This is a genomic window from Cyanobium sp. Cruz CV13-4-11, from assembly GCF_024346055.1.
Lineage (GTDB): Bacteria > Cyanobacteriota > Cyanobacteriia > PCC-6307 > Cyanobiaceae > Cyanobium.
Genome location: NZ_JAGQCH010000006.1, coordinates 1 through 166,863, shown reverse-complemented (window position 1 = coordinate 166,863; position 166,863 = coordinate 1). Strand labels below are relative to the sequence as shown.

The window sequence follows — 166,863 nt, the reverse complement described above, 5'->3', positions numbered from 1 at the left end:
AGGCGTAGGTCCGCAAACGCTGCCTGTGGAGATGCGACACCTTCGAACAAGCCCCTGGAGTGGACAGGCCGCCGTCAAGTCTGCTTCGATGGCGATAGCTTCTTGCCTGCCACTCAGGGGCAGCGTTAGCCGAATCTCTGGGTAGGGAGCCGGGCTGGGCGGAAGAAATGGATGCGCTCTAACCTGGGTTCTGGCTACAGTGGCATCAGCTCGGCTGTAAACATGAATTTCACGTTGGAATGCGAACAAGAAGTAGACGGTCGTTGGATCGCCGAGGTGCCAGAGCTACCTGGAGTTCTTGCTTATGGAAGTTCCTGTGCTGATGCAATGGCAAAGGCTGAAGTCTTAGCCCTTCGTGTTATGGCCGAACGGCTTGAAAATGGCGAATCAGAGCCAGTCAGCATCCTGTTTACGCTTCCACTCTCTGCATGAGTAATTGGCCGTCAGCCAAAGCCAAGAAAGTATTGGCCGCCTTGCAGTCCATTGGATGGAGAGTTAAGCGTCAGTCAGGATCTCACAAGACCCTTGAACATCCAGACTATCCGGACTATATCTTTGCATTCCATGATGGCGAGGAGATTGGCCCCAGGATGTTGTCTCGAATCGCCAAGTACACTGGCCTTGAACCAGGTCATCTGTGATGCTGGCGGGACATCGGCTAACAATGCCATACACCTGAGCCGCCGCCGCATGCTCTTTGTTGATCTTCCTGGCGCTCTGCGGCCAGGTGATGGCAAGCGTTAGTCGGAACCAGTCTGGCTACGACCGTTAGTGGCAGGCCTGACGCCAGGCAGGTCTTCTACATATACTTAGTTCCCAACAGATTCGCTGAGTCATGCTTCAATGTCTTGATGAAAACATCTGGGTTGCTGAACAGCCGCAGAAGTATTTTGGCCTAAGCATCGGCACCAGGATGACTGTGATCCGCGATCAAGAATCTTGCAGGCTAATTGTCATATCGCCAATCAAGCCAACACTTGACCTCGATGAAGAGCTGTCAGAGCTTGGTGTCGTAAGCGATCTGGTTGCGCCAAATTCATACCATCATCTTTACTGCAATGAATTCAAGCATCGCTATCCACAAGCCAACCTATGGGGGTCCTCCGCTCTAAAGAGGAAGTGCCCTGATCTGTTGATTGATAATCTTTTGATGTCTGCCGGGCCTTCACCATGGGCCGGAATCCAAATCTGCAGTCTTTCTGGTCTAAAGACGATGGGCCCTTTGGGGCCCTCCCCTTTGAACGAGTTTGCCTTTTGCCACGTGCCTAGTAAAACAATAGTCCTGACAGATAGCGCATTCAATTTCGATTACTCATTTCCCTGGCTAACTAGATTCACGACTCGAATCGCTGGTGGATACAATCGACTTGAGCCTACTATTCTTGAACGGATAGCTTCGTCGGACAAAGACTCACTTCGTAAGTCAATTCAGGAGGTATTGTCTTGGAACTTCGATAGAGTCATCGTTGCTCACGGTGCAGTTGTCGAGTTTGCTGGTAAGGCTATGCTGACTAGTGCATACTCGGCCTTTCTTGGAGGCACTGTTGGGTCCGTCTAACATTGCCATTCACCTGAGCCGCCACCAGATGCTTCATTGTTCCCATAAACTCACTGCGGCCAGGTGATGGCAAGCGTTAGTATGATACTAGGTGCCAATCTCTGTAAGCTCAGAATCCCTCAAACCTGTTGCGTAGGGCGGGAAGGCTCAAGATGTGAAACATGACCACTATTCTCGAGAATCACAAAGAAGCCATCGGCAAGCTGAGCTATAAGTACAGCGTTCAATGGCTTTTTGCCTTTGGCTCAGATATTAGTGGCGATTCTCGACCCAGGGAAAGCGATGTGGATCTTCTGATCGAATTTGCTCCCATTAGCCGCCGCGTTAAATTACATGCATTTCTGATATGCTTGACGAGTCAGAGAGTGCCCGTCTCCAAGGCAGATGTCGTGTGGAACGGGTCTGTGCGCCATGCAGTCATGGCTCGTGAGACTGAGAATACCAAGCGGCGGGACAGTGCCTCGCGAAATAACTGCCTACCTTTATGGCATCACCGACACATACGATTCAATTGCATCAATTCTAATTGCAGGAGTCTGAAGCTGGGTGGAAGCCTTTGCCCAGTCGGCGATCAGCCTGCCCGTCAACACCATTGCGGTCCCTTCTGCCCACGGCAATCCGTAGCATCATATCCTGATCCTGGACTTCCTAGACCAGTCGCATGCAGGCTGCGCGGAGCGCGATCTTGTAGCGATGGACCGAGCCCCGCAGTGCCTCGGGGTGAAAGGCCAGCTCAGGAGGCAGCCAGGCTCACACACATCGGCTCAGCGGCACCACGTCGATAAGGGAAGCAAGGCCACGGGCGCTGATGGGCGGCACCTTGCATGGAGGAGCGATTGATCGCAGGCACGTTCGCTGGCGAAGGCAGCAGATCCAGCCCCATCCTTGACTGGGGGTGAGCTGGAAGCGATCGATCCGCTCGATGGCTAAGCCCTGCGGATCCCCGCTCGGGAGGGCAAAAGAGCCACCAAGGCCCGCCGCTCCGTCTGCTGGCAGCGGCTGGACATGCCGCACCACTGCCTACCAGATCAGTATCGCGATCCCGTCTGTCTCTATGGCTCCTGTCTCACGAGCTGGCGAGATCCTGACGGTCCCTCGACGATCCTCAACAGGTGGCGGGGATTGCCCCCTGTTGGGGGCATCACACCCAGGCTCAGGCGACCGACACTGGAACCATCCAAAGCAAGGACGTTCGCCATGGCGAACCCGACAATCACGATCAACGCCAGCAGCTGCCTGGGCCGCACCTGCATGAAATGGGGCATGGATGGCGAACTCTCGGCCTTGGACCTGGCACTGGTGATGGAGCGTCTGGCCCAGGTGGATCAGGATGTGGCCGCCCTGCGCCAGGGCAGCCTGGATCGCGAACCCTGTCCCTCAATCAGCTGAGCGTCCGTCTCGCCAGGATGCAGAACGACTCCGTGCGGATCACAGCCTCGGGATCGTACCCATCCAGGGGGATCGCTCCGCACGGGGCAACCTCCACACGAAAAGCTTCCGGCACGGCGTCAGCCATGGCCAACGGCTCAGGCTCTTCCCTCTCCCGCCCCATGGCAAGAAACGATGCCTCACGAGAGGGGATGGATGTTCAAAGCTGATGATGCTGACGCGTCAGTGGGAAGCCGATGGCGCCTGTCTGCTGAGGCCTGCCATCCATCCAGCCTGGCCGAGCGCAACAACGCCATGCGGGTAAGTCATACCGTTCAACTTCCCGCTGAGTAACTCCTGGGCTACGAAGCGATCTGACCCGCTGCCATCAGTCAATAAAGGGCTTCCTCGGCATGGGTTTCGATGGTGCAATCCGATGTGGGGAAGGCCACGCAGGTGAGCACGAACCCGGCCGCGATCTGGTCTTCATCGAGGAAGGCCTGATCCTCCTGGTTCACTGTGCCACGGATTAACTTGCCGGCGCAGGACGAACAGGAGCCAGCGCGGCAGGACACCGGCAGATCAATGTCCTGATCCGCCGCCGCATCGAAGATCGACTGGTCATCGGCGCAGTCGATGCTGCGGTTCAGTCCCTCGTTGGCATTGACGAGGGTGACCTTGTAGATGGTCATGGCGGCAGAGCGGGCAAGGGGGTCCAGCCTGGACCGGTTCGCTGGTCAGCCTGCTGGGTCAGGGTGCCAGAGGCCCAGTCCCCATCCGGGGAGGCTTTGCCCCCGCTTGGGGGGCGCCGTCGCCAGGGCTGTCGGCAGAGCGTGTGGCCTGAGCAGGGATTCGATCAGGCCGATGGAGATGACACTGAGCGAGCTTGTGTTGGCAGCCTTGTTGCAGGCCGTGGTGGTCGTCTCGGGCAGGGTCTGAGCCCCAACGACTGGGACAACCTGCTCGCCCTCGCGGTTCTCCTGCGTCAGCCCCCTCCGGGGAGCACAACCTCGGCTGGCAGCAGCAAGTCTTCCGCGTTGATCGAATCGCGTTACTCCGCCCCCGTGAGGCCATGGGTCCAGATGTCGACGCGGCTGTGGGGCGTACAGCGGTGACGAATCGAGCCCGGGCGGCGATTGTCCCCAGATGGGGGGCATGGCCCACCGGCGATCAGGGCCAGGCGATGAAACTGACCGGCTCATATTTCGCGATCGTGATCCGCCAGGCCCTGATCGCCAGCCCCTCCAGGCTGCTGAGCAACGCCGCCGTCTCCCCGCCGGAGATCCAGTTCGCCTTGAGCAGGGGCAGCTGTTCGCTCATCACCTCCATCGGCAGTTCCACCAGCAGCAGGCTGGCCTCCCCAGCGGCCTGTTGCAGAGGGCCCTCCTCGCTGCGCTGCCACAGGCGCAGCAGCAGTTCCAGCGCCAGGGTGCGACCGTCATCGCCGGGATCGACGGCATCGGCAGCAGCTGCGGACTGGGATTTACCGGTGAGCGGCAGCGCGCGCTTGCCCGCAAACTCCACCAGGGCCAGGGCAACGAGATAGGGAGCATCGGCCATGGAATCGATCCTGCGTGGCCGCACCACCCTGCCGGATCAACGGACGCCGACACGATGCAGCCCCGCAGAATGCGCATAATTACTGACATCACGGCAGACGTTGCCCTGCGATCGGCGGGTCGGGTGTCCCGACCAGGGAGCCCGCAGGGTTACATTCACCAGGCCAATTCGGGCCCCGCTGGGGCCGTGTGCTATGGCCACCATCGGAGACCAGCTCCAGACCTATCGCTCCGCCCTCACCGAGGCCCAGGCCAAAGGTGAGCAAGCGATCGCCAGCAAGATCGAGAAGCAGATCAAGGAACTGGAGGAGTTCCAGCAGCGCCATCCCGAGGTGCCCGAGGCCCCCTCTCCCTTCGAGGTGTTCTGTGACCTCAACCCCTCCGACATCAACTGCCGCGTCTACGACGACTGAGACGGGATCGGCTCCACAGCAGGCCCTTACGCTCCTAGGGTTGCACCTGGCTCATTTCGCTTCCCAGCCAGAGGCAACCGCCGGAGCATGGATCTCACGCCCTTCCTGGCCACTGCCGACAAGGGGACCCATGAAGAAGGCCTGGAATCGATCGTGATTCCTGGCCGAGTTGCCATCGCGGCGAAAGGCCGCTTTCTGCTGCGGGCCCTGTGCCGGAGCTTCGGGGGGTATACCCGGATCACCTGCGCCGTCACCGAGCAGGAGGACTGCCTCGGGTATCTGGCGACGGAAGCCGACGATCCCTACGAGTTGCTCGTCTGCACCGATTACCTGGAAAGCGGCAACGGGTTCGATCTGGTGCGTGAGGCCCGCCAGCGTCATCCGAAGCTCCACGCCGTGATCCTGGCGCTGGGGGATGTGATTCCTGCCGAGTGCATCGAGGCACCGTGGCTGGAAGCCGTTGTGGCCGAGGCGGACTTTGTGGACGATCAGCAGCCACTGCAGGCCGCCGTGATGGCCGTGCTCGGCGGGCACTCCTACCGCAGCTCCTCGCTGCGGACGGGCATCCTGCCCTACCTGAGCTGTCCCAGGCTCACTCCCCGCGAATATGAAGTTCTCGACCTGCTGGCCAGTGGCCTCAGCGACCGGGAGATCGCCAAGCGTCTTGTGGTGAGTGATGAAACCGCCCACACTTACACCAAGCGGCTCCTGCAAACTCTCAACGTGCACAACCGGCTGCAGGCCGTTCTGAAGGGAATGCGCTGCGGCATGGTTCAGATCTGAGCGGAGCCACTGTTCCCGCTTGGGGGCATCCCTTCCAGGCCCGTTGCAGCAGATTGATGGAGATGTCGGCCCGGAAGGCCCTTTCATGACCCTGATTCAACGTGACACTCCCTATCCCCACTGGGAGTTCAGCGATCCCGTCAGCGGTGATCTGCTGCGGGTTGTGCCCGAACGTGGTGGGTTGATCAGCGGCTGGCGTTGCGCTGGCCACGAGATTGTTTACCTCGATCTCGAGCGCTTCCTCGATCCAGCCCAATCGGTGCGGGGAGGCTTCCCGGTGCTGTTCCCGATCACCGGAGGCCTGCCGGACAACCGGCTGCCACTGCCCCAGGGTGTGTTCAACCTCGGCCAGCACGGCTTTGCGCGCCAGCTGCCCTGGCGCCTGGAAGCCCTGGCGGATGGAGCTGGCGTGCAGCTGCAGTTGGCCGACACGGAGGAGACGTTGAAGTCCTACCCGTTCAGTTTCCTGCTCAGCATGGAGGTGCGGCTGGCACCCGGGGCGCTGGAGATCAGCACCACCGTGGAAAACCGCGGCAGCGAGACGATGCCCTTCAGCTTTGGCTTGCACCCCTACTTCAACCTCTCCAGCCTGGAGAGCGTGCGCTTCGAGGGGTTGCCGGCCCAGTGCCTCAACCACCTCACCATGGAGGACGCGTCCACGGCGGTTCAGATGGAGAGGCTGGCCAGCGGTATCGACCTGCTGGTGCGGCCCACGGGTGCGGTGCGGCTGGTGGATGGAGCCGCCGGAACCAGCCTCGAACTGCAGCTGAGCCACCCCCTTGACCTGGTGGTGCTCTGGACGGAGCCACCGCGGGCGATGGTGTGCATCGAACCCTGGAGCGCACCGCGACAAGCCCTGCTGAGCGGCGACCGCAAACTCGAGCTGCGCCCCGGCGCCAGCACGAGGCTCCACACCCGCTATGCCTTCACGGCGAGCCAGCGTGCCTGAGGATCGATTGCCCCCAAGCGGGGGCTTCGCCCGAGCGGGCGGCTGATCAAGGATGCGGCGCGTCCGAAACGTTGCTGCCATGAGCCAGGCAACCTTCACCACCTCCCTCACGATCGGCGAACTCGAAGCCCGCTATCCCATGTACTGCAAGGCCTTGCGGATCCTGGTCCGGGAAGAGAAAACCATCAAGCAGATCCAGCGGAGCGTCTGCTGGCACCGCCTGGAGACGCTGCATCACTGCCTACCTCGGCAGTACAAGGATCCCAAACAGCTCTACTTCCACCTCAAGCGGGAACTCACCGCATGAATCGGGTTCTGGCGATCATCCTCGGCGGCGGTGCCGGCACCCGCCTGCAGCCCCTCACCCTCACCCGGGCCAAACCGGCGGTGCCGCTGGGCGGCAAATACCGACTGATCGACATCCCGATCAGCAACTGCATCAACTCCGGCATTCTCAAGATCTACGCCCTCACCCAGTTCAACAGTCAATCGCTCAACCGCCACCTCAGCCTCACCTACAACCTCTCCTCCGGTTTCAGCAGCGGCTTCGTGGAGGTGCTGGCGGCCCAGCAGACCCTCGACAGCCCGAGCTGGTTCGAGGGCACCGCCGATGCGGTACGCCAATACCGCGAGTTGTTCGAGGCCTGGGATGTGGATCAGGTGCTGATCCTCTCGGGTGATCAGCTCTACCGGATGGATTACGCGGCCTTCGTGGCGGCCCATCGGGCTAGCGGGGCAGCGGTGACGATGGCGGCCTTGCCGGTGGACAGCGCGGCCGCCGAAGGGTTTGGCTTGATGCGCACCGATGCCGAAGGGCGGATCCGAGAGTTCCGCGAGAAGCCCAGGGGCGAAGCCCTCGAGGCGATGCGGGTCGACACCGGGGCCCTGGGCCTTTCGGCCAGCGAAGCGGAGCGCCGCCCGTTTCTGGCCTCGATGGGCATCTATGTGTTCGAGCGGGACATCCTGTTCAACCTGCTCGCCAGTCACCCGCAGGCCACCGACTTCGGCCAGGACATCATTCCGGCCGCCCTGGCCAGTGACCTGCCGCTGCAGAGCTATCTGTTCGATGCGTACTGGGAAGACATCGGCACCATCAAGGCCTTCTATGACGCGAACCTTGCCCTGGCCGATGAGCAGCCCGCCTTCAGCTTTTACGACGAGCAGGCCCCGATCTATACCCGGTCGCGCTATCTGCCGCCCAGCCAGATCCGTGATTCGCGCCTGCACCGTTCTGTGCTCAGCGAGGGATGCCTGCTCGATCGATGCGTGATTGAGCACTGCGTGCTGGGCCTGCGCCTGCGGGTGGAGGAGGGCGCCGTCCTGGAGGACACGCTGGTGATGGGGGCCGATGCTTATGAATCGGAGGCTGAGCGCGCTCTGGTGCGCTCCCGTGGTGGCGTGCCGCTCGGGATTGGGGCAGAATCAGTGGTGAAGCGAGCGATTCTTGACAAAAATGTGCGCATCGGCGCCAACGTGCAGGTGATCAACAAGGACCGGGTACAGGAGGCTGACCGCAGTGAACTGGGAGTCACCATTCGCAGCGGTATTGTGGTGATCGAGAAGAACACAACCGTGGCCGATGGCACGGTCATTTAGGGCCCGCACCGGTTCGCGGGTTTCATTGCGCCACCAGTGGGTGACGCCGGTGGTTTCAAAAGCCCCTTCACCGCCATCGTTGATCGTCAGATCGTCAGATCGTCGCGCTCCTCATCGGGTTCGTTTCGAAGACCTATCCCGACCAGGCCTATGTCCATGGTCTCGATGTGCATCCGGCACGACGTGGAGAGGGGGTCGGATGGCTCCTCTATGGGCATTTCTTTGGCACGGCCGCTTCGCTTGGCTGTCGCACAGTGCATGGTGTGACCGCTCCGGCCAATCGCGACTCGGTTGCCTTCCACCATCGCATGGGATTCTTGCTCCTTGAATCTGATTTCAAGATCGACGGCGTGCCCGTTGCTGTTGGCGATGACGGGAAAGGTGGAAACCGTGTCATCGTCACGAAGAATCTGGATACTCCAGACATTGTCCGGTGATGCCCAACATGTCGATCGAACTGACAAGCGGTTGAGCGGTTTGCAGTTCATCCGCCAACCGTAGAACCGCATGACCAATAACCTGAAGAAGTACAGCCACATGCCAGAGGGAGAGAAGAACATCGTCCGACGATTTCTCCGCGATCTTCGCCACCGATCCCTCCGCCGTGAGCGCTGAGCAGTACCAGCGGGCGTTGCAGAGCACCCACGAGCTGACCGCATTCTTTGGCGCGGAATTCAAGATGCGCCGGGCGCCACCCGGCGACGATCTGTTGAGCCTGCTGGTCCAGGCAGAGATTGATGGCGATTCGTGACCCGGCCCGGTTCCCGGTTCCCGGATCCCGGATCCCGACCAACTCGACGTGCGCCGCCATTTCGACGTCCACCTGGCGTTCGGCCATGGACCCCACGTCTGCCTGGGGGCGGCTGAGGTATCAGGGCAACCTGGAGCTGCGTGGGCTCAAAGCGTTGCCTGTGGCCTTTGCTCACCGGGCATTGATCTGAATGGATCCTTCCCCGGGACGCCCCTACGGTGCTGAGACACAACAGCGGCCCCAACCCATGAGCAGCCAGCGTCTGGGACTTTGCCTGTCGGGCCTGCTGCTGCTGCCTGGCTGGCTGCTGCCGGGGATGCCGGCTCGGGCCCAGCCGGCTGACCCGGCGGCGGGCCTGGTGCTCCAGCCGGCCGCCTACCGCGCCGTGATCGGCCAGCCACCGGCCCCGGGAAGCCGCCAGGAACGCGATGATCTGGCCATTCTGCGCTGGAACCAGCGCAGCCGCACGCCGGCCGGGATCGTGCACAGCTGGCGCTTCTTGAACCGCAATCTCAGCGTCTTCGATGCAGCCGTGGGCGCCGACCTGGCCAGGACATCGCCCAGCCTCTACGCGGGACTGCCGGCCTTTCTCAAGCGGGCCGATGGGCTCAAGGATCAGCTCAAGGATGCGGTGGCCCGGCCACGCCCCTTCGTGAATCACCCCGATCTGAAGCCCTGCCTGCCCCTGGAGGGCTCCTGGTCGTTCCCCAGCGGCCACGCCACCTGGTTTGCCACCGCGTCCCTGCTGCTGGCCGACCTGCTGCCGGAGCGCCGGGAGCGGCTGCTGCCGGTGGGCCTTCAGGGGGGCTACGTGCGTGCCTATTGCGCCCTGCACTACCCCAGTGATGTGCTGGCCAGCCAGCGCCTCGCCGAGGCGATCAGCCAGGAGGTGATCGCTTCCCCCCAGTGGCGCACGTTCAAGCAGCAGGTAGCCGGAGAGCGCAGCCGTTTGCTGGTGCCGCCTCCGGCCGGGCTCCCCCTGCTGAGCGATTGATGGACGGCGCTGTGACCTCAGCGGCGATGCAGCTGGTGTTGCATGCCGGACTGGCCGCTGCCACTGTGCTGCCCCCGGCGGCGGCGGCCGCCCCCGAGCTTGTGGTGCTGGTACGCCATGGGCACAAGGATGTCCCCGTGGAGGGCAGGAACAACTTCAACCTCTCAGAGACGGGACTTCTGCAGGCCCTGCGCCTCAGTCACCTGTTGCCCGCCTGCCTTGTGCCGCAGAGGCGGTTGCATCTGGCCAGTTACGGCTTTGATCACGCCACTGGCAAGAACGCCCGCAGCTATCAGACCTTGGTTCCCCTGGCCGTGGCCACAGGGGTCGACATTCGTCTGTATCCAGAGGCCGACCATCGCTCCGAGCAGATCGGCCGCCAGTTGCTCGCCGATCCCGCGCTGAGCGGCGGTGTGCTGGTGGTGGCCTGGGAGCATCGGCGCCTGCCGCTGCTGGCGCGCGGGCTGGGCTGGACGCAGATGCCCCGGATTGACGACGACGACTTCGATCGGATCTGGCTGTTGCGCTACAGGCCGTCTGTCCCCACCCCCGAGGTCAGCCAGCTCTCCCAGGCCAGCCTGTTGCAGCAGGACTGCTTTCGAACAGCTCCGGCCGGAGGCCATCCCCTGCAGCGGCTGGCTGAGCAGCTGATCGAATCCCTGCGCCCGGGGCCTCGCTGAGGGGCCACGCCCGTCAGAACGGCTGGTGTGCAGCGGCGGGCTCAGGTGGGCGGGCCGGTGAGCACCAGGTGGTCGCGGTGCACCACCGCATCGCCCACCGGCCCCAGCTGGCGGCGCACCTCCTCGCTGCTCAGGCCCATGATGCGGCGCAGTTCCTCGCTGCTCAGGGTGCTCAGGCCCCGCCCCAGTTCGCGGCCATCGCTGGCCAGCACCCGCACCGCATCGCGCCGGGAGAAGTGCCCCTCCACCGCCCGGATGCCCACCGCCAGCAGGGAAGCCCCCTGCTGCAGCAGGGCCCGCTCGGCGCCCGCATCGACCCGCACGCTGCCCTTCACCAGCAGGGCATGGGCCAGCCAGCTCTTGCGGTCGGCCAGGGGGGTGGCGCTGGGCTGGAACACCGTGCCCACCTTCTCACCGGCGAACAGGGCATCGAGCACCGCCGGATCGCGGCCATCGGCCAGGCGCACCCGGATGCCGCTGGAGGTGGCGATGCGGGCCGCCGCCAGCTTGGTGGTCATGCCGCCGGTGCCCCACTGCCCGCCACCTTCAGCCACATGGCTGAGGCGCTCCAGCTCGGCCAGGTCGCGCACCTCCTCGATCGGGCTGGCGTCGGCATCGGTGCGGGGATTGCCCGAATAGAGCCGATCCACATCGGTGAGCAGCACCAGTTCATCGGCGCCGATCGCCACCGCCACCAAGGCCGAGAGGGTGTCGTTGTCGCCGAAGCGCAGCTCATCGGTGGCCAGGGTGTCGTTCTCGTTCACCACCGGCAGCACCCCCCACTCCAGCAACTGCTCCAGGGTGCGGCAGGCATTCTGATAGCGGCGCCGGGAGGCCAGATCGCTGCGGGTGAGCAGCACCTGGGCCACCGCCAGCCCCCGCACGGCGAAGGCCTCCTGGTAAAGCCCCATCAGCCGGCCCTGGCCCACGGCGGCGGCGGCCTGCAGGGCCACCACCTCGGTGGGTCGCTTGCTGAAGCGAAGGGCCTCGCAGCCCAGGCCCACCGCCCCACTGGTGACAAGGGCCAGGCGGTCGCCCCGGCGCTGCTGACGGCCGAAGCTGGCCGCCAGGTCGGCGATCACCGCCGCCGTGGGCCGCTCGGTGGTGCCCCGCAGCAGGCTGGTGCCCACCTTGATCACGCGCCGCAGACCGCCGGCGGCGGGTGTGCCGGAGGTTGCCATCAGCCGGGAACCGAACCCACCCAGCGGGCCATGCGCAGCTCCAGGTTCTGCAGACGGTCCTGGCGGCAGGGCTCGCCGTCGGGGTCGATCGGCTTGACCAGCACGGTGAACAGGCCCATGCGGTTGCCCACCAGCACATCGGTGAACAGACGGTCCCCCACCAGGGCCACCTGGGCGGGGGGCAGATCGAGATCCAGCAGCACCTTGCGCAGGGCGGCCCGGCGCGGCTTGCCCGCCGAGGTGGTGTAGGGGAGCCCCATGGTGTCGGCCACCGCGCCGATGCGGCGCCGGGAGGGATTGTTGCTGAGCAGGTGCAGGGGCATCCGCTCACGGGCGTGGCGCAGCCACAGCTCAGCCTGGACGGGCATGGTGGCCTGACGGCGGGGCAGCAGGGTGCGGTCGACGTCGAGGACCAGGGCGCGAATGCCACGGTCGACCAGCTCCTGCAGCGGCAGGTGGGCCAGGGAGGTCCCCGGCTGCCAGTCCGGCGTGAGCAGGTCGCGCAGCATCAGTCGTCGCTCTCCCGCTCGTCGAGTTCCGCCTCGATGCGGGGCTGGACCCGCTCGAATTCCTCTCCTTCCACCATCACCGCATCGGCCCCCTCCATGCGGGCCACCACGAAAAAGGGATCCAGGGGGATGTACAGGCCGTACTCCTCATCGCCGGCCATGAAGCTCACCAGCAATTCGTAGGTCTCGCTGTCATCATCGCCCTCCTCATCCTCGAGTTCATCGGGGTCGGGCTCCTCCAGTTCTCCGCTGACGGTGAGGGTGACGGCGGAACGGACCAGGGTGAGGTCGTGTTCCTGCAGCACCACATCCGCCACCGACAGGATCGGTTCGGTGGCGTTGAGGGTCTCCACCAGCTCGGGATCGTCGTCATCGCTGAGGCGGAACAGGCAGACCGGGGTGTCCACCGGCGTCAGCAGGGCGTAGTCGTGGCCATCGAGGGGAATCAGCTGCTCCAGGAAACACAGCAGCTGCCGGCCGCTGCCGTCCCGCACCTGCACGGTGGGCACGTCGCCGGAGCCCGTCATCGCAGGGGGATCGGAGGCCATCAAGGGAAAGCGGGTGCACTCAGAATGAATCAACACCGGCCCGAGTGCCCACGGCGATGGCCGCCGGGGCGACCGGATCGTCGCTGAACGCCGTCAGGTCCAGCGGTTCGGGTCCCTCCCGCTGCCACTGCTCCAGCAGCAGCACCGCCGCCGCGCTGTCGAGCCGCCCGCTGCGGTCGCCGTGCAGAGCGAAGCGTTCGCCTGCCGCCCAGCTGCTGGCGTGCTCATCCACCCAGGCCAGGGGCAGGGGCTGGCCGAGGGACTGCAGGGCCCGGGCCAGCCTCAGGCCAAAGCGGCGGCAATGGATCCCCTGCGGGGTGGGCCGCTGGCCGGCATCGAGGGGCAGCCCCACCACCAGCGCCTGCACCCGTCGCTGGCGCACGAGGGCCAGCAGCCGCTGCAGGTCGGCCTGGAACTCCCCCCGCGCCAGGGCCGGCAGTGGTGTCACCGTGACCCCCAGCGGATCGCAGCCGGCCAGGCCGATGCGGCGTCGCCCCACATCGATGGCCAGCACCGATCGTGGCCGGGGAGGGGCCATTCAGCGCAGGACCAGGGGCGCGGTGGGCAGGCTGCCGAGGGGGCCGCTGGGGGTGGGCATGGGCCGCCGCCGGGGCTGCAACTGCTCGAGCACCGCTTCGAGGCGCCGCGCCGCCCGCTTGGCCGGCTGGCCCTCCTGCCGTCGCCAGACACTGCGGGCCATCAGCACCTCCTCACCGTGGGCCTCGGCCCCCAGGGCCTGCAGCCAGCCCTGGCGCTCGCCGTCGCTCACCTCGCAACGCAGCCAGAGGCTGGTTCCCCCCTTGGCGAGGCGGTGCAGCAAAGGTTCCGCCGCCGTCCCGAGCAGGTGGGCCCAGCCAGGATGGATGCTCAACTCCACCGCCTGGCCGCCGCCGGGGTGCTCATCGAGCCAGCGCACGCCAGCCACCGCCTCATTGCGCACCGCATCCACCAGCAGCCAGCCGTGGCTGCGGCTCTGGTCGAGCAGGTCTTCGATGCGGCGGTCCTGCAGCTGGCGCAGGTGGGCCGGGCAGGTGGCCTGCTCCAGGTGCCACAGCAGCGGGGCCGTGCGGCGGTTGAGCTGGCGCAGCTGCAGATCGGCCGGCAGGGGCGGATCAGGGCGATCCGCCCCTGGCTGCCAGCGCCAGAGGCGATCGGTGCGCTGGGGCTGGAACCCCTGTTCCCGCAGGGTGGCCAGTCGGGAGGTATCCAGGCTGGAGGCGGTGGCGATCCAGCTGGCGGCTCCCTTCACCCGGCCGATGGCCTGGCGCAGCAGATCACCGGCCAGGGCCGCCCGGCTGGGGGCGGAGGCGTCCGGGGAGGTGGCTTCCGTGGCGGCCAGGGCCAGGCGCAGGTGCTGCACCTGCCAGCAGGTGCCGCTGCGATTGAGCCGGCGGGAAACGATCAGTCCCAGGGCCTGCTGGCGGGTGAGCCCCTGGCGCTGCAGGGCCACCAGCACCTGGGCGGCCACGGGGCGGCGGCTGGTCACCGCCGTCAGCAGCTGCTCTGGCAGCGCCAGCAGCAGCGAGCGCTGCAGCAGGGGCTGCAGCGGCAGGAAGGCGGGGTCATCCAGCAGGGGCAGGTGCCAGCCCTGGAGCGCCTCCACCGTCCAGCTGGGGGAGGGTCTGCCCTGGGCAGGCACTGGCACGGCAGGCACTGGCACGGCAGACGACCAAGGAATGGGGTGTGGCGCGGGAACGCGAAACGGGACGATGGCGAAGAACTCCGTACCGTCCTAACCATTCTAGGCGGGGCGCACCAGCACGAGGGGCGTGCGCTCGTTGGCATTGCCGGCGGGATTGGGACGCAGGGCCCGCATCAGCAGGGCCTCGTCGGTGCCGCCGCTGGCGGCCAGCACCTTCACCCGCCCCAGGTCGTTCACATCCACCACCGCCACGGCCACACCCAGGGCTGCCGCCATCCGCTCGCACCAGGCCTCCGGCTGGTCCGGCCCCAGCACGATGGTCTGGTCGTAGGGAGGCGTGGTGCCGGTGATGTCGTCGATCAGGCGGGCCTGCTCTCCGGCCAGCCGATAAAACCAGCCCTTGCTGCCCACCAGCTTGAGGGCGGTGCCCACCAGCCAAGCCCCCAGCACCCGGGCCGGGCCCGACACATCGATCAGGCTCTGCAGCCCGCAGGCGGTGGCCAGGGAGCTGGTGGGGTGGAACGCCCGGCACAGCAGGCGGGCCAGGAAGGAGGGCTCCACCGTCGACGGATGGTGGTACCGCCCCTGGATCACCGCCAGGGGGGTCTCACCGATGGTGAGCACGTCGCCGGGCTGCAGCAGGCCATCGGTGTAGCGCCGCAGCACCTCGAGGGAATCGTCGAGCACCCCCAGCAGATGGGTGCGCACCGGCAGCACGCGGCAGCCCTCGCCCTCGCGCCAGCCGGGGGCGGCCGGATCACCCGGTTCCGGCTTCTGCAGGGGCATCAGGATCCCCTGGCGCCGCTGCAGCCGACCGAAGGGTCCGTAGTTCACCCAGTGGATGTCCATCCAGAGGGTGTCGAGCACGCTTTCGAGATCCACTCCGGCGGGACCGGTGAGGTTCAGACGGATGTGGGCGGCGGTGGACTTGCGCCCCTTCACGATGTAGGCGGCCCAGTAACCATCAGGGCGGGCTTCCTCGTCCGGGTGCAGCGGTGTGATGCGCAGCTCATGGCGCACCTGGCTCGCGTCACTGCGGCCCAGCACGGTGGGCACCAGCGTGATCTCCGGCACCATCACCTCCATGTGGGGGTGGGGGTTGCGGATACGGATCTCGCCGGTGATCTCCAGGCCCTGGGCCCGGCGTCGCACCTGGAAGGCACCGGGCCGCAACTGCAGCGGGGAGGCGGGCCGCAGGCGGTGGCGCAGTTCGAGAACCACCATCCCCAGACCGAGGAGCAGCAGCAGAACCAGCAGAAAGGAAACGGGAAACGGCAAGCCGATACGTCAGGGAATGTCCGGGCGGAGCGTAGATGCACCCGCGGCCCTAGTTTCGGCCCCATGGAACCGGCAAGGCCCTGGCATGCGCAAGACCTTCGTGCTCGACACCAATGTGCTGCTGCATGACCCCCAGGCCCTGAACCGCTTCGAGGACAACCAGGTGGTGGTGCCGATCGAGGTGGTCGAGGAGATCGACCGCTTCAAGCGGGACCCCTCCGAAAAGGGCCGCAACGCCCGTCAGGTGTCCCGCCTGCTCGACCAGCTGCGGCAGAAGGGCAACCTGGCCGAAGGCGTGCCCCTCGATGGCCACCAGGGCGGCACCTTGAAGGTGGTGTTCTGTCGCAGCGAAACCCTGCGCCAGCTGCCTCCGGAATTGAAGGCGGGCAACGGCGACAACAACATCCTGGCGGTGGCGCTGGAACAACGGCTGCAGGAGGTGGTGGGCGGCCAGGCGCCGGTGGTGCTCGTCACCAAGGACACCAACCTGCGCATCAAGGCCGATGCGGTGGGCCTGATCGCCCAGGACTACACCACCGACAAGGTGGACATGGCGGACCTGTACCCCGGCTTCTGCGAGCGCTGGATGGGCGCCGAGCTGATGGACCAGGTCAAGGCTGGCGAAGGACTGGCGGTGGACGCGATCCCCTCCCAGCCGGTCCCCGTTTCGCCGCTGCAGGCCAACGAGGGCGTGACCCTCGTCGACCTGGCCCAGCCGGCCCACACCCTGCTGGCCCGCTACAACGGCCGCACAGGAACCCTGCAACCGCTGCAGAAGTCAGCCAAAGCCAAGATGGGACGCATCCAGCCCCGCAACCGGGAGCAGGCCTTCGCCCTCGATCTGCTGCTCGATCCGGCGGTGGCCCTGGTGACCCTGGTGGGCAAGGCCGGCACCGGCAAGACCCTGCTCGCCCTGGCGGCGGGTCTGCACCAGGTGGCCGACGAGCACCTCTACGAACGGCTACTCGTGACCCGCCCGGTGATCTCCCTGGGCAAGGAGATGGGCTTCCTGCCCGGGGATCTCGAGGAGAAGATGGCCCCCTGGATGCAACCGATCGTCGACAACCTCGACTTCCTGCTCGGTGGCGAGGACGCCCAGGCGGCCCGGGGCAGCCACCGGCCGCCTCGCAGCAACTGGAGCGACCTCAAGGGCATGGGCCTGCTGGAAGTGGAGGCGATCAGCTACATCCGCGGCCGCTCGATCCCCCGCCAGTTCATGGTGGTAGACGAGGCCCAGAACCTCACCCCCCACGAAGTCAAGACAATCGTCACCCGGGTGGGAGAAGGCACCAAGATCGTGCTCACCGGCGACCCTTACCAGATCGATAATCCCTACGTGGATGCCGAGAGCAATGGGCTCACCTGGCTGGTGGAACGCTTCAAGGGCCAGCTGCTCTCCGGCCACATCACCCTGATGCGGGGGGAACGCTCCGAGCTGGCGGAACTGGCGGCCAACCTGCTCTGAGATTGTTTCCCTGGATCCACTGGGCACCGCTGCTGCGGCAGGGGCCCCTCAGTTCAGGAAGGTGCCGGTGATGCCCCCAGTGACGGCGACACGCAACCTGGCCTGACGGTGTGTGTGTCACCAGCCGACAATCCCGGAGAGAGCACACCTGTGGCGTCCCCCGACCAGCGGGGGCTGCCGAACTGCCGCGTTGTTGCACCGTTGCAGAACGGTGTCTCTCCGCCGGAAGGTTGATAGACCATGACGTGCCGTCCGGACTTGTGAGCCAAAGCACAATGTTCGCCGAAAGCAATCATTTCCAAGACAATGCTGGAGGCTTTGGCCGTGGCCATGACGCGACGGTTGATCCAGGGGACATCAAGCCTGGCCCCCTCAGACCATCTGCTCGGGCTTCACCCAGCGATCGAACTCCTCGCCGCTGATCTCTCCCAGGACCAGGGCCGCTTCCCGCAGGCTGAGCCGGTGCTGGTGGGCGTGCCGGGCGATGGCGCAGGCCCGGTCGTAGCCGATCGCCGGCGTCAGGGCGGTCACCAGCATCAGGCTGCGGTCGCGCTGGGCTTCGATGTGCTCCACATCCGCCCGCAGTCCTTCGATGCAGAGTTCCCGGAAGGTGCCGCAACTCCCCGCCAGCAGGTCGATGCTCTCGAGGAGGTTGTGGGCGATCAGGGGCTTGAACACATTCAGCTCGAAGTTCCCCTGACTGGCCGCCATCTGGACGGCGGTGTTGTTGCCCATCACCTGAACGGCCACCATCGTGAGGCTCTCGCACTGGGTGGGATTCACCTTGCCGGGCATGATGCTGGAGCCCGGCTCGTTCTCCGGCAGCACCAGTTCCCCCAGGCCACAGCGGGGGCCGCTGGCCAGCCAGCGGATGTCGTTGGCGATCTTCATCAGGCTGCCCGCCAGCACCGTCAGGGCCCCATGGGCCGCCGCCAGCCCCTCCTGGCCCGCCAGGGCCTGGAACTTGTCGGGGGCGCTGGTGAAGGGCAGGCCGAGGCGCTCGGCCAGCCGGGTGGCGACCGCTTCGCCGAAGCCGGCCGGTGCATTCAGCCCGGTGCCCACCGCCGTGCCGCCGATGGCCAGCTGCAGCACCTGGGGCAGGGTGGCCCGCAGGCTGGCCAACCCCAGGTCCAGCTGGGAGGCATAGCCGCCGAACTCCTGGCCCAGGCTGAGGGGCACGGCATCCTGCAGATGGGTGCGCCCGATCTTGATCAGGCCGGCGTAGGCCCCTGCCTTGACCCGCAGGGCGGCGATCAGGGCTTCCAGGCTGGGGATCAACCGCTGGTGCAGCGCGATCGCCGCCGCCATGTGCATGGCGGTCGGGAAGGTGTCGTTGCTCGACTGGCTCAGGTTGACGTGGTCGTTCGGGTGGACCGGCAGCTTGCTGCCCAGCACGCCGCCGGTGGCGGCGATGGCCCGGTTAGCGATCACCTCGTTGACGTTCATGTTGGTCTGGGTGCCCGATCCTGTCTGCCAGACCCGCAGCGGGAACTCGCCATCGAGCCGGCCGCCGCTCACCTCCTCGGCCGCCGCCACGATCAGGGCCGCCAGCTCCGCCGGAAGCACGCCCCTGGCGGCATTCACCTCGGCGCAGGCAGCCTTGAGCTGGCCGAAGGCGTGCACCACCGTGATCGGCATCAGCGCCCCGAAGGGGAAGTTGCGCAGCGATCGCTGGGTCTGGGCACCCCAGTAGTGGTCGGCCGGCACCTCCACCGGGCCGAGGCTGTCGGTTTCGGTGCGGGTGGCCGGCATCAGCGGGACGCCACCACTTCGCTGTTGAGTTCGTTGAAGCTCAAGGTGGCACTGTTGCCCGAGCCGGGGGCCATCGGAATGCCGGTGGCCTCGCTCACGGCGGTGTTGATGGCATCGACGCTCACCTGACCGTGCCGATCGAAGACCACCCTGCCGCCGCCGTCGATCACCACCACCTGGGGGATCAGGCCATCCCAGTAATGGGCCGGATCGCTGACACCGCCATCGGGCCGGTTCTGGAGCGGATCGGTGACCAGGGGGATCAGGTCGACGGCATTGCCCCAGACCCGCTGCAGCTCCGACACCACCGGCGAGAACTGTTTGCTGACGCTGCTGTCGTCGAGGTAGTAGACGAGCACGGCCACCCGATGCTCTGCCAGGGACTGGGCCAGGCTGCTTCGGGGCGGAACCAGGGAGCCGTTGCCGGCGTAGAGGGCGAAGATGTTGCCGTCGTAGCGATCGTTCTCGAGGCTGGCCGCCGCCGGGCCAGGGGCCCAGAGCAGGCCCATCGCCACGATCAGCAGCAGGGCCCAGAGGCCGGCGAGGGGCCGGGACAGCAAACGGGGCAAGGGGTGGCGGGCATCTCGGCACATTGTGCCCTGCACACCGGCCACCTCAGCCGCGGTTGAGGCCCCGCCCCATCCCCTGGACGATGCCGCGACCCACCAGGCCGATCGCCTTGCCGAGCACCTGGGTCAGCAGCACCACCAGCAGATCCCCCAGGCGTTTCAGCAGGCTCTGCAGCTGGGGGGCCAGAGCATCACGGGCCTCCAGGGCCAAGGTGACCGCCTGCTGCACCCAGCCGAGCTGGCGCAGTTCGGCGTCGCGGGGCTCGGTGAGATCGACGCAATCAATGGCTCCGGCCCCGAGGCGGAACAGGGGACGCCGGCTCTCGTAAAGGTGAATCGGACGGTCGAACCAGCTGGTCCAGCGCTGCTGGGCATTGAGCTGGTTACGCAGTCGCTCCAGGTTGCGGGTGGCCAGCAGCTCGGGACGCAGCAGGTAGCGGCGCAGTTCAGGCCATTCGGCGCAGGCCGCCAGCACCTCGGCACTGATCAGCTCGGCGCTGCGCACCAGCCAGTTGCTGAGCAGCAGCTCCAGATAGAGGACGGCCTGGGGTTCATCCGGGGCCAGCAGGTGGCCGTCCACCAGCAGCGGACGGGCCTGCAGCAGGGACGTGAGCATGGCCACCGGGTCGGGCAGCTCCTGGTCGTCGTCAGCAAACGCACTGCGGTGCAGGAGGGTCTCCGCCACCGGGCAGAGCTTGCCATCCATGGGCAGCTGCACGTAGGAGCCGGCCATGTGGCGCAGGGCCTGCTGGCGCAGCTCCGGCTGGAGCTCCTTCCAGAGCCGCTCCAGCTGCTCGCCGCGGGGATCGTCCTGCAGCAGGCGCTGGCGCAGCCGGTCGAATTGCTCCAGCAGCCCCAGCAGCAGATCGCTGCGGCGGGAGGCATGCAGACCATCCAGGGCCAGCAGCTGGCCGCTGTTGTTGCTGGGTCCGGCGGCGGCGGCCTGCCCCAGCCGCTCCCGCAGGGCCTCCCAGAGGCCCTCGGCGGTGCGTTGCCGCAGGGTGATCGCCACCCCATGACCCGTGCTGGAGACGGGGCTTTCGGCTGGGGAGGCCGCGACGGGCCCAGGCCCCATGGGCTCGCCCCAGGCCAGGCTGACCGGGCCCCAGAGCCACAGCAGCAGGCGCCGGGCCAGCCGCAGCTCCCGCACCCGGCCCTCCAGCAGCAGCAAAGGGAGCAGCTGGACCGGCGGTGGATCGAGCAGCCGCAGACAGAGGCGCAGCTCGGCATCGATCTGCTGCAGTCCACTCAGCAGCAACCATTGGCCCAGGCCGATGGGAACGGCGGAGGCGGCAGCCGAGGCCTGGTGGGCGGCGCCGATGGCCAGCACCCGGCCGCCGGCCAGCACCGTGCTGACGGCCTCCCGCAGGCTCGCGGCGTCGGCCTGCTCAATCAGGCCCTGGGCCGGCAGCTGCAGCAGAAAATCACTGGCGTAGGGATGGTGATCCGGCAGCAGCAGCAACAGCGGCGCCGGATGCCAGCGTTCCAGAAGACGGCGACTCTCGGCATCGAGCGCCTGGGGTTCAGGCAGGACGCCGAGGCACCAGACGATGAGCTGGGGCGAGCCCTGCAACGCGTCAGCGTCCACCACCCGACAACCGCTCCAGCCGGTGGCTCCACTGCCGCTGGCGGGGGGCTCAAGCCAGCTGGTCAGGCCCGCCCGCTGCAGGGGTTCGGCGAACAGCAGCAGCTGGGGGAGGGGCTGTGCTGGACGTCGAGGCACGTGGTCAGGGAAGGGATGGGCCGACCTTAACCAAGCCGGCCACTTTTCTCCAGTGCTGGCCGGGGATGGCCGGACAGGTGCAGGGTGTACGACTCGATCGCGAAGCCGGTTTGCGATTCGATCTGCTGCAGGAGGTTGGCGGGAAGCTGCACATCGAGGTCAAGGATCTCGCCCGATTGGGTGCAGGTGAGATGGCTGTGGGGGTCGGCGCGATAGCCGTAGAGCCGGCCGTTGGCCCGCTCGAGGCATTCGATCACTCCGGCCGATTGCAGGGCCTCAAGATTCTGATAAACGGAGGTGTGGCCGATGTGGCGCCCCTGATCGTTGAGCTTCTCGAAGATGTCCCGAGCGGAAAGATGGCTTTTCTCGGCCCACAACAGATCGAGCACCATGCGCCGCTGGCGGCTCAGCCGCATGCCCAGTTCCCGGCAGCGCTGGTACACCTCTTCCACCTGGCTTGGGGTTGGGGTCAGCGGTACACGACCACCGACCTCGGCGCGGCTGGTGCCGCCTGCGGAAGAGGGGGTGGTCGTGGTGGGATGCAACCGCTGCCGCCATAAACGATGGTTCTGTTATAGGGCAGTTGCACCAACACCGGCACGGGCCACCCTGCCGCCGGCGGCGTGCTTCAGGCGATCGGCAGCTGCAAGGGATCCTGCAGCCGTTGCTCCCCGATGGCCTGCAGGGCCTCCGCCAGATTCACCCGGCCGTCGTACAGCGCCCGTCCCACGATCACGCCCGTCACACCGTGGGGTTCCAGACTCAGCAGGCTGAGCAGGTCGGTGAGACAACCCACACCCCCTGACGCGATCACCGGCAGGGAGGAAGCCTGGGCCATGGCCCGCAGGGCCGCCAGGTTGGGGCCCTCCAGGGTGCCGTCGGTGGCGATGTCGGTGCTGATGATCGCCGCCACCCCCGTGCCCTCGAGGCTGGCGGCCAGGGCGGTGGCCTCCACCGTGCTCTGCTCGATCCAGCCACGGGTGGCCACCATGCCCTCCTTGGCATCGATCCCCACCACGACCCGGCCGGGATGGCGGCCGGCCAGGCGGCGCACCAGCTCCGGGTTCTCAATGGCCACCGTGCCCAGGATCACCCGATCCACACCCCAGCCCAGCAGCTGCTCGGCCCGTTCCGCCGAGCGCACGCCTCCCCCGAGCTGCACCGGAATCGCCAGGGCTGCGGTGATCGCCTGAACGGCACCGTCGTTGCAGGGGGTTCCGCTCCTGGCCCCATCGAGATCCACCAGGTGCAGCCGCGGGGCCCCCTGACGCTGCCATTCCAGAGCCTGGGCCACGGGGTCGTCACTGAAGCGGGTGACACGGTCGTAATCGCCCTGATGCAGACGAACGCAATGCCCGTCGAGCAGATCGATGGCGGGAATGACTTGCATGACCAGGGGACAGGGCCGCTCTGGGATCCATCCTGTGCCATGACGCTGCCCATGGGCCCTGACCCGATGACGCTCTCCCCTCCCGCGCTCGCACCGGACGACTGGCGCCGCCTCAGGGATGCGCTCCGCTACCAGGGCCGCGATCTGCATCACCGCTCCTATGCGGTCACGTCCCAGCGACGGGAACTGCTCTGGGAGGAAATGGACCACTGCCTGGCCCTGGCCGATCGCATCGCGGCTCACCTGGAGCAGCTCAGCGCGACCGGAGCTGATCCGGCGCCGGAAACGACGTAACTTGCCCCCATCCGCGGGCGACGGCACTCGCCAGGCCTCCGTCTCTCCCCGATGTCGCCGCTGCGGCCGCTTGCTGTTCTGCTGCTGATCGGCTGCTGCAGCCCTGTCCTGGCCCAGCCCCTGGCGCCCCCACCGCTGACGGCGCCGGCGCCCCCGCCGCGGCCCCTGCTGGGGCCCGATGGGCCCGATCCGCGCGACAGGCCGCCCCCCCTGGCGCCACCCGGTTCGGTGATTCCACCGATCAACCGCCCCGATGCCCGGCTGGAGGCGGCCCTGCGGGCCCGCCTGTTCGCCGGCCCGCTGGCCTCCCCCGCCGCGGCGGCCGGCGATCCCGACCAGACCGAATGGGAGCAGGCCCGTGCCACGGCCACCCGGCCGGTCTGCGCCGACGTGGGGCCCCTGCGCTATCTCCACAACCGGGTTGATCTCGACGGCGACGGCAAGCTGGAGACCGTGGCGGTGGTGGTCGGCTCCTTCGCCTGTGCCAGCGGCGGCTGCAGCCTGCTGATCTTCCGGGACGTCGACGGCGTGCTGGAACTGGTGGCGGAGAACGGCCTGTTCCAGTCGCCCCTGACGGTGATCAGCAATCGCCACCGCGGCTGGCTGGATCTCACCCTGCCCGCCAGCCTGCATGGCGCCCCCGACGGGCTGAAGGAGCTGCGTTTCGATGGCCGCACCTATCGGCCGGTGCCGCTGGCGGTGGCCGAAGGGACCAGCGGGCCACCCGGAACGGTGCTGCTGGAGCTGCTGCCCCTGCCCTTCGAGCGCCTGGGCCAACCCCTCCCCTGCGGCCCCTGATCCGGCCCGGCCGCTTGAATGGCGCTCACCGACGCGGCATGGCGATGAGGATCCTGGTGATGGGCGGCACCCGTTTCGTGGGCCGGCCCCTGGTGAAAAGGCTCCTGGCGGCGGGCCACGCGCTCAGCCTGTTCACCCGTGGGCGCCAGCCGGTGCCGGCGGGGGTGGAGCATCTGCAGGGAGACCGCAGCAGCGCCGAGGGCCTGGAGGTCCTGCAGGATCGCCCCTTCGATGTGATCGTCGACAGCTCCGGCCGCACCCTGGAGGACACCCGCCAGGTGATCACGCGCACCGGCCCCCCTGCCCATCGGCTCGTGTACGTGAGTTCGGCCGGGGTCTACGCCGACAGCGAGCTCTGGCCACTCGATGAGGAGTCGCCCACCGATCCCCAGAGCCGCCACGCCGGCAAGCTGGAAACGGAAGCCTGGCTGCGCCAGGAGGGCATCCCCTTCACCAGCTTCCGGCCCACCTACATCGTCGGTCCGGGCAACTACAACCCGGTGGAGAGCTGGTTCTTCGATCGGATCGTGCACGGCCGGCCGGTGCCCCTGCCCGGCGACGGCAGCACCATCACCCAGCTGGGCCACGTGGCCGACCTGGCCGCCGCCATGGCCCGCTGCATTGAGGTGGAGGCCGCCACCAATCGGATCTACAACTGCACCGGCTGCCAGGGCATCAGCTTCCGGGGCCTGGTGGCCGCCGCCGCCCGGGCCTGTGGCACCGACCCGGAGGCGGTGGAGATCCGCAGCTTCGATCCCGCCGGCCTCGACAAAAAGGCCCGCAAGGCCTTCCCCCTGCGCCTGGCCCATTTCCTCACCGACACCCACCGGGTGCGGCGGGAGCTGGCCTGGGAGCCCGCCTTCGACCTGGAGGCCACCCTGGCCGCTAGCTACACCAACGACTACGCCCTGCGGATGCCCACCACACCCGACTTCAGCGGCGACGAAGCCCTGCTGGGCTGAAGGATCAGGGCCCTGATCGCCGCAGGTACAACGCCATGGCCCGAGGACAGACTGTCGTCATGCGACGAATTTTGCCCCTGGAAATGCGTCAGGAGATCCGCCACTGGTGGCGGCTCTGGAACGATTGCCGCAACGGGATGAGGTTCGACCGATCCATGGGCGACCTGGCAGTGGGTGAGCTGGCAGTGGGTGAGCTGGGCCAACGGTCATCGATCGGCCTCATCCAGCCGATCATGCCCAGTGACTTCTTCGAGAACAAACGGGCCAATATCCGCCGCGGCGCCGCCCTGCTGGATTGCGGCCTGATCGGTGCCGAAAAGGCCTGGTCCTTCTGGCACCGTGTCGGCCGTCCCCATGCCGCCAACGGATTTCTGCCGGGACGGAACATCGTCAACGGCAAGCTCGTTGCCCTCAGCGGCGGAGGGCTCTGCCAGCTGTCTTCGATGGTGTATCACCTGGCCCTGCTGGGTGGATTGACCGTGCTGGAACGCCATCCCCACAGCCTGGACATCTACGAGGAGGATCAGCGCTTCACACCCCTGGGCGCCGACGCCACGGTGGTGTGGGGATACAAGGATCTGCGACTCCACAATCCCCACCCATTTCGCATCTCCTTTGGATTGAGAGTGGAGCGGAACAGCTTGATCGGCGAGCTTCGTTCCGAGGCCAACCTGACGGCCAGCGACGTTGAGTTTGTACGTGTGGAACTCGAACGACCCTGGGTTCAGATCAACACGATGGTCAACCAGCTCCTGCTCGTCTCGACGGTGTACGAACAGCGACAGGGCCTGCAGGTCAGCCCCGCTGACCTGCCCGCAGGTACCCCAGGGCGGAGCTGAGCGCCAGCAGCAGCGAGGGCCAGAACAGCCACCAGCCGGCGGCCTGCAGAGCGGCCACCAGTCCCGCCCCCTGGCCCAGGCCCCAGGCGGGCGGCCAGAGCAGAAGCAGCAGGGAGAGGAACTGCAGGATCGTCTTGGCCTTGCCCCCCAGGGAGGCGGGGCCGCCGCTGCCCTGGCCGGCCCGCCAGCCGGAGATCAGCAGCTCCCGGGCCAGCAGCAGCCACACCGCCCACAGGGGCAGGCCGCCGGTGTGGGCCAGCCACAGCAGCGGGGCGCTGATCAGGATCTTGTCGGTGAGGGGATCAAGCCTGGCCCCCCACACCGAGCCACCGCCGGCCCGGCGGGCCAGGGCCCCGTCGGCCCAGTCGCTCAGGCCGCCCAGCAGCAGCAGCAACCAGGCCAGGCCAGGCCGGCCGCCGGCCAGGGCCAGCAGCAGGGGCAACCCCAGCACGGCCCGGGCAAGCGTCAGCAGGTCGGCGAGGCGTCGCAGGGGAGGGGTCCCGTTCACCAGCAGAATGCCATCACCGAGGAGATCCGCATGGTCGTCGAGCGCAGCGTGGCCGAAGTGATGACCAGCCCCGTGCTGAGTGTCATGACCACCACGCCCCTCCAGGAGGCCGTGCAGCTGATGAGCGACCACCACGTCAGCGGCCTGCCGGTGCTCGATGAGCTCGGAGCGCTGGTGGGGGAACTCAGCGAGCAGGACCTGATGGTGCGTGAGAGCGGTTTCGATGCCGGCCCCTACGTGATGCTGCTCGATGCCGTCATCTATCTGCGCAACCCGCTCGACTGGGACAAGCAGGTGCACCAGGTACTGGGCAGCTCGGTCGGGGACGTGATGGGCTCCAAACCCCACAGCTGCACCGCCACCACCAGCCTTCCCCAGGCGGCCCGCCTGCTGCACGACCGGGGCACCCAGAGGCTGTTCGTGCTCGACGACCAGGAGGCCCTGGTAGGGGTGCTCACCCGCGGCGACATTGTGCGGGCTCTGGCGGCCGAGGGCTGAACGTTCCAGATCAGGCGGCCCCCCTCTGGGCACTCCGGAGCTTGGGAGAAGGGTTCCAGGGGATGACGGCACCATCGGCCACCAGCCAGAGGGCCTCACCCCGGGGGCAGGGGTGGCCTCCCGTCAAAACGCCGAACGACGGCAGCACCAGCTGGTTCAGGGTCTGGTCGTAGGCGAAGCACGGCAACCGCAGCCGGTCGGCGCCACGGCCCACCAGAGCCACCGGATGGCGGTGGCCGCAGACATTCAACCGGCCGCCCATGGGCTCCGGGGCATGGCTCAGCCACAGGGGGCCCATGGGCTGGGAGGGCTCCTGGACCAGGTCCTCCAGCCAGCTGCCCCGTTCGTGGTTGCCGCCGATCAGCCGCAGGGGACAGCCCAGCAGGGAGGGCAGGGCCGCCAGCTTCTGGCGCAGCTCCTCGGTGAGGCCCAGGCGGCTGTGGATCAGGTCGCCGAGCACCACCACCAGCCGGGGCTGGAGCCGGTGGGCCACCGCCAGCAGGGCATTGAGGGTGGCCGCATCGCCATCGCTGGGCAGCGGGATGCCCTGGCACTGGAACGATTCCGCCTTGCCCAGGTGCAGGTCGGCCAGCAGCAGCAACCCCTGCTGCGGATCCCAGGCGGCCTTCTCCGCCAGCAGCTCCAGGTGGTGGCCCCGCCAGGGGAATTCAACGGCGGCAGGAGGATTCACGCCGGCGGCTTCGGGGCGCCGTGGAGGATGACGGACATGGCGCGATCGCAGGGAGAAGCGGAACGTCGCCATTCTCTCCGCCCAGAATCCGCTCAGCAGGTCCCGCGCTGATGACGTCCACCCCGCCGGATGCGGCCGAGAGCGCCAGGGCCGCTCTGCTGCGGCTGGCGCCCTACCTGCTGGGCCGGGTCCGGCGGGGGGTCGTCGGCAGCAGCCGCTACGCCCAGAAGCTGCGGGAAGCGATCCGCGATGCCGCCGCCGATGGCTCTGGCGGCCCCGTGCTGATCAGCGGTGAACCGGGACTGGAGAAGGACAACATCGCCGCCCTGATCCACTTCGGATCTGCGGCCCGCAAGCAGCTGGTGGTGCAGGTCAACTGTGCCCTGCTGCGCCCCGACGGGGCGGAACTGTTCGCGGCCGGAGCCGATGGCCTCACCCTGCTCGACTGCCTCGGCGCCGGCGGCCTGTTGCTCGATCAGATCGACAAGGCCGATCCCCAGCTGCGGCCGGCCCTGCTGCAGCTGGCCCGCAGCGGTCGCTGGGTCTCGCCCGACGACGGCCATGAACACCCGTTCCCGGGGCGGGTGTTCCTCACCGCCGAAACCACGGCGCCCGATTTCGATGCCTGCTGCCGCCACATCCGGGTGCCGCCCCTGCGGGTGCGGCGCCAGGATCTGGGCGAATGGTTGCGCTACGGGGTGCGCCAGAAGGCGCGCAGCCTGGGCTGGGCGACGCCACCCGCGGTGAGTGAGGGACTGGTCAAGCGACTCCAGACCTACGACTTCCCCGGCAACATCCGGGAACTCTCCCTGGTGATCGAGCGGGCCTTGCGCCAGTGCGCCGACGGCCGACCGGCCGTCCTGCCCGACGAAGTGTTCTGGACAGGGCGCCGCTCCCAGCGCGCCCGCTTCGACCTCTGGCGCTGGAAACCCCAGCTGCGGGACGTGATGCGGTCACCGCTGCTCTGGAACGGCCTGTTGTTCGGCCTGGTGAGCTGGGTCTTCGTGCTGGTGAACCTCTGGCTCTGGTTCGGTCCCCAGGACCGTCAGCACAACGGGGCCCTGAACATGTTCTGGGCCTGGTGGTGGCCACTGATCCTGCTGACGTACCCGGTCGTGGGCCGGTTGTGGTGCTCGTTCTGCCCCTTCATGGTCTGGGGGGAGATCAGCCAGCGGCTCGCCCGGGCCCTGGGCTGGCAGCCCGCCCGCTGGCCAAGGGGCGACAGCGATGCCTGGGCGGCGCCGATCCTGGCGGCCGGCTTCGCGGCGATCCTGCTCTGGGAGGCGGTGTGGAACCTGGAGAACTCGGCCTGGCTGAGCAGCTGCCTGTTGCTGTTGATCACCCTTGGTGCCGTGGTCGGCTCGCTGCGTTTCGAGAAGCGCTTCTGGTGCCGCCATCTCTGTCCGGTGGGGGGCATGAACGCCCTGTTCGCCAAGCTGGCGATCAGTGAATTGCGGGCCCAGGCGGGGATCTGCAGCGGCAGCTGCACCTCCTACGCCTGCTTCAAGGGGGGGCCGGCCGAAGGCGAAGGCCTGCCCACGGCCGGCTGTCCCCTGGGCACCCATCCAGCCCACCTGGAGGACAACCGCAACTGCGTGCTCTGCCTCACCTGCGCCCAGGCCTGTCCCCATCGCTCGGTGCAGCTGCGGCTGCGGCCACCGGCCGCGGATCTGCAGCGCGACATGGACCCGCCCGCCGGCGAGGCGGGCCTGATCCTGGTGCTGGCCGGTGGAGTTTGTCTGCACCATTGGCAGCGACTTCTGGGGGGCGTCTCACTGGCGCCGGAGAGCCTGGTGGCGGGCCCGTTGCTGCCGCGGCTGGCCTTCGCGGTCCTGGCCCTGGCCCTGCCGGCGGGGGCCTTCCTGCTGGTCCGCCATCTGCGCGGCTGGGGGCGGCGTCCGGAGGTGGCCGCCTCGCGGCTGCGGCTTTCCCTCTATGCGCTGTTGCCGCTGTTGTGGGCCCTGATGCTGGCTGACCACCTGCCCCTGGGCATGGCGGAGGGGGGGCTGGTGCTGCCGGTCAGCGCCAGCCCCTGGTGGCCCCAGCTGGCCGCCCGCTTGCCCGGATGGAGTGCCGACGGCCACGTGATCGCCTTCTGCCAGACGCTGGTGCTGGCGGTGGGTGTGGCGGGTTCGGTGGTGCTGCTGCGGCGACTGCTGCAGCCCCTGCGCTGGGGTTGGCTGGCCCTGGGCTGGCTGGCGCTGGGGCTTGGGGCGGGCGGGCGCTGGCTGGTGGCGGCGGGCTAACGCCCGCAGACCCGCTGCAGGTCACTGTCGCTGTAGAGCGCGACGGGGGCATCGGCAGGGCTCTCCTGCAGCCGCTGCTTCTTGGTGAGGTAGTGGGCGCCGCCGAGGCTGTTGCCCAGCGGCACGCGAGCGCTGCCATGGCTGCCGCGCCAGGCGTTGCAGGTGGCGAGGGTGTCGAGGGCCAGGGCGGGAAAAGCGGCGGCCAGCAGGGCAGCCCCGCCCAGGACCAGCAGCACGGCCGGGGCCATCTGACTGCGGCGCACCGCAGCCCCCGGCGCCGGACCCAGCCAGCAGCCATCGGCAATGGCGGACACATGGCGGACCTGATGCGGCCGTCCCAGATACACCCAGGCGCGGCGGCCATCGGCCAGGGGCAGGGGCTGGCGGTCGTAGAGGCGGGGATAGCCCTCCAGCCGATCCAGCCGGGCCAGGCCGGCGGCATCCACGCCATACACCTCGCCCCGCACCGACCCCTCGCCGGGCACGGCCATCGGGAAGGGGCCCAGGTCATGGAGCACCACGTCCGGCAGAAGCGCCTCCCCCAGGAAGGGAGCCCCAGCCAGCCAGTGGTGGTTGCCATGGCCGCGCTTGAGGGTGCCGTAGACGAAGACCAGCTCGGGATTCCGGTTCACGGGTCGGGCCAGGGGCGGTGGGGCCTGAGGCCATAATGCGACCAAAATGCATCCGGTTCCATGACGATCGCCCTGCTCGCGACGCTGCTGGGTTCGCTGGTGTTGATGGGCTGGATCGTCAAGCGGCTTGAGAAGGCCTCCTGAGTCAAGGCTCCAGGGAGCGCACCTGACCCGCCACCCGGATTGAGCCACCCAGCGCCGCCGGGATCTCGGCACTCAGCAGGGAGCGGCAGCCCATGTCCTCCCCCTGCACCACCACGAGGCTGCCGCCGTGGGGCCAGCCGAGGGCCTGCAGATAGCCGCCCAGCGCCGCCGTCGCGGCACCGGTGGCCGGATCCTCGTAGACGCCGCCGGAGGCGAAGGCATTGCGACTGTGGAACGTCCGGGGCCCTTCCGCCCAGACCAGCAGGAGCGTCAGCAGCCCCGCCGCCGCCATCAGCCGGGCCCCCTCCTTCATGGCGTAGCGCATGGCCGCCAGGTCCTCGCGGCGGCGCAGGGCCAGCAGCAGATGGTCGGCACCGCCATGGACGATGGCCGGTGGCAGGGCGGGATCCAGGTCGCTGGGTTCGTAGCCGAACAGCGCCAGGCCGGCCGCGAGCAGCTCCGGCCCCACGGGGCGCTGGTGGGTGGGGGGCGACTGCAGGGCGGCGCTCCAGCGCTCCCCCTGCCGCCGGCCCGCCACCGTGATCTCGGCGCTGTTGAGCACCAGGGGGAACACCCCAGCCCCGAAGCGTTCGGCCAGGGCCGCCCCGAGGGCGACGGTGGCATGGCCGCAGAAGGGCACCTCGGTGGCCGGGGAGAAGTAGCGCACCCGCCAGCCGTCCTCCTGGGGGGCGGCAAAGACCGTTTCCGAGTCGCCCACCTCTGCCGCGATCCGCTGCATCTGGGCAGCCTCAGGCAACTGCTCAGCGATCACGACGCCGGCGGGATTGCCGCCCTGGTCGCCGTCGCTGAAGGCCGCCAGGCGCTGAACGGTGAGCATGGACACGGGCCTCAGTCGTCCTCCCGGGCGCGCACGTAGACGATCGTGCGGTTGCCGCTCGGGGCCTCCCGTTCCTCCATCACGAACAGGGAGGGACAGCCGCGGACCAGATCGGAAAGCTTGCGGAAGCCGTAGAGCCGGGTGTCGAAGTCGGGCTGGATCTTCTGCAGGTAGCTGCCGAACGTGCCCAGCTGGGTCCAGCCCGACTCATCCACCGAGCGGTCGAGGGCTTCCATCAGGAAATCAGCGGGAATGGCGGGAAGGCCGCCGACGGGGGGATCACTTTCCCGGGGCCGGCGGGCGCTTTCGGCGGCGGCGGCATCCTCCCCCTGGCGGGAGGCGGTCCGCAGCACTTCGGTGAACAGGAACTTGTGGCAGGCATTGCGGAAAGCCGCCGGGGTCTTCTCCTCGCCGAAGCCGTACACCAGCAGCCCTTCCTCCCGCAGGCGCACGGCCAGGCCAGTGAAATCGCTGTCGCTGGTCACCAGGCAGAAGCCGTCGAAGCGGCGGGTGTACAGCAGATCCATCGCGTCGATGATCATCGTGCTGTCGGTGGCATTCTTGCCCACGGTGTAGGCGAACTGCTGCATCGGCTTGATCGAGAACTTGTTGAGCAACTTCTTCCAGGAGGCACTCTCCGGTGAGGTGAAGTCGCCGTAGATGCGCCGCACGATCGCCTCCCCGAAGCGGGCCACTTCCTCCAGCACCGCCTCGATCACCGCCGCCCGGGCGTTGTCGGCATCGATCAGCACCGCCAGGCGCTTGCCGTTGTCCTCAACGGAACCGCCGGCCGCTGGGAGAACTCCGGAAGGGGATGTCATGGCTCAACCCCTACGGGGTTCGACCCTAACCGCCCCCAGCGCGTGTCCCCGGATGCTGCCGCCACCCCACGCGGACAGGAGAATCTGGCCATGGTTGTGCCGCCCGTCGCCATCGCTCCACCTCCCCTGCTGCCCTGCCCGGCCGAGGCGGGCTGGGAGCTGGTGGCCCGCGCCCGCCTGCCGCGGAGGGATGCGAACGGCCAGCCTTCGGGGGGCTTCTCCGCCGCCAGCTACCAGAACGACGCCGATGCGCTGCTGCTGCTCAGCGATGCCCCCCAGGGCAGCGTGGGCGCCTGGAGTGGGCTGCGGCAGCTGGGCCGGGTGCCGCTGCGGCCCCTGTTCCGGCTGGAGCTGAAGGGATCCCCCGGAGCGCCGTTGCCGGCTGAGATCGATGGGGAAGGGATGGTGGTGCGCGGCGAGCGGCTCTGGGTGGCCAGCGAAGGCCGGCGCAGCAGCGACCGACCGGCCCAGCTGCTGGCCTTCGATCGGGCCAGCGGCCAGCTGGAGCGCGCCTATCCCCTGCCCGCCGACTGGCAGCCGGCGCCAGGGCGGGGGCTGGGGGCCAACAAGGGCCCGGAATCCCTGGCGCTGCTGCGCCGGAGTGGACAGGCGGACGTGCTGCTGATGGCCTCGGAATCGCCCCTGCTGCAGGATCCCCCGGCCCAGGTGCGGCTGCTGGGCTGGACCCTCGGCCCTTCTGGAGCCGTCGCGCGGCCCCTGGCCCGGCTGGCCATTCCCGCCGGCCCTGGCTGGGGGCTGACCGATCTGCTGGTGGTGAACGCTGCCTCGCCAGCGCCGGGCCTGCTGGCCCTACTGCGGCGCTTCCAGGCCCCCGATCAGTGGCAGGCGCTGCTGGCCCACTACCCGCTGCCCGATCGCCGGTCCGACCCGGACGCCGTGCTGGAGCCGATCCGCCAGTGGGATCTGATCGAAGCCGGCCTGCCGCCCGACAACTGGGAGGCCCTGACCCCGGGGCCTGTACAGGCCGATGGCCGGGGCAGCCTGTTGCTGGCGTCGGACGACAACTTCAACGCCAGCCAGGACAACCACCTGGCGCTGCTGGTGCCGCGCCAGAGCGCCCCCTGCCACCCCAGCCGATGAACCGCCGTGATCTGCTCTCCCTGCTCGGCATCGGCGCCTGCTCCTTCGCCCATGCGGCCCTGCCCTCGGCGGCCGTGGGCTCCGAGACGGCGGCTCTGGCGGCGACGCCCGGGCCGGGGCCAACCCCCTTCCCGGTGGTGCCCACCCCCCTGCCGGTGCCCAGCGATGGACTCGATGCCAACAGCCAGCGGCGCACCTACGCCCGCATCGAACTGGAGGACCGGCTGGTGCTGCCGGACGGCTTCCGGGCCGACGTGGTGGCGGTCTGGGGGGATCCGGTGGCCGATGGCCGGTTCGGCTTCAACAACGACCACCTCTCCTTCCTCGCCCTGGCGGCGGATCGGGCCCTCCTGACGGTGAACTTCGAATACATCAGCGCCAGGGCCTGGCGCGAGGGCTATGCCGAAGCGGTGGGCGGCGAACTGCCGTTCGACGCCGTGATCGCAGCGCTTGCCCCCCTGGGCGGCCGGGTCGACGCCGCCAGCCTGGCGGCGGACGACCCGTTGCTGGGGACCATCCGCCAGCTGGCGGCGGCCGGCATGGCCGACCTGGGCGTCGGCGTGATCGAACTGGAGCGGGAGGCCGGCGGAGCCTGGCGGCGGCGGCCCGGCCGCTTCGATCGCCGCATCACCGGCCTCAGCGGCTGGCGCGACCCCGCCCAGCGGCTGCGCAGCTCGGGGCCAGCGGCGGCCGTGTTCCGGCGCCGCGAGCGACTCGGCTACGACGACGGGCTGGGGGACGCGATCATCGGCAGCTTCGCCAACTGCGCCGGCGGCGAAACCCCCTGGGGCACGGTGCTCAGCGCCGAGGAGAACATGCAGAGCCAGGTGCCGGAGGCGGTGCACGCCGATGGCTCCTCCGTCTCCCCCGCCGCCCGTCCCTTCGCCTACGACGGCCAGCGCCTCGACGGCCTCGGCAACCCCTTTGGCCTGGCGGGCAACAAGTACGGCTGGATGGTGGAGCTCGACCCGCGCCGGCCCGAGCGCGCCGCGGTGAAGCACAGCTGGCTGGGCCGCTTCCGCCACGAGGCGGTGGCCGTGAAGGCTGTCGCCGGCCAGCCCCTGGTGGTCTATTCCGGCTGCGACCGCCACGGCGGCCACCTCTACCGCTTCGTCAGCGACAAGCCGATCCGCGATCCCGCCGACCCCGCCAACTCGGAGCTGTTCAGCGCCGGCCGGCTCGAGGTGGCCCGCTTCGATCCGCCCGGCCCGGACGGAGGCGAGGGCCGGGGCCGCTGGCTGCCCCTGGAGCCCACCACCCCCGTGGCGCCGCTCGGCCCAGGCCACTTCGCCCGCCACGGCTTGGAGCAGGCGATCCTGCTCCCCCACAGCGACCGCCGCAGGCCCGGCGCCGAAGCCTTCGCCAGCGACGCGGCCGTGGCGGCCTACCGGCGCCGGTTCGCCACCCTGGCCGACCTCTACCCCGGCGAGGGGGAGGAGCGGATGGGGGCGATCCTGATCGATGCCCACCTGGCCGCCTGCGCCATCGGCGCCACCCCCGCGGCCCGGCCCGAGGACACGGTGATCGATCCGCTCAACGGCGACCTGCTGATCGCCTTCACCGCCGGGGGCGGCAGCGACGACGGCCGGGCCGACCCGGCCATCTTCCGCGGGCCCAAGGGGCAGCCCAGCTGGCCCTTCGGCTGGATCATGCGCCTGGCCGACGACGGTCCGGCCCGGGCCGGTTCCTTCCGCTGGCGGATGGTGGCCACCGGCGGGGCCCCGTGGCAGGGGGGGATGGGCTTTGCCAATCCCGACAACCTCGCCATCGACCGGCAGGGGTCCATCTGGATGGTGACCGACCGCTCGACGAAATCGGCGGATCTCGATCTGTTCGGCAACAACAGCTGTTGGGTGCTGCCCAGCCGTGGCCCCCACGCCGGCGAGGCCTTCTGCTTCGCCATCGGGCCGATGGAGTGCGAGCTCGCCGGCCCCTGCTTCGACGGCGGCGAATCCACCCTGTTCCTGGCGGTGCAGCACCCGGGCGAGGACAACGGCACCCGCCCTTCTGCGGAGGCCCGTGAGGCCCAGGCCCACCGGCTGGTGGATCGCTCCGGGCGCCCCTTCGAGCAGCTGCGCTGGGTGCCGCTGGGCTCCAACTGGCCCTCCGGCGTCCCCGGTCGGGCCCCCCGCCCCGGGGTGGTGGCGATCCGGCGCCTGGCGGGCGGGCCCCTGCTGGCGGATCAGGCGGTGCCGGCGTCGAGGGAGCGCTCGATCTGATCGATCGCCTCATCGAGCGGCTCGATCGCCGTCGCCATGGCCGCATCGCTGGCTTCGGTGCTCGGCCACTGGTGATCGACCTGGCGGCGCAGCTGCTGCAGGCCGCCATCAATGGCCTCCAGCCGGGTGGCCAGGGCCAGCAGCCTGGCCTCCCGTTCATCCATCCCCTGGCGCGCCGCATGCAAGTTGCGGCGCAGCTGGTCCACCAGCCGACGCCGTTCCTGGCGCAGGGGACCCTCCGCCTCCCGCTGCAGGGACTTCTCCTCCCGGGCCAGGCGACGGGCCAGGTCGTCGGGGTCGAGGCGCCGTCCCCCGCCCGACTCCAGCAGGGGCCGCCGTTCCTGCAGCCGTTCCGGCAGTTGCTGCAGCCGCTCGCAGCAGAGCTGGACATTGCCCAGGGCCTCCAGATGGCCCGGGTCCGTGAAACGGGCCACGGCCTCCTCCCGCAGCGCCATCGCCGCCACCGCCAGGCCGCCGGCCCGGTCCAGGGCCTCCTCCAGGCCCGCATCGAGCCGCTGCGCATGAAGGCGCTGGCTGCGGCTGCGGCGCCCGGCCGCTCCCCCCCGGGCCAGCAGTGCCGCGCCGGCCACGCTGAGGCCAACGGCCGGCAGGAGCGCCCGGGGAAGGGCCACCCCAGCGCCACGCACCAGCAGCAGCAGGCAGAGGCCGCCGCCGGCGACCGCCAGGGGATGGTCGAGGGGGTTGGTCCAGCCCGATGCCGCCATCAGAAAGCCATCTGCAGATCTTCCATGCGGCGCCGGATGCTGTCCGCCGTGCCGGTGGTGAAATCGCCGCCGTTGCTCTCAGCGATGCGGCGCAGCACGGCGGGATCGAAATCCCCCTGGTTGCCGTAGCCCATCGTGAACACACCGATGCGCTCATCACTGGCGAAACCGCTGCGTTGCAGCTCGCTGCCCAGCCCCTCCAGGGACAGACGCGAGCCGTTGTCCTGGCCATCGGTGAGCACCACCACCGCCAGGATCTCGCCGGGGCGCCGGGTGGACCGCAGCCAATCGCGCCCCTGCTGGATGGCGTCGTAAAGGACGGTGCCGCCCTCCGCCTCCAGCGAGGCGATGAAACGGCCCGCCGGGTCCATCCCCGCGCCGCCCCCGCTCACCACCACCGGCGGCCGCAGCCGGTTGTCGAAATCGAACAGGCCCACGGTGTCCCGCGGACCGATCTGGGCCAGGTAGGCCTGCAGGCTGCGCTGGGCCGCCGGCAGCTTCTCCCCCTTCATCGAACCGGAGCTGTCCACCACCAGGGCCACCCGGGAGGGCTTCTTGGCCTGGTTGCGCCAGAGGGCGATGATCGCCTCCACCACCTCCGGCTTCGGCGCCCGCAGGGAGTCGTAAACGGCCCGGGGATCGGCGCCGTAGGCCGCCGTGACGCGGCTGGGCGGCACCGCCGGGTTGGCCGGCCGCAGCCCCTGATCGGCCGCCAGACGCTGCAGGTCCTCGCTCTGGAGGCGCTCGATGATCAGCAGGGCCGCCTGCTTCTCCTTCGGCGACACCCAGGGGGCCTCCGGCAGGATCGCCCGCATCGTGCTGGCGTAGGTGGCCCTGGGGTACACCGCCTTGAGGGGTTCCTGATCGGCCCGGCGGGAGGCGTTGACCGCCACCACCGACGACTCGTAGACCGAACCCACCGAGGCCCAGAAGGGCCCGTTGCGCTGCATGGCCCGGGCGAGTTCATCGGTGGAGCTGCCGTAGCGGGTCACGTGGCGCTCGATCGCCGCCACCTCCTCGCCGTGGGCCTGCACATCGGCCAGGGTGAGCGCTTCGGGTCGCTTGCCGGCCACCTCGGCCACCATCGCCACCAGGGTCTGCAGGCCCGAATTGGAGCGGGTCGGGGCGGTGTGGACGTAGCGGATCGGCTGGGAGGGGGCGGACGGATCCAACTGGCGGTGGTTGCTGCTGCGGGCCAGGGCGGTGAAGGGATCGGGGCGGTCGAGGCCCTTGGCCAGGGCCGGGGTGGTCATGAACACCATCGGACTGGAGGCCAGGGCCGGCGCATCAGCCGGCGGCGGAATCAGCTCCCGGCTGGGCGCCAGGCGCTGCAGCCGGTGCCGCAGCAGGTCGAGATAGATCTCGCCGTCCACGGAAACCAGGGTGGGGATGCGGGGATCCTCGGCCGACTGGCCGCCCTGGAGCACCCCCCGGGCATGGGTTTCCATCTCACTGACCACGTCCCCACTGCCGGCCGCCCGGCAGCGCAGCAGCACCGGGGTGCGATCGGCCAGCCGTGGCGGCGACTGGGCGATGGCCTTGGCCGCCTCCTGGCAGAAGCCCTTCAAGGCACTGCCCACCAGCATCTCCAGCTCCAGCGGGGGCGGGGCCACAAGGTTGCAGCCGCCGATCGGCAGGCCGAGGAGTGCGGTGGTGAGGGCGGCCAACCGCAGGGCCCGTGCCATGGAGAGCAACGGAAAGGTGCCCCCATTCTGCTGGCAAGGGCCTGTGGCCTCCGCAGGGCCGGTCAGACTGCTTCGCACCCGGACCGCCCCCCTTGGAAGCGACCCTGAACCGCAGGCGCCTGCTTTCCCTGTTGATCGCCGGCGCCTCCCTGGCCCTGGCCACGGCGCCCCTGCCCGGGCTGCGGCGGCCGCTGCTGGTGACAGTGGGATCGGAGCTGGCCGGCGCCATGGTCGACGTCGAACCCCTGTTCGAGCGCCGCCACGGCGGCATCGACCTGACCTGGAGGGTGCAAGGCTCCCAGGACATGGTCAACCGTGCCCGGGAGGAGGGCCTCGAGCGTCCCCGGGTGCTGATCCCCGCCAATCGGGACCTGCTCAACCAGTTGGCCGATGAGCTCCAGGCCCAGGGAGCGCCGGCGCCGTTCCTGCAGGCCCCCGTTCCCGTCGCCCGCACCCTGCTGGTGGCCGTGGCCTGGCCGGAGCGGGCCAGGCGGCTGTTCCCTGACGGCCGCTTCTCCTGGCCCCAGCTCAGGCGCGCCACGGCGGCGGGCCAATGGGGGGCCCTGGGCGCCCCGTCGAGCTGGGGCAGCGTCGACCTGCGCAGCACCGATCCGATGCGCTCCAATTCCGGCCAGCTGACCCTGGCCCTGTGGTGCCGGGGCCAGAACGGATCCGACTGTGCCGCCGCCCTGCGCCGCGCCGTCTACCGGCCGGCCCGCTCCACCGACATCTTGCTGCAGGAATTCATCAGCGGCGGCCCCAACGAGGGCGACCTGGCCCTGGTCTACGAGGCCTCGGCCCTGACGCGGCAGCAGGAGGCCGGCCGCCAACGGCCAGGGGGCTATGTGCTCCTGGTTCCGGATCCCACCATCGAGACGGTGCTGGCGGCGGCCGTGCTGCGGGGGGAAGCGGTCGGCGGGCCCCAGGACGGCGAGCATTTCGTCGCCTTTCTGCTCTCCCGGGACGGTCAGGCTGTGCTCAGGCGCCTGGGGTTCCGCGGCGCCGACGGCGGCGGCGGCAGCCCGGCCGCCAGCGGCGTGAAGCGCCTGCCGCCCCCCTCGCCCCAGGAACGGGAAGAGCTGCTGCGGCTCTGGCAACAGGCCGGCTGACCATGGGGCGGTATTGCCGCTTACCAGGGCTGGTGCGGCAGACAACGGACGCGGGCGAGGCGACGGCCAGTGCTTCAACGATGCCCAGATCACGGGATTCGACCTGCATTTCTGAGGCTGACGACGCCGTGATCCACGCCGGGATCGTGTCACCATGGCGGAGCCAAAGGCCTGAGCGCGACCCGTCTCCGGGCGCCGATCCACCTGCCGGAAGGTTGTGCTCAGCTGCGACGCCCTGTTCATCTCGGATCTGCATCTGGGCTCCAATCAGTGCGAAGCCAGCCACCTGGCGGCGTTCCTGGGGTGCATCCGGCCCAGGCAGCTGTTTCTCGTCGGCGACATCATCGATCTGCAGGCGATTCGCTTCAACGCCAACGTCGATGCCGACTTTCTCACCGACCTGATCGATTCCCTCCTGGCCCGGGAGGATGGGGATCCCCTCACCAGTGAGACCCTGCTCAAGGCCCAGCTGCTGCGGGCCTCGCACCGGCGCGTGCTGGAACGGTTCCAGGCCCTGCACCGGGACGGGGTGACGATCACCTACATCCCCGGCAACCACGATGCCTACCTGCGCCGCCACGCCGGTCTGGAGCGGCCCGGCTTCGCCATCCGTCGTCAGGATGTGTACCGCACGCCCTCCGGCCAGAGGCTGCTGGTGCGCCACGGCGACGAGTACGACCGGCTGATCCGCTTCCACGCCGGTGCGGCCGAGGGGCTCGCCCGGCTGCAGGAGCACTACAGCGCCGGCATCAATGGCCTGCTGTCCCCGTTCACACGGCCGGCCAACGGGCCACTGCCGACCGGCTGGAACGCGGAGGGAATCCTTCAGAGCGCCGTCGATCTGCTGGCCAGCCACCGGGAATGGCCGATCCCGATCAGCCGTGGCCTCAACTCCTCCGGCGGTTTCTCCCTGGCCTTCGTGCTCGAGAGCGCCCTCAAGAGCCGCACGGGGCACGACCGGCTGATCAAGCGAGGGATTGTCCAGCACCTGCAGCGGGAGGGACGGGGTCCGCAGGCCTTTGACGGGCTGATCAACGGCCACACCCACATCCCCGAAGCCACGCCCCTGGCCCTGCCGGAACCCTCCGGTGACGACCGGGGCCCGTGCCACATCACCTACTACAACACCGGCAGCTGGGCCCGCAGCCAGCGCCGGCTGGGGCGCACGGCGCTGGTGGTGGCCCACAGCGGCAGTGTCGGCATGGTGCGCTTCGACCGGCGCCGGGGCATCGAGCCCTTCCAGCCCCCCCGCTTCCCCTTCAACACCTATCCGATGCGACCCTGCCGGGGCTGCGGCCTGGGGGTGGCGGACCTTCAGGAATGATCCGTTTGGACATCACGCTGAATCTCCGACGGCAAGAACGCCCCGGGCAGCAGGGAGTCCACCGATCGGAACTCGCGTGAATGCGGCCTAGATTGCTGGATTGGAGACCACGGCTTTGATGCCTCTCAGTCAGGTTCCTGAAGGTGCCAGAGTTTGGGTCAACTGTCTGCCCCTCCATCCGGAGCTGCAACGGCGTCTGCTGGCCTTGGGGGTCAGGCCGGGGGTGGAGATCGAGGTGCTGCGCCGCGCTCAACCCGGCGGCCTGCTGCACCTGGCCAGTGGCCTGACGGAATTCATGCTGCGCGGCGCCCAGGCCGCCGACATGCAGGTGACCCTGATCCCCCCCGGCTGAGCAGCGCCGGCGGAGAGGAAGGGGATAGCGGCTCAGCGCAGGGACAGGATCCAGCCACCCCCCTGGTACACGACAAAGGCCATCGCCCAGGCGAGCGTCAAGGACCAGCCGAGGGACAGCAAGGCGAAGGCGCGACTCCTGGACTCCTGGATCTGGGCCGCCACCGTTCCCAGGCACGGGGTGTACAGAAGCACGAAGGTCATGAAGCTGAGCGACTGCAGCGGCGTGATGGCGGTGTGGAGAGCCCCTCCGAGGCCGGAGGCGGTGGTGCCGTAGATCACCGCCATCGCCCCCAGCAGGATTTCCTTGGCAATGAAGCCGAAAAACAGGGACACGGTGAGCTCAGGGTTCATGCCGATCGGCCCCAGCAGCGGCTGGAAGATCCGGCCGATCCCCGCCGCCAGTGAGCTGCCGGAGGCCTCCGTTGCCCCCGGGGGCAGGTTGGTGAGCAACCAGATGGCCGCCGCTCCCACGATGATGAACACCCGGGTGGTGACCATGAAATTCAGCATCGACGTCCAGCCACGGCGCAGGATGGTGGTCAGGCTGGGGGCCCGGTAAGGCGGAAGTTCCAGCACGAACGCCCCATCACTGGAGTAGACCCGCTTGAACACCAGACCCGTGATCACGGCGGCCGCAAAACTCATCACATAGAAGCCGAACAGCACCAGTCCTGGCGCCCACCAGGGCCTGGGAAAGAACACCCCGGCCATGAAGATGAACACGGTCAACCTGGCCTGACAGAGAGCAAAGGGAATGCAGAGCATGGCCAGCAGACGCATGCCCCGATCCCGAATGACCCGGGTTCCCATGATTGAGGGCACATTGCAGCCGAAGCCCATCACCTGCAGCACGAAGGCCCGGCCATCCAGCCCCAGCCAGTGCATGAAGCCATCCATCAGGAAGGCGGCCCGCGGCAGATAACCCGAGTCCTCGATGCTGCCAATCAGCACGTAGAACACGAAGATCAGGGGCAGGAACGTGGCCACCGTGCCGACGCCCAGCCACAGGCCATCCACCAGGAAGTGCTGCAGCCCGTCCGGACAGCCCAGGCTCTGCAGAGCCGGCACCAGCCAGCTCGTCTGAATCCAGTCGAGAACGGAGCCCAGAAGATCCTGCAGGGGCGTTGTCACGGCATACAGCAGCTGGAACACCGCCAGCACCATCACCAGGAAGATCCCCACCCCAAGCAACGGATGGAGAAGCAGACGATCCACCACGCGGGAGCGGTGGTTGTGCAACCCCTCCGGCATGGTCACAAAGCGGTCCACCAGCTCCTGCTGCCACCCATCCGAGGCGGGAACCGGCGGCTGGGGGAGTCCACCGAGCGCCGTGTCGGCACGCCCGGGTGCCTCCCCCCATTGGTGCAACTGGTCGAGCAGTTCGGCGATTCCCTGGTTCCGCTTGGCGCTCACCGGCAGCACCGGCAGGCCGAGGGCACCGGACAGCCCCTGATGGTCGATGGCGATGCCGAATCGCCCGGCCTCATCGCTCATGTTGAGTGCCGCCAGCAGCGGCAGGCCGAGCTGGCGCAACTGCAGCAACAGCCTTAGCTGGCCGCTGATCTGGCTGGCATTCAGCACCAGGATCACCAGATCGGGCGGAGTGTCGCGCAGGAAGCGCTGCACCACGGCCTCGTCCTCACTGCTGCCGCTCAGGTCGTGGATCCCCGGCAGGTCCACCAGCTCGTAGGTGCTGCCGTGACCGTCATCCGGCAGGGGACCCCGTTGCAGTTCGACCGTCAGGCCAGGCCAGTTGGCAATCTGCGCGTTACCGCCGGTGAGCCGGTTGAAGAGCGTCGACTTACCGGTGTTGGGCATCCCCACCAGAGCCAGCTGAAAGCCCGGGCCGTGGCTCTGGCCACCCTGCACCTGGGAGGCGTTCAGCTGGGGGCCGTGGCAGGACAGGGAGAGGGATGGCGGCATCGACGCTTCAGGCCCCCCTGGTGCCGCTGAGACCACCCTTGACGTGGGTCAGGGCTGTCCCTTCGAGGAACTGCTGGTCAAGCAGCAGCAGGGCGGCGCTGTTATCGCCAGCCAGGCGCAGGCGCTTGCGAACGAAGCGGGCTTCGGCCTCCTCCTGGAGCTGCTCGGCCACGAACCAATCGAGCATGGCCGTGGCACTGCGTTCGCCAACGGTTTCGGCCATGGCGTAGAGCCGGTTGATCGAGGCGGTGACCCCCTTTTCCATGTCATAGACCTGGTCAAACAGGGTCTGCACCGACGGCCAACTGCGTTCCGGCGCCTCGATGGTGGGCAATTCCACCTGTTCGTCACTGTCCACCAGGTAGGTGATCATGCGGGCCGCGTGGTCGCGCTCCTCCTGGCTCTTGTCGTGCATGTAGGTGGAGAAACCGGCCAGATCCTTCTCGCGCAGCCAGATCGACATGGCCAGATAGGTGTGGCCGGCCTGGAACTCAGCGGCCAGGTGTTGGTTGATGGCGCTGGTGAGCTCTTTCACGGGGACGGCGGGGATCGCACACCTATCCATAGCCAGGGCCGGATGGTGCCAGCGTCTGATCCAGACAATCTGATGTGACATTGGCTACGGGAGCCCATCTGGAATCAGCAGAGGCGCGGATCCCTTGGCGGTTCGCCAGCAGCTGCGGCGCCAACAGGGCCCCGAGCGCCTGCTGGGAGTGATGGCAACAGCCACGTCCAGGTGCAGGTTGCCCAGCCAGGCGCATCAAGGGCCCAGTCCAGAGCAATCCTTGACGACCCGTTAACCTGCTCATAACGCGAATGAGCGGAGGGGGTTGCTATTCATAACGTGCTCCACAATTGGCATTTCTGATGACCTTCGCGAAGAAGGCCCTGATTCTCTCCGCTGCCGGTGCTGTCAGCGCTGGACTGGCCGTTCCGGTGATCGCCCAGAGCAACTCCATCAGTGGAGCCGGCGCCAGCTTTCCCGCTCCGGCCTACCAGCGCTGGTCCGTGGAGTTCGCCAAGGAAACCAAGAGGCAGGTGAACTACCAGTCGGTGGGCTCCGGCGCCGGTGTTCGCCAGTTCCATGCCGGTAGCGTCGATTTTGGAGCGACCGATGAGGAGCTCAGCGAATCCAAAGGAGAATTCACCAAGGGCGTGACCGCCCAGCGTGGAGCCCTGCAGATTCCGATGATGGGGGGCACCGTCACCCCCGCCTACAACAACCCCAGCTGCAAGAACCTCAAGCTCACCCAGGCTCAGCTCGCCGACATCTTCCTCGGCAAGATCAAGACTTGGGAGCAACTGAAATGTGGCAAGGGACCGATCGCCGTGGCCCACCGCTCGGATGGCTCCGGCACCACGGCCGCCTTCACCAACTCCCTCTCCTGCTTCTCGCCGGAGTGGAAATCCAAAGTGGGAACCTCCAAGGCCGTCAAGTGGCCCGTGGGCGTCGGCGGCAAGGGCAATGAGGGCGTGGCGGGCCTGATCATGAACACCCCCGGTTCGATCGGGTACCTCAACCAGGCCTTCGTGAAGGGCAAGATCACCCCTGCGGCTGTTCAGAACAAAGCTGGCAAATTTGTTCTCGCCAACGATGTCACCGGCGCCGCCGCTCTGAACAGCGTCAAGCTGAATGCCCGCCTCGGTGGTGAGGATTGCAACCCGGCCGGCGCCAACGCCTTCCCGATCGCCACCTTCACCTGGATCCTTGCCTACCAGCGGGGCAACGGCGACAAGGCAGCTACCCTCCGTCAGTTCCTGACCTGGGGTCTCTCGCCCAAGGGCCAGGGAATCGCCAAGCAGCTCGATTTCGTCCCCCTGACCGGTACCGTTCTGAAGCAAGCTCGCGCCGAAGTGGCCAAGATCGGCAAGTGATCCCGATCCATTCACTCACCCCTGCGGGGTGATTCCGGGGGCTTCGGCCCCCTTTTTTTTGCCCGCCGTGATCGAAACCGTCCCTTCCAGGCCATCCTTGGCCGATCCATCCTGAAGGCTGACCCTGCAGAGCCATGGAGCACGGTTCCGACCCCGCCAGCCCCCTGCTCCCTTTCGCCCTGGTGCCCGCCAGCACCGGACGCACCCCGGCCGAGCTCACCCAGGCGGAACTTGGCCAGGGGTCGCTGCTGGATCCCTGCCTCGCCGCGCCATCTCCGTCTCGAGCTGCGCAGCAGCGGCGACGGCAAGGTGGTCATCCGGGACATCCGGGCGGAGGTGGTGCAGCGGCGTGCCTCTCCGGCCGGCTGGTTCCTGATCGACGGCGGCTGGTGGGGGGTGCCTCGCTCGATCCGATCAGCTTTGCCCGCATCGCCAACTACCAGGTGCCGGTCAGGGCCTGAGGCCGGCGACCTGATGCCCGACCAAGCCCCAACCCGGGCCTGCCCCGATGGGGTGAGCGCACCCTGGTGATGGGGGTGCTCAATCTCAGCCCCGATTCCTTCAGCGATGGCGGCCGGCTGAACAGCGTGCCGGCGGCACTGAAGGCGGCGAAGCGGATGCTGGCCCAGGGGGCCGATCTACTCGATCTCGGCGGCCAGAGCACCCGGCCCGGAGCCGAGATCGTCGGGCCGGGCCTGGAGTTGGAGCGGCTGTATCCGGTGCTGGCAGCCATGCAGGAGCTGCGGGCCGCCCACCCTGGCTGCCTGATGTCGGTGGACACCTTCGAGGCGTCCGTAGCCGAAGCCGCCCTGGCGGCAGGGGCGGACTGGATCAATGACGTGCGCGGTGCCAATCGGGATGGCGACACCAGCCTGCGCGATCCGCAGATGTTGCCGCTGATCGCCCGCGCCGGCTGCCCCTATGTGCTGATGCACAGCCGCGGCGACAGCCAGACCATGGATGATCTGGCGGTGTACGACGACGTGGTAGCCGAGGTGCGCTCCGAGCTGCTGGCCGCCACGCAGCAGGCGCTGGCGGCGGGGGTGAAGGCGGCCCAGCTGATCTGGGATCCGGGGCTGGGTTTCGCCAAGACCACCGAGCAAAACCTGGCCCTGCTGCGGGGCCTGGCTGATCTGTGCGCGGAGGGCTTCCCCCTGCTGGTGGGCCCCTCGCGCAAGCGGTTCATCGGCGCGGTGCTCAACGAACCAAGGCCCCGCGCCAGGCTCTGGGGCACCGCGGCGGTCTGCGGCCAGGCGATCGCTGCGGGGGCTTCGATCCTGCGGGTGCACGATGTGGGGCCGATCGTGCAGGTGGCGCGGCTGGTGGATGCCCTCGGCGGGGCCCATCCCGCTGGACCTGCCGCCGCAGAACGAGCCGCTGACTGAGCTGGGGAATTGGGGTAGGGGTGCCAGGCTTGCCACTACGAGCACCTGCAAGTTTGCAAGGAAGCTCAAACCTAAGGATTAGGTCAACCCTTGTTCCTGGACCCCTTCCGCATATCGGCGCAGGTTCAACCTTTAGCTTTTCCGGCAAGCAGCGGCGGCGCACCAAGCTTTCTTTTTGAATCGAATGTTGACCGCTGCGATCTCTATCCAGCAATCCTTCCTTCAGTGGGATTTTTACTGCCCACTAGCAGCAACGCAGACTGTCTGCCTACCTCTGGAAGGCCTCGGCCGCCATTTCCTGCCACTTTCTTGTGAAGTTCTGCTCCATTCAGCATCGCTATGCTGCAGGTCAACGATGATGTGATAGATTATTGTAGTAAAATTTTACTTTGTGCGCATGGCCCTCGACCACGATGGCTTCATTGAAGAAATGGAATCGGTAAGCGAGCCAAATTCCTTTCAGCACAGGTTGCCAGTAGAATTATCTTTCATCTTGGCATTGCTAGGCTGGATAATCATTGGCTCTACGCTTAATGTTGTCATCTTCAACTCTTTTCCGCTAAAGCTAGCGACATCTGAATGGCAACTCAGCTTGATTGGGGCGCTTCTCAATTCCAGCTTTGCCCTTCTGGTTGGTCTCACGATGATTGTCTTTGCCCAATGTCTTATTGCCGAAGATCAAACCCTAAAAAACTGGCAGCTCCTGGCGAGTCGCTTTGCCGTCTGTTTGCCATATTGCTGGTTCTGATCATCCCTTTCCAGTATTTTCTAGGCGCACGTATTCTAAAACAGCAAACGATCTCCACCGTTGCTGCGGTTAGCAATCTACAGGGTATTGCGAAGGGAATCAGCGCTGTTAATTCTGAGCCTGAACTGCGTTCCTATGTGGCCTCGCTGCCCAATCCTCCAGCCCTCCCCGCCAAATTTGATGCCGCTTTTCCGGTGATCAAGCAGCGCTATTGAAAATATCTCTGCCCAGATCAACGCAGCAACATATAATAGTGAGATCCAGAAATCACAGGCCGTTCAGGTCTTCTTAAAGGAAGCGGTCAGAAATACTGCCCAGGCAATTCTCATGGCTGCTGGATTTTCATTAATTGCCAGCACTTCCGGCAAAGCCAGTAATAAAGTTACCCGATTCTTTACAGCAATACTCTAAATCGTTCCCATGATTAGTGCGCAGGACCTTCGCCAGCCAGCGCCGTGCAGCACTGGCCTGCTTTCGCTGCGCCAACCTTCGTCGGGCAAGCGATAGGCCAAGATTCCCAGTACAGCCAGCAATCCCCTTGCGGGGCTGCGACAGGTTGCAAAGCAGTACGTGTAAACCTGCCAACTCTGGCCGATGCCAGGTTCGATTTGCAGGGGTCGGCCTAACCGCGGGAATCATCCCCTTGATCTTGACATCGCCGAAACGGGGCGTTTGCTGCAACAGCAGCAACGCCAGGGCCGGCCGATCCGCCACTGGCAGGTGGTGGTGATCTGCCCGTCGCGGGAGCTGAATTTCGGCGACCCCACACCGGTGCGGGAGTTTGTGGAGCGTCGGGTGGTGTGGATCGAACTGGCACCCGAACGCTTACCCCCAACGGCACCGCCCCTGCAGAGGGCCCTTGGCATGCTGCTGCTGCCGGAAGAGCAACTGCCCGCATGCTCCAAGGCGATCCGCACAGAGGCTGCCGGCACCAGCCTCGATGCCGAGATCGACGATGTGATCGCCGCTATCCTGGTGTCACGCTTTAGCGGCCGCACCGTTCCTGAGATCTGCGCCATGGGTGGGATCATCGCCTACGACTTCACGAGCAGCGTGGCCTACCGCGAGATATTTGGGCTGGGCCACCAGCAAGGCGAGCAAAAGGGCGAGCAAAAAGGCCGCCAAGCTGAAGCCGCTGCCATCTCCCTCCGCTTGCTTGGGCATCGCTGCGGCGCCTTGACCCCCGGCCAACATTCCCGCATTCAGGACCTCCCGCTCAGCGCGCTTGAGGCTCTTCTCGACGCCCTGCTCGACTTCCAGGGGCCTGACGACCTAAACGCTTGGCTCAGCCGCCACGCCGGCTGAACCCCTCACGCTTCAGCGGCCGCACCATTCCTGAGATCTGCGCCATGGGTGGCCTCACCGTCGACGACTTCACAAGCAGCGTGGCCTACCGCGAGATCTTTGGGCTGGGCCGGCAAGAGGGTCGGCGGCTCGCCTACCAGGAGGAATGGCAGGAAGGACGCCGAATCGAAGCCGCCGTCATCGCCCAGATCTGGCTCCAGCGCTGCTGCGGACCCATCACTCCCTGCCTGAAAGCATGCATCGAAGCCCTCCCTCACCCTGCTCTGGAATCCCTGCACGACGTTTTGTTCGATTTCAAGGGGCCTGAGGATCTGAGCGCCTGGCTGAGCCGCCACGCCGACTTGGCCGATCTCACCCGCGAAGGCGAACAAACCGCACTGTCTGGCTTCTCTTGCTCATCTCCTGCTGATGGTGGTGAGCCAAGCCTGGCTGAGAGTGACATCGTTGCTTCACCGAGGCAGCACCTGGCTGCATCACAACTAGAGCCGAACTTCAGCCCCGTGGTCGCCAGCGACAAGCTCTTCTTCTGGCTGTTCCAACAGCACGCCGAGCGCCTCCAGCCCCTGGTGGCTGAACTCCTGCCCCGGATGGAGGGCTATGTGTTCAGCGCACCGGTGCTGAAGGAAAGGGAATACCGGCTCGATGGCCTGTTCCTACCGCCCGCCGATCAGCCCGAGTTGCCGGTAGTGATCCTGGAGGCCCAGATGGCGGCCGATCCAGACTTCCTGCTGCGGCTGAATGCCGAAACGGGGCGTTTGCTGCAACAGCAGCAACGCCAGGGCCGGCCGATCCGCCACTGGCAGGTGGTGGTGATCTGCCCGTCGCGGGAGCTCAATTTCGGCGACCCCACACCGGTGCGGGAGTTTGTGGAGCGGCGGGTGGTGTGGATCGAATTGCTCCCCGAGCGTTTACCCCCAACGGCGCCACCCCTGCAGAGGGCCCTTGGGATGTTGCTGCTGCCGGAAGACCAGCTGCCCGCATGCTCCAAGGCGATCCGCACAGAGGCTGCCGGCACAAGGCTGGATTCCGAGATTGATGATGTGATCGCCGCTATCCTGGTGTCACGCTTTAGCGGCCGCACCGTTCCCGAGATCTGCGCCATGGGTGGGATCACCGTCGACGACTTCACCAGCAGCGTGGCCTACCGCGAGATTTTTGGGCTGGGCCGCCAGGAGGGCCGCCAGACCGAAGCCGTTGGCATCTCCCTCCGCCTGCTCGAGCACCGCTGCGGCTCTCTGACCCCCAACCAACAGGCCCGCATCCAAGCGCTCTCCCTTAGTGCGCTTGAGACCCTGTTAGTAGCCCTTCTCGACTTCCAGGGGCACGAGGACCTCAACGCCTGGCTGAGCCGCAACGCCGGCTGAGCCCCTCACGCTTTAGCGGCCGCACCGTTCCCAAGCACTGCGCCAGGTGCTGCAAGCCCGTTAGCGATTGCGCCGCAGGCCTGGTGGCCCATCCGCCGGAGCCTGGAACCTTCCAGGCAGCCCGCAACACCTGGCGGAGCTAACCGCAGCCGCTGGCATCCCTCAACCCACAGGCCTCCTGCACTCCGATCGGCCCCAACTCCCCATGGCGCACCTCCTGCTGGCCGGTCTCGCTTCCCACAGCACCCCGCTGGTCCAGCTGCCCGAGGCCTACCAGGCCTTCGGCCCGTCGGTGGACATCCTGCCGATCATCCCCCTCTTCTTCCTGCCGCTGGCCTTCGTGTGGCAGGCCTCGGTGGGGTTCCGCTGACCTTGCAGCACCCACCTCACCCTGGCGGTGATGGCGGGCTGGATGCGGCAATGCGGCGATTTGCCGATCGATCTAGCCGACGCTTCGCTGCTCTGGGTGACCCAGGAGCAGGGGCTGCGGCGAATCGCCACCCTCAATCGACGCGACTTCGGGATCGTCCGATTCCCTGGTGGAGAATGCCTCGAAAACCTGCTGGATGCATGAGCATGCTGTGGCTGGCTGCAGATCCCTGAGCAGCGTGCCGTGGAGATCTGGCGCGCCTCCAGTGCCACCGGCGCGGCCCCATACTGTTGTACGTCGAGTTGGACGACTCCGATGCAGGTGGTGAGTTTTTCGGAAGCCCGCGAGAGTTTCAAGGCCGTCCTCGATCGCGTCGAGGCTGACGCCGATGTGACTCTCATCACCCGCCGCCATGCCCAGGGTGCAGTGCTGATGTCGCTCGCCACCTACAACAGCCTCATCGAAACCGTGCATCTGCTCCGTTCTCCCGCGAATGCCGCCCATCTGCAGCGCTCGTTGGAGCAGGCCGAGCGCGGTGAATGGCTTGAGCATGCCCTGATCGAGCCGGGCCAGGCTGGTGCCGGAAGCTGAGCGGCTGGCTTGGACGCCGGCGGCATGGGACGACTACCTTCAATGGCAGGGTCACGACCGCCAACAACTGCGGCGGATCAACCAACTGATCCAGGTCGCTTTGCGCGATCCCTTTGCGGGCATCGGCAAGCCGGAACCTTTGCGTGAAAACCTCGCCGGGTGCTGGTCGCGCCGGATCGATCAGGAGCATCGTCTCGTCTACCGGCTGGAGGGCAAGGACCTGGTGATCCTCGCTTGCCGGTATCACGACCGGTGAAGTGATTCAGCGCTGCTCGTCTGGCTGCTGATCCCCTGCGTCCGGGCCTGCCGCCGCCAGCTGCATCCACGCACCCCAAATGACGGCTGTGCGCATCCAGCCGGTGGCACTAGGATGAATTTCAGAAATTCTGCTGGTTGCGATGGGCAATCCCCTTGCCGATGGGTCACGCGAGGAGCCACTTCGCGAGGTTCTGACCGTGTCGCGGCGTGGCCAGATCACCCTGCCTGCTGGCATGCGGCGGCACCTTGGCATCGCACCCGGGGGCGCTGTGATCGTGGAGGAGTGCGAAGGCGAGCTGCGACTCAAGCCTGCTGCTGTGCTGGAAGTGGCTCACTACAGCGATGCTCAGATCGCTCAATGGGATCGCGCCGATGTGCTTTCAACCGCAGAACGCCAGGACATCCTTCAGCGCCTGCTCCAGCACTGATGCTCTTCCGCAGGGATGACCAGGCTGTTTTTAGACGCGAATGTGTTGTTCACCGCTGCCCACAATCCCCAGGGAAAGGCGGCGCTGATCATCAGCCTCGGCCAGCACCGTCTGGTGGAGTTGGCCACCAGTGCCTATGCCGGAGAGGAGGCACGGCGCAACCTCGCGCGGAAATTCCCGAAGGCTCTCGAACCTTTCGAAACCATGCTGGCGCACCTGACTATCGTGGCGGATGACATCACCATTGCCTGCCCTGCTTCCCTTGCTGAGAAAGATCACCCGATCTATCGCGCTGCTCAGGCCTGCAGAGCCGATGTGCTGCTTACCGGCGATCTGCGCGATTTCGGCCCTTTCATGAACCAACCTCAACGCACTGGAGGTCTCCTGATCCAGACGGTGGCGTCCTACTTGGAGGGCCTCTGAGCAGTGTTGATTCGCCGACTTGCCACCGGTAGGGCAATCCTCTGAACCACCAGCGCCGCAACAGGGCCCACCCATTGCCCTGCAGGGATTTGAGCAGCGATCCCTCAGCACCGGCTATGCACAAACCCTTCAGCTGGAGATGGTGGCGGACAACCCTTGGGGCCGGACTCTTAACGCTGGTTGGGTCCCATGTGGTTGGCCTGCCGATGCGATCACAACCAGGTCTCGGTTGGACGGGCTGTTCGGCCGTGGAGCAAGACCCCCTTAGGCTTAGCGGCGCCTGGGTGTTTCGCAACACCCGCATTCCGGTCGCCGCCCTGTTTGAAAATCTGGAGGATGGAGTCTCCCTGGCGGAGTTCGTCGAGATCTTCCCCGGGGTCACCCGGGAGCAGGCACGGTTGGTGCTGGAGCATGCCGCCAGAAGCACGGCTGCAGCACCACCAGCTGGCTCAGGATTCGACAGGTCACAGAACGCGCCCAGGCCACGATTGCCTTGATCAATACCGGTGGCTACGAAGAACTGCTGGTTCCCTGAAACAATATGATGTCTTTTGCCCCCTCACGTGCACCCTGATGGAGGCTCCCCTGGTGCGGATCCCGGTCGCCCCTTCGGCCCGCTCACCGGAGACAGCTCCCGTCGTCGGGGTCCTCACTCCCTATGCCTTCAGCAGCACGCCCTTCGATCTCCTGGATTGGTCCCTGGAGATCAGCGCCGATGGTGTGATCGGCATCTGCTTTGCTGGCGGCCTCACGGCCCAGTTCACAAGGGAGCAGTTTCTTGTGGCGGGGCGCTGGCCTGGGCTTTGAGAGGGCTGCCATCCTCTGTAGCTAAAGTGGCTTCAGATGATCACTCATGCTTTCCCGGCATGCCCTGATGTGGTGATCGCTTCCCCTGTTGGCTTGGATCCCGCCGACCGTGCCGGGGCCTTCTGGCAGTGCGCCGTTGATCAGGCTGCGCTGAGCGAGCAGCAGCGCCTCGAGGCCATTGAGCAGGGATGGAGCAGCCGCTGGTTGGTCGCCCTGCGGGAACACCTGCATCTGCGGCTTGCCGAGCTCGAATCGCTGCTGGCGATGTCGGAGGCAACGCTGGCGCGGCGTGTGCGCCAGGAAGGCCCCCTGGAACCCGCGGTTTCGGAGCGCCTGGATCGCCTGCTGGAGGCAATCGGCCTCGCGCACGGCGTGTTCGAGGATCCCCTCACCACCGAAACCTGGCTCAAGGTGCCCCATCCGTTGCTGCATCAGGTGTCTCCGTTGCAGCACTGCCGCACGGCGATCGGGGCCGCCCAGGTGCGGCGGCTCCTGCAGGCGATGGAGCAGGGTACTCCGGTGTGATCAAGGCATGGCGGCCCCGATCCCAGCGATCTCCCGCCGGGCTGGGATGCCATTCCCCACAGCCGCTCCAGCGCAGCCTTCGGTGGCCGCTGGCTCCGCGAAGCTGGTCAGCTGGCTCTGGTGCTGCCCTCGGTGGTGGTGCCGCAGGCCCGCAACCTGATGCTCAACCCACTCCATCCCGCCATCACCACGGTGGCGTTGCTCGATCAGGTTCCCTTTCGCCTGGATCAGCGGCTCACGGGCTCCGGATGAGCCCGGCTCCTCAACCCCGCTGCTGCAGCACCTGTGCCCGTTCATGGAGTCGGTAGCTGCGCTCAGCGGGGGTGATCACCAGCAGTTGCTTGATCACGAATCCCTCCCAGGCGGCCCCCAGACGGGGGTGCTGCAGCAGGGCGTCCTGGCTGGGAATCTGCAGCAGTTGATACAGCAAACCGCTATCGCGGAAGTAGCCCTTCGGTGCCTTCACCTGGCGTTTGAGGGAGTTGACCTGCCACGGTTGCAGCAGCTGCCCGCCTGTTCGGAACAGATCCGCTCGAAGGTCGCGGGCACAAGTCTTGAAGTCGAGCTCGATGATGTAATCGCCGCTATCCTATTGACACGCTTCAGCGGCCGCACTGTTCCTGAGATCTGCGCCATGGGTGGAATCACCGTCGACGACTTCACCAGCAGCGTGGCCTACCGCGAGATCTTTGGGCTGGGCCACCAGCAAGGTGAGCAAAAGGGCCGGCAAGCCGGCCTTCAAGAGGGCCAGGAACAAGGCCGCCAAGTCGAAGCCATCGCCCTCACCCTCCGCCTGCTTGAGCACCGCTGCGGCGCCTTGACCCCCAGCCAACAGGCCCGCATCCAAGCGCTCTCGCTCACTGCGCTTGAGACCCTCTCGGTTGCCCTGCTCGACTTCCAGGGGACTGACGACCTAAACGCTTGGCTCAGCCGCCACGCCGGTTGAGCCCCTCACGCTTCAACGGCCGCACCATTCCTGAGATCTGCGCCATGGGTGGCCTCACCGCCTACGACTTCACCAGCAGCGTGGCCTACCGCGAGATTTTTGGGCTGGGCCACCAGCAAGGCGAGCAAAAGGGCCGGCAAGCCGGCCTTCAAGAGGGCCGGCAAGCCGGTCTTCAAAAGGGCCGGCAGGCAGGCCTTCAGGAGGGCCAGGAAAAAGGCCGCCAGACCGAAGCCGCTGCCATCACCATCCGCCTGCTTGAGCACCGCTGCGGCGCTCTGACCCCCAGCCAACGGGCCAGCATCCAAGCGCTCCCGCTCAGTGCGCTTGAGACCCTCTCGGTTGCCCTGCTCGACTTCCAGGGGCCTGACGACCTCAATACCTGGCTGAGTCGCTACGCCGGCTGAGCCCCTCCAGCTTCAGCGGCCGCACCGCTGCCGAGATCTGCGCCATGGGTGGGATCACCGCCTCCGCCCTCACCCTCCGCCAGCAAAACCGCTGCGGCGCTCTGACCTCCAGCCAACGGGCCACAGCCAAGAGCCCCAGCTCGCGGCGATGGATCGCTATGGTTGGGGGTTGATGCAAATGGTCGGGGCATGAGCCAACCGCCAAACAGAGCCTTGGGTGTGTCATCAAATCAACACTTAGGTCGCATTGACGCCTCGTGTGTGTGACCTGTAGATCCAAACAAAAGAACTTTTCACATGCGCGCCAATTTTAAATTTTTCTTGCCATTGTTGCTGACACCAGCATGTTTATCTGGTTCTGCCCATGCTGCAACCTGCTTCTTTAGTAATTTGTCAGCTTGCAACGTTACCGAAAATGGTGTTCAGTTTTCAGGTTTTACGTTCACAGGATTTACTCCTGGCTTAAGTGATAGTCTCCAGATTGCCGGGTTTTCGAATCGTGGTGGTGAAGTCAACCTCCTATTCAATCCGTCTCGTGCGAACCAAATATCACTAAATGCTTCTATTAACTATACAGTCACCTTAATTCCCACTCCGCTTTTTAATTATACTTTCGATGAAGCCTTTACCGGAGGTGGTGTCAACAGTTTTAGTGGTACCAATGCCGCTACCGTTACACTTTCTGCTCCTGGTCTTACCAGCCCAGCTACTTTTACAAGAACGGGAAGTTTCGCAAGTGCAACAACAGGGTCATTCCAGCCACAGCTAACTTCGCAGACCTTTACACAATCTTTTACCTTTAATCCTACAACATTGAGTGCTTCTCTCAACGCTGTTGTTGGTTCATGGACTGCTAGTGCAAACCCAGTACCAGGAGTACCAGGCCCACTTCCCTTGCTGGGCGCAGCCACGGCTTTTGGTCTGTCACGTAAGCTTCGTTCTCGCATCCGTTCTGCAGCGTGATTTCTTAGACCGTATGCTCAAAGCCTCCCGCAAGGGAGGTTTTTTGTACATTAATCCTTCTATTTACCTGGAGCTGCGCTGCTGCTGGCGATGCCATGGTTCTCCTCAGTGCCTGCGGCCAGCTGCTTGCTTCAAGGCTCTACCGCCTGTACTAATGGCCCACGCCAGCGGGTTGATTGATCAACCAACCGCTGCTGATCAGCTGCTCACCCCCTCAATCCGATCCTCAATCTCCTGATAGATCTCCTGCAACTGGGCGATGTTCTCAGCTGAGGTTTGCCAGTAGCCGCGGCCGTTCACCTCCAGCAGGGTGCCCACAATGCGGCGGAAGCTGTGGGGGTTGAGCTCCAGCAGCCGCTGACGCATCTCGGCATCGTTGATGAAGGTGTCGTTGGCCTCTTCATACACGAAATTATCCACGGCACCGCTGGTGGCGCTCCAACCCAGGGTGAAGTTGAGCCGTTTGGCCACCTCGCGCACCCCTTCGTAGCCCGAGTTGAGCATGCCCTCGTACCACTTGGGGTTGAGCAGCTTGGTGCGGGAATCGAGCCGGATCGTTTCGCTCAAGCTCCGCACCTGGGCGTTGGCCGTGGTAGTGTCGGCGATGTAGCTGGTGGGGGCCTTGCCGTCGGCCCGCAATCCCGCGATCAGCTTGGTGGGGTCGGAGTCGAAGTAGTGGCTCACATCGGTGAGCGAGATCTCGGCGGAATCGAGGTTTTGGAAGGTAACATCAGCAGTTTTCATCGCCGCTTCAAACACTTCACGGTTTTGATTCATCTCGCCGGGGTTGTCGGCATTAAAAGCAAAGGTTTTGCGGGAGAGATACATCTCCTGCAGTTCGCCCTCCTCCTCCCAGGTGCTGTTCTCCACCGCCAGGTTCACATTGGAGGAGTAGCTACCGCTGGCGTTCGAAAACACGCGGGTGGCGGCGTCCCGCAGCGAGATGCCCTGCTCGGCGGCCTGCTCCTGGCTGTGCTTGCGCACAAAGTTCATCTCCAGGGGCTCCTCGGCCTCGGCGGCCATCTTCACCCCCTGGTCGATCAGGCCCATCTGGTTGATGAACAGGTCGCGGAACACGCCCGAGCAGTTCACCACCACATCGATGCGAGGCCGGCCCAGCTCTTCGAGCGAGATCAGCTCCAGCTTGTTCACCCGGCCGAGGGAATCGGCCACCGGCCGCACGCCGATGAACCAGAGGATCTGGGCCAGCGATTCGCCGTAGGTCTTGATGTTGTCGGTGCCCCAGAGCACGCAGGCGATCGTTTCCGGCCAGCTGCCCTGCTCCGCCTTCTGGCGCTCGATCAGCCGGTCCACCACCACCTTGGCGGCGGCGATCGCCGCCCGGGTGGGAATCGATTGGGGATCGAGGGCGTGGATGTTCTTGCCGCTGGGCAGCACGCCGGGATTGCGGATCGGATCGCCACCAGGCCCCGGCAGCACATACTCGCCATCGAGGGCCCGCAGCAGGCTCTCCATCTCCATATCGGCGCAGATCTGCTCCAGGCAGAAGCGCAAATAGGCGAACTGGCGATCCAGCTCGGTGACGTCCACATCGGCAAAGCCCGCCTGGCGGCAGGCGCTCAGCCAGGGGGAGGGCAGGCGGTAGCCGAAGCGCTCCAGCAGATCGAAGAACCAGACGAAGCGGCGCTGCAGGCTGACCCGGCCATCGCTGCCGGTGACCTGGCGCACCATGGCCCCCACCGCCGAACGGCAGGCCTCGGTGATCACCCGGTTGAGCTCCACATCCGCCAGCACGCCTTCATCGTTGCCCCGGTACACCTCCGCGATCGTGCGCCCCCGGCTCTCGGCCAGCAGCCCCGGCAGCGAACGCAGTCCCTCCTCCTCCCGCTCCAGGGCGGCAATGCTCACCAGGGTGGCGACCGCCTCCTCGGCGGTGGGCGGCTTGCCGATGGTGTGCAGCCCGCAGGGGAGCAGCCGGCTCTCGATCTCCATCAGCTGGCGGTACACGGCTCCCACCACCCCATCCCGGCCGTCGAGGTCGAGGGCCGCCGCGTCGGCCTCACCCTCGGGCAGGACCACGTCCTTGTCGAGGTTGCACTGGCGGGCGGTTTCGATGATCGCGTTGACGATCTGCACACCCCGGGAGCTCTCGCGCAGCTGCTGGTAGGACCCCACCAGCTCACCCAGCTCCTTGAGCCCCTTATAGAGGCCGGCGTTCTCGGCCGGAGGGGTGAGGTAGCTGATCGTGGAGGCGTAACCGCGCCGCTTGGCGATGGTGGCCTCCGATGGGTTGTTGGCGGCGTAGTAGTAGAGGTTGGGCAGGGCGCCGATGAGGGAATCGGGGTAGCAGGTTTCGCTCATGCCCATCTGCTTGCCGGGCATGAACTCCAGGGAGCCATGGGTGCCGAAGTGAAGCACCGCATCGGCGCCCCACACCTTCTCCAGATAGGTGTAGTAGGCGGCGAAGCCGTGGTGGGGGCTGGCGCTGCGGGAATAGAGCAGGCGCATCGGATCGCCCTCGTAGCCGAAGGTGGGCTGCACCCCCACGAACACGTTGCCGAAGTGGCGGCCGTAGATGAGCAGGTTGGTGCCGTCGGAGTTGAGGCTGCCCGGGGGCTTGCCCCAGTTCTCTTCCAGGCGCTCGGAATAGGGGGTGAGCCGCTCGTATTCCTCCACGCTCATGCGGTGGGCGATCGACAGCTCCGGAGCGCCCTGCAGCGCCTCGGGATCGTTGATCACCGCCTCCATCAGGGCCTTGGAATCGCGCGGCAGGTCCTGCACGTCATAGCCCTTGGCCTTCATCTCCTCCAGCACCCGATGGATGGAGCCGAACACATCGAGGTAGGCCGCGGTGCCCACGTTGCCCTTGTCGGGGGGGAAGCTGAACACCGTGATGGCCAGTTTCTTTTCGGAGCGGGGCTTGATTCGCAGCGACGCCCAGCGGATGGCCCGCTCGGCGATGGCATCCACCCGGTCCTGCAGGGTGTGGGCCTTGCCGGTGGCGTCGTCGCGCCCCGAAAGCACGATCGGTTCGATGGCGCCGTCGAGCTCGGGGATGGCGATCTGCAGGGCCACCTGCACCGGGTGCAGCCCCAGATCGCTCTCTTCCCACTCCTGGGTGGTCTGGAAGACCAGGGGCAGGGCCACCATGTAGGGGCGGTTGAGCCGCTTGAGGGTCTCGATGGCCTTGGGGTGATCCTGGCGGGCCGGGCCGCCCACCAGGGCGAAGCCGGTGAGGCTCACCACCCCGTCCACCAGGGGCTGCTCAGGGTTGAGGGGGTCGTAGAAGAAAGAGGAGACGGGCCTGGAGAAATCCAGACCGCCGCAGAACACGGGGATCACCGTGGCGCCCCGGTACTCCAGCTCCTGAATGATGGCTACGTAGTGGGCGTCATCGCCGGTGACGATGTGGCTGCGCTGCAGCACCAGGCCGATCACCGGGCCCCGGCGGGCCTTCTCGCTGAGATCGGCGCGGCTGGCGCTCCAGTTGAGGTATTCCTTGAGGTCCTCGAACATGCCCGGGGCCATCGGGTGCCAGATGCCCAGGTCCGGGAACACCACCGGGTCGGCCACCGTCAGCTGGGGCCGTCCCAGCTCCGCTTTGCCGAAGACGTAGCGGTCGGCCAGCATCAGCAGGAAGTTACGCAGGTTGTCCGGCGTTCCCCCCAGCCAGTACTGGAAGCTGAGCATGAAGGAACGGGCGTCCTGGGCCTTCTCCACCGGCAGGTACTTGAGCACCGTCGGCAGGGTGTTCAGCAGCTTGAGCATGGCGTCCTGGAAGCCGGCCCCATTGGCTTCCTTGCGCTTGCGCATGAACTGGGCGATGGCGCTCTTGCTCTGGCCCAGCTGGGCCATCGAGAAGGTGCCCAGCTTGTTGAGGCGCATCACCTCCGGCATCGACGGGAACACCACCACCGCCTTGAGCCGGTCGCGGTGGGGGGCCACGGCCTCCACCACCTTCTGGGCCAGATCCTCGATGAAGATCAGCGAGGCGATGAAGACATCGGCCGCCGCCACGTCGGCGCAGAAGTCGGCGTAGTTGGCCGGGTCGCGCAGCTCCTCGATCAGGTAGCCGCTCAGCTCCACCGCCAGGGGACCGTTCTGGTCGTTGAGGCCGGTGGCGGCAGTGGTGAGGGCGTTCTGGTACTGGGGCTCGAGCACCACATACACGGCCTTCATCACCACCCGGTCGTTGGCGCCATCGGTGGGGGCAGGGCTGACCCGGCGGCTGGCGGAACGGACCTGCGTGAACATGCGGCGGAAGCGTTGAGCAATGTGAAGCAGCCTACGGAGGCCGCGCCGGGGACGCGATCGGTTGCAGCGCAGCGTTACAGGCCCACGCCCTGGCGGCGGGCCGGGCCACATAGGCTCGCCTGGAGTGCTGAGCGCCCATGACCGCGACCTCCCCGTCCCCAGCAGAGCCGGCGCCGATCCCGGTGGTGGTGGCCGGGGCCCTGGGCCGCATGGGGGCCGAGGTGATCAAGGCCGTGGTGGCGGCCCCCGACTGCGCCCTGGTGGGAGCCATCGACACCACCCCGGGCCATGAAGGGGAGGATGTGGGGCTGGCCCTGGGTCTCGGGGAGCTGGAGGTGGCGTTGAGCGCCGATTTCGAAGGCACCCTCTGCCAGGCGAGCCAGGCAGTGCGCCAGGCCGGGCCGGGCGGCGGTGCGGTGCTGGTCGACTTCACCCATCCCAGCGTCGTCTTCGAGCACTGCCGCGGCGCCTTCGCCTATGGCGTCCATCCGGTGATCGGCACCACCGGCCTGCGTCCCGACCAGCTGGCGGACCTGGCCCGCTTTGCCGACAAGGCCTCGATGGGGGGCGCCGTGGTGCCGAACTTCTGCGTGGGCATGGTGCTGCTGCAGCAGGCGGCGGCGGCGGCGGCCCGCTTCTACGACTACGCCGAGCTCACCGAGCTGCACCACAACCGCAAGGCCGATGCCCCCAGCGGCACCTGCCTCAAGACCGCCGAACTGATGGAGGAACTCGGCAAACCGTTCAATCCCCCCCAGGTGGAGGAGCACGAGAGCCTGGCCGGCTGCCGGGGCGGACAGCGGGACAGCGGCCTGCGGCTGCATTCGGTGCGGCTGCCCGGGCTGGTGGCCCACCAGGAGGTGATGTTCGGCTCCCCAGGCGAGACCTACACCCTGCGCCACGACACGATCGACCGCAGTGCCTACATGCCCGGGGTGTTGCTCACGGTCCGCAAGGTGCGCAGCCTGGGCGGCCTTGTCTATGGACTGGAGAGGCTCCTGTGAGCTGCCCCCCCAAGAGTCGATGCTGATCCCCCTCAAACCCGGCGAACTGGTACGCCTGATCCCGGCGGTGGCCACGGGCTCCCAGTTCAGCGCCAGCAGCGGCGACCCGCGCAAACTGCTGCAGCGGGTGCTGATTTCGGTGATCGGCGGGGTGATCGCGCTGCTGATCAGCCAGGTGCTCCTGTTCCGCAGCCAGGCCGGCCCGGTGTTCCTGGTGGTGGGCTTCGTGTTCCTTCTGTATGTGCTGTGGGGGCCGATCCTGGAGGCGGGCCGCCGCAACGCCCTGCTGCGGCGTTACCCGGCGGCCGCGATCTTCGAGGGGGTGGTGGCCGACCTGTTCCGGCGGGAGGTGGTGGAGAACCGGCGGGAACAGGCCAACCGCCAGGGGCGGCTTGAGCTGGTGGAGAACCGGCGCACCTGGCTGTGCCTGGAGCTGGAGGACGAGGAGGGCTACCTGGGCCAGATCCGCTTCCCCCTGGAGAAGAAGCACGAGCTGATCCGACCGGGAATGGTGATCCGCTGCCTGGTGCTGAGCGAGCGCAAGGACTTCTCCCGCATCGGCGCCCTCTCCGATGGCTGGCTGCCCCAGTTGAAGCAGTGGGTGGGGGAATACCCCTACCTGCTGCGGCCGGCCTTCGAGGAGCTCTGCCTCAGGCGCCTGGGGTGAGGGAAGCTGGACGGAACCGAAACATTGCGTTACAATTCGCGTAACACTTCTCAAGGAGTTCTCCCATGACCGCCACCCCCACCGCCCTCGATCGTTCCGCCATCCGCGGCGCCACCGTCACCACCGAAGACGGCGGCCGCCTCAACGCCTTCGCCACCGAGCCCCGCATGGAAGTGGTGAGCGCCGAGAGCGGCTGGGGCTTCCACGAGCGCGCCGAGAAGCTCAACGGCCGCATGGCCATGCTCGGCTTCATCGCCCTGCTCGCCACCGAATTCGCCCTGGGCGGCGAGGCCTTCACCCGCGGTCTGCTCGGCATCGGCTGAATCCGGCACCCCCTTCAGGCCGCCGATCACGGCGGCCCCCTTCACCGCAGCAGACTTTCTGTTGCGGCTTTTTTGTGGCCATGCGCCCTTCGCTCCTCGCCCGGATCAACGGAGCCGGCCCCACCGGCGCCCTGACGGCCCTGGCCCTGGCGCAGGCCGGCTGGCACGTGAGCCTCCACGATCCCCTCTCCCCCGAGGCGCTGCAGGGCCGGGAGCGGGCCTATGCCTTCACCCATTCCAGCCGTGACCTGCTGGAGCGGCTTGGCCTCTGGGGCGAGCTGCAGCACCAGCTAGTTCCCTTCCGCCGCCTGCGGCTCCAGGACGGTGCGACGGCTCGCCGCGTCAGCTTCGATCCCACCGACCTGGGGCACGCCGGCGCGGTGGGCTGGATCGGCTCGCACCGGCCCCTGATGGCGCTGCTGCTGCGGCGCCTGGGCCAGCACCCCGCCATTGAGCTGGCGCTGGGGACGGCGACGCCGATCGCCGCCAGCGAACCCGACCTGCTCGTGGCCGCCGACGGACCCGACTCCCCCACCAGGCGGGCCCTGGGGATCGGTCAGTGGTGCCACACCTACGCCCAGGCCTGCCTCACCGTGCAGGTGCAGATGGGTGGCGGCGCCGACGACGAAGCCTGGGAGCTGCTGCGGCCTGAAGGGCCCTTTGCGGTGCTTCCCCTCGGCGAGCGCCGCTTCCAGCTGGTCTGGAGTGCGCCCACGGCCCGCTGCCAGCAGCTCGAAGCCCTGGGCGGCCCTGCCTTCCTCGATCGGCTGGCGGGGGCCCTGCCGGACGATCTCCAGCCCGAGTCCCTGCTGGCGGCGCCTCGCCGTTTTCCGGTGGCCCTGCAGCTGGCCCGCCGCCTGCATCGCGGCCGCACGGTGCTGGTGGGCGAAAGCGCCCACCGCTGCCATCCGGTGGGCGGTCAGGGGTTGAATCTCTGCTGGCGGGATGTGGCGGTGCTGCACCAGCTCGCCGAACAGGCCGCCCGGGGAACGCTCTCCCCGCGTCGCCTGGCTGCGGCCTATGGGCGCCGCCGCTGGCCCGATCTGTTGCTCACCCTGCTGGCCACCGACCTTCTGGTGCGGCTCTTCTCCAACCGTCAGCCCCTGCTGCTGCCCCTGCGCAGCCTGGCCTTCGGGGTCCTGTCGCGGTTCGGCTGGAGCCGGGGCCTGGCCCTGCGGGCCATGACCCAGGGGCCTTGCCGCCTGCGCCAGGCACTCCCAGCATGGGGCGATGGTGATCAGCAGCACTCCCCAGCCCCTGCCCTCTCCGGCCATGGTGCGCTTCCTGCGCCATCAGCTCGGCCTGAGTGAGAACGCCCTGCAGCTGGGCATCAAGCAATCCCAGCTGGAGCAGGCGCCGCTGCCGGCGGTGCTCTGGCGGTTCGGCCTGATCAGCCTCGAACAGTTCGACACCGTCCTGACCTGGCAGGACCAGCAGGGCTGAGGCTCAGCTGTAGATGATCAGCGACTCGATCGGATGCTCCTGCGGCAGCCGGTTGCGACCCTCCAGGGCCGCCAGTTCAGCCAGAAAGCCAAAGCCGCACAGCTCCCCACCGGCCTTCAGCACCAGCTCGGTGCAGGCCGCGGCGGTGCCGCCGGTGGCCAGCAGATCATCGACGATCAGCACCCGCGAGCCCTCGCCAAGGGCATCGCTGTGCATCTCCAGCCGGTCGGTGCCGTACTCGAGGCTGTAGTCGACCCCGATCACCTCGCCGGGCAGCTTGCCGGGCTTGCGCACCGGCACGAAGCCGACGCCGACGACGGTGGCCAGAGCGGTGCCGACGATGAAGCCGCGGGATTCGATGCCCACGATCAGGTCAGGCTGCACCCGCTCGCAGAGCAGGCCCAGCAGGCGGATGGCCTCGCCCCAGCCCTCGGGATCCCGCATCAGGGGGGTGAGGTCACGGAAGAGAATTCCCGGCTTCGGAAAGTCGGGAATGTCCCTGACCCAGGTGCGCAGATCGATCGATGAAGGGCTGCTGGGCATCGTGCTGGTGAAGGGACCGGTACCGGCGACGTGACGGATGGACGGCGCCGCTGGCATCATCGCAGTTATGGCCAAGGACACTTCGGAAGCGGCAAACCCGGACCGCCCCTCCAGCCCCCTGCCCCGCAGGGGACTGGAGCGGCTTGATCTGATGCTGCTCTGCATGGAGGCGCTCGACCTCAACGGCGGCGAGGCGATGGTCTGGATGAGCGAGCAGCTGGGCTATGGCGGGCTCTTCCCCAACCGGGTGGAGCTGTGGAAGCGGCGCTGCCACAACCCACTGCGGCGCACCTGCCGGCGCGGCGAGGTTCCCGTCGACGAAACCGATGCCCTGATCCGCATCCTCTGCGTCATGGCCGATCGCCTGTATCCGATGCTGCGCTCCCTGCTCTCCAGCAGCGAGCCGGAGGCGGTGGCAAGCGAACGCTGGGCGCTGTTCCAGGGGCGTCTGCTGGAACTGGTGCAGGAACGCATGAATCCCCGCCGCAGCGGCGTGCAGAAATTGCTCGATCCCACCGATGGGGCCGCCCAGCGGCTGCAGCTGGTTCAGGGCCTCAGCCTCTGTGCCGGCCACGGCGGCTTCGAGCGCATCAAGGCCAGCCTGATGGACGCGGTGGCCTGAGCCCCCCCCTGAGACCCCCATGGTTCAGAGTTCCGTGATGAAGCAGAGCCTCGTCTTCGATCAGCTCAGCTGCCGCCTGCAGGTGGAAGGGCTCCCCGACGTCTCCATCGGCCAGAGCGGTGCTGCCCTCGGCATCATCACCGGCTGGAGCCTGCAGTGGGTGGGCCGCCCCCTGCTGGAGGGGCGGCGTGAACACCTGCAGGCGCTGATGCAGGTGGTGCTGCCCTACGCCCGCCACCTGATCAGCGGCGTGCGCCGCGACTTCAGCATCGCTGGTGAACCCGTCGACATCGGCCCCCACCCCGAGGGTGGCCACCGGCTTCTGTTGCGCAGCAGCCAACCCGACACCCCCCCGCTGGAGATGCATCTCGATGATGCGGAACTGGCGGATCTGGTGCGGGTTCTGGATCTGTTGCGCCTCGATCCCCGCATCCAGCTCCCCCTGGATCTGCCGGAGCCGGAGCCCCTCGGCCCCAGGGAACTGCTGGAGCGGATCCCCCTGCATCGCCGGCTGACGGCCCCCCTGGGCGGGGCAGCTGCCCTGGCCGTCTCAGCGGCCCTGGTGCTGCTGCTGCCCCCACCCGCCGTGCCGCCAACGCCCCAGGCCCCAGCCCCCCAGGCCGCTCCGGAAGCCCCCCGCCCCTGAGCCACCGGCCCGTGCCCTGTTGACTTCGGCCCCGCTCTGGTCACACTGGAACGACATCCTCTCTTTTCCACTGCCATGCGATGGGCATGACCTGGTCGGAACTGCGCCGCCGGGTCGCACGGCTCGGAGCGGCCCTGGATGTGGTGGTGCGCAGCGATCCGGAGGTCTGCGGCCTGAGCGGTACCCAGTTCCATCTCACACTCCACCATGGCGGGCAGGGTGACTGCACGGTCAACGACCTGTCCCTGATCGATTGCCCCAACGAGTTGGTGCTGATGGAATTCGAGCGGTGGATGCGGGGCGCCGGCTATCCGCTGGAGCCCTGACCCCCCCAGCCATGCCCCACACCCCCTACCCGCTGCACCTGCCGACACCGAGGGGACCGACGCCGGCAAAGGGGCTGGAGTTGCGCCGCCGCCGCCGCCGTCCATCCTCCCGATGGCGCCAGGTGCTGGCAGGCCTGATGCTGATCGTGGCTGGAGCGCTGATCCTTGTCGGGCTGATGCAGTTGCCGGAGCGGCTCGACGCCCTGCTCCTGGTCAGCAATGCCATCGCCAACCTGATCGGCGGGCTGGGCCGACTCAGCATGGGCATCCTGCAGCTGGGCAGCGTGATCGTGGTGGCCCTGCTGGCGCTGATGGCCCTGTTGCTGCTGGTGGGCGGCGGCGTCCGGCTGGTGCGGGGACTCACCGCCAGGCCCCGACGACCCTCCTGACGCGGCCGCAGACTCAGTGGTGCAGCTGCTGAAACCAGAACCCGGCCAGCTGCCACGACGACAACAGGAAGATCGCCAGGATCAGCCAGTTGACCCAGGCGGGCCGCTCGCGGTTCTCGAACATGGCGGCAAGGGAGTGATGTCCTTCCCGCCGATCCTGCCAGTGCGGCCGCCCCAGCGGCCGCTTCGTGACGGGCGGTGGCACCGAAGGGATGGCAACGTCCCGTCTCCGCATGGCTCCCGGCACCACTTCCGGACCAGCTTCCGGCGCCCTTCTCTCCTGTCTGGGCTTTCCCGGCTGGGGAGGATTGCACCTGATTCTCCCCAGCCGGGGCGATCCGCCCGCCCTGGCCCGGCGCCTGCACCTCTGCCTGGCGGAGCCCGGGGCAGCGGATGACGACCCCTGGGAGCCGTCGATCCCCGCCGGCCTCCTGCTACCCACCCTGCTGCGCCGCCATCGCGATCTCGAGCCCCTGGATCCTGACCACTGGCCCTGGGCCAGGGGGGCCGCCATGGCCTGGCCCCCGAGCTGGGGGCATCGTTACCTGCTGATCTGCCGCTGGGGAGCCTCCCATCCGCTGCGCCTCTCCGCCTGGCGCCGGCACAGGGAAAGCGGGGACTGGATCCGGCTCTGGGAACCCGTCCCCCTCATCGGCCTCCAGGAGCGCGTCCTGAGGGATCAGGAGACGACAAGGGCCACACCCAGTCCCAGCACCATCAAGGCGATGGCGCCCACGGCCCAGTAGGCATGGCCCTGGGCGTCTGCTCTGGTTTCGCCGATCACCATCGTGCCTTCGTCGGCGTAGAGGTTGTCGTGGTTCTCGAGGTCGTGGGTATGCATGGGGCCTCCATCAAGCTCGTGGGACCCTTCAACCGTAGGGACGTCGGGCGCTCTGGTCCGCCGGCGCGACGAACCGACATCCCATCCGTGGACGGGCCCCCGGCAGCGACCAATAATGCGCAGGTCTGCAGATGCCCGTGCCTCCCTGGCTCCTGATCCTGATCCCGCTTCTGTTGGTAACGCTGGTCATCAACCCCTCTGAGCGGGATTTCACTTGGTACCGCGCCCTCAAACGGCCCGGCAGCATGGGCATCGACCCATGGGTCCCGGCCGCGTGGTTCGTGATCACCGTCAGCTTCTATTTCTCGACGCTCGCCTTCTGGCGTGCCAACGGCGATTGGCGCTGGGTGGCCACCTACATGGCTCTGCTGGTCCTGTTGCGCAGCCAGCAATGGCTGGCCTGCCGCCTGCGCAACCTGGCCGCCGGTCTTCCCTTCTGGCTGCTGAGCTGGACGTTGACCCTGATCCTGGCCCTGATCGTGCGGCCCACCTCGCCCCTGGCGGCATGGCTGCTCGTCCCTGTCCTCGTGTGGACCCCGGCGGAAGCCATTAACGACGTCCAGATGATTGGATTGAACCGCAAACCGCACCGGAGCGGCCGTGGACCCAATGATCGCCGCCCTGCTGGATCCCGCCGCCTATGACCATCCGGTGGAACGGGTCGACTGCCTGGAAACCCACATTTCCTGGATCCTGCTCACCGGAACCCTCGCCTACAAGATCAAGAAGCCGGTGAATCTGGGCTTCGTCGATTTCTCGACGCCGGAGCGGCGCCGCTGGTTCTGCCGGGAGGAACTCCGGCTCAACCGGCGCCTGGCTCCGGACCTCTACCTGGGGCTCAGCCCCATCCATGGCCCCCCCGAGCGAGCCACGTTTCACGGCTCGGGGCCGTCGCTCGAGCTGGCCGTGCGCATGCGCCAGTTTCCCCAGAGCGCCCTGCTGGGTGCCGTGCTCGAACGCCATGGCCTCACCGACGCCCAGCTCGAAGGGTTGGCGGATGACCTGGCGGCGTTCCATGCCGCGGCCGCGGTGGCCGGCCCCGACGACCCCTATGGGGCACCGGAGATGGTGAAGGCGCCGGCCGTGGCCAACCTGGAGGTGCTGGACGCGTGCGGCCTGGTCCCCAAGCGGGATGTGCTTGCCCTGCGGCACTGGACCGACGACCAATTCGAGCGGCTGCGGCCGATCTTCACGGGACGCCGAAGCCAGGGCCGCATCCGCGAGTGCCACGGAGATCTGCACCTGGGCAACATGCTGCTGGAAGGGGAACGCCTCAGGGTCTTCGACTGCCTGGAATTCAGTCCCCAGTTGCGCTGGATCGACGTGATCAGCGACCTGGCCTTCCTGGCGATGGATCTGGAGCACCGCCACCGGCCGGACCTCGGGGCGGTGCTGCTCAACCGCTGGCTGGGTCACTGCGGTGAATACGCCGGCCTGCTCACCTGGCGCTGGTACCTGGTGTACCGATCGCTGGTGCGGGCCAAGGTCTGCGCCCTGCGCCTGGGCCAGCAGAGCCTCGACGCCGAAGCCTCGAATCTGCTGCAGCAGGACCTGGAGCGCTATCTGCTTGGCGCCAGCCGTGCCACCGCCAGCCCAACCCCCGCCCTGGTGATCACCCATGGAGTCTCCGGCAGCGGCAAGAGCCACCGGGCCCGCCAGCTCTGCCGGCGGCAGGGCTGGATCCAGCTGCGTTCCGACGTGGAGCGCAAGCGCCTCTTCGGCCGCTGGGGCCAGGGGCTGGCCCCACCGCTACAGGGAGACCCCTACCGCCCGGAGGTGAGCACCATGCTCTACGACCAGCATCTGCCGGAGCAGGCGGATCGGATTCTTGCGGCGGGGTTCTCGGTGGTGGTGGATGCCACCTTCCTGCATCGCGACCAGCGGCAGCGGATGGAGGCCCTGGCCCGCAAGCGCGGTGTCCCTTACCTGATCCTGGCCTGCCTCAGTTCACCGGAGCAGGCCAGGCGACACCTCGTGGAACGCCAGGCCCTTGGCGGCGACCCCTCCGATGCGGACGGGGCCGTGCTGGAAACCCAGCTCAGGGCCGTGGAGCCACCGGATGGGCAGGAACGGGACCGTTGCCTGGAGGTTGGGGCGCCGATCACGCCCCAGGACCTCATCGCCGCCGTGGCGGAACGCTTGGCAGGGACGGCCGGAACCCCGGCCTGAGCCCTAGAACCACTCGGCGACCGCAGCTTCGCGGCTGTTGACGTTGGCTTCCGGCGTGGAGCGGCGGAACTCCATGGTGATGCTGCGCTTCTGCTCGCCATCGGCCGCCACGGCCTCGATCGGATAGAGCTGCTGGCCATCCCGGAAGGGCACCTGCACCCGGAAGGTGCCATCGGCCGAGAGGGGCACCTCCTCGCCGCCGATGCTGAGGCGGGCAGCCGGGTCGGTGGCGCCATAGACAATCAGCTCGGCATCGGCCACCAGCCAGAAGGAGCGCTGACGGGAACCCACCCCCCCCATGCCGGAGGCGCTGCGGCCCGAGGCCCAGGGGCCGGCACCGGAGGCGGAGAACTCACCGCCGCCCTCCAGACCGGCGGCGGAATCGATCTCGTGGAAGGCCTCGGAGCCGCGGCCCAGGCGGCGCCACTGGCTGGTGGCGCTTTGGTAGAGCCGCTCATGCAGGCCGGAATCGACGGCTTCGGCGGGGGCGGGCAGGCTGGTGCTGCCGGAGGAGGGGAAGGCGTCGAGGGAGAAGGGAACGAACTGATCGAGGATCTGCTCGGAAGGATGCAGCGACGGCACCCGGGCGACCGAGGAATAGGCCAGGGAGATCCAGCCGCCGCCAGCGCCCTTGCGGTAGCCGAGCTCGACCCGGTAGTCGCGGTCGGAGAGGGGGACGGGCAGGTACCACTCGGTGGCATGGCTGTCGACCACCACCTCCTGGAGGGTGTGGGGGTGGGCCGAACCACCGGCCAGGCCGGTCACGTCGGCGACGCGCAGGCAGAGCTGGGAGGCGCCGGCATGGAGAGCATCGGAGCGGTCGTCCTCGGAGATGTCCCAGAAGACATAGGCCCACTGGGGATCGCGGGGCAGGAAGACGACGCGGGTCTCGGCAGCGGGTCGGGGGGCCGGGAGCATGTCCGCCTCCAGGGCCGCGACCGTTTGTCCCGCCGGCGCTGAAGCTTCCGGAAGCACAGCACCGGCCTCGCCCGAGTGATCAGCAATGGCCTCGGCCAGACCGTCCCTGTCCTGGGCGCTGTAGCGCCGGATCCCGAGGGTCCTGGCCAGCTCGCGCAACTGGCGCATGCTGAGGTCGGCCAGGTTCGCGAACGGGTTGGTCCTGGCCATGGCTATTTCAAGAATCGTTACATCCCATGATCGCCGATGGGATCAGGGTGGGATCGCTTCTGTCAGCGGATAGCGACAAGCCCGAAGCCGCCAGGATCACCGGGCCGCAGCCGCTGCGGGCCCTGCGTCAGGTCGGCGCCGCGGCGCTCCAGCGGCCGGCTCGGGCGCTCCGGAACGCTGGCCAGCAACGCCGACACCGTGAGCAGGGACCCCAGCATCAGCCACAGGCCCCAGCGACGGGGCAGGGCCAGGGCGTTGCCACGCCCCTGCCCCCGGCGGCGCGTGCCGCTGGCGATCCGACGGGCCCTGCCGATCCCCAGCGGCTCGCCACAGCGGGCGCAGACCATGCGACCCGCCAGGCTGCGGTCGGCGCGCACGGCCCAACTGCCGCACTTCGGACAGCCCATCCCTCTCCCGATCCACCACGGCCCCATGGTGGCGGAACGGGCTAGAGCAGTGCCGGATCGGCGCCAGCCGGCCACTCGGCCGGCGGGAGATCGGCCATCAGACGAAAATCCTCGAACGAAAAACCCGGCCCCACGCAGCAGTGCACCAGGCTCCATCGCCCCCGGCTGCGGGCCGCCTGCCACCAGAGCGCCGGTACGACCTGCAGCGGGCCCGGCTCCGGAGCATCGGTGGCCTCACCGGCGGCGTCTGCAGCGGTGAAGGGACCGAGGATCAGCCGTTCGGCCGTGCCTCCCTGCGGCGGCAGCCGCTGCCCCTCCGTCAGCAGGAAGACGATCACCGTGAGTCCGGCGCGGTGCAGCTCCCGGTACCAGCCCCCCTCCGGGTGGGGCTGCAGGGCGAAGCGGGCGATCAACGCCTCCGGGCTGGAAGCCATGGCCTGACGGCAGGGGGTCGCCGCCGATGATCCCGCGGCAGGGGCCGACTGGAGTAGAACATTCGTACTGTCGTGGGCTGATGCGTTCCCTCCCTCCCCAGGTGCCGCTGCCCCCACGGCAGGGAGCCGCGGCGCTCCTCTGTCTTTTGGCCACCGAAGCCGTCAGCGCCGGCTTCCCCAGCCCCGCGGACGACTACGTGGAGGGCCGCATCGATCTCAACGTGGAACTGATCCCCCGTCCGCTGTCCACCTTCTTCATGCGCGTCAGCGGCGATGCCATGCGAGGGGACGGCATCGTCGACGGTGACCTGCTGGTGATCGACCGCAGCGTCGATCCCCGGCCCGGCATGGTGGTGGTGGCGGTGCATGCCGGCGCCTTCCTGCTGCGGCGCCTGGCCCGCCGCGGCAACGGCCTGTGGCTGGTGGCCAGCGACGGCACCAGTCCGCCCCTGGTGCTCGTCAGCGACGAAGGGAGCGGCGGCGATGCCAGTGGCAGCAGCAATGGCGGTGGCGCGGACCTCTGGGGCGTCGTGATCCACGCCGTGCATCACCTGGCAGGCGCCCCCTCCAGGCGGCGCTGATCGGCCTCACGGATCGGCGCGATGGGGCAGGGCGCGCGCGTCGCTGGAAAGGGCCGGAGGGGTCATCAGCAGGCCGCGCCGGCGCAGCTCACGCCGGAATTCGCCGGCCAGTCCGTCCGCCATCCAGAGCTTGCGCAGATGGCCAAAGATCACCATGCAACGCAGGGCGATGGTGACGCAGACGAGCAGCTGCAGGCAGAGTTTCAGCACGGTGGGAGCAGCTGCGGCGCTGTGCTGGAACCAGCCTAGGGGCGTTGGCGGCGAGCGGCCGCCGCGGGCCGCCGCGGGCCGGCGGGAAAACGCCGTCCAGGCGTCATGCTGGGGACGATGAGCGGCAACGCCGCCCCAGCCTGCTTCGATGATCGAGCCTCTGCCGGAGCTGAGCACCGCCGAACTGGAGACCCTGCTGGCCGCCCTCGATCCGTTGCTGGATGGCTTCGGCAAGGGGGGCTCCTGCCTCGACGATGCCAGCGCCTTCCTGGAACGGCTGGGCATCGGCCAGAGCGATGGCGCCGAGACGACCTCGCCGCTGCTCCAGTGGCTGGAAAGCTGGCGGGCCGCCGGCGGCAACCGGACGACCCTGCGGCTGATGGTGCAGACCCTGCTGACGGGACGGCAGGAGGAACTGCCGGACTGATCGGCCGGACGGGATCAGGGGCGGCAGAGGGCATCGGCCATGCGGGCCGTCTGCACGATCGGCCCGACATCGTGCACCCGCAGCACATCGGCACCGGCGGCGATGGCCTGGCCGCAGACGGCCGCGGTGCCCCAGAGGCGGGCCCGGGGGCGGGGCTCAGCCAGCACCTCGCCGACGAACCGCTTGCGGGAGGGCCCCACCAGCAGGGGAAAACCCTCCGCCCGCAGCAGGGACAGCCCCCGCAGCAGGGCGAGGTTATGGGCGGTGGTCTTGGCGAAACCCAGCCCCGGATCCCAGAGGATCCGCTCCGGACGCACCCCCGCCGCCAGGGCCCGGTCGGTGGCGCGCAGCAGCTCATCACGCACCTCGGCCACCACGTCGCCATAGCGGGCCAGGGCGTCCATGGTGCGGCTGTCGCCGCGGCTGTGCATCAGCACACAGGGGCAGTCCGCGGCCGCCACCACCGTCAGCAGGGCGGGATCACGGCGGCCGGCACTGACGTCGTTGATCCAGTGGGCGCCGGCCGCCAGGGCCGCTTCGGCCACCGGGGCGAGGAAGGTGTCGATCGAGAGCAGGGGCCCTCCGGCCGCCGGGGGGGGCAGGGCCGCCAGGATCCGCACCAGGCCGGGCAGCACCCGGGCGATCTCCACCTGGGCACCGACCTCGGGCGCCCCGGGCCTGGTGCTCTGCCCCCCCAGGTCGAGTAGGTCGGCTCCTTGGCGATGCAGCAGCCGGGCCCGCCGCAGCGCCGCTTCGGGGGCCTCGAATCGGCCGCCGTCACTGAAGGAATCGGGCGTGAGGTTGAGGACCCCCATCACGAGGGTCCGATCCCCCCAGCGGAAACCGGGTGGTAGGGCGACAGACGGGGCGACAGCCACGGGGTTGGGAGCGGCGGTCAGGCCGGCACCGGCACCTGGTAGTTGGCGATGCGGGCGAAGCTGACCGGATCGAGGGAGGCGCCACCCACCAGCACGCCGTCGATGTCGCTCTGGGCCATCAGCATGTCGATGGTGGCGGGGTTGACCGAACCGCCGTACTGCACCACCACCTCCGGGTGGCCCACCCAGCCGCGGATCAGGCCGCAGATGCGGTTGGCCTCGTCGGCGGCGCAGGTCTTGCCGGTGCCGATCGCCCAGATGGGCTCGTAGGCCACGATCAGGCGCAGGGGGTCGACACCCTCCAGCCCCTGCTCCACCTGGCGGTGGATCACCCGCTCGGTTTCACGGGCTTCGCGCTGGTCGTCGCTCTCGCCCACGCACAGGATCGGAATCAGCCCCGTCTTCTGGGCGGTGCGGGCCCGCAGGTTGATCTGCTCGTCGGTTTCACTGAAATACTTGCGCGGCTCGCTGTGGCCCACGATCGCGTGGGTGACCCCGTGCTCCAGGAGCATCGGGGCGGAGATCATGCCGGTGTAGGCGCCGCTCTCCTCCCAGTGGACGTTCTGGCCGGCGATGGCGACGCCGGCGCCGGCCAGGTGCCGGCAAAGGGTGGGGATGGCCGTGAACGGCGGGGCCAGCACCACCTCACGGTCGTCGGGCAGATCGGCGATCAGGGGCCGGAAGATGGACGCAAACGCCCGCGTCTGGGCGCAGGTCATGTGCATCTTCCAGTTGCCTGCGATGACGGCCTTGCGCACGTGGTCTCCCGGCAGCGACATTCGAGGCAGGTTAAGGCGTGATGCCGCCATCGCCCCCACGGCCCAGACGGGGGGAGAGCATGAGCACCTCATGGCCGTCGATGGCCACGGCGTCACCAGGGGCCAGCTGGCGACCGCGCCGGGTCTCGATCGTGCCGTTCACGGTCACATCGCCGCGCTGGATGCGCTGCTTGGCCTCGCCGCCGGTGCCGACGAGGCCCTGCCATTTGAGGAACTGATCCAGCTTCACCGTCAGGGGACGCCCGGAGAGCGCTGATAGGGTTCGTCGATGCTTGCACCCTCGCCGGCCGGCTTCCGCAGACTCTGGCCGCTGCTGAAGCCCCATCGGCGAGCCCTGCTGCTCGGGGGGCTGTGCATGCTCGTGTTCGTGGGCTGCTGGCCCCTGCTGGCCTGGCTGGCGGGCCAGCTGATCCCGGCCATCGGCGCGGGCGATTTCAGCAAGGTGCTGCGCAGCGTGGCCGCCGCCCTGGCGGTCTTCCTGGTGCAGAAGATCGCCCAGTTCGGGCAGGACACCCTGCTGGCGGGTCCGGCCCTGCGGGTCAGCCAGGAGCTGCGGCGACAGCTGTTCGCCCGCTTGCAGCGGCTCGACTTCGGCGCCCTCGAGAAACTCTCCGCCGGCGATCTCACCTACCGGCTCACCGAAGACGCCGACCGGGTGGGGGAGGTGATCTACAAGACGATCCAGGACACCACCCCCAGCGCCCTGCAGCTGGTCGTGGTGCTGGGCTACATGATCTGGCTCGACTGGCCCCTGGCCATGGCCACCCTGCTGCTGGCCCCGCTGGTGGCCCTGATGGTGAGCGCCTTCGGGGCCCGGGTGATGAACGCCGCCGAGCGCAGCCAGAAGCAGGTCAGCGATCTGGCGGCCCTGCTGGGTGAAGCGATCGGCGGCCTGCCCCTGGTGCGGGCCTTCGCGGCGGAACCCTGGCTGCAGCAGCGGTTCGACACCGAGATCGACCTGCACCGCCGCGCCCGCTACCGCACCCTGGAACTGCTGGCCCTGCAGCACCCGGTGGTGGGGTTCATCGAAGCGGCGGGCATCCTCTCGGTGCTGCTGATCGGGGCGGCGCGGATCAAGGCCGGCGGCCTCGACAGCCAGGGGTTCAGCAGCTACGTGGCGGCCCTGCTGATGCTGATCGATCCGATCTCCCACCTCACCACCAACTTCAACGAATTCCAGCAGGGCCAGGCCTCGCTGAAGCGGCTGCGGGCGATCGAAAACGAGCCGGTGGAGCCGCCCGACCACGCCGACGCCAGGCCCTTGGGAGCTGTGTCCGGTGAGCTTCGGCTGGAGGGGGTGAGCTTCGGCTACGGGGGCGGCAACCCGGTGCTGCGCCAGCTCGATCTCCACATCCTTCCGGGCCAGGTGGTGGCCCTGGTGGGTCCCTCCGGTGCCGGCAAGAGCACCCTGTTCTCGCTGCTGCTGCGCTTCAACACCGCCCAGAACGGCCGGGTGCTGCTCGATGGCCAGAACCTGGCCGACCTGCGGGCCCGGGACCTGCGCCGCGCCGTGGCCCTGGTGCCCCAGCAGAGCAGCGTCTTTTCGGGCACGGTGGCCGAGGCGATCGCCTTCGGGCGCCCCGCCAGCAGCGAACAGATCCGCCAGGCCGCCCGGCTGGCCAATGCGGCGGACTTCATCGAAAGCCTCCCCGGCGGCTACGACAGTCGCCTCGAGGAACGGGGCAGCAACTTCTCCGGCGGCCAGCTGCAGCGGCTGGCGATCGCCCGGGCCGTGCTGGGCAACCCGGCGGTGATGCTGCTGGATGAGGCCACCAGCGCCCTGGATGCGGAGGCCGAAGAGGCGGTGCAGCAGGGCCTGCAGCAGGCGATGGCCGGTCGCACCGTGCTGGTGATCGCCCACCGGCTCGCCACCGTGCAGGAGGCCGATCTGATCGTGGTGCTCGACGGCGGCCGCATCGTCCAGCAGGGCAGCCATGACGAACTCATGGCCAGCGGCGGCCGCTACCGGGAGCTGTGCGAACGCCAGTTCATCCGCCTGGAGGCCTGAGTCGGCCACCTAGGCTCACTCCGAATTGCGCCTCCCCACCTTGGAAACTCCCAGCCAGCAACCGCCCGTGCTGACCTTCGAGGGCAAGCGTTACGACCTCAACGGCCTGCCCGACGACGTCAAGGAGATGGTGCGGGGGATGCAGGTGGCCGATGCCCAGCTGCGCATGCACGAGGACACTCTCAAGGTGCTGGCGGTGGGCCGCCAGGCCATGGCCATGCAGCTGAACGAGCGGCTGCAGGGGATTCCGCCCCTGGACGAGCCGGCCTGAGGCCGCCGGGGATCAGCCCAGGGGGGCCAGATCCTCGAAACGGAACACCTGGCGGCCGGCGGGCGTGTCGCCGTGGGCGGCCGTCTCCACCACCCGCTCGCTCAGCACCCAGGGGCCCACGCCCGCCAGGGGCAAGAAGGTATCGGTGAAGCGGCTGGTGCCGCCGCGGGCCTCACCGGTGGCGGGGTCGCTGTAGCGGCTGGTGTAGCTGTGGCTCAGGTAGCCGCTGCCGGTGTCGGTGGTGCTTTCGGTGAAGATCGTCACCACCGTGCCGTGGATGTGGCGGTGCACCATCGTCACCACGTTGTCCTTGATGCGGTAGCGGTCGCCTTCGGCCTTGCCGCCCATGATCACCTCGGTGCCCACCGCATCGGTGTCACCGGCGGTGAAGGTGTTGGCTCCGTGGGTCTGCTCGAAGGGGCGGCGCACCCGGTGGATGGCCACTTCCCACAGCTGGGAGGCGACGGCCTTGTGCACCTCTTCATCGGCGATGCCCTCCACCGCCGCCTTGAGGTCGGCGCCGACCTGGAAGGTGCCTTCAAGGCACCGGTCGTCCTGCGCCCAGACGCAGCGGCCGCCATAGCCGCCAAAGCCCGGCTCCCAGGTGTAGCGGTTCTCATAAGCGGCGCGGAAGACGTCGCGCAGGTCGGTGCCGGGGGCGACGGGCTGGGCGGCCAGGGTGCTGGTCACGGGGGAAAGGGACGATCGGGAGATCACCCTACCCAGGGTGGGTGGATGTCCTGCAGGGCGGCCACCTCCACCTGCTGCTGCTGCTGCAGGGCGGCAATGGCCTCCACCGCCACCCTGGCCGCCGCCATCGTCGTCACTGTCGGTACTGCGTAGTCGAGGGCCGCCAGGCGCAGATAGCGGTCGTCGTGGGCGGCCTGGCGCCCCACCGGCGTGTTCACGATCAGCTGCACCAGGCCGGAGCGGATCGCATCCTCGATGTTGGGGCGGCCCTCATGCACCTTGAGCACCGGCTCCACCGCCAGGCCCGCTTCGGCCAGCATCGCCGCGGTGCCGGCGGTGGCGGTGAGGGCGAAGCCGGCCGCCAGAAGATTCCGGGCCACCGGCACCAGGGCGGGCTTGTCGCGGTCGTGGGTGGAGAGGAACACGGTGCCGGCGGTGGGCAGGGGTTCACCGGCGGCGAGTTCGGCCTTGGCGTAGGCCAGGCCGAAGCTGGCGGCGATCCCCATCACCTCGCCGGTGGAGCGCATCTCCGGTCCCAGCAGGGTGTCGGCGCCGGGGAAGCGCTTGAAGGGCAGCACCGCCTCCTTCACGGTCTGGCGCGGCGGCTGGGGCTCGGCCAGCAGGCCCAGCTCCTTCAGGGTGCGGCCGGCCATCAGCTGGCTGGCGATCTTGGCCAGGGGCACGCCGGTGGCCTTGGCCACGAAGGGGACGGTGCGGGAGGCCCGTGGGTTGGCTTCGATGATGAACACGGTTTCGTTGCCGGCGCCATCGTTCTGCACGGCGAACTGCAGGTTGATCAGGCCGCGCACCTCCAGGGCCAGGGCCAGATCCCGGCTCCAGCGGCGGATCGTGGCCAGGGCCCCGGACCCCAGGGACACCGAGGGCAGGGCGCAGGCGGAGTCGCCGGAGTGGATCCCCGCCGGCTCGATGTGCTCCATCAGCCCACCGATCACCACCGTCCCCTCCCGATCGCACAGGGCATCGACATCCACCTCGATGGCGTTCTCCAGGTACTGGTCGATCAGCACCGGGTGGTCGGGTTCCACCTGCACCGCCTCCACCATGTAACGGTTGAGTTCCTCCTCGTCGAAGACCACCTCCATGGCCCGGCCCCCGAGCACGTAGCTGGGACGCACCACCACGGGGTAGCCCACGGCCGCCGCCACCGCCCGGGCCTCGCCATCGGTGCGGGCCAGGCCGTTGCGGGGCTGGCGGATGTCCAGCTGGCGCAGGATCGCCTCGAACTGTTCCCGGTCCTCGGCCCGGTCGATCGATTCCGGGGAGGTGCCCCAGAGCCGGGTGCCGGTGGCGCGGCCCTCCTCGCTCTCCAGCCAGCGCAGCAGGGGAAGCGCCAGCTTCAGGGGCGTCTGGCCACCGAACTGGACGATCACCCCCTCGGGTTTCTCCGCCTCGATGACGTTGAGCACGTCCTCCAGGGTGAGGGGCTCGAAGTAGAGGCGGTCGCTGGTGTCGTAATCGGTGGAGACGGTTTCCGGGTTGCTGTTGACCATCACCGTGGCGAAGCCGGCCGCCCGCAGGGCGAAGGAGGCGTGGCAGCAGCAGTAGTCGAATTCGATGCCCTGGCCGATGCGGTTGGGCCCACCGCCCAGGATCATCACCTTGCGGCGGGTCTCGGGGGTCACCTCGTCCTCGGGGGCAAGCACGGTGAGGGAACCGTCGGCCTCCAGCCGCTCCAGGGGCCGCTCGTAGGTGGCGTAGTGGTAGGGCGTGGAGGAGGCGAACTCGGCGGCGCAGGTGTCGACGGTCTTGAAGACGGCCCGCACCCCCAGGGCCTGCCGCCGCCGGCGCACGGCCAGCTCGTCGCTGCCGGTGGCCCAGGCGATCTGGCGGTCGGAGAAGCCGGTCTGCTTGAGCTCCAGGAAGGCCCCAGCGTCGATGGCCTCCAGGGAACGCCCCCGCAGCAGGCCGTTCTCGATCTCCAGGATCCGGCGCAGCTTGGCCAGGAACCAGGGATCGATGGCGCTGAGCCGGTGGATCTCGTCATCGCTGCGGCCGGCGACCATGGCGGCACGCACCGCATGGATCCGGTCGGGGGAGGGGACACGCAGCTGGCGCTCCAGATCGGCTGGATCCAGGGGATGGTCGGGGCGGTCGCAGCCCCAGCCGGCATGGCCCGTTTCCAGGGACCGCAGCGCCTTCTGGAAGGATTCCTCGAAGCTGCGGCCGATGGCCATCGCTTCCCCCACCGACTTCATCGAGGTGGTGAGCACCGCCGGTGAACCGCGGAACTTTTCGAAGGCGAAGCGGGGGATCTTGGTGACGACATAGTCGATCGTCGGCTCGAAGCAGGCCGGGGTGGCGCCGGTGATGTCGTTGACGATCTCGTCGAGGGTGTAACCCACCGCCAGCCGGGCGGCGATCTTGGCGATCGGGAAGCCGGTGGCCTTGCTGGCCAGGGCCGAGCTGCGGCTGACGCGGGGGTTCATCTCGATCACCACCACGTCACCGTTGGCGGGGTTGATGGCGAACTGGATGTTGCTGCCGCCGGTGTCCACACCGATCTCGCGGATGATGGCGATCGACTGGTCGCGGAGGCGCTGGTATTCCCGGTCGGTGAGGGTCTGGGCAGGGGCAACGGTGATCGAATCGCCGGTGTGGACCCCCATCGGATCGAGGTTCTCGATCGAGCAGACGATCACCACGTTGTCGGCGGTGTCACGCATCACCTCGAGCTCGAACTCCTTCCAGCCGAGCAGCGACTTCTCGATCAGGATCTGGGAGACGGGGCTGGCCTCCAGGCCGCTCTTGCAGAAGGCCTGGAATTCCTCGGGGTTATAGGCGATGCCGCCGCCGGATCCCCCCAGGGTGAAGGCGGGCCGGATGATGCGCGGGTAGGTGCCGATGTCCTCGCCGACGCGGATGGCTTCCTCAAGGTCGTTGGCGATCCCCGACGGGCAGACCGCCACGCCGATGCGGGCCATCGCCTCCTTGAACAGCAAGCGGTCCTCCGCCTTGCGGATCGCCGCCAGGTCGGCGCCGATCAGCTCGACCCCATAGGCGGCCAGGGTGCCGTTCTCGGCCAGGGCAACGGCCAGGTTGAGGGCGGTCTGGCCGCCCATGGTGGGCAGCAGGGCATCGGGGCGTTCCACCGCGATCACCCGGGCCACCACCTCGGGGGTCAGGGGCTCGATGTAGGTGCGATCCGCCAGGTCCGGGTCGGTCATGATCGAGGCCGGGTTGGAATTCACCAGCACCACCTCGTAGCCCTCGGCCCGCAGGGCCTTGCAGGCCTGGGTGCCGGAATAGTCAAATTCGCAGGCCTGACCGATCACGATCGGTCCCGACCCCAGCAGCAGGATGCGCCTCAGATCCGTGCGGCGGGGCATAGGGCGTGGTCGGGCAAACCCGCCCAGCCTCTCACGGTCGCCGTCCCGACCGGCCGGTGCGGACCTCTGGAACCGCAGGCAATCGCTAATCTGAGTGGATACCTACTGCCCGAGACGCCGCCGATGAGCGAACTCCAGCGCCTGAAGGGGATGCTGCCCCCTGAGATGCAGAGCTGGGTGTTCGTGGAAGCGGCCGCCTCCGTCGATCCCCCCCTCGTGACGATCGAAGAGATCGGCCGTGACGAAGTGGAGATCCAGGTGGATCTCGAGAAATGGGATGGTCTGGCCCTGGATCACCGCAACCTGCTCTTCTGGCACGAGGTGGGCCGCATCCAGAACGATGCGATCCCCCGCGATGGCTGGGAGATGGCGGCGCTGGCCATCGGCCTGGGCGGCGCCATCGGCGAACTCTGGGTGCAGGACGGTCTGCTGCTGGTGATGGCCCTCGGCCTGTCGGGCTTCGCCGGTTATCGCCTCTATCTAAAGAACAACTCTGAAAAGCGTCTGCAGGACGCGATCCTGGCCGACGAGCGGGCCATCGACCTGGCCTGTCGCTTCGGCTACAGCCTGCCCAATGCCTACAAGAGCCTGGGGGGTGCCCTCAAGGAGCTCGTCGACCAGACCCGCAAGAAGCGGCGCCGCACCTTCTACGAAGACCGCCTCGAGGCCCTGCGCAAGAGTGCCGGCAAGGCCCGTGCCGAAATGGCGCAGCAACAGGGTTCCCGCCAGTCGGTCACCAGTGAGAACGTCTATGGATAGTCGCGACTTCGCCCTGCTCGCCGCCGAGGCCTGCGATGACCGCAAGGCGGTCGACATCCGCCTGATCCGGGTGGATGAAGTGTCGTCCCTGGCCGACTTCTTCGTGATCTGCAGCGGCCTCAGCGATGTGCAGGTGCGGGCCATCGCCCGCTCGGTGGAAGACCGGCTCGAAACCGATGCGGCCCGCCTGCCGCTGCGGCGGGAAGGCCAGAGTGAAGGCCGCTGGGTGCTGCTCGATTACGGCGAACTGATCGTTCATGTGCTGACCCCCCAAGAACGCAGCTACTACGACCTCGAAGCCTTCTGGGGCCATGGCGAGCAGGAGCGCTTCGTCGGCACACCGATCGAGGTGAGCGGCGGCAGTCAGGTCGGCGGCTGAGGGGAGCTCAGATGGCCGCCGGCATTCCCAGCCTGCCCAGCCAGGACACCCCCTGTCCGGTGCCCCCGGCCCAGCGCCCCTTGCAGGAATACGACCAGCTCAGCCACTCCTGGTTCTTTCGCTGGCCCGCCGCTGGCCCCGCAGCCCTTTGGCGCGCCCTCACCATCACCTGGTTGCTGTCCCTGCCCCTGGCGCTGCTGGTGGCGGGGGGCAGCATCCCCCTGCGCCACGATCCCCCCCGGCTGGTGATCGCCGCCGGGGCCGCCGCCGTTCTGCTGCCGCTGTTTCTGCTGCTGCGCCAATGGCTCGGCTGGACCTACGTGCAGAAGCGGCTGGTGTCTGAGCGGGTGGAGTACGAGGAATCGGGCTGGTACGACGGCCAGGTGTGGGAAAAGCCGATCACCTGGCGCCAGCAGGATCTGCTGGTGGCCCGCCACCAGGTGCAGCCGGTGCTGGCCCGCCTGCGCCAGGCCATCGCCGTCGCCGTTGCCCTGATGCTGCTCGGGACGGGGCTCTGCCAGGCTCTCTGAGGTCGGCCTCCACGGACCTGCTCGCACCACCATGACCCTGTCCTCCAGTTTCGCCGGCCCGGCCCGCCCCGGCATTCCCCCCCTGGAGGTCCGCCTGCTGCGCAACGGCATCGTCGAATCCCGGCACCGGGTGCATGCGGTGGTCTGCGACCAGCGGGGTCGGGTGCTGATGCGAGCCGGCGACCCGCAGCAGCTGAGCTTCGTGCGCTCCGCCCTCAAGCCCTTCCAGGCCACTGTCTTCGTGGGCAGCGGTGCCGCCGATCGGATGGGGGCCGGGGAGCGGGGCCTGGCGATCGCCTGCGCCTCCCATGCCGGCACTGCCCAGCAGGCCCGGGAGGCGTTCAAGCTGCTCTGGGGGGCCGAGCTCGACACCGAGGACCTCCAGTGCCCGACCCCCGCCGGGGGCAGCAGCCCGCTGCAGCACAACTGCTCCGGCAAGCACGCGGCCTTCCTGGCCGCCTGCCGGCAGATGCACTGGCCCCTCGAGAGCTATCTGCAGAGCGACCATCCCCTGCAGCAGGCGGTGATCAAGCGGGTCGGGGAACTGCTGGGGCTGCCGGGCGCCGAGCTGATCAGCGCCCGGGACGACTGCGGCGCCCCCACCCTGCAGTTGCAGCTGGCCCAGATGGCGCTGCTGTTCGCCCATCTCGGTGGCGGGGAGCAGGCCGACCTGGAGCGGCTCAGCCGGGCGATGCTCGCCCACCCCGAACTGATCGCCGGCGAAGGGGCGTTCGACACCGAAGTGATGCGCCTGGGCCACGGCCAGGTGCTGAGCAAGGGTGGGGCGGAGGGCATCCAGTGCCTGAGCCGGGTGGGCGAAGGTATGGGGGTGGCCATCAAGGTCGATGACGGGGCGAGGCGCGCCAAGCAGGCCGTGGCCCTGCACCTGCTGGAACAGCTCGAATGGCTCACCCCCACCACCCTGGTGGACCTGCGCCAGCGCTACCTGGCCCCCGCCGACCATCTGCGCCTGGAGGTGATCGGCGAGCTCCGTTTCGACGGCGCCCGCCCCTGAGCCGGGGGCATCGGCTGATACAATTACATGGTGCAACGCGGGGTAGAGCAGTCTGGTAGCTCGTCGGGCTCATAACCCGAAGGTCAGGAGTTCAAATCTCCTCCCCGCCACCAACTTCGAAGCCCTGCAAAGGGTTTTCATCCAGCAACCCTCCAGCCACCGGCTGGGGGGTTGTTGTTTTATGGCCCCGAACCCCCCCCGACCCAGGTCATGCTGCCGGCCCTTCCCCCCCAGCCGGATGCGATCCATGTTCAGGTGGCGGAGTCCCCCCTGGCGCCGAAACCCCTTGGTGCCCTGCCCGCGGACCTGCAGCCTCTGGTTCGGGAGCTGCAGCGGTTCGGCTTCAGGCTGCAGATCAGCGCACCGCCGCTGCGGGGGGCCTACGGACTGTTTGAGGCCGGGTCGCGACGGATCTGGATCGCCCCGATCAGCTTCGAGCTGGGCATCGCCCGTCAGACCTTCCTCCACGAGGCGGTGCATGCGGTCCAGAGCTGCCCGACCGGCAAGGTGACAGCGATCGGCTGGCGGCTGCCGCCAATGCCGCCGGTGGTGCGCCAGGAGATCGGTGGCATCCTCACCACCCGTTACCACCACCATCGGCTGGCCGAACAGGAGGCCTTTTATCTCCAGGGTCAGCCCGATGCCGTGCCCCGGCTGATGGAGGCCCTGCGCCGTCGCTGTGGCCTGCCGCGGCCTGCCGCCGCTCCTGCATGATGCCGGCACCGGTTCGCCTGCCGATGTCCGCCGCCCCATCCCCCTCAACCGGCAGCGAGACCCCCTGGGACGCTGTGGTGGTGGGGGCGGGGGCCAATGGATCGGTGGCCGCCATGGTGCTGGCAGAAGCAGGCCTGCGGGTGCTGGTGCTCGAGGCGGGGCCAGAGCTCTCCGCCCGACGGGCCCTGGGCAGCGAGCCACTCAACAGCCTGCGCCGCCTCGCCCACCTGAGCAGCGGCCGACAACGCCTGCAGCGGCACCATCCAGGGTTCTGGAAACACAACCCCGAGCTGTTCACCGACGAGCGGCAGAACCCTTACAGCACGCCGCCGGACGCCCCCTTCCTGTGGACCCGGGGACGCCAGGTGGGTGGCAAGAGCCTCACCTGGGGTGGCATCACCCTGCGCCTGTCGGAGGCGGAGTTCCAGGCGGCCCGGCGGGATGGCCACGGCCCCGCCTGGCCGATCGGAACCGCCGAGCTGGCGCCCTTCTACGACCGCCTGGAAACCCTGCTGGGGGTCCACGGCCAGCGGGATGGTCTTGCCCAGCTGCCTGACGGTCAGTTCCTGCCGCCGCTGCCGTTCACGCCGGGGGAGCGACACCTGCAGGGGGCGATCGCCAGGGACCTGGGCCTGCCCCTGATCCATTCCCGCGGCTTCCGCCTGCACACGCCCACGCCGGCGGCCCCCTGGCCCCCCTCCAGCGCCCAGGGCCTCAGCCTGGCCCGGGCCCTGGCCACGGGCCGGGTGCAGCTGCGCAGCGGGGCAGTGGTGAGCCATCTGGAGATGGCGGCCGGGGGCGGCCGGGCCGAAGCGGTGGTGCTGGTGGAGGCAACAAGCGGCCGGCGGGAGCGCGTTAGCGCCCCCCTGATCGTGCTCTGCGCCTCGACGATCGAAACCGTGCGCCTGCTGCTGCATTCGAGCGACGCCATCCGCAGCGGCGGCCTCAGCGATCCCTCCGGCAGCCTGGGCCGCTTCCTGATGGACCACATCTCCACCAGCCGGTTCTTCTCGATTCCGTCGATCGCCGTGCCGGACGAACCCGCCGAGCTCTCGGGTGCCGGGAGTTGCTTCATCCCCAACACGGTCAATCTGGACGCGCGCAGCCAGGAGGACTTTCTCCGCGGCTACGGGATCTGGGCGGCCCTGCAGCGCTTCGATCCCCCCGCCCTGCTCAGGCGCCGGCCCGGGGAGGCGGTGGGCTTCCTGATCGGCCATGGGGAGGTGCTGGCCCGGGCGGAGAACCGGGTGACCCTCCATGGCGACCGCACCGATGCCTGGGACCTGCCCATCCCCCACATCGAGTGCCGTTGGGGGCGCAATGAGCAGGCGATGGTGGCCCACATGCAGGGGCGCATGGAGGCCGTCGTGGCCTCGGCGGGGGGCCGTATCCGGCCCATCGAAGAGCTGTTCGTGCTGCCCTTGCTGGAGCCCATGATCCGCAACAGCCTGGCGGTGCGGCCCGAGGCGCCGCCGCCCGGGTACTACATCCATGAACTGGGCGGGGCCCGCATGGCAGGCACCCCGGAGGCGGGCGTCGTCGATGCCCAGAACCGCTGCTGGAGTGCCCCCAACGTGCTGGTGACCGATGGCTCCTGCTGGCCCAGCGCCGGCTGGCAGAGCCCCACCCTCACCGAGATGGCGATCACCTGGCGCGCCTGCGCCGCCGCCGCGGAGCGGATGCGGCGAGGCTGACCGCGCCGGTCAGGGAGCCGTCACAGGAGGGCAAAGGTGGTGTCCATCACCACAGTCTTCCCAGCGGAGCCTGCGCACAATGGCGGGGCGACCTCCAAAGGGTCGGGCAAGGGAGAAAACCATCAGCGGGGGTTGGCACCCTCGCTTTTTTTTGTCTCAGGGCTTCTGGAAGAGTCCGTCGAGGTAGTGCTGGGAAACGACGGGCTCCTGGCAACCGTTCTGGAACAGGAATCCAGCCAGGGCTGAAGTGATGACGCTGTACTGATCCCAGTGCGGATGGGTCTTGATGAAATCCCGCATGCCTTCGTAGAGCACCTCCGGCACCTCCGCTTCCAGGCTGACGCTTGCCGCGTCACCGGCGCACCCCGGGCACTCTTGATCCATGGCCATGCTGGTGCGGGTCGGCTGGGGTCGTCCCAAGTACGCCACAGGGGAGGCCCAGCGTCAAAAACGTCTTCATGGGAGCCCGCATCGGCTTGCGGTGATGAGACTCGTTGCCCCGGCTGGCCTGAGGCCAGGATGTCCCACAACACGCCTGCGGCCGATCGCCGCTGGCGAGCACTGTCAAGGCTGATCCGAGCAATCATTCACTTTCCCCAGCACCCGCGCCCGAGCCCAGCCGAGAGGGCCCCATCTGTGGAAAAAGCCCCTTGAATCGGGGGAAAACGTCCTCCATGTGGGGGAAAGCCCCGATTGATCGGAAACATTGATCAGAAAAGAGTCTCAGCGGACTCTTGTCTGGATGAGACCGGCGAGGCCAGCGGACCCTGACGCCCAGGCTCAGTCGGCAGGGCGCCGCAGGGTGAGGGGACCCAAGGGGTGATCGGCGTGGGGATAGATCGGATGGTGGTGGTGGCTCCCCTGACCATGGCCATGGTCGTGGTTGTGTCCGCCCGCCGAGCCACCCACCGGCAGCGGCACCCCATCGGGCTGGCAGGCTCCCGTGCATTCCCGCTCGCAGAGCTTGCAGCTCTCCACCAGCCCCTCGACATGGTGGTGGTGGCTGTGCTGGGGCGCCCCCACCTCCCGCTCGAAGCCGAGCACCTGGGCCCGGTACTTGCACAGGGAGCAGTTCATGTTCACGTCGCCCCCCAGTACCTCGCTGACCCGCTCCCGGAAGGTGTCCAGCACCAGGGGATGGTCGCCGAGGTACGAGGCCTGGACCATCTCCAGCTCGGGATGGTCGGCGGCGACCCGCTCGCTGTGCTGGCGGATCCGGCTCACCAGCACCCCGGAAAAGAGGAAATAGGGGAAGACGACGATGCGCCGGTGGCCGAGCTTGACCGCCTGGCGCAGCCCCGGCTCCACCAGGGGGAAGGTGACGCCGGAATAGAGCGTCTCCCCCCAGCCGAAGCCGAAGCCCTCCACCAGCATCCGGGTCACCTTGGCCACGTTGGAGTTGGCGTCCGGATCGGAGGAGCCGCGCCCCACCACCGCCAGCAGCGTCTCGTGCAGCGGCACCGGGCTGCGGCCAGCGGCGACGGCGGCGGCATCGGCGGCCTCGAGGCTGGCGCGGATGCGGGCGGCGGCGGCCTGGATCATCTTGAGATCCACCCCCAGCTCGCGGCCGTAGTCGATGCGCAGCCCCGTCTCGGCGGCGTAGGTGTTGAGCACCGAGGGGATGTCGTTCTTGGCATGGCCGGCGGCAAACAGCATCGCCGGCACCGCCAGCACATGGCGCACGCCCCGCTGGCGCAGGGCGTCCAGGCCGTCGCGCAGGATCGGCCGGGCGAACTCCAGGTAGCCGTGGTCGACGGGCACGGGATCGAGGTGGTGCTGCAGCTGGTGGGCCAAGGAGGCGAACTCGGCCACCGCCAGACGGTTGCGACTGCCGTGGCCGCAGACGAGCACACCGATGGGGCCGTGGGGTCCGGCCAGGGCGCCGTCTCGGTCAGGGGCGGTGGTCATGGACGTCTGCACGTGGATCGACCCTATTCCCGCGACTGGGACCAGCCGGGATGCCGCCAGGATGGGGGGCAGCCACCGGCACCCATGAGCCTGCATCTGCCCCCCTACCGGCCCCTGCCCCCCCCGGGCCCCAGGGCGGAACTGCTCAGCGTCGCCATCGCCGACCTCCAGCCCACCCAGATGTGTGTGGGTCTGGCGGAGGTGCGCAGTCGCCAGCAGGACTTCTCCCAGGAAACGGCCGAACAGCGCCTGCGCTATCTGCGCGGCAAACCCGTGCCCCTGGTGCGCGGTGGGGCCGGGGAGTTCTGGATGGTCGACCGCCACCATCGCCTGCGGGGGCTGATCGAAATCGACCCGTCCGCCCTGGCCTATGGCTACCTGGTACTGGATCTGCCCGGGTCCCCGCCGGAGGCGGTGCTGGCCGAGCTGCAGGAGCGCGGCTGGCTGTACCTCTATGACGGCCGCGGCCATGGCCCCCTGGCACCGGCGGCCCTGCCGCAGCGGCTGCCGGATCTCCAGGACGATCCCTACCGCTCCCTGGTGTGGCGCCTCAAGAAGGAGGGGATGATCGATCCGGCCCCCCTGATCCCCTTCCACGAGTTCCGCTGGGGAGCCTGGCTGCGCAGCCGCCCCCTGCCCCCCTTCAGCTCCAGCAACCTGGTGCCGGCCCTGGCCGCCGCCCGCTCCCTGGTGCGCTCCGGTTCCGCCTCCCACCTGGCCGGCTGGAAGGGCTGAAACCACCTCCCCCGACCGGCTCAGTCAGGCCTGTTGCGGGGCGGGGCGCCATCCCCCGCCAGCAGCAGCCGTTCCCAGCGATCGAACAACCGGGCCAGCAACAACGCGCCGCCAGCCAGCAGCAGCGCCACCCCCAGAACCTGGGGGGTCTGCCACCAGGCGACCGCCAGCAGGGCCAGCCATGGAATGGCCAGCAGCAGCGGCCGCCAGCGCCGCAGGCCCCGCAGGGCGCCGCTGCAAGAGGCGCAGTGCCGCCCGTGGCTGTGCCAGCGCTCCATCAGCGCCGACTGGTCGAGGCGGGGGGGCAGGGGCTGGCCGGGGAAAGGGTCGCCGTCATGGTCATGGACCCAGTCGTGCAGCGCCTTCACATAGACATCGGCCCCAGTGGCCAGGAAGAACGCCCGCTCGGCCCCGCCGCTGCGGCCCCGCTGCTCCAGCACCCGCTCCTGCCAGTGCAGGAATACCTGGTCGTCCTCCAGCACGGTGTGGTTGGCGATGTGCTGCAGCCACCTGGGACGCAGACCCAGCAGCAGGGGAGGCAGCTTGGATTCGAACTGGAAGGGGAAGCGGGCGAACAGACGGCATTCGCCCCGGCGGATCGGCGTCGCGTAGACCACCGTGAGGATGCGGGCGAAGCCCGGCGCCGTCAGCGCATGCCACATCAGGCCGGGGGCGGCGAAGGTGGTGGACTGGCTGCCGAGCGTCCCCTTGCGCGGCCCTTCCTGCCATAGGGCCGTGAAGCCCTCCGGACCTGAGCTGGTGATCGTCGCAGCCACCGGAGCGGCGTTCTCCCGCTTGCCCACGGTGCGGTGGTGGGTGAAGGGCACATGGCTCACATCGAGCACGTTCTCCAGCAGGGTGAGGGCATCCATGGGCAGGTCCCGGAAGGTGTCCTGGACGAACCAGCCCGGCTCCTCCAGCACCGGCACCAGGGGCAGGGACACCGCCGTGGCCGCGTCCGCCTCGCCGGCGAAGACAAACAGCAGGCCCTGAGCCTCGGCGGTGGCGTAGGCCCGGCAGCTGGAGCGCAGGGCGCTGGGGGTCGCCCCCGCTTCGGACTGGGGGATGGCGGTGCAGTGGCCGTCGCCGGCGAAGGTCCAGCCGTGGTACGGGCACTCCAGCTGGCCGGCGCCATTGAGGCGGCCTTGGCTGAGGGGCACCAGGCGGTGGGGACAGACATCGGCGAAGGCACGCCAGCTCTGACCCTGGCCATCCCACCAGAGCACCAGGTCCTCCTCCAGCAGGGTGAAGGCGGTGGGCCTGGTGCGGTCGAGGTCCCGCAGATAGGCCACCGGATACCAGTGCTGGCTCCAGGCGGTACGCGTCATGGCGACGATTCTGCTGGGCGGAGCGAGCGGATGCGGGCCTGGTCACTGCCGCGGCTGCATGGATCCAGGGCCTTGACTAGACAGAGGAGAGACCTGCCGCTCCCATGTCCTTCAGCCATCTCCTGGTGCCCAGCGACGGTTCCGACCTCTCGATGGCGGCCGTCCGCCAGGCCGTGGCCCTGGCCACCGCTCTCGGAGCCCGCCTCACCTTCTTCCATGCCCAGGCCAGTGTGCCGGTGCAGGTGGTGGGGCTCGGGGAAATGCTCGATGCCACCACGATGGAAGCCCTGATGAGCGCCAGCCTCAAGGATGGGGATCGGATCCTGGAGGAGTCCCTGGCGGTGGCCAAGGAGGCCGGCGTCAACGCCACGGCCGAGCGGGTGCTGAGCGACCTGCCGCACCAAGCCATCATCGAGGCCGCCACCCGACTGGGCTGCGACCTGATCGTGATGGCCTCCCACGGCCGCCGCGGCCTGGTGGGGATGCTGATCGGCAGCGAAACCCAGCGGGTGCTGGTCCAGTCTCCCTGTCCGGTGCTGGTGATCCGATGAGGGCCAAGCCCTCCGGCGGTGGCGGCGCCGCCGCAGATCGGGCCTACGACATCCTGCGCTCCCAGCATCAGCCGCTGGCGGCCCTTTTCTCACCCCGCAGCGTGGCCGTGATCGGTGCCTCCGACCGGCCGGGCAGCGTCGGACGTGGCGTGTTCTGGAACCTGATCAGCCACCCCTTCGGCGGCACCGTCTACCCCGTCAACCCCAAGCGCCCGAGCGTGCTGGGGATCCGCGCCTACGCCACTGTGGCGGCGGTGCCCGAGCCGGTGGACCTGGCCGTGATCGCCACCCCGGCCGCCACGGTGCCGGCCCTGATCGAGGCGTGCGCGGCGGCCGGGGTCAAGGGCGTGATCGTGCTGTCGGCGGGCTTCCGGGAGATCGGCGCCGCCGGTATCGCCCTGGAGGCCCGCCTCCGGGATGGCCTGCGCCGCACCGGCATGCGGCTGGTGGGCCCCAACTGTCTGGGGCTGATGAATCCCCGCACCGGCCTCAACGCCACCTTCGCCGGCGCCATGGCCCGCCCTGGCCACGTGGGCTTCCTGAGCCAGTCGGGGGCGATCTGCACCGCCGTCCTCGACTGGAGCCTGCAGGAGAACGTGGGCTTCAGCGCCTTCGTCTCGATGGGCTCGATGCTCGACGTGGACTGGGGGGATCTGATCACCTACCTGGGGGACGACCCTGAGACCCACAGCATCGTCATCTACATGGAATCGATCGGGGATCCCCGCTCGTTCCTCTCAGCGGCGCGGGAGGTGGCCCTCACCAAGCCGATCGTGGTGATCAAGGCCGGCCGCACCGCCGAGGCCGCCCAGGCGGCGGCCTCCCACACCGGAGCCCTGACCGGAAGCGACGCCGTGCTCGATGCCGCGTTCCGGCGCTGCGGCGTACTGCGGGTGGACAGCATTGCCGACCTCTTCGACCTGGCCGAGGTGCTCTCGAAGCAACGCCGCCGGCCCCTGGGGCCGCGGCTGACGATCCTCACCAACGCCGGAGGTCCGGGCGTGATCGCCACCGATGCCCTGGTGCGCCACGGCGGACAGCTGGCCCCCCTCCCGGCGGCCACCCTGGCGGACCTCGATGCCGCGCTGCCGCAGCACTGGAGTCGGGCCAACCCGATCGACATCCTGGGGGACGCGGATCCGGACCGCTACGAGCGGGCCATCCGCCTGGCCCTGGCCAACCCCGACAGTGACGGCTTGCTGGTGGTGCTCACCCCCCAGGCCATGACGGACCCCACCAGCACCGCCGAACGGCTGGTGGCCTTGGCGGCGACCACCACCAAGCCACTGCTGGCCAGCTGGATGGGCGGCCAGGACGTGGAGGCGGGGGAACGGCTGCTGAATGCCGCCGGCATCGCCACCTACCGCTACCCGGATGCGGCGGTGCAGTTGTTCGATGTCCTGTGGCGCTACAGCGACAACCTGCGCGGCCTCTACGAAACCCCGGCCCTGGTGCCCGAGACCGAGGCGACGGGCGACGCTGAGCCCCACGCCGACCGCCAGCGGGTGGAAGCGCTGCTGGACGGGGTGCTGGCCGAGCGGCGCACCCTGCTGAATGAATGGGAAGCCAAGCAGGTGCTGGAGGCCTATGGCATTCCCACCGTTCCCACCCACATGGCCACCAGTGACGAGGCGGCGGCAGCGGCGGCCGAGGCGATGGGCTACCCGGTGGTGGTCAAGCTGCTGTCCGCCGAGCTCACCCACAAGAGCGATGTCGGTGGTGTGCAACTGAACCTGCGTGACGGCGCCGCGGTGGCCCAGGCCTTCCGCACCATGCAGGAGGCAATCGTGGCGCTGCACGGGGAGAGCGCCTTCGGCGGGGTGACCGTGCAGCCGATGCTGGAGTTGACCGGTGCCTACGAGCTGATCGTCGGCAGCAGCATCGACCCCCAGTTCGGCCCGGTGATCCTGTTCGGCACCGGGGGGCTGCTGGTGGAGGTGTTCCGCGACAGCGCCGTGGCCCTGCCGCCACTGAATACCACCCTGGCCCGGCGGCTGATGGAACGCACCCGCATCCATGCGGCACTGCAGGGGGTGCGGGGCCGGCCACCGGTGGATCTGGCGGCACTGGAGCGGCTGCTGGTGCGCCTCAGCCGGCTGGTGCTGGAGCATCCGGCCATCCTGGAACTGGACATCAACCCCCTGCGGGTGGCACCTGGGATCGGCAATGGTTCGCTGGTGGCCCTGGATGCCCGGGTGCTGCTGCAGTCGTCCTCCGGGGCCACCTGTTTCACCCCCAGACCGGCGATCCGGCCCTATCCGAGCGAGTACGTGCGCCCCTGGCACCTGCCCGACGGATCACCGGTGACGCTGCGGCCGATCCGGCCGGAGGACGAGCCCCTGCTGGTGACCTTCCACCGCATCCTGTCGGAGCAGAGCGTCTACTTTCGCTACTTCCATCTGATGACCCTGGGCCACCGCATCGCCCATGAACGGCTGACCCGGATCTGCTTCACCGACTACGACAGAGAAATGGCCCTGGTGGTGGAGCGGCCGGGGCAGAACGGCAGCGCAGCCGAGGTGCTGGGGGTGGGCCGGCTCAGCCGGATCCACGACGACAACGCCGCCGAGTTCGCCATGCTGATCGCCGATCCCTGGCAGCGGCAGGGGTTGGGCACCGCCCTGCTGGGGCTGCTGATCACGATCGGTCGGGCCGAGGGGCTCGAGCGCATCTGTGCCGAGATCCTGCACGAGAACAGGGGCATGCAGCACGTCTGCCAGAAGCTGGGTTTCCGGCTCCGGCCCACGGCCGAGTGCGTGCATGCCGAAATCAGCCTGCTTGATGCTGCAGCTGCCAGGCCCGCTGCAGATCCACCCGGGTGACCCGGAACCCCAGCCGGCGGGCGGCCAGCAGCAGTTCCGCTCTGGAGCGGCAATGACGCAGCCCCCGGCGGATCACCTCATCCGTCTCCGCCTCCTCAACGAGGCGCTCCAGTTCGCTCCAGCTCATCGGGTCCTCCCGCCCTCTGGTCCACCCTGGCAAGGGCCGTCCGATCTGACCAGGGGTCGATAACAAGCGATGCAGAGGGGTGCAGGCCGCCAGTCGCATCTTGTCGGACATCCCCGGGGTCCCGTTCATGGATCGGTCACATGACTTCGCTTGATTGATGTCATCCCCACCTCAGGGGTCGCTCCTCACAACGCGAACCACCATGAACACCATCCTTCGTCTGGGGTCCCGCCGCCTCGCGGGCCTGCTGGGCACCACCGGCGCCCTGGCCCTGCTGGCCGCCCCCCTGGAGGCCTGGTCCGGTCCCTGGGGGCCGTCCGGCGTCCCCCGTCAGGTCAACAGCCGCCGTGTCCCCTACCCCGTGCCCACCCTGCCCAGCCCCTCCTCCTATGGGGATGGCTACGGCGGCGGTTACCGCGCCGACTACGACGTCGACGGCTACCGGGCCAACCTGCCGGTGGCCCCCGACTTCGTCCAGGCCCAGACGGCCCAGCGCTGCAACGTCGGCCGGCTGGTGGGCGGCATCATCGGCGGGGGCCTGGGCTACGCCGCCTCCCGCCAGGACGGCCGCACCTGGGCCGTGCCGCTCGGGGCCCTGCTGGGCCAGCAGATGGGCTGCAGCATCGGCGCCCAGCGGGCTCCCCTGCCCTGGTGAGCCCCCGGCTCAGGAAGCGGTCCCGAAGGCCACCTGACAGGCGGCATTGAGGAGCTCCGCTTCCTGGGCATTGTCCGGCTGCTGGCCATTCAGCAGCCCCGACTGACAGTCGGCCGAGAGCTGGAAGACGTTGTCATCAGCACTGACGTCGAAGGACACCGTGGCGGTGCCGGTCGGCTGGACCGTGCCGAATAGCAGCTGGTACTCGGTGTTGGGCACCACGATCACGGTCTGGCTGCTGGCTACCGCCGCATCCACGGCACTGTTGATAATGGCGGCGGTTGCCAGGGTGCCCACGCCCCAGGCGGCGGCGCTGGCCCCCCACCATCCCCAGGAGGGGGTGGCCCAGCCGCCGTACCAGCCGTGGTTCCAGGGTCTGGCGACGCCCCAGCCAGGGCGTGCCCAGCCCGGTCTGACGCCGATGGCGTTGACGTTGACCGCGCGGTTCCAGTTGCGGTTGACGTTGACGTTGCGGTTGATGTTCCGGTTGACGGTCCGGTTCAGATTGGCGTTGACGTTGCGGTTGAGACCGGCGTTGCGGTTGATGGTTCCCACCCCGCCAACCCTGTTCACACCCGCTGCCCCAACCCCACCAGGTCGCGCCACGGGCCCAGCCAGCGAGGGACGACCCATCCCGCCGGCAGCACCGCCGCTCCAACCACCAGCGGGTCGGGCCGCGCCACGGTTGAAGCCACCGGCACCACCGGATCCCTGGAAACCACTGAGGGCCCTGGCGCCACCACCGGCCCGCGCCCCGCCACCACCGGCCCTGGCACCGCCACCACCGCCTCCCCGTCCACCCCCGCCGCCGCGGGCAATCCATTGGGAGGCGACCGAAGCGGACGCTGCCTCCTGGGCCACGACAGCCCCGACCGGGGAGGCGATCACACCGGCCATCAACAGAGCGAGTCCAGCGAGGATCTTCATTTCAGGAGCAGCGCGCAGGCGTCGTCGTAGCAGCTGGCGTCCACCCGACCGTCGGCGCCGAAATGGACCATCACCAGATCGCGTCCCTGAAGGCGGGTGTTGGCGCGATCCTCCCGGACACTGTTGAGATAATTGGGGTTGACCACACACAGGTCCTTGCCGTTGAAGCAGACCGTGTTGGTGGAGAACCGGGCCGAGGCGCCGCGCAGCGGGCTCCATTGCTTGGTGTCGTTCGCCCAGATCGCCATCGTCACCGGTTCAGCGGTGATGCGAACGGTTTCGGTGACGTTGCCGATGCGGTGGCGATAGAGCGTCGCCCCCCCCTCATCCACCGCTTCCACCTTGCAGGGGACCGCAGCCGCCCCCCGGAGCGAGCACTGGGTGGAAAGGGTGTAGAGCACCTGGGCCGCAGGAGCAGCCTGGGCCGCGGGAGCGGACTGGGGGGCCAGCAGGGCCATGGCCGTCAGGCCGGCCAGGATGCCGCCACCGCGTACGGCCAGACGGTGACGACGGCCGCCAGCGTGACGGCCACTGGGGCGAAGGCTGATCCGGCGCTGGGGCATGGGGAAAGCAATCAACGGGGCTCCCGGAAAACCGGTGGCATCAGATAAAGCGTGACCACCAGGACTCTCGATGACGCGGAGCATCTTGCAAAACGTTGTAATCAGTGTCGTTGGTCCGGATGACGGCGCCGCCTTGGCTGCGCGGGGCTCCAGGCGATGCGAACCCAGACAGGGAGGGGGAAGATAGGGTCCGTTGACCGTCTGGGCGAAGCATCGTGGGTCACCCCGAGCCATGGGGCCTTCGCCCACGACACCGATGGGCGGTCTTCATCCTGCCCCTGCTGGCCGCTCTGCTGGCGGGCCAGCTGCTGGCGTCGCCCCCCCTTGTCAGGGCCGGTGCCGCTGCCCTGAAGAGCGCTCCCCAGCCGGCCTTCATCGAACTGGATGGCCGACGGGTGCTGGAGATCCGAGCCGGCGTCGGTGCCCAGACCCCGGCGCAGATGGCGCGGCGAGGCAGCCAACGGCTGGCTGAGCTGGCTGCGAACTACTCGATCGAGCCAGGGCAGATCGTCGTGCAGGAGGACCCTCCTTACACCACCATCGGCCTGATGCAGGGCGGCGTGTTCGAGCCCAGGATCTCGGTGGACGACCGCAACGCGGCCCGCTTTCAGCTCAGCCGCCAGCAGCTGGCCCAGCGCTACCTGGAGCAGATCCGCGCGGCGATCGTGCGCTACCGCCAGACCCACCGGCGTTCGGACTGGCTGCGGGGCACCGCCCTGGCCCTGCTGGCCCTGGGCTTCTACATCCTCTGGCTGCGGGGCCAGCTGGCCCTCAACCGGCGCCTGGAGCGCTGGATCAACGACCCCGCCAACCGCCGGATCCGGGGCCTGCAGGTGGGGGGCAACCAGTGGCTCACCGCGGATCAGGAGCGCAGCCTCCTCGATCCCTTGCGCCGGATCGTGCACGGGGCCGTTCTGCTCCTGGTCAGTTACCTCTCCATCCCCCTGTTCCTGGGGCTGTTCCCCCCCACCCAGGGCCTCTCCGAAACCCTGCGGGGCCAGATCACCGGCCTGGTGGTGGGCGGCGCCCAGGCCTTTTCGCGGGCCATCCCCGACCTCATCTCCGTGGCGGTGATCCTGGCCCTCAGCGTGCTGCTGATGCGGGCCAGCAACGCCTGGTTTCGGGCGGTGGAGCTGGGCAACCTGCGTCTGAGCTGGTTCTATCCCGAATGGGCCCGGCCCACGGCCCGGCTGGTGGGGATCGGCATCCTGCTGTTCGGCGTGGTGGCGGCCTACCCCTACATCCCCGGAGCCAACAGCAAGGCCTTCCAGGGCGCCGGCCTGTTCGTGGGGGTGCTGGCGGCCCTGGGCTCGAGTGCCGTGGCCGCCAACCTGATCGGAGGGCTGATGCTCACCTACACCCGGGCCTACCAGGAGGGCGACCGGGTCAGCATCAACGGCACCGTCGGCATCGTTCACGACTCCGCCCTGCTGGTGACCCGCCTGCGCACCCCCCGCAATGAGGTGGTGAGCATCCCCAACGCCACCGTGCTGGGGGCCTCGATCATCAATTACAGCCTGGCCCGTCGCGAGATCGCCCAACCCGTGGTGATCGCCACCACCGTCACCATCGGCTACGACGTGCCCTGGCGCCAGGTTCACCAGCTGATGCTGGAGGCGGCCGCCGCCACCGCAGGCATCAGCCAGGAGATCCCCCCGTTCGTGCTCCAGACCTCCCTGAACGACTTCCACATCAGCTACGAGCTCAACGCCTACGTGGAGGATGTGGACACCTACCGCAGCACCCTCTCCGAGCTGCTGGCAGCCATCCAGGATCAGTTCGCCGGCGCTGGCGTCGAGATCCTCTCTCCCGGCTACCACGCGATGCGCAACGGCAACGGGAGCACGGTGCCCCCCTGGCCTTCCGAGTCCTTCGGCACCCCGACCCCCACTCCGCCCGCCGCCGGTTGAAGGCTCAAGCCGTTCGCAGCTGGGCTCTGCGCCAGCGCAGGAAGGGAATCGAGAGCAGCACGGTGACCAGCAGGTAGGCCAGCACGGCCAGCTTCAGGCCGGGCATCCCGGCGCCGTAGGTGGTGGCGAACAGCAGGGCCAGGCCAGGGTTGCGCATCGACATGACCAAGGCCACGGTGGTGCGCTCGCGAGGCTCCGGGCCAGCCATGAGGGAGCCGATGGCCAGGGCCGCGGCCACCATCACCGCCACGAAGCCCAGGGCCAACCCGTTGGAGGCCACGAACGGCAGCAGCAAAGGGCCGGCCTTGATCAGCACGAGCACGATCAGCAGCAGAAGCAGGCCGTTGGCGAGCTTGTCGAGCGGCCCCTCCAGCCGCGCCACCCATTCGGGCTTCCAGTGCCTCAGCAGCAGGCCTGCCAGCAGCGGCAGCACCTGGGCCTTACCCACCTGCAGGGCCACTTCCCTGGGGGCGATGTCCCAGCCGTCGATGCCGAACGAGGCCCGGAACAGATCAGCGAGCAGGGGAATCGAAACGATCGCGGCCACGGCCGCGCAGGCCTGCAGCAGCGCCGCCAGCTGGCGGTCGCCCCCCGTCTTGCCGGCCTTGCGCAGGGTGAGCGGGGCGCTTGGGCAGACCGCCATCAGGGCGATGCCGAAGCGGGCCGGCGGGGAGAGGGCGAAGCTCAGGGGCAACTTCATCAGCACCAAAGCCACCAGGGGCACCAGCACACACGAGCCGATCAGCACACGGATCACCAGGGCCGGCCGATGCCGCAACGTCCCGATTGCATCCAGCTGCAACCCCAGGCCAAGGGCGACCATGATCGTGAACAGGGTGAGGCTGACGAGTGCGGCAGAGGCCTGGGCCATGGCGATCAGGAGAAGGGAAGGGAGGTGTGGCGAAGGCTCAGAGCGCCAGCCCGCCATCGGCCAGCCTCGCCAGGGCAACGGCGCCGATGACAGTGAGGCCCACGGCCGTGGCGGTGGCGATCGCGCGTTGCTCTCGGTCCACGAAGGTGACGCTGTTGAGGCGGCTCAGATCCATGGTTTCACCCATGCCCCCTCTCCCGTGCCTCGCTAGCGTTCAACCAGCCACTGACAGCCCATCGATGGCCGTTCTCAACCGCTGCGCCATCGCGGTGGCACCCCGGCAGCCGATGGTGGACTGGACCCGCCCGTTCTGGACCCGGGAGGACATGGAGGGCCTGGGGGACGACCACAGCCTCTACCTGATCCCCACCTACGACAGCGAGCTGGAAGCCGAGGACAGGCTGCTGGACAGCTACGGGCAGATCTTCGCCGCCGAGCTGGAACTCTGGTGCCGCGACCGCAGTCGCTGGCCCCAGCCCCGCAGCCTGGAACTCTTCGAGGCCTGGTTCTCGGTCCGCTTCTTCCCCCTCGTCGAAGACCTCGACACCGAGCCCCTGCACACCTACGTCATCGATGACGACCTGCAGGACGCCCTGCGCGAGGCCCTGGGCTGAGACATGTTCTTCCGCATCCACCACCGACTCAGTTACCGCTACGACCGGCCCGTGTTCCTGGAGCCCATGACCCTGCGGCTGACCCCCCGCCAGGACGGCAGCCAGAGGATCCTGGAGCACCATCTGCGGCTGGTGGATCCCGCCGCCGGCCTCACCCGCGTGCTCGAGCCCGATGGCACCGACGCCATGGTGGCCTGGTTCCAGCAGGAGCGGGACCAGCTGACGATTGAGGTGGACATGCTGCTGGAGACCCTGCGCAGCAATCCCTTCGACTGGATCATCACCCACAGGGAGGCCCAACACCTGCCGGTGGACTACCCGGAGGCGGAGGCCTGCTCCCTGGCGGGCTGCCGGCATGGAGCGATCGATCCAGCCGTCCGTGCCTGGGCCCAGGCCATCGCCGACAAGGTCGAGGGATCGGCCACCGCCTTCCTCGGCGCCCTTGCCGATGAGATCCACCACGGCTTCCACCATGTGGGCCGTCTGGAGGGGGAGCCCACCTCGGCGGCCGAGACCCTCGCGACGCTGACTGGAGCCTGCCGGGACACGGCCGTGCTGTACATCGCGGCCTGCCGCAGCCAGGGCCTGGCGGCGCGCTTCGTCAGCGGCTACTCGATGCACCATCCCCCCGAGGTGAGCGAACACGAGCTGCACGCCTGGGCGGAGGTGTACCTGCCAGGGGGGGGCTGGAGGGGCTTTGATCCCAGCCTGGGGCTGGCGGTGGCCGATGGCCATGTGGTGCTGGCCGCCGCTCCGGATCACCACCTGGCGGCACCCGTCAGCGGCCGTTATCGGGGAACCGGGGTGGGCTCCAGCCTGGCCTACCTGATCCGGCTGCAGGCCGCCTCCAGCCTTGAGGAACTGGAAGGAGCGGCTCAGCCGATGGTCCCGAGCTGAAGCCAGCAACCGGCCGGGGCCAGCTTCTCGACGATCACCGGTGTCTGGTGCGTCAGCGCCAGATTCTGGGCATAGCGTTCCGCCTCGTCCCGGTGGTCGAAGAGGGGGCCGAACACCTCGTTGGGAACGGTGGTCTCGTTCTGGTCGGCGGGTCGGACCCGGTAGCGGCCACGAGGGCTGGGTTCACTCATGGCCCCAATCTGCTCCCCAGCCTTCGCAGGTCGCTCCAGCAGCAGAGTGTCTTCCAATCCGTGGCCGACTCCCCACACGGACCAGAACAACGGAACAGCGATCGACCATGAAAAAACCGCCCCGGAAGAACCGGGACGGCCAGAGAGAAAACAGGGGGCCTGGGAAGACCCGGTGACTCAGTAGCGGCTGCGGCCGCCACCGCCACCGCCATAGCCGCCACCACCGCCGCCGTAGCCGCCGCCGCCGGAGCGACCACCGCCGCCACCGCCACCGCCACCGGTGCGGGGCTCAGCCTTGTTGACGCGGATGCTGCGTCCCATCCACTCGACATCCTGAAGATCGTCGATCGCCTTGGTTTCGTCGGCGTCGTTCGTCATCTCAACGAAGGCGAAGCCCCTCTTGCGGCCGGTGTCGCGGTCAAGGGGAAGGGTGCACTGGCGCAGTTCACCGTACTGGGCAAACAGATTTTTGACATCTTCCACCTCGGCGTCGAAGGAAAGATTTCCGATGTAAATGGTCATGAACCTGAAAAAAAACTATGAATCGATCCGTCGACAGCCCTTTTAGAAAGTGATGAGCTCGCTGGAGAGAAATCTTGGAATCCTCCCTACCTTACAGGCCCTGCGGTCCAACGCCCCGTGGACGGAGGGCGAAATGACCGGCCGGGCCATTGCCGCAACAGTGCTGCAGACCTGCATCTTGACAGCCCAGGCGCGGGGCGTCGCTGAACCCATCCCAGGCCCTCAGCCAGGACAGGGCAAACAGGGTGGGTTCAACCCGCTCCGGTCCTGGGGCGGTGGCCCGAGGACAACGCAATGGCGAGCCGGATCGCAACCAGTGGCTTGACTCACATGCGGGACATGGCCGCGATCTTGCTGAGCTTGTCCCTATCCAACCCGTCAAGTTCATCCACTTGGAGCAAGCCGTCTTTCACGAGGCTGGCGAAGACGAACAAAAGTCCTGCAAGACGGAAATCGAAGCGACCTTCAATTTCGTGGCGTTGAATGCTTAGGAAATCATGAAGCTTCCAGCATTCCTCGACCGAGTCCATACGGCTGGCGTGGGCTTGAGCGGCCCGGATGATGCCGAGAACCGCTCGGGAGTGGGCCTTGTCAAAGGCGCGCCGTGCCACGTCCTGTTCCTGCTCCGTCCATTCCAACACCGCTGTCACCATCGAACCCAACATCTGTTTTTTGACCTTAACGCGCAAGCCCGAGCCGCCGCGAGCCGTTCCCCCGCCCGTGATCAAGAGAAACACGTCGCCTCAAGTCCGGCAGCCGGAACCAGGGCACCGCCGGGTAGGCATGGTGCTCCCAGTGGTAGCCGAAGTGATAACAAGCCAGCAGGGAGAGGAGGTGGGAGTAACCCAGACTTCGCACCGCATGGCTGCCGGCAGGAAGACATCCTTGGCTGCGGTGGGGAAGATAGGTGCCGAAAAGGAACAGCTGAAACGAGCTCAGCACCAACGGCAGCACCCAGAACACGACCACATTGATCGCCCGTTGGGGGTCCAACTGCAGCAGCAGTGCCGCTGCGGTGATCCAGGTGATCAGGAGCATGGCCAACTGCTTCCAGGAGAGATAGTTGCCCATGAAACGCCTATACCAGCGCAGGGCACCATCGCCACTGGCGAAACGGAAATCGGGATCCCGGAGGCTGCCAGGTGAGCGGTGATGACGCAGATGCTGGCGACGACAGCGGCCAAAGGGCAAGCCGGCGTAAAGCACCAGGGCCAGGCGGCCCAGTCCATCGTTGAGGCCAGGGCGCCCGGGCACCAGGGTGCGGTGCATGGCGTCGTGACCCAGGATGAACAGGCCGGTCTGGAGGAACGTCCGTCCGGCGACAGCCAGCAGGATGGCCGGCGCAGGCCACTGGGCCGGATGGGCCAGCAGCAACGCGACAAGGCTGGCCAACCAGCCCCAGAAGATCACCATCCCAAGCCAAAAACCCCTGCCCAGGGGGGCAGGGGAAACGGAGCGAACCTTCGCCTCGTCCGCCATCGGGCCAGGCTGGAGGGGGGAGCCCGTCAGCGTGCGAATTTGAGCAACTCGGCCGGGGACGCCAGCAGGTCGATCGCCACGAAATAAATCCGGTTCTCGGGATCCAGCAGGAAGCGCCAGGCCACGTTCATGCCGACGCCAGCGCCGAACCAGGGGGTCTGGACCTTTCCGGTGACCTTGATCTGGGTGAAGCCACCATCGGAGGGCTCACTCACGCCACTTTCGGGGAGGAGCTTGAGATTCTGGCAGTCTTCGCGGAAGAAGCGGAGCACGGCATCGGTGCCGACGATCGGACGTTGGAAGGGGGGCTGCAGGGCGCCGTCGGGAAGGAACAGCTTGATCAGCTGGTCGAAATCGTTGGCGTTGAGCAGATCCATGTAGGACAGGATCGTGGCATTGTCAATTCCCGCGATCGACACCTTGGTGCGTTGCTCGGGGGCCGTCGGCAGCACGATCGGCTCGGCGATGCGCTCAGCCCCGTCCACCTTGCTGGGGTCGAAGCCCATGTCGACGACGAAGTTGCGCAGCACCGTGATCTGCTGACCGGCATCGATGCCCTTCACCGAGGACAGCACCGAAGCGGCATTGGCGGAGAGCTGATAACCCTGGGGGATCGGGGCGACGAGGCCTTCCTCCATCCACTCACCGAGGCGATACCAGAACCCCAGCTTGATGTTGACCGACCAGATGGCGTAGGTACGGCAGATATCGGTGTCAGCCCTGTTGGCCAGATCCACCATCACCTTGCTCTGCTCGTCGAAGGTCATGGCCTTGATCCGGTTGAGCACCGGCTCGGCGAACTGCATGCGGGCCGCCCCGGGCGCAGCGATGGTGATGGTCTTGCCCATCTCGAGGTAAGCGAACCAGATCAGCGCCAGCTGGTCCTCGGCGCTCAGCAGGGAGAAGCGAGCGGTGAGAGCGGGCACCACATCGGCAGAAAGGGTGTCCGGAAAAATCTGGGAGGCCTTGTCGAGCGTGAACATGGCAGCAAGCTTCCGGAGGTCAAGGAATCTTTACAAATCCTAATGCATGGTGGCGCTGGCGTTGCGACCACCTGAAACCAAGCAAAGCACGATTCCGTGTCAGTCAACACAGCGAGCAACAGGCGGATAGCCCCTGCAGGGATTCGGAATAGTCCCTGGGGATGAACGCCCCCAGGGACCCCCGATCACTGAGCGGCGGTGCTCAGCATCGCGGCCGCGGTCCACAGCACCAGGCCCGTGATCGCAAAGCCCCCGGCCGTGACCAACCCCTGCCAGATCTGGCGCGCCAGGGGAGAGGGCTGCTCGCCGAGCCAGGCGGGGCGAGGGGTACCCGGCGACCAGGGGCTGGTGCCACGGGGCGCCCTGGCGGCGATCACATCGCGCCAGCGACCGTCATAACGGGGAGCCTGCTGGTTGAAGGGGCGCTCGCCCTGGGCCCGACCCGGCAACACCCGGGAGCGCTGGTAAGGCACCGTGTCGTAACCGAAGGAATCGAGATACTCGGCCGAATCGAGCAGGGCATCCACCAGGGTGACGAGCCCATGTTGGGCAATCAGGATCGAATAGCTGATGCGTTCCTGTTCGCCATAGACGGGCCGGCCCAGAACCCTGCCGACCATTTGCTCCACCAGCCGATAGTTGCTGTTGCAATCATAGAAACCCTCACGGAATCGCCTGGAAAGCAACAAGCCGCGGATGAAATCTCTCATGGTGATCTGTCCGCTGCGCAGCTGGGATTCCAGCACCACTTCGCGATCCACCTTGAAGGCATGAAAGAAGATCTGGCGGTAGGCCTGCTCGATCTGAACATCCAGACCGAGGCGATCACCGGCGGTCTTGCCCGTCTCCAGGCTGGCGACAGCCTGACGGGGAGATTCCTCAGTGGCGATCGCGAAACTCGGCACCCTGGCGTTGAGGCTCGAGGGTCGGGCAGCGAGCAGGGGAAGGGCCATGTAGGGCATCAAGGAGAACGACTCGGAAAGATACCGAAGATCAACAGTGGCCTAGGGACTGCGGCCAGTTCCCTCACACAGCGTTACTTACCTGGCCGACCACGGGGGGCTCCTGGATGGCCTGGGGCAGCGGGGGAGCGGGAAGCGCGGAGGGCTCACAGTCCAGCCTGAGCACCCGCTCAAGGGTCTGGTTGCGGTAATTGCGCAGGCAGTACTTACAACCGCCGGTGGTCTGGAGATGGCGCTCAGGCGTGATCACCACCTCTCGGACGGGATGCTCAACGCAACGAATCTTAATGGGAGTGCGATAACTCTTATAGATCATCTGGGAATAGTCATATCTTGTGCCGAATCGGGAAATGGCTCGCTCCAGAAACGTGGCCTCATCAATCCGTAAACCCATGGTTCAGTCCGAAGGAATCGATTCATAAGGCCCAACGGCACCTCGGTCCTGGTCCCACCTCCCAGGGATGGGGGACCGGTGGGCTCACGAAGGGCAGAGGGGCTTCAGCCGACTGGCATCGGAACCGCTCGACGGATGCGAGGGTCCCAGAACTGCGGGGATTCTGCACCCTGCGCCACACGGGCAGACCCGGCGCATGATTTCTCCACATTTCAACGGCGCCGCCGGCCGCTGCGGCGGCCTGTACTGATGCTCCGGGCCTCAGTGGAGGGCGCTCTCGGAGGGGGCCAACTCCTCCGTGATGACGCGGAAACCAGTGAGCTGGTGATCGCCGAAGGAGCGCAGGAAGGGCACATCCGCCGCATCCCGGCCCCGGGCGATCAGCACCCGGCCGATGCGCGGGGTGTTGTGGCGGGCATCAAAGACGTGCCAGCGATCCTCGAGAAACGCCTCGAACCAGGCCGAGTAGTCGATCGGATCCGGCAGGGCGGTCACGCCCGTGTAACCCAGGTAGCCGGTGCAGTAACGCGCCGGGATGTTGAGGCAACGGCAGAGACTGATGGCCAGGTGGGCGAAATCCCGGCAGACGCCGCACCCCTCCCGCAGGGCATCGTGGGCGGTCTTGTCGCTGCGGGCGGCGCCGTAGTCGAAGCAGAGCTGCTCATGCACCCAGTCGCAGATGGCCTGCACCCGCGACCAGCCCGGCCGGACCCCGCCGAAGCGCCCCCAGGCCACCTGGGCCAGGCGGTCGGTGTCGCAGTACCGGCTGGGGTTGAGGTAGGGGTAGGTGACGATCGGCAGCGCCCCCACCGGACACTCGCCCACATCCGCAGCCACCGGATCGGGATGGCCGCCATCGGCCACCACCACCTCGAACCCCAGCGTCGTGCTGCCGGGGGAGGCCATGAAACGGCAGGCCCGGTTGCCGTCGGCGTCGGTGAGCACCTCGGCGATGCGATCCGGGCTCAGCCACAACCGCTCCGGGCTGCGCCGATCCTCCAGGCGGCTGCCATGGGGATGGACCAGGGCCAGCACCGGCGTCGGGGCCCAGCAGGAGAGGGTGAGTTCGCAACCAAGCCGGATCAGCATGGAGAAGGCAAGAGAAACGGCACCACCCCGAGGGACGATTGTGGCCCCCCGAAGGGGGATCCGTGGCGCCCCGGACGGGGATGCGTTAGTACGGCCGTACTGCAGTCCCGGCCATGTCCGTCACCCCGCCAGCCCCCATGGCTGTCGCCTCCTGGCCCTATCTGGGGCCGGACCATCTGCTGCCCAGCCGCAGCCGTCAGATCTGCCTCACCTGCCACTGGTTCCGCCACCACGCCGACGCCGATAGTCTCCCCCTGCTCAGCTGCCAGTGGCATCAGGCCCTGATCTGCCACGGTGACCACCTCACCCAGCGCTGCCCCTGCTGGATCGAGCCACGGCATGTCGGCGGAGGCTGGTGCCCGGAAGCCGCCTGACGCCCTCCGGCATGCAAGGCCCTCATAGGGTGGGTTTCGCCTTCAAGCCCGTCCGCATGGCCATCGTCCGCGCGCAGGGCCTCGGCAAGACCTACCGGGTAGCCGACAAGCGACCCGGACTGGCCGGCACCCTGCGTCACTTCGTGAACCGCCGCGAGCGCCTGATCGCGGCCGTGCAGGACGTGAGCTTCTCGATCGAGCCGGGGGAGTTCGTCGGCTTTCTTGGGGCCAACGGTGCCGGCAAGACCACCACCCTCAAGATGCTCACGGGGCTGATCCACCCCACAAGCGGCACGGTGGAGGTGGCCGGTTGCCAGCCCCAGCGCCGCGAGGCGGACTTCCTCGGTCAGATCACCCTGGTGATGGGCCAGAAGCAGCAGCTGATCTGGGATCTGCCGCCGCTGGATTCCCTGCGGGTCAACGCCGCCGTCTACGGCATCCCCCCTGAGGAGAGCCGGCGTCGCATCGCCGAGCTGGCGGAGATGCTCGAGCTGGGGGACGAGCTGCGCCGACCGGTGCGCAAGCTCTCCCTCGGCCAGCGGATGAAGGCGGAACTGCTGGCGGCCCTGCTGCACCGACCGGCGGTGCTGTTCCTCGATGAACCCACCCTGGGGCTGGATGTGAACGCCCAGGCCAGGGTGCGCAGTTTCCTGGCCGACTACAACCGCCGCTTCGGGGCCACCGTGCTGCTCACCAGCCACTACATGGCCGACATCACCGCCCTCTGCCCGCGGGTGCTGCTGATCCACGAGGGCCGCCTCTTCTACGACGGCAGCCTCGAGACCCTCACCCAGCGCCTGGCGCCCTGCCGGGAGGTGCGCCTGGAGCTGCACGCGCCCCTGGGGGCCGAGGCCTTCGCCAGCTACGGCGAGGTGGAGGCCATCGAGGGCCGGGAGGTGCGGCTGCTGATCCCGCGGGAGCGGCTCACCGAACAGGTGGGACGCCTGCTGGCCGATCTCGCCGTGGTCGACCTGTCGGTGTCCGACCCACCGATCGAGGACATCATCGGCCGGCTGTTCCACCAGGGGGCCGTGGCATGAGAAGACACCTGCGCCAGCGGCTGGCCCACGCCCGCCGCATCGCCGCCGTGCTGCTCTCCAGCCAGTACGCCTACATGCTCGAGTACCGGGCCGAGATCGTGCTCTGGGCCCTCTCGGGGGTGTTGCCCTTCATCATGCTGGGCCTGTGGAGCGCCGTCGATGCCAGCGGCGGGCTGGGGATGGGCTCCCTGCAGCTGGCCCGCTACTTCCTGGCGGCCTTCGTGGTGCGGCAGTTCACGATCGTCTGGGTGATGTACACCTTCGAGGAGGACAACCTCACCGGCCGCCTCTCGCCCTACCTGCTCCAGCCCGTGCCCCTGGTGTGGCGCTACGTGGCCGCCCACCTGTCGGAGCAGGCCACCCGCCTGCCGTTCGTGGCGATGCTGGTGGGTCTGTTCTTCCTGCTCTATCCCGCCGCCTTCTGGTGGCCCTCCTTCTCGTCGCTGCTGCTGGCGGTGCTGGCCACCCTGGCGGCCTTCGCCCTGCGCTTCCTGATGCAGTTCACCCTGACGATGGTGTGTTTCTGGAGTGAGAAGGCCAGCGCCCTGGAACGGCTCCTCTACCTCCCCTACCTCTATCTCTCCGGGTTGGTGGCCCCCCTGGCGCTCTATCCGGAGGGGGTGCGCAACTTCGCCTTCTGGACCCCCTTCCCCTACATGGTCGATGTGCCCGCCAGGATCCTGGCCGGTGAAACTGTGCCGGTGCTGCAGAGCTTCGCGGCCATGGCCGCCTGGGCCGCCCTGCTGCTGCCGATCAACCTGCTGCTGTGGCGCCGGGGGCTGCGCCACTATTCGGCCATGGGGGCCTGATGGGCAGGTACCTCTCCACCCTGCGCATCTTCTGGATCGCCTCGCTGACGGCCGAACTGGAATACAAGGCCAACTTCGTGATTGAGCTGGTGGCCACGGCCGGCAATCTGGTCGGCAGCATCTTCGTGCTGTCGCTCTTCTACCGGCGCGGCCAGTCGCTGGGGGGCTGGAGCTGGGAGGGGGCCCTGGTGGTGCTGGGGGTCTACACCCTGCTGGAGGGGGTCACCAGCACGTTGCTGCAACCCAACCTCAGCACGATCGTGGCCCACGTGCGCACCGGCAGCCTCGATTTCGTCCTGCTCAAGCCGATCGACAGCCAGTTCTGGCTCTCGGCCCGCACCTTCTCCCCCTGGGGTCTGCCCGGCATCGCCCTGGGTGCCGGCCTGATCGGTTACGCCGCCTGGAAAGCCGGTGCCAGCCCGGCGCCCCTGACCCTGCTGGCGGCGGCCCTGATGCTGGTCGCCAGCCTGCTGATCCTCTACAGCCTCTGGTTCGTGCTGGCGGCCAGCAGCATCTGGTTCGTGAAGATCTGGAACGCCACCGAGGTGCTGCGCAGCGTGCTGGTGGCGGGCCGCTTTCCGGTCAGCGCCTTCCCGGCGGGCCTGCGGGCCTTCTTCACCTTTGTGGTGCCGGTGGCCTTCCTGACCACCGTGCCGGCCGAGGCGATCCTGGGGCGGGCCACCGGCCCCTGGCTGCTGGCCGGGGGGGCCGTGGCCGCCGGCTCCCTGGTGGTGAGCCGTTGGTTCTGGCAGTTCGCCCTGCGCTTCTACACCTCCGCCTCCAGCTGAATGGAGCCCCTCGTCCCCCTTCCCCTGCAAGCCCTGCCGCCCCTGCCACCCCTGGCCCTGGCGGTGGTGGGCCATGTGGAGATGGTGAGCTTCATCGGCGTGGCGCACCTGCCGGCAGCCGGCGAGATCCTCCATGCCGACGATTTCTGTGAGCTTCCCGCCGGAGGCGGTGCCGTGGTGGCGGTGCAGATGGCCCGTCTCACGGGACAGCGCATTCCCTTCTTCACCGCCCTCGGCAACGACGCGCTCGGCCGCCGGGCCGCCGAAGAGCTCGAGGGCCTGGGACTGGAGCTGCACATCGCCTGGCGGGAAGCCCCGACCCGGCGAGGGATCACCTTCATCGACGCCGGCGGCGAGCGGACGATCACGGTGATCGGCGAGCGGCTGATGCCCACCGGCGCCGATGGGCTGCCGTGGCAGCGGCTGGCCGGGGCCGATGGCGTGTTCGTCACCGCCACCGATGCGGCTGGCCTGCAGCTGGCACGGCGGGCCCGGGTGCTGGCCGCCACCCCGCGGGTGCGGCTGTCGGCCCTGCGGGAGGCGGGCGTGGGCCTCGACGGCCTGATCGGCAGTGCCGCCGATCCCGGCGAGTCCTACCGGCCGGGGGATCTGGAGCCGGCGCCATCGCATTACATCGGCACCGAAGCCGAACGGGGCGGGGTGCTGGAGCCCGGCGGCCGTTATGCCGCCGTGCCGCGCCAGGGCCCCGTGCTGGATGCCTATGGCGCCGGCGACAGTTTCGCCGCCGGCGTCACCACGGCCCTGGCCGCCGGCTGGAGCCTCGAGGAGGCCATCAGCCTCGGCTGCCACTGCGGCGCCGCCTGCCTCGATGGCCGCGGTCCCTACGCCAGTCAGCTGCAGCTCAGCCAGCGCTGACCAGGAGCAGCAGCCGGTTGCCCTCCGGATCGGCCAGCCAGGCCTCGGCCCCGAAGGGTTCCTGCCGCGGCGGCTCCACCGGCACCGCCCCCTGGGCCAGCACCACGGCGAGCCAGTCGTGGAGCGCCTGCAGGGGGGGCGCATCGCCCGCCGGGCGCGAGAAACAGAGGGACAGCCGGCCCTCGCCGCGGGGACGGGGGCGCCGGCGGGACGGGGCGTAGATCTCCAGCCGCCCCTCGCCAGGCCCCAGCAAGCGCCAGTGGCGGGCACTGGCGCCCGCCAGGGGCGTGGTCTGCAGCAGGGCGCCGTAGAAGACGGCCAGACGCTCGGGGTCGTCGGCGGCCAGCACCAGGAAGGGGGGTGGAACGGCAGGGGTCATAGCGGAAAGCGCCGCCTCGGGCGCCGCGATTCGCCACCATGGCAGCAGAACGGATTCCCGAGGCCATGGCGGTGCTGGTGCTGAACGAGGCGGAGCGACGCAAGCTGGACGGCTCCGACGACGCCCTCTTCTATGCCGAACCCCGCTACGTGCAGCACCTCGACGGCGCCTTCCGCCGCCGGCTGACGGCGCTCTACCGCGAACGGATCCCCCCCTGTGCGGTGGTCCTGGATCTGATGAGCAGCTGGGTGAGTCACCTGCCCGAGGAGATCCGCTACGAAGAGGTGATCGGTCACGGCCTCAACGGGGCCGAGCTGGCGGCGAACCCCCGCCTGGATCGGCACTGGCTGCAGAACCTCAACCAGGACCAGCGGCTTCCCCTGGCGGATGCCAGCGTGGATGCGGTGCTGCTGGTGGCGGGCTGGCAGTACCTGCAGAGACCCGAGCCGGTGGCGGCAGAACTGCTGCGGGTGGTGCGCCCCGCCGGCCAGGTGATCGTGGCCTTCTCCAACCGGATGTTCTTCCAGAAGGCACCCCAGATCTGGACCGACGGCAGCGACCGGGATCACCTCGCTTACATCAGCCGGGTGCTGCAGGCCCAGGGCTGGCCGGCCCCCCAGCTGATCGCCGAGCCGACGCGGGCCGAGGGCCCCCAGGGCTGGCTGGGGGGGCAGGGGGATCCGTTCTTTGCCGTGGTGGCCGAAAGACCTGCGCCTTAGGCACCCCCATGGCCGACGCCATCCCCAGCCCAACCCAGGACGAGCCCCTGCCCCGGTGGCGCCCACTGCTGCGCGGGGCGCTGGAGCGCCAGGGCCGTTCTCCCCAGGCCCGCTGGCTGCAGCTGGCCAGCCTGGCCGCGGATGGCACCCCGAGGGTGCGGACCCTGGTGTTCCGTTGCTGGTCAGGGGCCGTGGCCCTGGATCTGCTCACCGACCGCCGCAGCGCCAAAAGCGGTGAACTGAAAGGGAAAGCCGCCCTGGAGCTTTGCTGGGTGCTGCCGAAGGCCCGCTGCCAGTTCCGCCTCCGGGGCCACCGGCTCCCGCTCGCTGGCGAGGAGGAACAGCAGGCCCTGGATCGCCACTGGCTGGCCCTGACCCCCAGGGGCCGGGCCCTCTGGGGCTGGCCGACGCCGGGGGAGCCACTGCAGGCGGACGCGCCTTTCCCGCGGGAACTCGATGACAGCGCCCCGAGACCGGAGCATTTCGAGCTGCTGCGGGTGCAGCTGCAGCGGGTGGAACTGCTGGAGCTGCTGGGTCACCCGCACCGGCGCCGCTGCTGGCGAGCCGCCAGCGACTGGCAGGAGGAATGGCTCAACCCGTAAGACCCACAGACCCCGCGTGGCGTCCACGTTTAACAGATCTTTACATTAGCCTGGGCCAAAGCAAGAGATCCATGCTTGAAGCCCTGTTCCCGATTGTTTATATGGTCAGCTTCGCGGTGATCGCCGGCGGTGCCTTCGCCCTGATGACCCAGAACCTGCGCAGCGCCTCGACCATGCCCGCGAAGCGGTCCTCCCACCCCGAAGCCCCCGCCCCGGGGGAAGAGGTTCTGTACGTGGACCTCAGCCGCGAACGGCTCGAACAGCTCTACGAACAGGCCAGCTGAGGGCAGTCAACCGGGAAACACCGTGATGCTGGACGTTTCCCGGTAGTTGTCATCCGCCATGCTGTCGACCCGGAAGGAGGTCCAGGTGGCAAAGGGCTCCGGATCACTGGCGGTCACCGGCCATTCGATCCGTCGTCTTTGGTAGGTCAGCCCAACGCAGGTCAAGGCCTGGTCGTCGGCCATCAGCGACCAGAGCAGCCGCAGGTCGCTGCGCTCGTAGGGGATGCTCCCCTCCTGAATGCACGGATCGGCCGGGTAGCCCGGGGAGAGCTCGAGCGAACGCTGGTTTTCCCAGCAGAGGTATTGGCCGTTTTCCGTGGGATAGAACCAGCAGGTTTCGTTGTCGGCCTCCCGCAGGGAGAACTGGTCGAGACAGCGAATCGAGGCGATGGCCAGGCGATCCGCCGGGTGGCCGGTGCGTCCCTCAAGCTCCCCACCGTTGAGCTCGTAGGCACCGAGCCAGAGGGAACGGGGTTCCAGGTGGGGCACCAGGGCATCACAGATCATTCGGCGGACGGAGGCCGTTTCCGCCGGGGAGGTGAGGTCGTCCTGGCAGAGATTGGTGCGGAGGGGCACGAACGGATCGGCCCCACTGACGTTGGCCTGACCTGAAGCGACCAGCTCATCGAGGCTCAGCTCGGGTGGGGTCGCCGTGCGGAACATGCGCAGGGCAATGCCACTACCGACGCCAAGACGCTGGGCCGCCTGAAGTTCTGCCCAGGCCGCGCCATCGCCGGGCAGGGCTCCTTCCGGGGCCAGGACAAAGACAAGAGCGTGCGCCATGGAGGATCGGGGTGAACGCTGCAGACATCAAAGCCCGGATGGCAGAACCATCCGGGCTGAATCAGGCGAACCTTCCGGTGAATCAGCCCAGGCCGATCTGGGCAAGGATGCCTTGGCCGGTGAGGATTTCGGTGCCGAGGCCGATCACGAAACCGAGCATGGCAAGACGGCCGTTCCAGGTTTCAGCGAAAGCGACGAAGCCGAAGCGGGAGGTGGAGTCGGTCATGGAAGGGGTTGTTTGCGAAACTTGAAGGGAGTGTAAACGATCGTGAAGCGTTGTGACTGTCGTCAGCGATGCCGTTGACGCCCCAGGGGCTCGATCCATTCCTCGCAAAAGCCGGAGGTGGGCTGCTCGGGGGCCGGAGCGTCGGCGGACGCCAGGCGGCAGCCCAGCTGGATGTCGCCCTGATCGAGCAGACGACCGAGCCTGAGGGCAGTGGCTTCCTCCAGGCGGGAGAAATGGTCCTGCCCATGGGTGAGCCAGGAGAGTTCGGTGGGGGTGATGATCCCGGTGGCCAGAGATTCCAGGTAGAGCTCGCCGACCGTCATGGCTGATGTAACGGAACGTAATGATTCTGGCGCGTGGCAGCGGAGACCGCGTCACGGCGCCGGATCGGCGCCGTGACGCGCCTGGGGGAGTCAGTCCTTTACAATTCTTAAGACGTTCTTCGGGGACGGGTTCGCTGACCCGTCCTTTTTTTTGCCCATAGGCCTGGGCCCAGGGGCAGGATGAAGGCTCAGTCGTCGGGTACGCCCATGGAGACGGAAACGTTGCTGCCCCTGGCCGGGGCGGCGGTGCTGACCCTGATGGTGGTGGTGGGGGTCGTGGTGGTGGTGCTGCGGCCCAGCGACCTGCCGAAGCGCTGAGCGCACTTCCTAGCCTGCACCAATGGCGCTGCAGGTGGTCTGGTTCAAGCGGGATCTGCGCCTCCACGACCACCGCCCGTTGGTGGAGGCGGCGCGACGCGGCCCGGTGCTGCCCCTCTACGTCGTGGAACCGGAGCTATGGCAACGCCCGGACGCTTCAGCCCGGCAATGGGGCTTCTGCCGGGAGGCGCTTCAGGAGTTGGCAGAGGCGCTGGCCGGCCTGGGCCAGCCGCTGGTGGTCCGCGTTGGCGAGGTGGTGGCCGTGCTGGAGGCCGCCCATCGCCGCCATGGCATCGCCGGTCTCTGGAGCCACCAGGAGACTGGCAATCTCTGGACCTACGACCGGGACCGCCGCGTGGCGGCCTGGGCCAGGGATCGGGGGATCCCCTGGCAGGAAGGCGCCAGCTTCGGCGTGATCCGGGGCTTGAAGGATCGCCGTGGCTGGGCCCGGGCCTGGGAACAACGCATGGCCGAACCCCTGCTGGCCCCTCCCATCGCCCTGACTCCTCTGGCCGGGATCGCCGTGCGGGCCCTGCCCGCCGCCAGTGACCTGGGACTGGCGGCGGACCCCTGCCCCCAACGGCAGCGGGGCGGCCGCCGGGCCGGCATGGAACTGCTGGAAGGGTTCCTGCGCCAACGGGGACGGGGCTACCACCGCCGGCTCTCCAGTCCACTGACGGCCTTTGAAGCCTGCTCGCGACTCTCGCCCCACCTGGCCTGGGGCACCCTCTCGATGGGGGAGGTGGTGCAGGAGGCACGTGCCCGTCGGCTAGCCCTGGTGACGCTGCCGGCCCACGCCAGCGCCGGCTGGCCTAGGGCGCTGGACGCCTTCATCTCGCGCCTGCACTGGCACTGCCACTTCATCCAGAAGCTGGAACGCCAGCCCTCGATCGAAATCCTGGAGCTGCATCCCGCCACCCGGGGGCTGCGCCGCACCGATCCCGAACGGCTGGCGGCCTGGAGCGAGGGACGCACCGGGGTGCCGTTCGTGGATGCCTGCATGCGCGCCCTGCACCACAACGGCTGGATCAACTTCCGCATGCGGGCGATGCTGCTGTCCTTCGCCAGCCATCACCTCTGGATCGACTGGCGCGACAGCGGCCTGCACCTGGCGCGCCAGTTCGTGGACTACGAACCCGGCATCCACTGGAGCCAGTGCCAGATGCAGAGCGGCACCACTGGCATCAACACGATCCGGATCTACAACCCGATCAAGCAGGGCCTCGACCACGACCCGGAGGGGGTGTTTCTGAGGCGCTGGCTGCCGGAACTGGCCGGGGTGCCGGCGATCTGGCGCCACGAGCCGTGGCGGATGGATCCGTCCACCCAGGCGGCCAGCGGCTGCCGCATCGGCGCCGACTACCCCGCCCCGATCGTGGATGTGGCCGCCGCCGCCCGGGAGGCCCGGGAACGGCTCTGGGGCCTGCGACGCCAGAGCGGCTTCGGCGCCGCCGCCGACGCGATCCAGGAACGGCTCGGCTCGCGCCGCTCAGGCCTTCCCCCCTCCGGCAAGGGCACTGGTCCCAGGCGGCGGCGGGTCGCCGACGGACAGCTCTGCCTGGACCTGGGCATGGGCCTGGCCCCGGAGGGCGCTTCACGTTCCGTTACCTAAATCGGCAGAATCTTAATAATTCCACCGCCGCCATGACCACCACCCTCCTGCTTGAGATCTTCGCGGGATTCTTCACCGCCTTCATCGCCCTGTGGATGCTGGCGCTCAACCGTCCAACGGCTGGCGCTGCTGCCGTGCCCATCAGCGTCGAAGATGGCGACCCTGCCCCTGGGACCCCCATCCTCTCGGCCGTACGGCAGGCCCTGTCGTCCTATCTCCTGCGGGAAGGGCGCCTGGCCAACACCGGCCTGCTGGTCCTGCGCCTGGCGATCGGGGCGATGATGATCCACCACGGCCAGGACAAACTGGCCGATCCCCAGGCGTTTGCCACCAACTACGTGGTGCCCCTGCACCTGCCGTTCCCCCTGTTCCTTGCCCACGTCGCGGGCTACTCGGAGATCCTGGGCAGCTGGCTGCTGATCCTCGGCCTGCTGTCGCCCCTGGGGGCGCTGGCCCTCACCGGCACCATGGGGGTGGCCGCCTACCACCACATCCTCACCAGCGGGCTGAACATCTACGTGCTGGAACTGGTGGTGCTGTACCTGGGCGGCAGCCTCGCCCTGCTCCTGGTCGGTCCGGGGCGCTATTCGTTTGATGCCGGCATCCTGTCCGACCTGCTTCGCGATGGGGACGCCGAGATCGCTCAGGACGGCACCGCCACGGCCGGCACCGCCACCCTGCCCACCTACGGCCTGGCGGCCGAGGCCGGCTGAAGGGTCCCTGGCCTCCGTAAGGGCCGGCACGCTCGGCAGGTCTCCTGTCACCCATGGCAGGCTGGACGTCCGGCTCCCTTGTTCCCATGACCCGCGAGCACGACCCCTTCCGCATCCCCCGCGCCGGCTGGGAGGTGGCGCCCCTGGCGGGTCTGGCTTCGGTGGATCTGAACCACAACGGTGGTGCCGTCAGTGGTGGCGAGTTCTTCTCGGAATCGACCGTTGGAGGGGTGGTGCTTTACGCCACCTACCAGGCGCTGCTCACCGCCCTGCGCACCGAGGCCCTGCGCAAACGGGGCGAGATCGACCGGATCACCCAGATCCGGCTGGTGCTGGGCACAAGCCTGGAATCCGCCAAAACCGGCGTGGCCGTGGGGGCCGTGCTTTCGGTGGTGCTGCTGGTCTTCCCCTGGCTGGCGGCACCGATGGCGGTGATGGGTGTGGTGGGCAGTGCCAAGGCCTCCCTGGATCTGTTCCATGCCTTCTGGGATGGGCTCGATGCGGAACAAAAGCTCCAGGTCACCATCGCTGCCCACGAAGCCGGCGTGAATCTGCGTCGGTTCTTCAGCAACGCGTCCGATGGCGTGGGCACCATGGCGGGTTGACGGCCGTCACTGGCCGCCGAACAGCTGCTGCAGCAACCCGCCAAGGGCCTGCCCCAACCCTTCAGCGTCGCTGCCCTGAACCACCTGTCCATAGCCATCCACAGGCTGCAGGGCCTGATTCAACTGGGCCGTTGTGGCCTGGGTGGAGCTTCTGAAGCCCAGGTTGAACACGTTGCTCCAACCCAGCTGGATGTCCGTGCGGTACTGGTCGGCATTCACCTTGGACACGACGGCCGCCGTTGCGCCGTTCGGCAACTGGATGTTCCAGGGGTTGTTGCCCTGGGCCGTGAAACGGATGGTGCGCAGCTGGTTGGAGATCGGCAGCCTGTCGAAGGTGAAGGCCAGGGTCTTGGAACCATTGACGTTGTTCTGGACGATCTCGTAGCGGCAGGTGCCGTTGTAGATGGAGATCCCCGCATTGGTCCAGGCGCAGGTGCCGCTCTGGCGGGTGCGGGTGAAAGCGGGACGGAAGCTGGTGTTGGGTTGCTGTCCGGGGTTGAGGCCGCTGCCCGGTCCCCAGGTGGATCCGGAGCCGCCGATCACCGTGCCCTGGCCGCCCTGGTTGACGCCCCCGGCATTGGAGCCGAACAGCCAGGGATTCAGCCGTGGGTCGTAGGAGGTGCGCTGGTTGTTGGTCCAGCAGCCGCGCAGGTTGAAGTTGCAATAGCGGCCATTGGCGAAGGTGACATCGACGATCGGATTGTTGACCAGATTGTTTTCCAGATTGCGGCGCGCACGACGGCCGAACTCTTGCTCGGTTTCTGCCAGGGCGGCACCGTTGGCATTGAAACAGACGCTCACGGAGCCATCACAGATCACCCCCTGGACAGGGAACGTCAGGGATCTGCCGCTCGGTCGGCCGTAACCGGCGCCCCCGGATCCGCCCCCGCCGCCCCAGGGCGTGGTCTGCCCCGGCGTCTGCTGGCTTGGGGACCCCCAGGGATTGCCCTGGGCCCGTGCCTCCGGTGCCGCCACGGCCATGGGCAAAGCGACCATGGGCAGGGTCACGAACAGCAGCGATGCCTGGCTGAAGAGTCCGATGAAACTTTTTTTCATCAATCCTGGAACACGTTCACGAGCACTGGAATCAAGGATACCAGGATTGGTCTTTCGAACCCTTTTTATCTGGCGATCTGCAGCAACCAAGCAGAAGAATTGTCAAGGTTGGTGATCACAACGCCGCATGGTGATCACAGGCCAGCTCGAAAGCCTCTTCCCCGTCACTCCGCAGCCAGGCTGCCGCGCACCATGTTCATGCCGCAGTGGAACGGGTAAGGCCCCGGTCGGTTGGGCAGCAGCTCGATGCTGGTGGTGGCCCCCAGGGGGAGGTCGAGGGTGCGCTGGAAGTCCGGGAAAATCACCTGAGCCACACAGCCGCTCGGATCGGTGCGGTGAAAGCGGAGGCGCACGGGCCGGCCCGCCTTCACCCTGATCTGGGACGGGGAGTAGCCGCCATCCACGGTGATGGTGATCTCCTGCACCCCCTGCTCCCCTTCGCTGGCCACCACGCCACCACCATGGCGGCCCAGAAACCACCAGAGTTCAGCGAGGATCAGGGCCAGCCCCACCGCCGTCACCAGCACCTGAAGGGCCAGCGGCTGGGGAATCGTGCGCCACAACGGCGCTGAGAGGGAAAGAGGCGTTGCGACGAAGAGGGGCGTCATGCTGCGGCCCCCACGGAACGATGGGCTGGCTGGAAGCGGCGCAGCCGCAGGGCATTGCTCACCACCGACACCGAGCTGAAGGCCATGGCGGCCCCGGCCAGCATCGGGTTCAGCAGCCAACCCGTGAGCGGGAACAGCAGGCCGGCGGCGATCGGGATTCCCGCCACGTTGTACGCGAAAGCGAAGAAGAGGTTCTGGCGGATGGTGGCCATGGTGCGGCGGCTGAGTTCGATCGCCGCCGGTACGCCACCCAGATGGCCCGAGAGCACGGTGATGTCACTGGCGGCGATCGCCACATCGGTGCCCGTTCCCATGGCGATGCCCACCTCGGCCCGGGCCAGGGCGGGAGCGTCGTTGAGGCCGTCGCCCACCATCGCCACCGGTCCCTGGCCCTGCTCCTGCAATCGCTGCACCACCGCCGCCTTGTCGCCGGGAAGCACCTCGGCGATCACCCGCACGATGCCCACATCGGCGGCCACCACTTCGCTGGTGCGGCGTGCGTCACCGCTGAGCAGCACCACCTCCAGACCCAGGCGGCGCAGGGCTGCCACGGCGGCATGGGCTTCGGGCTTGATCGGATCAGCGATGCCGAAGCAGGCCTCGATCCTTCCGGCCACCGCGACGGCGGCCACGCTGCGGGCGGCCCTCTCCAGCCGCGACACCACCGGATCGAGGGGAGCGGTGTCCAGGCCCGATGCGTCCAGCCAGCGGGGGCTGCCCACCCGCACCTCCTTCCCGGCCACGGTGGCCAGGACGCCAAGACCCGTCATGGCCTCGAAGACGTCCACATCCGGAAGCTCCGCGTCGCCGCGACGGCTTGTGGCGTAGGCCACGATCGCTTCGGCCAGGGGATGCTCCGAGCGCGATTCCACCGCCGCCACCAGGGCCAGGAGCGTCTGGGCCGGCAGCTGGCCACTGCGGAGGCGTTCGAAATCGGTCACCTCGGGCTGGCCGGCGGTGAGGGTGCCGGTCTTGTCGAGCACGATGGTGCGCAGCCCGCCGGCCGTTTCCAGCGCCTCGGCGCTGCGGAAGATCAGGCCGTTCTCGGCCCCCTTGCCGGAGGCCACCATGATCGCCGTGGGGGTGGCCAGGCCCAGGGCGCAGGGGCAGGCGATCACCAGCACACTCACCAGGAACAGGCTCGCCAGGACAACGTTGCCGCTGACCAGGAACCACAGCACAAAGGTGGCGATGGCGATGGCAATCACCACCGGCACGAACCAGCCCACCACCTGATCCGCCAGGCGCTGCACCTGGGTGTGGGAGCTCTGGGCCTGGCGCACCAGCTCCACGATGCGGGCCAGCATGGTGTCAGCGCCCACCCGGGTGACACGGAAGCTGAAGCTGCCGCTGCGGTTCATCGAGGCGCCGATCACCCCATCCCCGGGGCCCTTGGCCACCGGTGTCGGCTCGCCGGTGAGCATCGACTCCTCCACCCAGGAACTGCCTTCCACCACCACGCCATCGAGGGGCAGCTTCTCCCCGGGACGCACCTGCACCAGATCCCCCACCATCACCTTCGCCACGGGGATCTCGGTGACGACCCCCTCCCGCAGCACCCGGGCCGTGGGGGGCTGGAGCTGGAGCAGCCGCCGGATCGCCTCGGAGGTCTGGCCGCGGGCCCGGGCTTCCAGCAGCCGGCCCAGCAGCACCAGGGTGAGGATCACCGCGGCGGTTTCGTAGTACACATCGGCCGGCAGTCCCTCGGCGACGAGGACACCCGGAAACGCGGTGGCCACCAGCGAGGCCAGCCAGGCAATGCCGGTGCCGGCGGCCACCAGGGTGTTCATGTCGGCGCTGTGACGGCGCAGGGCCGACCAGGCGCCGGTGAAGAACTCCCGGCCGCACCAGAACAGCACAGGGGAACTCAGCACCAGCTGGGTCCAGGGGCTGGTGAACCAGCCCGGCAGCCACTTGAGGTGGACACCGAGCATGTGGGGCAGGGTGGCCGCCACCACCAGACCGGTGAGCACGGCCGCCACCGACAGCTTGCGGCGCAACATGGTGAGCTCATGGGCCAGCTCCCGCTCCATGGCCGTTGCGGTACCGGCCGCCGGCTCGGCGTGGCAACAGGGGGAACCCGCGCTGGAGTGGCTCATCAGGGGCAGACCAACGCCGAGGGCGAAAGGTTCAGCCTATGGTCTCCCCTCGGCTGGAGAGTCAAGCCATCGGACCAGCCAGCCGCTCGGCGCGGCCGTGGAAGCCCCAGCCGCTCTCGCGCAGTGGTTGACAGGGAGCTTTTTCGGAATCTGCCCAGGTGTTGCCATCGACGGGGACCCATCAGGGTGTCTGTGCCGCGATCCACCCATGGCGGCAGACATTCGACAGGAAGCGCCGTACCTAGGCTGAATGGGTGCCCACACCCCACGACTGGAGCCATCTGCAGGAGCAGGCCAGGACCCTGCTGGATGGCCTCAGCCTGGACGAAAAACTCGGCTTGCTCGACGGTGACACCCCGTTCTGGGGGGGCCTGGCGGAGATCGCCTTCCACGACGCCTCCCACCGCCGCCCCTGGCCGGCCGGGGTTATGCGTCGCCTGGGCATCGGCGGTCTGCACTTCGTCGATGGCCCCCGGGGTGTGGTGCTCGAAGGCGGCGCCACCACCTTCCCGGCGCCCATCGGGCGCGGTGCCAGCTGGGACATTGATCTGGAGGAAAGGATCGGCGAGGCCATGGGCAAGGAGGCGCGATCGTTCGGCGCCAATCTGCTGGGCGGCATCTGCGTCAACCTGCTGCGCCACCCCGGCTGGGGCCGGGCCCAGGAGACCTACGGCGAGGACCCGGTGCACGTGGGCGCCATGGGGGCCGCCACCACCCGTGGCGTGCAGCGCCATGCCATCGCCTGCGTCAAGCATTTCGCCCTCAACTCGATCGACAGCGCCCGCTTCAGGGTCGATGTGGATGCCAGCGAGCGGGTGCTGCGGGAGCTTTACCTGCCCCAGTTCCGCGACTGCATCGAGGCCGGGGCCCTGGCGGTGATGAGCGCCTACAACAGTGTCAACGGGGCCTGGTGCGGCCAGCATCCCCATCTGCTGCAGGAGATCCTCAAGCAGCGCTGGGGCTTCCGCGGCTTCGTGCTCAGCGATTTCATCTTCGGAATCCGCGATGGAGAGGCCGCCATCGCGGCCGGCCAGGACCTGGAGATGCCGTTTCGGATGATCTTCCAGGCCACGCTTCCGGCGGCGGTGGCCGCGGGACGGGTGCCGATGGCACGGATCGATGACGCCGTGCTGCGGCTGCTGCTGGCCCAGGCAACGGTGCCCGGAGGCGCCTACCCGGAATCGTTGCGGGGCTGCCGCGACCACCAGCATCTGGCGCGGGAAGCGGCCACCAAATCGATCGTGCTGCTCAGGAACGAGGGCAACCTCCTGCCCCTGCGCGGGATCGGCTCCCTGGCGGTGATCGGGCCTTTGGCCGACACCGCCAACCTGGGGGACCGGGGCTCCTCCGACACCCGGCCCACGCCGGGGTCGGTGGTGACACCCCTGGCCGGCCTGCGGGCTGCGGCGCCGGACATCAGACTGGCTCACACCGATGGCAACGACCTGGCCGTGGCCTCGGCCCTGGCGGCCCGCAGCGACGCGGCGCTGGTGGTGGTGGGTCTGGACTGGCGCCACGAGGGCGAGCACATCCACCCCGGGGATCTGGCACCGATCCTGGGCCAGGCCCCCCCTCCCGACGGGCTGCTGCGCCTGGTCGGTCGCCGCCGCCTGCTGCCGTTGTGGTCGCGGCTGGCGGCCGCGGCCGCCCAGGTGACACGCCTGGGCTCGGCCCGCGCCGGCGGCGCCTTCGCCTCGGGCGATCGCACCAGGCTCCAGCTGCCGGCCGACCAGGAGGCCCTGATCCTGGCCGTCGCCGCCGCCAACCCCCGCACGGTGGTGGTCCTGATGGGGGGTGGGGCGATCCTCTGCGAGGCCTGGCGCCAGCGGGTGCCTGGCCTGCTGCTGCTCTGGTACCCAGGCCAGCGGGGCGGGGAGGCCCTCGCCGACGTGCTGCTGGGACGGGTGTCACCCTCGGGGCGGATGCCCTATGCGGTGCCCACCGATGCCAGCCACCTGCCACCGTTCGATCCCCGGGCCCGGCAGATCACCTACGACCTCTGGCATGGCTACCGGCGGCTGGGACGCCAGCGTCACCCAGCGGCCTTCCCCTTCGGATTCGGCTTGTCCTACAGCAGCTTCAGCCACAGCGACCCGGAGGCCCAGCTGCTTCCCTGCGCCCTGGAGCTCAGGCTGACGGTGGCGAACACGGGGACGATGGACGCTGCCGAGGTGGTCCAGATCTATGCCGAGCCCCCCGGTCAGGCCGTGGAACGGCCGCGCCGCAGCCTGGTGGGCTTCCGCCGGCTGAGCCTCCAGCCCGGCCAGAGCGAGCGGGTGGCGATCGAGATCCCGCTGCGACGCCTGGCCTGGTTCGATGCCTCCCGCGACGCGTTCGTGCTGGAGGGGGGGGCTCACCGGCTCGTGGCGGCTCGCCACGCCGAGGACCAGGGGATCGGCGTGAACGTCACCCTGGAGGCTGGGTTGGTGGGCCACTGAGGGATCAGGGGACCGTGGCGCGGCTGTCCAGGAGCGCCAGGGTTCCCTGGACCCGCAGGTGGTTGTAGCGCTGCAGCCAGATGAAGGGCAGGTTGAACAGGGTCGCGAAGATCAGGTTGCTCAGCACCCCCGCCGGCGGCAGCCACAGGGCTGTCACGATCCAGAACGGCCAGAGCGCCAGATGGACCAGCTCGGCCCGACGGGTCTCCTCCAGCAGGCGCTGCAGGGTGGCGCGATCCCGGCCCACCAGGCTGTTCTTGGCCACACCGCCTGGAAAGGCCGTGCCGGCATCCGGCAGCAGGGATTTCCAGCGGTGAATGCCGAGCCGTTGCTCAAAGCCCTCCTTGCTCTCCGGCCAGGGACGTCGACCGGTGAGCCAGGTGTCGCGCGCCAGGGCCGACTGGGGCAGGCGGTGGGCCAGCCAGCCGATCAGCACCGACCACAGCAACCAGCCCAGGCCGCAGGCCAGGACCGCTAGCGCGTCGGAAACCGTCTGCCTTTCCATTCGATCGTGCCCCGCTCCAGATTCAGGATCGCCAGAGCGAACACCCCCAGAAAGAACAGCACGGGAATCGGGAAGATCAGGCAGATCCAGCCGAAGTCGCCGATCCGCCGGGTGACCACCAGCAGCTGCACGGCAAAGGCGAGGTAAAGGAGCAGATTGGGCAGCACGGAGGCCTCCCCCACCATCGGCCAGCCCAGCAGGGAGGCGGGCAGGCACCAGGCGGCCCAGAACAGCCCGGAGATCCAGAGGAGCACAGCCAGCATCCAGAACCAGCGCACCTCCCCGGCGGCGGTGGCGAAGTTCTTGGCGAAGCCCACCACCATGTTCTGGAGGCCGCCGGGATACATGCGGTAGTCGAGCAGGCCTTGGCCGATGAAGGCGCTCACCGGCAGTCCCGCCTGCTCGTACAGATGGCCCAGGAACCAGTCCTCCACCACTTTATCGGCGACCGCCGCATGGCCGCCGATGTGGTCGTAATCGGCCCGGCTGGTGGCCATGGCCGGACCAAAAGCCACCCCGCAGTTCTTCCCCATCGGCACCGCCATCAGCCCCACGAGGTTGAACAGCACCGAGAGCTGCTCGTAGGGCTTCTCGGTGCGGTGGAAGGGCTGGACCGAAACCAGGCCGCCCAGTTCCTGCTGCGCCGCCACGAGACGCTTCAGGAACTCGGGGTGGGGCTCGGTGTCGGCGTCGAGGAACAGCAGAAGCTTCCCTGCGCTGGCGCGGACGCCATGGTGCAAGGCCCACGTCTTGCCGCACCATCCCTCCGCCAGGGGCGGTGGCTGGATCACCCTGACCCCGTCTGCGGCAGCGATGGCGGCCGTGCGATCACTGGAGTGATCGTCGATCACGATCACCTCCGTGGGGGTGAGGCTCTGGAGGTGCAGGGCAGACAACAGCTTCGGGAGGGTGTGTTCCTCGTTGCGGGCCGGAATCAGCACCGAAACAGAGGGTTGACCCTGAACCCTGGAGGGGGGGAGACGCGGCATACGCAGGCACAGGGCCCAGCCGAGCAGCCAGCGCACCAGCAGGGAGATGGCCAACAGATCCACGGTCGGCTCAGCTGCTTGTGCTTCTAAGCTAGGGACGCAGCAGCTCGTCGACTAAGGCCTCCAGGGCGGCCGGGTGGCTCAGGAGCTGGTGGTGGTAGCGCACCGGCAGCTTCTTCCCCGGACCGATCGGCAGCACGGCACGCCAGGCCGGCATCACCATCAGATCCGGCTCGCAGTAGAAGCTGCAGCAATCGACCGTCTGCAGGGTGGTGAGGTCGGCGTTAAGACGCTGCAGTAACGGGCTGCCCGTCTTCAGGTCGGCGATGCCAGCCAGGGGCCAGCGGGGCCAGGGCCCGGCTGTGAGGGTGCCCTGCTGGGGGCTGCCCACGCTGATCAGCCGCCGGGTGCGCCGATGGCCGCCGAGCAGCTGGATCCAGGCGCGGGCGATCACCCCACCCATCGAAAAGCCCAGCAGGTCGATGGGTTGCTCCTGGCCGAAGGACGCGTCGATGTGGGTGGCGAGCAGGCCGGCCTGCACCGCGATCGGCGTCAGCCCGAAGCGGTGGGGAAGGTGGGGAATCAACAGGGGGCCGCGGCGCCCTGCCAGCTGGCGCTTGAGCGGGTCGAACACACCGGGGGTGTCCCACATGCCGTGGATCAGCACCAGCGGTGGGAAAGGGTGAGACCGATCCCGGTCCGGCATCGGCCAGTCGCGCCACGGGATGGTGATTACCAGACCAGCTCCGGCAACTCCCGGAACACCTGCCGCACCCCCGCGCTCCACTCCCGGCTGAGTTCCTGGAAATAGACGTCACCCTCGCTGAACCGGCGCCGCTGGGTGATCGCGAGGCGATCCCGCTCGTAGAGGAGCAGGTCGATCGGCATCCCCACCGACAGGTTGCTGCGCATGGTGGAGTCGAACGACACCAGCACACATTTGGCCGCTTCTCCCAGGGTGGTGTCGGAATGGATCACACGGTCGATGATCGGCTTTCCATACTTGGCTTCGCCCGTCTGCAGGAAGGGCGTGTCCGCGCCGGCTTCGATGAAGTTGCCCTCGGCATACATCCGGAACAGCCGGGGCTCCTCCCCCTTGATCTGCCCGCCCACCAGGAAGGACGCATTGAAGCTGGAGCCGGAGGCCTTGAGATAAGGGCCGTCCCGCTGCTCGATCGCCCGGACCGCATCCGACACCAAGCCCATCACCTCGAACATGGTCTGGGCCGTCCAGACCGACGGGCTGCCGTCGCCGGCCTCGGCCCGTTGGCGCAGCAGGCCGATCACCGCCTGGGTGCCGGCCAGGCTGCCGGAGCTGAGCAGCACGAGCACCCGATCGCCCGTGCGCTCGAACACGGTCATCTTGCAGAAACTGGCGAAATCGTCCAGACCTGCATTGGTGCGTGAATCGGAAGCGAACACCATCCCCCCTTCCAGCAACACGGCCACGCAATAGGTCATGCGGTCCACACCTCAAACGATTCCAGCTCCGAAGGGCCGAAGGTGGTGGTGAGCGCCACATCCGCCGCGTCCCGGCCCCGGGCGATCAGGATCCGCCCGATCCGGGGCGTGTTGTTGCGCGGGTCGAACACGTGCCAGCCATCCCCGAGGTAGGCCTCGAACCAGGCATGGAAGTCCATGGCCGTGTGGGGCGGCGGCACCTCGATGTCACTCAGGTAACCGGTGCAGTATCGCGCCGGGATGTTCATGCAGCGGCAAAGGGCGATCGCCAGATGGGCGAAGTCACGGCACACCCCCTCCCGGCTTTCGAAGGTCTGCAGGGCGGTCTTCGTTGCGCTGGAGCGGCCGTAATCGAAACGCACGTGCTGGTGGACGAAATCGCAGATCGCCTGCACCCTCCCCCAGCCACCAGGGGCCCCCTCAAACCTGGACCAGGCCATGGGCGAGAGCAGGTCGGACTCACAGAAGCGGCTGGCCAGCAAGAACAGCAGCGCCTCCTCCGGCAGCTCCTCCACCGGCCGCTGCTCCAGAGCGGGCAGCACCGGATCGGGCCGCCCGGAATCGGCCACCAGCCCGCTGCCCCGCAGTCGCAGCAAGCCGGACGGTGCCACCAGCCGGTGGCAATGGTTGCCGTAGGAATCCACATACAGGCGCAGGGGCACCTGGGGCTCCACCTGGAGCGGATCGGCCTCCAGCAGATCGGCGACCCGGCTCGCATGCACCCCCAGGGTGACGATCATGGGTGTCGGCGCGGGGAAGCGGAGCGCCACATCGAATCCCACCCGTATCTCGAGGGGTTGGCTCGGTGGTGGCGAGGCCTGTTGAAGGGAGTTCATGGATCACCCTAAGAAGTGTGGTGAGCCGGGAGTGGTGGGAATCCCTCCGCCAGGGCTCCCTCCAGCACACCGGCGAGGCGCTGCGCCCACTCCTGCCGGGCGGCCTCGGTGGCCAGCAGGTCCTGGCGAATCTCCAACTCCACGTGGGGAATCCGGCGCGCCTCGCCGTGCACCACCAGCGTGTAGTCGCTCGCGTCACTGACGGCGTAGGGCTCGTTGTCCCCCACCAGCAAGCCCTGCTCGCCCTCCAGTCCCTGGCGGATCCGCCGGGCCAGACGGCCATCGCGGCCGTACAGGACCCCCACGTGCCAGGGGCGCACGTCGGTGCCGAGCACCGGCGTGAAACTGTGCAGCGTCACCAGCACGCTCGGCTGGCCGCGCCCGCGCCGGGCCTCCAGCTCGGCGGCGATGCGGCGGTGGTAGGGGTGGAAGAGCGCATCCAGCCGCTGCTGCCGCTCCGCGGGGGCGAGGTCGGCATTGGCGGCGATGGCGGCGGTCTCGCTGTGGCTGACAATCGAATCGGGCGCCTGCGGCGGCCGGTTGGCATCGACCACCAGCCGCGAATAGTTGTGCAGGATCAGGAAGGCATCGAGCCGCGCTGACAGCAGCAGGGCCAGCCCCGCCACGCCAAGATCCCAGGCCACATGGGTGTCCAGCACCCGATCGCTCAGGCCCAGGCCGGCCAGGCAACAGGGAATGGCGCGGCCGGCGTGGTCGCCCGTGAGCAACACGGCGGAGCGCCCGGTGGGGCAGACGATCCGGTAGACGGGCGGATCAGCATCTCCCAGGAGGGGGTCCAGGGGCAACGTCACCATCAGGGTTCAAGCTGCGTCGTGAAGCCCTGCAGCTCGCTGATCCAGACGCCCACCTGCATCGACAGTAGGGAAGCTCCGCAGAAGCTGCCGGCGATGGGTGTCACCGACTCGGGCCGTCGGGCCACCGCGACAGGGATGTGGGTGTCGCCGACAATGTCGCCATGGGTGGGATCGAACCCCTTCCAGCCAGCCCCTGGCAGAAAGACCTCCGCCCAGGCATGCGTGCTGCCGGCTTGCTCCGGCGGCAGCGCCGTGAAGCTGTAACCACTGACGAAACGGGCTGCGAATCCGAAACATCTGGCCGCCTCCATGAACAGAACGGCGATGTCACGGCAGGACCCCCAGCCGCCCTGGAGCGTCGCGGCACAGCTCTGGACACCAGGCTCGTCACGTTGTCGGTAGGAGATGCGGTGGTGGGCCGCCAGATTCAGCCGCTTCAACAACGTGTAGCTCTGAATGCTCTCGCCGGGCTGCCAGACCGTTGCCATCCACTGCAGCAAAGGCAGACTCGGTTGTGGGTCCGTTAGCGACAGATAGGCCTCCAGCAAAGGGAGATCCTTGGACGCATAGTGAAAGGGATAGTTAACCGCCTCCTCATCCACAACGAAATCAAGCGGAACACGGTCGTATTGCTGAATGATCAGATTGCTTTCGATCAGCAATCTGTCAGAAATGTCATGGAACGACGCCGTGGCAAGACAATTCCCCTCCACATCCCGGTGCCAGCGCAGCTTTGCCGCCGGGCTGATCGATAACGAGGAGGTTTCGATGCGCAGGTCGTGGCCCTCCCGGGGACGAAGACGCAGTGTATGGGTGCCGAGCCCGACAGGGGCGCTGTAGGAGTAGGTGGTGAGGTGATGGATGTTGAAGCGTCGCATCGGCTCGCCAGGCACAGAATCGGAGGGTCACTGGGAATAGATCAGAACACTGTACGGACCCACCCCAAAAGAGCCGTGAAAAGGGAAGCCATCCCGATCCCCCGGTACGGCTGCAAGATCAGCGCTTGGGTAACCAGCAAAGGATTCACTGTAGCCGTGCCAATCACTATTAAAGCGAAGTGTCCAGGAATTGGCCGCCGGCAAACCCACGATGTAGTCCTCCTGGGTCTGGTGTGAAAAATTGGCGATCACCACCACATCATCTCCGGGGCCGCCTCGATCCCAGCGGTGAAAGGCCATCACGTTTCGCTGGGTATTGAGATGAAACACCTGGCTGAACTGTCCGCAGAGCCCACGGGAGACGCCCTGCCGATCAAGGCGAAGGCGGATCAGATCCCGGTACAAACGCACGATGCCCCGAAACTCCTGGCGCTGGTCCCAGTCGACGGGGACCGTATCGCGGAACCAGCCACCTTCAAGGAACTCCTGCCCCTGAAACAGCATGGGAATTCCGGGTGCCGTGAACACCATGGCGGCCGCCAGGGTGGAACGCTTCTGGGCATGCCAGCCGGTGGGATCCTCCGGGTTGACATCCTGGGGAATCCGGGACTGCCCATTGGCCACGTCGTCATGGGATTCGCTGTAGATCACGCGTTCAAACGCATCATCGTTGTAGCGATAAAGAATGGCATCCCGGATCCTCTCCAGAGCACGGTCTTCATCCCTCGGTGCAATCACGGCCTGACGGATGGGTTGGATGAAATGGGGATCCCATTGGGATCCAAAGCCGGCGCCTCCAGCCCCCACATCCTTGGTCAACCAGTCATTGCTGCGGAGGTCCTCGGCGATGGTGATCCGCCCCGGATACTGCCGGGCGACGGTTTCGTTGATGGCCTGAAGGATACTCCAACCATCTGGAATCTCTTCGGTTCCAGCATCTCCGATGCTGCGAATGTAACCGGTACTGTCGAATCGAAGACCATCAAGATGATACTCCTCGAGCCACATCCTGACGTTATCAAGAATGTATTGACGCACCTCCCCCCGGCCATAGTCGGGCCGTGTCTCCCCCCAGGGCGTCTGGGAGCGATCATCATTATAAAAGTAGATTCCCCCCTTGTCATTCTCCGACCAGCCATCAAATCTCCAGAGGTCAAGATCACTGGGACCGAAGTGATTGAAAACAACATCCAGAATCACGCCAATCCCAATCTGATGGGCTCGCTTGATGAACCGTTTGAAGCCCAGAGAACCGCCATAGTCGGTATCGACGGCAAAGATATGGGATGGGTTGTAGCCCCAGGAGCGCTGGCCTGCAAACTGGCCGACAGGCATGATCTGAATGGCATTGATGCCCAGCCGTTTCAGGTGCTCCAGTCGCGTCGTGATGGAATTGAATCGTCCTGCCTGACTGAGATCATCATTGTTGAAAGTGCCGACATGCAACTCGTAGATAACAAGCTCATTCCAGTTCTGTATGAAGAAGTCATCATCGTCCCAGTCAAAGTGCGGATCATGGATAATGGCATTGCCAACCGAGTTTGTGACCTCACGGGCATAGGGATCAATCCTCTTGAACACCCCGCACGGCGTTGCCAGCTCATACTTGTAATGGTCGCCGATCCTGGCACCTTCAACGGTGATGGACCAGAAGCCACCCGGCTCGGACTCCATCAGGTCGGCGGCACCATTCCAATCGTTGAAGGACCCGATCACAGAGACATGCTCGGCATGGGGGGCCCAGACCCGGAACGCGACCCCGTCAGGAGAGGACACCGATCCCATGCCGGCACCAATCAGCGGCTTCGCCATGGTTCCACCCTGCTGAAGCCACTCTCTCACAGGGGTTTCCTTTTCAAGCGATCATTCAGAAACCTTGAAACGGGTGCCAGAACAGAGGCAGATCTGCTGCCAGGATGATGCAGGTTAATGCAGAAGATGCGATCCGAACCAATCCAATCCAAGCAAGGCCTGGACTGGCCAGACTTCCCCTTGGGTTGCACCGAAGACTTCACACGCAGGTCGTTCTGCCATCCCTAGGTTGAAGCAGCAGCAGCCGAAGGACGACAACCTTTTTGAAGCGAAGATCTTCGCACCCAAGGTCTTGGCACCCAGGATCCCCATGCTGCTGATTCCCCTCGCCACGCGAACCATGTCCAACAAAGCTGACGCCGCCGCCAAGGATGCGGAAGGCAAACTTGAATCGGCCCTGGGCGAACTGACTGGCGATGCCGGTCACCAACTCAAGGGCAAGGCCAAACAGGTTCAGGCCTCCGCCATGAACGCTGCAGAGGATCTGAAGGATGGAGCCAAGGCTGTGGCCCAGAAGGTCAGTGATGCTGCCGCGAAACTGGCTGACGGAAAGGGCTGACGGGGCCCGGCCGACCGCAGGCTCGCCGCAGATTCCCTCCAGTGGACAGCCACTGGTTGGGGCGGACACCTGGCGACACCTGACGACACAGCTTGTCTGCGGTGATGTCACGACTCCCCATCACCCCAACAGGCCCTGACTCCCATGGATCCCATCTTCATTGCCGACACAACCAAGTCCTTTGAGCAGGCGAGTACGGACCTCCAGGACGCCATCGTGGCCCAGGGCTTCGGGGTCCTGGCGGTTCATGACCTCGGCCACACCCTGCGCGGGAAGGGTATCGCATTCACCGAGAACTGTCGGATCTACGACGTCTGCAACCCAGGGCAGGCTGCCAGGGTGTTGACACGCCACATGACGTTGTCCATGGCGCTTCCGTGTCGGATCTCCGTTTTCACGGAAGGTCGTCAGACCCGGATCGGCATGATCCGCCCCGAGGGAATGCTGCAGATCCTCTGCTCCGATCCTGACGTGGTGGAGGTGGCGCGTGAGGTCGAATCCGCCACAAAGGCGATCATCAAGGCGGCGGCGTCCTGAGCCATCCGTGGCCGGCGGCAGCCTTCGGCCCCGATAAAGTCTCCCCAGGAGTGGAGAATCACGCCATGGCGGCCGTCGGCATCAAGACCGGCATCAAGACCGGCATGAAAATCGGCGTGCTGGCTGGGCGCAGCGGCCTGCCCGTCAAGACCCTCCGCTATTACGAGGATCTGGGACTGCTGCCGGCCATCGGTCGCAGCGAGGGCGGCTACCGGCTGTTTGCTGAGCAGAGCCTGCGGCGCCTCGAGTTCATCCGCCGGCTCAAGACCCTCGGGCTCAGCCTGGAGGAGATCCAGGGCTGTCTGGTGGTGCATGACGCCGGGGATCTGCCCTGCGCTGACATTCAGATCCAGCTGGAGCGGCAGATCGGGCGGATCGATGCCCAGATCGAGGAACTGGGGCAGCTCAGACAGGAACTGCAGGGCCTGCTGGCGGGCTGGCAGAGCGATCCGGCCAAGGAAGGGGATGTGATCTGCCCCAATCTGCGGGTCTGAGGCCTGGTTGCCGCGAACGGCCATGGCGCTGGGTCCGAAGATGAAGCCCTGTGCCGGACCCACATCAGCACCCTGCTGCCTTTCCAAGCTGAAGACAGCCACACGCAAGGGAGCAGAGCTGATGATCCATTCCCGATCCACCGGCGGCCAGACACGGGTGGCGGCGCGCCGGTTGGCCGCCGTCGCAGGGGTGGGTGCGTTGTTCCTGGGGCTTGGGACACCAGCGCTTGCAGTTCCACCCACCGGTGCTCCTCCCATGGGGAGCGGGATGGGTGCGGGCCGCATCGGCACCCAGCCGATGGATCAGCACTTCATCGTGATGATGATTCCCCACCACGACGGCGCCATCGCCATGGCGGATCTGGCCCTGAGCCGGGCCAGGAGGCCGGAGATCAAGGCCCTGGCCCGCAGCATCAAGGACAGCCAGACGCAGGAGAACGCCCAGATGCGCACCTGGTACCGCCAGTGGTTCGGTGGCTCCGTGCCGGCATGGGGCGGAGCGATGGGCCACGGCGGCGGCATGGGAATGATGGGGATGGGTGGCATGGGCGGAACGGGCACCGATGTCGCCTGGCTGAAGAACGCCTCGGATTTCGATCGCGCCTTCATCCAACAGATGATTCCCCACCACCGCATGGGCGTGATGATGGCCTCGATGGCCCAGACCAACAGCCAGCATCCCCAGTTACTGGCCATGCAGCAGGCCATGGTGAAGGCCCAGAGCCAGGAGATCGAGCAGATGGCCCAGTGGTACCGCAGCTGGTACGGGACGCCTTGACTCTCCAGCCAAGTGGAGACCATACGGTGAGGATTCCTCCCGAGCTCCCATGCGCCCCAGCCGTTTCTCCCCCGCCTTGCTCGGGACCCTCTGCGTCCTGTGCCTGGCGGCCCCCGTTCTGGCCCAGGACCACGGCGGCATGCACCACCATCACGATCACGCCACACCGGTCCAGCCGACCCCGGCCGGAGCGACGCCTGCCCACAGCGGCCACGCCCACGACGTCGGTCCCGCCGGCGCCACCTACGACCTGCGCTTCATCGACGGGATGGTGCAGCACCACACGGGCGCCCTGCGCATGAGTGAATTCGTCTTCGGCATCGGCGCGCCTGGGGTGGGGGCCCTGGCCAAGACGATCTGGCGCGATCAGGCCAGCGAGATCCGGGCGATGGGGCTGTGGCGCAAGGCCTGGTATCCCCAGGCGCCCGTGTATCCGGTGGCCCTGGCCAGAGGCGGCGATCCCAACAGCCTCAGTGGCCTCACCCGCATGAGCCAGGCCCAGATCGACGGGATGCGGATGATGGGCGAGCCACCCACCCCGGACAACCGGGTGGTCTGGTTCCTGGAGGGGATGCTCCATCACCACGGCGGGGCGCTGATCATGGCCCACGACGCCCTGGTCAAGAGCACCAATCCCACCATCCGGCGCTTCGCCAGGGGCGTGATCGTGGCCCAGCGCGCCGAGATCATCGAATTGCGGCGGATGCTGGCGACCGATGGCCTACGCAAGCCGGAGTATGGCCACTACGACGCCCTGTTCGCGCTCTGAGCCGCCAGCCGGACTGACCATGCCAGCCCGGCAAAACCGAAGGATTGGGACGAGAATGATTCCCATTCCTTTCCTTCGTCCCGGCGGACCTTCCATGAACAGACGTGGTGTCGTTTCCAGGTTCAGGCAGGCCCCTCTGGGCCTGGTCCTTCTGGCCGCCATGCCCCCGGCGGCCACGGCCGCAGAGCTCAATCTCGACGCCATCAACCGCTACGCCCGGTCCGGAACGGGCCAGAGCCAGGAGCAGGTCACCAGCATCAACCAGTTCTCCGACGTCAAGCCCACCGACTGGGCCTACCAGGCGCTCTCGAACCTGATCGAGCGCTACGGCTGCGTCGCCGGCTACCCGAACGGCACTTTCAAGGGCGGCCAGGCCATGACCCGGTTTGAGGCGGCGGCCCTGCTGAACGCCTGTCTCGACCGGATCACCGAGGTGACCGACGAGCTGAAGCGCCTGATGGCCGAGTTCGAGAAGGAACTCGGCGTGCTGCGCGGCCGGGTGGATGGCCTGGAGGCCAAGGTGGGTGAGCTGGAAGCGACCCAGTTCTCCACCACCACCAAGCTGAGCGGCCAGGCCACCTTCGTGATCGGCGCCAATGCGTTTTCGGGCAGCGACACCCCCAACGTCGATGGCGCCCGGGCCGCCGTGGGGGCGACCACCTTCAGCTACGACATCCAGCTGACCTTCGACACCAGCTTCACCGGCAAGGACCTGCTGCGCACGAACCTGAGGGCCGGCAACTTCGCCGATTCCGCCTTCGGCGGCGCTGGCCCCACGGGTGGGCTCTCCACCTTGGAGGCCGCCTTCCAGGAGGACTGCGGTGGCCCCGCCGACTGCGGCGACGTGGTGGCGATCGACAAGCTCTTCTACCAGTTCCCGATCGGCAGCCAGTTCACCGCCACGGTCGGCGGACGGGTGGGTCAGGAGGACATGCTCGCCCTCTGGCCGAGCGCCTACCCCTCCGACACGATTCTCAACCTGTTCACCCTCAACGGCGCCCCGGCGGCCTACAACAAGAACCTCGGAGCCGGGGCCGGCCTCTGGTGGCAGCAGGGCGGCTTCAGCATCAGCGCCAACTACGTGGCCGCCAACGGCGATGTGGGCGATCCCAACATCGGCGGCATCGGCACCGTGGCCTCGGCCGGCACAGGCACCGTGCAGATCGGCTACGCCAAGGAGCAGTGGGGTCTGGCGGCGATCTACTCCCGCATCCAGTCGGGCGTGGGGGTGCCGGGCACCACCCCCTTCACCGGCCTCACCTACGAAGCCAATCCCAACAGCCGCACCGATGCCTTCGGCGTCAGCGGCTACTGGCAACCGGCCAACTCCGGCTGGATTCCCTCCATCAGCCTGGGCTGGGGCCTCAACGGCACCAGCGTCGACAGCGCCCAGGCCCCCGGCGCCCTGCGCACCAGCCAGTCGTGGATGGTGGGCCTGCAGTGGGACGACGCCTTCGTCAAAGGCAACGCCCTCGGCATGGCGGTGGGCCAGCCCGTCTTCGCCACGGCCCTGACGGGCGACCAGATGCCCCAGGACGGCAACTTCGCCTGGGAGTGGTGGTACAAGCTGCAGGTCACCGACAACATCAGCGTCACCCCAGCCCTCTTCTACCTGAGCCGGCCCCTGGGTCAGGACACCACCCCCGGCACCACGTTCCGGCAGCTGGGTGGCCTGGTGAAGACCACCTTCCGCTTCTGATCCCGGCCCGCGGGAACGGATGATGAAGGGGACCTGGATGGCCCGGCCACCATGGATCTCACGCCGTTCCTGGGCAGCCTGGAGGGGAACACCTTCGATGCGGTGCTGCTTTCAGTGGCTTCCGGGGGGAAGGTGGCGATCGCCATGAAGGGCCGCTTCCTGTTGCGGGCCCTGTGCGAGAGCATCAGCGACCGCAGCCTGATCGGCTGCGCCATCACCCACGAGCAGGGCTGCCTCGACTATCTGCAGCGGGAGCCCTACGACCTGCTGCTCTGCACCGATCACCTGGAGAGCGGCAACGGCTTTGAGCTCACCCGCCGGGCCAAGGCGCTGTACCCCGATCTCAAGGTGGTGATGCTGGCCCTCGGGGATGTGATCCCGGCGGAATACGAGCACGCCCCCTGGCTGGAGGCCGTGGTGGCCGAGGCCGACATCGTCGAGGACCAGCGGCCCCTGCAGGCCGCCGTGATCGCCGTGATGGGGCACCATTCCTACCGCAGCCCCTCCCTGCGCTCCGGCAAGCTTCCCTACCTCAGCTGCCCCCGGCTGACACCGCGGGAATACGAGGTGCTCGACCTGCTGGCCAGCGGCCTCAGCGACCGGGAGATCGCCAGCAAGCTCGTGGTCAGCGACGCCACGGCCCGCACCTACACCAAGCGCCTGCTCCAGACCCTCGGCGTCAACAACCGCCTGCAGGCCGTGCTCAAGGGGGTGCGTTGCGGGATGGTGCAACTAGGCTGAATACACGCATTCAGTTGACTCCATGGCCACCTCCGTTCGCCTGGACCCTGCAACAGAGGCGCGGCTGAATCGGCTGGTCTCCGAAACGGGGCGGACCAAGGCCTTTGATCTGCGGGAGCTGATTGAGCAGGGCCTGGACGACCTGGAGGATGCGTACCTCGGGGCCGCGGCTCTGGAGGCCCACCGTCGTTCTGGGGAGCCGACCATCCCGATGGATCAACTCGTGAGCGACCTTGGCCTGGACGGTTGAGTTCATCCCGGAGGCCGCACGGCAGCTACGCAAGCTGGATCGCACGGCAGCCGGTCGTATCACTCCTACCTCCAGGAAATGGTGTCCAGTTGCAGTTACCCGCGCCAGAGAGGCAAGGCCCTGACAGCCAACCTCTCCGGCCTATGGCGCTACAGAGTTGGAGACTACCGGGTGATCTGTCAGATCGAAGACGACCACCTTCTCGTGCTGGTGGTCAGGCTCAGCCACCGCAGCGACGTGTACCGCTGACGGCACCCGCTGCTGCAAAGAGGCGTTTGGCTGGGGTCCCTTGCGGTGGTTGGGATGGGTCGCCTGAGATTCGAACTCAGGACCAGTCGGTTAAAAGCCGAATGCTCTACCGCTGAGCTAGCGACCCGTCGCTGGGGAAGCTATCACCCGGCGGCGACCCTCTCCAAGCCCGCCACCCGCCACCCCATGTCCAGCCCCGACGCCTGGCCCAGCCTCTGGGACGCCCCCCACATCGACGCCGCCGCCTGGGTGGCCCCGTCGGCGGTGGTGATCGGAGATGTGCGGCTGGCGGCGGGGGCCAGCCTCTGGCCCACCGTCGTGGCCCGGGGCGATGTCTGCGCCATCCGGGTGGGGGAGGGCAGCAACGTCCAGGACGGCGCCGTGCTGCACGGGGATCCGGGCCAGCCCGTGACCATCGGCGCCGATGTGACCATCGGCCACCGGGCGGTGGTCCATGGCGCCACGCTGGAGGACGGCTGCCTGATCGGCATCGGCGCCATCGTGCTCAACGGCGTCACGGTGGGGGCCGGGGCCCTGGTGGCGGCCGGCTCGGTGGTCACCCGCGACGTGCCCGCCGGCGCCCTGGTGATGGGGGCTCCGGCGGTGGTGAAACGGCAGCTGGATGCCGCTGCGATCGCGGCCCAGCGCCAGCACGCCCACCGCTACCGCCAGCTGGCGGAGGTCCACGCCGGACTCCGTTAGGATCCCGCCATCGTTTTCCTCCTCCGTCGCCATGGACCTCCGGCTGCTGCTCGTCGCTGCTCCGATCCTCCTGGCCGTGGGTTGGGCCGCCTTCAACATCGGCCGCGCCGCCGTGGGTCAGCTGCAACTGATGCTCAAGCGCGCCCGCGCCTGATGGTCGTCGTCATCGGTGCCGGCCTGGCCGGCACCGAAGCCGCCTGGCAGATCGCCGAGGCCGGGATTCCGGTGCGGCTGGTGGAGATGCGGCCTGTGCGCCCCTCCCCGGCTCACCACAGCGGCGACTTCGCCGAATTGGTCTGCAGCAACAGCTTCGGCGCCCTCTCCCCGGACCGGGCCGCCGGCCTGCTGCAGGAGGAGCTCAGGCGCCTGGGCTCGCTGGTGATCCGCACCGCCGACGTTCATGCGGTGCCCGCCGGGGGCGCCCTGGCCGTCGATCGGGGCCGCTACAGCGCCGCCCTCACGGCCGCCGTCGAGGCCCACCCCCTGGTGACGGTGGAGCGGCGCGAGCAGCTGGCGTTGCCCGACCCCGCCGAGATCGCCGTGCTGGCTACCGGCCCCCTCACCGGCGCCGAGCTGGCCGACGACCTGCTGCGCTTCACCGGTCGGGAGTCCTGCCACTTCTTCGATGCCGCCAGCCCGATCGTGGAGGGCGAAGGCATCGACCTCTCGGTGGCCTTCCGGGCCAGCCGCTACGACAAGGGCGACGCCGACTACATCAACTGCCCCATGGACCGGGAGCAGTACCTCGCCTTCCGCACGGCCCTGCTGGAGGCGGAGAAGGCGGAGCTGAAGGATTTCGAGCAGGAGAGCGCCACCTTCTTCGAGGGCTGCCTGCCGATCGAGGAGCTGGCCCGCCGCGGCGAGGACACGATGCGCTACGGCCCCCTCAAGCCGATCGGCCTCTGGGATCCGCGCTGGGGCGACCTGCACGACCGCGACGTGCGCCGCGCCAAACGGGCCCATGCGGTGGTGCAGCTGCGCCAGGAGGACAAGGACGGCCAGCTCTGGAACCTGGTCGGCTTCCAGACCAACCTCAAGTGGGGCGAGCAGCAGCGGGTGCTGCGCATGATCCCCGGCCTGGAGAGCGCCTGCTTCGTTCGCTTCGGGGTGATGCACCGCAACACCTTCCTGGAGTCCCCCGAACTGCTGCAGCCCACCCTGCAGTTCCGCCAGCGGCCGAACCTGCTGGCCGCCGGGCAGATCACCGGCACCGAGGGGTATGCGGCCGCGGTGGCGGGCGGCTGGGTGGCCGGCACCAACGCCGCCCGCCTGGTGCGGGGACTGCCGCCCCTGAACCTGCCGCCCACCACCATGGCCGGCGCCCTGCTGGGCTTCATCTCGGATGCGGAGCGCCGCCACAGCGCCCGGAAGGGGGGCTTCCAGCCGATGCCCCCCAGTTTCGGCCTGATGCCGGAGCTGCCGGAGCGCATCCGCGACAAACGCCGCCGCTATGGCGCCTACCGCGACCGGGCCCTGGGGGATCTGGCTGACTGGGAGGCGCAGCGCCAGACCGGGGCCACCGCCGCCGTACCGGCGGCCGTCCCTGGCTGATCGCTTCCTAGGGTCGGGCCGCCCCCGTTCGCCTGGTTCCGGTGACCGTCACCGCCCCTTCCTCCGCCGCCGCCCCCCTCACCGCGGCCGATGGCCGCCCCTGGGACGTGGTCGTGATCGGCTCTGGGATCGGCGGGCTGGTCACCGCCAGCCAGCTGGCGGCCAAAGGGGCCTCGGTGCTGGTGCTGGAGCGCTACCTGATCCCCGGCGGCAGCGGCGGCAGCTTCCGACGCGAGGGCTACACCTTCGACGTCGGCGCCTCGATGATCTTCGGCTTCGGCGAGAAGGGCCACACCAACCTGCTCACCCGCGCCCTGGCGGATGTGGGCGAGCACTGCGAGACCATCCCCGACCCCGCCCAGCTCGCCTACCACCTGCCCGGCGGCCTGTCGGTGGCGGTGGATCGCGATTACGAGCGCTTCATCGCCGACCTCACCGTCCTGTTTCCCCATGAGGCCAAGGGGATCCGCGCCTTCTACGACACCTGCTGGCAGGTGTTCAACTGCCTCGATGCGATGCCGCTGCTGTCGCTGGAGGACCCCGCCTACCTGGCCAAGGTGTTCTTCCGCGCGCCCCTGGCCTGCCTGGGACTGGCCCGCTGGCTGCCGGTGAACGTGGGGGCGGTGGCCCGCGCCCACATCAGCGATCCGGATCTGCTCAGGTTCATCGACATGGAGTGCTTCTGCTGGTCGGTGATGCCGGCCGATCGCACGCCGATGATCAACGCCGGCATGGTGTTCTCCGATCGCCACGCCGGCGGCATCAACTACCCCAAGGGCGGCGTCGGGGTGGTCGCTGAGAAGCTGGTGTCGGGACTGCGCAGGCACGGCGGCGAGATCCGCTACCGGGCGCGGGTGGTGAAGGTGCTGCTGGAGGGCGAGGGAACGCAGGCCCGGGCCGTGGGTGTGCGGCTGGCCGGCGGCGAGGAGATCCGCGCCCGGCGGGTGGTGAGCAACGCCACCCGCTGGGACACCTTCGGCTCCCTGGTGGACGAGGCGCACACCCCGGCGGCCGAGCGCACCTGGCGGCGGCGCTACAAGCCCTCCTCCTCCTTCCTCTCCCTGCACCTGGGGGTGAAGGCGGAAGCGATTCCCCCCGGCAGCCATGTCCACCACCTGCTGCTGGAGCGCTGGGAGGAGATGGAGGCCGAGCAGGGGGTGATCTTCGTCTCGATCCCCACATTGCTGGATCCCTCCCTGGCCCCGGCGGGCCACCACATCGTGCACACCTTCACCCCCTCGGCGATGGACACCTGGCAGGGGCTGGCCCCTGGGTCCTATAGGGCCGCCAAGGAGGCCGCCGCCTCCCGGCTGATCCGCCGCCTGGAGGCGATCCTGCCGGGCCTGGAGGGGGCCATCACCCACCGGGAGATCGGCACCCCCCGCAGCCACCGCCGCTTCCTGGGCCGCCACGGCGGCAGCTACGGGCCGGTGCCGGCCCTGCGGCTGCCGGGCCTGCTGCCGATGCCCTTCAACCGCACCGCCATCCCCGATCTTTACTGCGTCGGCGATTCCTGCTTCCCCGGCCAGGGGCTGAATGCGGTGGCCTTCAGCGGCTTCGCCTGCGCCCACCGCATCGGCGCCGACCTGGGCCTCAATCCCTGGAGCCTGCCGGCGTGAAGCACCCCATGGTTCCCGAGCATCGCCTGCACTGCGTCGTGCGGCCGGATCCGCCGGCCGCCGGCGAGGGCCTGCGGCTTGGGGTCTGGCAGGGCAGCGGCAGCGCCGGCACCCCTGAGGCCCTCGAAGAGAACCTGGAGCGGCTGGAGCGGGTCTGCGCCCTGGCGGCGGGCCACGGGGTGCAGCTGCTGGCCTTCCCGGAGCTCTACCTCACCGGCTACATCGTCACGCCATCAATCGTGCGGCAGCTGGCGGAGCCGGTGGAGGGCCCCAGCCTGCGGCGGGTGGCCGCGGCGGCGCGCCGCCATGGGCTGGCGGTGGCCTGTCCCTACGCCGAACGGGCGACCGTGGCCGGTGAGGAGCGCTTCTACGACGCCATCGCCCTGTTCGACAAGGGCGGCCGCCTGCTGCGCAACTACCGCAAGACCCACCTCTGGGGACCGGACGAGAAGCGCTGCTGGAGCGCCGGCTACCGCCACCCCGAGGAGGGGGTGGCGTTCACGGTGCAGCCGGTGAACGGGGTGGGCGTAGGCCTGCTCAACTGCTATGAGGCCGAGTTCCCCGAGCTCACCCGGCGCCTGGCGCTGGCGGGGGCCCGGCTGGTGCTGATCCCCACGGCCGCCGATGCCTGGGCCGAGCTCAGCACCGGCGAGCGCACCGACCGGCCCTATCCGGACGTGTCCCGCACCCTGATCCCGGCCCATGCCTTCCAGAACGGCTGCTTCGTGGCCTACGCCAACCGCTGCGGCGAGGAAACGGTGAACGGGCGCGTGATGGCGGCCTACCTGGGCAACAGCGTCATCTGCGGCCCCCACGGCGATCTGCTGGCGGCCGCCCGGCCAGAACCCACCCTGCTGATCGCCGACTGCCGGCCCGGCGAGTACGGACCCACCCACCCGGCCGGCACCCGCTACCACGAGGACCTGCGGCCCGAGATCTACTGACCCGGACGGCCACGCCAGCCCAGGGACGGCGGTAAAGTTTGTAAACATTTGTTGCATGCCCATGGCGGCTCCGATTCCCAGCTCCTCCGACCTGGCGCGCTACCTGGAGGCCAGAGGCGAGATGGGCAAGCCCTGGGTCTGGCACCTGCTGCGCCTCAGCAAACTCAAGGAGGCCAAGGACACCATGGAGCCCAATGAGTACGTCGAGCGTCTGGGCGAAGCCCACGCCGATCTGATCCGCCTCGGCAGCTTCTGGAAAGGTCGGGAGGCGGAGGTGTTCGGGGGCCGCTACCAGCCCTCCCAGGTGATCGAACCCCTGCCGGGATCCCCCGAGGACCGATGAGCGCCGAGCCGTCATGCCATCGCTACCCGATGGCACCGCTGATCCGCTTCACACTCCTGGGGCTCTACCTGGCCCTGGTGCTGCCCCTGCCGCTGCTGGCACCGGCGGCGCTGCGGCTTCCGCTGCTGCTGGCCTCCATCACCGGCTTGGTGCTGGTGGTGGCCATCACCAGTGAGCGGGTGGAGCTTGATGGCCAGGGGCTGCGGGTGGGCCACCCGAGCTGGTGCTCCTGGCTGCTGCGACGCGGCTGGCAACTGCCCTGGAGCCACATCACGGCACTCACGCCGATCACCACCAGCCAGGGGGGCCGGGTGTACTACGTGCGCAGCGCTGCCGCGGAGGGTGGCCGCAGTGGAGCCGCCTGGCTGCTGCCCCAGCGGGTGGCCCGCTTCGACGACTTTCTGGAACGTTTCTCCAGGGGCACGGGCCTGTCCACCGAAGGCATCGGACGAATCAGCCCCCCCTGGACCTATCAGCTGCTGGCCCTGCTGTCCGCCCTGCTACTGGTCGGAGAAATTCTTGCTCTCCTGCTGAGACCAGCCTGACCTTGCTCCCTAGTTGAGCCGGCTGGAGCTGCTGGGAGAGGTGAGGAGCAATCCGGAAGCGGGGGTCCCGGGAACCTCCTCACTGAGTTCGGGAAGGGTGTCGAGACTGAAGCGGTACCCCTGCTGGCGCATGGTTTCGATCGCCCCCCCTTCGCCGAGACCGGCCTGCTCCAGCTTGCGGCGCAGGGTGAGGACCTGGGTGTCCACGGAGCGGGGCCCGCCACTGAAGGGAGGCCAGGCCATGCGCAGCAGTTCCTGGCGGCTGCGCACCACCCCCGGGGGCATCAGCAGGGCGCAGAGCAGGGCGAACTCCCTGGGGCTGAGCTCCACCGGCTGGTCGCGCAGGGTGACCTGGCGCAGCAGCAGGTGCACCTCCAGGGGACCCACACAGACCCGTTCCTGCAGACCACTACCGCTGCGACGCAGCAGGGTGCGGCAGCGGGCCGCCAGCTCTTCAAGCCCGAAGGGCTTGCGCAGCACGTCGTCGGCACCGGCATCGAGGAGGGCCACCACGGGCTCCGAGCCGGACCGGGCCGTGAGCACCATCACCTGGCAATGCAGCTGGGCCGCCAGGCGCAGGGCCGAGGTTTCCTCAAGCAGCTCGGCACTCACCAACAGATCGGGAGATTGCTCCTGGCAGATCTCCAGGGCTTCGCGGGCCGTGGCGACCGCGGCAGCCAGGTGCCCATCCTGGCGAAGGCGCTGGGCCAGAACCGTGCGGAGGGTCGCGTGGGGATCCACGACGAGGACTCTGCGAGGGGTTCCTCCTGGATCGGTCAGTTTGTCCTGGGCCACGGGCATCTCCTCGTCATCACGATGAAATCAGAAGCGGAAGTGCCGTCAGCCGATTAAGTGAGCCAACGCTAACTGGAAATGTGCGTGGACGCCGGTGACGGGCGATGCCTTGTCAACTGTCTGCTCCCGGAAGGCGGTCTCGGCACGGCAGGATGGGGCCATCTGCCGGCTCTCGCCGCCACATTGACGCCAGGGGCCCGCCCCCAGCCATGACAGCACTCCAACATCCCGACGCGATCCGCCACTTCCAGTCCCTGTGTGATGCCTGCCAGGCCTTGTCCGATCGTCACCACGGACCCTCCGAGCTGCGGCTGTACGCCGATGGGTATCTCCATGCACTGCGCCGCACAGCCGTGCTGGATCACCATTCCCAGCGGCGGCTGGAGGAACTGATCGACCGCTGGATCCAGGACCCGTCCAGCTTCATGGGCCCCGACGGCCAACCTCGGTTGCTCATGGAAACGAGCCGCTACTGAGCGGCTCGCCGAACAGTGCTGGCCTGTATGGGCCTAGGAGGCCAGGGCGACTTCCAGTTTTTCTCGCAGTTCGCCGCTGTTGTACATCTCGATCAGGATGTCGGAGCCACCGAGAAACTCCCCTTTCACATACACCTGGGGAATCGTGGGCCAGTCGGAAAACTCCTTGATTCCCTGGCGGATCTCCATGTCGGAGAGCACGTCAACCGTCTCGAAAGGCACACCCAGAGACTGCAGGATCTGGACCACATTGTTGGAGAATCCACACTGAGGCATCAGTTTGTTGCCCTTCATGAAGACCACCACGGGGCTGGCCGTGATCAGGGCGTCGATGCGTTGGCGGGTGCTGGCGTCCATGGTGACGAAATCGGAAAAGAAAATCAGGAGGGAAGGGAGGTCTGCACCGCCAGGGCATGGATGGCCTCGCTGGCCAGCTCGCTGCTCAGGGCGCCATAGACGAGCTGGTGCTGCCGCACCCGGTTGAGCCCGGCGAAGGCGCCGGACACCACCTTGACCTGGAGATGGTCACCACCACCGGTGAGATCCTCCACCTCCACGGCGGCATCGGGAAGCGCTCGGCGGATGGCGTCCTTGACCTGCTCCGGTTGCACCATGGCGGCGGGGATCGGGGGGATGACGGGAAGTTGGAATCTAAGGACGATCAGCCGCCGGCGGACGATCCAGGTGCCGTGTAGGGGGTGATGACGAAACCCAGTTCCACCAGCTGCTGGTAGGCCTTGCGCCCACCTTCGTTTGTAGGGGTCATGATCTTGACCACCTCCACCAGCAGGGGGATGGCCACCTCCGGCTGGTTCTGGCGGCGGAACAGGGCCGCCAGCCTCAGGTTGCTCTCGGCCAGCAGGGTCAGGGCCTCCCGCCCCTTGTCATCCATCTCCCGGGGGATGCGGGCATCCAGGCCGCGGAAGGAGCCGCTCAGATCGCGGTAGAAGCCCAGCAGTCGCCGGCTGGCATCCCGGGCCAGGTCATAGAGGCGCCGCCCCTCGGCCAGGTTGCCGCTGGCCACAGCCGCATCACCCCGGGAGAGCAGGGCCTTCACCGAGGCAAGATTGAGATCGGTGCCAGCGGGCTGCACCGTCTGGGGTGTCGTGGCCTGGGCCCGGGCCGGTGGTTGGAGCAGCGGCTGGGCCAGGGCGAGCAGGGCCAGAGCGCCTCCGCAGACCCCGGCGATGCCCGATGGCCGAGCGGATCGGAGGGAAGGGATGGCGGAAGGCCTGATCACGTCGACGCCTGACGGGTAACGGGCGAACTTTACGGGGAGCCGATCGGGCGATCCACCACGATGCGGGCCGCTTGCTCGGCCGACTCCATCGCCGCAGCGACGTCGGCGCCGAAGGCCAGGGCCGCCTGACGACCCAGGCCCGCCGCCCGCAAGGGCGGGCCGAAACACAGGGAGGCCCCATCGCCAGGGCGGGGATCGGCGTGGCCATAGGCGATGCCCACCGGTACCACCGGCACATCCACGCCCTGGCTGGCGGCCAGCAGGGCCAGGCGGGCCAGCCCCTGCTGCACACGGATGGGGCCGTCTTCGCGCCGGATGCGGCCCTCGGGAAACACCACCAGTTGCTGGCCTGCGGCCAGCAACTCCACGGAAAAACGCAGGCTGGCGAGGGTGGGGCGGCCCTGGTCGACCGGGAAGCAGCCGAGGCGATGCAGGAACCACCCCTGCAGTCCCTTCATTTCATCCGCCGTGACCATGAAGCGGCAGTCGCGACCAGTGATGCGGCGACCGGCCGCCCAGGGCAGCATCAGGGCGTCCCAGCGGGCCCGGTGGGTGGGGGCCAGCAGCACGGCCCCGTGCATGGGCAGATGCTCCCGACCGAGCACCTTCAGCTCACCGAAATAGCCCTTCAGCACCACATCGATGGTGACCACCATCGCCAGCGGCGACAGCCAGGGGCTGATGCCGCCACACAGAGAACTCTCCCGTGGGCTGATCGCCGCGGAGAGACCTGATCCGGGGGGCGTCTGTGCCGCCAACACTCTTAAAACGGCAGAACATCGGCTTCGAAACTAGGGGCTGAATCCCCCCGCTGCAGGGCCGACACGGGCAGTTGGGCCTGCGGCCACGGTGACCGATACGGTTCGGTCAGGATCGCTTCAGCCACCTGCCGCCCATGGCCAGCCTCGGGGTCAACATCGACCACATCGCCAATGTGCGGCAGGCCCGCCGCACCGTGGAGCCGGATCCGGTGACCTTTGCCCTGCTGGCCGAGCTGGGCGGCGCCGACGGCATCACCGTGCACCTGCGGGAGGACAGGCGCCACATCCAGGACAGGGATGTGGAGCTGCTGCGGGCCACCGTGCGCACCCGTCTCAACCTGGAGATGGCGGCCACCGCTGAGATGGAGGCGATCGCCCTGCGCCTCCGCCCCGACATGGTCACCCTGGTGCCCGAACGCCGCGAGGAGGTGACCACCGAGGGGGGCCTGGACGTGGCCGGGCAGGTGGAGAGCCTCTCTCCCCTGGTGGGCCGGCTGATGGGGGCAGGGATCGGCGTCAGCCTGTTCGTCGACCCCGACGACGCCCAGCTGGAGGCCTGCCGCCGTTGCGGTGCCCGCTGGGTGGAGCTCCACACCGGCGCCTATGCGGAGGCCGCCTGGGAGAAGCAGCCGTTCCAGCTGGCCAGGATCAGCGAAGGCACCGCCATCGCCCGGGGCCTCGGCCTGCGGGTGAACGCCGGCCACGGCCTCACGTATCAAAACGTCGAGCCGATCGCGGCGATCGAGGGCATGGAGGAGCTCAACATCGGCCACACGATCGTGGCCCGTGCCCTGGCCGTCGGCCTGCAGGAGGCGGTGCGCCAGATGCGGGCGCTGGTGCAGAATCCCCGCCGCGACCCGCTGTTCGGCGACCGCCAGCCCTGAGGCCCCACCCGCCATGACCCGCTACCACTTCGTCGCTGCCAGCCGCGCCTTCCTGCTCGAGGAGGAACCCCTGGAGGAGGTGCTGCGCGAACGCGTCCGCAACTACGCCGAAAAGGACAAGACCATTGACTTCTGGCTCCTGGAACGCCCCGCCTTCCTGGAGGCGCCCGAGCTGACCGCCGCCGTGGCGTCTGTCCCCCGGCCCGCGGCGGCGGTGGTGTCCACCGACGAGAAGTTCATCACCTTCATGAAGCTGCGCCTGGAGTTCGTGGCCCAAGGGAGCTTCGAGGCTCCGAGCAGCGCCATTCCCGACCCGCTGGCCACCCTGGCCTGAACAGCACAGACCCTCAGAACAGGCCCAGGAAGCGCCGCCGGGGCCGCCCATCCTCGGATGCGCCCTCCCGACGAGGCTTGCCCTGGCCGCCGTCCTGCTGATAGCGGGGCTTGCTGTCGCCGATGGTCAGGGGCGCTTCCTTGTTCTTCCACCAGATCCAGTCCCGGATCGGCGGCGTGTTCTCCAGCTCCCAGCGGCTCAGGCCCAGACCCAGCCGGGAGGAGGCATCCAGCAGCACATCCAGCATGGCGTCGCCGTCACTGCAAAGGGCCAGGGCCTCATTGGTGCGTTTGGCACCGTCCAGGGCCTTCACCAGGGCGTTGACGCGCTGCGTGACCGGCAAATCCTTCAGGTCCATCGCCCGTTGCCTCCTGGGGTGTACCGAGGGCGCACCGTATCAGCGCTGGAGCCTTGCCGGCCCTCTGGGGGTGACAGAAGCCCACCTCAAGGGCAACACTTAGGAGGAAGCTTCCTTCTTGATGACGCTCCCGGACCAACGTCCTCCGCACCATTGGGTGATCGGGGATGTCCATGGCTGCGCGGACGCTCTGCAATGGCTTGTGGCCCAGCTTCCCCCTAGCGACCGGCTGGTGTTCTGCGGCGATGTGATCAACCGCGGTTCCCGCATCGAAGCTGCCATGGAACTGGTCTGGGACCTGGTGAGCCGCGGCCGGGCCGTCTGGCTCAAGGGCAACCATGAGCGGGATCTGGTCACCCGGCTCGACCTGGGCCTGGCCCCCACCAGCCATCCGGAACTGAACGGCAACGACACCTACCGCCAGCTGGGGGCGGCCCGCTGCCGCCTCTGGCGCGACCGGCTCGACCAGCTGCCCCTGGCCTACTGGGGTCGGGGCTGGGTGGCCACCCATGCCGGCTTCGACCCGCGCACCTGGCAGCCCGATCTCAACATCCCTCTGGCCTTCTGGCAGGCCTACGACAACCGCTTCGGTGAAGTGATCGTTGGCCACACCCCCGGACCCGGCCTGCGGCGGCTGCGGTCGATCGTGCTGCTCGACACCGCTGCCTGCTACGGCGGTGACCTCACCGCCTACTGCCCCGAAACGCGCCAGACCCGATGCGTCAGCGGTCTGCCTGTGGCCGGCGGCCGCTCCTTGACCACCCTTTCCTCCGGCCCAGCCTTGAGCTGCGCCCTCTGAGCCCGGCCCCTTGCTGACGGTCTTTCGCAGCAACCGGGCGGAACTGCTGGCCCGGGTGCTGGCCACCCAGTTGCGCTTGCAGCCCCCCGATCCCTTCGAGCAGGTGCAGGTGGTGGTCAACACCTGGCCCACCAGCCGCTGGCTCGGGGAGCAACTGGCCGAACACCTGGGCGGCATCGCCGCCAACCTGCGCTTTCCTTTCCCGGGCAGCCATCTGCGCCAGCTGGTGGAGCGGTTGCTGGCCCCAGGGGAGCCCGTGGCCGGTGGGGGCGCGGCCGATCCCTGGCGCGCCGACCAGCTGGTCTGGCCCCTGCTTGGCCTGCTGCCGGCGGTGGCCGCCGCGCCGGAGGGGCGGCCGCTGCGCCACTGGCTGGCCGAACGGGGCGGCGGCGATCAGCTGGAACTGGGCCACTGGCAGCTGGGGCGCGCCATCGCCGATGCCTTCGATGACTACGCCCTCTACCGGCCGGAGCTGCTGGGCGCCTGGGGGGCAGGACAGGCGATCGATGCCAGCGGCCGGCCCCTGCCGGCGAACCAGTGCTGGCAGCCCCTGCTCTACCGCTCCCTGCTCCAGGAGCTGGGCCAGGAACCCTTCGGCCGCCGGGTGCAGGAGCTGGTCGGCAGGCTGCGCCGCGGTGAACTCGCCGAGGAGGCCCGCGGCACCCCCCTGCGTCTCTTCGGCCTCAGCAGCATGGCGCCGGTCCAGGTGCAGCTGCTCCAGGCCCTGGGCCTGCATCGGTCGGTGGACCTCTACCTGCTCACCCCCTGCCGCGATCTCTGGCAACGCTGCGGCGAGCGTCGCCGCCAGCTCAGTGATGCCCTGGCCTTGCGCCAGCCGCTCGAGGCCAACTGGCTGCTGGAGGCCCCGGGCCTGGAGGCCCGCTTCGGCCGTCTGGGGGGGGAGTTTCAGCAGCTCCTGGAGGGCACCGGTGAGGCCCAGCTGGGGGAGGAGCAGGAGAAGGACCTCTTCTTCGCTGCGGCCAGCGGCCCTGGGCCGGCCCCCCTGCTGGCCCAGCTGCAGGACCAGCTGGCTGACGCCAGTCGGATACCGGCCCTTCAGGTGGGTCCGCAGGATCGCTCCTTGGAGTTCCATGCCTGCCCTGGCCGGCTGCGGCAGGTGCAGATCGTGCGCGACCGCCTGCTGCAGCTGCTGGCGGCCGACCCCAGCCTCGAACCCCGCGACATCCTGGTGATGACGCCGGACATCAACGGCTTCGCCCCACTGGTGGCCTCGGTGTTCGGCGATCGCCACGCCACGGAGGTCGACCTCCCCTGGCGACTGACTGACCGCAGCCAGGAGGAGGGGGCCGGCCTCGGCAGCACGTTGCTGCTGCTCCTGGAGCTGGCTGGCACGCGCCTCACCGCCTCCGGCCTGGAGACCCTGCTGGGTTGCGGGCCCCTGCTGGACCGTTTCGGCCTCGAGGCCAGGGAGGCGGCCCGCCTGGTGGAGGCCTTGCAGGAGGCGGGCTTCCGTTGGGGCCTGGACGCCCAGGAAAAGGATAGCGCCTGCCACAGCCTGGCCTGGGCCATCGACCGGCTGCTGCTCGGCCTGGTGCTGCCCGCTGACGTGGGCCTGGCGCCGGGGGACACGGCCCCCTGGGACGGGGGCGTGCCCCTGGAGCTGACCGGCCGCTGGCTGCATCTGCTCGGCCGGCTGCGCCATTGGCTGGGGGAGCTGCGTCGCGGCGGCGCTGTGACCATCTGGGTGGAACGGCTGAGGCGGCTGATCGACGACCTTTTCGGCGATGGCGGCGAGGCCGCCGGTGAACGGCCGGACCTGATGGCGGCGATCGACGCCTGGCAGACCGCCGCCGGCAGCTGTCCCCTGGGCCTCGAAGCGCCGGTGGTGGCGGCCGTGCTGCGGGAGCGGCTCGGGGCCGAAAGCGGCCGCTTCGGCCACCGCAGCGGCGCCCTGACGATCAGCGCTCTGGAGCCGATGCGGGCCATCCCGTACCGGGTGGTCGTGCTCATGGGACTGGAGGCGGGCCTGTTTCCCCGGCCGGGTGACCGTCCCGCCTTCCACCTGATGGAGGGCCAGCGCCAGCTTGGCGATCCCCATCCCGCCGACCAGGACCGCTATGTCCTGATGGAGGCCCTGCTCTCGGCCCGGGACCACCTGCTGCTCAGCTGGAGCTGCCGCGACGACCGGACCGGCGCCGCCCTGCCCCCCTCCGGCCCGGTGGGCCAGTGGCTGCAATGGCTGGCCGGCCAGGTGGGCCCGGAGGCCATGGCATCTCTGCAGGTGGAGCACGCCGCCAACCCCCTCGACCGGCGCAACTTCCTGCCCGCCGCCGGACGGGAGGCCCCCTCCTGCGACCGGCGGCTGCTGGAGGCGGTGCGCCGCCTGAGCGGTGATCCACCGCCGCCGCCGCCGCCGCCGCTGCTGGGGGGGGTGAGCCCCCTGGAAGCCCCCACAGCCACTGAAGCCGACCCCTTCAGTGACCTGCGGGACTGGCTGGCGGCCCCCCAGACGCACTGGCTCCGGTCCCTGGGCCTGCGCCCCGGCGAATGGGACCGGCGCATCGACGACCTCGAGGCCCTGTCCCTGGGGGAGCGGGAGCGTTCCGCCCTGCTGCGGGGAAGGCTGCAGCGCAGCGACGGCGACCCCGGCGAAGGAGACCAAGGCACGGCGGCGGACTGGCTCGCCTGGCACCGCGGACAGGGTCTGCTGCCCCCCAGGGCCGCGGGTGGCCTGGAAGCGGGCCTGCTGCAACGGCGCTGGTCGAGCCTGGCGGCGGCCCTCGAGCGCCTCGGCCCCCCCAGGCAGGTCAGCCACCAGTGGGGACCCTGGCAGGCCCCGATCCCCTGGCGCGGCGAGACGGTGGTGCTGGTGCATACCGCCCAGGCCCGCGTCGGCCACCGGGTGGAGCTCTGGCTGCAGCTGCTGCTCGCGGCCGCCGCGGCCGGGGAGCCACAGCGGGGCGTGCTGATCGCCCGCGAGGACGACGTCTTCGCCCCGGCCCTGGAACTCAGGGCGCCGGCACCCCAGGCGGCCCGCGACGAACTGGAACGGCTGGCCGGCCTGCAGCGTGGCTGGCGTCGCCAGGGCTGGCCGGTGCCCCCGGAAACGGGCTGGAGTTACGCAGTCACCGAGCGCAAGCGTCCGGGCCAGGGGCGATCCAAGGCCGCCGGCACCTGGGAGGGTTCCAGCTTCCACAGCGGTGAGCGGGAACGGGCCGAGATGGAGGCCTGCTTCGGCGCCCAGCTGCCGGCGGAGGCCCTGCTGACGCCGGAGCGGCTGGAACTGGCCGACGCCCTGTACTCCCCCCTGCTGGCGGCGGAGGACGGACCATGACGACCACCGAGGCCCCAGCCCCCGAAAGCTTCGATCCCAACGCCGTCCCCCTCGAAGATGGCGTGCTGCTGCTGGAGGCCAGCGCCGGCACCGGCAAGACCTTCGCCCTGGCCCACCTGGTGCTGCGGCTCCTGGCCGAGCGGCGGCTGGGGCTGCGGCAGCTGCTGGTGGTGACCTACACCAACGCCGCGGCGGCGGAACTTCGCGACCGCATCGGCCGTCGGATCCAGGAGGCCCTCACCGGCCTCCAGCCCCCCCCGGGCTGGCGGGCACCCGATCCCGTGCTGGAGCAATGGCTGGAACTCCAGCCGGGCGAGGCCGGAGCCCGCGGCACGGTGCAGGGCCTGCTGCTGCTGGCCCTCGAAGAACTCGACGTCGCCGACATCACCACCATCCATGGCTTCTGCCAGCGCACGCTGCGGCGCCAGGCCATGGCGGCCGCCCGGCCGCCGGACCTGACGGTGGAGACCGATGCCGGTGAACTGGTGCGCCAGGTCGCCCACGATTACTGGCAGCAGCAGGTGCTGGCCCTTCCCCTGCACCTGGTGGAGGGGCTGGCGACGGCTGCCGGCCTGGACGACCTGGAGCGCCTGTTGCAGTTGCTCGACGGGGACCCCGGCCTGGTGCTTGATCCCCTGCCGGAGGGCCTGAGCCTGGAACGGCCGCTGGTGGAACAGCAGGAGACGCTATGGCACCAGCCCTGGAAACACTTCAAGCAGGCCTGGGCGGCCCAGGGGCAGGCCCTGGATCAGGCCTTCCGCAACGCCGCCGGCGAGTGGCGCGCCGCCGGCGCCGGCGGCATCACGCCCTACGCCGTCAGGCCCAGAACCGACCACTGCGGGGTGGTCGAGGCCTGGCTCGCCGGCCAGGACGACAACGGCAGTTACGCCGCCATCCGTACCGAGAAGGAGCTAGGGGGGTACTTCCACCCCCAAACCTTCTGCCGGGTGGCCCGGTCGGTGGAAGGCCCCGAGCGGGACATCCGACTGCCCTGCCCGGAGCTGCTGGAGGCGGTGGCCGCCCTGCGGGAGGGTCCGGCCGAAGCGGTGCTGCTGCACGGCTGCCACTGGGGACGGGCCGAGCTGGCCCGGCGTCGGGCGCGCAGCGGCAGCATCGGCTTCGCCCAGCTGCTCGAGGGGCTCGACCCGGGCCCGGAGGCCACGGCTGCCACGCCCCTGCTGCGGGCGGTGGGGGAGCGGTACCGGGCGGCCCTGATCGACGAGTTCCAGGACACCGACCCCGTCCAATGGCGGATCCTGCAGCTGGCCTTCGCCGATGACGCCCACCTGCTGGTGATGGTGGGCGATCCGAAGCAGGCCATCTACCGCTTCCGTGGCGGCGACCTGGATACCTACCGTCGGGCCCGCCGCAGCGCCGCTCGCGTGCTCGCCCTGCAGGAGAACCGGCGCTCCAGCCCAGCGCTGATCAATGGCCTCAACAAGCTGATGGCCCCGGCGGGCCTGCCCCGCTCGTCCCTGCCGGTGCCGGAGGTCGAGGCCCGATCCCGGCGCCGCGGCCCCGACGGCATGGCCCCGCTGCGCCTGCTCTGGCTTGGCCATGGGCGGACGGCCGAGGCCCCCCTGCCCAGCAAGAGTGCGCTGGAAAGCCGGCTGCCCGACCTGGTGGCCGGCGCCGTCGCGGAACTGCTGGAGGAGGCCCCCGCCCTGGTATCGGGTGACGGCCAGCCCCCCCGCCCCCTCCGGGCCGGCGACATCGCCCTGCTGGTCCACAACCACCACCAGGCGGAGCAGCAGCGCAGCGCCCTGGAGCGCCAGGGCATCGCCAGTCGGCTGGTGAGCAAGGCCGATGTGTTCGCCAGCCCGGCGGCCACCGCCCTGCAGCGGCTGCTGGATGCCCTCGCCGATCCGGCCGATCCCAACCGCCTGCGGCTGCTGGCCGCCTCCCCCCTGCTCGCCTGGTCGGCCGAGCGGATGGCCGCCACCGAGCCGGGCGAATGGAGTGAGCTGGCCGGACGGCTTCAGGCCCTGGCCAGGGATCTGCCCGATCAGGGACCGCTCGGGGTGCTCTCCCAGCTGGTGGACGGCGAAGGTCTGGCCCGACTGAGTGCCGGCGGCCGGTTGCTGGCGGATCTGCAACAGGTGGCCGAACTGCTGCAGGAACGTCTGCACGTGGAGCACCTCGCCCTGGAGGCCGCCGCCGACTGGCTGCGGCGGCTGCGGCTCGACCAGAGCCGGGCCTCCGGAACCATCCCGGAGTCCCACCAGGCCCACAGCGACAAGGTGGACGAGGCGGTCACGGTGATCACGGTGCACCGCAGCAAGGGCCTGGAGTTTCCCGTGGTGGTCTGCCCCTATCTCTGGGAGGCGGCCGGCACCGCTGCATCGGGCCGGCACCGGGTGGGGATCCGCTGGCAGCCGCCCGGCAGCGCCGAGTCCCACCTCAACCTTCACCTGCGCCCCTCCTGGGGCCAGGGATGGCAAGCCCTCCGCCAGCAGCGGCAGGCCGAACGGGCCGAGCGGGAGCGGCTGGCCTACGTGGCCGTCACCCGCGCCCAGCACCTGCTGGTGCTGGCCTGGGCGCCGGCGAAGGGACAGCAGGCGAACCCCCTGTTCCCCTGGTTGTTTCCCGGCGAGCCCCTGCCCGATCCCGAGGATGGGGACTCCATCGCAGCCCTGGGCGACGACGACTGGCAGGCGCGGCTGCGGCAGGAGATCGCCCAGCGTTCGCTAGAGCTGGATCTGCACCAGCCCCCCAGGCAGCCGCCCAGCCGTCACCGCCTGCCCCAGCCCCCGGAGGCGATCGCCGCCCTTCGCTGCGGCCCTGTGCCCCTGCGCCGCCTGGACACGGCCTGGGGCCGCAGCAGCTACACCGCCTGGACCCGCGCTGTCCACAACGTCCCGTTGTCGGTGATGGCCCTCGACGAAGGCCGGGACACCAGTGATCCCAGCCCCGCCGAGGAGGCCCCGGAGGCTGGGGCCGACCTATGGCCCGAGCAGGGCCCCCTGGCCGGTTTCGCCCGCGGTGCGGCCGCCGGCGACTGCCTGCATCGGATGCTGGAGCAGCTGGACTACCGCCGTCCCACCGATGCGGCGGCGAACCGGGAGCTGGTGGAGCGGGAGCTGCGCCGGGCCGGCCTGGAGGCCAATCCCCTGGAGCCGCTGCTGCAGGGACTGGAGCTGGTGCGCCTCACCCCCTTCGGCGCCGAGCTGGGCTCCCTGCGGGTGGCCGACCTGGGGCCGGAACGCCGGCTGAACGAGATGAACTTCGATCTCACCCTTGGTTTCGCCAGGGCCGCGGGCCTGGCCGCGGCCTTCGCCGACCACCCCGGCGGCGCCTTCGGGGCGGCCTATGCCGCCACCGTGGCGGCCCTGCCGGTGGCCAGCCGCGGCTTCCTCACCGGTTCCATCGACCTGATCTTCACTGCCACGGGGGCCGACGGACAGGAGCGCTGGTGGGTGGCCGACTGGAAGAGCAACTGGCTGGGCCGACGGGACAGCGAGGGCCGGCCCCTGGCCTGCGGCCCCCGCCACTACGGCCAGGAGGCGATGGCGGCCCTGATGGCCCACAGCCACTACCCCCTCCAGGCCCACCTCTATCTGGTGGCCCTGCACCGCTACCTGGGCTGGCGTCTGCCGGACTACGCACCGGAGCGCCACCTGGGGGGCTATGCCTACGTCTTCCTGCGCGGCACCCCCGGGGACATGGGGATGCAGGCCCTGCCTGGGGCGGTGCCGGGCCTGTTCGTGGAACAGCCCCCCCTGGCCAGGGTGCTCGCCCTCGACGGCGCCCTGGGCGGCCACGCCGCGGCCGGCATCGGAGCGGGGTCGCCATGAGGGACCCCAGCCCCACCCCCCAGCCCTGGCTGACGGCCCTCGGCCCCAGCCTGGCCGAAGCCCTGCCGCGTCTCTACGACACCCCCCCCGATCCCCTGATCGGCGAGTTGATCCACGCCCTCACCGCCGCCCTGGGGCGGGGGGAGCTGGAGCTGGATCTGAACGGACCGGCACCGGCCGAAGTGAGCGCGGCGTCCTGGCCCGAGGCGCACCGCGCTGCCTTGGCGCACAGTCCGCTCTGCCGGGATCCGGACAGCCCCATGGCCCTGGAGGCAGGACGGCTGCAGTGGCGCCGCTGGCAGCGGCAGCGGCAGGAGGTGATCGAGGCCCTGATCTCCCGTGCCGGCCTCCTGGAACCATCGGCCTCCAGCCCAGGGGCCGGGGCCCAGGCCCTCCCCGCCCTGGCGGGCCTCGATGGGCGGCAGCGGCAGGCGGTGGCCGCGGTGCTGAACCACGGGCTGGTGCTGCTGGAAGGGGGGCCCGGCACCGGCAAGACCAGCACGGTGGCCGGCATGATCGCGGCCCATCGGGCCGTGGAGCCGGACGGCCACCTGCACCTGGCAGCACCCACCGGCAAGGCGGCGGCCCGCCTGCGGGCCGCCACCGGGGGCACCATCCCCTGCACGACCCTGCACCGGCTGTTGGAGAGCCGCGGTGACCGGTTCGGCCGCCACCGCAACCGCCGCCTCGACCTTGACCTGCTGGTGGTGGATGAGGTCTCGATGCTGGACCTGGGCCTGATGGCCGCCCTGCTGGAGGCCTTGCCCACCAGCTGCCGGCTGGTGCTGGTGGGCGACCCGGGCCAGCTGCCGCCCATTGCGCCCGGGGCCGTGCTCCAGGAGCTGCAACGGCCCGATCGCCGCCGGCAGCTCGGGTCCGCCGCCATCACCCTGACCACCACCTACCGCAACGCCGGGGCCATTGCCGCGGTGGCCAGCGCCCTGCGCCAGGGCCAGGGCCTGGCCACCGCCACCGGCGCCAGTGCAACCGACCTGCTCGCCACCATCCTGCCCCTGCTCCAGGCGCTGGAGCCCACCGACAACCTTCAGTGGCGTGCCTGCTCCCCCCGGACCTTGCCGCCGGAGCTGCTGGAGCGGCTGCGCCGCCACCAGGCCTCCCTGGCGGGGCTGGCGGCACGCTGCCGGCCAGGGAGCGATCCAGGCTGCCGCGCTCTGCTCGCCGCGCGCGACCGGCTGCTGGTGATGGCCCCCCAGCGCCAGGGACGCTGGGGGCTGGAAACGATCCATCGGACCCTGCTGGGGGGGCGACTGGACGGCGACCTGCAGGATCTGCCGGCGGGCACCCCCGTGCTCTGCCGGCGCAACCTGCCGGAACTGGACCTGGCCAACGGGGATGTGGGGCTGATCGTGGGCGGGCCGGGCCCATCGGCGCGGCTGCTGTTCGGCGACGGGGGCGGGGAGGCGGTCTGGATCCATCCCGGCCAGCTGGCTGGGGCGGCCGAGCCCGCCCTGGCTCTGACGGTTCACAAGGCCCAGGGCAGCGAAGCCGAGGAGGTGATCGTGCTGCTGCCCAGTGGCGGGTCCCAGGATGGCCGCCTGCTCTACACCGCCCTGACCCGGGCCAGGCAGGGCGCCCTGCTGCTCACCGAGGCGGCCTCGGGTGTCTACGAAAAGTGAACCGTCCGTGGCCGGCATCGGCCCCAGATCCATACTTCATCTATCGGCGCGGTACCCCGGGTCGAACTCTCTGGACCCCATGTTCCAATAGTCTCCCCCGCTGGGATCTCTCCCCTTCAGGGAGCCCCTCCATTTCTCCAGATCCCCCTCGAGAAATGTCCTCAAGCATCGTCACGAAGGATCGGCCCGGCCCCGCCGGACTCCGCACCTCAGGTGCCCCGAGGTCGACAGGGACAACCCCCATGGATTCCCTGGCCCCAGGTGGTTCCGGTCAGTCTTTTTCCCATCCGACATCCCCACCCAGCGGCGCCCGTTGACAGCTTTCAACACGGCGCGCGTCCAGCGTCCCTGGGGATGGTTCGAAACCCTGGCGACGGGCCCCGGCTATCTCGTCAAGCGGATCCTGATCAAGGCGGATCAACGCATCAGCCTGCAGCGCCACCACCACCGCAGCGAGCACTGGGTGGTGGTGGCCGGCACCGGTGTGATGGAGTGCGATGGCGATGGTCTCGCCGCGGTCCCCGGCGCCACCCTGTTCGTCCCCTGCGGTGGCGTCCATCGGGCGACGGCGGCGGCAGCCTCCGACCTGGAAATCATCGAGGTGCAGCTGGGCACGCAGCTGCAGGAGGACGACATCGAGCGTTTCAGCGATGATTACGGCCGGGTGGTAAAGTCTCTTCTCAACCTTTGAGCAAGGGCAAGGCAGCCCGGGTGCAGGGCACCCATTCCCACGGTCCGCTGCCGGCCTGCGTTGAAGGATTCACCAGGCTCCAGCATTCCGTGACCCAGATCATTGACGGCAGCACCCTCATCGGTGCCGCCGATTCCCAGGCGGCCATCGAGCAGCCCTGCGAGGACACTGTCCTCCCGTCTGTCGTGGCTCTCCAGGAGGACGATCTCACCCTCGCCCAACCCGAGGCGGAAACCTCCGTCCCCGTCAGCGCCTTCGCCGCCTTCGGCCTGCGCCGTGAACTTCTCGACGGCCTGGCGGCCATCGGCTTCGAGGAACCCTCCCCGATCCAGAAAGCCGCCATTCCCGAGTTGATGCTCGGCCGCGACCTGGTGGGCCAGGCCCAGACCGGCACCGGCAAGACGGCGGCCTTCGGCCTGCCCCTGCTGGAGCGCCTCGATGCCGGCCAACGCACCCCCCAGGTGCTGGTGCTGACCCCCACCCGCGAGCTGGCGATGCAGGTGGCCGAGGCCTTCAACAGCTATGCGGCCTGCATGAAGGGCGTCAAGGTGCTGCCGATCTACGGCGGCGCCGATTTCCGCGACCAGATCCAGCATCTGCGTCGTGGCGTGCAGATCGTCGTGGGTACCCCCGGCCGGGTGATGGATCACATGCGCCAGGGCACCCTCGACCTGTCCGGTCTGCGCAGTCTGGTGCTGGACGAAGCCGATGAAATGCTCCGCATGGGCTTCATCGACGACGTCAAGTGGGTGCTCGAGCAGCTCCCCGCCGAGCGCCAGGTGGTGCTGTTCTCCGCCACCATGCCCTCGGAGATTCGCCGCATCTCCCAGAACTATCTCAAGGACCCGGCCGAGGTCACCATTCGCCAGAAGGCCGCCGACGGCCGCCGCATCCGCCAGCGGCACTTGGTCGTGAACGGTCCCCAGAAGCTCGAGGCGCTGGAGCGGGTGCTCGAGGCCGAAGGCAGCGAAGGGGTGATCATCTTCGCCCGCACCAAGGCCATCACCCTGACGGTGGCCGAGTCCCTCGAGCAGCACGGCTATGACGTGGCGGTGCTCAACGGCGACGTCCCCCAGACCCAGCGGGAGCGCACCATCGAGCGTCTGCGCGATGGCCGCGTCAACGTCCTGGTGGCCACCGACGTGGCGGCCAGGGGCCTTGACGTCGACCGCATCGGCCTGGTCATTAACTACGACATCCCCTTTGACGGCGAGGCCTACGTGCACCGCATCGGCCGCACCGGTCGGGCGGGGCGCAGCGGCGAGGCGATCCTGTTCCTGACCCCGCGGGAACGGCGCTTCCTGGGGGGACTGGAGCGCGCCGTGAACCAGCCGATCGAAGCGATGGAGGTGCCCGGCAACGCCAGCATCAACCAGCACCGCCTCGACCGACTGCGTCAGAAACTCACCACAATCCTGCAGCAGCCCGTCTGCAATCCGGAAGAGCGGGCCCTGCTGGCCGAAATCCTGCAGCGGGTGGCCCAGGAGCAATCCTGCAGCCCCGACCAGCTGGCCCTCGCCGCCCTGGAGCTCGGGCTTGGCGGCAAACCCCTGCTGCTCCAGGGTGAGGAGCGCTGGGGTCAGTCCCGTCCCGGTGCCGCCACAAGGGAGCGCGACCGCGACCGTGGCGACAGGGAGCGGGGTGGTGATCGCCGGCCCTTCAACGACCGCACCCAGGAGCGCGGCGAGGACGGCCCCGAGGACAACATGGAACGGTTCCGTATCGAGGTGGGCTGGCGCGATCGGGTCAAGCCCGGGAACATTGTGGGCGCCATCGCCAACGAATCCGGCCTCGCCGGCCGCTCGATCGGAAAGATCCGCATCTTCGATGCCCACAGCACCGTCGACCTGCCCAAGGGCATGCCTGACGACGTCTTCGCGGACCTTCGTCGCCTGCGGGTGATGAACAAGGAACTTCAGATCTCCCGACTGGGCTCCTGATTCCCCTCGCCGGCGTTCACAACGCCAACACACCATGCCTTCCCAGCAGCGGCCCCGTTTGCGTTCCCCCCGCGTCCTGCCAGGTCCTGGCTGGCTGAGCTTCGGTCTGGTGGCCCTGGCGGCCATCGGGCCGGCGGGGGGGCCGACGCAGGCAGCCTCTGGCCCCATCATCGAGGTGGTGCGCTCGATCTGCCTCTCCGCCTTCGAAACGGAGCTGGCCCAGTCCGGCAAGACGGCTCCCGACGGGATGGCCAACTACGCCTGCAGCTGTGTGGCCGATCGCATCACCAGCGGCAGCAGCATCGCCTCAGCCCGCAGCAGCTGCAAGGACGCCACCTCAAAGCGCTACCCGATCTGATCGGGGTCCGGTGGCAGGCGCCGGACCCCACCGATCTGTCCTCAGGAGCACATCCGGGTGACCTCTTCGCAGGCCATCACCTGGAGGTCGCTGACCGTGAGCTGCTCCACGGCGGCGATCAGGGACATCTGGACGTCGTGACTTTCGCTGGCCACAAGGACCTGGAGCAGGTCGAAAAGATCCTGGGTTCCGAGCTCGCCATCCTCACGCCAGGTGAGGCTCCAGGGGACAGGGGGGCTGTTCATGGGATCAGCTTGATCAGGGTTTGCTGACAATGGAGCGTCCTGCCAAGGCTACGGGAAAACGTTCAGGAATCCTTCGCATCTGCTTCAAGCTTCTCCATGGTGCCTCGGGTCTCGGTTGTAGGCTTCCAGGCATTCCATGCCGCTCTGGCTCCCTTCGGCACGCACCGACGGTTCAGGCCCAACAGAACCAGACCCTCCCCAGGATCCGTTCTGCGTTCCATGCCGACCGCCTGCTTTCCCTGGGATTCCCGACACCGGAGGAATCCGTTCCAGCTTTTTCATTGAATGACCATCTACGTCGGCAACCTCTCGTTCCAGGCCGAACGCGAGGACCTTCTCGATCTCTTCGGCCAGTACGGCGAAGTTCGTCAGTGCAGCCTTCCCCTCGACCGTGAAACGGGCCGCAAACGCGGTTTCGCCTTCATCGAACTGGCCGACGATGCCTCCGAGCAGAAGGCCATTGACGACCTCCAGGACGTCGAATGGATGGGCCGCATGATCCGCGTCAACAAGGCCACACCCCGTGAAGGCGGTGGTGGGGGCGGTGGCGGCGGCCGCTCCGGCGGCGGCGGTCGCCCCGGCGGTGGCGGCGGTGGCCGCTCCGGTGGCGGCGGCTACGGCGGCGGCGGTGGTGGCGGCGGCTACGGGGGTGGTGGCGGCGGCGGCTACGGGGGTGGTGGCGGCGGCGGTGGCAATCGCTGGTGACGCCTGCGGCCACCACGGCCGTTGATGGCGCCAGGGCGCCCACCACCCCAGCACCGGGACTCTCGCGTCTGCTGGCCAGCCTGCGGCCCCACCGCAGGCTCGTCCGCCTGGCCGCCGCATGTTCGGTCCTCAACAAACTGTTCGACCTGGCTCCGCCCGTCCTCATCGGCCTGGCGGTCGATGTGGTGGTGCAGCAGCGCACCTCCTGGCTGGCCGGGCTCGGCTTCAGCACCGTTCCCGGGCAGCTGGGGGTGCTGGCGGTGCTGTCGTTCCTGATCTGGAGCGCCGAATCCCTGTTCGAATACCTGTACGCCCTGCTGTGGCGTCGCCTCGCCCAGACGGTCCAGCACGAGCTGCGCGTCGAGGCCTACGACCACCTCCAGCACCTGGAGATGGGCTTCTTCGAAACCGGCAGCAGCGGTCGTCTGCTCACGGTCCTCAACGACGACATCAACCAGCTGGAGCGCTTCCTCGATCAGGGGGCCAACGAGATCCTGCAACTGGTCACCACCGTCCTGGCGGTGGGCGGCACGATGCTGGTGCTGTCCCCCACGGTGGCGGGCGTCTCCTTCCTGCCGATTCCGCTGATCCTGTGGGGATCCCTGCGGTTTCAGCGGCGCCTGGCACCCCGCTATCGGGAGGTACGCGAGCAGGCCGGTGATCTGGCCAGCCTTCTGAGCAACAACATCGGCGGCATGCTCACCATCAAGAGCTACGCCGCTGAGGAGTGGGAGAAGCAACGCCTGATCGCCCAGAGCCAGGCCTACCGCGCCAGCAACGGCCAGGCCATCCGCCTGTCGGCGGCCTTCATCCCCCTGATCCGGTTCGCGATCCTGTTTGCTTTCATCGCGATCCTCGTGATCGGCGGCCTGCAGGCCTGGAGTGGTGCCATCGCCATCGGCACCTATTCGTTCCTCGTGTTCATCACCCAGCGGCTGCTGTGGCCGCTCACCACCCTGGGTCGCACCCTCGACGACTACCAGCGCGCCATGGCCTCCACCCACCGGGTGATGGATCTACTGGACACCCCTATCGCCATCCCCAGCGGCCATCGGCCGCTGGGGATATCCACTGTCCGCGGTCACATCCGCTTCGAGGCCGTCGACTTCGCCTACCCCGGCCGCGACAGGCTTCTGGAAGGCTTTGATCTGGAGGTGCCCGCCGGTGCCACGCTGGGGATTGTGGGGGCCACCGGCTCCGGCAAAAGCACCATTGTCAAGCTGCTGCTGCGGCTGTATGCGATCCAGGCGGGCCGGGTCCTGCTCGATGGCGTGGCGATCGACGAGCTGGCGCTGCAGGACCTTCGCCGCGCCATCGGTCTGGTGAGCCAGGAGGTGTTCCTCTTCCACGGCACCGTCGCCGAGAACATCGCCTACGGCAGCTTCCAAGCCAGTCGCGGGGCGATCGAAAGGGCCGCCGGTCTGGCCGAGGCGGCCGCGTTCATCGACGCGCTGCCCCAGGGTTACGCCACTGTGGTGGGGGAGCGGGGCCTGCGTCTTTCCGGAGGCCAACGCCAACGCATCGCCCTGGCCAGAGCGATTCTCAAGGATCCGCCGGTCCTGGTGCTGGATGAGGCCACCGCCGCCGTCGACAACGAAACGGAGGCCGCGATCCAGCGCTCCCTCGACCGCATCACAGCCTCACGCACCACCCTGGTGATCGCCCACCGGCTGAGCACGGTGCGCCACGCTGATCGGATCGTGGTGATGGAACGGGGACGGCTGGTCGAGAGCGGCGGCCATGACGACCTGCTCGCCCGGAACGGGGCCTATGCCGCCCTCTGGCGCGTGCAGACCGGGCTGAGGCCAGAGGAAGCCCTGTGCTGAGCCCAGGGGGCTTAGTTTGGATTGAATGAAGATGTCTAAACCCAGGCCGGCGCGTCGGCGGGCGCCCGTCATCATCGCCGTGGCCTGCGGTCTTGGGGCGGGCCTGCTGCTGGCGGGGCCCCTGGCCCAGTTGATCTCGGCAAGTGCCACCGCCGGGGGGGGCGCGGCGCTCACCAACCCCTTCGCCGCCTGGAGCGGCGGCATGGACCTCCAGGATGTGCTGATCCTGGGCACGGACGTGGGCGGCGGCAACACCGATGTGATCGCCACCCTGCGCATCGATGGCAACCGCACCAGTATCACCCAGATCCCGCGCGACACCTACATCGAGGCCGAGAGTTTCGGGCCGGTCAAGATCAATGCCCTCTACAGCCTGGGCGGCATCGAAGCGGTGAAGCGGGAGGTTTCCCAGCGTCTGGGCCGTCCCATCCAGCACCATCTGGTCGTCAATCTCTCCTCCATTCGCCAGATGGCCGACGTGCTCGGGGGGATCGAGGTGGATGTGCCCAAACGCATGCTCTACGAAGACCGGAGCCAGGGGCTGTCCATTGATCTGCAGCCCGGGGTGCAGACCCTGCGGGGCAAGGACCTGGAGGGCTTCCTGCGCTTTCGCCACGACGAAACCGGGGACCTCGGCCGCATGGACCGCCAGCAGCTGGCCCTGAAATCCCTGTTCCGCAAACTCACCCGACCCGAGTATCTGGTGCGCCTGCCGGCGCTGATGATGGCCGCCCGCAAGGACATCAGCACGGACCTCGGGCCGATGGAGCTGGGCGGCCTGATCACCGCCATGGGCAGCACCCAGCTGGACACCCAGAGGCTGGACGGCCGCCCCTTCTACAAGGACGGCATCAGTTACTGGGACGCCGTCTGGCCGGCTCCCGAGGGCGATCCCCTCGACGCTGAAGGCGACGGCCAGGCCAAGGCTACGAACGGCCGCCACCGTTTCCTTTTCTGAGACCCTCGGCCGATGGGGGACTGGCCTCACCGGTGTCGACCGTGCGGCCGTCGTCACGGACCGAGAGGGTGATCAGGGCCAGGCCGAGGGCCATCAGCACCGGCACCGGACTGGAGACGGCCACCGTGACGCCGAGGGCGGCGGTGAACCAGATCGACGCGGCACTGCTCAGACCCCGCACCTCCGGGATGCCGTGCTTCGAACGGACGGGAGGCACCAGGATTTCGCCGGCTCCCAGGAAGCCGACGCCCGTTGCCACCCCCTGAATCACCCGGCTGCGAGCCTGGGGATCGGGACCGGCCGCCAGAATCATCAGGCAGGCACTCATTCCCACCAACACATGCACCCGTAACCGGTTGGGATGGGCCCGGCTGCCGTGGTGCGCTCGGTTGATCCCCACGGCCAGTCCGCAGAGCACCGCCATGCCAAGCCGCAGCAGGGCTTCCAGATCCGGGCTCAGCGAGAGGACCATGGCTGCCCGCAACACGACACGTGGTCATCAACCATCGCGCATCGGCACACAGCCCTGGCGCATGGGCAAACATCCGGAGACCATGAACCTCCATAGGCTCCTGCCTGCCCAGCGCCTTTGAGGTCCGTGCGATCCGCCTTGCTTCGCAACAGCCTGAGGCTCGGGGTGGCCGCCTTCCTCACCGCGGCCCTGTCGCTCTGGTTCGAGCGCATCGCCTACGTGTGGTACCCGATGCTGGCGGTGGTCACGGTCATGGCGGACGGGGACGACCTCAGCCTCCAGGCCGCCAGGGTGAGGGTGTTGGGCACCATTACCGGAGGGCTGGTGCCCTTTCTGGTCCACACCACGCTGGCCGGCTGGCAGTCGGCGGCCGGGACCGCGACCCTGGTCAGCCTGATGTTCCTGATAACTCCGAGCCACGTGGCCCTGAACTGGGACTACGTGTTCAACCGCACCCTGGACACGGCCATCGGCTGCGTGATCGCCATTCTGGTGGGCCTGCTGTTTTGGCCCCGGCGGGGCTTTGACCGGCTGATGCGACTGTTCTGGACCGCGGCCGGCATCCTCGTGGCCCTGCTGTCCCTGCGCCTCTTCCGGACCGACCTGGCCGTGGAAAGCAACCGGCAGCTGGAACTGCCGACGGCCCGACGCTTGCGCCGTCAGCTGGTGGCGCTGCGCGACGCCATGCCCGCGGTGGCCGATGAGCTGGGCAACAACCCCACCAGCCACGCCACGTTCCGCCTGTTCCAGCTCCTGAATGGGGCTGGCTCCCAGCTGGTCGGTGTCTTCGATGGGCTGAGGCTCCTGGAGCACACCCCGTCGGATCGCGGCCCGCTGGAGGGACTGCATGGCACCCAGGCGGAACTGCTGCGGGTCGTGGCCGATCGACTGGAGCAATGGAACCTCTGCCTGGAGGTGCCCCACCGGCACCGGCCAGCCCCCCCGTGCACGCCCCTGACACCACCACCCCGTTGGGGGAGCCTGGAGCGTTGGCTGCACGATCCGGATCTGGATGGCCTCGAACTGATCCGTCTGCAGCGCAATGCCAGCCGGTTGATGCTCTGCGGCCAGGCCCTGCGCAGCCTCGAGCAGGCGGAGCACCGCTGGCGGGTCCTGGGGGAGCCCCCCCGCTGAGCCATGGGCGGATGGCGCTGCTCCCTGATCAAGGTTCCCCGGATCCGACCACCTCTGCTGCTGCCGCTGCTGCTGGCCAATGCCGCACCAGGCGTCGGGCAGCCACTCGAGCCGGAAGGGAGCCCGCCGCCATCGGCGGTGCCCCTGCTCAAGCTCGAGCCTGGCTGGGGCAGCCTCCACCAGACCCTTGGCCTGCCGGCCTGGGTCGATCTGGATCTGGAGGTCCTGGCCGAGCCGATGGGCAACCCCGCCGGTGGTCTGGTCCGGGAAGCGAGCTGGATCCAGCAGACGACCCTCACGCTGACCGTGAGGCCCCCCAGCGACCCGGCCCGCCAGGCGGCACGGGAATGGGACCGGTGGTCGATGCGGGTGGCCCTCGCCGGCTTCAACGGCGACCCCCTCTACGCCCAGCGGGTGGGGGTCGTGTTGCCGCTGCAAGAGGTGGCCAATCCGGTGGGGCTCTGGCTCACCCGTGCCAGCCTCCAGCGCCGATCCGCCGACGACCGCTGGAGCCTGGAGGCTGGGTTGGTGAGCATGACCCCCGATCTGTTCAGCATGCCGATCGAGGATTTTTACGTGCACGACGCCCTCAACGGGGCGCCGGTCCTGTTCTCCATCCCCAACTTTCCCGTCTTTCCCGTCGCCGCACCGGGCGCCCTGCTGGTGCTGCGGCCGACCCCGGCCAGCACCCTGCGGCTGGCCAGCTTCGATCTGGCGGCCACCGACTCGGTGGCCGGGCTCCTGGGGAGCGCCAGCGGCCTGCCCCCCGGACGGGGCTGGACCCACCAGCTGCAGTGGAGCTATGCAGCCCCCTGGCTGAACCGCCCCCTGGCCGCCCCCATCGCCGCCTGCCGCGAGGGAACCGGCCTCAGGCTGCGGCGCTCCACCTGCTCCCAACCGGTGCAGGTGGAGCGCCAACTGCCCGGAGGACTGCTGCAACTGGCGGCCTATGCCGGCACGGGCCCGAACCGGGGGGTGTACGGCAGTGCCACCGTGCCGGTGACACTGCCCTGGGGCCTCGACCACCGGATCTGGGCCGCGGCGGCGGCGGGACTCGACACCGCCGCCAATCCGACGCCCAGCTACATCGGTGGCGGCCTGGTGAGCCAGGGGGTCCTGCCCGGCCGCCCCTTCGACCTGCTGATCCTGGGCGTGGCCCGCACGGGCTTCAGCCCGATCACCAGCCCCGGTCTCAGCCACGAAGGCGTGGTGGAACTCGGCTACCAGATACGGATCAACCGGTCGTTCAACCTGCAGCCCAGCCTGCAGTGGATCCTCAATCCAGGTGGGGCTGGCCGGATACCAGGGGTGTTCGCCGCGGGCCTGCAGCTGGGCTTCAGCTTTTAGGGGCCGGTGCGACCAATGTCGAGCAAACTGGGCGCCGGATGGGGGAGACGGCGGGCCATGGGGGGCAGCGGAACGGGGCGCACCATGGCCAGGGGGATGCTGATGGGACTGGCGCTGGATATCGGCCTTGGATCAGGGCCTGGGGCCGGCCAGCCCCTGCCGGTGAGCAGAGGGGGCGATCGGGGTCGCCTTGAGCGCCGCTGGAACGAGCTGGATCGCCAGATCCGGGCCCTCGAAGAGCTGCTGCCCACGGAGGCGGCCCCCCCCAATGGCGGCGCCCTGGCCAGGCCACCACTGCCACCGCAGGTCACTGCGCCACTGACACCGCTGGCGCTGCCGGAGGCCGCCAGCCTGCGGGAAGGCCAGCCCCAGACCCTCAGCCTGGAGCAGAGCCTGGCGATCGGCTTCGCCAACAGCCCCACCCTGCAGGCCCGCCGCGAGGAGGTGGCGGCGGCCCTGGCCGAACTCCAAAGCCAGATGGGCACCTACTGGCCGCGCCTCTCGGCCTACGCCGCCGGTGGCACCGACCAGGCGAGCACCAGCTTCTTCTCCCCCGCCGGCACGGGGACCCTGTTCGCGCCCAGCCCCCCCTTCTTCATCCCCGCCGGCGGCAGGGGCTCCCTCAACACCAACGCCAATGGGGTGGCCACTGGTCTGCAGCTGCATTACGAGCAGCTGGATTACGAGCAGCTGGATTTCGCCCGCACACCCAAGGGGCGGGCCGCCATGGCGAGCCTGCGCAGCGGCCGTCTGGCCTACGCCGATGCCCTGCGGCGGCGGCTGCTGACCCTGAGCGAGAGCTACTACCAGCTGCAGCGGGTCGACCAGCTCGTGCGCATCCGCGAGGCCGTGGTTCGCAACGACCTGCTGATCCTGCAGGACAGCCTCGATCTCAAGCAGGCGGGCCTGGTCCCCCGGCTGGATGTGCTGCGGCGCCAGACGATCGAATCGGACGGGCAGGAACAGCTGATCGCCGCCCTGGCGGACCAGGCCATCGCCGGCCGCCGCCTGGCGGCCCTGCTCAATCTCCCTCCCCAGCTGACCCCCTCCGCCGGCGACCCGATCCGGCCCCAGCCCCGCTGGCCCCTGGATCTGGAGGCCAGCCTGGTGGCCTCCTACCGGGACAACCCGGAACTGGAAGCCCTCCTGGCCACCCGTGAAGCGGTGCTGCAGCAGAAGGATGCGGTCGCCGCCGGGCTGCGGCCGAAGCTGTCACTGTTCGCCAGCGCGGGGGCCAGCGCCACCAACGCCAACAGCTGGAACGTGCGGTTCGCCGACGGCGGCGGCGGCGGCACCACGGTGGCCACCTCCCTCAACACCTACGGCAGCGACTGGTCGGTGCGCCTGGCGGTGAGCTGGCTGATCTTCGACGCCGGCACCACCCGGGGCCAGGCCCGGGCCCTGGCTCGCCGGGGTGCAGCGGTGACCCAGCAGTACGCCGCCCAGCGCAACGACATCCGGCTGCGGATCGAACAGGCCTTCTTCGGCCGAGAAGCCAGCCTGGCGCCCTTCCGTGAGGCCCGCCTCCGTTACCAGGCGGGGCTGAGCAGCGAGCTGGATCTCTCCAACACCCAGGAGCGCCTGATCGGCAGCCTGGTGCAGCGGCTCAAGGCCACCGTGAACGTCACCTACGCCCAGCTGCTGCGGGACCTGCTGCCCATGCCCACCGATCCGGGGGCGCCGGTTCCGTCCCGCCTGCAGTTGACGCCATGACGCCATCCCCCGAAGCCATCGAAGCCTCCGATGCCCGGCGTTCCGGGAGCCTGGGGCGGGGCCAGATCATCGCCCTGCTGCTGGCCGCGCTGCCGTTGCTGCTGCTGCTGCAGCCCTATCAATGGCTCTCCGCCCTGGGTTTCCGCCTGCAGCGGGCCTGGCCCCTGGGCGACGGCGGCGCCATCCCCGGAGCCAGCCTGCTGTTGGTGTTCGCCGGCACGGCGCTGCTGACCCTGCTGGCGAACGGCCCCCTGAAGGACGGCCGGGGAGGCGGCCTCACCGGGGTGCAGGCCCTGCAGCTGGAGCGGGTGCGGCAGGGTCCGGCCCGCTCCGCGGCCCTCGCCTCCCTGGATCTGAGGCGTCAGCTGACCCGCCTGCCCTTGCTGCTGCTCACCCATGGCGCCAGCCTCACGGTGGGCCTGGAATCCCCCTCCGCCTCCCTGGGGGCGAGCCTGCTGCTGGCGCTGAGGGACAGGGTCGCCCCCCTGAGGCGTCTGCCCCTGCCGGTGCTGCTGGCGACCGGGGCCGGGGCCGGGCTGGGCATCGCCTTCAACTCCGTTCTGCTGGGGGTCACCTATGCCGTCGAGGAGCTGTGTCAGCGCCGCTCGGCCGCCCTGATCAACGGCACCCTGCTGACCACGGGCCTGGGGGTGGTGATCGGGGCTGCCACGGGCCTCTGGCAGAGCACGGCCGAAGCCGCTCCCGCCCACCACACCGGCATCTCCCTGCTGATGGGCGGAGGCACCCACCTGATCGCACCCGCCCTGCTGCTCACCCTCGGGGGGGGCTGGCTGGGGGGAGTGTTCAGCGCCGCCACCGCCTGGATGGCCGGGCGCTGGGGCCACTGGCTCTCAAAGCCGAAAGCGGCGCGGGGGGCGGCCGTCTCCAGGCCGCTGGTCTGGGCCCTTGCGGCCGCCCTGGTGATCAGCCTGGCGGCGGTCGCCAGCGATGGCTGGAGCCTCAATGACGGCCAGTTGCTGATCGTGCGCATGGCCTACGGCGAGGATCCCCCAGGGCTGGAGATCCTCCCCTGGCGCCTGCTGGCCTCGGTGCTGAGCATCGCCATCGGCGCCCCCGGGGGTGTGATGCACGATGCGATGTCCCTGGGGGCCCTGCTGGCCGGCCCGCTGATCGGCGATCTACCGCCCCTGGAACGGCAACTGCTGGTCTGGACCGGCGCGACGGCCCTGTTCAGCGGCGCCTGCCGCACCCCACTGTTCTGCGCCCTGTTCGTGGCCCAGATCGCCGGCACGGTCGCCCTGGTGCCGCTCGTGCTGCTGGTGGCCGCCCTGGCGGCGCCGATCGGTCGCTGGGTGAGCGAGGAAACCTGGAACGATGTGCAGCTGGAACGCTGGCTGGCTGCCCACGCCGCCAGCTTCGCAGGAAACCTGAAAAACGACTGAATGCTTGCCGTCCTTCCTTTCCTTCGCTGACCGCTGAGCTGAAGTCGGCGCTAAGTAACAACGTCCTTAAGGGCACCTCGAAAATTGCTAAGTGGACTTGATTCTGATGGAATCACGGCTATAATTACTAAGTGTGATCTGATTGCCACAGTGGGCCAACGAGGTTTCTGGGATGAGCAACAAAGAGTTTCA

Annotated in this window: 193 protein-coding genes, 2 tRNA genes and 2 pseudogenes; 121 read left to right on the top strand and 76 right to left on the bottom strand. The window is 68.3% G+C overall.

Features of this window, described 5'->3' with window-relative positions:
* Window positions 1-222 precede the first annotated feature (222 nt).
* From KBZ12_RS06905 to KBZ12_RS06895, 5 genes and pseudogenes are all read left to right on the top strand, one after another.
* Entirely contained in the window at window positions 223-432 is a 210-nt protein-coding gene (locus KBZ12_RS06905) for a type II toxin-antitoxin system HicB family antitoxin (RefSeq protein ID WP_254957166.1), read from the top strand.
* On the top strand, window positions 429-641 hold the full coding sequence (locus tag KBZ12_RS06900; protein WP_254957165.1) for a type II toxin-antitoxin system HicA family toxin: 213 nt from the start codon (window positions 429-431) through the stop codon (window positions 639-641). The genes KBZ12_RS06905 and KBZ12_RS06900 overlap by 4 nt, the downstream gene beginning before the upstream one ends.
* Before the next feature lie 194 nt (window positions 642-835).
* Complete coding sequence (locus tag KBZ12_RS18635; protein WP_396100776.1) at window positions 836-1,558, top strand: DUF4336 domain-containing protein; 723 nt, start codon at window positions 836-838, stop codon at window positions 1,556-1,558.
* A 933-nt stretch (window positions 1,559-2,491) separates the two neighbouring features.
* Window positions 2,492-2,599: pseudogene (locus KBZ12_RS18630) on the top strand (DUF3136 domain-containing protein); the annotation flags it as partial.
* A gap of 156 nt (window positions 2,600-2,755) precedes the next feature.
* Window positions 2,756-2,947, top strand: coding sequence for a hypothetical protein (locus tag KBZ12_RS06895; protein WP_254957164.1), 192 nt, complete (start codon window positions 2,756-2,758; stop codon window positions 2,945-2,947).
* Between the two features lie 371 nt (window positions 2,948-3,318).
* Here KBZ12_RS06895 and KBZ12_RS06890 read toward each other — a convergent pair whose 3' ends face one another.
* Both KBZ12_RS06890 and KBZ12_RS06885 read right to left on the bottom strand, forming a co-directional pair.
* Window positions 3,319-3,618: a 2Fe-2S iron-sulfur cluster-binding protein gene (locus KBZ12_RS06890; protein WP_254957163.1), complete on the bottom strand. Its 300-nt coding sequence runs from the start codon at window positions 3,616-3,618 to the stop codon at window positions 3,319-3,321.
* A gap of 478 nt (window positions 3,619-4,096) precedes the next feature.
* Window positions 4,097-4,486 carry a hypothetical protein gene (locus KBZ12_RS06885; RefSeq protein WP_254957162.1) on the bottom strand — a complete coding sequence of 130 codons (390 nt, stop codon included), beginning with the start codon at window positions 4,484-4,486 and terminating at the stop codon, window positions 4,097-4,099.
* Window positions 4,487-4,679: 193 nt separating this feature from the next.
* Here KBZ12_RS06885 and KBZ12_RS06880 point away from each other — a divergent pair, with 193 nt between their 5' ends.
* The 9 genes from KBZ12_RS06880 to KBZ12_RS06840 all read left to right on the top strand — a co-directional run bounded on the left by KBZ12_RS06880 (window position 4,680) and on the right by KBZ12_RS06840 (window position 10,651).
* Window positions 4,680-4,898: a CP12 domain-containing protein gene (locus KBZ12_RS06880; RefSeq protein WP_254957161.1), complete on the top strand. Its 219-nt coding sequence runs from the start codon at window positions 4,680-4,682 to the stop codon at window positions 4,896-4,898.
* Between the two features lie 87 nt (window positions 4,899-4,985).
* Window positions 4,986-5,681, top strand: coding sequence for a response regulator transcription factor (locus KBZ12_RS06875; protein ID WP_254957160.1), 696 nt, complete (start codon window positions 4,986-4,988; stop codon window positions 5,679-5,681).
* Between the two features lie 85 nt (window positions 5,682-5,766).
* Window positions 5,767-6,630, top strand: a complete 864-nt coding sequence (locus KBZ12_RS06870) for a galactose mutarotase (protein WP_254957159.1) — start codon at window positions 5,767-5,769, stop codon at window positions 6,628-6,630.
* Window positions 6,631-6,709: 79 nt separating this feature from the next.
* A complete protein-coding gene (locus KBZ12_RS06865; RefSeq protein WP_254957158.1) occupies window positions 6,710-6,937 on the top strand; it encodes a DUF3136 domain-containing protein in 228 nt (75 codons plus the stop codon).
* Window positions 6,934-8,226 (top strand): glucose-1-phosphate adenylyltransferase, encoded by a 1,293-nt coding sequence (locus KBZ12_RS06860; protein ID WP_254957157.1) that lies wholly within the window; start codon window positions 6,934-6,936, stop codon window positions 8,224-8,226. The genes KBZ12_RS06865 and KBZ12_RS06860 overlap by 4 nt, the downstream gene beginning before the upstream one ends.
* A 167-nt stretch (window positions 8,227-8,393) precedes the next feature.
* Window positions 8,394-8,663, top strand: a complete 270-nt coding sequence (locus KBZ12_RS18625; RefSeq protein ID WP_396100771.1) for a GNAT family N-acetyltransferase — start codon at window positions 8,394-8,396, stop codon at window positions 8,661-8,663.
* A gap of 167 nt (window positions 8,664-8,830) precedes the next feature.
* Complete coding sequence (locus KBZ12_RS06850; protein ID WP_254957155.1) at window positions 8,831-8,977, top strand: cytochrome P450; 147 nt, start codon at window positions 8,831-8,833, stop codon at window positions 8,975-8,977.
* 247 nt (window positions 8,978-9,224) lie between these two features.
* Window positions 9,225-9,971 carry a phosphatase PAP2 family protein gene (locus KBZ12_RS06845; RefSeq protein ID WP_254957154.1) on the top strand — a complete coding sequence of 249 codons (747 nt, stop codon included), beginning with the start codon at window positions 9,225-9,227 and terminating at the stop codon, window positions 9,969-9,971.
* Window positions 9,971-10,651, top strand: a complete 681-nt coding sequence (locus tag KBZ12_RS06840; RefSeq protein WP_254957153.1) for a hypothetical protein — start codon at window positions 9,971-9,973, stop codon at window positions 10,649-10,651. Before KBZ12_RS06845 ends, KBZ12_RS06840 begins: the two co-directional genes overlap by 1 nt.
* 41 nt (window positions 10,652-10,692) lie before the next feature.
* On the opposite strand, the gene proB is transcribed toward KBZ12_RS06840, so the two are convergent.
* The 6 genes from proB to KBZ12_RS06810 form a co-directional block, all read right to left on the bottom strand.
* Window positions 10,693-11,832 carry a glutamate 5-kinase gene (proB, locus tag KBZ12_RS06835; RefSeq protein WP_254957152.1) on the bottom strand — a complete coding sequence of 380 codons (1,140 nt, stop codon included), beginning with the start codon at window positions 11,830-11,832 and terminating at the stop codon, window positions 10,693-10,695.
* A complete protein-coding gene (locus KBZ12_RS06830; protein WP_254957151.1) occupies window positions 11,832-12,341 on the bottom strand; it encodes a YqeG family HAD IIIA-type phosphatase in 510 nt (169 codons plus the stop codon). Before KBZ12_RS06830 ends, proB begins: the two co-directional genes overlap by 1 nt.
* A complete protein-coding gene (locus KBZ12_RS06825; protein WP_216909093.1) occupies window positions 12,341-12,889 on the bottom strand; it encodes a DUF3727 domain-containing protein in 549 nt (182 codons plus the stop codon). Before KBZ12_RS06825 ends, KBZ12_RS06830 begins: the two co-directional genes overlap by 1 nt.
* A gap of 19 nt (window positions 12,890-12,908) precedes the next feature.
* Window positions 12,909-13,427 (bottom strand): Holliday junction resolvase RuvX, encoded by a 519-nt coding sequence (ruvX, locus tag KBZ12_RS06820; protein WP_254957150.1) that lies wholly within the window; start codon window positions 13,425-13,427, stop codon window positions 12,909-12,911.
* The gene (locus KBZ12_RS06815; protein WP_254957149.1) at window positions 13,428-14,534 is read right to left on the bottom strand and encodes a hypothetical protein; all 1,107 of its coding nucleotides are present in this window, start codon (window positions 14,532-14,534) and stop codon (window positions 13,428-13,430) included.
* Between the two features lie 96 nt (window positions 14,535-14,630).
* On the bottom strand, window positions 14,631-15,809 hold the full coding sequence (locus KBZ12_RS06810) for a F420-0:Gamma-glutamyl ligase (protein ID WP_396100769.1): 1,179 nt from the start codon (window positions 15,807-15,809) through the stop codon (window positions 14,631-14,633).
* Window positions 15,810-15,894: 85 nt separating this feature from the next.
* Between KBZ12_RS06810 and KBZ12_RS06805 the strand changes: the two genes are divergently transcribed.
* Window positions 15,895-17,274 (top strand): PhoH family protein, encoded by a 1,380-nt coding sequence (locus KBZ12_RS06805; RefSeq protein WP_254957148.1) that lies wholly within the window; start codon window positions 15,895-15,897, stop codon window positions 17,272-17,274.
* Window positions 17,275-17,646: 372 nt separating this feature from the next.
* On the opposite strand, the gene fumC is transcribed toward KBZ12_RS06805, so the two are convergent.
* The 5 genes from fumC to hisA form a co-directional block, all read right to left on the bottom strand.
* Window positions 17,647-19,029, bottom strand: coding sequence for a class II fumarate hydratase (gene fumC / locus KBZ12_RS06800; protein WP_254957174.1), 1,383 nt, complete (start codon window positions 19,027-19,029; stop codon window positions 17,647-17,649).
* Entirely contained in the window at window positions 19,026-19,619 is a 594-nt protein-coding gene (locus KBZ12_RS06795; protein WP_254957147.1) for a thylakoid membrane photosystem I accumulation factor, read from the bottom strand. The genes fumC and KBZ12_RS06795 overlap by 4 nt, the downstream gene beginning before the upstream one ends.
* 22 nt (window positions 19,620-19,641) lie before the next feature.
* Complete coding sequence (locus KBZ12_RS06790; protein ID WP_254957146.1) at window positions 19,642-21,318, bottom strand: DUF3685 domain-containing protein; 1,677 nt, start codon at window positions 21,316-21,318, stop codon at window positions 19,642-19,644.
* 26 nt (window positions 21,319-21,344) lie between these two features.
* On the bottom strand, window positions 21,345-21,734 hold the full coding sequence (locus tag KBZ12_RS06785; protein ID WP_254957173.1) for a Fur family transcriptional regulator: 390 nt from the start codon (window positions 21,732-21,734) through the stop codon (window positions 21,345-21,347).
* Window positions 21,735-21,946: 212 nt separating this feature from the next.
* A complete protein-coding gene (hisA, locus tag KBZ12_RS06780; protein ID WP_254957145.1) occupies window positions 21,947-22,708 on the bottom strand; it encodes a 1-(5-phosphoribosyl)-5-[(5-phosphoribosylamino)methylideneamino]imidazole-4-carboxamide isomerase in 762 nt (253 codons plus the stop codon).
* Between the two features lie 66 nt (window positions 22,709-22,774).
* On the opposite strand from hisA, the gene KBZ12_RS06775 reads away from it, so the two are divergent.
* Genes KBZ12_RS06775 through KBZ12_RS06760 form a run of 4 tightly spaced genes read left to right on the top strand, consistent with a single transcriptional unit; the run spans window position 22,775 to window position 25,601 of the window.
* On the top strand, window positions 22,775-23,002 hold the full coding sequence (locus KBZ12_RS06775) for a DUF899 domain-containing protein (protein WP_254957144.1): 228 nt from the start codon (window positions 22,775-22,777) through the stop codon (window positions 23,000-23,002).
* 51 nt (window positions 23,003-23,053) lie between these two features.
* Entirely contained in the window at window positions 23,054-23,800 is a 747-nt protein-coding gene (locus KBZ12_RS06770) for a hypothetical protein (RefSeq protein ID WP_254957143.1), read from the top strand.
* Window positions 23,801-23,844: 44 nt separating this feature from the next.
* Window positions 23,845-24,762, top strand: a complete 918-nt coding sequence (locus KBZ12_RS06765) for an NAD-dependent epimerase/dehydratase family protein (protein WP_254957172.1) — start codon at window positions 23,845-23,847, stop codon at window positions 24,760-24,762.
* 59 nt (window positions 24,763-24,821) lie between these two features.
* Entirely contained in the window at window positions 24,822-25,601 is a 780-nt protein-coding gene (locus tag KBZ12_RS06760; RefSeq protein WP_254957142.1) for a VanW family protein, read from the top strand.
* On the opposite strand, the gene KBZ12_RS06755 is transcribed toward KBZ12_RS06760, so the two are convergent.
* Window positions 25,558-26,109 (bottom strand): CDP-alcohol phosphatidyltransferase family protein, encoded by a 552-nt coding sequence (locus tag KBZ12_RS06755; RefSeq protein ID WP_254957141.1) that lies wholly within the window; start codon window positions 26,107-26,109, stop codon window positions 25,558-25,560. The genes KBZ12_RS06760 and KBZ12_RS06755 overlap by 44 nt on opposite strands.
* A gap of 30 nt (window positions 26,110-26,139) precedes the next feature.
* Here KBZ12_RS06755 and KBZ12_RS06750 point away from each other — a divergent pair, with 30 nt between their 5' ends.
* Entirely contained in the window at window positions 26,140-26,607 is a 468-nt protein-coding gene (locus KBZ12_RS06750; RefSeq protein ID WP_254957140.1) for a CBS domain-containing protein, read from the top strand.
* A gap of 10 nt (window positions 26,608-26,617) precedes the next feature.
* Here KBZ12_RS06750 and pdeM read toward each other — a convergent pair whose 3' ends face one another.
* Complete coding sequence (gene pdeM, locus KBZ12_RS06745; RefSeq protein WP_254957139.1) at window positions 26,618-27,298, bottom strand: ligase-associated DNA damage response endonuclease PdeM; 681 nt, start codon at window positions 27,296-27,298, stop codon at window positions 26,618-26,620.
* A gap of 110 nt (window positions 27,299-27,408) precedes the next feature.
* Between pdeM and KBZ12_RS06740 the strand changes: the two genes are divergently transcribed.
* Window positions 27,409-29,544, top strand: a complete 2,136-nt coding sequence (locus tag KBZ12_RS06740) for a 4Fe-4S binding protein (protein ID WP_254957138.1) — start codon at window positions 27,409-27,411, stop codon at window positions 29,542-29,544.
* Here KBZ12_RS06740 and KBZ12_RS06735 read toward each other — a convergent pair.
* From KBZ12_RS06735 to KBZ12_RS06725, 3 genes are all read right to left on the bottom strand, one after another.
* A complete protein-coding gene (locus KBZ12_RS06735; RefSeq protein WP_254957137.1) occupies window positions 29,541-30,176 on the bottom strand; it encodes a gamma-glutamylcyclotransferase family protein in 636 nt (211 codons plus the stop codon). The two genes, KBZ12_RS06740 and KBZ12_RS06735, sit on opposite strands and share 4 nt — an antisense overlap.
* Before the next feature lie 145 nt (window positions 30,177-30,321).
* Entirely contained in the window at window positions 30,322-31,158 is an 837-nt protein-coding gene (locus KBZ12_RS06730; RefSeq protein ID WP_254957136.1) for a PhzF family phenazine biosynthesis protein, read from the bottom strand.
* An 11-nt stretch (window positions 31,159-31,169) separates the two neighbouring features.
* The gene (locus KBZ12_RS06725) at window positions 31,170-31,979 is read right to left on the bottom strand and encodes an NYN domain-containing protein (RefSeq protein ID WP_254957135.1); all 810 of its coding nucleotides are present in this window, start codon (window positions 31,977-31,979) and stop codon (window positions 31,170-31,172) included.
* 90 nt (window positions 31,980-32,069) lie between these two features.
* Between KBZ12_RS06725 and KBZ12_RS06720 the strand changes: the two genes are divergently transcribed.
* Window positions 32,070-33,080, top strand: coding sequence for an esterase-like activity of phytase family protein (locus tag KBZ12_RS06720; RefSeq protein ID WP_254957134.1), 1,011 nt, complete (start codon window positions 32,070-32,072; stop codon window positions 33,078-33,080).
* A complete protein-coding gene (locus KBZ12_RS06715; RefSeq protein ID WP_254957133.1) occupies window positions 33,077-35,299 on the top strand; it encodes a PhoX family phosphatase in 2,223 nt (740 codons plus the stop codon). Before KBZ12_RS06720 ends, KBZ12_RS06715 begins: the two co-directional genes overlap by 4 nt.
* Here the strand turns inward: KBZ12_RS06715 and KBZ12_RS06710 are convergent.
* Both KBZ12_RS06710 and KBZ12_RS06705 read right to left on the bottom strand, forming a co-directional pair.
* Window positions 35,263-36,024 (bottom strand): hypothetical protein, encoded by a 762-nt coding sequence (locus KBZ12_RS06710; protein ID WP_254957132.1) that lies wholly within the window; start codon window positions 36,022-36,024, stop codon window positions 35,263-35,265. The genes KBZ12_RS06715 and KBZ12_RS06710 overlap by 37 nt on opposite strands.
* Window positions 36,024-37,709 (bottom strand): VWA domain-containing protein, encoded by a 1,686-nt coding sequence (locus tag KBZ12_RS06705; protein WP_254957131.1) that lies wholly within the window; start codon window positions 37,707-37,709, stop codon window positions 36,024-36,026. The genes KBZ12_RS06710 and KBZ12_RS06705 overlap by 1 nt, the downstream gene beginning before the upstream one ends.
* A 92-nt stretch (window positions 37,710-37,801) precedes the next feature.
* On the opposite strand from KBZ12_RS06705, the gene KBZ12_RS06700 reads away from it, so the two are divergent.
* The 3 genes from KBZ12_RS06700 to KBZ12_RS06690 all read left to right on the top strand — a co-directional run bounded on the left by KBZ12_RS06700 (window position 37,802) and on the right by KBZ12_RS06690 (window position 40,494).
* Window positions 37,802-38,818 (top strand): substrate-binding domain-containing protein, encoded by a 1,017-nt coding sequence (locus KBZ12_RS06700; protein WP_254957130.1) that lies wholly within the window; start codon window positions 37,802-37,804, stop codon window positions 38,816-38,818.
* 217 nt (window positions 38,819-39,035) lie between these two features.
* A complete protein-coding gene (locus KBZ12_RS06695) occupies window positions 39,036-40,142 on the top strand; it encodes a UDP-2,3-diacylglucosamine diphosphatase (protein WP_254957129.1) in 1,107 nt (368 codons plus the stop codon).
* A gap of 118 nt (window positions 40,143-40,260) precedes the next feature.
* Window positions 40,261-40,494, top strand: a complete 234-nt coding sequence (locus tag KBZ12_RS06690) for a FeoA family protein (protein WP_254957128.1) — start codon at window positions 40,261-40,263, stop codon at window positions 40,492-40,494.
* 32 nt (window positions 40,495-40,526) lie between these two features.
* On the opposite strand, the gene feoB is transcribed toward KBZ12_RS06690, so the two are convergent.
* Window positions 40,527-42,419 carry a ferrous iron transport protein B gene (gene feoB, locus KBZ12_RS06685; RefSeq protein ID WP_254957127.1) on the bottom strand — a complete coding sequence of 631 codons (1,893 nt, stop codon included), beginning with the start codon at window positions 42,417-42,419 and terminating at the stop codon, window positions 40,527-40,529.
* A 7-nt stretch (window positions 42,420-42,426) separates the two neighbouring features.
* Window positions 42,427-42,954, bottom strand: a complete 528-nt coding sequence (locus KBZ12_RS06680) for a ferritin (protein WP_254957126.1) — start codon at window positions 42,952-42,954, stop codon at window positions 42,427-42,429.
* Window positions 42,955-43,286: 332 nt separating this feature from the next.
* On the opposite strand from KBZ12_RS06680, the gene pstS reads away from it, so the two are divergent.
* The 17 genes and pseudogenes from pstS to KBZ12_RS06595 all read left to right on the top strand — a co-directional run.
* The gene (pstS, locus tag KBZ12_RS06675) at window positions 43,287-44,294 is read left to right on the top strand and encodes a phosphate ABC transporter substrate-binding protein PstS (RefSeq protein ID WP_254957125.1); all 1,008 of its coding nucleotides are present in this window, start codon (window positions 43,287-43,289) and stop codon (window positions 44,292-44,294) included.
* 134 nt (window positions 44,295-44,428) lie between these two features.
* On the top strand, window positions 44,429-44,755 hold the full coding sequence (locus tag KBZ12_RS06670; RefSeq protein ID WP_254957124.1) for a hypothetical protein: 327 nt from the start codon (window positions 44,429-44,431) through the stop codon (window positions 44,753-44,755).
* 69 nt (window positions 44,756-44,824) lie between these two features.
* On the top strand, window positions 44,825-45,679 hold the full coding sequence (gene folP / locus KBZ12_RS06665) for a dihydropteroate synthase (protein WP_254957123.1): 855 nt from the start codon (window positions 44,825-44,827) through the stop codon (window positions 45,677-45,679).
* A gap of 397 nt (window positions 45,680-46,076) precedes the next feature.
* Window positions 46,077-46,427: a hypothetical protein gene (locus tag KBZ12_RS06660; RefSeq protein WP_254957122.1), complete on the top strand. Its 351-nt coding sequence runs from the start codon at window positions 46,077-46,079 to the stop codon at window positions 46,425-46,427.
* Window positions 46,415-46,642 (top strand): hypothetical protein, encoded by a 228-nt coding sequence (locus KBZ12_RS06655; RefSeq protein WP_254957121.1) that lies wholly within the window; start codon window positions 46,415-46,417, stop codon window positions 46,640-46,642. Before KBZ12_RS06660 ends, KBZ12_RS06655 begins: the two co-directional genes overlap by 13 nt.
* A gap of 457 nt (window positions 46,643-47,099) precedes the next feature.
* Window positions 47,100-47,732: a DUF4351 domain-containing protein gene (locus tag KBZ12_RS06650; protein WP_254957120.1), complete on the top strand. Its 633-nt coding sequence runs from the start codon at window positions 47,100-47,102 to the stop codon at window positions 47,730-47,732.
* A complete protein-coding gene (locus tag KBZ12_RS06645) occupies window positions 47,708-49,096 on the top strand; it encodes a DUF2887 domain-containing protein (protein WP_254957119.1) in 1,389 nt (462 codons plus the stop codon). Before KBZ12_RS06650 ends, KBZ12_RS06645 begins: the two co-directional genes overlap by 25 nt.
* 205 nt (window positions 49,097-49,301) lie before the next feature.
* Entirely contained in the window at window positions 49,302-49,466 is a 165-nt protein-coding gene (locus tag KBZ12_RS06640) for a photosystem II reaction center protein K (protein ID WP_254957118.1), read from the top strand.
* 30 nt (window positions 49,467-49,496) lie between these two features.
* Window positions 49,497-49,670, top strand: a complete 174-nt coding sequence (locus KBZ12_RS06635; RefSeq protein WP_254957117.1) for a hypothetical protein — start codon at window positions 49,497-49,499, stop codon at window positions 49,668-49,670.
* A gap of 111 nt (window positions 49,671-49,781) precedes the next feature.
* Window positions 49,782-50,057, top strand: coding sequence for a type II toxin-antitoxin system Phd/YefM family antitoxin (locus tag KBZ12_RS06630; protein ID WP_254957116.1), 276 nt, complete (start codon window positions 49,782-49,784; stop codon window positions 50,055-50,057).
* Window positions 50,044-50,313 (top strand): Txe/YoeB family addiction module toxin, encoded by a 270-nt coding sequence (locus tag KBZ12_RS06625; RefSeq protein ID WP_254957115.1) that lies wholly within the window; start codon window positions 50,044-50,046, stop codon window positions 50,311-50,313. The genes KBZ12_RS06630 and KBZ12_RS06625 overlap by 14 nt, the downstream gene beginning before the upstream one ends.
* A gap of 142 nt (window positions 50,314-50,455) precedes the next feature.
* The gene (locus KBZ12_RS06620) at window positions 50,456-50,743 is read left to right on the top strand and encodes an AbrB/MazE/SpoVT family DNA-binding domain-containing protein (RefSeq protein ID WP_254957114.1); all 288 of its coding nucleotides are present in this window, start codon (window positions 50,456-50,458) and stop codon (window positions 50,741-50,743) included.
* A gap of 15 nt (window positions 50,744-50,758) precedes the next feature.
* The gene (locus KBZ12_RS06615) at window positions 50,759-51,166 is read left to right on the top strand and encodes a putative toxin-antitoxin system toxin component, PIN family (RefSeq protein WP_254957113.1); all 408 of its coding nucleotides are present in this window, start codon (window positions 50,759-50,761) and stop codon (window positions 51,164-51,166) included.
* Between the two features lie 116 nt (window positions 51,167-51,282).
* Window positions 51,283-51,663 carry a DUF433 domain-containing protein gene (locus KBZ12_RS06610; RefSeq protein WP_315859418.1) on the top strand — a complete coding sequence of 127 codons (381 nt, stop codon included), beginning with the start codon at window positions 51,283-51,285 and terminating at the stop codon, window positions 51,661-51,663.
* Window positions 51,664-51,739: 76 nt separating this feature from the next.
* A complete protein-coding gene (locus KBZ12_RS06605; RefSeq protein ID WP_254957111.1) occupies window positions 51,740-51,973 on the top strand; it encodes a hypothetical protein in 234 nt (77 codons plus the stop codon).
* Between the two features lie 93 nt (window positions 51,974-52,066).
* Entirely contained in the window at window positions 52,067-52,498 is a 432-nt protein-coding gene (locus KBZ12_RS06600) for an antitoxin Xre-like helix-turn-helix domain-containing protein (protein ID WP_254957110.1), read from the top strand.
* 39 nt (window positions 52,499-52,537) lie between these two features.
* A pseudogene (locus tag KBZ12_RS06595) lies at window positions 52,538-52,750 on the top strand (RES family NAD+ phosphorylase); the annotation flags it as partial.
* 10 nt (window positions 52,751-52,760) lie between these two features.
* On the opposite strand, the gene KBZ12_RS06590 reads toward KBZ12_RS06595, so the two are convergent.
* A complete protein-coding gene (locus tag KBZ12_RS06590; RefSeq protein WP_254957109.1) occupies window positions 52,761-52,964 on the bottom strand; it encodes a DUF4143 domain-containing protein in 204 nt (67 codons plus the stop codon).
* Between the two features lie 30 nt (window positions 52,965-52,994).
* On the opposite strand from KBZ12_RS06590, the gene KBZ12_RS06585 reads away from it, so the two are divergent.
* The 3 genes from KBZ12_RS06585 (at window position 52,995) to KBZ12_RS06570 (ending at window position 54,811) form a co-directional block, all read left to right on the top strand.
* Complete coding sequence (locus tag KBZ12_RS06585) at window positions 52,995-53,444, top strand: DUF4351 domain-containing protein (RefSeq protein ID WP_254957108.1); 450 nt, start codon at window positions 52,995-52,997, stop codon at window positions 53,442-53,444.
* Window positions 53,441-53,848, top strand: a complete 408-nt coding sequence (locus KBZ12_RS18400) for a DUF4351 domain-containing protein (protein WP_261359853.1) — start codon at window positions 53,441-53,443, stop codon at window positions 53,846-53,848. The genes KBZ12_RS06585 and KBZ12_RS18400 overlap by 4 nt, the downstream gene beginning before the upstream one ends.
* Before the next feature lie 297 nt (window positions 53,849-54,145).
* Window positions 54,146-54,811, top strand: coding sequence for a hypothetical protein (locus KBZ12_RS06570; protein WP_254957107.1), 666 nt, complete (start codon window positions 54,146-54,148; stop codon window positions 54,809-54,811).
* 198 nt (window positions 54,812-55,009) lie between these two features.
* On the opposite strand, the gene KBZ12_RS06565 is transcribed toward KBZ12_RS06570, so the two are convergent.
* Window positions 55,010-59,026 (bottom strand): magnesium chelatase subunit H, encoded by a 4,017-nt coding sequence (locus tag KBZ12_RS06565; protein WP_254957106.1) that lies wholly within the window; start codon window positions 59,024-59,026, stop codon window positions 55,010-55,012.
* Window positions 59,027-59,163: 137 nt separating this feature from the next.
* Here KBZ12_RS06565 and dapB point away from each other — a divergent pair, with 137 nt between their 5' ends.
* From dapB to KBZ12_RS06540, 5 genes are all read left to right on the top strand, one after another.
* Window positions 59,164-60,030, top strand: a complete 867-nt coding sequence (gene dapB, locus KBZ12_RS06560; RefSeq protein WP_254957105.1) for a 4-hydroxy-tetrahydrodipicolinate reductase — start codon at window positions 59,164-59,166, stop codon at window positions 60,028-60,030.
* 19 nt (window positions 60,031-60,049) lie between these two features.
* Window positions 60,050-60,697, top strand: coding sequence for a hypothetical protein (locus tag KBZ12_RS06555; RefSeq protein WP_254957104.1), 648 nt, complete (start codon window positions 60,050-60,052; stop codon window positions 60,695-60,697).
* A gap of 65 nt (window positions 60,698-60,762) precedes the next feature.
* A complete protein-coding gene (locus tag KBZ12_RS06550) occupies window positions 60,763-61,020 on the top strand; it encodes a high light inducible protein (RefSeq protein WP_254957103.1) in 258 nt (85 codons plus the stop codon).
* Between the two features lie 80 nt (window positions 61,021-61,100).
* Entirely contained in the window at window positions 61,101-62,330 is a 1,230-nt protein-coding gene (locus KBZ12_RS06545) for an FAD-dependent monooxygenase (protein WP_254957102.1), read from the top strand.
* Entirely contained in the window at window positions 62,293-62,463 is a 171-nt protein-coding gene (locus KBZ12_RS06540; RefSeq protein ID WP_396100754.1) for a DUF2949 domain-containing protein, read from the top strand. The genes KBZ12_RS06545 and KBZ12_RS06540 overlap by 38 nt, the downstream gene beginning before the upstream one ends.
* Before the next feature lie 3 nt (window positions 62,464-62,466).
* Here the strand turns inward: KBZ12_RS06540 and KBZ12_RS06535 are convergent, their stop codons facing one another.
* Window positions 62,467-63,006 (bottom strand): adenine phosphoribosyltransferase, encoded by a 540-nt coding sequence (locus KBZ12_RS06535; RefSeq protein ID WP_254957100.1) that lies wholly within the window; start codon window positions 63,004-63,006, stop codon window positions 62,467-62,469.
* 67 nt (window positions 63,007-63,073) lie between these two features.
* Here KBZ12_RS06535 and KBZ12_RS06530 point away from each other — a divergent pair, with 67 nt between their 5' ends.
* The 4 genes from KBZ12_RS06530 to KBZ12_RS06515 all read left to right on the top strand — a co-directional run bounded on the left by KBZ12_RS06530 (window position 63,074) and on the right by KBZ12_RS06515 (window position 64,989).
* Window positions 63,074-63,628 carry a DUF3038 domain-containing protein gene (locus KBZ12_RS06530; RefSeq protein WP_254957099.1) on the top strand — a complete coding sequence of 185 codons (555 nt, stop codon included), beginning with the start codon at window positions 63,074-63,076 and terminating at the stop codon, window positions 63,626-63,628.
* 19 nt (window positions 63,629-63,647) lie between these two features.
* Window positions 63,648-64,274 carry a DUF4335 domain-containing protein gene (locus tag KBZ12_RS06525; protein ID WP_254957098.1) on the top strand — a complete coding sequence of 209 codons (627 nt, stop codon included), beginning with the start codon at window positions 63,648-63,650 and terminating at the stop codon, window positions 64,272-64,274.
* A gap of 80 nt (window positions 64,275-64,354) precedes the next feature.
* Entirely contained in the window at window positions 64,355-64,600 is a 246-nt protein-coding gene (locus tag KBZ12_RS06520; protein WP_254957097.1) for a hypothetical protein, read from the top strand.
* An 11-nt stretch (window positions 64,601-64,611) separates the two neighbouring features.
* Entirely contained in the window at window positions 64,612-64,989 is a 378-nt protein-coding gene (locus KBZ12_RS06515; protein ID WP_254957096.1) for a hypothetical protein, read from the top strand.
* A gap of 13 nt (window positions 64,990-65,002) precedes the next feature.
* Here KBZ12_RS06515 and KBZ12_RS06510 read toward each other — a convergent pair whose 3' ends face one another.
* Window positions 65,003-65,194, bottom strand: coding sequence for a hypothetical protein (locus KBZ12_RS06510; protein ID WP_254957177.1), 192 nt, complete (start codon window positions 65,192-65,194; stop codon window positions 65,003-65,005).
* A 28-nt stretch (window positions 65,195-65,222) separates the two neighbouring features.
* On the opposite strand from KBZ12_RS06510, the gene KBZ12_RS06505 reads away from it, so the two are divergent.
* The gene (locus KBZ12_RS06505; protein ID WP_254957095.1) at window positions 65,223-65,735 is read left to right on the top strand and encodes a hypothetical protein; all 513 of its coding nucleotides are present in this window, start codon (window positions 65,223-65,225) and stop codon (window positions 65,733-65,735) included.
* On the opposite strand, the gene KBZ12_RS06500 is transcribed toward KBZ12_RS06505, so the two are convergent.
* On the bottom strand, window positions 65,669-65,830 hold the full coding sequence (locus KBZ12_RS06500; RefSeq protein WP_254957094.1) for a hypothetical protein: 162 nt from the start codon (window positions 65,828-65,830) through the stop codon (window positions 65,669-65,671). The genes KBZ12_RS06505 and KBZ12_RS06500 overlap by 67 nt on opposite strands.
* A 137-nt stretch (window positions 65,831-65,967) precedes the next feature.
* On the opposite strand from KBZ12_RS06500, the gene KBZ12_RS06495 reads away from it, so the two are divergent.
* Complete coding sequence (locus tag KBZ12_RS06495; protein ID WP_254957093.1) at window positions 65,968-66,474, top strand: tryptophan-rich sensory protein; 507 nt, start codon at window positions 65,968-65,970, stop codon at window positions 66,472-66,474.
* Window positions 66,440-67,999 carry a bifunctional aminoglycoside phosphotransferase/ATP-binding protein gene (locus tag KBZ12_RS06490; RefSeq protein WP_254957171.1) on the top strand — a complete coding sequence of 520 codons (1,560 nt, stop codon included), beginning with the start codon at window positions 66,440-66,442 and terminating at the stop codon, window positions 67,997-67,999. The genes KBZ12_RS06495 and KBZ12_RS06490 overlap by 35 nt, the downstream gene beginning before the upstream one ends.
* A gap of 3 nt (window positions 68,000-68,002) precedes the next feature.
* Here the strand turns inward: KBZ12_RS06490 and KBZ12_RS06485 are convergent, their stop codons facing one another.
* The 3 genes from KBZ12_RS06485 to KBZ12_RS06475 all read right to left on the bottom strand — a co-directional run bounded on the left by KBZ12_RS06485 (window position 68,003) and on the right by KBZ12_RS06475 (window position 69,968).
* Window positions 68,003-69,127 carry a DUF4912 domain-containing protein gene (locus KBZ12_RS06485; RefSeq protein ID WP_254957092.1) on the bottom strand — a complete coding sequence of 375 codons (1,125 nt, stop codon included), beginning with the start codon at window positions 69,125-69,127 and terminating at the stop codon, window positions 68,003-68,005.
* A 62-nt stretch (window positions 69,128-69,189) separates the two neighbouring features.
* Window positions 69,190-69,504: a hypothetical protein gene (locus tag KBZ12_RS06480; protein WP_254957091.1), complete on the bottom strand. Its 315-nt coding sequence runs from the start codon at window positions 69,502-69,504 to the stop codon at window positions 69,190-69,192.
* A gap of 71 nt (window positions 69,505-69,575) precedes the next feature.
* The gene (locus tag KBZ12_RS06475; RefSeq protein WP_254957090.1) at window positions 69,576-69,968 is read right to left on the bottom strand and encodes a cupin domain-containing protein; all 393 of its coding nucleotides are present in this window, start codon (window positions 69,966-69,968) and stop codon (window positions 69,576-69,578) included.
* An 80-nt stretch (window positions 69,969-70,048) separates the two neighbouring features.
* On the opposite strand from KBZ12_RS06475, the gene KBZ12_RS06470 reads away from it, so the two are divergent.
* On the top strand, window positions 70,049-70,549 hold the full coding sequence (locus tag KBZ12_RS06470) for a LexA family transcriptional regulator (RefSeq protein WP_254957089.1): 501 nt from the start codon (window positions 70,049-70,051) through the stop codon (window positions 70,547-70,549).
* 6 nt (window positions 70,550-70,555) lie between these two features.
* On the opposite strand, the gene KBZ12_RS06465 is transcribed toward KBZ12_RS06470, so the two are convergent.
* On the bottom strand, window positions 70,556-70,759 hold the full coding sequence (locus KBZ12_RS06465; protein WP_254957088.1) for a hypothetical protein: 204 nt from the start codon (window positions 70,757-70,759) through the stop codon (window positions 70,556-70,558).
* 148 nt (window positions 70,760-70,907) lie between these two features.
* On the opposite strand from KBZ12_RS06465, the gene KBZ12_RS06460 reads away from it, so the two are divergent.
* A complete protein-coding gene (locus KBZ12_RS06460) occupies window positions 70,908-71,186 on the top strand; it encodes a hypothetical protein (protein WP_254957087.1) in 279 nt (92 codons plus the stop codon).
* A 14-nt stretch (window positions 71,187-71,200) separates the two neighbouring features.
* Here KBZ12_RS06460 and folP (KBZ12_RS06455) read toward each other — a convergent pair whose 3' ends face one another.
* From folP (KBZ12_RS06455) to KBZ12_RS06445, 3 genes are all read right to left on the bottom strand, one after another.
* The gene (gene folP / locus KBZ12_RS06455; protein ID WP_261359865.1) at window positions 71,201-72,001 is read right to left on the bottom strand and encodes a dihydropteroate synthase; all 801 of its coding nucleotides are present in this window, start codon (window positions 71,999-72,001) and stop codon (window positions 71,201-71,203) included.
* 80 nt (window positions 72,002-72,081) lie between these two features.
* Window positions 72,082-72,843: a triose-phosphate isomerase gene (tpiA, locus tag KBZ12_RS06450; protein ID WP_254957085.1), complete on the bottom strand. Its 762-nt coding sequence runs from the start codon at window positions 72,841-72,843 to the stop codon at window positions 72,082-72,084.
* Window positions 72,844-72,853: 10 nt separating this feature from the next.
* The gene (locus KBZ12_RS06445; protein ID WP_254945851.1) at window positions 72,854-73,072 is read right to left on the bottom strand and encodes an RNA-binding S4 domain-containing protein; all 219 of its coding nucleotides are present in this window, start codon (window positions 73,070-73,072) and stop codon (window positions 72,854-72,856) included.
* A 39-nt stretch (window positions 73,073-73,111) separates the two neighbouring features.
* On the opposite strand from KBZ12_RS06445, the gene KBZ12_RS06440 reads away from it, so the two are divergent.
* Both KBZ12_RS06440 and KBZ12_RS06435 read left to right on the top strand, forming a co-directional pair.
* Window positions 73,112-74,851, top strand: coding sequence for an ABC transporter ATP-binding protein (locus KBZ12_RS06440; RefSeq protein WP_254957084.1), 1,740 nt, complete (start codon window positions 73,112-73,114; stop codon window positions 74,849-74,851).
* A gap of 40 nt (window positions 74,852-74,891) precedes the next feature.
* Complete coding sequence (locus KBZ12_RS06435; protein WP_254957083.1) at window positions 74,892-75,122, top strand: DUF6447 family protein; 231 nt, start codon at window positions 74,892-74,894, stop codon at window positions 75,120-75,122.
* A 12-nt stretch (window positions 75,123-75,134) separates the two neighbouring features.
* On the opposite strand, the gene KBZ12_RS06430 is transcribed toward KBZ12_RS06435, so the two are convergent.
* On the bottom strand, window positions 75,135-75,812 hold the full coding sequence (locus KBZ12_RS06430) for a DUF3386 domain-containing protein (protein ID WP_254957082.1): 678 nt from the start codon (window positions 75,810-75,812) through the stop codon (window positions 75,135-75,137).
* Window positions 75,813-75,835: 23 nt separating this feature from the next.
* Window positions 75,836-79,159: a carbamoyl-phosphate synthase large subunit gene (carB, locus tag KBZ12_RS06425; protein ID WP_254957081.1), complete on the bottom strand. Its 3,324-nt coding sequence runs from the start codon at window positions 79,157-79,159 to the stop codon at window positions 75,836-75,838.
* A 123-nt stretch (window positions 79,160-79,282) separates the two neighbouring features.
* Between carB and KBZ12_RS06420 the strand changes: the two genes are divergently transcribed.
* The 7 genes from KBZ12_RS06420 to KBZ12_RS06390 all read left to right on the top strand — a co-directional run bounded on the left by KBZ12_RS06420 (window position 79,283) and on the right by KBZ12_RS06390 (window position 84,250).
* Complete coding sequence (locus KBZ12_RS06420; protein ID WP_254957080.1) at window positions 79,283-79,918, top strand: DUF3318 domain-containing protein; 636 nt, start codon at window positions 79,283-79,285, stop codon at window positions 79,916-79,918.
* The gene (gene rsfS / locus KBZ12_RS06415) at window positions 79,911-80,297 is read left to right on the top strand and encodes a ribosome silencing factor (RefSeq protein ID WP_254957079.1); all 387 of its coding nucleotides are present in this window, start codon (window positions 79,911-79,913) and stop codon (window positions 80,295-80,297) included. The genes KBZ12_RS06420 and rsfS overlap by 8 nt, the downstream gene beginning before the upstream one ends.
* Window positions 80,298-80,308: 11 nt before the next feature.
* Entirely contained in the window at window positions 80,309-80,827 is a 519-nt protein-coding gene (locus tag KBZ12_RS06410; protein ID WP_254957078.1) for a CGLD27 family protein, read from the top strand.
* 31 nt (window positions 80,828-80,858) lie between these two features.
* Window positions 80,859-81,842: an asparaginase gene (locus tag KBZ12_RS06405; RefSeq protein ID WP_254957077.1), complete on the top strand. Its 984-nt coding sequence runs from the start codon at window positions 80,859-80,861 to the stop codon at window positions 81,840-81,842.
* A gap of 36 nt (window positions 81,843-81,878) precedes the next feature.
* Window positions 81,879-81,955, top strand: a tRNA-Met gene (locus KBZ12_RS06400).
* A 97-nt stretch (window positions 81,956-82,052) separates the two neighbouring features.
* Window positions 82,053-82,556: a hypothetical protein gene (locus KBZ12_RS06395; RefSeq protein WP_254957076.1), complete on the top strand. Its 504-nt coding sequence runs from the start codon at window positions 82,053-82,055 to the stop codon at window positions 82,554-82,556.
* Window positions 82,557-82,579: 23 nt separating this feature from the next.
* Entirely contained in the window at window positions 82,580-84,250 is a 1,671-nt protein-coding gene (locus tag KBZ12_RS06390; protein WP_254957170.1) for a GMC oxidoreductase, read from the top strand.
* A gap of 156 nt (window positions 84,251-84,406) precedes the next feature.
* Here the strand turns inward: KBZ12_RS06390 and KBZ12_RS06385 are convergent, their stop codons facing one another.
* Both KBZ12_RS06385 and KBZ12_RS06380 read right to left on the bottom strand, forming a co-directional pair.
* The gene (locus KBZ12_RS06385) at window positions 84,407-84,640 is read right to left on the bottom strand and encodes a DUF2811 domain-containing protein (RefSeq protein ID WP_254957075.1); all 234 of its coding nucleotides are present in this window, start codon (window positions 84,638-84,640) and stop codon (window positions 84,407-84,409) included.
* A 390-nt stretch (window positions 84,641-85,030) separates the two neighbouring features.
* Window positions 85,031-86,158 (bottom strand): sirohydrochlorin chelatase, encoded by a 1,128-nt coding sequence (locus KBZ12_RS06380; protein ID WP_254957074.1) that lies wholly within the window; start codon window positions 86,156-86,158, stop codon window positions 85,031-85,033.
* An 84-nt stretch (window positions 86,159-86,242) separates the two neighbouring features.
* Here KBZ12_RS06380 and KBZ12_RS06375 point away from each other — a divergent pair, with 84 nt between their 5' ends.
* A complete protein-coding gene (locus KBZ12_RS06375; protein WP_254957073.1) occupies window positions 86,243-86,893 on the top strand; it encodes a ParB-like protein in 651 nt (216 codons plus the stop codon).
* Between the two features lie 20 nt (window positions 86,894-86,913).
* On the opposite strand, the gene KBZ12_RS06370 is transcribed toward KBZ12_RS06375, so the two are convergent.
* Window positions 86,914-88,221 (bottom strand): Rieske 2Fe-2S domain-containing protein, encoded by a 1,308-nt coding sequence (locus KBZ12_RS06370; protein WP_254957072.1) that lies wholly within the window; start codon window positions 88,219-88,221, stop codon window positions 86,914-86,916.
* A 104-nt stretch (window positions 88,222-88,325) separates the two neighbouring features.
* Here KBZ12_RS06370 and KBZ12_RS06365 point away from each other — a divergent pair, with 104 nt between their 5' ends.
* The gene (locus tag KBZ12_RS06365) at window positions 88,326-88,772 is read left to right on the top strand and encodes a universal stress protein (RefSeq protein WP_254957071.1); all 447 of its coding nucleotides are present in this window, start codon (window positions 88,326-88,328) and stop codon (window positions 88,770-88,772) included.
* Entirely contained in the window at window positions 88,769-91,594 is a 2,826-nt protein-coding gene (locus KBZ12_RS06360; RefSeq protein WP_254957070.1) for a bifunctional acetate--CoA ligase family protein/GNAT family N-acetyltransferase, read from the top strand. The genes KBZ12_RS06365 and KBZ12_RS06360 overlap by 4 nt, the downstream gene beginning before the upstream one ends.
* Here KBZ12_RS06360 and KBZ12_RS06355 read toward each other — a convergent pair.
* On the bottom strand, window positions 91,542-91,721 hold the full coding sequence (locus KBZ12_RS06355; RefSeq protein ID WP_254957069.1) for a Nif11-like leader peptide family natural product precursor: 180 nt from the start codon (window positions 91,719-91,721) through the stop codon (window positions 91,542-91,544). The genes KBZ12_RS06360 and KBZ12_RS06355 overlap by 53 nt on opposite strands.
* A 202-nt stretch (window positions 91,722-91,923) precedes the next feature.
* On the opposite strand from KBZ12_RS06355, the gene KBZ12_RS06350 reads away from it, so the two are divergent.
* A complete protein-coding gene (locus KBZ12_RS06350) occupies window positions 91,924-92,376 on the top strand; it encodes a hypothetical protein (protein ID WP_254957068.1) in 453 nt (150 codons plus the stop codon).
* A 9-nt stretch (window positions 92,377-92,385) separates the two neighbouring features.
* On the opposite strand, the gene KBZ12_RS06345 is transcribed toward KBZ12_RS06350, so the two are convergent.
* Entirely contained in the window at window positions 92,386-93,303 is a 918-nt protein-coding gene (locus tag KBZ12_RS06345; RefSeq protein ID WP_254957176.1) for a hypothetical protein, read from the bottom strand.
* Complete coding sequence (locus KBZ12_RS06340; protein ID WP_254957067.1) at window positions 93,300-93,866, bottom strand: hypothetical protein; 567 nt, start codon at window positions 93,864-93,866, stop codon at window positions 93,300-93,302. The genes KBZ12_RS06345 and KBZ12_RS06340 overlap by 4 nt, the downstream gene beginning before the upstream one ends.
* 215 nt (window positions 93,867-94,081) lie before the next feature.
* Here KBZ12_RS06340 and KBZ12_RS06335 point away from each other — a divergent pair, with 215 nt between their 5' ends.
* Window positions 94,082-95,776 carry a mechanosensitive ion channel family protein gene (locus tag KBZ12_RS06335; RefSeq protein ID WP_254957066.1) on the top strand — a complete coding sequence of 565 codons (1,695 nt, stop codon included), beginning with the start codon at window positions 94,082-94,084 and terminating at the stop codon, window positions 95,774-95,776.
* Between the two features lie 4 nt (window positions 95,777-95,780).
* On the opposite strand, the gene KBZ12_RS06330 is transcribed toward KBZ12_RS06335, so the two are convergent.
* Both KBZ12_RS06330 and KBZ12_RS06325 read right to left on the bottom strand, forming a co-directional pair.
* Window positions 95,781-96,647: a bile acid:sodium symporter gene (locus KBZ12_RS06330; RefSeq protein WP_254957065.1), complete on the bottom strand. Its 867-nt coding sequence runs from the start codon at window positions 96,645-96,647 to the stop codon at window positions 95,781-95,783.
* Between the two features lie 37 nt (window positions 96,648-96,684).
* On the bottom strand, window positions 96,685-96,834 hold the full coding sequence (locus KBZ12_RS06325) for a hypothetical protein (RefSeq protein WP_254957064.1): 150 nt from the start codon (window positions 96,832-96,834) through the stop codon (window positions 96,685-96,687).
* Between the two features lie 52 nt (window positions 96,835-96,886).
* On the opposite strand from KBZ12_RS06325, the gene KBZ12_RS06320 reads away from it, so the two are divergent.
* Both KBZ12_RS06320 and KBZ12_RS06315 read left to right on the top strand, forming a co-directional pair.
* Complete coding sequence (locus KBZ12_RS06320; protein ID WP_254957063.1) at window positions 96,887-97,261, top strand: hypothetical protein; 375 nt, start codon at window positions 96,887-96,889, stop codon at window positions 97,259-97,261.
* A gap of 3 nt (window positions 97,262-97,264) precedes the next feature.
* The gene (locus KBZ12_RS06315; RefSeq protein WP_254957062.1) at window positions 97,265-98,158 is read left to right on the top strand and encodes a transglutaminase family protein; all 894 of its coding nucleotides are present in this window, start codon (window positions 97,265-97,267) and stop codon (window positions 98,156-98,158) included.
* On the opposite strand, the gene KBZ12_RS06310 is transcribed toward KBZ12_RS06315, so the two are convergent.
* The 8 genes from KBZ12_RS06310 to KBZ12_RS06275 form a co-directional block, all read right to left on the bottom strand.
* Window positions 98,137-98,349: a hypothetical protein gene (locus tag KBZ12_RS06310; protein WP_254957061.1), complete on the bottom strand. Its 213-nt coding sequence runs from the start codon at window positions 98,347-98,349 to the stop codon at window positions 98,137-98,139. The two genes, KBZ12_RS06315 and KBZ12_RS06310, sit on opposite strands and share 22 nt — an antisense overlap.
* Before the next feature lie 177 nt (window positions 98,350-98,526).
* Complete coding sequence (locus tag KBZ12_RS06305) at window positions 98,527-98,871, bottom strand: RNA-binding protein (RefSeq protein WP_254957060.1); 345 nt, start codon at window positions 98,869-98,871, stop codon at window positions 98,527-98,529.
* Between the two features lie 326 nt (window positions 98,872-99,197).
* A complete protein-coding gene (locus KBZ12_RS06300; RefSeq protein ID WP_254957059.1) occupies window positions 99,198-99,560 on the bottom strand; it encodes a hypothetical protein in 363 nt (120 codons plus the stop codon).
* Window positions 99,550-100,350, bottom strand: a complete 801-nt coding sequence (locus KBZ12_RS06295) for a fatty acid desaturase (RefSeq protein ID WP_254957058.1) — start codon at window positions 100,348-100,350, stop codon at window positions 99,550-99,552. Before KBZ12_RS06295 ends, KBZ12_RS06300 begins: the two co-directional genes overlap by 11 nt.
* A 26-nt stretch (window positions 100,351-100,376) precedes the next feature.
* Entirely contained in the window at window positions 100,377-101,333 is a 957-nt protein-coding gene (locus KBZ12_RS06290; RefSeq protein ID WP_254957057.1) for an orange carotenoid-binding protein, read from the bottom strand.
* Between the two features lie 185 nt (window positions 101,334-101,518).
* On the bottom strand, window positions 101,519-102,286 hold the full coding sequence (locus tag KBZ12_RS06285) for a phycobilisome rod-core linker polypeptide (protein WP_254957056.1): 768 nt from the start codon (window positions 102,284-102,286) through the stop codon (window positions 101,519-101,521).
* A gap of 73 nt (window positions 102,287-102,359) precedes the next feature.
* Window positions 102,360-102,545 (bottom strand): hypothetical protein, encoded by a 186-nt coding sequence (locus tag KBZ12_RS06280; protein ID WP_254957055.1) that lies wholly within the window; start codon window positions 102,543-102,545, stop codon window positions 102,360-102,362.
* A gap of 405 nt (window positions 102,546-102,950) precedes the next feature.
* On the bottom strand, window positions 102,951-103,778 hold the full coding sequence (locus KBZ12_RS06275; RefSeq protein WP_254957054.1) for a transglutaminase family protein: 828 nt from the start codon (window positions 103,776-103,778) through the stop codon (window positions 102,951-102,953).
* 137 nt (window positions 103,779-103,915) lie between these two features.
* On the opposite strand from KBZ12_RS06275, the gene KBZ12_RS06270 reads away from it, so the two are divergent.
* Genes KBZ12_RS06270 through KBZ12_RS06250 form a run of 5 tightly spaced genes read left to right on the top strand, consistent with a single transcriptional unit; the run spans window position 103,916 to window position 107,665 of the window.
* Complete coding sequence (locus tag KBZ12_RS06270) at window positions 103,916-104,152, top strand: galactose oxidase (RefSeq protein ID WP_254957053.1); 237 nt, start codon at window positions 103,916-103,918, stop codon at window positions 104,150-104,152.
* 56 nt (window positions 104,153-104,208) lie between these two features.
* Window positions 104,209-105,192 carry an ATP-binding cassette domain-containing protein gene (locus KBZ12_RS06265; RefSeq protein WP_261359851.1) on the top strand — a complete coding sequence of 328 codons (984 nt, stop codon included), beginning with the start codon at window positions 104,209-104,211 and terminating at the stop codon, window positions 105,190-105,192.
* The gene (locus tag KBZ12_RS06260) at window positions 105,189-106,001 is read left to right on the top strand and encodes an ABC-2 family transporter protein (RefSeq protein WP_254957052.1); all 813 of its coding nucleotides are present in this window, start codon (window positions 105,189-105,191) and stop codon (window positions 105,999-106,001) included. The genes KBZ12_RS06265 and KBZ12_RS06260 overlap by 4 nt, the downstream gene beginning before the upstream one ends.
* Window positions 106,001-106,789: an ABC transporter permease gene (locus tag KBZ12_RS06255; protein ID WP_254957051.1), complete on the top strand. Its 789-nt coding sequence runs from the start codon at window positions 106,001-106,003 to the stop codon at window positions 106,787-106,789. Before KBZ12_RS06260 ends, KBZ12_RS06255 begins: the two co-directional genes overlap by 1 nt.
* A complete protein-coding gene (locus KBZ12_RS06250) occupies window positions 106,790-107,665 on the top strand; it encodes a PfkB family carbohydrate kinase (protein ID WP_254957050.1) in 876 nt (291 codons plus the stop codon).
* Here KBZ12_RS06250 and KBZ12_RS06245 read toward each other — a convergent pair.
* A complete protein-coding gene (locus KBZ12_RS06245) occupies window positions 107,652-108,044 on the bottom strand; it encodes a VOC family protein (protein ID WP_254957049.1) in 393 nt (130 codons plus the stop codon). The genes KBZ12_RS06250 and KBZ12_RS06245 overlap by 14 nt on opposite strands.
* Before the next feature lie 65 nt (window positions 108,045-108,109).
* Here KBZ12_RS06245 and KBZ12_RS06240 point away from each other — a divergent pair, with 65 nt between their 5' ends.
* The 3 genes from KBZ12_RS06240 (at window position 108,110) to KBZ12_RS06230 (ending at window position 109,649) form a co-directional block, all read left to right on the top strand.
* Window positions 108,110-108,763: a methyltransferase domain-containing protein gene (locus tag KBZ12_RS06240; protein WP_254957168.1), complete on the top strand. Its 654-nt coding sequence runs from the start codon at window positions 108,110-108,112 to the stop codon at window positions 108,761-108,763.
* Window positions 108,764-108,771: 8 nt separating this feature from the next.
* Window positions 108,772-109,365, top strand: coding sequence for a pyridoxamine 5'-phosphate oxidase (locus KBZ12_RS06235; protein WP_254957048.1), 594 nt, complete (start codon window positions 108,772-108,774; stop codon window positions 109,363-109,365).
* A 71-nt stretch (window positions 109,366-109,436) separates the two neighbouring features.
* The gene (locus tag KBZ12_RS06230; protein WP_254957047.1) at window positions 109,437-109,649 is read left to right on the top strand and encodes a hypothetical protein; all 213 of its coding nucleotides are present in this window, start codon (window positions 109,437-109,439) and stop codon (window positions 109,647-109,649) included.
* Window positions 109,650-109,655: 6 nt separating this feature from the next.
* Here KBZ12_RS06230 and KBZ12_RS06225 read toward each other — a convergent pair whose 3' ends face one another.
* The 3 genes from KBZ12_RS06225 to KBZ12_RS06215 form a co-directional block, all read right to left on the bottom strand.
* A complete protein-coding gene (locus tag KBZ12_RS06225) occupies window positions 109,656-110,432 on the bottom strand; it encodes a hypothetical protein (protein WP_254957046.1) in 777 nt (258 codons plus the stop codon).
* Window positions 110,433-110,514: 82 nt separating this feature from the next.
* A complete protein-coding gene (locus tag KBZ12_RS06220) occupies window positions 110,515-110,658 on the bottom strand; it encodes a chlorophyll a/b-binding protein (protein WP_254957045.1) in 144 nt (47 codons plus the stop codon).
* Window positions 110,659-110,720: 62 nt separating this feature from the next.
* Window positions 110,721-110,981 (bottom strand): hypothetical protein, encoded by a 261-nt coding sequence (locus KBZ12_RS06215; RefSeq protein WP_254957044.1) that lies wholly within the window; start codon window positions 110,979-110,981, stop codon window positions 110,721-110,723.
* A 340-nt stretch (window positions 110,982-111,321) separates the two neighbouring features.
* On the opposite strand from KBZ12_RS06215, the gene KBZ12_RS06210 reads away from it, so the two are divergent.
* The 3 genes from KBZ12_RS06210 to KBZ12_RS06200 all read left to right on the top strand — a co-directional run bounded on the left by KBZ12_RS06210 (window position 111,322) and on the right by KBZ12_RS06200 (window position 114,229).
* Window positions 111,322-112,911 carry an FAD-binding domain-containing protein gene (locus KBZ12_RS06210; RefSeq protein WP_254957043.1) on the top strand — a complete coding sequence of 530 codons (1,590 nt, stop codon included), beginning with the start codon at window positions 111,322-111,324 and terminating at the stop codon, window positions 112,909-112,911.
* Window positions 112,912-112,943: 32 nt separating this feature from the next.
* Complete coding sequence (locus tag KBZ12_RS06205) at window positions 112,944-113,624, top strand: DoxX family protein (protein ID WP_254957042.1); 681 nt, start codon at window positions 112,944-112,946, stop codon at window positions 113,622-113,624.
* An 86-nt stretch (window positions 113,625-113,710) separates the two neighbouring features.
* Window positions 113,711-114,229: a hypothetical protein gene (locus KBZ12_RS06200; RefSeq protein ID WP_254957041.1), complete on the top strand. Its 519-nt coding sequence runs from the start codon at window positions 113,711-113,713 to the stop codon at window positions 114,227-114,229.
* Between the two features lie 6 nt (window positions 114,230-114,235).
* Here KBZ12_RS06200 and KBZ12_RS06195 read toward each other — a convergent pair whose 3' ends face one another.
* From KBZ12_RS06195 to KBZ12_RS06185, 3 genes are all read right to left on the bottom strand, one after another.
* The gene (locus KBZ12_RS06195) at window positions 114,236-115,285 is read right to left on the bottom strand and encodes a hypothetical protein (protein ID WP_254957040.1); all 1,050 of its coding nucleotides are present in this window, start codon (window positions 115,283-115,285) and stop codon (window positions 114,236-114,238) included.
* Between the two features lie 164 nt (window positions 115,286-115,449).
* Complete coding sequence (locus KBZ12_RS06190; RefSeq protein WP_254957039.1) at window positions 115,450-115,893, bottom strand: cupredoxin domain-containing protein; 444 nt, start codon at window positions 115,891-115,893, stop codon at window positions 115,450-115,452.
* On the bottom strand, window positions 115,890-117,992 hold the full coding sequence (locus KBZ12_RS06185; RefSeq protein WP_254957038.1) for a copper-translocating P-type ATPase: 2,103 nt from the start codon (window positions 117,990-117,992) through the stop codon (window positions 115,890-115,892). Before KBZ12_RS06185 ends, KBZ12_RS06190 begins: the two co-directional genes overlap by 4 nt.
* A 254-nt stretch (window positions 117,993-118,246) precedes the next feature.
* On the opposite strand from KBZ12_RS06185, the gene KBZ12_RS06180 reads away from it, so the two are divergent.
* Entirely contained in the window at window positions 118,247-120,430 is a 2,184-nt protein-coding gene (locus tag KBZ12_RS06180) for a glycoside hydrolase family 3 C-terminal domain-containing protein (protein ID WP_254957037.1), read from the top strand.
* A gap of 4 nt (window positions 120,431-120,434) precedes the next feature.
* On the opposite strand, the gene KBZ12_RS06175 is transcribed toward KBZ12_RS06180, so the two are convergent.
* From KBZ12_RS06175 to KBZ12_RS06140, 8 genes are read right to left on the bottom strand one after another with little or no spacing between them, the layout of a single operon-like run.
* The gene (locus tag KBZ12_RS06175; RefSeq protein WP_254957036.1) at window positions 120,435-120,935 is read right to left on the bottom strand and encodes a hypothetical protein; all 501 of its coding nucleotides are present in this window, start codon (window positions 120,933-120,935) and stop codon (window positions 120,435-120,437) included.
* On the bottom strand, window positions 120,905-121,987 hold the full coding sequence (locus KBZ12_RS06170; protein WP_254957035.1) for a glycosyltransferase family 2 protein: 1,083 nt from the start codon (window positions 121,985-121,987) through the stop codon (window positions 120,905-120,907). Before KBZ12_RS06170 ends, KBZ12_RS06175 begins: the two co-directional genes overlap by 31 nt.
* Window positions 121,988-122,015: 28 nt before the next feature.
* Window positions 122,016-122,630: a triacylglycerol lipase gene (locus KBZ12_RS06165; protein ID WP_254957034.1), complete on the bottom strand. Its 615-nt coding sequence runs from the start codon at window positions 122,628-122,630 to the stop codon at window positions 122,016-122,018.
* A gap of 26 nt (window positions 122,631-122,656) precedes the next feature.
* The gene (locus KBZ12_RS06160) at window positions 122,657-123,385 is read right to left on the bottom strand and encodes a peptidase (protein WP_254957033.1); all 729 of its coding nucleotides are present in this window, start codon (window positions 123,383-123,385) and stop codon (window positions 122,657-122,659) included.
* Entirely contained in the window at window positions 123,382-124,221 is an 840-nt protein-coding gene (locus KBZ12_RS06155; RefSeq protein ID WP_254957032.1) for a transglutaminase family protein, read from the bottom strand. Before KBZ12_RS06155 ends, KBZ12_RS06160 begins: the two co-directional genes overlap by 4 nt.
* Window positions 124,222-124,229: 8 nt before the next feature.
* On the bottom strand, window positions 124,230-125,033 hold the full coding sequence (locus KBZ12_RS06150) for an N-formylglutamate amidohydrolase (RefSeq protein WP_254957031.1): 804 nt from the start codon (window positions 125,031-125,033) through the stop codon (window positions 124,230-124,232).
* A 2-nt stretch (window positions 125,034-125,035) separates the two neighbouring features.
* Window positions 125,036-125,914, bottom strand: coding sequence for a transglutaminase family protein (locus KBZ12_RS06145; RefSeq protein ID WP_254957030.1), 879 nt, complete (start codon window positions 125,912-125,914; stop codon window positions 125,036-125,038).
* 27 nt (window positions 125,915-125,941) lie between these two features.
* Window positions 125,942-127,726 (bottom strand): alpha-amylase family glycosyl hydrolase, encoded by a 1,785-nt coding sequence (locus KBZ12_RS06140; protein WP_254957029.1) that lies wholly within the window; start codon window positions 127,724-127,726, stop codon window positions 125,942-125,944.
* Between the two features lie 229 nt (window positions 127,727-127,955).
* Between KBZ12_RS06140 and KBZ12_RS06135 the strand changes: the two genes are divergently transcribed.
* From KBZ12_RS06135 to KBZ12_RS06095, 9 genes are all read left to right on the top strand, one after another.
* A complete protein-coding gene (locus KBZ12_RS06135; RefSeq protein ID WP_254957028.1) occupies window positions 127,956-128,285 on the top strand; it encodes a CsbD family protein in 330 nt (109 codons plus the stop codon).
* Between the two features lie 144 nt (window positions 128,286-128,429).
* Window positions 128,430-128,822 carry a DUF302 domain-containing protein gene (locus tag KBZ12_RS06130; protein ID WP_254957027.1) on the top strand — a complete coding sequence of 131 codons (393 nt, stop codon included), beginning with the start codon at window positions 128,430-128,432 and terminating at the stop codon, window positions 128,820-128,822.
* A 65-nt stretch (window positions 128,823-128,887) separates the two neighbouring features.
* Window positions 128,888-129,316, top strand: coding sequence for a heavy metal-responsive transcriptional regulator (locus KBZ12_RS06125; RefSeq protein WP_254957026.1), 429 nt, complete (start codon window positions 128,888-128,890; stop codon window positions 129,314-129,316).
* Between the two features lie 256 nt (window positions 129,317-129,572).
* The gene (locus KBZ12_RS06120; RefSeq protein WP_254957025.1) at window positions 129,573-130,094 is read left to right on the top strand and encodes a DUF305 domain-containing protein; all 522 of its coding nucleotides are present in this window, start codon (window positions 129,573-129,575) and stop codon (window positions 130,092-130,094) included.
* Between the two features lie 49 nt (window positions 130,095-130,143).
* The gene (locus KBZ12_RS06115) at window positions 130,144-130,863 is read left to right on the top strand and encodes a DUF305 domain-containing protein (protein ID WP_254957024.1); all 720 of its coding nucleotides are present in this window, start codon (window positions 130,144-130,146) and stop codon (window positions 130,861-130,863) included.
* A 160-nt stretch (window positions 130,864-131,023) separates the two neighbouring features.
* On the top strand, window positions 131,024-132,562 hold the full coding sequence (locus KBZ12_RS06110) for an iron uptake porin (protein ID WP_254957023.1): 1,539 nt from the start codon (window positions 131,024-131,026) through the stop codon (window positions 132,560-132,562).
* Between the two features lie 51 nt (window positions 132,563-132,613).
* Complete coding sequence (locus KBZ12_RS06105) at window positions 132,614-133,303, top strand: response regulator transcription factor (RefSeq protein WP_254957022.1); 690 nt, start codon at window positions 132,614-132,616, stop codon at window positions 133,301-133,303.
* A gap of 22 nt (window positions 133,304-133,325) precedes the next feature.
* Window positions 133,326-133,553, top strand: coding sequence for a DNA-binding protein (locus KBZ12_RS06100; protein ID WP_254957021.1), 228 nt, complete (start codon window positions 133,326-133,328; stop codon window positions 133,551-133,553).
* 78 nt (window positions 133,554-133,631) lie between these two features.
* Window positions 133,632-133,802, top strand: coding sequence for a type II toxin-antitoxin system RelE/ParE family toxin (locus KBZ12_RS06095; protein WP_254957020.1), 171 nt, complete (start codon window positions 133,632-133,634; stop codon window positions 133,800-133,802).
* A gap of 55 nt (window positions 133,803-133,857) precedes the next feature.
* On the opposite strand, the gene KBZ12_RS06090 is transcribed toward KBZ12_RS06095, so the two are convergent.
* A tRNA-Lys gene (locus KBZ12_RS06090) sits at window positions 133,858-133,929 on the bottom strand.
* A 59-nt stretch (window positions 133,930-133,988) separates the two neighbouring features.
* On the opposite strand from KBZ12_RS06090, the gene KBZ12_RS06085 reads away from it, so the two are divergent.
* The 7 genes from KBZ12_RS06085 (at window position 133,989) to KBZ12_RS06055 (ending at window position 139,506) form a co-directional block, all read left to right on the top strand.
* Window positions 133,989-134,504 carry a gamma carbonic anhydrase family protein gene (locus KBZ12_RS06085; protein ID WP_254957019.1) on the top strand — a complete coding sequence of 172 codons (516 nt, stop codon included), beginning with the start codon at window positions 133,989-133,991 and terminating at the stop codon, window positions 134,502-134,504.
* A gap of 31 nt (window positions 134,505-134,535) precedes the next feature.
* Window positions 134,536-134,658: a photosystem II protein Y gene (locus KBZ12_RS06080; RefSeq protein WP_015108528.1), complete on the top strand. Its 123-nt coding sequence runs from the start codon at window positions 134,536-134,538 to the stop codon at window positions 134,656-134,658.
* On the top strand, window positions 134,658-136,055 hold the full coding sequence (gene trmFO, locus KBZ12_RS06075) for an FADH(2)-oxidizing methylenetetrahydrofolate--tRNA-(uracil(54)-C(5))-methyltransferase TrmFO (protein ID WP_254957018.1): 1,398 nt from the start codon (window positions 134,658-134,660) through the stop codon (window positions 136,053-136,055). The genes KBZ12_RS06080 and trmFO overlap by 1 nt, the downstream gene beginning before the upstream one ends.
* Before the next feature lie 41 nt (window positions 136,056-136,096).
* Window positions 136,097-137,674: a carotenoid isomerase gene (gene crtH / locus KBZ12_RS06070; protein ID WP_254957017.1), complete on the top strand. Its 1,578-nt coding sequence runs from the start codon at window positions 136,097-136,099 to the stop codon at window positions 137,672-137,674.
* On the top strand, window positions 137,671-138,618 hold the full coding sequence (locus KBZ12_RS06065; RefSeq protein WP_254957016.1) for a carbon-nitrogen hydrolase family protein: 948 nt from the start codon (window positions 137,671-137,673) through the stop codon (window positions 138,616-138,618). The genes crtH and KBZ12_RS06065 overlap by 4 nt, the downstream gene beginning before the upstream one ends.
* Window positions 138,619-138,679: 61 nt before the next feature.
* Window positions 138,680-138,961 carry a hypothetical protein gene (locus KBZ12_RS06060; RefSeq protein ID WP_254957015.1) on the top strand — a complete coding sequence of 94 codons (282 nt, stop codon included), beginning with the start codon at window positions 138,680-138,682 and terminating at the stop codon, window positions 138,959-138,961.
* On the top strand, window positions 138,958-139,506 hold the full coding sequence (locus KBZ12_RS06055) for a hypothetical protein (protein ID WP_254957014.1): 549 nt from the start codon (window positions 138,958-138,960) through the stop codon (window positions 139,504-139,506). Before KBZ12_RS06060 ends, KBZ12_RS06055 begins: the two co-directional genes overlap by 4 nt.
* 9 nt (window positions 139,507-139,515) lie before the next feature.
* On the opposite strand, the gene KBZ12_RS06050 is transcribed toward KBZ12_RS06055, so the two are convergent.
* Window positions 139,516-140,307: a response regulator transcription factor gene (locus KBZ12_RS06050; RefSeq protein ID WP_254957013.1), complete on the bottom strand. Its 792-nt coding sequence runs from the start codon at window positions 140,305-140,307 to the stop codon at window positions 139,516-139,518.
* Between the two features lie 203 nt (window positions 140,308-140,510).
* On the opposite strand from KBZ12_RS06050, the gene KBZ12_RS06045 reads away from it, so the two are divergent.
* Window positions 140,511-140,777 carry a DUF6761 family protein gene (locus KBZ12_RS06045; RefSeq protein WP_254957012.1) on the top strand — a complete coding sequence of 89 codons (267 nt, stop codon included), beginning with the start codon at window positions 140,511-140,513 and terminating at the stop codon, window positions 140,775-140,777.
* A gap of 33 nt (window positions 140,778-140,810) precedes the next feature.
* On the opposite strand, the gene grxD is transcribed toward KBZ12_RS06045, so the two are convergent.
* From grxD to KBZ12_RS06025, 4 genes are all read right to left on the bottom strand, one after another.
* Entirely contained in the window at window positions 140,811-141,134 is a 324-nt protein-coding gene (gene grxD / locus KBZ12_RS06040; protein ID WP_254957011.1) for a Grx4 family monothiol glutaredoxin, read from the bottom strand.
* A 23-nt stretch (window positions 141,135-141,157) separates the two neighbouring features.
* Window positions 141,158-141,391, bottom strand: coding sequence for a BolA family protein (locus KBZ12_RS06035; RefSeq protein WP_254957010.1), 234 nt, complete (start codon window positions 141,389-141,391; stop codon window positions 141,158-141,160).
* 47 nt (window positions 141,392-141,438) lie between these two features.
* Entirely contained in the window at window positions 141,439-141,966 is a 528-nt protein-coding gene (locus KBZ12_RS06030; RefSeq protein WP_396100778.1) for a hypothetical protein, read from the bottom strand.
* Window positions 141,967-142,046: 80 nt separating this feature from the next.
* Window positions 142,047-142,673 carry a 1-acyl-sn-glycerol-3-phosphate acyltransferase gene (locus KBZ12_RS06025; protein WP_254957008.1) on the bottom strand — a complete coding sequence of 209 codons (627 nt, stop codon included), beginning with the start codon at window positions 142,671-142,673 and terminating at the stop codon, window positions 142,047-142,049.
* A gap of 239 nt (window positions 142,674-142,912) precedes the next feature.
* On the opposite strand from KBZ12_RS06025, the gene KBZ12_RS06020 reads away from it, so the two are divergent.
* On the top strand, window positions 142,913-143,662 hold the full coding sequence (locus KBZ12_RS06020; RefSeq protein ID WP_254957007.1) for a pyridoxine 5'-phosphate synthase: 750 nt from the start codon (window positions 142,913-142,915) through the stop codon (window positions 143,660-143,662).
* Window positions 143,663-143,675: 13 nt separating this feature from the next.
* Entirely contained in the window at window positions 143,676-143,996 is a 321-nt protein-coding gene (locus KBZ12_RS06015; RefSeq protein ID WP_254957006.1) for an MgPME-cyclase complex family protein, read from the top strand.
* A gap of 13 nt (window positions 143,997-144,009) precedes the next feature.
* On the opposite strand, the gene KBZ12_RS06010 is transcribed toward KBZ12_RS06015, so the two are convergent.
* The gene (locus KBZ12_RS06010) at window positions 144,010-144,354 is read right to left on the bottom strand and encodes a hypothetical protein (RefSeq protein ID WP_254957005.1); all 345 of its coding nucleotides are present in this window, start codon (window positions 144,352-144,354) and stop codon (window positions 144,010-144,012) included.
* Window positions 144,355-144,475: 121 nt separating this feature from the next.
* Between KBZ12_RS06010 and KBZ12_RS06005 the strand changes: the two genes are divergently transcribed.
* From KBZ12_RS06005 to KBZ12_RS05975, 7 genes are all read left to right on the top strand, one after another.
* Complete coding sequence (locus KBZ12_RS06005) at window positions 144,476-145,153, top strand: metallophosphoesterase (protein ID WP_254957004.1); 678 nt, start codon at window positions 144,476-144,478, stop codon at window positions 145,151-145,153.
* 10 nt (window positions 145,154-145,163) lie between these two features.
* Window positions 145,164-148,448: an exodeoxyribonuclease V subunit gamma gene (locus tag KBZ12_RS06000; protein ID WP_254957003.1), complete on the top strand. Its 3,285-nt coding sequence runs from the start codon at window positions 145,164-145,166 to the stop codon at window positions 148,446-148,448.
* Complete coding sequence (locus KBZ12_RS05995) at window positions 148,445-152,242, top strand: UvrD-helicase domain-containing protein (protein WP_254957002.1); 3,798 nt, start codon at window positions 148,445-148,447, stop codon at window positions 152,240-152,242. Before KBZ12_RS06000 ends, KBZ12_RS05995 begins: the two co-directional genes overlap by 4 nt.
* The gene (locus tag KBZ12_RS05990; RefSeq protein WP_254957001.1) at window positions 152,239-153,879 is read left to right on the top strand and encodes an ATP-dependent RecD-like DNA helicase; all 1,641 of its coding nucleotides are present in this window, start codon (window positions 152,239-152,241) and stop codon (window positions 153,877-153,879) included. The genes KBZ12_RS05995 and KBZ12_RS05990 overlap by 4 nt, the downstream gene beginning before the upstream one ends.
* Window positions 153,880-154,192: 313 nt before the next feature.
* Window positions 154,193-154,570 (top strand): phosphomannose isomerase type II C-terminal cupin domain, encoded by a 378-nt coding sequence (locus tag KBZ12_RS05985; RefSeq protein ID WP_254957000.1) that lies wholly within the window; start codon window positions 154,193-154,195, stop codon window positions 154,568-154,570.
* A gap of 89 nt (window positions 154,571-154,659) precedes the next feature.
* Window positions 154,660-156,510, top strand: coding sequence for a DEAD/DEAH box helicase (locus KBZ12_RS05980; protein ID WP_254956997.1), 1,851 nt, complete (start codon window positions 154,660-154,662; stop codon window positions 156,508-156,510).
* A 34-nt stretch (window positions 156,511-156,544) separates the two neighbouring features.
* Window positions 156,545-156,868, top strand: coding sequence for a hypothetical protein (locus KBZ12_RS05975; protein ID WP_254956996.1), 324 nt, complete (start codon window positions 156,545-156,547; stop codon window positions 156,866-156,868).
* Window positions 156,869-156,909: 41 nt separating this feature from the next.
* Here KBZ12_RS05975 and KBZ12_RS05970 read toward each other — a convergent pair whose 3' ends face one another.
* Window positions 156,910-157,113, bottom strand: coding sequence for a hypothetical protein (locus KBZ12_RS05970; protein ID WP_254956994.1), 204 nt, complete (start codon window positions 157,111-157,113; stop codon window positions 156,910-156,912).
* A 285-nt stretch (window positions 157,114-157,398) separates the two neighbouring features.
* On the opposite strand from KBZ12_RS05970, the gene KBZ12_RS05965 reads away from it, so the two are divergent.
* The 3 genes from KBZ12_RS05965 to KBZ12_RS05955 are packed head-to-tail and all read left to right on the top strand — an operon-like array spanning window position 157,399 to window position 160,602.
* A complete protein-coding gene (locus KBZ12_RS05965) occupies window positions 157,399-157,818 on the top strand; it encodes an RNA-binding protein (protein WP_254956993.1) in 420 nt (139 codons plus the stop codon).
* Entirely contained in the window at window positions 157,815-159,644 is a 1,830-nt protein-coding gene (locus KBZ12_RS05960; protein ID WP_396100717.1) for an ABC transporter ATP-binding protein, read from the top strand. Before KBZ12_RS05965 ends, KBZ12_RS05960 begins: the two co-directional genes overlap by 4 nt.
* 31 nt (window positions 159,645-159,675) lie before the next feature.
* The gene (locus KBZ12_RS05955; protein WP_254956992.1) at window positions 159,676-160,602 is read left to right on the top strand and encodes an LCP family protein; all 927 of its coding nucleotides are present in this window, start codon (window positions 159,676-159,678) and stop codon (window positions 160,600-160,602) included.
* On the opposite strand, the gene KBZ12_RS05950 is transcribed toward KBZ12_RS05955, so the two are convergent.
* On the bottom strand, window positions 160,571-161,074 hold the full coding sequence (locus KBZ12_RS05950; protein WP_254956990.1) for an MgtC/SapB family protein: 504 nt from the start codon (window positions 161,072-161,074) through the stop codon (window positions 160,571-160,573). The genes KBZ12_RS05955 and KBZ12_RS05950 overlap by 32 nt on opposite strands.
* 126 nt (window positions 161,075-161,200) lie before the next feature.
* Between KBZ12_RS05950 and KBZ12_RS05945 the strand changes: the two genes are divergently transcribed.
* The 4 genes from KBZ12_RS05945 to KBZ12_RS05930 are packed head-to-tail and all read left to right on the top strand — an operon-like array spanning window position 161,201 to window position 166,671.
* Window positions 161,201-162,208: a hypothetical protein gene (locus KBZ12_RS05945; RefSeq protein WP_254956989.1), complete on the top strand. Its 1,008-nt coding sequence runs from the start codon at window positions 161,201-161,203 to the stop codon at window positions 162,206-162,208.
* A 3-nt stretch (window positions 162,209-162,211) separates the two neighbouring features.
* Window positions 162,212-163,555 carry a carbohydrate porin gene (locus KBZ12_RS05940; protein WP_254956988.1) on the top strand — a complete coding sequence of 448 codons (1,344 nt, stop codon included), beginning with the start codon at window positions 162,212-162,214 and terminating at the stop codon, window positions 163,553-163,555.
* A 57-nt stretch (window positions 163,556-163,612) separates the two neighbouring features.
* Window positions 163,613-165,268 (top strand): TolC family protein, encoded by a 1,656-nt coding sequence (locus tag KBZ12_RS05935; protein WP_254956987.1) that lies wholly within the window; start codon window positions 163,613-163,615, stop codon window positions 165,266-165,268.
* Complete coding sequence (locus KBZ12_RS05930; protein WP_254956985.1) at window positions 165,265-166,671, top strand: chloride channel protein; 1,407 nt, start codon at window positions 165,265-165,267, stop codon at window positions 166,669-166,671. Before KBZ12_RS05935 ends, KBZ12_RS05930 begins: the two co-directional genes overlap by 4 nt.
* Window positions 166,672-166,863: the final 192 nt, after the last annotated feature.

What these genes read in the sequence shown, in the direction of transcription:
- KBZ12_RS06905 (WP_254957166.1), top strand. Translation starts at nt 223, where the DNA reads ATGAATTTCACGTTGGAATGCGAACAAGAAGTAGACGGTCGTTGGATC.
- KBZ12_RS06900 (WP_254957165.1), top strand. Translation starts at nt 429, where the DNA reads ATGAGTAATTGGCCGTCAGCCAAAGCCAAGAAAGTATTGGCCGCCTTG.
- KBZ12_RS18635 (WP_396100776.1), top strand. Translation starts at nt 836, where the DNA reads ATGCTTCAATGTCTTGATGAAAACATCTGGGTTGCTGAACAGCCGCAG.
- KBZ12_RS06895 (WP_254957164.1), top strand. Translation starts at nt 2,756, where the DNA reads ATGGCGAACCCGACAATCACGATCAACGCCAGCAGCTGCCTGGGCCGC.
- KBZ12_RS06890 (WP_254957163.1), bottom strand. Translation starts at nt 3,618, where the DNA reads ATGACCATCTACAAGGTCACCCTCGTCAATGCCAACGAGGGACTGAAC.
- KBZ12_RS06885 (WP_254957162.1), bottom strand. Translation starts at nt 4,486, where the DNA reads ATGGCCGATGCTCCCTATCTCGTTGCCCTGGCCCTGGTGGAGTTTGCG.
- KBZ12_RS06880 (WP_254957161.1), top strand. Translation starts at nt 4,680, where the DNA reads ATGGCCACCATCGGAGACCAGCTCCAGACCTATCGCTCCGCCCTCACC.
- KBZ12_RS06875 (WP_254957160.1), top strand. Translation starts at nt 4,986, where the DNA reads ATGGATCTCACGCCCTTCCTGGCCACTGCCGACAAGGGGACCCATGAA.
- KBZ12_RS06870 (WP_254957159.1), top strand. Translation starts at nt 5,767, where the DNA reads ATGACCCTGATTCAACGTGACACTCCCTATCCCCACTGGGAGTTCAGC.
- KBZ12_RS06865 (WP_254957158.1), top strand. Translation starts at nt 6,710, where the DNA reads ATGAGCCAGGCAACCTTCACCACCTCCCTCACGATCGGCGAACTCGAA.
- KBZ12_RS06860 (WP_254957157.1), top strand. Translation starts at nt 6,934, where the DNA reads ATGAATCGGGTTCTGGCGATCATCCTCGGCGGCGGTGCCGGCACCCGC.
- KBZ12_RS06845 (WP_254957154.1), top strand. Translation starts at nt 9,225, where the DNA reads ATGAGCAGCCAGCGTCTGGGACTTTGCCTGTCGGGCCTGCTGCTGCTG.
- KBZ12_RS06840 (WP_254957153.1), top strand. Translation starts at nt 9,971, where the DNA reads ATGGACGGCGCTGTGACCTCAGCGGCGATGCAGCTGGTGTTGCATGCC.
- proB (WP_254957152.1), bottom strand. Translation starts at nt 11,832, where the DNA reads ATGGCAACCTCCGGCACACCCGCCGCCGGCGGTCTGCGGCGCGTGATC.
- KBZ12_RS06830 (WP_254957151.1), bottom strand. Translation starts at nt 12,341, where the DNA reads ATGCTGCGCGACCTGCTCACGCCGGACTGGCAGCCGGGGACCTCCCTG.
- KBZ12_RS06825 (WP_216909093.1), bottom strand. Translation starts at nt 12,889, where the DNA reads ATGGCCTCCGATCCCCCTGCGATGACGGGCTCCGGCGACGTGCCCACC.
- ruvX (WP_254957150.1), bottom strand. Translation starts at nt 13,427, where the DNA reads ATGGCCCCTCCCCGGCCACGATCGGTGCTGGCCATCGATGTGGGGCGA.
- KBZ12_RS06805 (WP_254957148.1), top strand. Translation starts at nt 15,895, where the DNA reads ATGCGCAAGACCTTCGTGCTCGACACCAATGTGCTGCTGCATGACCCC.
- KBZ12_RS06795 (WP_254957147.1), bottom strand. Translation starts at nt 19,619, where the DNA reads ATGTGCCGAGATGCCCGCCACCCCTTGCCCCGTTTGCTGTCCCGGCCC.
- KBZ12_RS06785 (WP_254957173.1), bottom strand. Translation starts at nt 21,734, where the DNA reads ATGCGGCTGAGCCGCCAGCGGCGCATGGTGCTCGATCTGTTGTGGGCC.
- hisA (WP_254957145.1), bottom strand. Translation starts at nt 22,708, where the DNA reads ATGCAAGTCATTCCCGCCATCGATCTGCTCGACGGGCATTGCGTTCGT.
- KBZ12_RS06775 (WP_254957144.1), top strand. Translation starts at nt 22,775, where the DNA reads ATGACGCTCTCCCCTCCCGCGCTCGCACCGGACGACTGGCGCCGCCTC.
- KBZ12_RS06770 (WP_254957143.1), top strand. Translation starts at nt 23,054, where the DNA reads ATGTCGCCGCTGCGGCCGCTTGCTGTTCTGCTGCTGATCGGCTGCTGC.
- KBZ12_RS06765 (WP_254957172.1), top strand. Translation starts at nt 23,845, where the DNA reads ATGAGGATCCTGGTGATGGGCGGCACCCGTTTCGTGGGCCGGCCCCTG.
- KBZ12_RS06760 (WP_254957142.1), top strand. Translation starts at nt 24,822, where the DNA reads ATGCGACGAATTTTGCCCCTGGAAATGCGTCAGGAGATCCGCCACTGG.
- KBZ12_RS06750 (WP_254957140.1), top strand. Translation starts at nt 26,140, where the DNA reads ATGGTCGTCGAGCGCAGCGTGGCCGAAGTGATGACCAGCCCCGTGCTG.
- KBZ12_RS06740 (WP_254957138.1), top strand. Translation starts at nt 27,409, where the DNA reads ATGACGTCCACCCCGCCGGATGCGGCCGAGAGCGCCAGGGCCGCTCTG.
- KBZ12_RS06730 (WP_254957136.1), bottom strand. Translation starts at nt 31,158, where the DNA reads ATGCTCACCGTTCAGCGCCTGGCGGCCTTCAGCGACGGCGACCAGGGC.
- KBZ12_RS06725 (WP_254957135.1), bottom strand. Translation starts at nt 31,979, where the DNA reads ATGACATCCCCTTCCGGAGTTCTCCCAGCGGCCGGCGGTTCCGTTGAG.
- KBZ12_RS06720 (WP_254957134.1), top strand. Translation starts at nt 32,070, where the DNA reads ATGGTTGTGCCGCCCGTCGCCATCGCTCCACCTCCCCTGCTGCCCTGC.
- KBZ12_RS06715 (WP_254957133.1), top strand. Translation starts at nt 33,077, where the DNA reads ATGAACCGCCGTGATCTGCTCTCCCTGCTCGGCATCGGCGCCTGCTCC.
- KBZ12_RS06710 (WP_254957132.1), bottom strand. Translation starts at nt 36,024, where the DNA reads ATGGCGGCATCGGGCTGGACCAACCCCCTCGACCATCCCCTGGCGGTC.
- KBZ12_RS06705 (WP_254957131.1), bottom strand. Translation starts at nt 37,709, where the DNA reads ATGGCACGGGCCCTGCGGTTGGCCGCCCTCACCACCGCACTCCTCGGC.
- KBZ12_RS06690 (WP_254957128.1), top strand. Translation starts at nt 40,261, where the DNA reads ATGCCTCTCAGTCAGGTTCCTGAAGGTGCCAGAGTTTGGGTCAACTGT.
- feoB (WP_254957127.1), bottom strand. Translation starts at nt 42,419, where the DNA reads ATGCCGCCATCCCTCTCCCTGTCCTGCCACGGCCCCCAGCTGAACGCC.
- pstS (WP_254957125.1), top strand. Translation starts at nt 43,287, where the DNA reads ATGACCTTCGCGAAGAAGGCCCTGATTCTCTCCGCTGCCGGTGCTGTC.
- KBZ12_RS06670 (WP_254957124.1), top strand. Translation starts at nt 44,429, where the DNA reads ATGGAGCACGGTTCCGACCCCGCCAGCCCCCTGCTCCCTTTCGCCCTG.
- folP (WP_254957123.1), top strand. Translation starts at nt 44,825, where the DNA reads ATGGGGGTGCTCAATCTCAGCCCCGATTCCTTCAGCGATGGCGGCCGG.
- KBZ12_RS06660 (WP_254957122.1), top strand. Translation starts at nt 46,077, where the DNA reads ATGGCCCTCGACCACGATGGCTTCATTGAAGAAATGGAATCGGTAAGC.
- KBZ12_RS06640 (WP_254957118.1), top strand. Translation starts at nt 49,302, where the DNA reads ATGGCGCACCTCCTGCTGGCCGGTCTCGCTTCCCACAGCACCCCGCTG.
- KBZ12_RS06635 (WP_254957117.1), top strand. Translation starts at nt 49,497, where the DNA reads ATGGCGGGCTGGATGCGGCAATGCGGCGATTTGCCGATCGATCTAGCC.
- KBZ12_RS06630 (WP_254957116.1), top strand. Translation starts at nt 49,782, where the DNA reads ATGCAGGTGGTGAGTTTTTCGGAAGCCCGCGAGAGTTTCAAGGCCGTC.
- KBZ12_RS06620 (WP_254957114.1), top strand. Translation starts at nt 50,456, where the DNA reads ATGGGCAATCCCCTTGCCGATGGGTCACGCGAGGAGCCACTTCGCGAG.
- KBZ12_RS06615 (WP_254957113.1), top strand. Translation starts at nt 50,759, where the DNA reads ATGACCAGGCTGTTTTTAGACGCGAATGTGTTGTTCACCGCTGCCCAC.
- KBZ12_RS06610 (WP_315859418.1), top strand. Translation starts at nt 51,283, where the DNA reads ATGCACAAACCCTTCAGCTGGAGATGGTGGCGGACAACCCTTGGGGCC.
- KBZ12_RS06605 (WP_254957111.1), top strand. Translation starts at nt 51,740, where the DNA reads ATGGAGGCTCCCCTGGTGCGGATCCCGGTCGCCCCTTCGGCCCGCTCA.
- KBZ12_RS06570 (WP_254957107.1), top strand. Translation starts at nt 54,146, where the DNA reads ATGCGCGCCAATTTTAAATTTTTCTTGCCATTGTTGCTGACACCAGCA.
- KBZ12_RS06565 (WP_254957106.1), bottom strand. Translation starts at nt 59,026, where the DNA reads ATGTTCACGCAGGTCCGTTCCGCCAGCCGCCGGGTCAGCCCTGCCCCC.
- dapB (WP_254957105.1), top strand. Translation starts at nt 59,164, where the DNA reads ATGACCGCGACCTCCCCGTCCCCAGCAGAGCCGGCGCCGATCCCGGTG.
- KBZ12_RS06555 (WP_254957104.1), top strand. Translation starts at nt 60,050, where the DNA reads ATGCTGATCCCCCTCAAACCCGGCGAACTGGTACGCCTGATCCCGGCG.
- KBZ12_RS06550 (WP_254957103.1), top strand. Translation starts at nt 60,763, where the DNA reads ATGACCGCCACCCCCACCGCCCTCGATCGTTCCGCCATCCGCGGCGCC.
- KBZ12_RS06545 (WP_254957102.1), top strand. Translation starts at nt 61,101, where the DNA reads ATGCGCCCTTCGCTCCTCGCCCGGATCAACGGAGCCGGCCCCACCGGC.
- KBZ12_RS06540 (WP_396100754.1), top strand. Translation starts at nt 62,293, where the DNA reads ATGGTGCGCTTCCTGCGCCATCAGCTCGGCCTGAGTGAGAACGCCCTG.
- KBZ12_RS06535 (WP_254957100.1), bottom strand. Translation starts at nt 63,006, where the DNA reads ATGCCCAGCAGCCCTTCATCGATCGATCTGCGCACCTGGGTCAGGGAC.
- KBZ12_RS06530 (WP_254957099.1), top strand. Translation starts at nt 63,074, where the DNA reads ATGGCCAAGGACACTTCGGAAGCGGCAAACCCGGACCGCCCCTCCAGC.
- KBZ12_RS06525 (WP_254957098.1), top strand. Translation starts at nt 63,648, where the DNA reads ATGGTTCAGAGTTCCGTGATGAAGCAGAGCCTCGTCTTCGATCAGCTC.
- KBZ12_RS06520 (WP_254957097.1), top strand. Translation starts at nt 64,355, where the DNA reads ATGGGCATGACCTGGTCGGAACTGCGCCGCCGGGTCGCACGGCTCGGA.
- KBZ12_RS06515 (WP_254957096.1), top strand. Translation starts at nt 64,612, where the DNA reads ATGCCCCACACCCCCTACCCGCTGCACCTGCCGACACCGAGGGGACCG.
- KBZ12_RS06505 (WP_254957095.1), top strand. Translation starts at nt 65,223, where the DNA reads ATGGCTCCCGGCACCACTTCCGGACCAGCTTCCGGCGCCCTTCTCTCC.
- KBZ12_RS06500 (WP_254957094.1), bottom strand. Translation starts at nt 65,830, where the DNA reads ATGCATACCCACGACCTCGAGAACCACGACAACCTCTACGCCGACGAA.
- KBZ12_RS06490 (WP_254957171.1), top strand. Translation starts at nt 66,440, where the DNA reads ATGATCGCCGCCCTGCTGGATCCCGCCGCCTATGACCATCCGGTGGAA.
- KBZ12_RS06485 (WP_254957092.1), bottom strand. Translation starts at nt 69,127, where the DNA reads ATGGCCAGGACCAACCCGTTCGCGAACCTGGCCGACCTCAGCATGCGC.
- KBZ12_RS06475 (WP_254957090.1), bottom strand. Translation starts at nt 69,968, where the DNA reads ATGGCTTCCAGCCCGGAGGCGTTGATCGCCCGCTTCGCCCTGCAGCCC.
- KBZ12_RS06470 (WP_254957089.1), top strand. Translation starts at nt 70,049, where the DNA reads ATGCGTTCCCTCCCTCCCCAGGTGCCGCTGCCCCCACGGCAGGGAGCC.
- KBZ12_RS06460 (WP_254957087.1), top strand. Translation starts at nt 70,908, where the DNA reads ATGATCGAGCCTCTGCCGGAGCTGAGCACCGCCGAACTGGAGACCCTG.
- folP (WP_261359865.1), bottom strand. Translation starts at nt 72,001, where the DNA reads ATGGGGGTCCTCAACCTCACGCCCGATTCCTTCAGTGACGGCGGCCGA.
- tpiA (WP_254957085.1), bottom strand. Translation starts at nt 72,843, where the DNA reads ATGTCGCTGCCGGGAGACCACGTGCGCAAGGCCGTCATCGCAGGCAAC.
- KBZ12_RS06440 (WP_254957084.1), top strand. Translation starts at nt 73,112, where the DNA reads ATGCTTGCACCCTCGCCGGCCGGCTTCCGCAGACTCTGGCCGCTGCTG.
- carB (WP_254957081.1), bottom strand. Translation starts at nt 79,159, where the DNA reads ATGCCCCGCCGCACGGATCTGAGGCGCATCCTGCTGCTGGGGTCGGGA.
- KBZ12_RS06420 (WP_254957080.1), top strand. Translation starts at nt 79,283, where the DNA reads ATGAGCGAACTCCAGCGCCTGAAGGGGATGCTGCCCCCTGAGATGCAG.
- rsfS (WP_254957079.1), top strand. Translation starts at nt 79,911, where the DNA reads ATGGATAGTCGCGACTTCGCCCTGCTCGCCGCCGAGGCCTGCGATGAC.
- KBZ12_RS06410 (WP_254957078.1), top strand. Translation starts at nt 80,309, where the DNA reads ATGGCCGCCGGCATTCCCAGCCTGCCCAGCCAGGACACCCCCTGTCCG.
- KBZ12_RS06405 (WP_254957077.1), top strand. Translation starts at nt 80,859, where the DNA reads ATGACCCTGTCCTCCAGTTTCGCCGGCCCGGCCCGCCCCGGCATTCCC.
- KBZ12_RS06395 (WP_254957076.1), top strand. Translation starts at nt 82,053, where the DNA reads ATGCTGCCGGCCCTTCCCCCCCAGCCGGATGCGATCCATGTTCAGGTG.
- KBZ12_RS06390 (WP_254957170.1), top strand. Translation starts at nt 82,580, where the DNA reads ATGTCCGCCGCCCCATCCCCCTCAACCGGCAGCGAGACCCCCTGGGAC.
- KBZ12_RS06385 (WP_254957075.1), bottom strand. Translation starts at nt 84,640, where the DNA reads ATGGCCATGGATCAAGAGTGCCCGGGGTGCGCCGGTGACGCGGCAAGC.
- KBZ12_RS06380 (WP_254957074.1), bottom strand. Translation starts at nt 86,158, where the DNA reads ATGACCACCGCCCCTGACCGAGACGGCGCCCTGGCCGGACCCCACGGC.
- KBZ12_RS06375 (WP_254957073.1), top strand. Translation starts at nt 86,243, where the DNA reads ATGAGCCTGCATCTGCCCCCCTACCGGCCCCTGCCCCCCCCGGGCCCC.
- KBZ12_RS06370 (WP_254957072.1), bottom strand. Translation starts at nt 88,221, where the DNA reads ATGACGCGTACCGCCTGGAGCCAGCACTGGTATCCGGTGGCCTATCTG.
- KBZ12_RS06365 (WP_254957071.1), top strand. Translation starts at nt 88,326, where the DNA reads ATGTCCTTCAGCCATCTCCTGGTGCCCAGCGACGGTTCCGACCTCTCG.
- KBZ12_RS06360 (WP_254957070.1), top strand. Translation starts at nt 88,769, where the DNA reads ATGAGGGCCAAGCCCTCCGGCGGTGGCGGCGCCGCCGCAGATCGGGCC.
- KBZ12_RS06355 (WP_254957069.1), bottom strand. Translation starts at nt 91,721, where the DNA reads ATGAGCTGGAGCGAACTGGAGCGCCTCGTTGAGGAGGCGGAGACGGAT.
- KBZ12_RS06350 (WP_254957068.1), top strand. Translation starts at nt 91,924, where the DNA reads ATGAACACCATCCTTCGTCTGGGGTCCCGCCGCCTCGCGGGCCTGCTG.
- KBZ12_RS06345 (WP_254957176.1), bottom strand. Translation starts at nt 93,303, where the DNA reads ATGAAGATCCTCGCTGGACTCGCTCTGTTGATGGCCGGTGTGATCGCC.
- KBZ12_RS06340 (WP_254957067.1), bottom strand. Translation starts at nt 93,866, where the DNA reads ATGCCCCAGCGCCGGATCAGCCTTCGCCCCAGTGGCCGTCACGCTGGC.
- KBZ12_RS06330 (WP_254957065.1), bottom strand. Translation starts at nt 96,647, where the DNA reads ATGGCCCAGGCCTCTGCCGCACTCGTCAGCCTCACCCTGTTCACGATC.
- KBZ12_RS06325 (WP_254957064.1), bottom strand. Translation starts at nt 96,834, where the DNA reads ATGGGTGAAACCATGGATCTGAGCCGCCTCAACAGCGTCACCTTCGTG.
- KBZ12_RS06320 (WP_254957063.1), top strand. Translation starts at nt 96,887, where the DNA reads ATGGCCGTTCTCAACCGCTGCGCCATCGCGGTGGCACCCCGGCAGCCG.
- KBZ12_RS06315 (WP_254957062.1), top strand. Translation starts at nt 97,265, where the DNA reads ATGTTCTTCCGCATCCACCACCGACTCAGTTACCGCTACGACCGGCCC.
- KBZ12_RS06310 (WP_254957061.1), bottom strand. Translation starts at nt 98,349, where the DNA reads ATGAGTGAACCCAGCCCTCGTGGCCGCTACCGGGTCCGACCCGCCGAC.
- KBZ12_RS06305 (WP_254957060.1), bottom strand. Translation starts at nt 98,871, where the DNA reads ATGACCATTTACATCGGAAATCTTTCCTTCGACGCCGAGGTGGAAGAT.
- KBZ12_RS06295 (WP_254957058.1), bottom strand. Translation starts at nt 100,350, where the DNA reads ATGGCGGACGAGGCGAAGGTTCGCTCCGTTTCCCCTGCCCCCCTGGGC.
- KBZ12_RS06290 (WP_254957057.1), bottom strand. Translation starts at nt 101,333, where the DNA reads ATGTTCACGCTCGACAAGGCCTCCCAGATTTTTCCGGACACCCTTTCT.
- KBZ12_RS06285 (WP_254957056.1), bottom strand. Translation starts at nt 102,286, where the DNA reads ATGGCCCTTCCCCTGCTCGCTGCCCGACCCTCGAGCCTCAACGCCAGG.
- KBZ12_RS06275 (WP_254957054.1), bottom strand. Translation starts at nt 103,778, where the DNA reads ATGCTGATCCGGCTTGGTTGCGAACTCACCCTCTCCTGCTGGGCCCCG.
- KBZ12_RS06270 (WP_254957053.1), top strand. Translation starts at nt 103,916, where the DNA reads ATGGCTGTCGCCTCCTGGCCCTATCTGGGGCCGGACCATCTGCTGCCC.
- KBZ12_RS06265 (WP_261359851.1), top strand. Translation starts at nt 104,209, where the DNA reads ATGGCCATCGTCCGCGCGCAGGGCCTCGGCAAGACCTACCGGGTAGCC.
- KBZ12_RS06260 (WP_254957052.1), top strand. Translation starts at nt 105,189, where the DNA reads ATGAGAAGACACCTGCGCCAGCGGCTGGCCCACGCCCGCCGCATCGCC.
- KBZ12_RS06255 (WP_254957051.1), top strand. Translation starts at nt 106,001, where the DNA reads ATGGGCAGGTACCTCTCCACCCTGCGCATCTTCTGGATCGCCTCGCTG.
- KBZ12_RS06250 (WP_254957050.1), top strand. Translation starts at nt 106,790, where the DNA reads ATGGAGCCCCTCGTCCCCCTTCCCCTGCAAGCCCTGCCGCCCCTGCCA.
- KBZ12_RS06245 (WP_254957049.1), bottom strand. Translation starts at nt 108,044, where the DNA reads ATGACCCCTGCCGTTCCACCCCCCTTCCTGGTGCTGGCCGCCGACGAC.
- KBZ12_RS06240 (WP_254957168.1), top strand. Translation starts at nt 108,110, where the DNA reads ATGGCGGTGCTGGTGCTGAACGAGGCGGAGCGACGCAAGCTGGACGGC.
- KBZ12_RS06235 (WP_254957048.1), top strand. Translation starts at nt 108,772, where the DNA reads ATGGCCGACGCCATCCCCAGCCCAACCCAGGACGAGCCCCTGCCCCGG.
- KBZ12_RS06230 (WP_254957047.1), top strand. Translation starts at nt 109,437, where the DNA reads ATGCTTGAAGCCCTGTTCCCGATTGTTTATATGGTCAGCTTCGCGGTG.
- KBZ12_RS06225 (WP_254957046.1), bottom strand. Translation starts at nt 110,432, where the DNA reads ATGGCGCACGCTCTTGTCTTTGTCCTGGCCCCGGAAGGAGCCCTGCCC.
- KBZ12_RS06220 (WP_254957045.1), bottom strand. Translation starts at nt 110,658, where the DNA reads ATGACCGACTCCACCTCCCGCTTCGGCTTCGTCGCTTTCGCTGAAACC.
- KBZ12_RS06215 (WP_254957044.1), bottom strand. Translation starts at nt 110,981, where the DNA reads ATGACGGTCGGCGAGCTCTACCTGGAATCTCTGGCCACCGGGATCATC.
- KBZ12_RS06210 (WP_254957043.1), top strand. Translation starts at nt 111,322, where the DNA reads ATGGCGCTGCAGGTGGTCTGGTTCAAGCGGGATCTGCGCCTCCACGAC.
- KBZ12_RS06205 (WP_254957042.1), top strand. Translation starts at nt 112,944, where the DNA reads ATGACCACCACCCTCCTGCTTGAGATCTTCGCGGGATTCTTCACCGCC.
- KBZ12_RS06200 (WP_254957041.1), top strand. Translation starts at nt 113,711, where the DNA reads ATGACCCGCGAGCACGACCCCTTCCGCATCCCCCGCGCCGGCTGGGAG.
- KBZ12_RS06195 (WP_254957040.1), bottom strand. Translation starts at nt 115,285, where the DNA reads ATGAAAAAAAGTTTCATCGGACTCTTCAGCCAGGCATCGCTGCTGTTC.
- KBZ12_RS06190 (WP_254957039.1), bottom strand. Translation starts at nt 115,893, where the DNA reads ATGACGCCCCTCTTCGTCGCAACGCCTCTTTCCCTCTCAGCGCCGTTG.
- KBZ12_RS06185 (WP_254957038.1), bottom strand. Translation starts at nt 117,992, where the DNA reads ATGAGCCACTCCAGCGCGGGTTCCCCCTGTTGCCACGCCGAGCCGGCG.
- KBZ12_RS06175 (WP_254957036.1), bottom strand. Translation starts at nt 120,935, where the DNA reads ATGGAAAGGCAGACGGTTTCCGACGCGCTAGCGGTCCTGGCCTGCGGC.
- KBZ12_RS06165 (WP_254957034.1), bottom strand. Translation starts at nt 122,630, where the DNA reads ATGCCGGACCGGGATCGGTCTCACCCTTTCCCACCGCTGGTGCTGATC.
- KBZ12_RS06160 (WP_254957033.1), bottom strand. Translation starts at nt 123,385, where the DNA reads ATGACCTATTGCGTGGCCGTGTTGCTGGAAGGGGGGATGGTGTTCGCT.
- KBZ12_RS06155 (WP_254957032.1), bottom strand. Translation starts at nt 124,221, where the DNA reads ATGAACTCCCTTCAACAGGCCTCGCCACCACCGAGCCAACCCCTCGAG.
- KBZ12_RS06145 (WP_254957030.1), bottom strand. Translation starts at nt 125,914, where the DNA reads ATGCGACGCTTCAACATCCATCACCTCACCACCTACTCCTACAGCGCC.
- KBZ12_RS06140 (WP_254957029.1), bottom strand. Translation starts at nt 127,726, where the DNA reads ATGGCGAAGCCGCTGATTGGTGCCGGCATGGGATCGGTGTCCTCTCCT.
- KBZ12_RS06130 (WP_254957027.1), top strand. Translation starts at nt 128,430, where the DNA reads ATGGATCCCATCTTCATTGCCGACACAACCAAGTCCTTTGAGCAGGCG.
- KBZ12_RS06125 (WP_254957026.1), top strand. Translation starts at nt 128,888, where the DNA reads ATGGCGGCCGTCGGCATCAAGACCGGCATCAAGACCGGCATGAAAATC.
- KBZ12_RS06120 (WP_254957025.1), top strand. Translation starts at nt 129,573, where the DNA reads ATGGGGAGCGGGATGGGTGCGGGCCGCATCGGCACCCAGCCGATGGAT.
- KBZ12_RS06115 (WP_254957024.1), top strand. Translation starts at nt 130,144, where the DNA reads ATGCGCCCCAGCCGTTTCTCCCCCGCCTTGCTCGGGACCCTCTGCGTC.
- KBZ12_RS06110 (WP_254957023.1), top strand. Translation starts at nt 131,024, where the DNA reads ATGCCCCCGGCGGCCACGGCCGCAGAGCTCAATCTCGACGCCATCAAC.
- KBZ12_RS06105 (WP_254957022.1), top strand. Translation starts at nt 132,614, where the DNA reads ATGGATCTCACGCCGTTCCTGGGCAGCCTGGAGGGGAACACCTTCGAT.
- KBZ12_RS06100 (WP_254957021.1), top strand. Translation starts at nt 133,326, where the DNA reads ATGGCCACCTCCGTTCGCCTGGACCCTGCAACAGAGGCGCGGCTGAAT.
- KBZ12_RS06095 (WP_254957020.1), top strand. Translation starts at nt 133,632, where the DNA reads ATGGTGTCCAGTTGCAGTTACCCGCGCCAGAGAGGCAAGGCCCTGACA.
- KBZ12_RS06085 (WP_254957019.1), top strand. Translation starts at nt 133,989, where the DNA reads ATGTCCAGCCCCGACGCCTGGCCCAGCCTCTGGGACGCCCCCCACATC.
- KBZ12_RS06080 (WP_015108528.1), top strand. Translation starts at nt 134,536, where the DNA reads ATGGACCTCCGGCTGCTGCTCGTCGCTGCTCCGATCCTCCTGGCCGTG.
- trmFO (WP_254957018.1), top strand. Translation starts at nt 134,658, where the DNA reads ATGGTCGTCGTCATCGGTGCCGGCCTGGCCGGCACCGAAGCCGCCTGG.
- KBZ12_RS06060 (WP_254957015.1), top strand. Translation starts at nt 138,680, where the DNA reads ATGGCGGCTCCGATTCCCAGCTCCTCCGACCTGGCGCGCTACCTGGAG.
- KBZ12_RS06055 (WP_254957014.1), top strand. Translation starts at nt 138,958, where the DNA reads ATGAGCGCCGAGCCGTCATGCCATCGCTACCCGATGGCACCGCTGATC.
- KBZ12_RS06050 (WP_254957013.1), bottom strand. Translation starts at nt 140,307, where the DNA reads ATGCCCGTGGCCCAGGACAAACTGACCGATCCAGGAGGAACCCCTCGC.
- KBZ12_RS06045 (WP_254957012.1), top strand. Translation starts at nt 140,511, where the DNA reads ATGACAGCACTCCAACATCCCGACGCGATCCGCCACTTCCAGTCCCTG.
- grxD (WP_254957011.1), bottom strand. Translation starts at nt 141,134, where the DNA reads ATGGACGCCAGCACCCGCCAACGCATCGACGCCCTGATCACGGCCAGC.
- KBZ12_RS06035 (WP_254957010.1), bottom strand. Translation starts at nt 141,391, where the DNA reads ATGGTGCAACCGGAGCAGGTCAAGGACGCCATCCGCCGAGCGCTTCCC.
- KBZ12_RS06025 (WP_254957008.1), bottom strand. Translation starts at nt 142,673, where the DNA reads ATGGTGGTCACCATCGATGTGGTGCTGAAGGGCTATTTCGGTGAGCTG.
- KBZ12_RS06020 (WP_254957007.1), top strand. Translation starts at nt 142,913, where the DNA reads ATGGCCAGCCTCGGGGTCAACATCGACCACATCGCCAATGTGCGGCAG.
- KBZ12_RS06015 (WP_254957006.1), top strand. Translation starts at nt 143,676, where the DNA reads ATGACCCGCTACCACTTCGTCGCTGCCAGCCGCGCCTTCCTGCTCGAG.
- KBZ12_RS06010 (WP_254957005.1), bottom strand. Translation starts at nt 144,354, where the DNA reads ATGGACCTGAAGGATTTGCCGGTCACGCAGCGCGTCAACGCCCTGGTG.
- KBZ12_RS06005 (WP_254957004.1), top strand. Translation starts at nt 144,476, where the DNA reads ATGACGCTCCCGGACCAACGTCCTCCGCACCATTGGGTGATCGGGGAT.
- KBZ12_RS05995 (WP_254957002.1), top strand. Translation starts at nt 148,445, where the DNA reads ATGACGACCACCGAGGCCCCAGCCCCCGAAAGCTTCGATCCCAACGCC.
- KBZ12_RS05990 (WP_254957001.1), top strand. Translation starts at nt 152,239, where the DNA reads ATGAGGGACCCCAGCCCCACCCCCCAGCCCTGGCTGACGGCCCTCGGC.
- KBZ12_RS05975 (WP_254956996.1), top strand. Translation starts at nt 156,545, where the DNA reads ATGCCTTCCCAGCAGCGGCCCCGTTTGCGTTCCCCCCGCGTCCTGCCA.
- KBZ12_RS05970 (WP_254956994.1), bottom strand. Translation starts at nt 157,113, where the DNA reads ATGAACAGCCCCCCTGTCCCCTGGAGCCTCACCTGGCGTGAGGATGGC.
- KBZ12_RS05965 (WP_254956993.1), top strand. Translation starts at nt 157,399, where the DNA reads ATGACCATCTACGTCGGCAACCTCTCGTTCCAGGCCGAACGCGAGGAC.
- KBZ12_RS05955 (WP_254956992.1), top strand. Translation starts at nt 159,676, where the DNA reads ATGTCTAAACCCAGGCCGGCGCGTCGGCGGGCGCCCGTCATCATCGCC.
- KBZ12_RS05950 (WP_254956990.1), bottom strand. Translation starts at nt 161,074, where the DNA reads ATGGTCCTCTCGCTGAGCCCGGATCTGGAAGCCCTGCTGCGGCTTGGC.
- KBZ12_RS05940 (WP_254956988.1), top strand. Translation starts at nt 162,212, where the DNA reads ATGGGCGGATGGCGCTGCTCCCTGATCAAGGTTCCCCGGATCCGACCA.
- KBZ12_RS05935 (WP_254956987.1), top strand. Translation starts at nt 163,613, where the DNA reads ATGGGGGGCAGCGGAACGGGGCGCACCATGGCCAGGGGGATGCTGATG.
- KBZ12_RS05930 (WP_254956985.1), top strand. Translation starts at nt 165,265, where the DNA reads ATGACGCCATCCCCCGAAGCCATCGAAGCCTCCGATGCCCGGCGTTCC.